Source organism: Maridesulfovibrio spiralis (SeqCode) (assembly GCF_048571135.1).
In the GTDB taxonomy this organism is placed as follows: domain Bacteria; phylum Desulfobacterota; class Desulfovibrionia; order Desulfovibrionales; family Desulfovibrionaceae; genus Maridesulfovibrio; species Maridesulfovibrio spiralis.
This window is the reverse complement of record NZ_CP182344.1, coordinates 2,702,672-2,933,357: the sequence shown is the minus strand read 5'-3', so window position 1 is coordinate 2,933,357 and position 230,686 is coordinate 2,702,672. Positions and strand designations below refer to the sequence as shown.

Annotated in this window: 194 protein-coding genes, 1 tRNA gene and 3 pseudogenes (2 of these 198 cut by a window edge); 105 read left to right on the top strand and 93 right to left on the bottom strand. The window is 47.5% G+C overall.

The features are described from left to right. Window positions 1–763 carry the 3' portion of a hypothetical protein gene (locus ACNI29_RS13150; protein WP_419778826.1) on the top strand. The gene continues 464 nt to the left of window position 1, outside the view, so only the last 763 of its 1,227 coding nucleotides appear in the window; its start codon lies off the left edge, out of view; it ends in the stop codon at window positions 761–763. A 56-nt stretch (window positions 764–819) separates the two neighbouring features. On the opposite strand, the gene ACNI29_RS13145 is transcribed toward ACNI29_RS13150, so the two are convergent. Together ACNI29_RS13145 and ACNI29_RS13140 are read right to left on the bottom strand one after the other, a co-directional pair. Beyond that, on the bottom strand, window positions 820–1,608 hold the full coding sequence (locus tag ACNI29_RS13145; RefSeq protein WP_321402611.1) for a hypothetical protein: 789 nt from the start codon (window positions 1,606–1,608) through the stop codon (window positions 820–822). 84 nt (window positions 1,609–1,692) lie between these two features. After that, window positions 1,693–2,658 (bottom strand): AAA family ATPase, encoded by a 966-nt coding sequence (locus ACNI29_RS13140; RefSeq protein ID WP_419778825.1) that lies wholly within the window; start codon window positions 2,656–2,658, stop codon window positions 1,693–1,695. A gap of 1,081 nt (window positions 2,659–3,739) precedes the next feature. On the opposite strand from ACNI29_RS13140, the gene ACNI29_RS13135 reads away from it, so the two are divergent. Next, window positions 3,740–4,732: a radical SAM family protein gene (locus ACNI29_RS13135; RefSeq protein WP_419778824.1), complete on the top strand. Its 993-nt coding sequence runs from the start codon at window positions 3,740–3,742 to the stop codon at window positions 4,730–4,732. Between the two features lie 241 nt (window positions 4,733–4,973). On the opposite strand, the gene ACNI29_RS13130 is transcribed toward ACNI29_RS13135, so the two are convergent. From ACNI29_RS13130 to ACNI29_RS20135, 3 genes and pseudogenes are all read right to left on the bottom strand, one after another. Continuing rightward, window positions 4,974–5,144, bottom strand: coding sequence for a hypothetical protein (locus tag ACNI29_RS13130; RefSeq protein WP_319779934.1), 171 nt, complete (start codon window positions 5,142–5,144; stop codon window positions 4,974–4,976). Window positions 5,145–5,857: 713 nt separating this feature from the next. Then, window positions 5,858–6,169: a flagellin gene (locus ACNI29_RS20140; protein WP_490722741.1), complete on the bottom strand. Its 312-nt coding sequence runs from the start codon at window positions 6,167–6,169 to the stop codon at window positions 5,858–5,860. 627 nt (window positions 6,170–6,796) lie between these two features. Continuing rightward, window positions 6,797–7,360 (bottom strand): annotated as a pseudogene (locus tag ACNI29_RS20135) (flagellin N-terminal helical domain-containing protein); the annotation flags it as partial. A gap of 249 nt (window positions 7,361–7,609) precedes the next feature. On the opposite strand from ACNI29_RS20135, the gene ACNI29_RS13120 reads away from it, so the two are divergent. Next, on the top strand, window positions 7,610–7,900 hold the full coding sequence (locus ACNI29_RS13120) for a helix-turn-helix domain-containing protein (RefSeq protein WP_419778822.1): 291 nt from the start codon (window positions 7,610–7,612) through the stop codon (window positions 7,898–7,900). A gap of 68 nt (window positions 7,901–7,968) precedes the next feature. On the opposite strand, the gene ACNI29_RS13115 is transcribed toward ACNI29_RS13120, so the two are convergent. After that, window positions 7,969–8,367: a DUF6573 family protein gene (locus tag ACNI29_RS13115; protein WP_419778821.1), complete on the bottom strand. Its 399-nt coding sequence runs from the start codon at window positions 8,365–8,367 to the stop codon at window positions 7,969–7,971. Between the two features lie 272 nt (window positions 8,368–8,639). Here ACNI29_RS13115 and ACNI29_RS13110 point away from each other — a divergent pair, with 272 nt between their 5' ends. Both ACNI29_RS13110 and ACNI29_RS13105 read left to right on the top strand, forming a co-directional pair. Next, window positions 8,640–9,371, top strand: coding sequence for a PAS domain-containing protein (locus tag ACNI29_RS13110; RefSeq protein ID WP_419778820.1), 732 nt, complete (start codon window positions 8,640–8,642; stop codon window positions 9,369–9,371). After that, on the top strand, window positions 9,364–13,989 hold the full coding sequence (locus tag ACNI29_RS13105; RefSeq protein WP_419782108.1) for a PAS domain S-box protein: 4,626 nt from the start codon (window positions 9,364–9,366) through the stop codon (window positions 13,987–13,989). Before ACNI29_RS13110 ends, ACNI29_RS13105 begins: the two co-directional genes overlap by 8 nt. On the opposite strand, the gene ACNI29_RS13100 is transcribed toward ACNI29_RS13105, so the two are convergent. Together ACNI29_RS13100 and ACNI29_RS13095 are read right to left on the bottom strand one after the other, a co-directional pair. Continuing rightward, window positions 13,893–14,980 (bottom strand): IS3 family transposase gene (locus ACNI29_RS13100; protein WP_419778819.1). Its coding sequence is split into 2 segments (ribosomal slippage): window positions 13,893–14,728 and window positions 14,728–14,980, totalling 1,089 coding nucleotides; the frame shifts between segments, so codons are not numbered across the junction. The two genes, ACNI29_RS13105 and ACNI29_RS13100, sit on opposite strands and share 97 nt — an antisense overlap. A 192-nt stretch (window positions 14,981–15,172) precedes the next feature. After that, on the bottom strand, window positions 15,173–17,044 hold the full coding sequence (locus ACNI29_RS13095; RefSeq protein WP_419778818.1) for a response regulator: 1,872 nt from the start codon (window positions 17,042–17,044) through the stop codon (window positions 15,173–15,175). 266 nt (window positions 17,045–17,310) lie between these two features. Here ACNI29_RS13095 and ACNI29_RS13090 point away from each other — a divergent pair, with 266 nt between their 5' ends. The 7 genes from ACNI29_RS13090 (at window position 17,311) to ACNI29_RS13060 (ending at window position 27,557) form a co-directional block, all read left to right on the top strand. Then, window positions 17,311–19,335 (top strand): methyl-accepting chemotaxis protein, encoded by a 2,025-nt coding sequence (locus ACNI29_RS13090; RefSeq protein ID WP_419778817.1) that lies wholly within the window; start codon window positions 17,311–17,313, stop codon window positions 19,333–19,335. An 8-nt stretch (window positions 19,336–19,343) separates the two neighbouring features. Continuing rightward, complete coding sequence (locus ACNI29_RS13085) at window positions 19,344–19,856, top strand: chemotaxis protein CheW (protein ID WP_419778816.1); 513 nt, start codon at window positions 19,344–19,346, stop codon at window positions 19,854–19,856. 89 nt (window positions 19,857–19,945) lie between these two features. Next, the gene (locus ACNI29_RS13080) at window positions 19,946–20,770 is read left to right on the top strand and encodes a substrate-binding periplasmic protein (RefSeq protein ID WP_419778815.1); all 825 of its coding nucleotides are present in this window, start codon (window positions 19,946–19,948) and stop codon (window positions 20,768–20,770) included. A gap of 27 nt (window positions 20,771–20,797) precedes the next feature. Next, window positions 20,798–23,497 (top strand): PAS domain S-box protein, encoded by a 2,700-nt coding sequence (locus tag ACNI29_RS13075; protein ID WP_419778814.1) that lies wholly within the window; start codon window positions 20,798–20,800, stop codon window positions 23,495–23,497. A gap of 69 nt (window positions 23,498–23,566) precedes the next feature. After that, entirely contained in the window at window positions 23,567–24,703 is a 1,137-nt protein-coding gene (locus ACNI29_RS13070; RefSeq protein WP_419778813.1) for a PAS domain-containing sensor histidine kinase, read from the top strand. A gap of 65 nt (window positions 24,704–24,768) precedes the next feature. Further along, a complete protein-coding gene (locus ACNI29_RS13065; protein WP_419778812.1) occupies window positions 24,769–25,170 on the top strand; it encodes a response regulator in 402 nt (133 codons plus the stop codon). Window positions 25,171–25,301: 131 nt separating this feature from the next. Beyond that, window positions 25,302–27,557, top strand: coding sequence for a methyl-accepting chemotaxis protein (locus ACNI29_RS13060; protein ID WP_419778811.1), 2,256 nt, complete (start codon window positions 25,302–25,304; stop codon window positions 27,555–27,557). 66 nt (window positions 27,558–27,623) lie between these two features. Here the strand turns inward: ACNI29_RS13060 and ACNI29_RS13055 are convergent, their stop codons facing one another. The 16 genes and pseudogenes from ACNI29_RS13055 to ACNI29_RS12980 form a co-directional block, all read right to left on the bottom strand. After that, window positions 27,624–28,589 (bottom strand): IS481 family transposase, encoded by a 966-nt coding sequence (locus tag ACNI29_RS13055; RefSeq protein ID WP_419778810.1) that lies wholly within the window; start codon window positions 28,587–28,589, stop codon window positions 27,624–27,626. Between the two features lie 476 nt (window positions 28,590–29,065). Continuing rightward, on the bottom strand, window positions 29,066–29,224 hold the full coding sequence (locus tag ACNI29_RS13050) for a transposase (protein ID WP_419782107.1): 159 nt from the start codon (window positions 29,222–29,224) through the stop codon (window positions 29,066–29,068). A gap of 196 nt (window positions 29,225–29,420) precedes the next feature. Then, window positions 29,421–30,524: an ImmA/IrrE family metallo-endopeptidase gene (locus tag ACNI29_RS13045; protein WP_419778809.1), complete on the bottom strand. Its 1,104-nt coding sequence runs from the start codon at window positions 30,522–30,524 to the stop codon at window positions 29,421–29,423. A gap of 10 nt (window positions 30,525–30,534) precedes the next feature. Then, window positions 30,535–31,188, bottom strand: a complete 654-nt coding sequence (locus tag ACNI29_RS13040; RefSeq protein WP_419778808.1) for a hypothetical protein — start codon at window positions 31,186–31,188, stop codon at window positions 30,535–30,537. A 725-nt stretch (window positions 31,189–31,913) separates the two neighbouring features. Further along, entirely contained in the window at window positions 31,914–32,576 is a 663-nt protein-coding gene (locus ACNI29_RS13035; protein WP_419778807.1) for a GntR family transcriptional regulator, read from the bottom strand. Between the two features lie 158 nt (window positions 32,577–32,734). Beyond that, on the bottom strand, window positions 32,735–33,964 hold the full coding sequence (locus ACNI29_RS13030; protein ID WP_419778806.1) for a hypothetical protein: 1,230 nt from the start codon (window positions 33,962–33,964) through the stop codon (window positions 32,735–32,737). Between the two features lie 57 nt (window positions 33,965–34,021). Beyond that, the gene (locus ACNI29_RS13025) at window positions 34,022–35,302 is read right to left on the bottom strand and encodes a TRAP transporter large permease (RefSeq protein ID WP_419778805.1); all 1,281 of its coding nucleotides are present in this window, start codon (window positions 35,300–35,302) and stop codon (window positions 34,022–34,024) included. A 13-nt stretch (window positions 35,303–35,315) separates the two neighbouring features. Beyond that, the gene (locus ACNI29_RS13020; RefSeq protein WP_419778804.1) at window positions 35,316–35,804 is read right to left on the bottom strand and encodes a TRAP transporter small permease; all 489 of its coding nucleotides are present in this window, start codon (window positions 35,802–35,804) and stop codon (window positions 35,316–35,318) included. A gap of 62 nt (window positions 35,805–35,866) precedes the next feature. Next, entirely contained in the window at window positions 35,867–36,865 is a 999-nt protein-coding gene (locus tag ACNI29_RS13015) for a TRAP transporter substrate-binding protein (RefSeq protein ID WP_419778803.1), read from the bottom strand. Between the two features lie 130 nt (window positions 36,866–36,995). Further along, window positions 36,996–37,997, bottom strand: coding sequence for a D-cysteate sulfo-lyase (gene cuyA / locus ACNI29_RS13010; protein ID WP_419778802.1), 1,002 nt, complete (start codon window positions 37,995–37,997; stop codon window positions 36,996–36,998). Window positions 37,998–38,012: 15 nt separating this feature from the next. Beyond that, window positions 38,013–38,396 carry a RidA family protein gene (locus ACNI29_RS13005; protein ID WP_419778801.1) on the bottom strand — a complete coding sequence of 128 codons (384 nt, stop codon included), beginning with the start codon at window positions 38,394–38,396 and terminating at the stop codon, window positions 38,013–38,015. A 297-nt stretch (window positions 38,397–38,693) separates the two neighbouring features. Continuing rightward, a complete protein-coding gene (locus ACNI29_RS13000) occupies window positions 38,694–40,118 on the bottom strand; it encodes an amidohydrolase family protein (RefSeq protein ID WP_419778800.1) in 1,425 nt (474 codons plus the stop codon). 343 nt (window positions 40,119–40,461) lie between these two features. Continuing rightward, window positions 40,462–41,145, bottom strand: coding sequence for a histidine kinase dimerization/phospho-acceptor domain-containing protein (locus ACNI29_RS12995; protein ID WP_419778799.1), 684 nt, complete (start codon window positions 41,143–41,145; stop codon window positions 40,462–40,464). Between the two features lie 118 nt (window positions 41,146–41,263). Further along, window positions 41,264–42,472, bottom strand: coding sequence for a PAS domain-containing protein (locus tag ACNI29_RS12990; protein WP_419778798.1), 1,209 nt, complete (start codon window positions 42,470–42,472; stop codon window positions 41,264–41,266). A gap of 205 nt (window positions 42,473–42,677) precedes the next feature. Further along, window positions 42,678–43,268, bottom strand: a pseudogene (locus ACNI29_RS12985) (methyl-accepting chemotaxis protein); the annotation flags it as partial. A 309-nt stretch (window positions 43,269–43,577) separates the two neighbouring features. Further along, window positions 43,578–45,041 (bottom strand): annotated as a pseudogene (locus ACNI29_RS12980) (Cache 3/Cache 2 fusion domain-containing protein); the annotation flags it as partial. A gap of 398 nt (window positions 45,042–45,439) precedes the next feature. On the opposite strand from ACNI29_RS12980, the gene ACNI29_RS12975 reads away from it, so the two are divergent. Beyond that, window positions 45,440–46,720, top strand: coding sequence for an L-cysteine desulfidase family protein (locus ACNI29_RS12975; protein WP_419778797.1), 1,281 nt, complete (start codon window positions 45,440–45,442; stop codon window positions 46,718–46,720). A 67-nt stretch (window positions 46,721–46,787) separates the two neighbouring features. Next, window positions 46,788–47,405 (top strand): nitroreductase family protein, encoded by a 618-nt coding sequence (locus ACNI29_RS12970; protein WP_419778796.1) that lies wholly within the window; start codon window positions 46,788–46,790, stop codon window positions 47,403–47,405. 80 nt (window positions 47,406–47,485) lie between these two features. Here the strand turns inward: ACNI29_RS12970 and ACNI29_RS12965 are convergent, their stop codons facing one another. After that, a complete protein-coding gene (locus ACNI29_RS12965; protein WP_419778795.1) occupies window positions 47,486–48,544 on the bottom strand; it encodes an aspartate/glutamate racemase family protein in 1,059 nt (352 codons plus the stop codon). Between the two features lie 133 nt (window positions 48,545–48,677). On the opposite strand from ACNI29_RS12965, the gene ACNI29_RS12960 reads away from it, so the two are divergent. The 7 genes from ACNI29_RS12960 (at window position 48,678) to ACNI29_RS12930 (ending at window position 56,712) form a co-directional block, all read left to right on the top strand. Further along, the gene (locus ACNI29_RS12960) at window positions 48,678–49,706 is read left to right on the top strand and encodes a hypothetical protein (RefSeq protein ID WP_419778794.1); all 1,029 of its coding nucleotides are present in this window, start codon (window positions 48,678–48,680) and stop codon (window positions 49,704–49,706) included. Window positions 49,707–49,864: 158 nt separating this feature from the next. After that, complete coding sequence (locus ACNI29_RS12955) at window positions 49,865–50,863, top strand: ABC transporter ATP-binding protein (protein ID WP_419778793.1); 999 nt, start codon at window positions 49,865–49,867, stop codon at window positions 50,861–50,863. Window positions 50,864–50,866: 3 nt separating this feature from the next. Further along, window positions 50,867–51,832: an ABC transporter ATP-binding protein gene (locus ACNI29_RS12950; protein WP_419778792.1), complete on the top strand. Its 966-nt coding sequence runs from the start codon at window positions 50,867–50,869 to the stop codon at window positions 51,830–51,832. A 47-nt stretch (window positions 51,833–51,879) separates the two neighbouring features. Further along, window positions 51,880–53,391 (top strand): ABC transporter substrate-binding protein, encoded by a 1,512-nt coding sequence (locus ACNI29_RS12945; protein ID WP_419778791.1) that lies wholly within the window; start codon window positions 51,880–51,882, stop codon window positions 53,389–53,391. 45 nt (window positions 53,392–53,436) lie between these two features. Next, complete coding sequence (locus ACNI29_RS12940; protein WP_419778790.1) at window positions 53,437–54,402, top strand: ABC transporter permease; 966 nt, start codon at window positions 53,437–53,439, stop codon at window positions 54,400–54,402. A gap of 8 nt (window positions 54,403–54,410) precedes the next feature. Beyond that, on the top strand, window positions 54,411–55,289 hold the full coding sequence (locus ACNI29_RS12935; RefSeq protein WP_419778789.1) for an ABC transporter permease: 879 nt from the start codon (window positions 54,411–54,413) through the stop codon (window positions 55,287–55,289). Between the two features lie 283 nt (window positions 55,290–55,572). Further along, entirely contained in the window at window positions 55,573–56,712 is a 1,140-nt protein-coding gene (locus ACNI29_RS12930) for a M20 family metallopeptidase (RefSeq protein WP_419778788.1), read from the top strand. Window positions 56,713–56,801: 89 nt separating this feature from the next. Here the strand turns inward: ACNI29_RS12930 and ACNI29_RS12925 are convergent, their stop codons facing one another. Continuing rightward, entirely contained in the window at window positions 56,802–57,122 is a 321-nt protein-coding gene (locus ACNI29_RS12925) for a DUF805 domain-containing protein (RefSeq protein ID WP_419778787.1), read from the bottom strand. A gap of 414 nt (window positions 57,123–57,536) precedes the next feature. Between ACNI29_RS12925 and hmcA the strand changes: the two genes are divergently transcribed. The 12 genes from hmcA to ACNI29_RS12865 all read left to right on the top strand — a co-directional run bounded on the left by hmcA (window position 57,537) and on the right by ACNI29_RS12865 (window position 70,614). Then, entirely contained in the window at window positions 57,537–59,174 is a 1,638-nt protein-coding gene (gene hmcA / locus ACNI29_RS12920; RefSeq protein ID WP_419778786.1) for a sulfate respiration complex hexadecaheme cytochrome HmcA, read from the top strand. Window positions 59,175–59,203: 29 nt separating this feature from the next. After that, a complete protein-coding gene (gene hmcB, locus ACNI29_RS12915; protein WP_419778785.1) occupies window positions 59,204–60,265 on the top strand; it encodes a sulfate respiration complex iron-sulfur protein HmcB in 1,062 nt (353 codons plus the stop codon). Continuing rightward, window positions 60,265–61,437, top strand: a complete 1,173-nt coding sequence (hmcC, locus tag ACNI29_RS12910) for a sulfate respiration complex protein HmcC (protein WP_419778784.1) — start codon at window positions 60,265–60,267, stop codon at window positions 61,435–61,437. The genes hmcB and hmcC overlap by 1 nt, the downstream gene beginning before the upstream one ends. Before the next feature lie 99 nt (window positions 61,438–61,536). Beyond that, a complete protein-coding gene (gene hmcD, locus ACNI29_RS12905) occupies window positions 61,537–61,698 on the top strand; it encodes a sulfate respiration complex protein HmcD (RefSeq protein WP_419778783.1) in 162 nt (53 codons plus the stop codon). Between the two features lie 23 nt (window positions 61,699–61,721). Beyond that, window positions 61,722–62,399: a sulfate respiration complex protein HmcE gene (hmcE, locus tag ACNI29_RS12900; protein ID WP_419778782.1), complete on the top strand. Its 678-nt coding sequence runs from the start codon at window positions 61,722–61,724 to the stop codon at window positions 62,397–62,399. 32 nt (window positions 62,400–62,431) lie between these two features. Beyond that, entirely contained in the window at window positions 62,432–63,820 is a 1,389-nt protein-coding gene (hmcF, locus tag ACNI29_RS12895; protein ID WP_419778781.1) for a sulfate respiration complex iron-sulfur protein HmcF, read from the top strand. A 57-nt stretch (window positions 63,821–63,877) separates the two neighbouring features. Then, on the top strand, window positions 63,878–64,771 hold the full coding sequence (locus ACNI29_RS12890; RefSeq protein ID WP_419778780.1) for a universal stress protein: 894 nt from the start codon (window positions 63,878–63,880) through the stop codon (window positions 64,769–64,771). Between the two features lie 98 nt (window positions 64,772–64,869). Next, window positions 64,870–65,223, top strand: a complete 354-nt coding sequence (gene divK, locus ACNI29_RS12885) for a DVU0259 family response regulator domain-containing protein (RefSeq protein WP_419778779.1) — start codon at window positions 64,870–64,872, stop codon at window positions 65,221–65,223. A gap of 138 nt (window positions 65,224–65,361) precedes the next feature. Further along, window positions 65,362–65,733, top strand: a complete 372-nt coding sequence (gene divK, locus ACNI29_RS12880) for a DVU0259 family response regulator domain-containing protein (RefSeq protein ID WP_419778778.1) — start codon at window positions 65,362–65,364, stop codon at window positions 65,731–65,733. A 59-nt stretch (window positions 65,734–65,792) separates the two neighbouring features. Continuing rightward, on the top strand, window positions 65,793–67,757 hold the full coding sequence (locus ACNI29_RS12875; RefSeq protein WP_419778777.1) for a response regulator: 1,965 nt from the start codon (window positions 65,793–65,795) through the stop codon (window positions 67,755–67,757). Between the two features lie 97 nt (window positions 67,758–67,854). Then, window positions 67,855–68,289, top strand: a complete 435-nt coding sequence (locus tag ACNI29_RS12870; RefSeq protein ID WP_419778776.1) for an RrF2 family transcriptional regulator — start codon at window positions 67,855–67,857, stop codon at window positions 68,287–68,289. 57 nt (window positions 68,290–68,346) lie between these two features. Beyond that, window positions 68,347–70,614 (top strand): PAS domain S-box protein, encoded by a 2,268-nt coding sequence (locus ACNI29_RS12865; RefSeq protein ID WP_419778775.1) that lies wholly within the window; start codon window positions 68,347–68,349, stop codon window positions 70,612–70,614. 14 nt (window positions 70,615–70,628) lie between these two features. Here ACNI29_RS12865 and ACNI29_RS12860 read toward each other — a convergent pair whose 3' ends face one another. After that, on the bottom strand, window positions 70,629–71,246 hold the full coding sequence (locus tag ACNI29_RS12860) for a CDGSH iron-sulfur domain-containing protein (protein WP_419778774.1): 618 nt from the start codon (window positions 71,244–71,246) through the stop codon (window positions 70,629–70,631). 194 nt (window positions 71,247–71,440) lie between these two features. Between ACNI29_RS12860 and ACNI29_RS12855 the strand changes: the two genes are divergently transcribed. The 4 genes from ACNI29_RS12855 to ACNI29_RS12840 all read left to right on the top strand — a co-directional run bounded on the left by ACNI29_RS12855 (window position 71,441) and on the right by ACNI29_RS12840 (window position 78,096). Continuing rightward, window positions 71,441–72,046: a TetR/AcrR family transcriptional regulator gene (locus tag ACNI29_RS12855; protein WP_419778773.1), complete on the top strand. Its 606-nt coding sequence runs from the start codon at window positions 71,441–71,443 to the stop codon at window positions 72,044–72,046. 31 nt (window positions 72,047–72,077) lie between these two features. Further along, complete coding sequence (locus ACNI29_RS12850; RefSeq protein ID WP_419778772.1) at window positions 72,078–73,457, top strand: efflux RND transporter periplasmic adaptor subunit; 1,380 nt, start codon at window positions 72,078–72,080, stop codon at window positions 73,455–73,457. After that, on the top strand, window positions 73,454–76,573 hold the full coding sequence (locus ACNI29_RS12845) for an efflux RND transporter permease subunit (RefSeq protein WP_419778771.1): 3,120 nt from the start codon (window positions 73,454–73,456) through the stop codon (window positions 76,571–76,573). Before ACNI29_RS12850 ends, ACNI29_RS12845 begins: the two co-directional genes overlap by 4 nt. A gap of 233 nt (window positions 76,574–76,806) precedes the next feature. Further along, on the top strand, window positions 76,807–78,096 hold the full coding sequence (locus tag ACNI29_RS12840; RefSeq protein WP_419778770.1) for a dicarboxylate/amino acid:cation symporter: 1,290 nt from the start codon (window positions 76,807–76,809) through the stop codon (window positions 78,094–78,096). Window positions 78,097–78,169: 73 nt separating this feature from the next. Here ACNI29_RS12840 and ACNI29_RS12835 read toward each other — a convergent pair whose 3' ends face one another. The 5 genes from ACNI29_RS12835 to ACNI29_RS12815 form a co-directional block, all read right to left on the bottom strand. After that, window positions 78,170–78,997 carry a glycerophosphodiester phosphodiesterase gene (locus ACNI29_RS12835; protein ID WP_419778769.1) on the bottom strand — a complete coding sequence of 276 codons (828 nt, stop codon included), beginning with the start codon at window positions 78,995–78,997 and terminating at the stop codon, window positions 78,170–78,172. A 9-nt stretch (window positions 78,998–79,006) separates the two neighbouring features. Then, complete coding sequence (locus ACNI29_RS12830) at window positions 79,007–79,786, bottom strand: amino acid ABC transporter ATP-binding protein (RefSeq protein WP_419778768.1); 780 nt, start codon at window positions 79,784–79,786, stop codon at window positions 79,007–79,009. Window positions 79,787–79,798: 12 nt separating this feature from the next. Next, window positions 79,799–80,902, bottom strand: coding sequence for an amino acid ABC transporter permease (locus tag ACNI29_RS12825; protein WP_419778767.1), 1,104 nt, complete (start codon window positions 80,900–80,902; stop codon window positions 79,799–79,801). Window positions 80,903–80,905: 3 nt separating this feature from the next. After that, a complete protein-coding gene (locus ACNI29_RS12820; protein WP_419778766.1) occupies window positions 80,906–82,285 on the bottom strand; it encodes an amino acid ABC transporter permease in 1,380 nt (459 codons plus the stop codon). Between the two features lie 248 nt (window positions 82,286–82,533). Further along, window positions 82,534–83,544, bottom strand: coding sequence for an amino acid ABC transporter substrate-binding protein (locus tag ACNI29_RS12815; RefSeq protein WP_419778765.1), 1,011 nt, complete (start codon window positions 83,542–83,544; stop codon window positions 82,534–82,536). 77 nt (window positions 83,545–83,621) lie between these two features. Here ACNI29_RS12815 and ACNI29_RS12810 point away from each other — a divergent pair, with 77 nt between their 5' ends. Together ACNI29_RS12810 and ACNI29_RS12805 are read left to right on the top strand one after the other, a co-directional pair. Then, window positions 83,622–83,759 (top strand): hypothetical protein, encoded by a 138-nt coding sequence (locus tag ACNI29_RS12810; protein ID WP_419778764.1) that lies wholly within the window; start codon window positions 83,622–83,624, stop codon window positions 83,757–83,759. Between the two features lie 84 nt (window positions 83,760–83,843). After that, window positions 83,844–84,557 (top strand): GntR family transcriptional regulator, encoded by a 714-nt coding sequence (locus ACNI29_RS12805; protein ID WP_419778763.1) that lies wholly within the window; start codon window positions 83,844–83,846, stop codon window positions 84,555–84,557. A 197-nt stretch (window positions 84,558–84,754) separates the two neighbouring features. Here the strand turns inward: ACNI29_RS12805 and ACNI29_RS12800 are convergent, their stop codons facing one another. Next, the gene (locus tag ACNI29_RS12800; RefSeq protein ID WP_419778762.1) at window positions 84,755–85,126 is read right to left on the bottom strand and encodes a hypothetical protein; all 372 of its coding nucleotides are present in this window, start codon (window positions 85,124–85,126) and stop codon (window positions 84,755–84,757) included. Window positions 85,127–85,346: 220 nt separating this feature from the next. Between ACNI29_RS12800 and ACNI29_RS12795 the strand changes: the two genes are divergently transcribed. Next, window positions 85,347–86,003: a class I SAM-dependent DNA methyltransferase gene (locus ACNI29_RS12795; RefSeq protein WP_419778761.1), complete on the top strand. Its 657-nt coding sequence runs from the start codon at window positions 85,347–85,349 to the stop codon at window positions 86,001–86,003. A gap of 38 nt (window positions 86,004–86,041) precedes the next feature. On the opposite strand, the gene ACNI29_RS12790 is transcribed toward ACNI29_RS12795, so the two are convergent. After that, a complete protein-coding gene (locus tag ACNI29_RS12790; protein ID WP_419778760.1) occupies window positions 86,042–87,970 on the bottom strand; it encodes a c-type heme family protein in 1,929 nt (642 codons plus the stop codon). A gap of 295 nt (window positions 87,971–88,265) precedes the next feature. Between ACNI29_RS12790 and ACNI29_RS12785 the strand changes: the two genes are divergently transcribed. The 11 genes from ACNI29_RS12785 to ACNI29_RS12735 all read left to right on the top strand — a co-directional run bounded on the left by ACNI29_RS12785 (window position 88,266) and on the right by ACNI29_RS12735 (window position 100,190). After that, on the top strand, window positions 88,266–89,711 hold the full coding sequence (locus tag ACNI29_RS12785) for a DegQ family serine endoprotease (RefSeq protein WP_419778759.1): 1,446 nt from the start codon (window positions 88,266–88,268) through the stop codon (window positions 89,709–89,711). Window positions 89,712–89,935: 224 nt separating this feature from the next. Continuing rightward, window positions 89,936–90,805, top strand: a complete 870-nt coding sequence (gene ispE, locus ACNI29_RS12780; RefSeq protein ID WP_419778758.1) for a 4-(cytidine 5'-diphospho)-2-C-methyl-D-erythritol kinase — start codon at window positions 89,936–89,938, stop codon at window positions 90,803–90,805. Window positions 90,806–90,841: 36 nt separating this feature from the next. Then, window positions 90,842–90,917, top strand: a tRNA-Gln gene (locus ACNI29_RS12775). A gap of 40 nt (window positions 90,918–90,957) precedes the next feature. Next, window positions 90,958–91,902 (top strand): ribose-phosphate diphosphokinase, encoded by a 945-nt coding sequence (locus ACNI29_RS12770; RefSeq protein ID WP_419778757.1) that lies wholly within the window; start codon window positions 90,958–90,960, stop codon window positions 91,900–91,902. A 66-nt stretch (window positions 91,903–91,968) separates the two neighbouring features. Next, on the top strand, window positions 91,969–92,568 hold the full coding sequence (locus ACNI29_RS12765; protein ID WP_419778756.1) for a 50S ribosomal protein L25: 600 nt from the start codon (window positions 91,969–91,971) through the stop codon (window positions 92,566–92,568). Between the two features lie 75 nt (window positions 92,569–92,643). Beyond that, entirely contained in the window at window positions 92,644–93,261 is a 618-nt protein-coding gene (pth, locus tag ACNI29_RS12760; protein WP_419778755.1) for an aminoacyl-tRNA hydrolase, read from the top strand. Window positions 93,262–93,482: 221 nt separating this feature from the next. Next, on the top strand, window positions 93,483–93,998 hold the full coding sequence (locus tag ACNI29_RS12755) for a CarD family transcriptional regulator (protein ID WP_419778754.1): 516 nt from the start codon (window positions 93,483–93,485) through the stop codon (window positions 93,996–93,998). A 337-nt stretch (window positions 93,999–94,335) separates the two neighbouring features. Then, the gene (rho, locus tag ACNI29_RS12750; RefSeq protein WP_419778753.1) at window positions 94,336–95,610 is read left to right on the top strand and encodes a transcription termination factor Rho; all 1,275 of its coding nucleotides are present in this window, start codon (window positions 94,336–94,338) and stop codon (window positions 95,608–95,610) included. A 150-nt stretch (window positions 95,611–95,760) separates the two neighbouring features. Then, window positions 95,761–97,227, top strand: a complete 1,467-nt coding sequence (locus ACNI29_RS12745; RefSeq protein WP_419778752.1) for a M48 family metalloprotease — start codon at window positions 95,761–95,763, stop codon at window positions 97,225–97,227. 162 nt (window positions 97,228–97,389) lie between these two features. Next, window positions 97,390–98,373 carry a bifunctional riboflavin kinase/FAD synthetase gene (locus tag ACNI29_RS12740; RefSeq protein WP_419778751.1) on the top strand — a complete coding sequence of 328 codons (984 nt, stop codon included), beginning with the start codon at window positions 97,390–97,392 and terminating at the stop codon, window positions 98,371–98,373. Beyond that, window positions 98,373–100,190, top strand: coding sequence for a chloride channel protein (locus tag ACNI29_RS12735; protein WP_419778750.1), 1,818 nt, complete (start codon window positions 98,373–98,375; stop codon window positions 100,188–100,190). The genes ACNI29_RS12740 and ACNI29_RS12735 overlap by 1 nt, the downstream gene beginning before the upstream one ends. Before the next feature lie 79 nt (window positions 100,191–100,269). On the opposite strand, the gene ACNI29_RS12730 is transcribed toward ACNI29_RS12735, so the two are convergent. Genes ACNI29_RS12730 through ACNI29_RS12720 form a run of 3 tightly spaced genes read right to left on the bottom strand, consistent with a single transcriptional unit; the run spans window position 100,270 to window position 101,192 of the window. Further along, window positions 100,270–100,662 (bottom strand): hypothetical protein, encoded by a 393-nt coding sequence (locus ACNI29_RS12730; RefSeq protein ID WP_419778749.1) that lies wholly within the window; start codon window positions 100,660–100,662, stop codon window positions 100,270–100,272. A gap of 12 nt (window positions 100,663–100,674) precedes the next feature. Further along, the gene (locus ACNI29_RS12725) at window positions 100,675–100,989 is read right to left on the bottom strand and encodes a hypothetical protein (RefSeq protein WP_419778748.1); all 315 of its coding nucleotides are present in this window, start codon (window positions 100,987–100,989) and stop codon (window positions 100,675–100,677) included. Further along, window positions 100,986–101,192, bottom strand: a complete 207-nt coding sequence (locus tag ACNI29_RS12720) for a hypothetical protein (RefSeq protein ID WP_419778747.1) — start codon at window positions 101,190–101,192, stop codon at window positions 100,986–100,988. Before ACNI29_RS12720 ends, ACNI29_RS12725 begins: the two co-directional genes overlap by 4 nt. Before the next feature lie 268 nt (window positions 101,193–101,460). Here ACNI29_RS12720 and hslV point away from each other — a divergent pair, with 268 nt between their 5' ends. The 4 genes from hslV (at window position 101,461) to ACNI29_RS12700 (ending at window position 106,141) form a co-directional block, all read left to right on the top strand. Beyond that, complete coding sequence (gene hslV, locus ACNI29_RS12715; protein ID WP_419778746.1) at window positions 101,461–102,000, top strand: ATP-dependent protease subunit HslV; 540 nt, start codon at window positions 101,461–101,463, stop codon at window positions 101,998–102,000. Between the two features lie 18 nt (window positions 102,001–102,018). Beyond that, window positions 102,019–103,392 (top strand): ATP-dependent protease ATPase subunit HslU, encoded by a 1,374-nt coding sequence (gene hslU, locus ACNI29_RS12710; RefSeq protein WP_419778745.1) that lies wholly within the window; start codon window positions 102,019–102,021, stop codon window positions 103,390–103,392. A 175-nt stretch (window positions 103,393–103,567) separates the two neighbouring features. After that, on the top strand, window positions 103,568–104,314 hold the full coding sequence (locus tag ACNI29_RS12705; protein WP_419778744.1) for a hypothetical protein: 747 nt from the start codon (window positions 103,568–103,570) through the stop codon (window positions 104,312–104,314). Window positions 104,315–104,554: 240 nt separating this feature from the next. Continuing rightward, a complete protein-coding gene (locus ACNI29_RS12700) occupies window positions 104,555–106,141 on the top strand; it encodes a flagellar hook protein FlgE (RefSeq protein WP_419778743.1) in 1,587 nt (528 codons plus the stop codon). Between the two features lie 69 nt (window positions 106,142–106,210). Here the strand turns inward: ACNI29_RS12700 and ACNI29_RS12695 are convergent, their stop codons facing one another. Next, window positions 106,211–106,684: a ferritin-like domain-containing protein gene (locus tag ACNI29_RS12695; protein WP_419778742.1), complete on the bottom strand. Its 474-nt coding sequence runs from the start codon at window positions 106,682–106,684 to the stop codon at window positions 106,211–106,213. 307 nt (window positions 106,685–106,991) lie between these two features. Here ACNI29_RS12695 and ACNI29_RS12690 point away from each other — a divergent pair, with 307 nt between their 5' ends. The 8 genes from ACNI29_RS12690 to ACNI29_RS12655 all read left to right on the top strand — a co-directional run bounded on the left by ACNI29_RS12690 (window position 106,992) and on the right by ACNI29_RS12655 (window position 116,532). Next, window positions 106,992–108,587, top strand: a complete 1,596-nt coding sequence (locus ACNI29_RS12690) for an aminotransferase class I/II-fold pyridoxal phosphate-dependent enzyme (RefSeq protein ID WP_419778741.1) — start codon at window positions 106,992–106,994, stop codon at window positions 108,585–108,587. Window positions 108,588–108,599: 12 nt separating this feature from the next. After that, complete coding sequence (locus ACNI29_RS12685; protein WP_419778740.1) at window positions 108,600–108,920, top strand: hypothetical protein; 321 nt, start codon at window positions 108,600–108,602, stop codon at window positions 108,918–108,920. Window positions 108,921–109,141: 221 nt separating this feature from the next. Beyond that, window positions 109,142–111,118: a methyl-accepting chemotaxis protein gene (locus ACNI29_RS12680; RefSeq protein ID WP_419778739.1), complete on the top strand. Its 1,977-nt coding sequence runs from the start codon at window positions 109,142–109,144 to the stop codon at window positions 111,116–111,118. A gap of 617 nt (window positions 111,119–111,735) precedes the next feature. After that, window positions 111,736–112,917, top strand: a complete 1,182-nt coding sequence (locus ACNI29_RS12675; RefSeq protein ID WP_419778738.1) for an ABC transporter substrate-binding protein — start codon at window positions 111,736–111,738, stop codon at window positions 112,915–112,917. Between the two features lie 88 nt (window positions 112,918–113,005). Then, on the top strand, window positions 113,006–113,914 hold the full coding sequence (locus ACNI29_RS12670) for a branched-chain amino acid ABC transporter permease (protein ID WP_419778737.1): 909 nt from the start codon (window positions 113,006–113,008) through the stop codon (window positions 113,912–113,914). Between the two features lie 12 nt (window positions 113,915–113,926). Then, a complete protein-coding gene (locus tag ACNI29_RS12665; protein WP_419778736.1) occupies window positions 113,927–115,003 on the top strand; it encodes a branched-chain amino acid ABC transporter permease in 1,077 nt (358 codons plus the stop codon). Window positions 115,004–115,030: 27 nt separating this feature from the next. Then, the gene (locus ACNI29_RS12660; protein WP_419778735.1) at window positions 115,031–115,798 is read left to right on the top strand and encodes an ABC transporter ATP-binding protein; all 768 of its coding nucleotides are present in this window, start codon (window positions 115,031–115,033) and stop codon (window positions 115,796–115,798) included. Then, window positions 115,798–116,532: an ABC transporter ATP-binding protein gene (locus ACNI29_RS12655; RefSeq protein ID WP_419778734.1), complete on the top strand. Its 735-nt coding sequence runs from the start codon at window positions 115,798–115,800 to the stop codon at window positions 116,530–116,532. Before ACNI29_RS12660 ends, ACNI29_RS12655 begins: the two co-directional genes overlap by 1 nt. 303 nt (window positions 116,533–116,835) lie before the next feature. Here ACNI29_RS12655 and ACNI29_RS12650 read toward each other — a convergent pair whose 3' ends face one another. Both ACNI29_RS12650 and ACNI29_RS12645 read right to left on the bottom strand, forming a co-directional pair. Further along, window positions 116,836–117,303 carry a pyridoxamine 5'-phosphate oxidase family protein gene (locus ACNI29_RS12650; protein ID WP_419778733.1) on the bottom strand — a complete coding sequence of 156 codons (468 nt, stop codon included), beginning with the start codon at window positions 117,301–117,303 and terminating at the stop codon, window positions 116,836–116,838. A gap of 265 nt (window positions 117,304–117,568) precedes the next feature. Continuing rightward, window positions 117,569–118,228, bottom strand: a complete 660-nt coding sequence (locus ACNI29_RS12645) for a trimeric intracellular cation channel family protein (protein WP_419778732.1) — start codon at window positions 118,226–118,228, stop codon at window positions 117,569–117,571. Between the two features lie 259 nt (window positions 118,229–118,487). Between ACNI29_RS12645 and purU the strand changes: the two genes are divergently transcribed. Beyond that, window positions 118,488–119,357 (top strand): formyltetrahydrofolate deformylase, encoded by an 870-nt coding sequence (purU, locus tag ACNI29_RS12640; RefSeq protein WP_419778731.1) that lies wholly within the window; start codon window positions 118,488–118,490, stop codon window positions 119,355–119,357. Window positions 119,358–119,429: 72 nt separating this feature from the next. Here purU and ACNI29_RS12635 read toward each other — a convergent pair whose 3' ends face one another. After that, on the bottom strand, window positions 119,430–121,010 hold the full coding sequence (locus ACNI29_RS12635) for a hypothetical protein (RefSeq protein ID WP_419778730.1): 1,581 nt from the start codon (window positions 121,008–121,010) through the stop codon (window positions 119,430–119,432). Between the two features lie 275 nt (window positions 121,011–121,285). On the opposite strand from ACNI29_RS12635, the gene ACNI29_RS12630 reads away from it, so the two are divergent. Beyond that, complete coding sequence (locus ACNI29_RS12630; protein ID WP_419778729.1) at window positions 121,286–121,588, top strand: zinc-ribbon domain-containing protein; 303 nt, start codon at window positions 121,286–121,288, stop codon at window positions 121,586–121,588. Here the strand turns inward: ACNI29_RS12630 and ACNI29_RS12625 are convergent. Next, a complete protein-coding gene (locus ACNI29_RS12625; RefSeq protein WP_419778728.1) occupies window positions 121,554–122,078 on the bottom strand; it encodes a hypothetical protein in 525 nt (174 codons plus the stop codon). The two genes, ACNI29_RS12630 and ACNI29_RS12625, sit on opposite strands and share 35 nt — an antisense overlap. Before the next feature lie 519 nt (window positions 122,079–122,597). Here ACNI29_RS12625 and ACNI29_RS12620 point away from each other — a divergent pair. The 3 genes from ACNI29_RS12620 to ACNI29_RS12610 all read left to right on the top strand — a co-directional run bounded on the left by ACNI29_RS12620 (window position 122,598) and on the right by ACNI29_RS12610 (window position 125,852). Continuing rightward, window positions 122,598–123,278, top strand: a complete 681-nt coding sequence (locus ACNI29_RS12620; protein ID WP_419778727.1) for an anaerobic ribonucleoside-triphosphate reductase activating protein — start codon at window positions 122,598–122,600, stop codon at window positions 123,276–123,278. After that, window positions 123,226–125,277 (top strand): ribonucleoside triphosphate reductase, encoded by a 2,052-nt coding sequence (locus tag ACNI29_RS12615; RefSeq protein WP_419778726.1) that lies wholly within the window; start codon window positions 123,226–123,228, stop codon window positions 125,275–125,277. Before ACNI29_RS12620 ends, ACNI29_RS12615 begins: the two co-directional genes overlap by 53 nt. Before the next feature lie 197 nt (window positions 125,278–125,474). After that, entirely contained in the window at window positions 125,475–125,852 is a 378-nt protein-coding gene (locus ACNI29_RS12610) for a response regulator (protein WP_419778725.1), read from the top strand. A 54-nt stretch (window positions 125,853–125,906) separates the two neighbouring features. Here the strand turns inward: ACNI29_RS12610 and ACNI29_RS12605 are convergent, their stop codons facing one another. From ACNI29_RS12605 to ACNI29_RS12565, 9 genes are all read right to left on the bottom strand, one after another. Next, on the bottom strand, window positions 125,907–126,758 hold the full coding sequence (locus tag ACNI29_RS12605) for a CheR family methyltransferase (protein WP_419778724.1): 852 nt from the start codon (window positions 126,756–126,758) through the stop codon (window positions 125,907–125,909). An 8-nt stretch (window positions 126,759–126,766) separates the two neighbouring features. Then, window positions 126,767–128,041 carry an EAL and HDOD domain-containing protein gene (locus tag ACNI29_RS12600; protein ID WP_419778723.1) on the bottom strand — a complete coding sequence of 425 codons (1,275 nt, stop codon included), beginning with the start codon at window positions 128,039–128,041 and terminating at the stop codon, window positions 126,767–126,769. 105 nt (window positions 128,042–128,146) lie between these two features. Further along, window positions 128,147–129,199, bottom strand: coding sequence for an N-acetyl-gamma-glutamyl-phosphate reductase (argC, locus tag ACNI29_RS12595; RefSeq protein WP_419778722.1), 1,053 nt, complete (start codon window positions 129,197–129,199; stop codon window positions 128,147–128,149). Window positions 129,200–129,319: 120 nt separating this feature from the next. Next, on the bottom strand, window positions 129,320–129,619 hold the full coding sequence (locus ACNI29_RS12590; protein WP_419778721.1) for a DUF1844 domain-containing protein: 300 nt from the start codon (window positions 129,617–129,619) through the stop codon (window positions 129,320–129,322). Window positions 129,620–130,016: 397 nt separating this feature from the next. Then, window positions 130,017–132,665: a DNA polymerase I gene (polA, locus tag ACNI29_RS12585; protein ID WP_419778720.1), complete on the bottom strand. Its 2,649-nt coding sequence runs from the start codon at window positions 132,663–132,665 to the stop codon at window positions 130,017–130,019. A gap of 48 nt (window positions 132,666–132,713) precedes the next feature. Further along, entirely contained in the window at window positions 132,714–133,706 is a 993-nt protein-coding gene (locus ACNI29_RS12580) for a DHH family phosphoesterase (RefSeq protein WP_419778719.1), read from the bottom strand. Window positions 133,707–133,708: 2 nt separating this feature from the next. Next, window positions 133,709–134,215 (bottom strand): bifunctional adenosylcobinamide kinase/adenosylcobinamide-phosphate guanylyltransferase, encoded by a 507-nt coding sequence (locus ACNI29_RS12575; protein WP_419778718.1) that lies wholly within the window; start codon window positions 134,213–134,215, stop codon window positions 133,709–133,711. A 99-nt stretch (window positions 134,216–134,314) separates the two neighbouring features. Continuing rightward, window positions 134,315–135,076: a cobamide remodeling phosphodiesterase CbiR gene (cbiR, locus tag ACNI29_RS12570; RefSeq protein WP_419778717.1), complete on the bottom strand. Its 762-nt coding sequence runs from the start codon at window positions 135,074–135,076 to the stop codon at window positions 134,315–134,317. A gap of 338 nt (window positions 135,077–135,414) precedes the next feature. After that, a complete protein-coding gene (locus ACNI29_RS12565; RefSeq protein ID WP_419778716.1) occupies window positions 135,415–138,525 on the bottom strand; it encodes a UvrD-helicase domain-containing protein in 3,111 nt (1,036 codons plus the stop codon). Between the two features lie 209 nt (window positions 138,526–138,734). Between ACNI29_RS12565 and ACNI29_RS12560 the strand changes: the two genes are divergently transcribed. Then, window positions 138,735–140,546, top strand: a complete 1,812-nt coding sequence (locus ACNI29_RS12560) for a hypothetical protein (RefSeq protein WP_419778715.1) — start codon at window positions 138,735–138,737, stop codon at window positions 140,544–140,546. Between the two features lie 157 nt (window positions 140,547–140,703). Here ACNI29_RS12560 and ACNI29_RS12555 read toward each other — a convergent pair whose 3' ends face one another. The 6 genes from ACNI29_RS12555 to ACNI29_RS12530 all read right to left on the bottom strand — a co-directional run bounded on the left by ACNI29_RS12555 (window position 140,704) and on the right by ACNI29_RS12530 (window position 147,785). Then, on the bottom strand, window positions 140,704–141,264 hold the full coding sequence (locus ACNI29_RS12555; RefSeq protein ID WP_419778714.1) for a flavin reductase family protein: 561 nt from the start codon (window positions 141,262–141,264) through the stop codon (window positions 140,704–140,706). Window positions 141,265–141,334: 70 nt separating this feature from the next. After that, window positions 141,335–142,189 carry a zinc transporter ZupT gene (gene zupT, locus ACNI29_RS12550; protein ID WP_419778713.1) on the bottom strand — a complete coding sequence of 285 codons (855 nt, stop codon included), beginning with the start codon at window positions 142,187–142,189 and terminating at the stop codon, window positions 141,335–141,337. A 14-nt stretch (window positions 142,190–142,203) separates the two neighbouring features. After that, window positions 142,204–142,989: a hypothetical protein gene (locus ACNI29_RS12545; RefSeq protein ID WP_419778712.1), complete on the bottom strand. Its 786-nt coding sequence runs from the start codon at window positions 142,987–142,989 to the stop codon at window positions 142,204–142,206. Between the two features lies 1 nt (window position 142,990). After that, a complete protein-coding gene (locus ACNI29_RS12540; protein WP_419778711.1) occupies window positions 142,991–144,976 on the bottom strand; it encodes a monovalent cation:proton antiporter family protein in 1,986 nt (661 codons plus the stop codon). A gap of 14 nt (window positions 144,977–144,990) precedes the next feature. Further along, entirely contained in the window at window positions 144,991–145,338 is a 348-nt protein-coding gene (locus ACNI29_RS12535) for a TraR/DksA family transcriptional regulator (protein ID WP_419778710.1), read from the bottom strand. A gap of 125 nt (window positions 145,339–145,463) precedes the next feature. Next, on the bottom strand, window positions 145,464–147,785 hold the full coding sequence (locus tag ACNI29_RS12530; protein ID WP_419778709.1) for a methyl-accepting chemotaxis protein: 2,322 nt from the start codon (window positions 147,783–147,785) through the stop codon (window positions 145,464–145,466). A 238-nt stretch (window positions 147,786–148,023) separates the two neighbouring features. Here ACNI29_RS12530 and ettA point away from each other — a divergent pair, with 238 nt between their 5' ends. After that, entirely contained in the window at window positions 148,024–149,706 is a 1,683-nt protein-coding gene (gene ettA, locus ACNI29_RS12525; RefSeq protein ID WP_419778708.1) for an energy-dependent translational throttle protein EttA, read from the top strand. 41 nt (window positions 149,707–149,747) lie between these two features. On the opposite strand, the gene ACNI29_RS12520 is transcribed toward ettA, so the two are convergent. The 3 genes from ACNI29_RS12520 to ACNI29_RS12510 all read right to left on the bottom strand — a co-directional run bounded on the left by ACNI29_RS12520 (window position 149,748) and on the right by ACNI29_RS12510 (window position 152,381). Then, a complete protein-coding gene (locus ACNI29_RS12520; RefSeq protein WP_419778707.1) occupies window positions 149,748–150,902 on the bottom strand; it encodes a GGDEF domain-containing protein in 1,155 nt (384 codons plus the stop codon). Between the two features lie 115 nt (window positions 150,903–151,017). Further along, entirely contained in the window at window positions 151,018–151,641 is a 624-nt protein-coding gene (locus ACNI29_RS12515) for a hypothetical protein (protein WP_419778706.1), read from the bottom strand. An 11-nt stretch (window positions 151,642–151,652) separates the two neighbouring features. Continuing rightward, complete coding sequence (locus ACNI29_RS12510; protein ID WP_419778705.1) at window positions 151,653–152,381, bottom strand: substrate-binding periplasmic protein; 729 nt, start codon at window positions 152,379–152,381, stop codon at window positions 151,653–151,655. A gap of 267 nt (window positions 152,382–152,648) precedes the next feature. On the opposite strand from ACNI29_RS12510, the gene ACNI29_RS12505 reads away from it, so the two are divergent. Then, window positions 152,649–152,795, top strand: a complete 147-nt coding sequence (locus ACNI29_RS12505; RefSeq protein WP_419778704.1) for a hypothetical protein — start codon at window positions 152,649–152,651, stop codon at window positions 152,793–152,795. Window positions 152,796–152,837: 42 nt separating this feature from the next. On the opposite strand, the gene pdxA is transcribed toward ACNI29_RS12505, so the two are convergent. The 4 genes from pdxA to ACNI29_RS12485 form a co-directional block, all read right to left on the bottom strand. After that, a complete protein-coding gene (gene pdxA, locus ACNI29_RS12500) occupies window positions 152,838–153,830 on the bottom strand; it encodes a 4-hydroxythreonine-4-phosphate dehydrogenase PdxA (protein WP_419778703.1) in 993 nt (330 codons plus the stop codon). A 308-nt stretch (window positions 153,831–154,138) separates the two neighbouring features. Next, window positions 154,139–156,043, bottom strand: coding sequence for a 1,4-alpha-glucan branching protein GlgB (gene glgB / locus ACNI29_RS12495; protein ID WP_419778702.1), 1,905 nt, complete (start codon window positions 156,041–156,043; stop codon window positions 154,139–154,141). Window positions 156,044–156,124: 81 nt separating this feature from the next. Next, window positions 156,125–157,573, bottom strand: a complete 1,449-nt coding sequence (gene glgA / locus ACNI29_RS12490; RefSeq protein ID WP_419778701.1) for a glycogen synthase GlgA — start codon at window positions 157,571–157,573, stop codon at window positions 156,125–156,127. Window positions 157,574–157,603: 30 nt separating this feature from the next. Beyond that, complete coding sequence (locus ACNI29_RS12485; RefSeq protein WP_419778700.1) at window positions 157,604–158,083, bottom strand: NUDIX domain-containing protein; 480 nt, start codon at window positions 158,081–158,083, stop codon at window positions 157,604–157,606. 865 nt (window positions 158,084–158,948) lie between these two features. Between ACNI29_RS12485 and ACNI29_RS12480 the strand changes: the two genes are divergently transcribed. Continuing rightward, window positions 158,949–159,149 carry a hypothetical protein gene (locus ACNI29_RS12480; protein ID WP_419778699.1) on the top strand — a complete coding sequence of 67 codons (201 nt, stop codon included), beginning with the start codon at window positions 158,949–158,951 and terminating at the stop codon, window positions 159,147–159,149. 245 nt (window positions 159,150–159,394) lie between these two features. Here the strand turns inward: ACNI29_RS12480 and ACNI29_RS12475 are convergent, their stop codons facing one another. Beyond that, the gene (locus tag ACNI29_RS12475) at window positions 159,395–160,003 is read right to left on the bottom strand and encodes an L-threonylcarbamoyladenylate synthase (RefSeq protein WP_419778698.1); all 609 of its coding nucleotides are present in this window, start codon (window positions 160,001–160,003) and stop codon (window positions 159,395–159,397) included. 195 nt (window positions 160,004–160,198) lie between these two features. Here ACNI29_RS12475 and ACNI29_RS12470 point away from each other — a divergent pair, with 195 nt between their 5' ends. After that, on the top strand, window positions 160,199–161,863 hold the full coding sequence (locus ACNI29_RS12470; protein ID WP_419778697.1) for a glycosyltransferase: 1,665 nt from the start codon (window positions 160,199–160,201) through the stop codon (window positions 161,861–161,863). A gap of 35 nt (window positions 161,864–161,898) precedes the next feature. On the opposite strand, the gene ACNI29_RS12465 is transcribed toward ACNI29_RS12470, so the two are convergent. After that, the gene (locus ACNI29_RS12465) at window positions 161,899–162,489 is read right to left on the bottom strand and encodes a TrmH family RNA methyltransferase (protein WP_419778696.1); all 591 of its coding nucleotides are present in this window, start codon (window positions 162,487–162,489) and stop codon (window positions 161,899–161,901) included. 155 nt (window positions 162,490–162,644) lie between these two features. Here ACNI29_RS12465 and ACNI29_RS12460 point away from each other — a divergent pair, with 155 nt between their 5' ends. The 8 genes from ACNI29_RS12460 to lipA all read left to right on the top strand — a co-directional run bounded on the left by ACNI29_RS12460 (window position 162,645) and on the right by lipA (window position 171,055). Next, window positions 162,645–163,040: a response regulator gene (locus ACNI29_RS12460; RefSeq protein WP_419778695.1), complete on the top strand. Its 396-nt coding sequence runs from the start codon at window positions 162,645–162,647 to the stop codon at window positions 163,038–163,040. Between the two features lie 27 nt (window positions 163,041–163,067). Beyond that, on the top strand, window positions 163,068–163,805 hold the full coding sequence (locus ACNI29_RS12455) for a histidine kinase (RefSeq protein WP_419778694.1): 738 nt from the start codon (window positions 163,068–163,070) through the stop codon (window positions 163,803–163,805). Between the two features lie 5 nt (window positions 163,806–163,810). Continuing rightward, complete coding sequence (locus ACNI29_RS12450) at window positions 163,811–165,580, top strand: chemotaxis protein CheA (RefSeq protein ID WP_419778693.1); 1,770 nt, start codon at window positions 163,811–163,813, stop codon at window positions 165,578–165,580. Window positions 165,581–165,701: 121 nt separating this feature from the next. After that, complete coding sequence (locus ACNI29_RS12445) at window positions 165,702–166,499, top strand: sirohydrochlorin cobaltochelatase (RefSeq protein WP_419778692.1); 798 nt, start codon at window positions 165,702–165,704, stop codon at window positions 166,497–166,499. 89 nt (window positions 166,500–166,588) lie between these two features. Then, entirely contained in the window at window positions 166,589–168,148 is a 1,560-nt protein-coding gene (locus ACNI29_RS12440; RefSeq protein WP_419778691.1) for an ASKHA domain-containing protein, read from the top strand. Then, window positions 168,138–169,304 carry a small ribosomal subunit Rsm22 family protein gene (locus ACNI29_RS12435; RefSeq protein ID WP_419778690.1) on the top strand — a complete coding sequence of 389 codons (1,167 nt, stop codon included), beginning with the start codon at window positions 168,138–168,140 and terminating at the stop codon, window positions 169,302–169,304. The genes ACNI29_RS12440 and ACNI29_RS12435 overlap by 11 nt, the downstream gene beginning before the upstream one ends. A 289-nt stretch (window positions 169,305–169,593) precedes the next feature. Beyond that, window positions 169,594–170,238, top strand: coding sequence for a lipoyl(octanoyl) transferase LipB (gene lipB, locus ACNI29_RS12430; RefSeq protein ID WP_419778689.1), 645 nt, complete (start codon window positions 169,594–169,596; stop codon window positions 170,236–170,238). Next, the gene (lipA, locus tag ACNI29_RS12425; protein WP_419778688.1) at window positions 170,180–171,055 is read left to right on the top strand and encodes a lipoyl synthase; all 876 of its coding nucleotides are present in this window, start codon (window positions 170,180–170,182) and stop codon (window positions 171,053–171,055) included. The genes lipB and lipA overlap by 59 nt, the downstream gene beginning before the upstream one ends. Window positions 171,056–171,199: 144 nt before the next feature. Here lipA and ACNI29_RS12420 read toward each other — a convergent pair whose 3' ends face one another. Further along, window positions 171,200–171,919, bottom strand: a complete 720-nt coding sequence (locus ACNI29_RS12420; RefSeq protein WP_419778687.1) for a DUF4198 domain-containing protein — start codon at window positions 171,917–171,919, stop codon at window positions 171,200–171,202. Window positions 171,920–172,262: 343 nt separating this feature from the next. On the opposite strand from ACNI29_RS12420, the gene ACNI29_RS12415 reads away from it, so the two are divergent. The 4 genes from ACNI29_RS12415 (at window position 172,263) to ACNI29_RS12400 (ending at window position 176,141) form a co-directional block, all read left to right on the top strand. Continuing rightward, window positions 172,263–172,796 carry an ATP-dependent zinc protease family protein gene (locus ACNI29_RS12415; protein ID WP_419778686.1) on the top strand — a complete coding sequence of 178 codons (534 nt, stop codon included), beginning with the start codon at window positions 172,263–172,265 and terminating at the stop codon, window positions 172,794–172,796. A gap of 32 nt (window positions 172,797–172,828) precedes the next feature. Continuing rightward, a complete protein-coding gene (locus ACNI29_RS12410; RefSeq protein WP_419778685.1) occupies window positions 172,829–174,394 on the top strand; it encodes an inactive transglutaminase family protein in 1,566 nt (521 codons plus the stop codon). Between the two features lies 1 nt (window position 174,395). Further along, window positions 174,396–175,334, top strand: a complete 939-nt coding sequence (locus ACNI29_RS12405) for an alpha-L-glutamate ligase-like protein (RefSeq protein WP_419778684.1) — start codon at window positions 174,396–174,398, stop codon at window positions 175,332–175,334. 216 nt (window positions 175,335–175,550) lie between these two features. Next, window positions 175,551–176,141, top strand: coding sequence for a hypothetical protein (locus ACNI29_RS12400; protein WP_419778683.1), 591 nt, complete (start codon window positions 175,551–175,553; stop codon window positions 176,139–176,141). Between the two features lie 18 nt (window positions 176,142–176,159). Here the strand turns inward: ACNI29_RS12400 and recJ are convergent, their stop codons facing one another. From recJ to ACNI29_RS12345, 11 genes are all read right to left on the bottom strand, one after another. Beyond that, window positions 176,160–177,893, bottom strand: coding sequence for a single-stranded-DNA-specific exonuclease RecJ (gene recJ / locus ACNI29_RS12395; RefSeq protein WP_419778682.1), 1,734 nt, complete (start codon window positions 177,891–177,893; stop codon window positions 176,160–176,162). 23 nt (window positions 177,894–177,916) lie between these two features. Next, a complete protein-coding gene (locus tag ACNI29_RS12390; protein ID WP_419778681.1) occupies window positions 177,917–178,744 on the bottom strand; it encodes a tetratricopeptide repeat protein in 828 nt (275 codons plus the stop codon). Window positions 178,745–178,846: 102 nt separating this feature from the next. Then, a complete protein-coding gene (locus tag ACNI29_RS12385; protein WP_419778680.1) occupies window positions 178,847–179,770 on the bottom strand; it encodes a tetratricopeptide repeat protein in 924 nt (307 codons plus the stop codon). An 11-nt stretch (window positions 179,771–179,781) separates the two neighbouring features. After that, a complete protein-coding gene (gene pyrF, locus ACNI29_RS12380) occupies window positions 179,782–180,474 on the bottom strand; it encodes an orotidine-5'-phosphate decarboxylase (protein WP_419778679.1) in 693 nt (230 codons plus the stop codon). Between the two features lies 1 nt (window position 180,475). Further along, on the bottom strand, window positions 180,476–181,108 hold the full coding sequence (gene gmk, locus ACNI29_RS12375) for a guanylate kinase (RefSeq protein WP_419778678.1): 633 nt from the start codon (window positions 181,106–181,108) through the stop codon (window positions 180,476–180,478). After that, a complete protein-coding gene (locus tag ACNI29_RS12370) occupies window positions 181,101–181,361 on the bottom strand; it encodes a DUF370 domain-containing protein (RefSeq protein WP_320006016.1) in 261 nt (86 codons plus the stop codon). The genes gmk and ACNI29_RS12370 overlap by 8 nt, the downstream gene beginning before the upstream one ends. A gap of 9 nt (window positions 181,362–181,370) precedes the next feature. Then, window positions 181,371–182,252, bottom strand: coding sequence for a YicC/YloC family endoribonuclease (locus ACNI29_RS12365; protein WP_419778677.1), 882 nt, complete (start codon window positions 182,250–182,252; stop codon window positions 181,371–181,373). A 125-nt stretch (window positions 182,253–182,377) separates the two neighbouring features. Next, window positions 182,378–183,667, bottom strand: a complete 1,290-nt coding sequence (gene mtaB / locus ACNI29_RS12360; RefSeq protein ID WP_419778676.1) for a tRNA (N(6)-L-threonylcarbamoyladenosine(37)-C(2))-methylthiotransferase MtaB — start codon at window positions 183,665–183,667, stop codon at window positions 182,378–182,380. 41 nt (window positions 183,668–183,708) lie between these two features. Further along, complete coding sequence (locus ACNI29_RS12355) at window positions 183,709–184,923, bottom strand: DEAD/DEAH box helicase (RefSeq protein WP_419778675.1); 1,215 nt, start codon at window positions 184,921–184,923, stop codon at window positions 183,709–183,711. A gap of 134 nt (window positions 184,924–185,057) precedes the next feature. Continuing rightward, a complete protein-coding gene (locus ACNI29_RS12350) occupies window positions 185,058–186,047 on the bottom strand; it encodes a class I SAM-dependent methyltransferase (protein WP_419778674.1) in 990 nt (329 codons plus the stop codon). A 275-nt stretch (window positions 186,048–186,322) separates the two neighbouring features. Then, window positions 186,323–187,180, bottom strand: coding sequence for a ribonuclease H-like domain-containing protein (locus ACNI29_RS12345; protein WP_419778673.1), 858 nt, complete (start codon window positions 187,178–187,180; stop codon window positions 186,323–186,325). A gap of 210 nt (window positions 187,181–187,390) precedes the next feature. Here ACNI29_RS12345 and ACNI29_RS12340 point away from each other — a divergent pair, with 210 nt between their 5' ends. Then, on the top strand, window positions 187,391–188,347 hold the full coding sequence (locus ACNI29_RS12340) for a PilZ domain-containing protein (RefSeq protein ID WP_419778672.1): 957 nt from the start codon (window positions 187,391–187,393) through the stop codon (window positions 188,345–188,347). 97 nt (window positions 188,348–188,444) lie between these two features. Here ACNI29_RS12340 and ACNI29_RS12335 read toward each other — a convergent pair whose 3' ends face one another. The 3 genes from ACNI29_RS12335 to ACNI29_RS12325 all read right to left on the bottom strand — a co-directional run bounded on the left by ACNI29_RS12335 (window position 188,445) and on the right by ACNI29_RS12325 (window position 191,040). Further along, the gene (locus ACNI29_RS12335) at window positions 188,445–188,798 is read right to left on the bottom strand and encodes a hypothetical protein (RefSeq protein ID WP_419778671.1); all 354 of its coding nucleotides are present in this window, start codon (window positions 188,796–188,798) and stop codon (window positions 188,445–188,447) included. 6 nt (window positions 188,799–188,804) lie between these two features. Beyond that, the gene (locus tag ACNI29_RS12330) at window positions 188,805–189,410 is read right to left on the bottom strand and encodes a DUF8043 domain-containing protein (RefSeq protein WP_419778670.1); all 606 of its coding nucleotides are present in this window, start codon (window positions 189,408–189,410) and stop codon (window positions 188,805–188,807) included. Between the two features lie 82 nt (window positions 189,411–189,492). Beyond that, entirely contained in the window at window positions 189,493–191,040 is a 1,548-nt protein-coding gene (locus ACNI29_RS12325; RefSeq protein ID WP_419778669.1) for a glycosyltransferase family 9 protein, read from the bottom strand. 347 nt (window positions 191,041–191,387) lie between these two features. Here ACNI29_RS12325 and acs point away from each other — a divergent pair, with 347 nt between their 5' ends. From acs to ACNI29_RS12290, 7 genes are all read left to right on the top strand, one after another. Next, entirely contained in the window at window positions 191,388–193,373 is a 1,986-nt protein-coding gene (acs, locus tag ACNI29_RS12320) for an acetate--CoA ligase (RefSeq protein ID WP_419778668.1), read from the top strand. 553 nt (window positions 193,374–193,926) lie between these two features. Then, a complete protein-coding gene (locus ACNI29_RS12315; protein WP_419778667.1) occupies window positions 193,927–196,206 on the top strand; it encodes a CehA/McbA family metallohydrolase in 2,280 nt (759 codons plus the stop codon). Window positions 196,207–196,356: 150 nt separating this feature from the next. Continuing rightward, complete coding sequence (locus ACNI29_RS12310) at window positions 196,357–197,223, top strand: pirin family protein (RefSeq protein WP_419778666.1); 867 nt, start codon at window positions 196,357–196,359, stop codon at window positions 197,221–197,223. A 216-nt stretch (window positions 197,224–197,439) separates the two neighbouring features. Then, a complete protein-coding gene (locus ACNI29_RS12305) occupies window positions 197,440–198,690 on the top strand; it encodes an L-lactate MFS transporter (protein ID WP_419778665.1) in 1,251 nt (416 codons plus the stop codon). A gap of 186 nt (window positions 198,691–198,876) precedes the next feature. Next, a complete protein-coding gene (locus tag ACNI29_RS12300) occupies window positions 198,877–199,455 on the top strand; it encodes a DNA-3-methyladenine glycosylase I (RefSeq protein WP_419778664.1) in 579 nt (192 codons plus the stop codon). 182 nt (window positions 199,456–199,637) lie between these two features. Continuing rightward, the gene (locus tag ACNI29_RS12295; RefSeq protein ID WP_419778663.1) at window positions 199,638–199,976 is read left to right on the top strand and encodes a hypothetical protein; all 339 of its coding nucleotides are present in this window, start codon (window positions 199,638–199,640) and stop codon (window positions 199,974–199,976) included. Between the two features lie 318 nt (window positions 199,977–200,294). After that, window positions 200,295–202,808 carry a TIGR03960 family B12-binding radical SAM protein gene (locus tag ACNI29_RS12290; protein WP_419778662.1) on the top strand — a complete coding sequence of 838 codons (2,514 nt, stop codon included), beginning with the start codon at window positions 200,295–200,297 and terminating at the stop codon, window positions 202,806–202,808. Window positions 202,809–202,868: 60 nt separating this feature from the next. Here the strand turns inward: ACNI29_RS12290 and ACNI29_RS12285 are convergent, their stop codons facing one another. Next, entirely contained in the window at window positions 202,869–203,231 is a 363-nt protein-coding gene (locus ACNI29_RS12285; protein WP_419778661.1) for a hypothetical protein, read from the bottom strand. 342 nt (window positions 203,232–203,573) lie between these two features. Between ACNI29_RS12285 and ACNI29_RS12280 the strand changes: the two genes are divergently transcribed. The 8 genes from ACNI29_RS12280 to ACNI29_RS12245 all read left to right on the top strand — a co-directional run bounded on the left by ACNI29_RS12280 (window position 203,574) and on the right by ACNI29_RS12245 (window position 211,907). Further along, complete coding sequence (locus ACNI29_RS12280) at window positions 203,574–205,187, top strand: ABC transporter substrate-binding protein (RefSeq protein WP_419778660.1); 1,614 nt, start codon at window positions 203,574–203,576, stop codon at window positions 205,185–205,187. 372 nt (window positions 205,188–205,559) lie between these two features. Next, a complete protein-coding gene (locus ACNI29_RS12275) occupies window positions 205,560–206,534 on the top strand; it encodes an ABC transporter permease (RefSeq protein ID WP_419778659.1) in 975 nt (324 codons plus the stop codon). Continuing rightward, window positions 206,535–207,461 carry an ABC transporter permease gene (locus ACNI29_RS12270; RefSeq protein WP_419778658.1) on the top strand — a complete coding sequence of 309 codons (927 nt, stop codon included), beginning with the start codon at window positions 206,535–206,537 and terminating at the stop codon, window positions 207,459–207,461. Between the two features lie 4 nt (window positions 207,462–207,465). Next, window positions 207,466–208,434 carry an ABC transporter ATP-binding protein gene (locus tag ACNI29_RS12265; RefSeq protein ID WP_419778657.1) on the top strand — a complete coding sequence of 323 codons (969 nt, stop codon included), beginning with the start codon at window positions 207,466–207,468 and terminating at the stop codon, window positions 208,432–208,434. A gap of 9 nt (window positions 208,435–208,443) precedes the next feature. Next, entirely contained in the window at window positions 208,444–209,457 is a 1,014-nt protein-coding gene (locus tag ACNI29_RS12260) for an ABC transporter ATP-binding protein (RefSeq protein ID WP_419778656.1), read from the top strand. A 124-nt stretch (window positions 209,458–209,581) separates the two neighbouring features. Next, entirely contained in the window at window positions 209,582–210,343 is a 762-nt protein-coding gene (locus ACNI29_RS12255) for a tetratricopeptide repeat protein (protein ID WP_419778655.1), read from the top strand. A gap of 179 nt (window positions 210,344–210,522) precedes the next feature. Then, the gene (locus ACNI29_RS12250; RefSeq protein WP_419778654.1) at window positions 210,523–211,257 is read left to right on the top strand and encodes a tetratricopeptide repeat protein; all 735 of its coding nucleotides are present in this window, start codon (window positions 210,523–210,525) and stop codon (window positions 211,255–211,257) included. Next, a complete protein-coding gene (locus ACNI29_RS12245; RefSeq protein ID WP_419778653.1) occupies window positions 211,254–211,907 on the top strand; it encodes a PilZ domain-containing protein in 654 nt (217 codons plus the stop codon). Before ACNI29_RS12250 ends, ACNI29_RS12245 begins: the two co-directional genes overlap by 4 nt. 65 nt (window positions 211,908–211,972) lie before the next feature. On the opposite strand, the gene bioB is transcribed toward ACNI29_RS12245, so the two are convergent. The 10 genes from bioB to ACNI29_RS12195 all read right to left on the bottom strand — a co-directional run bounded on the left by bioB (window position 211,973) and on the right by ACNI29_RS12195 (window position 226,051). Next, complete coding sequence (gene bioB, locus ACNI29_RS12240) at window positions 211,973–212,956, bottom strand: biotin synthase BioB (RefSeq protein ID WP_419778652.1); 984 nt, start codon at window positions 212,954–212,956, stop codon at window positions 211,973–211,975. A 6-nt stretch (window positions 212,957–212,962) separates the two neighbouring features. Further along, window positions 212,963–214,234, bottom strand: coding sequence for an adenosylmethionine--8-amino-7-oxononanoate transaminase (gene bioA, locus ACNI29_RS12235; protein WP_419778651.1), 1,272 nt, complete (start codon window positions 214,232–214,234; stop codon window positions 212,963–212,965). Between the two features lie 14 nt (window positions 214,235–214,248). Then, window positions 214,249–214,941 carry a dethiobiotin synthase gene (gene bioD, locus ACNI29_RS12230; RefSeq protein ID WP_419778650.1) on the bottom strand — a complete coding sequence of 231 codons (693 nt, stop codon included), beginning with the start codon at window positions 214,939–214,941 and terminating at the stop codon, window positions 214,249–214,251. A gap of 1 nt (window position 214,942) precedes the next feature. Next, window positions 214,943–215,299, bottom strand: coding sequence for a hypothetical protein (locus ACNI29_RS12225; protein ID WP_419778649.1), 357 nt, complete (start codon window positions 215,297–215,299; stop codon window positions 214,943–214,945). Beyond that, entirely contained in the window at window positions 215,292–216,953 is a 1,662-nt protein-coding gene (locus ACNI29_RS12220) for a hydantoinase/oxoprolinase N-terminal domain-containing protein (protein WP_419778648.1), read from the bottom strand. Before ACNI29_RS12220 ends, ACNI29_RS12225 begins: the two co-directional genes overlap by 8 nt. A 331-nt stretch (window positions 216,954–217,284) precedes the next feature. Further along, on the bottom strand, window positions 217,285–218,097 hold the full coding sequence (amrB, locus tag ACNI29_RS12215; RefSeq protein WP_419778647.1) for an AmmeMemoRadiSam system protein B: 813 nt from the start codon (window positions 218,095–218,097) through the stop codon (window positions 217,285–217,287). An 18-nt stretch (window positions 218,098–218,115) separates the two neighbouring features. After that, the gene (locus tag ACNI29_RS12210) at window positions 218,116–221,589 is read right to left on the bottom strand and encodes a tetratricopeptide repeat protein (RefSeq protein ID WP_419778646.1); all 3,474 of its coding nucleotides are present in this window, start codon (window positions 221,587–221,589) and stop codon (window positions 218,116–218,118) included. Between the two features lie 144 nt (window positions 221,590–221,733). Next, window positions 221,734–222,750 carry a sigma-54 interaction domain-containing protein gene (locus ACNI29_RS12205; RefSeq protein ID WP_419778645.1) on the bottom strand — a complete coding sequence of 339 codons (1,017 nt, stop codon included), beginning with the start codon at window positions 222,748–222,750 and terminating at the stop codon, window positions 221,734–221,736. 201 nt (window positions 222,751–222,951) lie between these two features. Beyond that, entirely contained in the window at window positions 222,952–224,364 is a 1,413-nt protein-coding gene (locus tag ACNI29_RS12200; RefSeq protein ID WP_419778644.1) for a sugar porter family MFS transporter, read from the bottom strand. 280 nt (window positions 224,365–224,644) lie between these two features. Then, the gene (locus ACNI29_RS12195; RefSeq protein ID WP_419778643.1) at window positions 224,645–226,051 is read right to left on the bottom strand and encodes an NAD(P)/FAD-dependent oxidoreductase; all 1,407 of its coding nucleotides are present in this window, start codon (window positions 226,049–226,051) and stop codon (window positions 224,645–224,647) included. Between the two features lie 246 nt (window positions 226,052–226,297). Here ACNI29_RS12195 and ACNI29_RS12190 point away from each other — a divergent pair, with 246 nt between their 5' ends. The 4 genes from ACNI29_RS12190 (at window position 226,298) to ACNI29_RS12175 (ending at window position 229,200) form a co-directional block, all read left to right on the top strand. Then, a complete protein-coding gene (locus tag ACNI29_RS12190) occupies window positions 226,298–226,735 on the top strand; it encodes an RrF2 family transcriptional regulator (RefSeq protein WP_419778642.1) in 438 nt (145 codons plus the stop codon). Window positions 226,736–226,884: 149 nt separating this feature from the next. After that, window positions 226,885–227,331 carry a DUF1499 domain-containing protein gene (locus ACNI29_RS12185; RefSeq protein WP_419778641.1) on the top strand — a complete coding sequence of 149 codons (447 nt, stop codon included), beginning with the start codon at window positions 226,885–226,887 and terminating at the stop codon, window positions 227,329–227,331. A 67-nt stretch (window positions 227,332–227,398) separates the two neighbouring features. Further along, entirely contained in the window at window positions 227,399–228,640 is a 1,242-nt protein-coding gene (locus ACNI29_RS12180; RefSeq protein ID WP_419778640.1) for an agmatine deiminase family protein, read from the top strand. Window positions 228,641–228,765: 125 nt separating this feature from the next. Further along, window positions 228,766–229,200: a rhodanese-like domain-containing protein gene (locus ACNI29_RS12175; protein ID WP_419778639.1), complete on the top strand. Its 435-nt coding sequence runs from the start codon at window positions 228,766–228,768 to the stop codon at window positions 229,198–229,200. 257 nt (window positions 229,201–229,457) lie between these two features. On the opposite strand, the gene ACNI29_RS12170 is transcribed toward ACNI29_RS12175, so the two are convergent. Next, window positions 229,458–230,686, bottom strand: partial view of a methyl-accepting chemotaxis protein gene (locus ACNI29_RS12170; protein ID WP_419778638.1) — the 3' portion only. It continues 1,087 nt past the right edge of the window; 1,229 of the gene's 2,316 nt are visible here — the last part of the coding sequence; its start codon lies beyond the right edge, outside the window — the gene reads right to left on this strand; its stop codon occupies window positions 229,458–229,460.

Genomic DNA, 230,686 nt, shown 5'->3' with positions numbered 1-230,686 from the left:
GATTGGTGGTCAGGTTGGCTTGCGTAAAATGGCAGAAGAAGCGAACGGCAAAAGATTGGACTTCACCCCATTCACCGCAATGGCCTTCCTGTGTCTTGCAGAACATCTTTCAGGCCCGCTGGCTAACAAGCAGTTCAAGCTCCACGTCCTTGGCATCTACAACATTATTGATAGATTCCAGTTAATTTTAATCGATAAACTTTTCTCTTCTTTTCTTTCCGAGCATAATCTACCTACCCCGGAAATTACACATGACACCATCAACTACACCCGCTCTGGGTTATACGATGCTCGTAAGTTGAAACCATATTCTTTCAACGGGCAGTCACTGGACCGGTACGAGAATATTTTTAAAATCCCTGATTCACTGCTCAGAAAAATTTATTTCAATGAGACTTTATATAATGGATTTATCAGCGAAAGGGATCGTCAAAAAGAATTCAAGGAATTTGATGATGTGTCCTTCATTGTACCGCTGAGTGTGTACAGTAACTTGGAACAGGATCTTTTTCTTGAGCACATCGAAAAACAATACAACCTGTGTGACGATTTAAGCGAGTTGAACATCAACCGTGTTGCCAGTGTGATACTTCAAGACCACCCCGACTACTTTTCTATTAGCCAGAAGGACGAGATCATAAACAACCTGTCAGCGTTGCAGCACTGCATGAAGCTGTTGCGAAATGGTGACATTGAAGGTCTCAAGGTTGTGGTCAAACACTATATTAAGATACTCGGCCTAGCAGACCCTTTTCAGGACTAAAAAAGGCCACCCCTGTTAGAAGGAGTGGCCTGAGTAAATGGTATGGTTAAAATTTGTTAATAAAGCTGAGGCAGGAGCTTCTCCACCAAAGTAAAAGACACCCCACTGGCAAATTCTACTTCAGCATTAAGCCAAAACTCACACACAGCACCAGCTTCTTTAGACACCCGCCAGTAGTCGAACTGGCTAGTATCAATGTCATCGCTGCCCGGACTTACCATTTCAATTTTCAGGTCAAGACTTTCACCTTTCAGGTAGTGCAGCCAAAAGGAATGCAGCTTCAGAATAGGGTCACCTGCGACATCTGCTCTGTGCTCGGTGGGAATCATTTTCTGTGATTGCGGCCAAAACTGTCCGCCATGCTTATTCATAATAGAACTGCATACACCGGCTTTGTCAAAATCAAACCGAAGCGGACCTTTGCCTTCAAGCAAAGTTTTATATGTTTTCCTCTCAGCCGATCCAGCGTCAAAACTCATGGACAGTATATCACTTCCAAGAATATCAGGTAAACTTTCCCTATCTACCAAAGGTTCATAACACGACACCGGAATATCAAAAGAACCGCCTATAAAATGGTAATCCTCTTCTGTAGCATAGACCACCACATCTTCGCTTCCGGCATTCATCGCCTTCAAAAGCTTAACCTGCTGCCTGTCGTTCATCAGATGCAAGGTTGTGTTACCAACAAGGCTGGAGAGGTCTGCAATGATGAAAGTATCTTTATCAATCTCCTGCACGAACTTCCCATCAACAATCTGTATATCTGATATGAAATGCAGAGATTCCATCAGCTTCGCCAGAGTTTTCATTTGAGAACCCGATATTTCAGTAACCTTTTCCATCGTTACCTCCTGTACCGATGGAAATCAAAACCCATTTTACCTAACAATATTGGTAGACTAGACTCCGATTTCCATCGGAGTTTGTTAATCTGCCAGAGCCTTCAGCCCAAGAGGAGTAAGGCGGTACTGCCCATGCTTAACCTTGTCGACAAGATCAATCTTCTCCAGCTTCTTCAGGATGTTATAAACACTCTTGTTGTTGAGGCCGGTATTGCAAGCAATCTCTTTCGGTGACATGAAGCCACCACACTTATCCTGAAGGGCTTTCATAATATCACGGCGTTCTTCGGTAAGACTAGTCTCTTTGACTTCGCCAACCATCTGCCAACGCAAAGTTGTGTTATCGAATTTCGTGGCCCACTCGCTTGTACAACATTTCCGACCAGTTATGCACAGCCTGCCGTCAGAAGTGAACTCAGGGCGGTCAATCAGTACGGTTGTGTCTGCAACCCCGGTCAAAGCTTGTGTACCATATGCGGCGGTCTGCCAGTTTTTAGGGATTTTCTTGGTGGTATGATGAAGAAGCACAACCCCTACACCATACTCATTGGCGAGCTTATGAAGCTGTGACAGGTTGGCATAATCAGCCTTGTAACTGCTCCCCTGGCCGCCTTTAAAGCGTTCAAGAATATCTACTACGATGAGACTAAGTTCCGGCTCAGTGGACATCATATTTCCGATTTTTACGAGTCCGCCTCCTGCCATCGTAGGGAATTTCGTCTCAACATACAGCATGTCCTTTGCAGCATTCATGTTCATTTTGTTGGTACGACTTGCTATCAGCTCAGGCTGCTCCTCCAAGGACAGGTAAAACGCTTTACCATTGGTAGCTCTAAAACCTTCTGAGCCTGCGAACACAGGAGTACCATTGGTCACAGCTTCGGCAATTTGATACCCGAAGTTGCTCTTTCCTGCTTTCGGAGAACCGATCAACACATTGAGGCCGGGGTAGATCAACCCTTCAACAATCGGTGACAGCGATACGCCTGCATACGCCTCACGCAGGTCTTCAATGTACCCTCCAGTAGGTCTTGACTGATTAATAGACATGAAGCACCACCAGAACAAAACCAGAAGCGCAAAAGAAAACACTACAAGACCAACCGCAAGGCCGATTTGCAGAAGACAGGCACTCATCAAAGTGAGCAAAATAAAAGTGGACTGCTGGGATGCAGCTACAAATAAAAACAAAAAAAATTGTCATAGTTATACCCTCCTGCGAACTGGTCGCAAGTACAGAGTTGCTTTAAGCAACATTTTCTGCGGGTATGACTTCGTGGCCTATACAATCGCAACAATGCGATACTCTCTGCATCCCAAGAAAAGAGAGTGGCTAATAAATAATTTGATATAAATGCACAGCGTAGAACCGTACTTTAATGTATGTTGAATACTTAGCTATCAAGCCAGTGTCAACCAACTTTGCGGTATAATCGCATTGCAGCTAATGGATATTCAAAAAAATAGATTATACTCTAAGAGACCAGAGTTGAATCCAAATCAACCTCAAACACACTGAAACTGAAATGCCTGAAGACGGGGAGTAAGGTAAATTGACCAAGCTGTCCTATAAACGCTGCCGTTATCAAATAATAAGCAAAAAAATCTCCCAGAACCACACAGGCTCCGGGAGCGTATCATTAGCAGATCAGCAACAAACAGGCTGCACAAACAACCGCAAGTGCAGCACCGAACTCGACCAGATTTATAATATTAGCTAATTTGTTTTTACTATTACCATTTTTAATTGATTTGGCCATAGACTTCTCCTTTATCCAGAAATATCTATGCAAACCATCGACAAAATCACTTAAGCGGGGAAATTCATATACTCGTCCTCAGCAGCAATTATCGACATCAAAACCAATTCATTTCATATATATTTACAGTATGTTATTTTTTTTAAATTTTTTATTAAGTTCACCCCTTGCCAACATGGGCACAGTAATTATATTTTTTTCTCAGAAAAGAAACACAAACTAAACTCTTCAATATTTAAGGACAAAAATGATCAAGGCAGCCACACATATCCCCTCCCTTCCTTCTGGGATTCTGCCTTCTTTTGCCCATATTACGGCATCTGAAATTCTCCTGTTTGACCTATCCTCAAAGGTTAAAATTGGAGAATTTAATGTCCAAAGGAATTATCGAAAGATGTTTAGAAATTAAACATCAAAAGTGTTTAAAAGTTGAACGCAAACAAGCAATTTATAGAACAGTAAAGTTTAACAAAAAAGAACTTTGCACTTGTTCACTGGACATCGGTTTGATCTGCGATCATGGATGTTTGTATTGTTCCACTCCCACCATTGCAGCAGCAAGGACTAATCGTGTTTTCAAAGAACACGGAACCACCGCTCAGAAAACGCATAATGCACAGATTGCGTGTATAGACCTTGGCACACCCAAACGTGTTGCAGCTGATGCTAAGAAGCTGACCGAATCAGATGTAGTTATGATGTGCACTAAAGTTGATCCATACAGCCCAGCTGTTCAGGACACCAACTTGTTCTGCGACTGCCTGCATGAAGTCCTGACCAACAACTCCAGTTGCCAGATCAGAGTTCTCTCCAAGAATGCTGGTATCGTTGATGTACTCAAGGACTTCACCGAGTACAAAGATCGTATCCTGTTCTCTCTGAGTATCACTGCACCGGCCAGTATGCAGGACTTCATTGACATCGTTGAGCCCAACACCTCCACTATTCAGGAGCGTCATGAAGCGATGACAGAGGCACATGCTCTTGGGTTCAGGATGTACGGAATGGTATGCCCTTGCATGCCCGGTATCATGACCTCGCTTGAGCAGATCAAATCTACTTTCCAGAAAATCCTCGACCTCAATCCTGAAGAAATCTTTGTGGAACCTGTTAACAGTCGTGGACAAGGATTCAACAACATGATTGCAGCTCTGGACTCTGCTGGGATGCACAGTCACGCAAAAGACATCAAGGAGATCAAGAATAAAGACTCCCACGATGATTATGTAGCAGACCTCATCAATACTGTGGCTATCGCAGGTGACCTCTTGAACATCGCTGCACCGATCCGTTTCCTTTCTTACAATAAAAAAGAAAACATTGGCGCGAAGCTGATTGATGACTACCATGTGATCTGGCTTTAAACTGAAAGCTAGCGGCGAGAGTATTGGGTAGACTCTCATTCTGCTAGAAGTGGTTAATGTGTAGGCGGGGTTGTACGGTCCAAAGACCAAGCAATCCCGCCATTTTTATTTCATTAGAATGACCAGCCCGGCGTCGGGGAGTTGAGACTGTGTAAACGGACAATTTCATGATTCGCTAAAGTTGCCGTTATCAAAAATAATTATTCTCCCGAAACCGCCGAGGTCCCGGGAGAATACCACATTAATTGACGAAGAACTTCGCCACTACATAGATCACCAGAAGAATCCCACCCATTTTGATCAGGTGCATAATATTGGAGCCGAAGGAAAGCTTTTCTCCACAATTGTAACAATTCTTCTGTTTCAACAGGTTTTCAGCACCGCATTTGTGACAAGTCTTGGTATCAGCCATAACTACCTCCTTTTATGGATAATATCTCTCTAACAATTGTGATTCGAAAATAACCAGCTACAGCAGCCATCTCATCAATTCACAAGCTAAACACGTCTTAAATTGCCAAATAATCGTATATAGTTTATAACCACATGAGCAAATGTAGTCTACAGATTATTTTATTTTAATATTTATAAACTATAATTTATATTTTGATGAACGGAGATTTTTAAAATTGATTAAAACTGAAGACGCAGGAGCTGACTCCCGATAAACTCCAGACACGCTGAAACTGAACTTCCGAAGGCGGTGGTTGTGATGGTCTAGTGCCAAGCAGCCCCGCCACACTTTAAATTCAATTAACCAACCCGGAGCCGAGGAAATTTCCCTTAAAAACGGACATTCAAGTTTTAAAAAGAGTAAAATTGCAGGAGTGACCCAACCATCAGAAAAAAATTAAAATGCGCAGGAAGGGGCTGTTTTGTGCTAAGGATTTTGATGGATGCTGCCGGGGACGTTGGAGCTGGAAAATTGGAATTTAAAAACTGGACAGTGCCCCTGATTCATGGACGCTGCCGTTGTCATGAACAATAAAAAATCCAGAATAGGCACCATTTATTTAAACCAGTACACAGCCGAGGTCCCTACCGAAATAAAAAGATCAATTCGAATCATTTTTAATTTCAGCGTAATCTCGGGGGAAATTGTGATCATCAATTTATCGGTCTACCCTACCCGCCAATTAATTGCATAGCCATCTTCGGTAAACTATTGGCCTGAGCCAACATAGCGGTAGCCACCTGAGTTAAAATTTGTTCTTTGGTTAATTCAGTCATCTCATCAGCTACATCCACATCAGATATTCTGGATTCGGAAGCCTGTAAGTTCTCGGCCTGAATGGATAGGTTTGTAATGGTATTTTCCAATCTATTCTGCATGGCTCCAAGATTTGCTCTAATATCATCCTTATAAACCATTGCATTATCAATTTGTTCAAGAGCGTTTTGTGCTCCTGACTGTGTGCTAATATCGACAACCTGCATCCCGTCAACACTGGAATAATTCACTTCCGGCATATACGACCAAGCGGTGTTGATCGAAAATGCTCCTGACCCAATGCTGAAAAGCAACAAGTCTTCAGTCGCGACATCAATATGCACATAATCAACAGTGAATCCGCTATCACTCGTGATGTTGTTGTGGACACTATCGTGCCAGTTTCCATCTCCTCCAGATGAAACAGTCATACCTCGGAAAAAGGTCGAGTTGGTTCCTGAGTTAGCGGAGTAACTGCCTCCGGTATTTATGTCGTCACTGTTGTATGTGGCCCCGGTATAGAACCCATTGGATTCGGTAATAAACGTGCTATCAACATTCGATGAATTAATTCCATTCTCCGACCACACGAAATCGTTACTGGCAGGTGTTGAGGTTGCTGGATCATCCCCGACAGGTGAACCAGCTATATGGTGACCGTCACGGGTAAAAATAGCTATGTCATCATCTTTACCTTGAGCACCGTTGTGTATGTAGTTGGAATCCAGTTGAATTGTAATATTGGTCGAGCCCTTCGGTATGTAGGCGTAAGGGACGACACCTGAAATTTGTCCTTCGACCCAGCCACCATTTTCAACTCGATTATTAATGCTTACGATATTACTGGAGAAGGATAGTCCTAATCCTAGATTTTCCAAACTGGAACCGGCTACATTCACATAGTAGTAATCTTCAGCACAGTCATTCCCGGTGCCGAAATGAATCTTTGCTGCTCCTGATGAGGTCAACCCTGATCCGTCATGAGTTCCATCAAGACTACCATCCAGCAGCTTGATACCGTTAAAATCGGTAGCCTGTGAAATCCTCTGAATCTCCATTGCCATTGCCTGAAACTCGGAATTGATCAACATCCTCTGATCTGAATTGTAGGTTCCAGTGGATGCTTGCAGAGCCAGCTCCTTCATTCGGATCAACTTCTCGTCAATGACCTGTAATGCTCCATCAGCGGTTTGAATCATGGATACAGCGTCATTGGCATTTCTGATTCCTTGGTTCAGGGACCGTATATCGGAACGCATCAGTTCACGTATCGCCAGTCCGGCAGCATCATCTGCTGCTGTTCCTACTCGTAATCCAGAAGACAGCCTCCGAACCGATGTACCCAAAGCTCCATAATGGGTATTCAAATTCCGGGCGGCACTACCTGCCATCAAATTATGGTTAATGGTCAAGCTCATTCTTTATCCACTCCAGCTACACAGGAAATAATTTCCCTGCTCACATTCCAATTCCAGTTCCAGAAATTCCATCAAATCCAAGCAAACAAACGTTTCAGTCGACATCTACGGTCAAAACATCGTATATATTTGATATTAACTTGCAAAAAGCAGTCCATACTTTATTTTTAAACTCACAATACTCGTCTATCCTTTGGGTTACATCTGGAGGATACGATGAAAGACCTACAAGGCGTATTTGGTGACCATTTGAAATCGTTGAGAAAATCAAAAGGACTGACACAGGAGAAGCTTGCTGAACTGTGTGGAATCTCTGTGCAGTATTTAGGCGATGTGGAGCGTGGGAAGGCCAATGCGACCATCAACGTGTTGGGAAAGATTGCACAGGCACTTGGAATATCTGTAGCCGAACTGTTCGATACCGCAGAGTTCCAGTTGTCCACGGAAGACCTACGAAAACTCATGAGCGACTATATTTCCAAAGCTGACAATAACACCCTGCGCCAGCTTTACGGTATCACTCGGATCATTTCTCGATAATTACTCAGGCAGCCTGTCCCAAATCCCCAAAACCCAACTGCTCTACAACTGCGCCTGTTTATTCATTTTTAATCATCATCCGGTAGCATCAGGGTAATACAAGGCTTCATGTCGTCATCTGGACCGCACTGGCAGATAACTTCTACCTCTTCAAGGGTCCTCGGCGATGACTTGGTTAAAAATAAGACCTGAAAACTTATCCTGCTCTGGTCGAGTTTATCCTGCATCGCTAACAAGCACACGGTGAACAGATCGTGAAGTCGTCCTTCAATGCTCTGCCCTTCACCTTCGAGTCCGCTTAGTGGAGTGATGTATTTCGCATACAGGTTCAGAGACACCGCTACAGGAACTTTGAATCCGGTCTGTTTGGCCTGCCCGGTCACATCGATTAAATTTCCGTCTTCGATTGCCTGCTTTCTGGTATATGAAAAGATTACATTGAACAGTGAATCGTCAAGTCCGTGCATCAGTAAATCTCCTTCAATTTCATATTGTTAAATAATTCTGAAAATTGAAGGTTATCCTGATTGGTTTGATTTGGTCACTGGGGGCTGGTGATTTTTTTGGTGATTCTGTGGATCAGATGGTGGTGTTCTAGAAATTCAAATGAAAATGACTAACTTATTAGTAGACTATAGTAGTATATTTCAGGCAGTTGTGCTAAATTGACTCTAATTGAGAATGTTTCACGTTAAAAAAGTTGCTACATATGAAGACAAATAATATTTTGGGTTAGACCATGGCAGATCAACTCCAAGTACTTATTGATAATATTCAAGAAGGTGTTGTTGTTTTTCGTGAAGGACATCTGGAATATTGCAACGAGAGTTTCATTCGATTTATGGGGTATAGTTCCTTAAATCAATTGTTATCTTTTCATTTTACTGAATTCATACATCCTGAAGATCTTGATCTAGCCAGATCCTACCATGAGCAGAGAGAATCTGGAGTCAATAATATTGCTCGGTACGAGATTCGGTTGGTGGACAGATATGGCAAGACGTTTTGGGTTGAAGTCTCTGGCAATAAAATTTTTTGGAATGGTACCGCCGCAGTATTAAATACCTTTATTGATATTTCGAAGAGAAAAAACTTTGAAGCTGAACTAGCCAAATCTGACAAGAAATATGAAGATATTGTTTCGAAATCGCCAATAGGTATTTTCAGATCAACTCCAAAAGGAAAATATTTATATTTAAATGACCGTTTTGCTCAAATGCTCGGGTACGAGAAACATGAGTTGTTTGAAGCTGATTTTAATATCCAAAATTTATATGTTGATCCTGAAGCACGAAATGAAATTAAGTTTAAACTTACTTCTGTCGGTGAACTCTATAATCATCATATCCATTTAAGACGAAAAGATGGTTATCTCATGTGGATGGCTATTTTTGTTAAGACAGGTGTATACGAGGAAGGTCTTTACTATGATGGGTTTACTCTTGATATAACAAAAAAAAAAAATTACTAACGAACGAAACCATCTAAAAGATAGATTACAAGCCCTTTGGGACATTGCTAAATTAACCGATATTACAAAAGAGGAAATATCTTCTTTAATCCTTGAAGAAATAGAAAGGGCAACGCATAGCTCTTATTCTTTTTTTGGAATCATTGATGAGCATGATAAAGGATTAATACATAACTCGTGGTCTTTGAATACTTGGTCTGACTGTAAGATCGACTTGAAACCATCAGTTTCTATTATTAAGGATGCTGGCATCTGGGCAAAACCTACTCTGGATAACAAGGTTTTGATGATTAATGATTGTAAGAAAGAAGTTGGGATATTTGAAGGTTGTCCATGTGGTCATGTTCCTCTAGATCGAGTTCTATCTGTTCCCGTTATAAGGGACGGCAAGATGATTGCTATTGCTGCTGTCGCAAATAAAAATACCGATTATATAGAAGATGACGTTGTTCAAATTCAGGCTTTTGTCTCCAACGCTTTGCTTCTGCTAGAAAAGAAAAAAAATGAAAATAAAATAATTGCTTCGGAATCGAAGTTTAAAGCTCTTTTTGATTATGCCGGTGAAGGTATTTTTTTAGCTAATGAGGAATCCATAATTACCGATGCGAACCAAACCGCTGCTGAAATTCTAGGATACGATAACCCAGAAAATCTTATTGGGATTAACGCCAGAGATCTTATCCACCCTGAAGATCTTAACTCAATAACCATCGAAGATAATATAGAAAAAGTTAAAATCGAAGATGTTTTGAGATTGGAAAGACGCTATAAACGCAAAGATGGATCATATGTTCAAGTTCAAGTTACTATAAAATTCATAGGCAATTCTGGCGTGCACCATGTCTTATTTAGCGACATTAGTGAACGCAAAAACTTTGAGAAAATATTAAAAACGAAAATCGTCGCTCTCACTAAGCCTAGTGGAGATCTATCAGATGTTACGTTTGAAACTCTTTTTGATATTGATGAAATTCAGCAAATTCAAAATGAGTTTGCTGTAGCAACAGGAGTGGCGTCCATCATTACTACTCCTGAAGGAATCCCTATAACAAAGCCGAGCAACTTTACTCGTTTTTGTAAGGAAATAGTACGCCAGTCAGAAAAAGGCATAGCCAATTGTCAATATTCAGATTCTATTATTGGTGTTGGAAATACTCAAGGTCCAAAAATTAAAAAATGTCTTAGTGGAGGACTGTGGGATGCTGGAGCCAGTATCACAGTTGGAGGGAAACATATTGCGAACTGGCTTATAGGACAAGTTAGAGATAAAGACATCGATGATGAGCGTATATTAAGCTACGCAAAGAAAATAGATGTGAATGAACATGATTTGCTGGCTGCTTTTCACGATGTTCCTGTAATGTCTCAAAATCAATTTAGACTTGTTGCCAAGGCTCTTTACTCATTTGCAAAACAATTTTCCTTATTGGCGTATCAAAATTTGCAGCAAGCTCGATTCATTGAAGATAAGAATAAAGCAGAAGAGAATAATAAACTTTTTACTGAGTTACTAAATGCTTCCGATAGTATCGCGGTATATAAAGATTCTTCATTAAATTACTTAATGGTTAATGCTGGTTACATGAGCCTGACCGGCTATCATAGCGTTGAAGATATTGTCGGAAAAACGGATAAAGATTTATTTGCGGGGATAGCTTCAGAGGAACAGATACAATCTTATATTGAAAATGATCGTCAGGCATTGCTGCTTCCTAAAGGAAAAGTCTTAACTGTTGAAGAATTCCTTAAATCTGCTGATGGTGCAGATCGAACTTTTTTGAGCAAAAAGTTTCCTATATTTCATGACAACTCTCAGAAACCAATTGGAGTTGCTACCCTTACCACTGAAATTACAGAACTGAAACAAGCTCAGTCAGATCGGATGCGGTACCTCAAACAACTCACAGATAATCAGGAAACTCTTAAGCTTGTTATGAGCATGGCATCAATTGCGCCTTGGGAGTTAGATCTTAGGAGTAAAACTTTCACCTTCAATGATGAATTTTATGAGTTGTACAGCACGACAGTTGAAGCTGAAGGCGGGTTCCTAATGTCTGCTGCAAGATATGCAAAATCTTTTGTGCATCCAGAAGAGGTGTCAATTGTTAAAACAGCAATTGATGAAATTTTAACATCTGGCGATAGAAGTTATTCTAGACAAATTGAGCATCGAATTGTTCGCAGAGACGGGCAGGTCCGTGACATTATAGTTCGTTTTCTTTTGATTTGTGATAATCACGGCAGACCTTTAAAAACAATAGGAGCCAATCAGGATATCACCGACTTCAAAGCAGTCCTTTACGAATTGGATAATAGTGAAAAGTTATATAGAGCACTTGTAGAAGGAATACCAGATATCGTAGCTCGTTTTGATCGCCAATGTCGCCATCTTTACATTTCGGATAAAATTAAACTGTATAGCTCAATTCCTCAGCATGAATATTTGGGAAAAACTCATAGCGATCTAGGCTTTTCGCTTGAAACTTGTAATTATTGGGAAAATGCCCTTCAGTCAGTTTTCGAGACTGACAAAGAATTTGAAGATGAATTTATGTTTTCAGGGTATGCCGATAATTGCGTATTTAATATCCGACTTGTCCCCGAAAGGTCTAGTACTGGAGAGATTCACTCAGCTCTTGCTATTATTAAAGACATTACTTCCTATCGACAGTTGGAACAAGATTACAAGCGTCTTTTTGAGGAAATGCTGGATGGTTTCGCTGTTCATGAAATTGTTTGTGATGATTACGGTAAACCTATTGATTATAGGTTTTTGGCTGTTAATCCAGCATTCGAGGTTATGGTCGGATTAAAAAAAGAACAGGTCATAGGCAAGACAGTTTTAGAGGTGATGCCAGAAACAGAACCATACTGGATAGAGTTATATGGGCAAGTTGCTTTGAGTGGGAAACCTATTTCTTTTGAAAATTTTTCAAAGGAAGTTGGTCGATATTTTCAGGTTACCGCATATAGCCCACAACACAATCAATTTGCTTGTATTTTTGCTGATATTACTGAACGAAATAAAGCACGAGAGGATGTTGAACGAATTTTTGAAATGTCTCTCGATTTAATTTGCGTGGTAAACTTGAATCGAATGACATTTACAAAGGTAAATAAAGCTTTTCATGATGAGCTGGGGTATCATGAACAAGATTTACTTGGTCATCCTATTTTTGAATTTATTCATCCAGATGACGTTGAGTCTACCCATAAAATCATTGTTGACTCGTTAACTCAGGGAAAAAATATCCTTGGGTTTGAAAATAGATATGTCCATAAATCAGGGAGTTATATTTGGTTAAGCTGGCACTCGCGTCCTTCAATTGAAGATGGTAATCTTTATGCCGTCGCACGTAATATAACAAGACAAAAAAAGTTTGAAGAAGAATTAATAATCTCTAAGGAAGCAGCTGAAGTCGCAAATAAAGCTAAGTCTGAATTTTTAGCTAATATGAGTCACGAAATTCGCACACCATTAAATGGTATGCTTGGTATGTTGCAATTGGTTAAGTTTTCGAGCTTAACTCATGAACAAAATGATTATGTTGACAAAGCTATCTTTTCAGGGGAGCGACTGACTCGTTTACTGACTGACATCCTCGATGTTTCAGCTATAGAGGCTGGGAGACTGACTTTGTCCAAAGCCAAAGTGCATATTCCAAATCTATTGGAGTCAGTGCTAAGTCTTTTAGAAATAACAGCACAACAAAATGGTCTAGAATTAAAGAGAAAGATCACGCCCGATGACCTTGAGTATTTGATTAGTGATGAAGTGAGATTGCGCCAGATTCTTTTCAATCTGATAGGCAACGGGTTGAAGTTTACCAAACAGGGAAGCGTTAGTGTGGAACTCGCACTTCTAGAAAAAGATTCTTTTTCTAAAAACTTCCTACTGATTACTGTATCGGATACAGGGCCTGGTATTGACGCGTCTCAGCTAAAACTTGCTTTTTCTACTTTTGGTCAACTGAAACAGGGATATACGAAGGATAACCAAGGAGCAGGTTTGGGTTTACCAATCGTTAAGCGACTTGTAGATTTAATGGACGGAACGATCTGCGTGGATAGTAGTTTGAGGTGTGGGACCTCATTTTACATTTCAATTCCGGTTGGTGAAGTAGAAATTGACCAACTTATCGAAGTTACTCCTCTTAATTATAGTAATACGAGTAAATCAAACAGACAAAATTCTACAACCAATGCACGCGTGTTGCTTATAGAAGATGAAGCTTGTAATTCTTTTGCATTAAACAGATTGCTACGAAAAAAAGGCTTTGATGTTGACGTTGCTGAGAATGGGAAAAAAGCTTTAAATATTCTTAGTAACGAGACGTATAATTTGGTTCTCATCGATATCCAACAGCCAGAAATGGAAGGGCTCTCTGTCATAAAGAAGATAAGAAGTGGTGCAACTGGTGATTTCAGTCGTGATATTCCTATTATAGCAATGACATCCTGTGCCATGAAAGATGACGAATCGGTAGTCCCCCCATTCTTAGGGGGCCTGAAAAGTAGAGGCTATGCAGCCATTCTCAGTTTTTGCATCGGGGTGATGCCGCCAATGCCCATATTGGGGCGTTCGTTGTTATATGTCCAGAGCCATTTGGTCGCGTAATCCTGCACTTCTTGGATGCTCTCAAACATGTAATGACTCAGCCAGTCATACCGCACGGTCCGATTGAAGCGTTCAACGTACGCATTCTGTTGCGGTTTGCCCGGTTGGATATATTCGAGTCGTATATCTTCTTTCTCAGCCCATAACAGTAGCCTGTTGCTGATATATTCAGGCCCGTTGTCGCATCTTATTGCTTCGGGTTTGCCACGCCATTCGATAATCTGGTCCAGCGTTCGAACAACACGATCCGCAGGCAATGACAGATCGACTTCGATGCTCAAGCCTTCACGATTAAAATCATCGATTACGTTCAACAAACGAAAACTGCGCCCATCTTCAAGTTGGTCATGCATAAAATCCATGGACCAAATTTGATTGGCAGCTTCAGGCTGGGATAAAGGTTCTGGTTTTTCACGCACAAGCCGTTTCTTAGGCTTAATGCGCATGTTCAGCTCAAGTTCTCGGTAAATCCGGTAAACGCGCTTATGATTCCAAGAAAAGCCTTGCACGTTGCGCAGATACAGGAAGCACAATCCAAAACCCCAGTTGCGCTGGTTGTGCGTCAACCGGACCAGCCAGTCGGCAATAAGTTCATTTTCAGAGGAGAGCTTCGGTTCGTATCTGTAACAAGTTTGGCTGATGCTAAAAGCTTCGCACGCCTGACGGATATTGACCTTCTCTTCCTTCACGGCTGCCTTTGCCATCTTGCGCCGACAAGACGGCTTTACCACTTTTTTTCGAGAGCTTCCTTGACGATTTCCGCTTTCAATCGTTCTTCGGCATACATTTTTTTAAGCTGGCGGTTCTCACGTTCCAGTTCTTTCATCCGGGCCATTAAAGATGCGTCCATACCGCCATACTTGGAACGCCACTTGTAAAACGTGGCACTGCTCATTCCGTGTTCACGGCAAAGCTCGGCAACGGGAACACCGTTTTCGGCCTGCTTTAAAATACTCAAAATTTGACTGTCGCTGTAGCGTGACTTTTTCATCTGAATCTCCTCGGTCTTCTTTACGAGAAAATTCTACTTTTCAGAACAATTAATTTTCGGGGGGATTACCAATCCGTTTTCCAAGCAGAGGGAACTGATGCACATATATCAAAGCCTATAAAGATTAATGATCTGCTGGCGTTGATGAAAAGAACTTTAAATAAAAAACGGTAGATATTGCAGCTTAATGCTCTACTTGGTTTTAATAATTTGAGCTAAAGTTTCTAATTTAAATGGTTTTGCAATAAAATTATCTATGCCTGCTTTTTCGTAGTTGTTTCGGTCTTCAGGTGTTGCATGGGCGGTGACGGCGATAATGCGTGAACTGTGATTCGGACATTCTAATTCTCTAGTTGCCTCTGCAATAGTAATCCCATTTATATCAGGAAGCTGAATATCCAGTATGATAGTACTGTATTTATTCTTATGAATTTTGTTAAGTGCTTCTTTGCCAGTTGCCACGCTTTCCACTTCATAACCGAGCTTTTGAATAATTCGTTCCGAGTAAAGTCTGCTGTATTTGTCGTCTTCAACAATAAGAAACGGCAAGCTTCTAGTTGTGCAAGACTGCTCAATCTCGGATATTTCAATAGGCAAAATAACAGTTATATTTAAGCCGTTGTTTGTGGTCTGATCAACAAATAATTGCCCTCCCAGTCCCTCTACAATTGGGCCAACTGTAATAAGGTTCCATGTTCGTGGGGATTGCCGAGCATTGCGAATTGTTGGATAAAAAGATTCCTTTGTGACTGATTCTTTTATTTTAGGTGAAGAGAAATGCATAAATATACTGTTGTCATCACTAGAATAGTCAATAGCGATCGAAGCACATCCCCAAAGTGTATTCTGCATAATAAATGTTGAAATAGAATGTAGTATTTGTTGCATTCGTAGTGAATCTACACGGATGGATGTTGGAAGATCTGGAGACAAATCAAATCTGAGGCGTTCAGTAGATGATTGATGTCTGCCTTGAATGTCAGAAATGGTATTTTCCAAGAATGTTACTGACTCTAAGGAATCAAGTTGCGGGGAAACCCCAGCTTCTATTTCAAAAAAATCATTCATGTTGTTAATAATCATTGAGATATCGTTGAGCACCCCTGATGGAGACTCATTAAGATTTGTGCTTTCTGTGGCTAATCTATTTATTAACGAACGTAGCTCGTAAGCATTTTCTTTTAAGTATTCTCTTTGAATTTCTTTTTGCTGCGCTATTTCTACGTTTATTTCACGTAGCTCTGCTTCTAGTATTTTTCTGGTAGAAATTTCTTTTTTGAGTTTTTTAATTCCTTTATCCAGTTGCTCTGTTTGTTCCTCGACAGTGCCACTAAGAGCTTGGTGCGCTTGTTTTATTTCTTCTCTTGAAAGAACTTGTTGAGTAATGTCTTGAATAAGTCCAAGGCGGACAGTTGATCCATCGGGAAGAATCTCTGAGTCACCCCATATTGCAATATATCGAGGTTTTTTGTCTTCGCTTTTTATTCTTAATTCACATTCATAAGGCTGTCGGGATTGAAATGCTTTCTTTTCAAGTTTTGAAAACATCTCTTCACTTTCAGGTGAAAGTGCAGCTTTAAGGTTGGCCATACTTGGCGAAATATCATGCGACAGACAAAGTAGACTTGGGGTTAGTTTTGACCATGATGAATGTGTCTGAGTATCCGCAAAATGAAAAAATCCCAGCAAAGCTAAGTCATACAAGTGGCTTATTCTGACCTGCGTTTGTTTAAATTCGTGATCAGCTTCAATAAGGTCTTTAGGCATATCCTTCATTTGGCGTACTAATCGTGCAAAAATTCGGGGGCGTTCTTGAATAATATTAAGAACATCTTCTGATACTTTACCGCCCAATGCCAGCATATAGTCAGGGTCCTCGTTTAAAATCTGTGCCAGCGATATTATTTTTTCTTCTGATAATTTAGTCGCTACTCCACGTTCAATCTTGCTCAAATAGGATTGTTCGATGCCTATTCTTTTTGCAATCTGAAGTTGTGAAAATGACCGATCATTTTTCAAAAGAAATTCCCTTTTCTCTTTTATAAATGTCCCTAATGTTTCCATGTCTAATATGCCGTTCTTGCTTATCGCGTTTTTTGTGTGTTCGTATAACCAGATAGTACTTATTAGTACTCTTTGGGACGAGTGACAACCTTTTTGCCCGGCTGAATCGATTTATGTCGATATAAAGTGCGGTTTATTAGGGGGATATGAGTTTTTGTTAATTTTTTATATTTTGTTTTAGACATAAGGCTCAGTTATTGATATTCTCTAGTCCTAATTGGTACTAATTATATGGCGGCGTTTAACAATTAGTTGGGAGGTCTCTTATGTTCAAGAATTTAAAGCTGGGTCTGAAATTGGGTCTGGGGTTTGGATGTCTCATCTTGATAGCCATGGTTTTGGGTGGGGTTGCAATACTTAATATGCAACAAGTAAGTAACGAATCTGAACGACTGGCACATGAATATGTACCTGAAGTAGCTATCGCTAACGAACTTGAACGTTCTTCGCTGTTAGCAATGTACGCAATGCGGGGATACTCTCTAAGTGAGAAAGAGTCATTTTGGCAGGAGGGCGAAAAAGCCATTGCATCGGTTAATAACAGTCTAAAAAAAGCTCAGGGACATGTTGAAAAGTATCCTGACTTAATCCAACTAAAAAAAGATGTAATTAGAGCTCGTGATGGTGTCACCAAATATTCTGGACTTGCTACAAAAACGAACCAATTAATTGTTGCTATGGCAGCAAATCGCCAGCAAATGGACAAAGCTGCCGGTAAATACATTAAAAACTGTGCTGATTTCTTACTCTCACAGAATGAGGCTATGGAACGCGAACTTAAGTCCGGTGCCTATCCCGAAAAATTAATTGAGCGACTAGAAAAAATAACCCTAATCAACGACATAATTGATTTGGGAAATGATACCCGAGTAAAGAACTTTAGGTCTCAAGCGACAAGAGACCCTGAAGAAATGCGTTCGGCGATGGAAAATTTTCCGAAGATGGAAGAAAAATTTAAAGCGTTATCAAAAATTACAAGACAGCAATTCAATATTGACCAGATTAGTAATACTCGTGCTGCCGCCAAAGCATACGGAGCCGCAATGCAGTCTTTCTTAGACAACTTCTTGGCATTACAAGATATTAACAAGGGAAGAGGCGTGGTTGCGAATGAAGTGTTGGAAGCCGCCAAAGGAACAGCAATGGCTGGTGTGGATGCTACGCAGTTAAGAGCTAATGATGCAGTCAGTGCTTTAGGGGAAGCATCGACTGTGATGGTTGTTGGACTCATTGTAGCACTCATCCTTGGACTTCTTATGGCAGTATTTTTGACTAAAATGATTACTGGTCCAGTAATGAAAGGTGTCAGGTTTGCGAAATATCTATCCGATGGGGATTTAACTAAAACAATCGATGTACACCAGAAAGATGAGATCGGTATCTTAGCTGAAGCACTCCGGAATATGAAAGACAAGCTCACAGAGGTTGTCTCTGACGTTCAGTCCGCGACAGACAATGTTGCCTCTGGTAGCGAAGAACTTTCAGCTTCGTCCGAATCTTTGTCTCAGGGGGCAACTGAGCAGGCAGCTTCCATTGAAGAAGTTTCTTCTTCAATGGAGCAAATGGCTTCTAACATTAGCCAGAATGCGCAAAATGCAAAAGAAACAGATGAGTTAGCAACGAAGTCTGCTCGAGATGCCAAAGAAAGCGGTATCGCTGTAACTCAAACAGTGGATGCAATGAAAAGCATTGCAGAGAAGATTTCAATAATTGAAGAGATTGCAAGACAGACTAACTTGTTAGCATTGAATGCTGCAATTGAAGCTGCACGGGCTGGTGAACACGGTAAAGGGTTTGCAGTTGTTGCCGCAGAAGTTCGCAAGCTTGCAGAAAGGTCCGGTAGAGCTGCTTCTGAAATTAGCGAGCTCTCTTCAACCAGTGTCGATGTAGCAGAGAAAGCCGGTCAAATGCTTGAAGCACTCGTACCTGATATTGAAAAGACTGCTTCCTTGGTTCAAGAAATCTCAGCTGCAAGCGATGAGCAAAATGCAGGTGCTGGACAAATTAATCAGGCTATAACCCAACTGGACACTGTAATTCAACAAAATGCCTCTGCCTCTGAAGAAATGGCCTCTACAAGTGAAGAATTGTCAGGACAGGCACAGCAGCTTCAAATGACAATGTCGTTCTTCAATGTAGGCAACAGTGGGTATGGAACCATTCGTGCTCTTCCAGCAAAAAAAACTCGCTCTGTAGCTTTACCTACCAATAGTACAACTAAGACCACGGTAAGCAATGATCTAGGTGTAGATTTACAAATGGATGATGACGAACAATTTGAGAGATTTTAGGAGTAATTATGACGTCTGCAAATATATCATCTCAAGGTCAATATCTGACGTTTACGTTGAATAAGGAGATATTTGCCCTCGATATAGTTAAAGTACGTGAAGTATTGGAATTGAGCACAATTTCGACAATTCCCCGAACTCCTGAATACATGAAGGGTGTTATAAATTTAAGAGGACATGCTGTTCCTGTCATGGATATGCGATTAAAACTCGGAATGAGTCCAACGGAGTACACCGTTGATACCTGCATAATAATCCTCGAAGTTGATTACAGCGACGAGGAGATGATCGTAATGGGCGCATTGGTGGATTCGGTTCGCGAAGTCTTTGGAATGTCAGAAGATGATATTGAACCAGCCCCTAAAATGGGTTCCTCAATTGAAGCCAATTATATAAAAGGCATGGGTCGTCAAGAAGACCAGTTTATAATCATTGTTGATGTAAACAAAGTCTTTTCCGAAGAAGAGTTATTGCTCGCTTTAGATATTGATAACGAATCTTCTGAAGGTCAAGCTGCATAATTCCCCTTGTATAATTTATAAGAGGGAGTGGAGATATCGCCACTCCCTCCAAATCAAAATTTTAAGTTCAGCAAAGAGGAAGGAAAGACATGCTTAGTTATATAGATATTCCATACCGAGCAAAGCTAGTAATCCTTCTTCTTCCGTTATTTTCGCTTATGGGATTTGTTCAACACGTTTGGGCAAGTGGAGTTATGCGAATTGTATATTATGATGATTTCGCACCATATTCATATTCCGAAAAAGGAAAAACTAAAGGTATTTTTGTAGATATCTTGGATGGTGTATTGAGAGATCGACTTGGTATTCGATTGTCGCATAAAAGCTATCCTTGGGAGAGAGCACAAAAGCTTGTAAAATGCGGAAAGGCGGATGCTTTTGTAACTATAGAGACTCCGGAGCGACTTAGCTATGCAGAGTCAAGTTACGTTTCAATTCTCCCAGTTGAACTATCAGTGTTTATTTCCCGTAAAAGTCCTCGTTATGAACATTTACGTAATGTGAGAACAGTTGAAGAACTTTCTGCATATTCTTTGTGTCAATACATTGGAAATGGGTGGGCTAGGCAAAACTTAACTTCACATGAAATACACTGGCTCCCAAATACCAAACTGGTTTTGAAAGGATTGGCGGCAGGTCGGTGTGACGCATCTGTGGGTCTATCTGTTTCAACCAGTTATATTCTCAACCAAATAAAACTAATTAATAAGGTTGAAGAGTTACCCCCTAAACTTGAGTCGATGAAAATTAAATTGTTCATAAGTAAAAAATCATCTTTCAAAAATATTCTTGAAAAATTTGATGCTGCAATGGATTTATTTCAAGAAGAAGGTCATGTTTTAAAAATAATAAACAACTATGTTCCAACATCCCCTGTCACTGGATCTGAACATAATTCTTCCAAAGGGAAATAATTAACCCGCTAGCTGATGGAGGAACAGATGACAAATGCTCAGCAAGTTAAAATGGCGGACATCTATAAGCTTGTTGTTGAACAATGCCAAGAAGGCATTCTAATTGTTCAACAAGGTCTGGTCCAGTTTGCAAATCCCTACTTGTCAGACTTGTCTGGGTATTCAAATCGAGAGTTTAAGGAACACGGTATTGAAAATTTTGTTCATCCCGAGGACAAAGAATGTGTACTACGACGTCATTTTGATCGATTGAGCGGAAAGGAAGTCCCTCAAAGATATGAATTTCGAGCTATTAAGAAAAATGGGCAAGTGATTTATATCAGCATATCAGGAATATTGATTGAGTGGGAAGGAGCACCAGCTTCATTGAATTTTATTCATGATATTACTTCAGAAGTTAAAGCTAGAAAAGCAGCTCAAATTGCGCATGATAGAATACGAGCTATGTTTGATAATGTCCCAATTGGAATGTTTGAATCTAGCCCAGATGGAAAGTTTTATTATGTGAACAATGCCATCGTTAAGATGCTTGGTTATAATTCTCCTCATGAATTGATTGAATATGTTAACAAAACCTCCATTGCCGAAGCTTTGTATGAAAACGCACAAATGAGACCTGAATTTATCCGTAAGGTAAAAGACGGTAGTTACAATTGGAAGTCATTCAATAATCGTTATAAATGTAAAAGCGGCAAAGCTATTGATGCTATACTTACTTTTTCGACATATTCGGACCCTTTTTCCGGCAAAGATCGGCTTTGCGGTTTTGTGCAGGATGTGACTGATCAGATTGCTACTCTGAATAAATTACGTGAGGCTGAACGTCGTTTTTATTCATTATTTCAATCTGCTCCTACGATGATTTCTTTTGGAGATTTCAAGACGGGGAAATTTATCGATATCAATAAAAAATTTGAAGAAATATCAGGGTATAGTCGTCAAGAAATTATAGGTAAAACTTCAATTGAGTTGGGTTGGCTAACCCCAGAACGACGGAGTATATTAGTAAACGAGCTTAATAAGAAGAAAACAATCAGCAAATTTGTGACTATCAAAAATAAGCAAGGCAAAGAGATTGAGGTCATATACAATGCCGCTCGAGTCGTAATTGGAAATAATGAGTACATGCTTTCAAACCTAGAAGATATTTCTGAACTCAAAGAAATTGAGTCAAAGCTAATTGCAAGTACTGAACAATATAAACTTCTATTCGATTCAGCAAATGATCCTATTTTCGTACATCCATATAATGACAAAAAAATGTCTAAATTCACAGAAGTTAATGCCGTCGCTTGCTCGAAGCTTGGTTATACCCGTGAAGAATTGCTTAAAATGACTCCCCCAGAACTTAACCCTAAAGATGATTACGAAGCAAACAGCAAAGCGTGGAGCATCCTAAAACATGAAGGCAACGTAATTTTTGAAACACATCATATTCCCAAATCGGGGGAAATTATTCCTGTAGAAGTTTCCTGCCGATTGTTCAAAAGAGGTGGTGAAACCAATGTATTGTCAATCGCTCGCGATTGCACAGAACGGAAACAAGCAGAAAAAGCTCTATTGAAAGCTAAAGATTTGGCAGAACAAGCCAATAAAACTAAATCTGAATTTTTAGCCAATATGAGTCATGAATTGCGGACACCTCTTAACGGCATAGTTGGAATGATGCAACTTCTAGAAACAACAGAACTCAACGAGGAGCAGCAAGAATACGCAAATGCGGCAGTAAAATCGTCTGATAGATTAACTCAACTTCTTTCAGATATTCTCGACATTTCGCGAATTGAAGCCGGTAGAATGTTACTGGTTAATAAACCGTTTGATCTGTCAGAAACAGTTGAAGAGGTTTGTCAGCTTTTTACATTAGCAGCTGAACAAAAAGAATTGGACTTTTCATACCATATAGATCCAGCAACTCCTCATTTTTTCGTGGGTGATCGTTTAAGAATTCAACAGGTTCTTAATAACCTTGTTGGTAATGCAATAAAATACACTAATAGTGGCAGTGTTACATTAACTATTCATTTTCAATGTATAAACAACGCTCGTAGCAGGATGTTGTTTTTTGTCTCTGACACTGGTCCCGGCATTCCTGATGAAAAGATTGATGAATTATTTTTACCTTTTACTCAAGCTTCAGCTGGATTTACCAGACAATATGAAGGTGCTGGACTTGGGCTTGCTATCTGTAAACGTCTGGTGGATTTGATGAAAGGAAACCTTACCGTTGATTCTAATCTTAATGAAGGTACGACTATGATTTTAAGTTTGCCCTTAGAAGAGGATATCCAAACAACAAGTGTTGAAGGGACACATAAAGTTAAGAATTCAGGCTCCGTAAAGCTTAAGGTATTGGTCGTAGAAGACGACTACATCAATAACTATGCAGTACGTATTCTCCTTGAAAAGGAGGGGTTCGAAGTTATGTGCGCAGCTACTGGTAAAGAGGCACTGGAAGTTCTTGAAAAGCATAGAATTGATGTCGTCCTTATGGATATCCAGATGCCAGATATGAACGGTATTGAGGCAACGGAAGCTATACGTAAAGGCGAGGCTGGAGATGAGCATATTCGCATACCAATAGTTGCTATGACCGCTTATTCAATGAACGGAGATCGTGAAATATTTTTGAATGCCGGTATGAACAGTTATGTTTCAAAGCCTGTCAGTAAACCCCAATTATTAGATGCAATTGCCGAAGCAATAACGAATCCAGTAATAATTTAATAAAGTATGTTTGGTTAGCCTCTTGATATAAAGTTTGTTTTTAAAGAAATAAAATTGTTGAGGATTAGTATGGATACAAAATTTGCTCCGGCAGAACGTTTTTCAGCAGTACATGTAGAGGAGGACTTTGAAAGCATTTCTCGAAGTTCTTGTGCTCATTATTTTAATTATTTTCCACTTCCCATTCTGGTATTGAATGAAAAAAGACAGGTTGTTTTCAGCAATCATGTATTTTTAGAAATGTTAGGTCAAAAAACAGTCCATGAGTTTATAGGTCAACGACCAGGAGAAATTTTAAATTGCGTTTATTCCAATATGGAACCAGGCGGATGCGGAACATCTGGCTATTGCAGTGAGTGCGGTGCTGTTATTGCTGTTCTTGAAAGCATAAAGACAAACAAGCCATCGACATATGACTGTCAAATACTCCAATTAGTAAATGGAGAAGTTCAGGCACTTGATCTGCGGGTTCACTCTGCTCCATTTAAAGTCAATGGAGCAAACTATTATATAGTGACAGTGATGGATATAGCGGATGAAAAAAATAAAGAGGTTATGGAAAGAGTTTTTTTTCACGATATTCTAAACTCTGCCGGGGGTGCTAAAAGCTTGGTCAATATTTTAATTTCAGAAGGAAATTCGCAAATTAGAGAATCTATGGAGTTATTAAACACCGCCCTGTATGGGCTTGTTGAAGAAATCAAAACACAACAAGAATTTATACAAGCTGAAAAAGGTGATTTTCATATTGAACCAAGACCCCTTCAGTCGCTAGAAATTCTAAACTCTGTGGCTAAAGAATTTCGTTCTCATCAACTAGCAATAAATAAAGATATTCTAATAATACAATCTTCTGAAAATGTTGGAATCAAGACCGAGTATTCTATGCTTAGACGGATACTAATAAACATGATGAAAAATGCATTAGAGGCAACAGATCCGGGTGGAATTATTAAGATCGGTTGTTACAACAAAAATGATTATTGTATTTTTGAAGTCCATAATAGTTATGTGATGGATTTATCCGTACAAAAGCAAGTTTTCAAAAGATCTTTTTCTACAAAAGGTAAGGGACGAGGACTCGGGACATATTCGATAAAGTTACTCACCGAGAATTACCTCGGAGGTCGCGCTAGTTTCGTGTCAAATGAGGAAGTCGGAACAATTTTCAAAGTAGCCTTTAAACTTGACGATGCCACTTCTTAGAGATCTACACACAGCTATTGAGGACAATTGATCTTTTGATTTCATAAAATTGTGCTGGAGGGCTTATGACGGATATTTCTCCAAAAAAGTTCTTGTTGAATATATTAATTGTAGAAGACGAAATAATTAATCAATTAATTCTTAAAAAAGCCCTTGAAAATTTGGGGTGCAATGTCCGTGTAGCGCAAGATGGCAATGAAGCTATCAAATTATTACAGGAAAATTATTTTGAGCTAGTGTTTATGGATATTCAGATCCCATTCATTGATGGCTTAGAAGTTACTAAAAGGTTACGTCTAGGTAAAACTGGAAAGTTAAACAAGAACACACCTGTTTTTGCATATACAGCATTGGCAGGTACTGTTGATAAAAAAGTATATATGGAAGCAGGCATGGGTGGTTGTCTTACTAAACCATTTCATCTTGAAGATGTAGTTTCTTTATTGAATATGGAAGTATTGGTGTAATTGTTACGTTGTTATTCAGGGAGGGTCTAAATTATATAACTGCGTTCTTATTTGTTTAAAAAACAATGATCGTTATGAATTAATATTTTTACAAATGAAGCTAAATTGTTTTTTTCGAAGGGAGTGGGATTATGAATTTTAAATCAATTAAAACAAAAATTGTGCTTAGCTCGGCTTGCTGTATCACAGTTTTAGCAATGGCACTTATATTCTTACAAATCTGGGAGCAAAATAATACAAGTCATTTTGTAGGAGATCGTGTTGATAATTTAATCGAAAAGTCAACCGCGAATGGTCTTTTAGGGATTGCAAAAGGTGAGGCAGGAGTTATTCGTGCTAAACTAGAAGTAAATATTGATACAGCACGAACTTTAGCCAGTGTTTTTAAAACAATGCGCTCTGATGAGTCTACCAGATATAGCGTAAATTTAAGAAAGGTTTTTAATGACATTCTTTTAACAACCCTAAAAGACAACCCCGAATTTTTGGGAACATACAGTGCGTGGGAACCAAACGCTATTGATCCTAATGACTTAATGTATGCAGGTAAGACAAAGGATGGTTATGATAATACAGGTCGTTTTGTCCCATATTGGAATAGGGATAAAAATGGAAATATAGCAAGACAAGCACTTGTAGGATACGAGGATTCAAGCCTGCATCCTAACGGAGTGCGCAAAGGAGGATGGTATCTGAACCCACGAGAAACAGGCAAAGAAAACATACTCGACCCATTTCCTTACATAGTGCAAGGTAAACAGGAAATGTTAACAACCATGTCCGTCCCCATCCGTATTAACAACAAATTTGTTGGGATAGGCGGAACAGACTTACGTTTGGACTTCGTGCAAGACCTTGCGAAAGATGTAGCTAAAGGACTTTATAAAGGAAAAGCAACAGTACAGGTTATAAGCTATATGGGTATAATTGTTGCCGATAGCTCTACCCCTAAAAATGTTGGGAAACCCATATCCCAGACAGATAGCACACATGCAGATAAGATAAGTCAAAAAGTTAAGGCAGCAGAATCATACATAAACTTGGGCAAAGAAGATGGTATTGTTCTGGCTATGGCACCGATACCATTAGGGAATACAGGAACTCCTTGGGCAGTTCTGATAACAGTGCCCAGAAATATAGTTTTTGCCGATGCAATTCAACTAAGTAAAGATATGTCTGAAAATAGCAGGAGTAGCTTTCAGACAGCAATTCTAACTGGAATAGGTGTAGCAGTTCTGGCATGTGTGACTCTCTGGTTTTTAGCAGGAGCCATCGTTGCGCCAGTGAAAAAATCTGTGAATTTTGCTGAAGCTGTGGCTAATGGTGATTTTAATCAAAAATTAGACATCAACCAAGCTGATGAAATTGGAGTACTCGCTGAAGCTTTGAAAAAAATGGTTGAAAATTTGAAAAAAATGATTCTTGAGGCTGAAGAAAAAAGTAAAGCCGCAGAAGAAGAAGCGGCCCGCGCCAATATTGCAGTAGAAGAAGCTAACGAAGCTAAAGAACTAGCTGCTAGAGCGGAGAAAGAAGGCAAACTCCAAGCAGCTAGAGACCTTGAAGAAGTAGTAAGTATTGTAACTTCAGCTTCTGAACAGCTTTCAGCTCAAATTGAACAGTCAACAAGAAGCACTAGTGAACAATATGCACAAATTAGTGAAGCAGCCACTGCGATGGAAGAAATGAATGCAACGGTTCTTGAGGTTGCACAAAATGCTTCTAGCTCAGCCGAAACAGCGAGTATGACAAAAGATAAAGCCCAAGCTGGGTCTAGTCTTGTCACCAAAGTTTTGACCAGTATGGAAGAAGTTCAAAGTGTAGCCCAGAAACTAAAAGACGATGTAACTATTCTTGGTAAAGATGCTGAAGGAATAGGTCAGGTCATGGAAGTGATCTCTGATATTGCCGACCAAACCAACCTACTAGCTTTAAATGCAGCGATTGAAGCTGCCCGTGCTGGGGATGCTGGACGTGGTTTTGCTGTAGTTGCGGATGAAGTTCGAAAACTTGCAGAAAAAACTATGGACGCAACCCAAGAAGTTGGTGCTGCAATCAAGAAGATTCAGCAAGGAACTAATGCAAATATAGGCCATGTTGAAACAGCTGTGGGGAAAATTAACGAAACGGCGCAGCTGTCAGAACAATCTGGAGAAGCTTTGAATTCGATCGTTTCGTTTGTCGATCAGACCTCTGAACAGGTACAGAGTATAGCAACTGCTTCAGAGGAGCAATCTGCTACCAGCGAAGAGATTAATAGATCTTTGGGGCAAGTTGCTGAAATTTCTTCTGAAACAAAGCAGGCTATGCAGGAATCTGCTAAGGCTGTTGATGAAATGGCGAAACAAGCCCAAGTTCTGCAAAATCTTATAAATCAGATGAAAAGCTAGTTATATTTAAAATTAATTAGCTGGAAAACAAACCATAAAAGCAGTCAATTTTGGGGTTAATAGACATCATTTCAACTTTTTTACCGCTTGTTCGCGCTTGTAATGCTGCTCCCTTATCGGCTCTTCTTCTGGGAAATAGTTGGCAACCACTTCATCTGAGAACGGCGTTTTCTTGTTGAGTTCGTAATAGCGATCCATTGGAGTTTTGCCACCAAGAGAGGAGTGAGGGCGATGCCAGTTATAGAAATGCTGCCACTCATCAAGCTTGTCGTGCAAGTCAGGAGCAGAAAGGTCAGCAGTAGCATAAAATTCTTGTAAATCTGTTTTGTGACCCCGTTCAACTTTTCCGTTTAAATGCGGAGAATATGGTTTTATAGGTCTGAACTTTATACAGTATTCTTTCAACCATTCTTGGACCTTGTAAGCAAAAAACTCGCGTCCCCGATCTGTTTGAACCCTCTGAATTGGAAAAGGCATTTCTTCAACAACACGGTCTAGAAATCTAATCGTATTTGCTGCGGTTCGACGCGGATATAAGCCCATAACTTTGTAGCGAGAACAATCATCAATGGCTGCATAGTGATAAAGTCCAGGAGCAATTTTGCATACGTCAATTTGTACCCTATCTCCCGGAATAGGACGATTGTAGCGTTTAGTGTGCTTTCTTCTTTTAAACTTGCTGGGCAGGTGGCCTTTCTTGTTTCTGTTCAGTACTTTCTGGATTGTTGGCGGCGACAACTTGATATCGTGGAGACGTAATAGCTCGCTGCTAATCCGTTTTGCGCCGAGATGCCTTTCTTCTCTCATGGAAAGAATGATGAACTCGGTTGCAGAGCAGACTTTCTGTCTCGGAGAAGATTTGGGGCGACGGGACATATCTGTCAACCCGTCAATGCCGGACTCTTTATAGCGGCGATACCACTTCCTCAAAGTTGGGCGAGAAATGCCACATCGACGGCAGACAAATCCGGCATCACCGACTTCCTCGTAGAGCTTTACCCAGCCCAATCTGGCGCGCTGCTTTTCAGTCATGATCGAAGGTTATCAGTTGAAACGATCTATGTTAACCCCACAAGTCAATCTAATTTAAGATTGGCTGCTTTACAAATTTCCTCAACGACATTTACACATTAATACGGCACGCATAAAAATCAGTCTCACCCCCACTCCACGAGCCCCATAATCATCCCCAAAAAACAGGGTCAACCGGGACGGTCAACCTATGGTCAACCAATGCCTATAACACCCCTATAACATCACTGAAAAATGTTGACCCCCAAGAAATAAAGATCAATAAATCCAAACCATTAAGACCGTTACCCTGTGCTTGACACGCAAGGGGTCAGCAGTTCAAATCTGCTCGTGCCTACCAGAGAATTCAAGGACTTAAGATTTTAATCTTAAGTCCTTTTTTCGTTTGGCGAACCAGTCGGGGAACCAGGGTCTACACCAAACAAAGGGGCGCAAGCCCGATTGACCAAATTTCCAACCGTTGATGTTCTTCTCGACTACCTGCACAAAACCCGTACACGCAGCCGATAATTTTCAAAGTTTCTGAACCCGTATGCTCGCCTCTGGATACGCTTCATCTTGCGATGAAATCCTTCGGTTGTTCCGTTGCTTTTGCTGTAGCGAAACATCCGGAGTATCGAATCTCTTAAATATATGCGCTACGTTGCCGAGGCCATACAAAATTCCGTTCCGCAATGACATTCTGCCAACCAAGTTGATGCTGGGAGCTGATTATTTTGAATTAGGACCAGAATGGTTCCTATAAAAAAATGGGTAAACACACCTTTAACAAAATGAAAAAGCCGGTCTCCTGCGAGACCGGCCCAAATCTACTTCTCGATAATAAAGAGATTATTCCCGAATAGAAACAATCTTAGACTGCTTTTGAACTTTAGGAGCTAAATCATTAATAATATTTGCAGGAACCTGCTGAACTTCGAGTAGGGCCATCAATTCCGAAGAATTCAACCCAAGTTCTTCAGTTATGTCGGACATAGAAATTTCATCCTTCACAAGCTCTAAGGCCTGCGTTAGAAGCACAGGCTTTGTTTTTTTGAACTCTCCCGACTCGTTCATGCGCTCCCCCCTCATACTAATCTGCTTCATTCCCCATCTATAACTGGACTCTGTCATTATATGGAGTTGTTTAGCTCTGTACATACAAGCTTGAATAGACATGTACCACCGCTGCTTCAACTCAAGATATGCCCCATAATGCCACCTTCTAGGGCATTCTTGTTTAAAAAGTTCAGCAGGAGCGAGAAACGAGCCAGCAAACCAGTTTGCTTCTCTCTCTTTATTCACCAAATTTGCTTCAGAATCCTCATGAAGCACCAAATGTCCTAGCTCATGGGCCAAATCAAATTGTTGCCTACTGGCAGGCTTGTTATAATCAACCATTACGCAAGGGCGACCATCAATATAAGTAGAATAAGCATCTAAGTCGCTACTATTTGCATCAAGCAAGATCACGAACACGCCATGCTCTTCTAAAACATTCATAAGAGTTGGAAGAGGTATTATACCAAGCTCCCAATGATCACGCACCAAACCTGAAATTCTTTCCAACTGACCCAATGGAACATTGCCATATTTGGGAACATTAGGCTTGGGAAAATTAACCCCTAGCCCTTCCAAAAAATTGAAAAGCTGCAATACAAGCCTACCATAAGCAATGCTTTGCTTTTTTAAGCCTTGGGTAGCTACTCGCTTAGACCTAAAATTACATTCAGCAAGACATGCCTCAGGGGTAACACTTACATCAGAAAAAAAAGACGGCTTCACAGCTAAAGCCATCGCAATTGACGTAAAGGTATCAATATCCGGCCTCATCTTACCGTTTTCAATTTGAGTAATTGCACTTGGCGTCTTCTGAACTTTCTCTGCTAACGCCTTTTTCGAATATCCCCGCAACTCACGCGCGAGGGTAACTTTACTCGGAGAAAAATTGTCCAAGTAAAATCTACTAGTCCGAACTTGACTCACCTTCATTCCTCTCTTCTTTGCGAACTTCCCTGCCAACTAACTGCTTAGTTGAGGGCTCGGAATCAGGTATTCTGACATTCACACCGCTGTCAACAACTTGTTCTGTCTCGCCATCGTATAATGTGTACAACGGCACACACTGAACTTTATCCGAATTATGCTCAACAGAAATCATATTACCGATAAAAGCTTTTCTAACCCCGAAATCACGATCTACAACATATCCTACATACAGGTTAACTTGGTCGGTGGCAGGAGCCTCCATAAACGGCAGTGGCAAATTTATGTCCTTTGCAGCTCTTTTTGCTGCTTTTCCACCACGAGGTAGCAGATCTTCAGGGTCAACCTTGTGAACCCTGAATTTAAAACCATCTACACTTAAAACCAAATCGTTAGGAGCGTCCTCACGGACTTCTATACCGCTATCCCTCGGAATTGCTGACAAACGATTGAATGCATTACGCCAGCCATATGAGCCAATGCTATAGCCATCATTGAATTCTTCGTCCAAAAAGTATGCTTCCAAAGCTACATCGACAGAATCAAAAATACGAGGAAGAACGTGCTGTGCAATCAAATCTGTAGTGTGTGCCGGAATCTGAATGCGATAAGAATCAAGAAAAGAATCGGGCATTATTTCACCTCGGTTAGTTGTTAGCGACAGAATCTAAATCTCACACCGATAACACAAAGTCAAGTTCAACAGCTTTTTTTACACAAAAATTAATCACAGCATATCAACAAAAAACAAACAGTAAGTTCGACAGCAAAAAAGAGCACCAAGAGCCTCAATTCAAATTCCCAATTTCAGAGCCCCTCCGGTTCCCCACCCGATTTCGCCAATGCAGATTAAACACATGATATTATTGACTATATACTCTGGTTCCGATTTCTTCAGTGGTTCCAATCTTAGCTCTTGTTGCGGTGTTTGGTGATCTGCTTTCCTTGGTAGCAAGGGGGTATGCGTGTCTTAACTCTCCTCATCTATGCGCCAACGCAGCCGAGGCCCCAATAGCAATGGGCACAGGATTCAAAAGCCAACGACCACGAGCCTTACCTATAAATGTTGGGTTAACATGAACATAACCATTACGGAGTAAAACTATGATACTCCCCCAACAATCTGAATACAACCCAGTCAGATCTCCCACCACATACCAGCATCTACCTATCGACCAACCCAACAAGAAATAGCCGTACTTCAGTACGGGAGCTTTCTCATGGTGAAGATTCTCTTCCCCCAAGACAGGGTCAACCAATGCTATACACTGAAAAATGTTGCCCCCAAAAAAAATGGCAGCCTCCTAAGAAGCTGCCACAAAAAATTATGAATACTGACACAAATATCAAAAGGGAGAGCTACTCTCTGTCCACCCCGAACTCTGCCATTCGCTTTCCGGAGTCGCTGTAATGCTCCCGGATAACCATTTCAACAGTCTGAGGATCACCACTTTTGAGCGCATCAAGAATAGCAAGATGACGCTCGTAAAACTCGGATGATGAATAGACATTAACCCAGAACTTGTAGAGCAGAAACTTTGAGATTCCCTGACATGAGCGCCGGCACAACTCAATGATCAATGCATTATCAATACGGGAAAAAAGTATAGCGTGAAATGAATTATCGAGAACAACGAATTGCTCTGGCTTTGCCCCAGATTCGGCTAGACTGCGCATATCCTCAACCAACGTTTCCATTGCTGAGAAATCTTCCTGCGTATAGGAAGACAATGCTTTTGCTACTGCCGCCGCTTCAAGAACTCCCCCAGTAAAATAGCTGTCCATGATATCCTTTGAAGTCAAGGCCGAGATATATTTACCTTTCTGAGGCTCGGACTGGATGAGGCCTTCACGCGACAACTGTTGCATAGCTTCACGAATAGGCGCACGACTGATACCGAGTCTTTTGGAAAGCTCAACTTCTTTGACCTGATCTCCAGGAGACAATTCACCTTCAAGCAGTTGCTGCCTTATATAATCGGCAACCTGCTCGCTATAGGTCATTTTTTTAATACCTTTCATTGATTCTCCGGTACTGAAAGGGAGGCTAGTATCTGAAAATATTTTAGTAAAACTTGATCTCATTAAGTTATCGTCAATTTTATGGATTGTCGAGTCCTGCTGATAGTAAGGACAGACCTCTACTTGTGAAATGTCTGACATCAGGGGATATCGATATATTAAAAAAGGAAATTATGCTCCGCCTCGTCGAAAGAAAACCTTTCGTCAAGTTGAGCCTGAGCTTTCACTGCATTGGCAGCCAATTCTGGCAGAGCTTTGGCTATGACATCAATATACATAGCCGCATCTTCAGCGTTGAAAGACGGAATTTTCCATTCCTTGATGTAGTTCTCAGATACAGCCATAGAGAGTACCGCACTTGTGCCCGGCATAATTCCACCACCGCCTACCTGATCATGCATATGCTCACTCATAAAAGTCACCCCACCGGCATCCTGACTTACCAAAAGAGCCAGTTCACTGATAAGCTTCACCTTTTCAGCAGAAGTCGCTGCGTTCGAGAAAGACTTTCCAAGATCAGCAATGCGTCCGCCAAGTGACCGCACAGCATCTTTCAGTTCCCCGGTATACCTCGGGTAGGCTGTGTCCGAACTCAGGTAAGACAAATCAGCTTGCTGCACACCGGAAAGAAGAGCGTCATATACATATTGATTATCAGTTTCTGCGTTGATACGGATCCACATGCGGTCATAATCCACACCTTCGCAAAGAGCAGGAACGTAGGCTTTACTCTCAAGGATGATGGTTGGCAAGCGGTCAAGACCGAGATCTTTCATCGCCCGGCCCTTGTCACCAAGGGCGATGTTTCCTTCAAGGTCTTCATCAGGACCGAGGCCGCCATCGTTGGCGTTGACCAAAGCCATGACTGAAACCGGTATTTCATCTATGATCAACCGGGTAGCAATGCATCCACCAATCTTACCGGGCATATCTTCATTGCCGCGAATGAAGCAGCCGGGAAATTTCTTTTCAAAAGTATCCATCACCGCCAGACAGCAGGCTGCCTGAAACGCCACCGGACCTTCCAGCACTCCCTGACCATAAATACGGCCAAAAACCTGAAAAGCCACGGACTGGCTGTAATTGGCATCAAGACCTTTTGCCGCCTCAACAAGTTCAGCTTCATGGGGAGTGAATCCGCGGCGGGCAATTGCTTTACCTGTGCCACCGTCATTGGTGGTCACGGAAACTTCACCGCTGTATAGATTTACCGAAACAGATGCGATGGTGGTATCTGCTGAGTAGGCATTTTTAATAATTTCAATGGCTGCAGCGAACCCTGCTGAATCATCCTGCACAAAACCGCAATGGCTGTGTACATGCCCTACTCCGGCATGACCGGAAATGCCTATAATACTCTTCCCTTCAGGACAGGGGGTGATGTGCATGTTGAACTCCGAAAAAGATTGCCCGCCGCCTGGAGGTGGACGGCGGGCAGGGTATTATTACAGCCCGGGCAGCCAGAGTGCCAAGGGCGGGAAGAAGACAATGACAAGTAAAGCCAGAATCATGGTGAACAGGAACGGCATAACTGCGGCACTGAGTTTCTCAATGCTGATGTTACCAATACTGCAGCCTACGAAGAGGTTAACACCGACCGGGGGAGTAAGGAAGCCCATGGATGCGCAAACAATCATGACAATACCGAAATGGATCGGGTTCATGCCCAGAACCTTAACCACCGGCAAAAGCAACGGGGTCAGGATCAGAATATTTGCCAGTGCGTCCATAAAAGTTCCCATGATCAGCAGAAAGACCAGGATAATGGGGATAAGAACATATTTATTGTCGGAAACCCCTACGAGGAAGTTAACGAGCATATCAGGAACATTGTAGAAAAGCAGAATCTGACCCAGCGCAGTAGCTGTGGCAACAACCAGAAAGATGGATGCAGTAGTCAGAGCTGTTCCCTTGAAGATCTCAGTAACCTTATTCCAGCTTAAAGTGCGCAGCACGAGTCCTTCGGCAACAAAGGCGTAGAGAACCGCAATAACACCAGCTTCGGTGGGAGTGGTCAGACCGCCGTAGATACCACCGAGAACGATAAGCGGAACCATGAGGGCCACTATGGAATCTTTAAGTGCGGTCATGATTTCTTTGAAAGAAGCACGCTCTCCGGTTCCGGTATATCCGTACTTCTTAGACAGGACGTAGCTGCATGCCATCAGGCAAAGACCTACAAAAATACCGGGAAGAACACCTGCGATAAACAGATCTCCGACAGATACACCTGCAGTGGTTCCATAGATAATCAACGGAACACTGGGTGGGATCATAACGCCCAGACAACCCGCTGCGGTGTTGACGGCAGTAGAGAAGGAGGTGCTATAGCCTTCTTTTTTCATGGAGGGCACCATGATTCCGCCAACAGCCGCAACGGTTGCAGGAGCTGAACCGGACAATGCTCCGTAGAACATGCTGGTAAGGATGGAAATGTGTGCCATACCGCCGGTAATATGACCGACAAGGCTCTTGGAAACGGTCAACAGACGCTGAGCCATACTCCCCTTCTGCATTATCTCACCCGCCATAATGAAGAACGGGACCGCCATGAGCGGGAATACATCAAGAGATGTGACCATTTTCTGGATCAGGAATTCATAAGGCAGCATGTCGCCTGCCCAGATACCCACGATTACGCTCATTCCGATGGCGATGCCGATAGGTACGCTCAGGAACAGAAATGATGCGAGGGCAAGAAATGTAAGGATGATTGCGGTATCCATATATATAAACCTTCTATTTTTCCACCGGGGAGGCGAATTTAATATCTCCCCGAATAATGGAGAGCACGCGCTGTGCGGTGCGGATGGCCATGAAGCTCATACCGACGGGAACACTAAGAAAGACCCAGTACATCTGGATTTCAAGAGCCGGGGTTTTCTGGCCTGTGCCAGCAAGAAAATTGACCATCTGGAATCCCCAAACTGCGGTGCAGACACAGAACCCAATGGTGCAGATATAGGCCGCCAAAGTTACGTATTTGGCGATGTTGGGACCAAAACTACGCAGAATGGTCACTTCCAAATGACGGTCTTTCTGGGTTGCGTAGCTGCAACCGACATATACAGACCAGATGAAGAGGTAACGGGCCAGTTCTTCGGACCAGTCCAGCGAACTTTGCAGGACGTAGCGCATGAAGACCTGAACAGCGATGATCAGGGCCATGCCTGCGAGACAGGTGGACGAGACAACCCCTTCGACTTTATCGAATATTTTTTTACTCATGGCGCTCACGCTTTTTAAACAGCGGCCACCGGGAAAGGTTGATCCGGTGACCGCTGTATGTGTTACTTATTGCCGGCAGCGATAGTTGCTTTAGCTCTTTCAATCAGGTCTTTGCCAATACGTTTTTCAAACTGGGTGTATACGCCTTTGGTAGCTTCAGCCCAGCGAGCACGTTCTTCAGGGGTGAGAGTGTAAACAGTCACGCCTTTGTCGGCCAATTTAGCCATGATTTCTTTTTCACCGTCACGAATGAGTTTGCGTTCGTAAAGCTTAGCTTCTTCGAAAGCTTCGAGGATGATTACTTTGTCTGCATCGTCGAGGGAATCGAGGAAACGTTTGGACATCATTACGAGGTGGGGGGAGTACAGGGAGTTAACGATAGTCAGGTTGTTGTTAACTTCGGGGAAATTGTTGTGCCATGCGAGGTTGAGGTCGATATCGATGCCATCAACGGTTTTCTGCTGCAGGGCGGTGTATACTTCACCCCAGGAAATAGGAGTAGAGTTGATACCGAGAGCCTTCAGAGTAGCGATGTGTGCTTTGGAAGGAGTAGAACGAATTTTAAGGCCTTTGGCGTCTGCAAGGGTCTTAACGGTGCGCTGGTTGTTCCACAGGTTACGGAAACCGATTTCAATATAACCGAGACCGATGATACCGGTTTTTTCAAGTGCTTTTGCAGCGGTCATACCGATGGAACCGTCAGTAATCAGATCAGCAGCTTCATAGTTGGGGAACAGGAAAGGCAGGTCAAAGATCAGGAAATCATCGGAGAAAGGAGCAAGGTTCGGTGTGGATGCGGAACCCATCTGAAGCATATTGAACTGGAGACCCTGAACAACTGCGTCAAAGTTACCGAATTTGGAGCTGTCGTAGATATCAACGCGAAATCTGTTGTCAGTGCGGGTTTCAACTAGTTCTTTAAATTTCTCAAAAGCCTGTCCCATGGGGTGCTGGGGAACGTTGGGGTGAGCCAGTTTAATAACTGTGGGACCTGCAAAAGCGGCGGTAGACATTACCAGAACAGCCGCGAGAGCGATCAGAAGTGCGTAAATACGTGACATTGATTTCTCCTCATTTTGGGAAGCGTTTCAACTACTGTCGTACCGCTTCGCTTTACAAAATCTAAACCTTAATAAGCTTAAGCCATTATTGAAAGGCCCGCACCCCAAAAGTACGGGCCTTTTTAATTGATTAGCCGCGGAAGGTATCCAGATATGCATAGAGAGCGGGGGAGCCGCCGGTATGCAGGAAGAGTACGTTGGAACCTTCGGGGAAATGACCTTTGCGGACGAGGTCTACAAGACCGGCCATTGCTTTACCGGAGTAAACCGGGTCAAGCAGGATACCTTCGGTGGAAGCGAGAAGTTTCACAGCTTCAACCATGGAATCGGTGGGCAGGGAGTAGCCGGGGCCTACGTAAGAATCAAAGCATTCAACAGCTTCAGCGGGGATGCCGCCTTCAACGCCTACACGCTCAGCAGTTTCTACTGCCAGCTTGTGTACAATGCCTTCCTGAACGTCTTTGGGACGGCTTACGTTAACACCGGAAACAGGGATGTTTGCGTTGCAGCCGTGCATACCGACAACAATACCTGCGTGAGTTCCTGCGGAACCGGAAGGAACAACCATGTGGTCGATGTTCAGGCCCATTTCGAAAAGCTGCTGCAGGGTTTCTTCTGCACAAGCTACGTAACCGGTAGCACCGATGGTGTTGGATGCGCCGCCGGGGATGATGTAGGGCTTTTTGCCTTCAGCTTCGAGCTTAGCAGCCAGTTTTTTCATTTCACCCATCATGTCGGAACCACCGGGAACTACGTCGATGGATTTAACACCCATGATCTGAAACAGGAAGTTGTTACCGGACGCTTCGGGGCTGTAGCTGCCTTTTACACGTTCTTCGAGAACGAGATGGCAGTCCATGCCTTCTTTAACAGCCCAGGAAAGGGTAAGGCGGCAGTGGTTGGACTGAACTGCGCCGCAGGTGATGATGGTGTCAGCACCGTTATCAATAGCGTCTGCAATGCAGAAGTCCAGTTTACGGGTTTTGTTACCGCCGGAGCAACCGGGAAGCAGGTCGTCGCGCTTGATGAAGATGTTTACTTTACCACCCAGAGCTTCAGAGAAAGCCGGAACAGCTTCGATGGGAGTAGCAGACTGAACATAACCACGACGGGAAAATTTAGCGAGGTTCATAATTTTTTCCTCTAATTATTTAAGGTTGATGATTGCTTCAACTTCGATGTCCGCACCGAGGGGCAACTTTGCCACCTGAAAAGCGCTGCGGGCAGGGAAAGGCTCTTTGAAATATTCGCCATACACGCCGTTTACTGCCTGAAAGTCGGCAATATCAGCGAGATAAACAGTAACTTTGACTGCATTGTCCAGAGAGGTTCCTGCCTCAGATGCAACAGCACTCAGGTTTTTAAAAACCTGATGTGCGCGATCTTCGATGGAGCCTTCCACCAGTTTTCCGGTTTCCGGATCCATGGGCAGGGCGCCGGAAGTAAAGAGAAAGTCACCTGCTGCTACAGCCTGAGAATAAGGTCCGATAGCTGCGGGAGCATTGGGAGTGTCGATGATCTTTTTACCCATTTTGAATTTTCTCCGTTTTGAAATTCAATTTTTTTGTTTGAATGCCGACTGTCTAATGTCGACATTTAATGTGAGGCCACACTATCTTCGCAAAAACAAACTGTCAACAGGATTGTTACCTTTTTCACAGTTTTTTCATATTTGCGGTATCAACAGCTTGAAAATGCGGTCTTTCTTAAAGCAATATCAATGCTGACGCTTGAATATAGTTTGTACAAATGAAAAAAAAGACAAGGTTGACATTGCTTAAAGCCATGTCAACCTTGTCTTTTATCACAGGCACTTAAAAAAAATTAACTATGCTGTTGGACGCAAAAAAGGACGTTCTGCGAGATCAAAATTCTGTAAATTAGCATGATTCTGTTTCCTGATGTGATCCGGCCCCTTCGTCGTTGTCAGAATGTTCGTTCCAGCTCCAGTAACCAGACCATTATTCATAATCACCTGCCCCATCCCAAGAGTCAGCACGGGGCGTAAAGAATCCAGACAAAGCACACTGACATCCGCATCAGCACCTTCAGCCAAATGCCCTTTCCCGGTCAGGCCCAACATGCGGGCAGGTGCAGCAGTTACTTTGTGTATGAACTCATCAAGAGTGAAAACACCTGCCCGGACCAGAGCCAACCCTTTCTCAACCTGATCATTGCGCGGTATACCTCCGCCGTCCGTGCTTATGGCATTGATAACAAATGATCCGTCCTTGCGTCTGGCAGAAGCAAGGCGCAATCTGGTTGTCGGAGGATTGACCGCAAAACTGACAGCGGAAGGAAGCCCCTGCCGCTGCTGCCCTTCCCAGAAATCAAGTCCTTCGACCGAAGGAAGCTGGACAATTTCTCCGCCGACAGGTGCGTTGACCTGACACCAGCCAGCCTTGATCGCCTCGCGCATACCCTCTTCTGTGGTATCAAATCCCTTCAGCTTCAATGCCGCTTGAGTACCTGTACTTTCCGGGCAACCGTCCACACAAACACCGCTGAGACCATTAATTCTAGCCAGATATGATTCCGATTGAACATTCGGGTTCTGTTCAAGAATGCTGAGAGCTTCTTCAGCTTCCTGCTCCGCAGGCATAATTGCCCCCCGGCAATAGCTGTTAATATGGGCAAGATGAAGCCTCTTTCCCGCAGCAAGCTCAACAGCCTCCTTAAAACCGTCCAGATTACTTCCGCTGGCAAGTGAACCGGCATGGAAAGCCATGTAGGCTCCGCGATCATTAGCTATGGAAAAAACCATTTCAGTTGCTTCAGGTGTCAGCGGAAAATGTCCGCCCAAAACTTTGAATCCGACTCCCCCAGACGCAAGCGTTTTATCCAGCAGAGATTCAATTTCATTTCTGTCAGGACTAGGACCACTTATGGTCTCACCAGGTTTAACCGTCTGCATAAAAGCTACATTCAGGCCGCAACCATGTTTCAAGGCCAGCGGAATGGTGTCCTCTACCGGCCCCCCCAGCTCAATAGCAGTTACAACACCGGCCTTGGCCAGCATTCTGTGCGCCAACGGACCTCCATAAGTTGAAGACGCATGCATGTGGCAATCAATTACCCCCGGCGCTACCACTAGTCCTTCTGCATCAAAAATTTCAAGTGCAGGGCCGTTTATTTCTGACTCTACCCGGGCAATTTTTCCGTTATGATCAATTGCTATATCAAAAATTCCGTGAACGTTATTTGCCGGGTCTACCACTATCCCGTTTTTAATTATCAGCTTGTATGATGACACATCTGCTCCTTATGGATATTTCGTATTCTAATGGAAAGTGTTTCTCAAAAAGACTGAAGCCAGCATGATGACTATGCAGCACAACACATGTCTAATGTCGACATCTTAATAAAATTTACGAACACTCTCTTCTCTTGTCAATCGTCAATTCATTTATGATGTGTTTAAAGGAGATTGTCGAAGCACATGTGTAAACCAATGCAAAATTGAGCTGCTTGCTCCTTTACATCTAGAACTAATATCGCAAAAAAATAGGACCACTGTCCTAAACAGCGATCCTATTTTTAGGGTGCAACTGCCTGTTTTAGGGATGTGACAAACAGTTGTATCAGGGTTAAAGTTATTAAGAAACAGCATTTAATGGCGAAACGCCAGACTTGAGCAACAACTCTAAAGGGTGTAAATTTTCATTAATCTTAAATCCATAGGAGTCTACCATAACGTCAGGGTCAACACACTGAACATCTCCTAACATCTCGATGAAATTCAACAATCTATAAGCGGACCGACTCCCTAAATCCACAATAACACGCTGCTCATCGTTTAAACTGGTTTCACCTAACAATTGCAGCATTCCTATCACGCCATTAAGTGGCGTCCGTATCTCATGATTTAGGACACTTAAGAAAGAGGGAGAATCCAGCGCATCGTCCCTAACGGATTGGGAAGAATTATCTTTTTCAATAACACTGACGATGCATCCAACGTGTGCCAACGATGAAGGGAAAAATTTAAATCTCAGCTTTTTCTGTACAACGGGAGAGTACGCTTCAGTCACCACAGCCTTAGACTCAGTATATGACTCAAGCAACCTATCATAAAAACTCCTCTCATCAACTCCCAGAACATGACACAAATTATTGCCGATAATCTTTTCCGCTTCAAGACCTGTTATCTTTTCGAAGGGAGAGTTTACTTTTTTTGTAATATAACTGTAGTCAGATTTAAATTTTGAGCAGGTAATATTTAACAGCATATAGGCTTCGTTCATATTACTCAAAACTTGATTAAATGCATCAGTCCACATTGTATCCCCCTTTATTAATGCAATCTGGAGGACATATAGCACGCTCAAATTCAGGAGCAATCATTGTAGTAAATCAATCACTCTTTGTAGACTTATAACTACCCCAAACTAAATAAGATCAAACCAACCCAATACTCATTGCATATTGAATCATTTCCGCCACAGAAGAAATATTCAATTTTTTCATAACCCTGCTCCGGTATGTACTTGCAGTATTGGGCGTAATTCCCAAATTATCAGCAATATCTTTTATGCGTTTCCCTTGAATTAAAAGCAAAAAGACCTGATACTCCCGCGAAGATAAATGTGCGTTGGGAATGCTGTTTTCGCCTCTATCAGTCAGACGCAACTCAGATTGCTTTATGAACTTTGAAAAATTAGTATTACATTGTTCAAACAAAACATTTATTGCTCCTGACTTAGAAACACTATCTACAATATCGCCTTGAATCCTGTTTAAATCGTTAGCAAGGACAGAAAGGCTGGACCCCAATTTAAGATAAGATTCCGCTATGGCACTCTGCAGCTCGCGCTCTTTGGTAATATCCCTCCCAACACCGATTAACGAATCATTACCATCTATCCCCTTAACTGGGACCCGTTTGGTTGAAAGCAACCTAGGCTTTCCGTCCGCACCGTTTATAATTTCTTCACTGACAACTTCCTTGCCAGACTGCAAAGCTTCGTCATCCAAAGCCCACGCCGACGAAACCAAATCTTCACTTAAAAAATCAATATCGTTCTTTCCAATCAATTCATCTCGCTTTTTGCCTAAAAGTTGGCAAAAAGCCCGATTCACAACCAACCATTGATGATCTTTGTTTTTTATTATTAAAGGATCAGGAAGAGCGTCGATTATTTCATTTAAATATTGATTTTGTTGTCTTAATTTTTCTTTCAATATTTTCAACGAGGTAATATCAGTATATATTCCATAAAAACAGACAAGCCCACCGTCATCATCATAAACTGCATCCCAATCAGATAGAACCTGCTTCTTCTCCCCCTTGGGGGTTACGATCCCAAACTCACCACGCCACTTTCCACCTTGCAGCACAGTAGGAATTGCATCGTTGTACAAACGATCAGCCTGCCCCGGCTGATATCTTTTTTCCCAGTCATCTTTCATCCACTCGTCGCGAGTCTCGCCAAAAAGTTTTAAACAAGCATCATTAACATATATAGGCTCAAATTCTTTACCACGCACGCTTAAAGCAAAACCTTGACTTGCAAGAATACTGGCACACATACTGCCCAGACTTTCGTCCGGCATATTTTGAGTTTGCCTTTTGACACAAAAAGCTTCTTTTTGATTGTTTGACTTCATTCACCCTCCCGAAGCAAACCGACATCAAAACCGATTAAGAATAAGTTAGTTTTTTAAAAATCATTAATTGTACATACTAAGCTCATTACAATTGAGCAATCCAAAAGACATCAGCGCATCATGAGCATGGATTATATATAACAAAAGAAGTAGCCTTAGATCTATAACATCGTAAGATATCCGAACTTATACAAAACAAAAGACGTTACTTCATTGATGCCACCAACACGCGAAGCTGCTCAGCTAATTTTGCTAATTCTGAAACTGCAACAGCGGATTGCTCCATAGCGCTGGCGGTCTCTTCAGCAATGGTATTGACTTGAGATGCAGATTGAGCAATCTGCTCACTAGCGGCAGACTGTTCCTCAGAAGCAGTGGCAATAGAACGAATCTGGTCAGTAGAATTTCCTACAATTTCAACTATTTCTTTAAGAGCTTTTCCAGACTCTTCTGAAAGGCCGGTAGCCTTATCCACAGCAGCAGCCGCCTCTTCCATATTGGTAATATTGGCATGGGCGGACTCCTGAATTGAGGCAATATAACCACTGACTTCGCTAGTCGCATCTACGGTTTTTTCAGCTAATTTACGCACTTCATCCGCAACTACAGCAAACCCTCTACCCGCCTCCCCTGCACGGGCAGCCTCAATAGCTGCATTCAAAGCCAACAAATTAGTCTGGTCCGCAATATCATTAATAACAGTAATAATTTTACCAATTCCATCAGCCTGCATGCCAAGATTTCCCATGTCAGCATGAAGATTATTGGCAGTATTTCTAAGATGGCTCATCACATCTGCAACATGCGCAACAACATCTTCACCGGCGATAGCCTTCTCGCGTGACTCTCCAGCAAGTGAAGCAGCATTCTCTGCATTAGACGCAACCTCCAAAACAGAAACATTCATCTGTTCCATCGCAGTCGCCGCTTCGGCTGTTAATTCCCTTTGCGTATATGCACCACGGCTAGATTCATCGATCTGAGATGAAAGCTCTGCCGCTGCCGATGAAACCTGTTCGGCAATATCAATAGCTTGAACTGCTACATTACTTATATTCTCAGCCTGATTCTGAATACGCTTTTGTGTATTAATTTCTTCTGTAACGTCGCTTACAAGACAAAATGCACCTATCATCTTTTCATCAAGATCGTGCAAAGGAGAGGCATTGAACACACCATGCTTCTCTTGCCCTGCTAAATTAATCAGGCTGCCAGAAACATTTTTTATTGGTTTTTTTTCAGTCAAAGCCTTACTAGTTATTGTTTTTTTTGATGGGTCATCATAAAAAACTTCACCAATTGGCTTTCCAAAATAACTTTCCGGATTCCCGTTTCTCCCCGCAAACTGTAGCAGCTCTTCATTGCAGAAAACAATATGTCCACTAGTGTCAGTGACGCTGATTGGAACGTTGATGCTCTTAAGTATCCCATCAGAGAAGCCCAACCTATCTTTTAATTTAGTCACCATCTGATTAACTGAAGAAACCGTTTCTCCAATAGCATCTTTGCCGTGGTATTCTGTTCGGGCATTCAAATCACCATCTGCAATTTTCTGCGTTGTCCGGGCAAGCTCTCGTAATGGTCTGAGAAGCTTATGCAAAACAAAGAAAACAACTATAAAAGCTACAATCAAACCGACAACAGCAATCAAACTACTGGTGTATAAAATACGGGTATCAGCCCCAAGGTATATTTCTTTATCAGTAAGGCTCACACCAATATTCCAATCCCACGGTTCATAATGCTTAACGTAACAATTTCGCGTATCTCCTTTATAGTCGTAAGAGACCATACCGTCCTTTACATCTTTTAAAGTTTCCCAAACTTCAGAGGACTGCTTTTCAAAATTCTCACCTGAAGAAGTTGGATGTATAAGAATATCCCCTTTCGAACTATAAACAAAAGCATACCCTCTTCCAGCAAGACTGATTTCTCCTAAAAGATTTTTGAATTCGGGACTGAGTATTTTTACACCGGTAAAAAGCACTGCGACAATATCACCAGACTCTCCCTTAACCGGTATGTAAGCGGTAAGGAGTTCCTCCCCCACAACATTAGCGCAACCATAAAATGGCTGTCCTGAAATTACGGCTTTATAGACAGGACTGGTGGACGGAATGTATGTGCCCACAGCCCTTTCTCCATTAAGCTTAACAATATTTGTAGAAACCCTAAGAAGTTTACCGGGAAGAACCTGGAAGATTGTTGCGAATGAGCCTGACATGTTTTTTACTTTATCCACAAGGTCAGAATGTTCCTTAACCTGCGAACTTCCGACCATTAAACGGGGAAGATCAATTCTTTCAGGCAACATACTGTCCTGATTGTAAATTACAGTATTTGTTTTCGAACTATTATCTACCCAAAGCCCTCCACGTTTATTAATGAGGAACAGAAAAATCTGGCTTTCCGCCTTAAGTATTTTCTGTAGACTTTTACCTTGAAGCTCAACCGACGAATATAATTCATCAACCGTATTTTTCAAAAAAGCTTTACCAAAAGAATGAAGAGAATCAGCAGCAACAAAATAACCGCTTACACTTAAAGCCGAACCCAGAAGAGTTAACACCAACAGAAAAGTTAATATAAGCTTGTTATTGAAATTTAGATTAATAATTCTCAAACCCCATCTCCATATTTTATTCAATAAATACTATTGTATAGCAACAAACACCCACCTAGATCAGCAAGAAATTAAACAACAGGAAATTTTCTTTGAATAAAAACAGACAAAAGACAAGAACTGTCAAAAAGATAAGACACGATGTGGTCATTACACTACATAAGCCACCATCCTGCATAAAGACTATTGATTTAACGAATATAATCACATTAAGATTTCTATTTATCTTTCAACCAGCTTTGATTTCTTGGGAAAACTCTTGTAAAATTACTTTTCAGCCCTGCAAATGAGCCCCAATGAATAAAGGCAAGGCAAAACACGCATTAAAATATCAAGGACAATAAATGGAAAAGACTGACGATAAATATCAATACTATGTGGATATCCTTCATGAGGAACTTGTCCCTGCCATGGGATGCACCGAGCCGATTTCAATTGCTTATGCCGCAGCAAAGGCACGGGAAGTGCTTGGTAAGACGCCAGAGCGGGTAGTTATTGAAGCAAGCGACAACATCATTAAAAACGTGAAAAGTGTTGTAGTTCCCAACACAGGACACTTGAAGGGTATCGAAGCCGCCGCTGTTGCTGGTATTGTTGCAGGCGATCCTGACAAAGTATTGGAAGTCATTTCCACTGTGGACGACAAGGGACGCGAGGCTATCAAAAAATTTCTTGAAACTGGAAATGTGCAGGTCAAGAACTCACATAGCGATTTTATATTTGATCTGGCAGTCACAGTTTATGCCGGAGAAGCCAATGCTTCGGTTCGTATTTCCCACTACCATACCAATATCACCAGCATCTCGCGCAACGGTGAAGTCATTTTTCAGAACGAACAGTGCAATGAAGTTCAGAACTCCAGCCTGACCGACCGCTCAATGATGAGAGTGGCCGATATTCTGGAATTCGCAGAATCGGTGGACCTTGCCGACGTGGACAAAGTGATCCGCCGACAGATGGAGTACAATTACCGCATAGCCGAAGAAGGCATTAAAGAAGATTGGGGAGCGAACATCGGCTCTGTTCTTCTGAAAACATGGGGTGATGACATCAAGGTCAGGGCCAAAGCAATGGCTGCAGCCGGTTCGGATGCAAGAATGAGCGGATGCGAACTGCCTGTAGTCATCGTGTCAGGCTCAGGTAATCAGGGCATAGCTGCTTCGGTTCCGGTAATTGAATATGCAAAGGAACTTGGAACCGATGAAGACACCCTGTTCAGAGCTTTAGTTGTTTCGGATCTAATCACCATTCACCAGAAAACCGGTATCGGCCGCCTGTCAGCATACTGCGGCGCAATAATCGCCGGTGTAGGAGCCGGGGCGGGAATTACATGGCTGCATGGCGGACGCTACAAAGACGTGGCCCACACCATCGTCAATGCACTCGCCATTGTTTCCGGCATTGTCTGTGACGGGGCCAAACCTTCCTGCGCTGCCAAGATCGCCTCTGCGGTCGACGCGGGCATACTCGGCTTCCACATGTACCAGAACGGCCAGCAATTTTATGGCGGAGATGGTATAGTGACCAAAGGCGTTGAAAACACCATCGCCAATATCGGACGTCTGGGACGCGAGGGCATGCGCGAAACCGACAAGGAAATCATCAGGATCATGCTCGGAAAATAGAGGCGAAAAACCGAACCGCCGTATCAACTGAACATTTGCGAAACAGTCCTAACCCAAGGAGTTCTCAATGGAATTCAAAGAGATACTGACAAACCGGAGAGCTATCAATTTTTTTGATCCAGAAAAGGATGTCACTGAAGCACAACTGCGAGAGATTATTGAGGATGCCGCCAAAGCCCCCTCAAGCTTCAATCTCCAGCCTTGGAAAATGATCATCCTTCGTAATTCAGAACAAAAGGGAAAACTCCAGAAGCTTGCATTTAACCAACCCAAAATAAGTGAAGCACCGTTGGTTATCATTCTTCTTGCTGACCGCGAAGGCTGGAAAGAAGGCAACGCAACCCTTGAAGGTCACTTCACAAACAACATGCAGGCCGAACAGCGGGATTGGTTCATCTCCAGCACTTCCGCCCTTTACGGTAGTTCAGAAGCAGCAAGTCTGGCCTTTGCCAATAAAAACGCCGGCCTTTTCGCCATGTCACTCATGCATGCAGCTTCCAATTTAGGCCTGCATACCCATCCCATGGACGGTTTTGACCACGAAGCAGTACGCAAGGAATTTAACATCCCTGAACAATACTGGATTCCCATGCTGATCTGCATGGGCCACAAAAAAGCGGATATTGAAATTCAGCCCAAGGCATGGCGTCAGTCATTTGATGAAATCGTGCTTGAAACCAAATAAAGCCATCACCAATAAAAAAGGACTTACGTCATCACAACGTAAGTCCTTTATATATTTGTTTATTGTAAGCAGATGTCTTTTTATCCGTAATGCTTATCAAACATATCCGGTAAGACAGCCCCAAGATCACTTTCGGCATCAAAAACTTTTACACCAATCTCTGCTGCTTTTTCTGAAAAACCGGGGACATCCCCCACAGCAAAAAGAGTCGGAAGATGCATGTAACTCCCTTCAATCTTGCGCCCTTTGCTGGCGAGGTATTCAACGCTAAGCCTGATAATATCATCCTGAACTTTTACCAGTTCATCCAAAGTATCAAGCCTAAAAGTGGCTGGAGCAAACCAGTCTACATGGGCTGCCGGAGTCATATCCAGCGAATCGAAAGAGGCTGCATGCCCCCCCGCATTAACAAGTGACTTGGCAAGAACCGCCGAAGCATCAACGACCATCAGTTCACTGGGAATGAGCCCCTGCTCCTTGAAACGGGCGCAGCTTTCAGGAGTCAAAGCCAGCGGAAGTTCAGTACAACCCAGAACCACCGCTCCGCAGCCCTGCCTTTGACACTCTTCCCTGATTACCCCACAAAGCAGATTCTCTGATTCCGGTGTTATTTTCGCGGTCTTTATACCGAATTCGGTATCATAAATTGCGGACATGACTTTAACCATGTTTGAGGATGAAGGGCTGACTGCTTCAATGCCATACTGCTCCAGTGCACGGTGGTAAAGACCGGAATTAAGCAGACTATCAACTCCCAGCACCAGAACCTTCATTCCGACCCCCTCTAATGACCGGGCGGTCTCATGAATCATATCCACAAATGTCAGCGGCAAAGAAGCCATCACTTCACGAAAAAGTTCATGGGCACTATTGCAGGACAACCCAACCGGACCGCATCCGAAAAATTGCATCATCCGGGCTGTGTGCTCCGCAGTTGCCCTTTTACGCAACTCCGGTTCATCATCCGGTTTCCACTGCCGACCTACTTCATGCGCTTTATAAGCAAGCCGCGAGTTGCCGTAAAATAGATAGGAATTACCTGCAAAACCCTGAACAAGTATAATTTTTCTTGCCAGATCCACCATTGCTTCATTGCCAAGACCGCCAACAATACCGATTACATTAACATTACTGCCCATTAGAAATATCAACCTGCTTTCATGGTTATGCCCTAGTCAAACCAGAGTGTAAAAAAAATTTAACCTTTATTACTTTTTTTGTTAACACCAATACATTCAACTTGAACAGCAATCAACCCGAACCACTACGATCATGAGAAAATATCCTGAAACATTGAATGAGATCATCGGCGAAAGCGGACTCAACCTGAATCGCATCAGCAAACTGTCCGGAGTTTCAAATACCTACCTGACCAAACTCAGCAAAAACATGATCAACCATCCGGGCAAGGACAAGATAGCCTCCATCCTGCTGGCGCTCAACAAACGCATATTCAGGATCAACGAAATTCTTGCTGAATACGATTACCAGCCCCTAAGTAAATATGACATTCCGGCTATTCTTAACAATAACCGCAAACGCAAAATAGGCGGTCCGCTCATGCCTCATTATGACCGGCTCTATTTTGAACTTATGCTGGTGGTTTTTGAACAGATCGGCGGCACTAAAATTGTAGTCAAGAACCGGCCTAGTGGAATCTATCAGCCATACCGCTTGTACATGAAAAAGGAATTTCAATTGGAACTTGCAGGTGAAGAGGAACGTTTCCTTTATGAATTTACCGGACATGTAGTACGCGACAGGTTGCGTCTTTTTGAAGAAAACTGCGCAAAAGGTGACCACATTACTACTTTCATGTGCAAGGAATGCCTCAATGAGACACTGGATAAGATTTTGACCCGCTGTATTGCAGATGAAGATCAAAAAGGCTTGAACATGTTTGCCCAATACTTGGCCAACGCAGCTTCCTGTGCCTTAAAATTCCCGGACCAGCATAAACTGCTGATTACGAACCGCTGCTCTATTTTCGAATTTTTCATTCAGGATGCCGATGGAGAAAAGCCCGTGGTAAATTTTACGGGAACATCCCGGCACACATACAACAATCCTTATGACCAGCATAATCTCGAAGGATTTTCCACCAGTGCCCCGGCCATGCTTAAACTTTTCAAGACTGAAGTTGACATGTGCAAAAAAGCTATGGGCCCTAACGGTTCTAATGATGATCCTGAAATTTTCAAAAAAGTTGTTTTGAACAAATTCCAAAGATGGAATGTTGGCCAAATATTCGAAGAAGCACTGGAAGAGCTGATGTCCACACCGGGCTTTAAGCTTTTCTAACGAACCTCAAAATGACACGAAACCCTTTATTTACAGGTGTCCTGCACATGGTTTAATTTTTTTTTAAACCTAAGGAAGTCTTTTTATTTGACTAAAGCGTAACTTTTTTACTAATTTAACATTTCAGTTATACACAAAGAACAACGAGACCCTCCGAAATGGAACAAATTAACAAAAAAGAAATTCTGAGAATCAACAATCTCCAGACCTATTTTTTTTCTTCCGACGGCACAGCAAAAGCTGTGGACGGTGCCTCTTTCTCCCTGACCGAAGGTAAGGTTCTGGGAGTTGTCGGCGAATCCGGCTGCGGGAAAAGCGTTACTGCCCAATCGGTAATGAGATTGGTTCCCAGCCCTCCCGGTAAAATCGTCGGCGGCGAGATCCTTTTTGACGGACAGGACCTGACCAAGCTCAGCATGGCTGAAATGCGCCACATCAGGGGCAACAGAATATCCATGATCTTTCAGGAGCCGATGACCTCACTGAACCCTGTTTTCACTGTCGGTGACCAGCTTTCAGAAATGTTCATCCTGCACCGGGACATGAATAAAAAAGACGCTATGGACGCTTCCATTGAGATGCTGGCGAAAGTTCAGATTCCTGCCCCCGAAGCAAGGGTGAAAGAGTTCCCGCATCAGCTTTCCGGCGGTATGCGCCAGAGGGTCATGATCGCCATGGCGCTTTCCTGTGACCCGGAAGTACTCATTGCCGACGAACCGACAACCGCTCTTGACGTTACCGTTCAGGCCCAGATCCTGGACCTGATCATTAAATTGAAAGACGATTTCGGCACTGCTGTTGAGATGATCACCCATGACCTCGGAGTTATCGCCGAAACTGCTGATTCCATTGTTGTCATGTACGCGGGTAAAGTGGTTGAGCAGGCGGATACAATAGAATTATTTGAAAACACCCTGCACCCCTATACCAAGGGATTACTTAATTCCACACCGATTCTGGGCCGTCGTACCGCTGGTAAATTTGAGCGGCTCAATGAAATCAAGGGAATGGTTCCCAGCCTCTACAACCTTCCCGAAGGTTGTAAGTTCTGTGAACGCTGCCCGGACGCCATGCCTATATGTAAGCATAAGGAACCGGAGCTCACTGAAATCAACGGCAGTCACGCAGTTCGATGCTGGCTGCATATCCCCCACTAGCCTATGTCTGAATTTTTATTGCAAGCAGAAGACCTTAAGGTCCATTTCCCCATCAAAAAAGGAATCCTCTCCCGCGTTCACGGATATGTTTATGCGGTTGACGGCATTGATATTGAACTGCGCAAAGGGGAAACTCTGGGCATCGTCGGCGAATCGGGGTGCGGAAAATCCACCGCAGGTCTGGCACTGATGCGGCTTATCGAACCCACTTACGGAACCGTCCGCTGGAAGGGCCGTGATATGGGCGAGATGTCCCCGGCTGAAATGCGAGCACTGCGCCGGAAAATGCAGCTCATCTTTCAGGACCCGTATTCTTCGCTTAACCCGCGCATGAACGTTAACCAGATCCTTTCCAACCCCATGGACGTTCATGGTCTTTACAAAGGCAGTGAACGTGCAGACAGGCTGGCTTTCCTGCTCGAAACAGTCGGCATGAGCCCGGATCTGGGCATGAGGTATCCCCATGAATTTTCCGGCGGTCAAAGGCAGCGCCTGGGTATTGCCCGCGCACTGGCTCTGGACCCGTCCGTAATCATCGGTGACGAACCGGTCTCCGCTCTTGACGTTTCCATTCAGGCGCAGATCATCAACCTGCTCATGGATCTCAAGAAGCAGTTCGACCTGTCATTGCTCATCATTTCCCATGACCTCGCGGTTGTTGAATACATCTGTGATCGCATCGTGGTTATGTATCTGGGCAAAGTTGTAGAAACAGGGTCTTACACCGACATCTACAGCAACCCCAAGCACCCATACACTCAGGCCCTTCTTTCGGCAGTTCCCGTGCCGGACCCGCGCCGGGTGAGAGAAAGGCAGATCCTCACCGGGGATGTGCCCAGTCCTATAAATCCTCCGTCCGGTTGCAGGTTTCACACCCGCTGCCCCAAGGCGATGGATATATGCTCGCAGGAAATTCCCGTTGCCACTGACTTCGGTGAGGGGCATCAGGCCACATGTCACTTATTTTAAGCGGCATGCATATCCAAGTGTAAACTTATTTTCTGGAGGTTGAACCTATGAAACGTTTGGCATTTATTGCAGCTCTCGTCGCAATGCTGGCGTTGCCCTCTTTTGCCATGGCCAAAGCTGATCTGGTTATCGCAACTGATGCTCCGCCCCTGTCCATGAACCCGCAGGCGCACTCTTCCGACGCCAACTTCTCTTACATGTCCAACTTCTATGATGGACTTCTCCAGCGCAAGGACGGCAAACTCGTCCCCGCACTGGCAACAGAGTGGAAGCGTCACGACGCCAACACTTGGGAATTCAAACTTCGCAAGGGTGTAAAATTCCACAACGGTAACGATTTCAACGCAGATGACGTTGTCTTCACCTTTGAACGCATGAAGAATTCCAAGTATTCCAAACTGCTCAACTTCGGTAACTCCATTGCATCTATGGAAACTCCGGACAAATACACCGTTATTTTCAAAACCGTGAAGCCTGTGCCCTGGTTCGCTGAAACCATGCACCAGAACTTCATCGTGGACAAAGAATCCTCCGTCAAACGTGACGATGGCGATTACAACACCAAGCCCATCGGTACCGGCGCTTACATTTTCGACGAATGGATCAAAGGTTCCTACCTCCGCATGCACGCCAACCCCAACTACTGGGAAGGCGCACCCACCAAATACAAAACTGTTGAAATGCGTCCCATCGTTGAGGAAGCAACCCGCTTCGCTGCTCTCGCAGGTAAGCAGGTAGATATGGTTAACGGTGTGCCCCTGACTCTGGCTGACCGCATCTCCAAGATGCCCACTGTTGAAATGATCCAGCGTCCCGCACGTCGCTGTATTTTCCTCTCCATTGGTAACCAGCCCGGCACTCCCTACGCTGACAAGCGTGTCCGTCAGGCTATTGCATACGCTATCAACGAAGACGAAATCATTGAAAAAGTAATGCACGGTCAGGCAACCAAAGCCCATCAGGTTCCCGATGCAGCAACCGTTGGTTACGATGCATCCATCAAACGTCTTGAATACAACCCCGAAAAAGCAAAGCAACTCCTTGCTGAAGCCGGTTACAAAGACGGTTTTGAAATCACCATCGCAGGTCCTAACGACCGTTACATCAACGACGAAAAGATTTGTGAAGCTGTTGCTAAATACCTCGCCAAGATTGGCCTGAAAGTCAGCCTTGATGTTAAGCCCAAATCCATCTTCTTCAGTGAACTCACCAGCCACAAGTATCCTTTCTACCTGATCGGTTGGTTCGACGGTTCCTATGACTTCGGTCGTTCCGGCGAAAAGCTGTTCCACTCCGTAGACAAGGACAAAGGCATGGGCGGATACAACGGTGCTTCCTACTCCAACCCCGAAGTGGATAAAAAACTTGAAGCTTCCGCAAGCATTGTTGACCGCGATGAGCGCGCCAAGGCTCTTCAGGAAGTCAACCGTCTCACTCTTGAAGACGTTTCCACCATTCCCCTGCACTACCAGCAGGATATGTACGCCGTGATCAAGGGCAAGAACATCAAGTTCACCCCTCGTCCCGACCGCTGGATCACTGTTAAGGAAATTCAGTAACACCTAAAAATCAGGGGCCGCTCCGGCGGCCCCGTTATATATACCATGGCATCATATATTTTTCGAAGATTATTGCAGGGGGGACTAGTTCTGCTGGCTGTCTCCTTCGTTTGCTTCTGCCTATTCCGATACACCGGTGACCCGGTGCTTATGCTGGCCGGCAAATACGCCACTCAGGCTGAACAGGAACAGGTCCGTAAAGACTACGGACTGGATCAGCCTACACACATTCAATATGTAAAATTTCTCGGCGGAGCGATCAAAGGCGATTTCGGCAAATCCTACATAAGTCAGGTTGACGCGCTGGACACTATCCTTGAACGTTTTCCCGCCACCTTTGAACTGGCTCTTGCCGCCATCTTCATATCGTTCACTGTCGGGGTAGGCCTGGGGATTGTAGTCTCCATCTGGCCGAATGGATTTATCGCCCGAACGATAATGGCCGGTTCATTAATGGGGATTTCCATACCCACATTTCTAATCGGTATCCTGCTGGTCATGGTATTTTCCGTTTATCTGGAAATTCTACCCTCCTTCGGGCGCGGCGAAACCGTCATGATCGGTGACTGGCGAACCGGACTGCTCACTATGGACGGGTTGAAACATATCATCCTGCCCGCACTGACCCTCTCCGGCTACCAGCTGGCGGTCATGCTGCGACTCACCCGCGCCGGAATGCGTGAAGTGATGGGCGAAGAATACATCAAGACTGCATGGGCCAAGGGACTTTCTCCCTTCAAGGTCATCATGAAACACGCCCTGCGTAACGTCATGATCCCGGTTGTAACCATTGCCGGCCTGTCTTTCGGTGAACTTATTGCTTTCTCAATCGTAACCGAGACCATCTTCCAGTGGCCGGGCATGGGTAACCTTCTGCTGACCTCTATTTTCGAAACAGATCAGCCGATCATCGTTACCTATATCATGCTGACATCATTCATCATCCTGTTCATCAACATTATGGTCGACATGCTCTACGCAGTGCTCAACCCCAAAATTCGCTACGATTAGGAAATATAATGAACAGACCACTTTTAAAAAAACGCTTTAACAGCTTCAAAAAAGACAAGCCTGCGGTTATCGGCGCGACCATTCTGCTGATCTTCATCATTGCCGGAATATTCGCTCCCATACTGGCTCCCATGGACCCCTACGACCTGAGCTCCGTAGACCTCGGAAACATGCTCCAGCAGCCCTTCTGGATGGATGGCGGGTCCAAAGTCTTTCCTCTGGGAACAGACGATCAGGGACGTGGAATCCTGTCCACCATCCTCTACGGCTTGCGCACCTCGCTCATCGTAGGCGGATCAGTCGTGGCTATCGCAGGGACATTCGGCATTGTTATGGGAATGGTCGGCGCATATTACGGCGGAGTCATTGATGCTTTCGTCATGCGCTGTGCAGACACCGTTTTCTCTTTCTCCACTACACTGCTGGCTGTCCTGCTGCTCGGTGTGTTCGAGACACGAGGAATAGGAACGGTTATCTTCGCTATCTGTATCGCGGACTGGGTAAAATACGCCCGAACCATCCGAGGCAGTGTGCTTGAAATCAAGAACAACCCTTACGTCATGGCCGCGAAGGCTTCCGGGGCCAAGGATTTCCGTATTCTCTTCCAGCACATCCTGCCCAACGCCCTGCCGCCGATCTTCGTTGTCATGGCTGTTGACCTCGCGGTTGTCATCATGCTCGAAGCCACACTCAGCTTCCTCGGCGTAGGTGTGCCGCTGACCGAGCCTTCACTCGGAATGATGATCGCCATTGGTAAAAACTATATCTATGCCGGAATGTGGTGGATGACACTCTTCCCGGGTGCAGCACTCGTTCTGCTTGTTGTGGGTATCAACCTCTTCGCCGACTGGCTGCGCGATGAGATGAACCCCAAGCTGGCAAGATAATATATATGATGCGCTAACGCGCTTTTAGCTTAACTTATTTAGCCTCCGGCGGCCCTGCCGGGGGCCTCTCCGAGGGCCAAAGAAACTTTTGCAAAAGTTTCTCTGGACTCTTCAAAACCTTTTATTATGGCTTCGCCGTTTTGTGTGACAAAACAGTTTTATAAACTAGGCAGCGAAGCTTTACTAAAAGGTTTTGGGATTCTTAAACCCTTTTGCAAAAGGGTTTAAGCCCCCGGAGGGACCGCCGGTAGGCTCACCGAAGGCATACTTTTTGGACAAGATCATGACTGAACAAGAAACATACGAAAGTTTTCTGAAAGATTTTGAAAAGATCATTAACACTGACAGTGCCAGCGAAAATCTGGACGGAGTTGTCGAAGTTGCGGCATTCCTGAAAGAGAAATTCGAAGCACTCGGCCTTGAAGCCGAGGTCACCCGCGAAGGTGAACGCGGTGTTCCCTGCCTGAAAGCATGCACTCCGAGCAAAAACGGGCGCTACGATTTCATGTTCATCGGCCACATGGACACTGTCTTCCCGAAAGGTGAAGTAGCAAAACGTCCTTTCAAGATTGAAGACGGACGTTCACTGGGACCGGGAACCAACGACATGAAAGGCGGCCTGCTGGTGGCACTCTATGCCATTGAAAAGCTCAAGGCGGAAGGAAATCTTGACAAGGTTGCTATTTGCGTCGCTTTCAACGGTGATGAGGAAGTCGGTTCTGAAAATTCCCGTGCATGGATCGAAAAAACTGCCGCAAACTGTGACCGGGTTTTTGTTTTCGAACCCTGCCGTCCAGACTACCGCCATGTCATGCACCGTAAAGGTGGAGGAGCCGTTTACATCACTGCCAGCGGAATTTCCGCCCACTCAGGAGCCAACCCTGAACGTGGAGCCAACGCGCTGGTGGAACTGGCCGGGCATATACCTGCGATCCATGCACTCAACGACATGGATAATGACATCACCGCCCAATGCAACGTGATCAAAAGCGGAGACAAATTCAACATTATTCCTGATCATGCAGAGCTGACAGTTGACGTTCGTGTCGGCACAAAGGAAGAGGCTGACTTTGTTACCGAATTCTTCAATAAGCTGCCGGATACAAACTACGTTGAAGGAGCTTCCATCAAAATTACCGGCGGTGTTGACCGTCCGCCAATGGAATACACTGAGAAGACCATGGCCGTATGGGAAGTTCTGCACGCGGAAGCAGCAAAGCTGGACATTGATTCAGTATGGATTTCCACCGGTGGTTGCTCCGACGGTAACTGGACAGCAGCCATGGGCATCCCGACCATCGACGGTATGGGAACAGTGGGCGAAAACTCCCACCGTGAAGATGAATACATGGAACTGGACAGCATCCTGCCCATGATCAAGATCGTTGCCAACACCTGCCTGAAGATAGTAGATGGTCAATAAATTATTTTAAGAACTACCAAGAAAAAAGGACTTGCAGAGAAATCTGCAAGTCCTTTTTTCTTGGATTATAAACTGGTTAGTTAAACTAATCAGTCTTTTTTCAAACAAATAAAAAGCAGATATGCTAATCCAACAACCGGAATAAGCCCCACCGCAACAAGCTTAGGATTACGTCCTAAGGTATTAAGTCTGCGCACAAAAAGAGCCACGCACGGCAGAGAAGTACCGACCAGAAACAGACCGGTCAAAGTATCAACAACTTTTTTCACTAAAGCATGGTCAAGATATCCCAGTACAAGCAACACGCAGATGATCGCACTGTGGACCAGAATAAACCTGCTGAACTCACTGTAACTGGCCTTGTCGTGAAAGTTATTAAACTTCTTAAGTATTTCTAAATAGTATCGCATTATATTTCTCCTGTTCTCAGGCAAACGAGCCGTTTTTGACCTGCATTTCTTCGTTTCTAATCCCTTTTGTGTCAAGAATTTTCCACCGAAAACAGCACTTACCCACAACTCAAATTCAACCCGCGAAAGTAGGGTATTTGAGAACCGGTTTTTTTTAAAATCACCCCTTGACGGAACACAAAAGAATAACATACCTATCGGGCAGGTATAAAAACCTATCGACTAGGGAGGTATTAATACCCACTGGGTCGATGGGGAATGAGGCGCACCGGAACGGGCTTGATCGTTTTTCCAATAAACGGCTTTCCATGGGGGAAGCAACAGCCGGGAATAACAGATAAAAAACCGACCGGAGCAACAAAGGCACGGAGTATGAGGCTCCGAGGCCAATTGCATTGAGAGGGGATCCATATCATGGCAAACGGAAAGAAACTATTGCGATTGTCCGGTATCCTGATTGTCCTGGCTGGGGTGCTCGGCTTCCACATGGAGGCACTGAGCATGGTCGGAACCCCGCAGGAGAACAGCAATAAGCGTCCTGATCTTATTATGATCGACACTATTGCCGCTCAGGAAAAACTGGAACTGCCTGCTGTTGTGTTTCTTCATGATACACACACCAAGGCTGTGGCTGAGCAGGGCAAAGACTGTACTGCCTGCCACCAGAAAACCGAAGGAAGCATGTCCTACAAGTTCATGAGAACTGAAGACAGCTCTTCCGAAAAGCTTAAAGAAATTTACCACAACGGTTGTATCAGCTGTCATGCTGCCGACGCCAAGGCCGGAACGAAAACCGGACCTCAGGTCGGTGAATGTCGCAGCTGTCACATGGCTGACCCTGAAATCAAAGCAGAGCGCGCTCCCGCAGGCATGGAGAATATTCTCCACTACCGCCACTGGGATTCCAAGCTCATCGCTAACGATGAAGGTCAGGAAACCAATTGTGGAAGCTGTCACCACGTATACAACAATCTCGACAAGAAGCTTGAGTACGTGAAAGGACAGGAAGAAAACTGTAGTGTATGTCACACCACTGAGCCTCAGGGTGCAGTGAAACTGACCACCTCTGAAGCCTACCACGGTCAGTGCGTGAGCTGTCACCTTGATATGAAAGCTGCCAAAGCGGAAAAGACCGGTCCTGTCGACTGTGCCGGTTGCCACGGCGAAATGCAGGCTGCAGACATCAAGGAAGACAACGCTGCTGTTATGAAAAAGCTGGGTGGAACACTGCCCCGCCTTCCCAGACAACAGCCCGACGCTGTTCTGCTCACCGCCCCGGTACAGGAAAACGTTGCTGTTAAAGCGACTATGGCTGCCGTAGCTTTCAACCATAAGGCCCATGAAGGTTACACTGACTCCTGCAGCTCCTGCCACCACGACACCATGAACAAGTCCTGCTCCTCCTGCCATACTGTTCGCGGTTCAAAGGAAGGCGGTTTTGTTACTCTCGACAAGGCTATGCACAAAGCTGACAGCACCAGATCCTGTGTGGGTTGTCACGCTGTAAAGCAGAAAGATCCTAAATGTGCAGGCTGCCACGAACTGATGCCCAAGAACGTAATCCAGTCCAAAGAGACCTGTGCAGTATGTCACAACGGCCCCGCTTCCACCTCCAGCGAACCTGTTAGCATGGATGCCTCCGCCAAGGCTGAAATCGCTGCAAAGCTGATCATGAAGCGTCCCGAGTCTCCGGCACTGATCGCGGAAAAGGACATTCCTGAATTCGTGACCATCAACGTCCTCGAAAATGAATACAAAGCAAGCAAACTGCCCCATCGCAAGATCATTATGAGCTTGGTCGACGGTATGAAAGGCGATGCTATGGCTAACGCTTTCCACAGCACACCCCTTACCGTGTGCGGAAGCTGCCACCACAACAGTCCTGCTAGCGCCACTCCGCCAAGTTGCGCAAGCTGCCACGGTGGCAAAGTTCAGGACGGACGTCCGGCCCTCAAGGCTGCTTACCACGTTCAGTGCATGACCTGTCATGACGCTATGAACATCAAGAAGCCTGCTTCTACTGACTGCACCGCATGTCACGCGAAGAAATAGTAACGGATAGCCTGAAGGAGAACAGATAAATGTTACGCAGAACATTCCTCGGAATGCTGGGCGCAGCCTGCGTGGGAGCATCCCTCCCCGCAGGAGCTGAGGCCGCAGGCAAGGAGTTCAAAGGATATCCCGGAAGCAAGGGTGTACTCTTTGACGCTACCCGCTGCATCGGCTGCCGCAAATGTGAAGCAGCCTGCAACAAGGTCAGCAAACTTCCCGCACCGGAGAAGAAATTTGATGACCTTTCCGTGCTGGACACCAAGCGCAGAACAGATGCCAAGACCTTCACCGTGGTTAACAAGTACGGCACTCCGGAACATCCCGTATTCCGCAAGTCCCAGTGCAACCACTGTCTTGAGCCTGCATGTGCGTCCGCATGTTTCGTAAAAGCATTCAAAAAACTGCCCAACGGCGCAGTTGTTTATGATGAGTCGGTTTGTGTTGGTTGCCGCTACTGCATGGTAGCCTGCCCCTTCGAAATCCCGACTTATGAATATGACGAACCCCTGACCCCCCGGGTTATGAAATGCGACATGTGCGCGACCCGTCAGGAAAAGGGACAGCTCCCCGGCTGTGTATCCGAGTGCCCGAAAGAAGCACTCGTATTCGGCGAAAGGGATGAGCTTATCAAAATAGCCCGCGAACGTATCCGCCGCAATCCTGACCGTTACGTTGACCACCTCTACGGTGAAGACGAAATGGGTGGAACCAGCTGGATGTACCTCTCCGGTGTGCCTTTCAAAGAAATCGGCATGCGCGAAGACCTCGGCACCAAGTCTGCTCCCGAGCTCACAGCCGGTGCACTTGCTGCGGTACCCATGGTTGCAGGCCTCTGGCCCGTACTCCTCGGCGGCATCTACGCTGTAAGCAAACGCAACAGCAAAATAGCTGACGAAGAACGCAAGGAAGCTGTGGAAAACGCAATTGCCAAGGCAAGCGCGGAAGCTGAAAAGACTCTCTCCGAAGCTCTTGAAAAGGCTGATGTTGCCAACAAGCGCAAGATCGAAGTCGAAGTCAAGAAAGCTGTAGAAGACGCACTTGCTCCCAAAGAAGAAGAGCAGGAAGAAAACAGCGAGAAGGAGGAATCCTAATGTCCACTCCCGCGAACAACGGCCCTAAATCGGCCTTCAATACCTTCAATCTGGTAGCAGGCGCTATCCTTGTTGTGGGTCTGATCCTTACTGTGCTCAGATTCACCCAGGGTATCGGTCCCGTAACCAACCTTGATGACAACAACCCCTGGGGCATCTGGATCGGTTTCGACCTGCTCTGCGGTGTTGCTCTCGCAGCCGGCGGATACACAACTTCCGCAGCCTGCTATATCTTCGGACTCAAGCGCTTTCACTCCGCTGTACGTCCGGCAATCCTGACCGCCTTCCTCGGCTACGCCCTTGTTGTATTCGCACTGCAGTACGACCTCGGCCGTCCCTGGAGACTGCCTTACCCCATCTTCGTATCTCAGGGTACTACCTCCCTGCTCTTCGAAGTTGGTCTGTGCGTTATGCTTTACCTGACTGTGCTCTTCGTTGAGTTCACTCCCGCCATGTTCGAATGGCTGGGCTGGAAGAAAATCCGCAAAGTGGTCGTTAAACTGACCCTCGTGCTGACCATCTTCGGCGTAGTGCTCTCCACCCTGCACCAGTCTTCACTCGGCGCGCTGTACACCATCGCACCGTCCAAGCTGCACCCGCTCTGGTACTCCCCATACATGCCGCTTTACTTCTTTGTTTCAAGTATTGCTGCAGGTATGTCCATGGTCATCTTCGAAGGCTCCATGTCCCACAAGAAACTGCACCGCATGATGGACGAGGAATACCTCAAGCACCACGACGGCGTTGTATTCGGATTCGGTAAGGCTGCTGCACTTGTTCTCTTCGGCTACTTCTTCATCAAGACTATGGGCGTAGCTTACGACAACAACTGGCACTACCTTGCTTCCGGTTACGGCCTGCTCTTCCTGACTGAAATGCTCGGCTTCGTAGCCCTGCCCTGCTTCCTCTATGCAGTGGGTGTTCGCGACAGAAACCTCAGCCTGATCAAAAAAGCATCGATCATTACCGTTCTCGGTATCGTGTTTAACAGGTTCAACGTTTCCATGATCGCATTCAACTACCACCTGCCTGCTGCTGACAGGTACTTCCCCAGCATGACTGAAATCGGAATTTCCGTATTCATCGTAACTCTCGGTGTTGTGATCTTCCGTTTCATCACTACCCGGATGCCCATTTTCTTCGAGCATCCTGACTACAAGGGCGACCACTAGAAGCATGTCCATCGAATCCACGCCTGTGGATTCGATGAAAAAAATACATTCAATTTATTTAGACATGACCTCAGGTCGTTTCATTAAGGAGATAGTAAAATGGAAGCATATAACCTTCAGGAATACTACACATTCACCAAAGGTATCATGTACCTTCTGATGGGTGGAGCTCTGGTCGGCGTGACCCTGTTCTGGCAGTTCCTCATGGGCGGGAAAGCCTACCGTGACGAAAATAAAAAGAACTACGGCGACCACCACTAAGCCGAATGTGAGGAGATAATATTATGTATGAACTTCTGACAGGGCCCGTAATGTGGCTGGTTTTTGCAATCAGCTTCGGCGGCCTGCTGGTACGCGTAGTGCTCTACTTCAAGGGCCTCAGCCAGCAGCTCGACCGCGTGGCATATAAAGCCCATCTGTCCTACGGACTGAAAGGCGCATTTAATTCAATATTCAGCTGGCTGAACCCCGTGGGCGCACGCGCATGGAGAAAAAAGCCCGGCTTTACCCTTATATTCTTTGCATTCCACGTCGGATTGCTTGCTACCCCCATTTTCCTTGCAGCGCATAACATCATGCTGCAGGAAAACCTGGGCTTCGGTCTGCCGCAGCTGCCCGCATTTTTCGCGGACCTGCTCTCCTGGACCGTAATCGTAGCCTGTGTCGCAATCATCCTGCGCCGCATCGCACTCCCGGAAGTAAGAATCCTGACAACAGCATACGACTATCTGATGCTGCTCATAACCGTAGCTCCCTTTGTAACCGGCCTCATCGCCCGTTACCAGATGGGTGACTACCAGTTCTGGCTGCTGGCACACATCATCACCGGACAAATCTGGCTGCTGTGCCTGCCTTTCACCAAACTCAGCCACTGCGTGCTCTTCTTCTGTTCCCGCGCTCAGCTCGGAATGGACTATGGCATCAAACGCGGCGGCCTGAAAGGCTCCACTTTCTCCTGGTAACAGGAAAATAACAGCCATACAGGAGTAAGAAAATGCCTCAAGGTAAGCTTTGTAACAGACAGCCGATCACAACCGATGAGCAGCTCAAGCTGACTCTTTCGGATAAGAGCGGCAAGCAGTACTACGCTGAAATGAAAGAACTGGATGTGGACACCAACGCTCTGTGGGCCACTATCCAGAAAACAATGAAATCCAGACTGAAAACCTGGCTCGAAATCTGTGCCCACTGCGGCATGTGCGCAGACAGCTGTTTCCTCTATCAGGTGAACGACTGCGTACCCGAGCAGGTACCTTCTTATAAAATCCAGTCCACTCTCGGACACATCGTGAAGAAGAAAGGGCAGGTGGACAACGAGTTCATGCGTCACTGCATGAAAGTCGCATGGTCCCAGTGCACCTGTTGTAACCGTTGCGGCATGTACTGCCCCCACGGCATCGACATGGGTGTTATGTTCTCCTACCTTCGCGGACTCCTTTACTCTCAGGGCTTCGTTCCCTGGGAACTGAAAATCGGTTCCGGTATGCACCGCGTATACCGTGCACAGATGGACGTCACCACCGAGGACTGGGTAGAAACATGTGAATGGATGGCTGAAGAGACCGAGGAAGAATGGCCCGGTCTGACCATCCCGGTAGACAAACAAGACGCCGACATCATGTACACCTGTAACGCCCGTGAACCAAAACACTATCCGGAAGACCTTGCAGAAGCTGCAATTCTCTTTCACGTAGCCGGAGAAAACTGGACTGTACCTTCCGAAGGTTGGGAACAGACCTCCCTCTCCATGTTCGCCGGTGACTGGGAATGTTGTAAAGACAACGTCAACCACGTATATGATGCAATTGAGCGCCTGAACCCGGCCTGTGTTACCGGTACCGAGTGTGGTCACGCCCACCGTGCAACCGTTATCGAAGGTCCTTACTGGGCCGGTCGTGAAGATGGTCTGCCGCCCAAGCCTTACATCCACTACGTGGAATGGCTGGCTAAAGCACTGCGTGAAGGCAAGCTCAAAATCGATCCCGCAAAACGCATCAAGGAACCCGTCACACTTCAGGATTCCTGTAACTATGTGCGTAACCAGGGTCTTAAAGACGTTACCCGCGAAATTCTGAGCTACATTGTTGAGCCCGGATACTTCGTGGAAATGGCACCTAACAAAGAGCACAACTACTGCTGCGGTGGTGGTGGCGGATTCAACGGAATCGGCATGTACCGCGAACAGCGTAACGTTGCCCTGCGCAAAAAGATGGACCAGATTCTCGATACCGGGTGTAAACTGGTCATCGCTCCCTGCCATAACTGCTGGGATGCCATCCGTGACCTTGAAGAGGAATATGAAATCGGCATCCGCTGGTCGTTCCTCAAGCCTCTGATTATCGGTATGCTCGATATTCCCGAAGGCATGCGTGTCGAATGGTAGTAACACCCGTCAATGTGACAGGTGATCTGATATTGTCCGCAACGAACGAGGTGTCACATGTTTAAAAAAATCCTTTTGGCGACCACCGGCTCCCCTGCGAGCTTCGGTGCCGCACGCGTAGCTTTCGACATGGCGAAGCGCTACGATTCAGAAGTAACCATCTTCCATGTAGTGGGTGTGCCCACCAAGGCATTCTCTCACGTTGTCAACGATGTGCGTACCGGTGAAGAAGTCGAGGTAGATGCAGAATACCTCGCTTGGGTTGAAGAAGAACTCAAAACCACCTTCGCCAAGCAGTTCGAAGGAGCTGCAAACGCCAAGATCGTACTGACAACCGGTGTACCTGCCCGTGAAATCCTGCGTGAAGCCCGTAGCGCCGACAGCGATCTCGTTGTTATGGCTGCAAGCTCCGGCGAAAACGCATCCTTTCACAAAGGCTACCCCGGAAGTACCCTGCAGAAAGTTGCTAAGGCTGCTCGCTGCCCGGTTCTTTCCGTGCACCGCGAATCCGCATCCTACTGGGGCGGGTTCTCCAATATCCTTTTTGGAACCGACTTCTCCAAGCAGGCTGAGAGCGCATTCAAATTCGCTCTGTCCACAGCCCGCGAACTCGACTGCGACCTGACTATCTTCCATGCCCTGGATATCAGCGGCAAGGTTCTGGACCAGAATGAAATCGAGGAAAACCTCATCACTGCCCGCAAGCGCATCAGGGAAACCTACGTGCCGCTCATGGGTGATTTCAAGAACTATGATATCGAAGTATGGGAAGGTACTCCCTACGTCGAAATCGTCAAACTCGCCCGTGAGAAGAGCGTGGACCTTATCTGCCTCGCTCATCACACCAACGAGCTTGATCCGGAAAGAGCACGTATCGGCTCCACTGTCGAACAGGTCATCTTAAGGGCAAACTGCCCGGTGGTCAGCGTCAGCAAGCCCGATAAAGTTTAGGCTGTAAGCATAACTGAATCTAATTGATTATCGACTGCGGCCGGAAATTCCGGCTGCAGGACAAGATAAAGGGGATTGATTCAAAAGGAGGAGTTATTATGTCTAAGAAGATCTTAATTATAGATGACGATCAGGATATCCGTTCATACTTGGGCGATCTCTTCAGCGATAATGGTTATGAAACCTTGATGGCTGAAGACGGTGCAGTAGCAATGGAGGTTGTTACTGCTGAAAAACCAGATCTGATCACTCTGGACCTTGAAATGCCGGGCGAGTGGGGTCCGCGCTTTTACCGTAAGCTCTCTCAGAGCGACGAGTTCAAAAGAACTCCGGTAATAGTTATCAGCGGACTCCAGGCTAACAAGTACGCAATTCCCAAGGCTGTAGCCACCCTGACCAAGCCCTTCGATGCTGAAGAGCTTCTCAGGATTGTGAAGGACACAATCGGCTAACGGGAATCCATATCGAGGCCGGTCAGCACGGAAGTGCTGACCGGCCGTTTTTTTAACTTGAAAGATTGCGGAACTAAGGTGTAGGCTTCTCCTCACCAGAAGGTTGTAACCTTCTGAAATACCTAAAAGGTGACAAGAATGCCCAAAAAAATAATGGTCGTCGACGATGATCCGTATATCGTAGACTACCTTGTAAATGTTTTCGAGGACCACGGATACCTCACCTGCCGCGCTTTCGACGGGACTACGGCCTATGACATTGCCATGGCTGAAAATCCCGACCTGATCACGCTTGATCTGGAAATGCCAAATGAATGGGGACCCAAATTTTACCGCCGACTGACACAGGAAGAGCAATTTTCCAAGATACCTGTGATAGTTATCAGCGGCCTGCCCGGAATTCACATGGCGATCAAACGTGCAGTTGCGACAATTAAAAAGCCATTTGACCCGACCGAGGTCATTGAAATCGTGCGGAAAGCACTGGGAGAGGATAACGGACAGGATTAAAAACTCTGTCTGTTTCTTTGTTTCTAAATCCTGACTTCCAGATTTCATGAGGTGCGCCGATGTATAATAAAAAGCTGCTGCTGGTTGATGACGAGGATGGTATTCGACGCTTTCTAGGCCTGACCTTGATGGATCTGGGCTATGAAGTGGAAACTGCCAAGAACGGTGAAGAGGCGCTCAAAGCTATCCCGGAAGCGGATCCTTCTATAATTCTTACCGATATTAAAATGCCGCGCATGGACGGCATCGAGCTGCTCAAAGCTGTTAAAACAGACTACCCGCACATTGAAGTAATCATGCTTACCGGGCATGGAGACCTTGATCTTGCTATTGAATCTCTGAAATCAGAAGCGGCAGATTTCATCACCAAACCCATTGATGATGAAGTACTCGAAATTTCCCTTAACCGGATCATGGAAAAGATCGAGCTCAAGGATAAACTCCGGGAGCACACTGAGAATCTCGAACGTCTGGTTGAAGAAAAGACCCAGCGCATCGTAGAACTGGAACGCCAGAACGCAGCTTGTCAGGTTATCGAAGGCCTTAGTGAAGCTTTGTCCAGTGCAGCGCATGAAGTTGAAACCGGAAGCGGACTCTTCAACGAGCTTCCCTGCCTTGTATCCATCCATAACCGCTACCTTGAAATTGTTGCCGCCAACGAACTGCTTAAAGAAAGGCTTGGTGATGTTGTCGGCAAAAATAGCTTCGATATTTATTCCGACCGTGAATCAGCAGGTAACGCCTGCCCGGTCCAGCTGACATTCCAAACCCGCAAAGGGCAGCGCAGCAAGGAAACATTCATCGGCAAAGACGGCTCTGAAATACCGGTTACTGTCTACACTGCACCGATTCCCAACAAAAATGGGGAGATTGAGCTGGTACTGGATATTTCTGTCGACATGACCGAGCTTAAGCGACTCAATGACGAACTGCTTGAGACCCAATACAAATTCCAGCGTCTGTTTGACGAAGCCCCCTGCTACATTTCTGTACAGAACCCTGACTACTCCATCGCAGAAGTAAACCGCCGTTTTAAAGAAGATTTTTCCGAACCTCTCGGTAAAACCTGCTTTTCATCATACAAACACCGAGACCGTCCTTGTGAGGAATGTCCGGTGCAGCGCACTTTCAAAGACGGAGAAACACACCAGAGCGAGACCGTAGTCACCACCAAAGATGGCAAGCAGAAAAACATGCTGGTCTGGTCCGCGCCCATACGTAACGCCTATGGTGAAATAAAACAGGTAATGGAGATGTCCACAGACATCACAGAAATTCGCCGCTTGCAGGACCACCTGACCTCACTTGGCTTTATGCTCGGCTCCATGTCCCACGGTGTTAAGGGAATGCTCACCGCACTTGATGGCGGTATTTATCGTCTCGAATCAGGACTGCGCAAAGATGACCCACAACGAGTGAGCGAAGCAGCAACTGCTCTTAAAAACGTTGTCGGCCGGGTCAAAAAGATGGTCCTCGACATTCTTTACTACGCCAAGTCCCGGGAAATTGAGATGGAATCCGTGAACGCAGGACAGTTTCTGCAGGACACTGCCGCGCTGATTGTACCCAAAGCCGTTACTGCCGGGGTAAAATACGATATCGATATTCCCGAAGAACTGGGTGAGATTGAAATCGACTCCAGCTCCATGTCAGCCGCAATTGTCAACTTCCTGGAAAACGGCGTTGATGCATGTGAGCCGAAACATCCCGGCAAAGAATATCTGATCAGGGTTGCCGCGCGTGATCTCGAAGACAAGGTAGAACTCACAGTAAGCGACAACGGCTCCGGTATGGACCGTGAAACACGGGAAAAAATATTCACCCTTTTCTTTTCTTCCAAGGGCAAACGTGGAACCGGAATCGGACTATTCATTTCCAATCAGACAATCGAGCAGCACGGCGGTAGCATCACAGTTGAATCAGAGCTGGAAAAAGGAACTACCTTCACTATCATTTTGCCGCGCAAAGCTGGGCCTCAGCAAAAACAAAGGAAGCAACAAACTGCTTCCTGCCCCTGCGCTTAAGCGCTCACTTCTTTGCTGCTTTCAATCCGGGCCGTATCCTGCTATACAGGTATGATAAACTACGGTTAAATCAATAATATTAAACAAATAGACTCATATGAAATTAACTACCCGCTCAAGATATGGTGCCAGACTGCTGCTTGACATTGCCCTGCACTCTGAAAACGGACCTGTTCCCAGCAAAGACTCTGCACGCCGTGAAGACATTTCGCTCAAATATCTGGAAAAAATTCTCAAGATTCTAAAAGAAGCCGGATACATTATCGGTAAACGAGGCCCCAATGGCGGCAATGTGCTGACCATGGAGCCTGAAAAAATAACTCTCGGTAAGTTGACGGAAGCCCTTGAAGGCGAGGATAAAATCCTCGACTGTGAGGAAGGTGATGTAACCACATGTTCACGAGCAGCTGTTTGTCTGCGCCGTTCCATTTGGGATGATGCCAATCAGGCCATGTATAAAATGCTTGATTCTTATACCCTTGCCGACCTTATCAAAGACGCCCGCCTCTGCCCCATGGACAGGCCTGAATAGCTCCAAAAGCTGTTCTAATGACCAGCTGTAACTATCGCCGTAATCAGGGAGTGCAAAATGTTTAAAAAATACCGACAGACCCTGATTATGAAGATGCTCCTCTCCGGGGGCATAACCCTTCTTTTAAGCGTACTCCTCTGGACTAGCTTCAATGTCATATTCTTCAAGAAGAATGTAACCGACAATATCCAGTCGGACATTGCCATGCTTTCCGATACTGTCCTGCTCAGCCTGCATCACGCCATGATGCTGGACTCAAAAGAGTTCATCCAGAATGATATCAATAACATCAGCAGGCAGGGCGAAATCAAATCCATCCGGGTAATCAACAAAAAGGGCCAGATCATTTATTCAAATGATCCCGACGAGATAAATCACGTAATTGAGACTTCAAGCCCACCCTGCTGGAACTGCCACAAACACGACAATCCCCCGGCCATCATGAGCCTCAACCAGCGCACCCGGCTGAAAACTGTCAACGGCAAAAAATACATGGGGATTATTACCCCTATTCCCAATTCAAAAGGCTGCGCCCCCGGTCCATGCCATGTCCATGCAGTAGATGAAAAACTACTCGGCCTGTTGGATCTTGAGATCTCCACTGAGAAAAAAAGTTCCATGCTGGATACCTTTGAAACAGCAAACTTCGGTATCGCCATTGTGGTCTTCATCGCCACTTTTGGGGCGTTGTTTGTTTTTGCGTACAACTTCATATTCAAACCCCTGAGAAAAATCATCAAGTCTACAAGGGAATTCGGAGCTGCGCAGGACTTCATCGAAATCCAACTGGACCAGACCGATGAAATCGGAACACTTGCTGACGCGTTTAATATGATGGGCAGACAGGTACAGGAAAAGCATCGAGCTCTTCTGGAACAGAAGGAAGAATACCGCGATCTCTTTGATAATGTTCCCTGTCTGGTCAGTGTTGTCGACCTCAATTTCCGGGTCATCCGCCACAACAAGGCTTATGAGAAACATTTCGGCAAACCGCGTGGCAGGCAATGTTACCAGATAAACAAAGACCGCGACCGCAAATGTGAGGAATGTCCGGTCGAAAAAACTTTCTTTGACCTGACCCCGCACATGAGCGAAGAATCCGGTCTCTCCAAAGATGGCGAAAACATCCACTGGATTGTTTACACCTCACCCATCAAAGACCGTAACGGTAAAATTGTTGCCGCTATGGAAATGATGCTCGACATTACCCGGCGTAAAGAACTTGAAGAAAGCCTGGCTGCATCCGAACAGCGTTACCACGCCATTTTTGATTCAATTCCCGGTGCTGTATTCGTACTTGATGCTCAAGACCTGAACATTTTGAACTGCAATGATCCGGTGGAAGAAATATACGGCTATCCCCGTGAAGAAATTCAAGGCATATCTTTCCTGAATCTCTTTCGCGAAGAAGAGCGTGCAGACTACGACCACCTACTTAAAGTCAGGAAGGAAATCGGGCCATGTTCACAGGTTACGAAATCCGGAACCTCGATTTATGCCATGCTGCGCATTTCCCCGGCAGAGTTTGACGGTAACAAGACCCTGATAATTACCTGCAGTGACGTGACCAAGAAGCTTGAAGCCGAGCAGCAGCTGATTCAGGCCAGCAAAATGAGCACACTGGGCGAAATGGCATCCGGGGTGGCCCACGAACTGAACCAGCCCCTAGCCATTCTTAAAACCATCAGCAACCTGCTGATGCGTAAGGTATCCCGTAATCAGCAGATTGAACCCAAGATCCTGCGCGAAATGGCAGAAGGTGTGGATACCCACGTCAACCGGGCCAGCAAGATCATCGACCATATGCGCGAATTCGGCCGCAAGTCGGACATGAAAACCACACCCGTGCAGGTCAATGACGTCCTGCGCCGTGGTTTCGATTTCTTCAGCAGGCAGCTGACACTGCGCAATATCCATGTGGAATGGAACCTGAACAGCCATCTTCCGCAAATAATGGCCGATGCCAACCGCCTTGAGCAGGTCGTCATCAACCTGCTCATAAATGCGCGTGACGCCATCGAAGAACGCTGGAAAGACAGTGTTCCGCTAGCGGACGACAAAAAGATTTTCATCAGTACGGACTTCTCCGACCAACACGTTATCATTAAGATTTGTGACACCGGTCCGGGCATCCCCGATGCTATTCAGGGGCGCCTTTTTGAGCCTTTCTTCACCACCAAGGATGTCGGCAAAGGAACAGGTCTCGGCCTTTCCATCTCTTACGGAATAATTAATGACTACAACGGCGTAATATCCGTATCCAACGAACCGGATCAGGGAGCCTGCTTCACGATCACTTTTCCCTACGAAAGCGGGGAAAAGTGATCATTGACCAGCACCTATCCCTTGAAACCATTCTCTTCATGCGATCCGTCGCATAAAGGTTTTTTCGCGGAACCGCCACATCGGCACAGAGTATAATGATCCGCCATGGGCAACAGCTTGTCTGAATCCTGATCGTCAAACAAATTAACCTCGCCCTGTACATGGAGCGGACCGTTCTTTTCGACAACTACCTGCGGATTATCAAAATAGTCCTTTATATGCTTTTCCTCTAGAATGTAGCTCAAAGCACCGGAAGGACATTTTTTAATGGTGGCGATGATGTCTTCAACGGGTGCTGCATCCGGCTCATATTTAGGTTTATCATGAGTTCCAAAAACAGCCTCTAGTTCACCGCACGCACCATTTCCCATGCATAAATAGCGATCAAAGACGATGGTGATATTCTCACCGTCATAAACTTCAACCTCTTTCTTTTCCGAATCTTCACGAGTTCCTACAAATCCGGCGGCAGAGTGACTGCCATCACACATAGGTTTGTATTTTGATTCCCCGCAGCGGCACAACGAACAGACGCGCGCGGTTTTAATCTTTGCCCCGTCATTGCCGACAAGCTGTGTATCTACAGATAAAAACGGACTATACTGAGTAAGGACAATCTGGCTTTTCTTCACAGGAAACTCCTCTGCTGGTTTATAGAAAATAATCAGACAAGCCTGAGACAATACCAGAACCTATACCACAAGCACGGCATACTTGTTAACCGTCCCGCACTTGGAATTACATCTTTCGACAATGACTTATTGACAAGATCATCAGCCGCCCATATTGTGAATGTGAATTCACTTTCACAAAAAAGAGGTTAGATATGGCTCGTGAAAAACTCTCAACTAAAAAACGACGCGAACAAATCGCCGAAGCAGCTCTGGAAATCGCGGCAACCGAGGGTGTTAAGGAAATCACTGTCAGCAATGTTGCTGCAAAACTGGGCCTCGCCCCTTCCGCCCTATACAGGCACTACAAGGGCAAAGAACAAATTCTTGAAGCAGTTGTGGAATTAATGGGAACCCGGCTTGCATCTCTTTTGGAACAATCCGCAACCGAAGCTGACACGCCGCTGCAAACACTGGAGATACTTCTGGTCAGGATTATCGGCCTGGCGCACAAGCTGCCAGCAATTCCCATGATATTATTCAGCGAAGAAATATTTCAAAGACCACAAGAAGGTAATTCAAAATTTGCAGCCATTCTGGAGAACTACATTAAAAAACTTGTTCAAGTGATGGCCGAAGGTCAGAAGGCAGGTATTTTTACCCGGGAAATCCCCCCTGCCAACCTCGCAATCATGTTTGTCGGGCTCTATGTGCCGCCTATGCTGCTCTACTACAGCAGTGGTAAAAAGTTTGATTTGGAAGGACAGGTTACGTCGGCATGGAAACTTTTCCGAAAGGTTCTCAGTCCGGCTCAAGATTAACGTACTAAAACTTTCCAATGCAGGACCAGCAATGCAAAATAAATCCTTATTCAAAAAGCTACTTTTCATCCCGGCTATCGCTGTCGGCATCATCATTTTGATTTTCATGGTTAAAAGCAAAACACCGCCACAGGAATCCGGACTGGGGGAACAGGCAAAAGCAGTACGCGTAATCAAGGCCCCGGAACTTTCAGTCAGGCCCAAGGCCAAAGGATACGGTTTTGTAAAGCCCGGTCAGGAATGGGAAGCTGTGGCGGAAGTTCCGGGCAGGATTGTCTATTTCAATAAAAAACTACGCAAGGGGGCGATCATCGGCAGGGATGAGATACTGCTCAAAATTGATCCGGCCCAGCGTCTGACCGCCGAAAAACAGGCTGAAGCAGATGTGCAGAACCTGCTGGCCCAGTTGCAGGAACTGGAACAACGCGAAGTCAACGTTAAACGTCAGTTGGCCGTTGAAAACAAATCACTGAACATCAGCAAGATTGAACTGGAACGGCGTCAGCAACTTGTAAAGAACGGAGTTATCTCCCGTTCCGAACTGGATCAGGAAGAAAAAATCTATCTGGCCCAGAAAAATGCGGTCCATAATTACCGAAATACCCTGAATATCATCCCGGCAGAACGACAGGCCCTGCTGGCCAAGGTAACCTCGGCCCGCTCCCGGCTGGACGATGCCCGCTATGATATTGAAAAAACCATCATCCGTGCACCATACGATTGCAGGATATCAGCTCTTGAAGTGGAACTTAATGAAGCGGTAAAAAGCGGACAGGTGCTAGTTACCGCCGACAGCATGGGCGTATCTGAAACACTGGCCCAGATTCCCCTTTACGCCATGATCAACGTTGTCCCCATGCCGGAGGAAGATATTTCATTCCTTGGAGAGGAACGGACTTACGATATTGACCGGGTTATCCAGCGTATGGGCCTTACCGCAGTAGTCCGTTTGCAAACCGCCTACGGACCGGTGGAATGGAATGCCCGCGTAGCACGCATCAGCGAACGGATTGATCCCAAAACCCGCTCCATAGGAGTATATGTCGCCGTAGACAATCCCTACATCAAATCACGTGGCTCCAAACGGCCTCCGCTTATACGGGATATGTACGCTCAGGTGGAACTTCGCGGCAGACCGAGGCCTCCGGCTGTTGTCATTCCCAGAGCGGCCCTGCATGAAGACCGGGTTTACGTGGTCAATGCCGAGAACAGACTTGAAATAAGAAAAGTCAGCAGCGGCTACACAACCGGACGCCTTGCCACGATAACCGAAGGACTGAAAGCCGGAGAAACTGTTATTGTCTCCGATCTCGTTCCGGCAATCGGCGGCATGCTGATCGACCCCGTAGCCGATCCTGAAGCACTTGCAACCCTCAAGGGTGAAGCCGAAGGCGAACGGAGTGCACAATGAAACGCTTGATCCGTATATTTGCCGAGCACCCCACCGCCGCGAACCTGCTCATGCTCATCTTCCTGTTCGCCGGGCTGCTCGCTGCCCCCAAGCTGGTCAGGGAAACCTTTCCCGATTTTGCATCCACCGAGGTGGAAATCACCCTGAAATATCCCGGTGCAACTGCTGAAGAAGTCGAGGAAGCAGTCTGTCAGCGTATTGAAGATGCACTGGACAGCGTGACCGATGTATACGAAATCCGCAGTGATGCCAGAGAGAATGTCGGCAAGGTCATAGTTGAAATGGACGAGGACGGCGATATCGGCCTCTTCCTGACTGATGTTAAAACCGAGGTGGAAGCCATTGACAACTTCCCGGACCAGACCGAACAACTGACCATCCGCCAGTTAAGCCGGACCGACCCGGTAGTCTCTGTTGCTGTTTCCGGACCCATGTCAGTCTCTGACCTTAAGATTTATGCCGAACAGCTCAAGCGGGAACTCAAGCGTCTGCCCGGAGTTTCACAGGTCGTCATTAAGGGATTTTCAGACCATCAGATCCGCATTGCAATTCCGGCTGAGGTTCTAATGGAACTGGGCCTCTCGGTATCGGAAATTGCGGACCGCATCAGCAGACAGTCAATCAACCTCCCGGCGGGAACCATCGAGACCTACGATACCGACATAGTGGTCCGCTTTGACGACGAAAGGCGCAACCCGCGTGAATTCGAAGACCTGATCGTTACTTCCTCCCAAAACGGGGGTGAAGTCCGCCTCGGCGATATCGCGGTCATCAGGGACAGGTTCGAGCTGGATGAAGCCAAGATTATATTCAACGGCAAACGCGCCGCCATACTGAATATAGAAAAAACAAAAAAAGAAGATGCCCTGCGCATCATGGAAGAAGTTTCCGCATTCCTTGAAAAGAAGCGCATCACCAGCCCGCCGGACATGGAATTCATCCTGACCCAGAATGTTTCCAAAATCGTACGAGACCGTCTGGATATGCTGCTCCTGAACGGCCTTGAAGGCTTGCTGCTCGTATTCGCGGCCATGTGGCTGTTCTTTTCCTTCCGCTATTCCTTCTGGGTTTCATTAGGACTTCCAGTAAGCTTCATCGGCTCACTCTGCGTCATGAATATCATCGGTTACTCCCTGAACATGCTGACCATGGTCGGCCTGCTGCTGGCGACCGGTCTGATCATGGATGATGCCATCGTCATTGCCGAGAATGTGGCCGCCCACCTCGCCAAGGGCAAAAAAGCCATTGATGCGGTGGTGGACGGAACCAGTGAAGTTGCCATCGGTGTATTTTCCTCATTCACTACTACGGTATTCATCTTCGGCTCAATTGCGGTTCTCATCGAGGGTGATATCGGTAAGGTCCTGCGGGTTATGCCTGTTGTGCTGATCATGACCCTCGGGGTCAGCCTTATCGAAGCATTTTTCATCCTGCCCAACCACTTGGTACATGCCATTGAAAAGCGGACCAGTGAGCCGGGACGTTTCCGGCTGGCTTTTGAAGCCCGCATTGACTGGTTTCGCGAACAGGTTGTCGGACGGGCTGTGGATGCTGTAATCAAATGGCGCTACCTGTTTGTAGGTCTTGTACTGGCTCTCTTCATCGCTTCCATCTCCATGATCGCAGGCGGAGTGCTCAAGTCCAGCGCCTTCCCGGAAATCGACGGAGATGTGCTACAGGCCCGAGTGCTTCTTCCGCAGGGAACTCCACTGCACCAGACTGAAGAAGTGGCCGGGACAATCGTTTCCAAGCTTGAAAAAATCAATAAAGAATTAACCCCGCTTCAACCGGAAGGAGCATCCCTTATCAAGCATGTAGCTGTGTTGCACAACACCAACGCCGATGCTTATGAGGCAGGTCCACATCTGGTCACAGTATCCGCAGATTTACTTGATGCTGAAAAACGGTCCACTACCATAGACGAACTGTCCGCCAAATGGCGGGAAGCAATCGGAAACATGCCGGACGTGATCAATATAACCTTCAAGGAACCTTCCATAGCCCCCGGAGGCTTGGCTATCGATATCCGTCTGCAGAGCAACAACCTGCACGACCTCAAGCAAGCCTCCCTTGAACTCAAGAACTGGCTGGAGCAATACGCCGGGGTCCTTGACCTAGACGACGACCTGCGCCCCGGTAAACGGGAAATGGTCCTGACCCTCAAGCCTGGCGCAATGGCCTTCGGACTTGATGCCGGAACCATTGCCAACCAATTACGTGCTGCATTCTACGGCAAGGAGGCATCAGAGATTCAGGTTGGAACTGAATCATATGAAATCGACATCCAGCTTGATACCGAGGACCAGAACAGCCTTGCGGATCTGGAGCTGTTTCACGTTACCGCTGCTGACGGATCACAAATTCCGCTCGGTGCTGTTGCCGATATGCAGGAAAGACGCGGCTGGGCACGTATTGCGCGCATTGACGGACTGCGAACAGTAACCATGCGCGGAGATGTGGATACTGACGTAGCCAACGCCGAAGAACTGATCAAGGAGGTCAAACTGCATTTCATGCCCGATCTCATGGAACGTTACCCTGATATTGAGTTCACACTTGAAGGACAGGCCAAGGAATCCGAAAAAACCGGATCATCCATGCGTACCGCGCTGCTGGTCGGAATATTCGGGGTCTTCATACTCCTCTCCCTGCAATTCAGGAGCTACATAGAGCCTTTCGTAATTCTCACCGCCGCCCCGCTAGCCCTGATCGGCGTAATCTGGGGTCACATACTCATGGGCCTCGACCTGACCATGCCATCCATCATGGGCTTTGTGTCCCTTGTTGGTATCGTGGTCAACGATTCAATCCTGCTGGTCCAGTTCATCAAATTAAGGCTTGCCGAAGGTGTGGATTTAGAAACTGCCGCCAGCACTGCCAGTCGCCAGCGTTTCCGCGCCGTGCTGCTCACATCGCTGACCACTATCGTCGGGCTGCTGCCCTTGCTGGTAGAACGAAGCCTGCAGGCTCAGGTGCTTATCCCGCTGGCAGCGAGCATTGTATTCGGACTTGCAGCTTCAACCCTGCTTGTGCTGCTGGTGGTCCCGTCCATATACACGATCCTCGGTGATTTCGGTCTTACAACCCACCACAGGGAGCAGAAAGAACGTTCCTGAATCATTCCCACGATTATCCTCTAACCAATCCCAAAAAAGACCGTCCGCCCAAGATGCAGACGGTCTTTTTCAGTTTGAATGCCTAAAACTTGCGAAATAAACCAGGAACTGCTATTTCAGCCTACTCTTTTTATGAATCACACATAAATACCCCTGCATTTTTGCGATAAACGAAATTTTGTTTATCTAAAAATCCACTTTAAGCACATCTTTAATTTAACACAGGAGGGCGGATGTTTTCTTGGTACTTCAAAAGTAACCTGTTGGTTCGTATCATTATTGGTCTGGTCTTAGGAGCCATCGCAGGACTTGTTTTAGGTCCTGATGCAAAAGTACTATCACCGCTTGGTGATATACTGGTCCGCTCACTTAAAATGATAGTTATGCCCGTAATTGTCTCGACCATCATCGTCGGAGCGGGAAGTGTTAAGCCCAGCCAGCTTGGTAAGGTAGGCGCGAAGTGCATGAGCTTTTATATGCTCACCACAGGATTCGCGGTTGCCATCGGACTCTTTTTCGGAAACATCCTCCAGCCGGGCAACGGACTTGAGCTGGCCGCAGAAGGTGCGACCTTCAAACCAGCCGCAGCAGCCAAGGCTACTTCTTTTCTCGATATCCTGATCAACATCATCCCCAAGAACCCCTTTGCGGCAATCACCACCGGGGATGTTCTTTCCACCATATTCTTCTGCATCATCACCGGTATCGCAATCTCTGTGCTGCGCCACAGCGAAGACGCCCGCATCAAAAATGCTGGTGATTCCCTGTTCTACCTTTTCGAAGGCCTTGCCGAAGTCATGTATCTGATCATCAACTGGGTGCTGCAGTACGTACCTATCGGTGTTTTTGCGCTGATCGCCGTTGTTTTCGGTGCGCAGGGTTCCAAGGCTTTCGGCCCGCTGGGTGTCGTTGTAATCGCCACCTATCTCGCTTTTGCCTGCCACATCTTTTTTGTCTACGGCGGCGGACTGATGCTCTTCGGCATTAACCCTCTCTCCTTTTTCAAAAGGGTCAAGACCGCTTCCATTGCAGCGTTCGTAACCAGAACAAGCAGCGGCGTCCTGCCTATCAGCATGGAAGTTGCTGACAAGGAACTGGGCGTTGATAAAAGTATCTACTCCTTCTCCCTGCCGCTGGGAGCAACCATCAACATGGACGGAACCGCAATTTATCAGGGGGTCTGTGCCCTGTTCATCGGCTACGCCATAGGTGAACCCCTGACCGCCAGCCAGCAGATTACTGTTATCGGGACCACTGTTCTGGCATCACTGGGTACTGCCGGTATTCCTGGAGCAGGAGCTATCATGCTCATGATTGTCCTCAACTCCGTAGGATTGGAAATCACCGCAGGCTCCCCTACTGCTCTGGCCTATGCCATGATCTTCGGCATTGATGCCCTGCTCGATATGGGCCGCACCTGCACCAACGTTACCGGGGACCTCGCGGTTACCTGCGCAGTTGCCAACAGCGAAAATGAAATCAACAAAGAATGCTGGAAAGCAAAAGAAGCTACCCAGCAATAGCATCCGCATTTACACAAAAAAAACGGTCGGCTCCATCTGGAACCGACCGTTTTTTTATTCTATTAAAATATAATTATGCATTCTGCGGATAATCTGTAACCAACCCGGTCACTCCCCATGCAGTCAAACGCTTCATATCTTCCACTTCATTGACTGTATACGGATTAATCGCAAATCCGGCATCACGCACGGCTTCAACTTTATCCTCAGTCAGACAGCGATAGCCGGGATGCCATGCATCTGCCTTGGCCTTACGCACAACCTCAACAGGATCATCTTCGAAGTTATGCTCCGTCAAAGCCCCGGTCAGAATGTGCGGGGCAATCTGCTTACACTCGCGCACATAATCATGGTTAAAAGATGAGACAATCACCTGATCGTCCATTTTCTGGGTGCGGATAACCTCAAACACCTTCTCCACGATATTTCCGGCAAGAGACTGGGGAACCGCCTTGCTGAGATCCTTGATTTCAACATTTACCCACATTCCAAGATCGCGGCTGAGTTCAAAGGCCGCAGCAAGCGTAGGAATGCGCAGGTCTTCAGCCAGATTTTCCGGCATCTCCCGCCACGGCTTCCGCTCATATTTTGGCGGGCAGAAACGGCGAGGGAAGATATCGGCACTGAGCTGTTTTATTTCAGCAAGGGTAAACCGCCACGGGAATGCAGGCGGATTGTCTGCAAAAACAGGATGTACAGAGGCATTGGTGGACCGCAGCAGGTTCAAGTCGTGAAGAAGAATTATCTCTCCGTCCCTGGTAATCTGGACGTCCAGTTCCCAACCGTCCGCCCCGGCCTCTTTACCCTTGCGTACGGCAGCAAGTGTATTTTCAGGTGCGAGAGAGCGGCCCCCGCGATGAGCCCAGATTAATGGGCGACTATTTATTAAAGATAGTGACATTTAAAAACCTTAATGATTCAAAATCTGCTCAAGGAACATGCGGCTGCGCTCTTCTTTAGGCGCAGTGAAAAACTCCTTAACCGGGGCGTATTCCACGATCTGGCCTTTATCCATGAAAACCATGGTATCGGCCACTTCACGGGCAAAGCCCATCTCATGGGTCACACAGATCATGGTCATACCCTGTTCTGCCAGTTCACGCATTACGTCCAGAACTTCCTTGATCATCTCCGGGTCGAGGGCTGAAGTCGGTTCATCAAAGAGCATAATCTTGGGCTGCATGGCCAATGCACGGGCAATGGCAACTCGCTGCTGCTGCCCACCGGAAAGCTGTCCGGGGAATTTATTGGCCTGCTCGGCAATACCGACTCGCTCAAGGTAGGAGTGGGCGAGATCAACAGCCTGCTTGCGGGGCATGTTGCGTACGTGAAGGGGACCGGAAATTACGTTATCAAGAATACTCATGTGCGGGAAAAGATTGAACTGCTGGAAGACCATGCCCACCTCACGGCGAACCCTTTCAATCTGCTTCACATCGTTGGTCAGCGGTGCGCCGTCCACAACGATTGCCCCTTCCTGATGTTCCTCCAGCCTGTTGATGGTCCGGATCAGGGTTGATTTACCGGACCCGGAGGGACCGCAGACAACCACCTTCTCCTTCTGGCGGATCTGGAGGTTGATATCCTTGAGCACGTGAAACTGCCCATACCATTTATTAAGTCCCTGTATATCGATCACAACCGGGCTGTCCCCCAGATGTGTTGCTGTATTTGTATGTACGGATGTCATTAAATATCTCCTCTATTTACTTGCGGAAGGCATCTTGCGTTCAAGGTATTGGCTGTAGCTGGAAAGTGCGTAGCAGAGAATCCAGTACCAGAAGGCAATGAAGACATAAGCCTCCTCCAGCCTTCCGAACCATTTGGGGTTGGAAGTGGTGGCGAAAGCAATCTGCAAAAGGTCCACCAGACCGACGATGCCCACGAGGGAAGTATCTTTCAGGATTCCGATGAAATTGTTGACCATAGGCGGAATAACAATACGCAAAGCCTGCGGCAGGATAACCACTATGGTCTTTTTCCAATAGCTCATGCCCAGCGCATCGGCCGCTTCGTACTGGCCTTTGCTGATGCCCTGCAAACCGCCACGGATATTCTCTGCAAGATAAGCCGAGAAAAACATGGTGATACCCACCAGAGCACGCAGAACCTTATCCAGCTCCATCCCCGAAGGCAGGAACAAGGGCAGGACCACCGAGGCCATGAACAGGATGGTGATCAGCGGCACACCACGAATAAGCTCAATGTAGGCCACGCAGAAAGGCTTGGCGATGGGCATGTCCGAAGTACGTCCGAGAGCAAGCAAAACACTGATGGGGAATGCGGCCAGCATGGCGACAATGGAAAGCATGATGGTCAGCATCAAACCGCCCCAGTAATGAGTTCCCACTACGGGCAGTCCGGTGAATCCACCACCGTAAACCAGTGCGAAAACCACAATAGGAGAGCCGAACCACAAAAACCTGATCCATTTACTGCGCCGGAAGGCCGGAACCAGACTCAGACTGACCAGAACCACCACAATGCACAAGGCAATCAACGGACGCCAGCGTTCTTCCGCCGGGTAAACCCCGGTCATGAACACGGGCCACATATCACGGATAAATCCCCATGCCGCCCCGCTATGCTGCTTGGCAAGCTCAGGATCAAGGGTGATTGAGGCATTGGTTACCGCCCACTCCCAGAAAGGAGCAACAGCCGACCAGATGGCCCAGCAGGAAACAATTGTCAGCAACGCATTATACCAGGGGTAAAGCAGGTTCTTGCGCACCCAGCCGATCACGCCCACCTGAGTCACCGGGGGCTGTCTGTCAGGAATATTTTTGACTGGAATATTCTGGGCCATTGTTTACCTCTCCACCAACGCAACTTTGCTATTGTAAATATTCATTCCAAAAGAAATGAGCAGGGAAATGCACAGATAGACACCCATCCAGATACCCACAATCTCCACGGCCTGACCGGACTGGTTCAGGATTGTTCCACCGACACTGACGAATTCGGGATAGCCGATGGCAACGGCCAGCGAACTGTTCTTGGCAATAGCCAGATATTCACTGGTCATGGGCGGAACGATAACCCGCATGGCCTGCGGCAGAATGACAATGCGCATTACCTGACGTTCATTCATGGCCAAGGCGCGTGCGGCCTCACGCTGTCCTTTGGAAACCGCTTCTATACCGGAACGGATGATCTCGGCGTTGAATGCGGAAACGTAGACAGTCAACCCGAGCACCAATGCTGTGAATTCCGGGGTCAGCCCGGTCCCGCCCTTGAAGTTGAATCCTTTGAGAACCGGAAAATCGAGAGTGAAAGGCTGCCCGCCTGCAAACCACGCCAGCGCGGGCAGAGCGATCAACACTCCGAATGCAGGAAAAAGGATTTTAACGGGGACACCTGTCTCATCAAGAATGCGCTTGGCACGCCTGTGCAGAACCCAAATTGTAGCCAGAGCTATGACAATGGCAGCGCAAAAAATCCATGCGCCTTGTTGGGGAACCAGAGAGGGAAGGTAAAGCCCGCGCTTATTGATAATCAGCCAGCCGCCGATATCAATGGACTTGCGCACATTGGGCAACTGCTGCAGAACGATAAAGTACCAGAAAAACAATTGCAGCAGCACAGGCAGGTTGCGGTTAAGTTCCACAAACCAGCGACAAATATTGGAAAGCAGCCAGTTCGGTGAAAGACGGCCCAACGCCACCAGCAGACCGAGCACGGTTGAAGCCACACAACCGATGACCGTCACCTTCAAAGTATTACCAAGCCCGGTCAAAAGGGCCATGAGGTAGCTTGAAGATTCGGTGTAGTGCGCAATTTCAACACTGTCCCGAAAAACATATAAAGTCAGCATTGGCAGACCGATGCTGAACAGCAGACAGACCGAGAGCCACTTGCTGTTCATGGGACGCCCGGACTTACTCTTCAAATGCCGGGAAATGAGCTGGGATATAGCTAGACCGGCTACAAGACTGAGCAAGAACCAGAGCAATCCGCCCTGCGGGAGAGGGATTCCAGTAACTTCACCGATGCGGAATCCGGCCTCGTTAGCCAGAAAACCGAAACCGGAACTGATACCCCGAGTTTCCAGATTGACCAGCGTATTATGATAAACAGACACAGCCAGCCAGAGAAAACCTCCAAGCATACAAAGCTGAAATGTCCAGGCCCTTCCCTGCGGACTACGCCAGAAAGGAACCTTTTCCTGCGGTGCTAAACGTTCGGACATAAATAAACCCTATTAGATTTATACTAGGCGAAGCCCTAACAAAAGGTTTTGAGAATTCTTGCATTAGCTCTTAGGCGAGCGGTTTTCCGCAAGTCTTAGAGAGAACGACAGCGTAACAAACCCTTTTTCAAAAGGGTTTAAGCCGCCGGAGGCAAAATATATTCATCAAAAAGCGCAAAGCGCATCATAACACAAAACAAAAAAAGCGCCGGGAAAATTCCCGGCGCAAATACTTTAATAATCTCGGCCTAGCGGAAAGGCGGAGCGTAGATAAGGCCGCCTTCGGTCCACTGCTTGTTGAGTCCACGATTCATGCGCAGGGGAGTTTTGGGACCAAGGTTGCGGTCGAAGATTTCGCCGTAGTTACCAACGGTTTTGATGATACGTACGGGAGCACCTTTATCGAGACCGAGGTCAGTCCAGAGAGTGCCGGTTTTACCGAGCATGCGCTGAACTTCGGGATCTTTGCTCTTGGCGTACATCTCTTCAACGTTAGCCTGAGTGATGCCTTTTTCTTCAGCAGCCATGGTCAGCCAGATGGTCCAGCGGACAATATCAGTCCACTGGTCGTCGCCGTGGCGTACAACAGGACCGAGGGGTTCCTTGGAGATAACCTCTTCAAGAATCAGGTGATCTGCAGGGTTCTTCATCAGAGAACGCTGAGCTGCAAGACCGGAAACGTCGGTGGTGTGCACATCGCAACGACCGGTATCGTATGCTTTACGCACATCAGGCTGCTTATCGAAAACAACCGGGGTAAAGCTCATACCGTTTTTGCGGAAAAAGTCGGAAATATTAAGCTCGGTGGTAGAGCCGGTCTGCAGACATACGGTTGCGCCGTCCAGATCCTTGGCATCTTTGATACCCAGTTCTTTGCGGACCATCATGCCCTGACCATCATAAAGAGTTGTTACAGTGAAATCGAGACCGAGTTTGACGTCACGGCTCATGGTGTGAGTAGTTGTTCTGGAAAGCAGATCAATTTCACCTGACTGCAACGCGGGCAGACGCTCTTTGGAAGTGAGCGGGGTGTATTTGATTTCAGGAACATTGACCGCAGCAGCAACTGCACGAATGAAGTCAACATCAAAACCAACACGCTGACCGTTGCTGTCCAATGCGGAAAAGCCCGGGTTTTCAATGTGGGTTCCTGCTTTAAGAAAACCGTCTTTCTTGACGTTTTCCAAAGTTCCGGCCTGTGCGATAGACGCCACAGCCACAATCAGCAGACAAATGAAAGAAGTACGAAATTTAGCCATTAAACTACCTCCACCCTCATAACTTTCACAGCGCACTTGCGAGGGAATTTCATTCCGTATGGCAAAACACATACGATATGCGCTGCATAGATACTCCTGCCACGGAAATCATCATTTCCGCAACCGAAGTCAGCCACTACTGTATCATTCACTGTACTTGGCCCTTCTACACTGAAGCCGAACACTTCTCAACTGGTTTAAACCAGATTAATTAAAAAAAGTTACTTTTTGGTGATGACTCTGTTTAAATCCTGTGTCAGAAAGAAAGACTTAACAATCAAATCACTTATTTATCACTCATGGAAAAATCACATTATTACATAATAGTACAAGATTTAATACTGAAACGCATGGTTAATGGAGAGCTGAAACCAGGCGATAAACTCCCTTCAGAACGCGCACTTTGTGCTGAACTTTCTCTGAACAGGAATACTATCCGCCATGCTCTGCTCAAACTGCAGCGTGATGGAAAAATTTTCAGGCTGGAAAGAAAAGGCTGGTACGTGAACCCGATCCGCATGGTCTATAACCCTGCAAACCACGTAAACTTTGCCCAGCTGGCAGCTTCACAGGGCCGTAAAGCCGAATGGACCACGGAGGACAACGGCATCATTACCATTGAAGACGACATGGAGACTTATACGGATGAAGGATTTAAGGCCGGAACCGAAGTTTATTCCATGGGCAATACGTTTTTCATCGATGGACAAAAAGTAGCCCGGACCTTGAATTATATTAATGTGGAGAAGCTGGAAGGAATTGTGCCCAAGACAACTGAACGGGCCATGACTCAGGTTGTTGAGCAGGATTACGGGCTGCGCCTTGTACAGCGGAACCTGCTGATCAGGCCCCTGCTCCTGCCCCGTGATGTAACCTCAAAGCTTGGCATCTCCCACGGATCACCCGGGATATACGTCCGCCGTATCAAAACCGACGGCCACGAGACAGTTCTGACCGTGGAACATGAATACTGGCGTTTCGACGCCATTGAACTGCGCGTGGACCAGACATAATTTCACTTATATAGAGACGAAAATGCCCGCAATTTAGTACTAAATTGCGGGCATTTTTTAATTGATAGCAATCACAAGAAAAATTTAGTTTAGAAATAAAAACAGGATTCATGACGATTATCCCATATTAAGATACGCAGCCCCACTCTATCTATCAAATATGAAATTCTGCATCCATGTCACAACATTACTTATCATTAACCTGCAACATGTTCTTCCATAACTGCAACCAACTGTCCGGTCTTCTCCGCTTCAACGCTCATGCCCATTTCAGTAAATCCTCGCAGGGCTTCACGAACAACAGCGAGTCCGTCCTCACGGTTACCGGAAACAAAAAGGAGCTGCCCCAAAAGTTCTCCTGCAAAACAATGCCCTTTGGACTCACCAATTTGCTGAAATCTGGAATACGCTTCCATGAGCATGAGTAATGCCTGCTCCTGATTCCCTTCGGCAATCTCAAGTTTGGCAATTTCATAAAGTACTTCGGCCTTCCCTTTGGAATCACCGCTTTTTTCATATTCTGCGAGCGTTTTCTCCAGCTCGGCTCTAATGGATTCTGACTGGTCCATATATTCTCCTGAAAAAGTGAGTTTAAAAGCAATTTTAAATGAATCGGTAAATTATTAATGTCCACAGCAAAGGTCAAGGCTTTCGCATAATAGAATCAAAGCATCCTGCCCCACATATATCTTTAGCAACAATCGTAATTGGCTAAAATTTAATAAAAACGGGGCAGATTTATTTTCACCAGCCACTTAAGATACTCGCCATTTAACGACTATAAATCCCATGGAAAGAACAATGCAGAGCAGAATTAAAGTAAGAAAGGCATTTACAGGGGAACATGCACTTCAGTATGACCGCAAATCATCGGAAGCCAACTGGCTTGACCCCGATATCATCTTCGGGCTGGCTTTCCGATATGTAAGCAAAGGCGATAGCATTCTGGATCTTGGCATCGGCTCCGGACTGGCTTCAGTTTTATTTTACCAGTCCGGCCTGCAAGTGCATGGCTTGGATTTTTCCAGCGAGATGCTGGCCGTATGTGAAAAGAAAAATTTTGCCTGCAGCCTTCGAGAGCATGATCTCGGCCTAGCCCCGTATCCATTCAAGGATTCATCTATAAATCATGCAGTATGCACAGGTGTGACCCATATCTTCGAAGATTTGGACACGATCTTCTCTGAGACAGGCAGAATACTAAAGCAAGACGGGACATTCGGTTTTGTAGTGGCAGATGGGGATGTTCTTGAACCGGACACGCAGGCTTTATCCTGCCAGAAAAATAAAAACTCCAGAGTTAGATTTCACCGTCATTCGCAAGCCACACTCAATGAATTATACCACAAAAACGGTTTCGAACAGCTCAACAGCCTGAGCTTCACATCATCAGCAATAGGCCGGATGAAAAGAACATTCAAAGCCTGCATTGTACGCAAAAAATAAAAAAAGGGCGGCAAATTGCCGCCCCAGATCTACTTATTTTATTCTCTGACCAATGGAATTTTAATCACAAATCTGGCGCCTGCCCCCGGTTCTGATTCAACTGTCATGCTGCCGGAATGCTGGTCGGTAATAATGAAATATGAAACAGATAGCCCCAGCCCGGTCCCTTTCCCAACACCTTTAGTTGTGTAAAAAGGTTCGAATATTCTCATTTTGGTATCTTCGTCCATACCCGGACCGTTATCTTCAATCTCAATCACCGCCATCCCATCTTGCGCATAGATCCGGCAATAAAAACAAGGCTTGCCTTCTACATATTCCTTTTCAGTCATTGCTTCTGCACCGTTCGTCAAAAGATTCAGCAAAACCTGCTGAATTTCATTTCCGGCACAGCGCACCCGCGGCATATCGGGATCGAATTCCCTGACAATTTTAATCTGCCGGAAATCATAAAATTTCTTCAGATTATAGTCATTGGCAGCAAGATCGAGCGTTTTGTTCATTAGCGAAGTCAGATCATAAAACTCTTTATGTTTATCACTCTTTCGACTGAAACTGAGCATATTGTTTACAATGGAAGCCGCCCGCTTGCCGCTCTCCTGAATAGAATCAAGCATTCGGCCGACCTTCCTCTTGTGCAAATATTCCTGCACCCCTTCCAGTGAAACACCGCATTCCAGCGCAACCTTACGGTTGGACTCCATATTACTGAAAACACGATTTTTGATATTAAAGGCACTGCCGAGAATTCCGGCCAGCGGGTTATTAACCTCATGGGCCATGCCCGCGGCTAGTCCACCGACTGACATCATTTTTTCAGACTGCACCAGCACCTGCTCAAGGTTCACGCGCCCGGTTACATCATCGATGCGGATAACCGCACCCTCAACGCCGTTAGCAATCAATGGATAAACTGTAATATCTTCATAATGAACTTCACCATTCTCTTTGCGCATATACTTCGCTTCGCTTTGCACAGTGCGTGATTTCACAGCTTCACGCACCCGCTCCATTTCACGTGCCAGCCTTGGGGCTACCAACTCGATCCTCTTGCCGATTGCTTCTTCTTTGGCAACCCCGAAATCACTTCCAGCCTTGATGTTCCATTGAGTAATTACACCCTCAGGAGTCACCCCGATAATATCCGAGGGCATGGAATCAATCATATTTGATAGGTAGTTCTGCAGCTTCTTAACTTCATTTTCAGCCTGGGTGCGCACCATCACTTCCTGCTCCAGACTCTCCGTCCTTATGTGGACCGCGCTCCTCAACTTCGCACTCAACATAAGCAGGCCCGCAATGACCGCAAAACCGGAAAAAATCGACCCTGCAATAATCTTAATGTCTGAAAATTCTTTAGAAATAGGAGCACGGATAGAAATAATAGCCCGAATTATTCCAATCTCTTCATCATAGCCCCCGGCATCTTTATACTTTTCACGCAACATAACCGGAGCTTCTTCACGCTTGCCATGACAAACGAGACAACCCTTGTCATTCTCCAGAAAAGGCACGGCAACATACAGATATTGCTTGCCGTCGATGGTGACAATATCGCGGTACTCATTCTTGTTACGATCTTTATTGAACATATTTATCAAATCACACTCAAGAGGATCGGCTTTGTTCACGATATTCCGGGGATTATTGGCTGCCATTTTGTAGTAAACCTCATCTTCGCCGGCAGCACCCTTTTCCTGATTATAAAACCCATGCAGATTACGAATTATGAACGAAGATGAAAAAAGTTCCGGGGCATAGAATTCCTTCTTTATAAAACTGCTGTTCTGGTAACCGTATAGCGCCGGATGCATAATTTTTTGCACGTAATGGTGCATACCTTTATGGACAAGCAAGATTTCTTTGATCTTGTCCTCGGCTTTGCTGACAACGTAATGGCGCACAGAAGAAAAGAGCAGCCCACCCACGAATAGGCTGACAACCACAAAAACAATTGCAATTTTCACACAACGTTTCTTAGCACCTATGCGTATGTAATCATGAAAAAAACTCATCGCACCCTAAATTTAAATATAAAATTAAGACAAAAGCATAAAACTAATAATACAACCTTGTTAATAACTACCCACTTTTTGACCTTAATGTCCAGAGCAAGCCGTTACTTATGGTTTAACACTTCCCGGATAAAACCGCATATCCCTGTTTATAATCTAACGGACACTATTTACTTTTGAAAAAAGGATACTATACTCAAGAAATGCCGCCTATCCCGTTTTCCGGGCGGCTTCACGAGGAGGTTACATGAAACTTAAACGCTACATTGGATTACTTGCTCTCATCACTGTACTCGTACTACCCGTTTACGCCCAGGCAGCAGGCTTACCCTCATTCGCCGAACTGGCTAAGAAATGCGGCCCTGCCGTAGTTAACATCAACACCGTGAAGATGGTCGAAGTGGGAAATCCCATGGAAGACTTTTTCAAATTCCACGGTAAAGGTGGTAACAACCCTTTTGAACAGTTCTTCAAAGAATTCAACAAAAGGGGCGGAAACGGACAGCAACCCAAGCAGAAACGCAAAACCGGCTCTCTGGGATCCGGATTCATCATCTCCAAAGACGGTTACGTGGTCACCAATAACCATGTTGTCGCCTCTGCGGATGAAATCACGGTCAAACTCCAGAATGACGGCCATGAATATCCGGCTAAAATCATCGGCAGGGACAAGGAAACCGACCTTGCATTGCTGAAGATTGAAGTAAAAAAGGACCTGCCCTACCTTGATTTCGCCAATTCCGAAAAGGCGGAAGTAGGCGAATGGGTGCTGGCTATCGGCAACCCCTTCGGTCTGGGACACACCGTAACTAAAGGAATTATCAGCGCTAAAGGCCGCATCATCGGTGCAGGCCCCTTTGATAACTTTATCCAGACCGATGCCAGCATCAACCCCGGTAACTCCGGCGGTCCGCTCATCGATCTCAAAGGACGTGTTATCGGTATCAACACCGCTATCATCGCCAGTGGTCAGGGAATCGGCTTTGCTATTCCCAGCAACATGGCTAAAAACGTCATCTCCCAGCTCAAGACTGACCACAAAGTCAGCCGCGGCTGGCTGGGTGTAACCATTCAGGACACTGATGCCAAAACAGCCAAGGCCCTCGGACTGCAGGATAAAACCGGCGCACTGGTCAATTCCGTCAATCCCGGTGACCCCGCAGACAAAGGCGGCATGAAAGTCGGTGATGTCATCCTCAAAATTGATGGTGATAAAGTGGATGACACCAACGACCTGCTGCGCACCATCGCGTCCATGCCTCCGGGCAAGTCCGTAAACGTAAAAGTATGGCGCAAAGGCCGCGAAAAGAACCTGCGCATCGTACTCGGCGAACGTAACAGCAAAAATGTTGTTGCTGAAGCTGAAAAGATGTCCCCGAAAGCTGCTGAGGAAAACCTCGACGATCTCGGACTGGTTGTCCGCCGGGTCAACCGTAAGCCTGAAGCGGAATCTCTGGGACTGGACAGACCCGAAGGACTGCTGGTTATCGAAGTTATGCAGGGAACCCCGGCTGAAGATGCCGCGATTGCAGTTGGTGACGTTATTTTGGAAGCGAACCAGCACAAGGTTAACTCCATTGACGATCTCCAGAAAATAATCAACACCGAAGGCAAAAAACGCGGACTGGTCATGTTGCTCATGAAGCGTCAGGGACACAACATATTCCGCACCATCGAACTGGAAGACAAATAGTATTACTACCGGTTGTTGACTCTTGAATGATTCCCCCCGCCCGGACTTGCGTCCCGGCGGGGGGTTGCCTTCTGCGGCCCTGCCGGGGCCTTAAACCCTTTTAAAAAAGGGTTCAGAATCCCGAAATTTTTTGTTAAGACTTCACCACTCTGTTTATAAATTACCGTGAAATTGAAGGCCTTGCGGGCTTCCTTAGTCGGACTCTTTAGGGTAAAAGCATCGTCATGACGAAAACAACTCTCATCGCCCCGGCAAAGGTTAACCTTTACTTGAAAATTGTTGGTAAAAGGGAAGACGGCTATCATGAGCTGGATACCCTCTTCCACACCTACCCGGCTCTCGCCGATACTCTCGAAGTTACCGAGACCGGAGAAGGCTGCACAATCCATTGTGAGCAATTCGACCTCCCTGCGGAAGATAATCTTATATATAAAGCGTGGGATAAATATGCTGAAGCAACCGGATTCCGTCCCGGACTGCATATTGAATTAACAAAACGCACTCCTACCGGAGCCGGGCTGGGCGGCGGCAGTTCCGATGCCGCATCTATGCTCCGTTTCCTCAATGAACACCCCGACAGTCCGGGCCTTGAACACGATAGGCTGAATGCTCTTGCTGCGGGTCTTGGTGCGGATGTTCCCTTCTTTTTGCTGGACGGTCCGGCATGGGCAAAAGGAATTGGTGAAATTTTATCGCCCTGTGAGGTTGACCTTTTGGGCCTGACTGCGTTATTAGCCTGCCCGGACGTGCACGTGAACACCGTCTGGGCTTACAAGGCATGGTCAAACCGAGACCAATCAGCAAATTTGAAAAAATCTTGCAACTTTCCCTTGACAACATCAGCCTGCGGTAATAACACAACGGCCTCCAAAACAAGGGTAATTTTATTCAACGACTTTGAAGAAGTTGTCCTTCCCGAATTTCCCAAAATCAGGGAGACGAAGGAATATTTGTTGAAAAACGGAGCCTGCGGAGCTGTCATGAGTGGAAGCGGGGCAAGCGTGATTTCTTTCTTCAAAGAAAGAGATGTTGCTGAAAAAACGGCAACTGGCTTAAAATCGATGAATGTCGACTCTGTTATTCACACGTTTTGAAAAATTTAATATAGTAAATATTTGCATAATCTGTGCAGGGATGTCGCCAAGTTGGTAAGGCACGTGGTTTTGGTCCACGCATTCGAGGGTTCAAGTCCTTCCATCCCTGCCAAATTTATTTCTCTTCCCGAGAGGTCAAGTTGGAGACCGACATGAACGGTGAACTCAAGATTATCAGCGGCTCGTCAAATCTGGCGCTTTCAGAAGCAATCTGTGACCATCTCGGCAGCACACTTACTCCCTGCCTGCGTGAAAAATTCAGTGATGGTGAAATTCGAATCGAGATTCAGGACAACGTACGCGGCTGCGATGTTTTCGTAGTCCAGTCTACATGTGATCCCGTGAACTTTCACTTCATGGAACTATGCCTCATGCTGGACGCCCTGAAAAGAGCAAGTGCCCGCCGGGTAACCGCTGTTGTTCCCTACTATGGATACGCAAGGCAGGACCGCAAGGTTTCCCCCCGCGCACCCATCAGCGCAAAACTCTGCGCCGACTGCCTGACAGTTGCAGGCATGCAGCGTCTGGTTACCATCGACCTGCACGCAGGCCAGATTCAAGGTTTCTTCAACCTCCCGGTAGACAATATTTATGCAGCTCCCGTCCTGCTGGACGAACTGCGCACCCGTGACGATGATATGGTTATGGTTTCCCCTGATGCAGGTGGAACCGAGCGCGCCAGAGCATACGCCAAGCGCCTGAACGCCGGTCTGGCAATCGTGGACAAACGCCGCGACGCCCCCAACCAGGCAAAAGCCATGCACGTTATCGGTGAAGTAAAAGATAAAGTCTGCGTGGTCATGGATGACATGATCGACACCGCAGGCACTATGTGCCAGGCAGCCAAAGTCCTCATGGACCACGGCGCAAAAGACGTAATCGCCTGCGCAACCCACCCGGTCCTTTCCGGTCCGGCAATCGACAGGCTGTCAGCAGCACCTTTCTCAGAGGTAATTGTAACCGACACCCTGCCTGTCCCCGAACATAAGCTCGCTAACTGTAACGGTAAAATTAAAGTTAAATCCGTTGCCGGAATTCTCGCCAAATGCATTCACAACGTGCACTCCGAGTCCTCCGTAAGCGTACTGTTCGTATAAATACGCCTATTCCCACCCTCTGTCGGTCTTTTTGAGCGGCAGCAGGTTAACCATAAGGAGAAAATAATGTCTGAAAAAGTAACCTTCAAAGCTGAAGTGCGTACCAAAACCGGTAAATCCGCAAACCGTCAGCTTCGCAATCAGGGTATGGTTCCCGTTGTCTTCTATTCTCAGGAAGGCGAGAACCTGATCCTTTCCGTTAACGAAAATGATTTCCTCAAAATGTACCGCAAGGTTGGAACTACTCGTGTCTTCAGCCTTGACGTTGATGGAAAAACTTACGACACCCTGATTTGGAAGGTGCAGATGGACCCTGTTCGTCCCCGCCCCAATCACATTGACTTTCTCGGTATATCCGAAGGCCGTCCCCTCAAAGTAGACGTACCCGTCGTTACCGAAGGAACTGCTCCCGGTGTTAAACTCGGTGGTCGTATGGCTATCTACCGCGAGAAACTGACTGTTGCTTGCACCGCAGCTACCCTTCCTGCTGAAATCGTTGTTAACATCGACAGCATGGAAGTTGGCGACACTGTATTCGTTAACGAAATCGACCTCGGTGAAGGCGCTGCTGTACAGTTCGACAGCAACTTTGCTCTCGTTCGCTGTGCCGCTGGCCGCGGTTCTGCTAAGGGCGAAGATGGCGAAGATGAAGCGGCAGACGAATAGGTCGCTAATAGTATATTCATTTTCGGGCCCCGGTTTATCCGGGGCCTTTGCCGTTTGTTACGCAGGAACATTACCATGGAATACAAAGCACTTATAGTAGGACTGGGTAACCCCGGACCGCAATACGCCAAGACCAGACACAACATAGGTTTCATGGCTGTTGACGCTTTGGCTGAAATGGCGGCATCCCGCAAAAGCATGCGTTTCAAAAAAATGGGGATATCCGGAGACTTCGAGCTTTTCAGCTTAAATCTGGCTGGAAACAGTGTGCTGGTAATCAAACCGCTGACCTACATGAACCTCAGCGGCAAGGCTGTTGCAGCCATCTGCGGAAAATTCTCCATTGCGGTATCAGATGTGTACGTTATCCATGATGAGCTTGACCTTCCCTGTGGAAGAATGAAGTTCAAAAAAGGTGGCGGAAACAATGGTCACCGCGGCCTTGAATCAATTCAGGAAAAAATGGGTTCCCCGAATTTCTTCAGGATCAGAGTCGGCATCGGCCGCCCTGAATTTTCTTCGCAGGTCAAAGATTATGTGCTTGAAGAATTCAACACACAGGAACTCGAGATAGCGGTAAAGATGTCACAAGCCGCCATCAAAGGCCTTAACCTCCATTTCAGAAGAGGCCAGAGCACGGCCACCCAATTCATGAACAGCTTTGTTCCTGATCTTCCTGAAACCGAACCGTAGACTATTTTTCACATTTCGGTTATATTAATTTTTCGCAGCAATTCCCTCTGCTGTAAATTTCAACAGAATCAGAGGGGACAAAGAAATGGGAAGGGGTCCGCAAACCTGTTTTTCAGCTAGTCCTGAATTCCACAAAATCGCGCCGCCACAAGCCGGGATTACCCCGCAAAACATCACTGAACTTCCCAAAGCATTTCTTTTGTAAGTCCAAGGAGCCATGAGTGTTTGAGCTAGAACAGCTGGTTGTCTACCCTTCACAGGGAGTAGGCAAAGTAGAACGTATTGAAAGTCAGGAAATCGGCGGATCCACCGCTGAATTTTATATTGTCCGCATCTTAAGCAACAATGTAACGCTCATGGTTCCGGTCATGAACGCACACAATGTAGGCCTTCGAGCCGTTTGCGACAAGAACGCGGGTTTAAGCATTTTCGAATGCCTGAAGGACAGGTCAGACTTTACCGGCTACACAGGCCAAAACTGGAACAGGCGCTACCGCGAATACTCCGAAAAACTCAAAAGCGGCGACCTGCAGGACGTTGCTTACGTTTTAAAAGAACTTTTCCTCATCGGACGTGATAAAGAACTCTCCTTTGGTGAACGCCGTCTTCTGGAACAGGCAATGGGACTGGTTTCCATGGAACTCTCCTTTGCTCTCGACCTTGACCAGGAAGAAATCAAAGATGAGATCAATGCATTATTCAGCGACGTTCTTGAAAAACAGGAAGAGGAATCCTAAAAATTCTGATCAAACGACTTGTCATAAACGATTCTTTCAGTTAATGCCGTACTCAGTTGTATGTTGTGGAAACGCACCTTATTCCTTATGGGATTTATCAACCAGCATTTCCACTTAAAACACCTGCAACACGGGCTAAACAAGAATCAACGTTTATTAAACAAACGTTTTGTTCGAAAAGAATTACAGCCTTTCATTCAGGACAATCCAACACAATTTTCATCATAAAGTTAAAGCTAAAGCATTTTGCTATCTGCATGCCCTCTAAAACCATGCATTGCTACTGCTTTACATTAACTACAAAATATTTTTAAACTTTTAACTCCGGTTATACAGTATGGGCCAAGATAAAAAAATACAAAACCTGAACCTGACTGAACTGAAACAAAAGAATATGTCAGACCTAATGGATCTGGCAGCGAAGTTCAAAGTTGAAAACCCCAGCGGAATGCGCAAGCAGGAACTGATTTTTTCCTTGCTTCAGGGTTGCGCTGCGCAGAACGGACAGATTTACGGTGAAGGGGTTCTGGAAGTACTCCCCGACGGATTCGGCTTTCTGCGTTCCCCCACATACAGCTACATGCCAGGACCGGATGACATTTACGTTTCCCCCTCCCAGATCAGACGATTCGGACTGCGTAAGGGTGACATTATTTCCGGTCAGATCCGCCCTCCCAAAGAAGGCGAACGTTACTTCGCCCTGCTCAGGGTAAATGAGATCGGTCTCGAATCCCCAGAACACTCCAGAAATCTGGTTCTTTTCGACAACCTGACTCCCGTATACCCTGATAACCGTTTCAAAATGGAAAACGGTCCCAAGAATTTCAGCTCCCGGGTTATCGATATTCTTTCCCCCATCGGTCGCGGACAGCGTGCTCTGCTCGTTGCCCCGCCCCGAACCGGTAAGACCATGATGCTGCAGAACATCGCCAACTCCATCAACGCCAACCATCCTGACGTTGACCTGATTGTCCTGCTCATCGACGAACGCCCTGAAGAAGTTACAGACATGGCCCGCACTGTTAAGGCAGAAGTTGTAAGCTCTACTTTTGACGAACCGCCGCAACGCCATGTACAGGTTACCGAGATGGTTCTCGAAAAGGCTAAACGCCTGGTAGAACGCAAGCGTGATGTAGTTATCCTGCTTGACTCTATCACCCGCCTCGGTCGCGCATATAACGCGGTTACCCCCTCCTCCGGAAGAGTTCTTTCCGGTGGTCTCGATGCCAACGCCATGCAGCGCCCCAAAAGATTTTTCGGTGCAGCCAGAAACATCGAAGAAGGCGGCAGCCTGACCATCATCGCAACTGCGCTCATCGATACCGGTTCCCGCATGGACGAAGTTATCTTTGAAGAATTCAAAGGTACCGGTAACATGGACCTTTACCTTGACCGCAAGCTTGCTGAAAAACGTGTATTCCCGGCTATTGACATCAACCGTTCCGGCACACGCAAAGAAGAGCTTCTCCTTGATGACGGAGTTCTCAACAAGGTTTGGATCCTGCGCAAACTTCTTGCTCCCATGAACTCCATCGACTCCATGGAATTCCTGCTTGATAAGATGAAAGGAACCAAAAACAACGAAGAGTTCTTCGATATGATGGGTAAATAAACATCCCATTTACACTAAGAATTACTAACCCCGCGAATCAATTTCGCGGGGTTTTCTTTTTGCTTCCTTTCTTTACAACAGTCCATTCAAAACTTACTCTCTTGCTTATCAACTCAAATAACAAATAACATCATAGATTAAGTACCGACTATGCCCTTCAGAAATAAAGCCATTCGTCAATTCACAGCACTGATTCTAATCTTTTTTTTCAGTTTCTGTATAACTCCGCAAGCTTCTGCCAATTCTCTTTTTGGTGATTTCACGGTCAAAGACGAGATCAAGCTGGGTAAGGAATTTGACAAGATGGTTCGCAGCAGACTGCCAATTATTCTGGACCCGCAAATTGAAGGATACATAAAAAAACTGGTTGCCAAGGTGGCCAAGCATATTCCGCCCCAACCGTTCCCCATTAGAGCCACTGTAATCCGAAACAACGCAATGAACGCATTCGCTGTTCCGGGCGGCTATGTTTATGTCTACACCGGATTAATCCTGAACATGAAACATGAGTCCGAGCTGGCCGCTGTAATCGGTCACGAACTCGCGCACGTTTCTCTGCGCCACGTGGCCCGGCGCATGGAGCAGATGCAGCTGGTCAGCATCGCCAGTATGATCGGAACCCTCGCCGGGATGATGCTTGGTGCTGTCGGAGGAGGCAGCAATATGAGCAACCTCGGCTCAGCTATTGCCATGGGGTCCATGGGCGGCGCGCAAAGTGCCTACCTGAACTACACGCAGGAGAATGAGCGGGAGGCTGACCATCTGGGCATGAACTATCTTGTTGCAGCCGGCTACAACCCCAAAAGCATGGTTGACGGTTTCAAGGTAATGAAACAGCGCCAGTGGCACATGAGCAATACCAACATCCCGACCTATCTTTCCACCCACCCCGGTCTGGATGCCAGGATCGAATATTTGCAGGACCGCCTCAAGCGCATGCCGCCGGAATATTTCAAGCGCCGAAATGATGACGCTGATTTTCTCAAAGTACAGACCCTGATCAGGGCCAGACTGACAGCCACAGATGTTGGGCTGGCATACTACCTTGCCATACCTGAAGAAAAGCGGACTTGTCTGGACCATTTAGGGCTGGGTATTCTCTACTCCCGGACCAAGCAGAATAAAAACGCCGCCAAAGAATTTACCAAGGCCCGTGAACTTTGCCCAGCAGATACGCTCATTCTTAGAGAGGAAGGCCGTTTTTACTTTACCATCGGCCAGATGGATAATGCATCGCCATTGCTGCGCGAAGCCTATTTACGCGATCCCACTGATGTCATGGCCCTATTTTTCATCGCCCGTATCGAGGGGGCGCGTAAAAATTATAAACAGGCCATCCTGACGATGCGCCGTGTAGCTGAAATGGTTCCCCACGATCAGGAAATACATTACCACCTCGGGCGCATGCTTGGTGAATCAGGACACTATTTTGAAGCCCATGCCCAGCTTGCATATGCAGCTCTCTACGGCCATAACATCAAACAGGCCCAATTCCATCTGCGCAAAGCAGAAGGACTGGCCAAAACCCGGAAACAACGTGAAAAGCTTGAAAAATTGCAACAGGCTATCGATCCCAGACCGCCTGAAGAAAGAAATGGTGAAAAAAAGGATAAGTGATCACAGACCCAGATATTGATATTAAACACAACCAGCTGATTTATTGACACTTATAGATAAATATTTATATTTATCCCTCCACGGGGCATCTTGAATGATATGGGGTTTTGATGTAGTGGTTCTCGTTTCTACAATCTTACGCCAATAAAAAGTGAAGCGAAAATGATAATCGCAAAATCAATAGACGAAATAGTTAAGCCTGGACAAGGCGCCTGTGTAACAATCGGTAACTTCGATGGTGTCCACAAAGGGCATCAGAAATTGATCAGCAGTACCTGCCGTAAAGGAAAGGCCAACGGTCTCGCCAGTGTAGTCGTAACTTTTGATCCCCACCCGCTGCGGGTGCTGGTTAACAGCAAAACCCCGCCCTTCATCACCCTCACCTCCCAGAAGCTTGAACTCATAGCCCTGCATAAGCCGGACATCATTCTGGCCCTGAATTTTACCAGAGAAATGGCTGCCCTTTCCCCGAAAGAATTCATTCAGCAATACCTCATTGCTCCCCTCGGAATGAAAGAAATGGTCGTAGGCTATGATTACGCTTTGGGAAAAGGACGTAGTGGCAACTACGAAACGATAGTGGAGCTGGGCCGCAAATATAATTACGGTGTGGAACGCCTTGATCCGGTCATCATCAATGATGCTGTAGTCAGCTCTTCCCGTATCCGCGATCTGGTCAGCGAAGGTAACGTCTGGGATGTTCGCCCATTGCTGGGACGGTTCTATCAGGTGCGCGGTGAAGTTGTGCACGGCATGGACCGGGGCGGCAAGCTGCTCGGATTCCCCACTGCCAACATCAAACTGGAAGATGAACTTTTCCCTAAGAAAGGTGTCTACGCTATCCGCGTTGAAGTTGAGGGGAAAGTTCTGCCCGGCGTTGCCAACATCGGCAAGAATCCCACTTTCGGTAACGAAGCTCTTTCCGTGGAAGCACATATCCTCGATTTTTCAAAAGATATTTACGGTAAAGACATCCGCGTTCATTTCATCCAACGTATCCGTTCCGAAAAGAAATTCAATGGACTGGATGAACTGAAAGAACGTATCGGAATTGATATCGGTCTTGCCCGGGAAATCCTTTCCTTCCCTGAATCACAGGTCCGTCCCGGCCTGCATCTGAGTGAATCAGAACCGGGAGCTGAGTAATGAGTCCTTTGCTCGATGTGCACATGTGGAAAAATATTGCCCGTTCCTACCGTAATATCAGCCACTTTCGCTGGCTGGTGCTCGGAATCGTGGTCGGAATTCTTTCCGGTATCGTTGCCGTGCTCTTTTTCGGTGCGGTAGAACTGGGTAAATACATCTTCATGAGCCAACTGGCCGGGCTTTCCCTGCCCGCACCTGAAGGGGAAGAGCTTTTTCACGGCCATGCCGGGGAACAGCTGCGCACATGGACCATTCCCATCTGCCTGACCATCGTCGGTCTGGTTACCGGGTGGCTGGTCAACAAATACATTCCCGAAACCATTTCCGGCGGTACTGACGGTACTGACGCAACCATTAAGTGCTTCCATCAGGGCGGCGGGTTGATGCGCCCCATCGTTCCGATCATCAAGGGTATCAGCTCTATCTTCACCATCTCCGCCGGGGGTAGTGCTGGCCGAGAAGGACCCATCACGCAGATGGGAGCCGGGGTCGGCTCATGGCTGGCCCAGAAACTGAAGCTTTCCACCAAAGAACGCAGAATCCTGCTCCTTTCCGGTGCGGCTGGCGGACTTGGCGCAATCTTCCGTGCCCCGCTTGGCGGCGCGCTTACCGCCATTGAGGTAATCTACCGCGAGGACTTCGAGTCCGAGGCTATCCTGCCTTCGGTTATATCCTCAGTTGTTTCATATTCACTGTTCACACTTTTCTACGGCACAGAGCCTATCTTCGGTATCCCGCGCTTTGTTTTCCACGATCCGCGCGAACTGATTTTCTACGTTGCCCTGGCCTTTGCCTGTACTTTGGCGGGCTGGATGTACATCCGCACTTTCCGCTTCATCAAGTACTCCGTATTCTTCAAGATCAAAGACCGTCTCGGCCTCATGTGGGCTACCGGACTCGGCGGATTAATGATGGGCATCATGGGTATGCTCTTCCCGCAGGTTCTCACCGGAGGTTACGGTTGGCTGGAAATGGCCATCATGGGTGAAATTCCGCTCATGATGATGATTGCCATCGTAATCGGTAAGACCGTTGCGACTTCCATGACCATCGGTTCCGGTATGTCCGGCGGTATGTTCGCCCCGGCCCTGTTCGTAGGTGGTATGTCCGGCGGTATCGTAGGCCAGATTGCCGGGAAATATTACCCGGATATCGTCACCCAGCCCGGCGGATATGTGCTGGTCGGTATGGCTGCATTCTTTGCCGGGGTAGCAAAAGCCCCCATCGGCCCGCTGATCATGGTCTGTGAATTGACACAGGGTTACGGCCTGCTGGCTCCGCTCATGCTCGCCTCCGCGCTCTGCATTGTGCTCGGCCGCAGCTTTTCACTCTACGAACATCAGGTAGAAAGCAAATTCGATTCCCCGGCCCATATCGAAGACAAGACCATCAATATCCTTGAAGGGCTGCACGTGGATACCCACTACAAACCGGGCCGCGTAACCACCCTTGAGGAAGGAACCACGCTTAAGGCGCTGACCGATATTATCGCCAACACCAACGAGTTGTACTTCCCGGTCAAAAACGACGAAGGGATCATCACCGGAATCCTGACTATCCAGAATGTCAGGAACCATCTTTTTAACCCCGACCTCTTCGACCTCATCCTCGCCAAGGACCTCGCGACCAAACCCGCGACCCTCAAAGAGGACGACGATCTCTACACCGCCCTGCTCAAGTTCGTGGACAGCGACTACGGACAGATTCCAGTCGTCGCCGAAGACGACCCGAACAGGATCATCGGCATCCTGAACAGGGAAAACGTTTTCCGTGCTTATGCCAAGTCAGTTAAGGAATTGCGGGAGGCCGCAGAGTAATTTCCTCTATTAGTTAAGCATAAAAGCTCCCTCTTGCTTTGCAAGAAGGAGCTTTTTGTATTTTCTATATGAAGGTATATTAAATTGGTTTGGCTAAATCACCAAGCTCTGCAAAGTCAAAAGCAAGTTGCTTTCGCTCACCAGATTCTATTATTTCCTCTCCTCCAAAACCTGTCAAAAGAGCTCCTACCCCTGCATTGACTCGTTTAACAGTATCACCTCTTTGATACTTATCTGATGCTATTGTAGCCATTTTGGGCTGGACATGAGAAACGACTCCTGTTCCGCGGACAATCTCGAGAAACCCAAGGGATTCTCCTGTATCAGGATCAGTTATTTCATCACGACTTAAACCATATATTATAAAACGTTGCCCAAGTTTAATATTATGTTCAGCACCTCTATTTATTACTATAGAATAATCATCTGGCACACACACAACTTTGGCGGGAAAACCAAGCAAATCCGTCATATCAACACCTACTTAATTCATATATTGTTCTGGCAATGTTGGTTTAATAAGAAGTTTCTCTAAAACATCCTTATTTGCTCCACCAATAGAACTATAAATATCTTCATATCCTTTAACACTATCTGAAAGAGAAATTTGTATTCTCCCGTCAGATTGAATAGTTTCAACAATACCGACACACACAAGGACTTCTAACTTTTCTTTTTTATAATAAATAGAGACAATTGACCTTGCTGAGAAAAACTGGGAAGACTCTGTTAAAATTATCGTTTTTTCTTTATCTCTTATAGTGCTAGTCTGAGCATATACCACTTTAGGGCTTATCATGGATAAGCACTACTTAAATATGCATTAAAAACTGTAAATAAAACAATAAAAACTAAAAGAAACAAAGGAACAATAAATTTAACAGAAACCTCTGTATTTGCAGAATACCCCCAAGCACCCCATGAAATGGCAATACCACCAAAAGTCAAAACAGGGCCATATATATTTTTGAAAGAAACCCACAATTCTTTTGCTATATTCATCTTAACTCCACAAATATAATATCAAGAGGCACAACACTATTCACTAAATAACTTTTATTGTAATGGCAAAAAGCTCATTTAATGGATCAAAATTAATATTTTATGCAACCTCTCCCTCCCCCCTTGCCAACTACCCCACAGGTATTATGTTCTGGTAACTCAAAATTTCGCTCCCCGAAGGGAACACGGAGGCGAAATCAAATTGACCATAAGCGCGCAGCGCAACAGCTACCAGCGCATCATATTGAATAGAATCTAGGAGATGAAAATGGAAATGAGAGGAACAACCATTCTGGCCGTAAAGGACGACAAAGGCACTGCCATGATCGGCGACGGTCAGGTCACAATGGGTCAGGCTGTGGTGATGAAACACTCCGCAGTCAAAGTCCGTACCCTTTACAATGATCAGGTCATCGCCGGGTTCGCTGGTGCGACCGCTGATGCCTTCACCCTTTTTGAACGCTTTGAAAAAAAACTTAAAACCTACTCCGGCAACCTTGTGCGCTCCGCCGTTGAGATGGCTACTGACTGGCGCACAGATAAATTCCTACGCAAGCTGGAAGCGATGATCATGGTCGCCGATGCCGAGCACATCCTTATCATCAGCGGTAACGGTGATGTCATCGAGCCTGACGACGGCGTTGCTGCCATCGGTTCCGGCGGCTCCTATGCCCTTTCCGCTGCGCGTGCGCTCATGCGCAACACAGAAATGCCGGCCGCTGATATTGCCAAGAAATCAATGGAAATCGCCAGCGAAATTTGCGTTTACACCAACGACCATTTCGTTCTCAAAACCCTTGAAAAATAAAAGTCGCGAGTCATAAAAATGAGCAATCTTACCCCCAGAGAAATTGTTTCCGAACTTGATAAATTCATTATCGGCCAGTCAGATGCCAAAAGAATGGTCGCAATTGCCATGCGTAACCGCTGGCGCAGACAGCAGCTTCCGCCGGAACTGCGCGACGAAATAGCACCCAAGAATATCATCATGATGGGCCCCACCGGGGTGGGTAAAACTGAGATAGCCCGCCGTCTGGCAAAGCTCGCCGGATGTCCATTCTTCAAGGTCGAAGCCACCAAATTTACCGAAGTTGGTTATGTTGGCCGTGATGTTGAATCCATGGTCCGCGACCTGATGGAAATCGGCATCAACCTTGTGCGCAAGGAAGAGATGGAGAAGGTTAAAGTCAAAGCCGAAAAGCACGCTGAAGATGCCCTGCTGGACATCCTGCTGCCCTCCTCCAAACCCAAGCAGCCCGGCATGGGATTCTTCAATGCTGATGAACCAGCAGAGCAGGAAGCAAAACCCGCAGCAGACCAGTCCTCCACCCGCGAAAAATTCCGTAAAATGTGGCGCGAAGGCAAGCTCGATGAACGTGAAGTTGAGATTGAAGTGACCGTTCAGGGCGGAGGCGTGGAAATCATGTCCATGCCCGGCATGGAAGATATGGGCATGCAGGTCAACGACATGGTCAGCAAAATGTTTCCCGGCAAAAAGAAGACCCGCAAAGTCAAAATCCGCGAAGCTTACGATATCCTCATCCAGCAGGAATCAGATAAGCTGATCGACATGGACAACGTTGCCGAACTGGCACGCGAACGAGTTGAACAGGGCGGTATACTTTTCCTCGACGAAATCGACAAGATCGCCGGGAATCAGGAAGGCGGAGGTTCTGCCAACGTGTCCCGTGAAGGCGTACAACGTGACCTCCTGCCCGTGGTGGAAGGCTGTGTCGTCAACACTAAGTACGGCATGGTTAAGACCGACCATATCCTGTTCATTTCCGCCGGCGCATTCAGCTACGCCAAGCCCTCGGACCTGATTCCCGAACTTCAGGGCCGTTTCCCTCTGCGTGTTGAACTGACCTCCCTCGATAAGGACGACTTCTACCGCATCCTGACCGAACCTCAAAACGCACTGACCGTTCAGTACAAAGCGCTGCTTGAAACTGAAAAACTGACTATTGATTTCAGCCGCGAAGCACTTGAAGAAGTGGCCTTCAACGCTCAAAAATTCAACGATGAAACTGAAAATATCGGAGCTAGAAGACTCTACACCATCATGGAAAAGATCCTCTCCGACCTCTCTTTCGAAGCTCCCGACCGCTCAGGTGACTCCATTGTTATTGATAAGGTATATGTTCAGGAACAACTGCAGGACGTAATAGAAGACAGGGACCTGTCACGTTATATTCTCTAGAGCCAAACAAATAATATAGATATTAAATAATGAAGCCGGGTAATTACAATATTACCCGGCTTCATTTACCATTATTTGAAATTGAGCATCATACACATCTGTGCTATATGCACAGGCGACATATGTAAGTCACAGCTTAAAGAATCTATCATTCATATAAAAAACGGCACAGATCATGAGCGTAAACAAAAACCCCATGCCTAAGATCAAGGGCACTTTTTCCACCAAGCTGGTGCAGGAAATCGGGACTGGAACAACCAAACGAAAAGTTATCCAGTCATTCCTGTATTTCGCGGAAGAAAGAGACAATGGGGAAATCGGTTTGCGGGTGCTCAATGAAAATGATGTCCCCTCCGGCGAAGAGCAGGTTATAAGTAAAGACGAACTGCTTGAATCTTTCACTCCGGAAGTAGAGCTTTATACTTCCACTGTTTTTCCCGCTATCCAGCAACTCAACAAAACACTTGCCAAAGCGGACCGCCAACGGCAGCAGGGTAATACTTTCACAGCTGAGATGGAATACGGCAAGGCTTTAAAAATAGACGAAGAGAATATCCGTGCCAATTTCGGCATCGGTCTTTGCTACCTTGACCGCAATGAAGCGGAGAAAGCCACCGACGTTTTTGAACGGCTGATCATGCTTGATGCAACCTTTGAAAAACAACACAAACACCTTTTCAATGATTTCGGTATTTCCCTACGCAAAAACCGGATGTTTGATGCTGCTGTAAAATTTTATTCCAGAGCGCTCGGTTTAACCGACAACGATGAGAATCTGTACTTTAATATTGCCCGCTGCCTCTATGAAGACGGCAAGAAAAAAGAATCTCTGGGATATGCGGATAAGTGCCTTACTATCAATCCCGAATCAAAACCGGCTTTAAAACTAAAGAAACACCTGAACAAAAAAACCGTCCTCTGATTCAAAAAAGCCCCCTCCGCCCGCATAACTGCACACACAGTCCTTCTTAATCTTCATAAAGAAGGACTTTTTTTCCTCCTACCAGCCAAACAGATCTTTTAAACCCTTGATATAACTTAATACAAACTTTAGGCACGCACTTTGCTTTAATACCGGTAACCGGATTTTTATTCCGGTCGAAGGTTTAAACAGGTGCAGGCGGAGTCAACATAAGAGCCGCACCTTTCAAGGAGTTTTCTCATGGGTTTCAGCTCAATGTATACAGCCGCAACAGGCGTAAAGTCGCACGGAGTGCTGATGCAGCAGATCGGTGCAAACCTCGCCAACGTTAACACTCTTGCCTACAAGAGCGGCGACACCTTTTTGGAAACACTCGCCAGCCACAACTCGGCAAAAGCAAAGGGCGGAACAGTTAACGGCGGCGCGCATACTGCCGGACAAATAGGCCTTGGTTCTAGGGTTGCTGCCACACGAGTGAATTTCAAGGAAGGCTCTTTTGAATCTTCAAGCTCCAGTACCGACATCGCAATCGGCGGCCAGGGGTTTTTCCGTGTTGCTGACCCGGCAAGCCAGAGCAGCTACTACACCCGTGCTGGTAATTTCCATTTCGACAAAGACGGACACCTTATAGACAGTCACAACAACAGACTGCAGGGCTACAAAATAGACAGTGACGGCGTGATCGGGACAACATCCAGTGATATTTCCCTGCCCATGAAGGAAGAAACCAATCCCAGCGGGGAAACTATCCAGGTTGTAAAGTCAGACCCGAAAGGCACGGATTCCGTATCTATCCGTACCAACCTTGACTCCGGAGCAATTGACAACAGTCAGGACGAAAACAACCCGTTTTTTTCTCTGCTTAATGAATGGAACGGTTCAAGCGACACCCCGCTAAATGCCGACAAATATGAGTACAACAGCTCCATCCAGATTTATGATGACAAGGGCAATAAGCACGATCTGGTCGTATATTTCGATAAAGTAGTCAATGATGGAGACTCATCAGACAAGCGCCACTGGGAATACATTGTAACCGTAGATCCTGAGAGTGACGCAGGCTCTCTGGCCGGAAGTTCCGGCGCAGGACTGGTTATGGCCGGAACCCTCACCTTTTCCGGTGATGGAACCCTGCTTAACCAGAGTGCCTTCACACTCGCAGCAGGCGCAACCGATGCGAAAGATCTCAATAACTGGCAACAGGCAGCCCTGAACAGTAACGGGCAGCCGACATTTGATGTGACTCTTTCCGGCGCGACAGGGACAGCTGCCGCGCAAACAATTTCCCTTGATATGGGCATATCTTCCGCTACAGATTCCTGGACAACCACAGGAATGACCGCAGCAGACGTCGGCAGCAACGCATCCTCCCTGCCCGAAATGAATCAGGGCAGAATCAATGCGCTGGCAACCACTGACTACTTCGGATCTTCTTCAACCATAAGCCAGTCACAGGACGGATTCGGGGAGGGCTACCTTCAGAATGTCGCCTTCAACTCAGATGGGGTGCTGACTGCTCTGTTCTCCAACGGACAGACCAGTGATCTCTATCAGGTGAATCTGTACAATTTTAAAAATGAATACGGATTACGACGGGAAGGTTCAAACTACTTCACCGCGACGCAGGAATCCGGAAACGGTGTACAGGGTGTCGCAAAGAAGCAGGGTCTCGGCTCGGTAGTAAGTAACAGTCTTGAGACCTCAAACGTCGATCTGGCTGAAGAATTTGCCACCATGATCCTGACGCAGCGAGGTTTTCAGGCCAACTCAAAAGGCATAACCACCACGGATTCCCTGATCAACACCGCTCTTGGAATAAAGAAATAATTACCAGACCAGAAAAAAGCCCCCGGCAAAATTTGCACGGGGGCTTATTTTTTTAGATCTATCCAGCTACTAGCTCAGCTTTTCAGCAAGCATGCGCAGGTGTTTGCGTTCTTCGTCAATACATTCTTCAACGAATTTGCGTTCAGCATCAGGAACCATTCTTTTCAGCTCGGTAAAAAGCAGGATGGTATCCTTTTCAAAACGCATAGCTGCACGAACAGCCTGCTCAAAATTGAAAGTTTCATCCTTGAATGCCTCAGTGTAATCGAAGTTGAATACATCATGAGAATCCACAAGAGCCATAACGTACTGAGTATATTCTTCATAGTCGCTTCCCGGGGGAATTTCGATAGCACCGATACGGTCGCGCATATCGCGGAAGAAAAGCTCATGCCTGGATTCTTCTTCAGCAAAGAATTCAAAAAATTCTTTTGCAGCGGGGTCTTTTGCTTCGTCAGCAGCGAGAAGATAGAAAGCCTGTCCTTTCTGCTCAATACGCATGGCAAGCTCAGCCACTTCGTTGGCACTGAAAAAAGTAACCATTAGTACACCTCATTAAATTAAAAACGTCTTATTGAAATCGATTTTTCTTATGATTTATCTAGGACAAATCAGCCGAATCTCTGCAAACAGGTGGTCATTAATTTTTAATATTAACCAGAGTTGCCAAAAGAGCAACCGCATTAGGTCATATTTTTCTACAAGACCCTTTGCCATTTTCATGATTCAATAATATAAAAAACTACTGGATTCAGTATATCACTTTATCAAATACATCAAACAGACCTAGCACGAACCAAGGTAATAATTTTCTTAAAACCCATATACATAACCACTGAAGGGGACAAAAATGACTACAGATTCAAACGAAGACATCGCCCTGCAACATTTTGTGGAACAGGCACTCGATAAGCTGGACCAGATCGAAAATATACTCATCAAAATGGAAAATAGTACATCCCCCTGCACAGCCTCAGTTGCGCAGGTATACGGAATACTCGTTTCCTTAAAAGAAAGTGCCTCGCTGCTGGAACTGACCAGCATCAGCATGGTTGCCGATAAGCTGGGCAAAGTCCTTGATCAGATTTACAAAAACGAAGTCGAACTTACCAACGACCTGCTCAACATCATTATCGACTCCTTTGACAAACTCAATGAAATCGTCAGCAACGCTACACTTAGCAATGACTATGACATCCGTATCATCACTCTGCCCCTTGAGATGTACGCAAAGCCCAGCGCAGCACAGGTGACCAAAGAAGTAGAAACTGCTCCCCAAATACAGCCGAACCCCGCCCCCAAACCGGAACCTGTAGCTGAAACACAGGTTGAACCGACAGCAACTGAGCCTGAGCCTGAGCCTGAGCCTGAACTTAAACCGGCAGTAAAAGCAAAGCCCGGTAAACGCCTCACCCCGACCGCATTCCGCAAAAATTACGGCATCAAGAAAGACATTGATCTGGCCAGCAATTCAAACCCGCTGGGTATTTCCAAGGCAGTATCAAATGCCATCATCAACATGGCTAACAACTGTTGTGCATCGGAAATAAACTCTGACGACAGCCTCAAATTCGGTCTTGCAAAACGTCATGATGTTCCTGAAGAATGCGTACTCACAGCCGGCGGGGCAGTTGAAATTCTGGACTTGACCCTGCGCCTATCCGCAACTCCCGGCATTGACCATGTGCTAAGCTACGAACATGGACTGCCGGAGTACAGCAGTGTTGCAGCACTTTGCGGTGCGGAACTTCTGCGTCTGCCCCGGGGACGCAACTTTTCACCACCGCTGGATCAGCTGGTAAATACCGCAAACGACAATACCGCTGCTGTAATAATCGGCAACCCTGATGTTCCCTCCGGGTACGGTCTTCCAGCAGAAGAACTGGCTACCATGGCCAACCTGCTCCCCAAACGGACCCTTCTGATCGTTGATGAACGCTATATTGAATTTGCATGGCCGGAAGATGACTATTCCATGATCTGTTTTCTGGATAAAATCCCCAACCTTGTAATCCTGCGCAGCTTTACATGGTCATTCGGCCTGAAAGGAGTTCGTCTCGGATATGCTCTTATGAATAAAGAACGCGCACAGCGATTTGAGGAATCAAGACTTCCGTATCCTATCAGCCCGCTGAATGTGGAAGCAGGACTTGCGGCACTGAACCATAACGAATTCTACTATTCCACCATCGCCCTGATCATCAGGGGCCGTGAACGAGTACAGAAAGGATTGGAAGATCTGGGCTGTACCGTATACCCCAGCCAAAGTAATTTCATAATGTTCAGCGCCCCCATCGCAGCAAAAGAACTGCACACCCGAATGCAGGAACACGGCTTTAAGCTCCTGAAGCTGGATGAATTCGGCCTTCCGGATCTGTTCACAGTTTCCATCGGCAACAATTCACGAAACCGCATGTTTCTGGCGGCCATGAAAAACATTTTATAAATGGAGGATTCAATGCTAAAAAAAGTTATCTTTACCGGGCTTATTGTGCTTGCACTGGGAGGATGTTCTAGCCATCCCACCAGCATGCAGGACGTCAACGTATACTGCCGCTCGCTCTCCAGTACGGAATTCTGCAACGATCAGGACAGTGTTTGCGCCAAGTATTCTGAAACAATGCTTGCTCCTTACAAATCAGCAAAAGAATGCCGGCAGGCCTGCGAAGGTGTGCGCCTCAACATTGACCGAAACATGCTGCAGCAGGAATGTATGGAGATAATGGAAAAAGTTGAAGGCAGGTGCACTGAATTCTGCAATGCCAATTACTCTGACTGATAAGCCTCCCGTCAGAACCTTGCAAGTTACTATTCTCTGGCGTAATAGCTGATAAAAATAATACAGGCAGTGCTTCTTATCTGAAGCACTGCCTCTAATTAATATTAAACAAAACCAAGGACTTTTGTGCAATGCTGAAACGGTTCACTGTCGGACAAAAAATATTCTGTAGCTTTAGTATAATATTTATCCTTTTTGGAATTGTCAGCATTGAGTCCTTGATGGCGCTGCAAAAATCATCTTCAGGCTTCACTGACTACCGCTACTTTGCAAATGACTCGAACCTGATCGGTAAGATTCAGGCTGGAATTCTTCAAGGCCGTACATATGTAAAAGATTACATCATCACCGGCGACAATAAATACAGCCGCCAGTACAAGGAAACTACGCAAAATATTTTTCCGCTTATAACAACAGCTGAGACTGAAATAAATTCCACCGACCGCAACAGGATTATCCGTGAAATCGACAATCTATTGAAGGAATATGACGCAACCTTCGCAGATGTAGCTAAAGCGCAACAGGAACGGGACCGGATACTCAACACAGTCATCCTCCCTACCGGCGATCTTATGGAGCAGGATTTCGAGCGCATAATCGATAGCTTGGGCAAATCCAAAAACAACTCGGAAGCCCTGTTTCACTGCGCTAAGGGTGTACGCCATCTGATTTTAGCCAGACTTTATTACACAAAATATCTGGACAACAGCCTCGTATCCCACAAAGACAAGGCTACCAAGGAAATGGAAATGGTCAATGACCATCTGGTCAACCTCACCCCCCTGTTGAAATTCAGGAATCTGGAATTACTCAAGGAAATCGAAGAAGCAGAAAAAGACTACACGGATTCATTCAAGCAAATCATTACCCTTACTGAAACCCGCGACAAGCTTATCAACAACGAACTTGACGTTATCGGCCCGCAGATGAGCAAACTTATCGAGCAGGCAAAACTTTCTATCATTGCCGACCAGAACGAACTTGGCCCCACCCTTCAGGCCCGTAATGACCGGGCAATACTGAATACATATATCTTCGGGATTATTGCATTCCTGCTCGGAACAGCGGCAGTATTGGTTGTCGGCCGAGATATAACCCTGCCGCTGCGCAAAGTAGTGGAAGCGGCTTATCGCATTGCCGAAGGTGACATGACGCAGGAAATCAAGGGGACAGAACGCAAAGATGAACTCGGCTCACTTGCCCGGGCATTCAATAAAATGAATAGCTCGCTCAACAAAATGGCCGGAGCCATGGAGCGGGTTGCCGACTCCGATCTAACTGTTAATGTTGAAGCCCGCTCGGAAAACGACACTATCGGCAAAGCCCTGGCTGTCATGATCGAAAACCTGAAAGGGGACAATCAGAAAATCCACGAAACCGTGCGCACTCTGTCTTCCTCCTTGAGCCAGATCTCAGCAGCTTCAGCTGAACTCACCGCCAGTGCGGCAGAAACCGCCAGCGCAGTAGCTGAAACCAACGCTACCGTAGAAGAAGTCAAACAGACCGCCCACCTCTCTAATGAGAAATCGAGACAGGTTGCAGACGTGGCCCGCAAGGCCGTCTCGACATCTCAACAGGGCAGAAGAGCTGCTGATGACGCCTCTTCCGGTATGAAAGATATCCGCACCCAGATGGACACCATCGCGCAGTCCATCGTCAAACTGTCCGAGCAATCCCAGCACATCGGGGATATCATTTATGTAGTTAACGATCTTGCCGATCAGTCCAACATTCTGGCAGTGAACGCTTCCATCGAAGCTTCCAAAGCCGGAGCCGAAGGACGTGGTTTCACAGTCGTTGCCCGTGAGATCAGAAATCTATCTGATCAGTCCAAGGAATCTGTTGCCCAGATCCAGTCAATTCTCGCGGATATCCAAAAGGCAACCAGCTCTGCGGTGATGATAACCGAACAGGGTGGTAAAGCTGTTGAAACAGGTGCGAATCTCTCAGGACAGACAGGCGAAGCAATCCTCAACCTCAGCACTGTCATCAACCAGTCTGCGCAATCTTCAGCCCAGATCGCAGCTTCCAGTCAGGAACAGCTGGCTGGACTGGATCAGGTTGCTGTGGCACTCGGCTCTATCAAGCAAGCTGGAGAGCAGAACCTTGACAGCTCCCGCCAGTTGGAAGAAGCGGTTAAGGACCTCGACCAGCAGGCCCGTTCTCTCAAAGTCATGATGGACAGATTCAAGCTCTAATCAATAGATAAATATGACTTAATCAAGCCCCGGAAGATCTTCTTCCGGGGCTTTTTTCGCATTTCGAAGTCAATTGATTAGATAATCATTCAAAAAACGTCAAATCAAAGAATACACACAAACCACTGTTTATTAAGATTAAAAACACAAAAACAAGAAACAAACCGGCTAGAATGGATCAAATACATTTCTTTTTACTGCTAAACAAAGCACTCTTAATTTTCAAAAATTCTTTTTAGCGAAATTTTAGGGGGTATTTTTTTTGATAATCAAACACGATGTCATAATTTTACTCATTTTACATTTTTATACCGAACAGTCACCCAACCACTCTTCTAACATAGACCACCACCTTCTGCTCGCCTCTTCAAATTTCTATCAACATATTGTTTTATATTACTTTACTGACGAACAACACATATTCCATATTATTCGATACATAAATCGCCAATCATTCACGGCTCATGAAATCACAATCAAATACCTTAAATAAATAACTATTTTTTTAAAGAGACCCTTTTTTGCAAAAATGTCTTTTGTAAACCATCCTTTTGAGATATTTTTTAACACCTAATGCCAAAATTCGAATTCTTAATAAACATCTCAGGAGGTAAAGAATGAAAAATTTGATTCTAAGGTCACTGCTGGGCCTCGCGGTTCTCGCGCTGGCTATGATTGTTGTCAGCGGCTGCTCTGAAAAAGAAGAAAAGATCAAGATCGGTTTCAACATCCCCCTCACCGGAGACATCCCCAAAGTAGGTGAAGCCTCCAAAAATGCTGCAGAAATGCTCCTTGCTGACATTAACGGACAGGGTGGACTTGAAGTCGGCGGCAAGAAAATTCCTCTTGAGTTCTTTTATGAAGACAACGAATCGAAAGCCGAGTCCGCTGTTAACGTAGCCCTCAAACTTATTGAACAGGACGGCGTTGCAGCAATCATCGGCCCCAACTCATCTAAGCAGGCAGTTCCTGCTGGTGGAACCTGTAACGACAACCGAACCCCCATGGTTTCCCCCTGGTCTACAAACCCGGACACTACTAAAAACCGTCCTTGGGTTTTCCGCGCAGCCTTCCTCGATCCTTTTCAGGGTCCGGTTGCTGTAAACTTCGCAACCAAACAGTTTAAAGCCAAGACCGCCGCAGTTCTTTTCGACATTTCCAATGACTACTCCAAAGGTCTTGCAGAAATTTTCAAGGAAGTATTTGAAAAGAAGAACGGTGCTAAATCCATCGTGGCTTTCGAATCCCACGGAACCAAAGACCAGGACTTCTCTGCACAGCTGACCAAAATCATCAACTCCAAACCTGATTTCATTTTTGTTCCCGACAACTACAATCAGGTTGCACTTATCGTTAAACAGGCCCGCGACCTCGGCTACAAAGGCCCCTTCATGGGTTCTGACGCATGGGGTTCAGCCGAACTGATGAAGCTTTGCGGCGATGACTGCAAAGGCCAGTTCTTCTCCACCCACTACGCAGCAGCAGGCGCGAAAGGCGCAACCAAAGAATTCATCGACCGTTACGAAGCCAAATACGGCGAAACGCCTGACGATGTTGCAGCCCTCACCTGGGACGCAGCACGTCTCGTACTGCAAGCCATTCAGGATGCAGGCTCCTACAATTCCGATATCAAAGCTGAACGCAAAGCTATCCGTGACGCTCTGAGCAACATCAAGGAATTCGCAGGCATCACAGGTTCCATGAAATTTGACAGTCAGGGTGACCCCATCAAGTGCGCAGTAGTCGTACGCATCGACGAAAACGGCAATTTCGTATTTGCCGAATCCGTCTGCCCCTAATTCATTAAAATAAAATCAGGCGGCGGAAGCTACTCTTCTGCCGTCTGATTATTTTTTACAAACCGTTTTACACAAAGGATGACCGCAAGTGGATATCCTCATCCAGAATTTACTCAATGCCCTGCAGTGGGGCAGTTTTTACGCGCTTATTGCGCTGGGCTACACCCTTGTTTACGGGGTCCTTCTGCTGATCAACTTTGCCCACGGCGACATTTTCATGGTCGGGGCATACATAGCATTTTTCACAGCCACCGCCCTGCTGGGCTTTCTCGACTTTGCCCCGTGGATGGTGCTGGCCCTGACCGTACCGCTGACCATGATCCTTACTGCCGGGGTCGGGGTTACAATTGAACGCATCGCCTACCGGCCCCTGCGCAGAAAGGGAGCGCACAGGCTGTACGTAGTTATCACAGCACTTATGACCGGCCTGATTCTTGAGAACGGCAACCTCGCTCTGCTCGGTGCGAGCCGCAAGAAATTCCCGGAACTGCTCGACAAAGTGGTCTACACTTTCGGCAATGTCTCGGTCACCAACCTGAAGATTATTGTAATCTTTGCTGCCATTGCGGTTTTCCTGTTGCTGCAATTCATCGTCACAAAGACCAAGATCGGCATGGCTATGCGCGGTATTTCTTATGATAAATTTGCCATTCCGCTCATGGGTATTCCCATCGATAACGTAATCGTATTCACCTTTGTACTCGGTTCCGGCATGGCCGGACTGGCCGGACTGCTCTTTGCCATGTCCTACCCCATCCTTGAGCCATACATGGGTGCGCTCATCGGATGGAAAGCATTCATCGCAGCGGTCGTGGGAGGTATCGGGGATATTCGCGGTGCTTTCATCGGCGGCTTCCTGCTCGGCTTCATTGAAGTTGGGGTTGTAGCCCTTTTCCCCTCCACTTTCCGGGACCTGTTCGCCTTTTCAATCCTGCTGGTAATCTTATGGGTAAAACCAACAGGTATATTCGGCGTTGCCAAGACAACCAAGATTTAAGGCGGATACACTATGCAGAAATACAGTTTCAATATCGGACTCTGGGCCATGGCCGCCATTGTTGTTGCCCTTTCCCAGTTCGGCGCGCTGGACCTCTACATCCAGTCGGTTATCATGTTCATCGGCATCAACATCATCCTTTCATCAAGTCTGAATGTTGTTAATGGTTACATGGGAGAATTCTCCTGTGGACACGCCGGATTCATGTGTATCGGGGCTTACGTATCATCTATTCTGAGCGTTATGTTTTTTGCTCAGGATAAGATTTTCGGTGCACCGATTCTGCCCCCGGAGCTTGCTCCGCTGGGCTTCCCCATCATTGTAATCATATCTGGGCTGGTTTCCGCCGTAGCAGGACTCATCGTGGCTATACCCTCCTTCAAAACAAGGGGTGACTATCTGGCGATCATCACCATTGCCGCCAACTACATGGTCATTTCAGCCATTGAAAACATGGATGTCATCGGCGGCCCGCGCGGCTTCATGGGCATGAAACGGGTGGTCAACGCCATGGAAGACCTGATCGATATTCCCTGGATGATGATCTGGGTAATTCTTGGAACATTCATGAGTATATGGATGATCCGCCGTTTTGTATCTTCCACCTACGGCAAGGGGATCATGTCCATCTGTCAGGACGAGGTCGCAGCCGAGATCATGAGCGTGGACACCAACAAAATGAAAATGGCCGCCTTCATGCTTTCCTCCGGACTCGCCGGGGTAGCCGGAGCACTCTTTGCCCATGTTCTGGGCTACGTTAACCCGCAGTCATTCAACATCATGAAATCAACCGAATGTCTGGTCATGGTTTATCTCGGCGGCATGGGCTCACTTGGTGGCTCAATACTATCAGCAATATTCTTCACCGTAATGCTCGAACTGCTGCGCTTCATCATCCCGGCTATAGACACCGGAATGCATTTCCTGAACCTGCTCCCGGACACATACCATCTCAGTCAAGTCTGGAAATGGGTTCTCATCCCGCTGACCCTGATCCTGCTTATGCAATTCAGACCCGAAGGAATCATGGGCAACAAGGAACTGCCCGACCTATTCCCGCGGCTTAAAAAATTCTACAAATTCAAGTAGCCCTGAACCGCGCGAAAAGGAGATAAAATGACACTATTAAATATAGACGGACTCACCCAAAGGTTCGGAGGGCTGCAGGCCGTTTCCGATTTCAATATACAGCTTGAGGAAGGTTCCCTAACCGGATTAATCGGCCCCAACGGTGCAGGTAAGACCACCATATTCAACCTCATCTCCGGATTTTACCAGCCAACGGAAGGAAGCATCACCCTTGACGGCAACCCCACACGCGGTCTGAAACCGCATCAGGTCACCGCCATGGGTGTGGCCCGCACATTCCAGAACATTCGTCTCTGGCATGATATGACCGTGCTGGACAATATCCGCATCGCCCAGCATTACCGCATGGGCTACGGATTCTTCGATGCCATCATGCGCACCAAAAACTACTATCTCAGGGAAAAGGAAATCGAACGCATCTCAACCGAGCTGCTCGAATTCATGGACCTGAAACAGTACGCGGAGGAACTGCCTACCAACCTGCCGTACGGCTTGCAGCGTCGCGTTGAAATCGCCCGGGCCATGTCCATTCAGCCCAAACTTTTACTGCTTGATGAACCTGCTGCCGGACTCAACTCCTCTGATGTTGAAGGGCTGATCAAACTCATAAAGTGGATTCATGATGAATTTGACATCACCATCCTCATGATCGAACACCAGATGAAGGTGGTCATGACCCTTTGCAAATGGATTAAATGTATCGATTTCGGTGCCACAATCGCCGAAGGAACACCCGAAGATATCCAGTCCAGCGAGACTGTTATCAAAGCTTATCTGGGAGATGATTCAATCTGATGACTACTCTACTTGAAATCAAAGATCTCCGCGTAAAATACGGTAATATCGAGGCCCTGCACGGCATCTCGTTCAACGTCAATGAAGGCGAAATCGTCACTCTTATCGGCGCAAACGGTGCAGGCAAGACCACCACCCTGCTATCAATCAGCCGGCTTCCCCCGCCGGAAGCCCCCAAGGTTGTTTCCGGGGATATCTGCTGGGAAGGTAATTCTATCCTCGACATGCCGCCGCACAAGGTCATTTCCGATCTGCATTTGGCACTTGTTCCCGAGGGTCGCCACATTTTCGGTAACCTGACCGTGGAAGAAAACCTCAAACTGGCAACCTATGCCCGCAAGGATTCCATCAAGGATATCCATGGTGATTATGACCGCGTGTTCGGCCTGTTCCCGCGTCTTGCCGAACGACGCAAGCAGCGCAGTGAATCCCTTTCCGGCGGAGAGCAGCAGATGCTGGCCGTCGGGCGCGCGCTCATGTCCAAGTGTAATTTCATCATGCTAGATGAACCTTCCATGGGACTGGCGCCGCTGCTCATGTACGATATGTTCCGCACACTCAAAGAACTGAACGAACAGGGGTTGACCATTCTGCTCATCGAACAGAACGCCAATCTGGCGCTCAAGTTCGCGCATCGCGGATATGTGCTCGATACAGGTGAAATCGTTGCGCAAGGGTCGTCCGCTGAACTTATGGATGATCCTGAAGTTAAAAAGGCCTATCTAGGCGGATAGTTTGTTAGCCTCCGGCGGCGCTACCACGGGTCCCTTCGGGGAGAGCCTACCGGCGGCCCCTCCGGGGGCTTAAACCCTTTTTATTGCGCCCCTTCCTGGGGCTTACCCCTTCGGGGCGGTGCTTTGGGGCACCGGTCAAATCCGCTTTCCTGCGGATTTATGTAAAAAGGGTTTAAGAATCCCAAAACTTTTTATTACGGCTTCGCCAGGAAGTTTAATTAAAGAGTCTTAATAATAAGAAAACGGGTGGTTTGACTAAGCGTCAGACCACCCGTTTTTGATGTTGCGAAAGCTTGGAAAAATTTATTTCACGCGCCCTTTTGCTGTGGCGTGAACGATATTAATTTTGATGACCCGTGTCTTATCCATATCATTATTAATATACTTCTCGCCTGCGGGGATATGGTCAGGAGAAAGACGCTGCACCAGTGCCAGCAGTGCTTCTTTTTTCTCAGCACCGGAAACTTCTTCGGCTTTACCGAAAGCAACTACGGAACGGAACTTGATGCTGAATTTAGAAGGCAGCAATTCAGTGTCCACGTAAACGCAAAAAGAAACCTTTGGATTAAATGCGATATTGTCGAGCTTATGTCCGGTCAGGCCGCAATGAAAATAGATGGCTCCGTCATGAAAAACGTAATTGAGCGGTGTGGCATAAGGGTAACCGTCCTCGCCGCAAGAGGCTAAAACACCCTCTTCCCCGGCCTGCAAAATTTCTTCGACTGATCCTTCGGGCAGGATCTTCTTGGTATTCTGGATTTCTCTGAACATGATTTTATCTCCGTTTAGAACTTATGCCCATTCAAATACTTCAGAACCCGCCAGACATAAAGTGACAATTCCCGAATATTCCATGGACACAGTCCCCAAGATTAATGGCGAAGCCCTATAAAAAGTTTTGAAGTGTCCAGAGAAACTTTTCCCAAAAGTTTCTTACCTATTGCCGTTAGGCGAGAGCTTCTTGCTCGAGTCTTACGGATATAGAGCAGCGCTGGCCCCCGGAGGGACTCTCGGTAGAGCCGCCGGAGGCATCAAATTACCGACTACGCCCGCCGACCCTGACAAATTCACCAGGAGGTCCGAGCCGGACATCATAAATGACAGCAAAACCGCGCAGAACCAGCGTACTCATAAATCCCGCAGCCATGGCTATTTCCGGTTGAACAGCCAGTGTCATCATCCCCACGTTCACAAAAGCTCCTACCAGAGCAGCAACTGCATAAAGCTCACCGCAAAGAATCATCGGCCTGTTTCCAGTCAAAAGATCGCGAATAACACCGCCCCCTGTAGCAGTCATCACTCCCATGAACACAGCCACAGGCCAAGGAGACAACGATTGCAAAAAGGCCACAGAACTCCCGGTAACAGCAAACGCACTCAGACCCAACGCATCAAACCATGAAGTGGCCTTATAACGATCCTTGATTTCCAGACGGCAAAAATATGTAAACAAGGTCGCTATGATACATAGATACAGCTCTACAGGATCTTTGGTCCACCAGACCGGACGGTCCAACAACACATCACGCAACGACCCGCCACCGAGTCCGGTAATAGTCCCGATCAGAACATAGCCCACGATATCCATCCTGCGTCTGCCTGCAGCCAAAGCACCACTGACCGCAAAAACAATATCGCCGAAATACATGAATCCATGGATGGCGGACTGGACCACCTCACCATTCAAAACACTCATTTTCAACCTCAACAGCAGACAAGCTGCATTATTTTTAATTTTTAACCAATTTCAGGTACGCAAAATTTGAGGGACACATAATTTCAGATTAATAAATTGTAAAGACTATATTTCGCTTTTTCGAAATTTACTGATCATATTTCAAAAAAACCACCCTTACATATATTCCCTATACCTTCAACAGAGCTTGCCTGCCATGCATTCAGTTGGTAAAAGTATTCCCTTTTTTGGAACTAAATTTATTTTACCGAGACAAATAATGACATCATCAAGAGAATCAACAGCATATCTGACAGTATCCTGTAAAGACAGGCCCGGAATTGTTTCCGCAGTTTCCGGCTTCCTGTATTCAAAGAACGCCAACATCATTCATTCTGACCAGCATTCCAGTGATCCCGTAGGCGGTCGCTTTTTTCTGAGAATGAAATTTCACATGAACGGAATCGAAGAAGGCCTCGAAGAATTCAGGCAGGAATTCGCAGAAACAGTTGCTGCTAAATTTGATATGGATTGGCACATCAATCCTGCATGGATCAGGAAAAAGACTGCCATCCTTGTTTCCAAATTCGACCATGCCCTTATGGATCTACTCTGGAGAGCCAAACGAGATGAGCTGCACACCGAGATTACTATGGTTATCAGTAACCATGACGACCTGCGTGAAGCAGTTGAATCATTCGGTGTACCCTTCCATCATGTTCAGGTAGAAAAAGGCAAAAAAGACGAATCTGAAGATAAAATTCTTAAACTTATGGAAGGCAAAGCCGATCTGGTTATCCTTGCCCGCTACATGCAGATTCTGTCTCCGAAGCTGATTGATGCCTACCCTAACCGCATCATCAACATCCACCACTCCTTCCTACCCGCATTCGTAGGTGCAGACCCCTACCGCAGGGCTGGAGAGCGTGGCGTAAAGCTCATCGGAGCCACCGCCCACTACGTAACCGAAGAACTGGATCAGGGTCCCATCATCGAACAGGACGTTATCCGTGTTTCCCACCGTCACGATTACGAAGAGCTCAAAATCCTCGGGCGCGACATTGAACGTCAGGTGCTCAGCAGAGCCGTAAAATGGCATCTCACTGAAAGGGTACTCGTTGACGGCAATAAAACTGTCGTATTTATTTAATTGAATAAAACACAAGAAAAGCTCCCCATACTTAACAGCATGGGGAGCTTTTCTGTTTCTAAATATTGATGCTTACTTAGAAGCCGACAATTTCTTGGCTATCTGCTCATCGCTCTGCTCACCGATACCGAAACGCATGAACAGATCATTAAGTTTACCGCGAATATCTTTTGTGGCTTTGGCAACTGCCTGCAAGCTGATAAAAATCAGAAATTCGACCTTGTAATCGCCTTTTTCAAACAAACGCAAAATAGCGGTAGCCAGCTCTTTCTCAAGGGCCAGCAATCGCATTTCCTTGACCAGTTCCTGAGCAGTGCTGTGTTTGAAGATGAGCCAGTTCTCGTTTACGGAATCCTTAAGCCACAGACGAGACATACGGATACGGGTCATTCCGATTTCCTGCAGTCCCTGAACATCTTTGCTTAAAGCTCTTCTTCGCTTGAGCACCCGCAACTGCATCTTGCTTTCCTCTCCCTGCATTCTAACTTTCAGCAAGGAAGAAAATTTCACTTCAGTAAGATAGATAAACAGCTTATCGAGGGACTCGACATCAAACCTGCGCAGGTAAACGGTCAATACCTTTTCATCACGCTGGGTGAAATTTTTAAGACCCAGCAAAAATTCACGAACAACAATATCAAGCGTTATACTGACCCCGATAGCGCATGCACCGATCTGATCCTGCGCAAACTGCATCTGGCGGGCCATCTCAGCTTCTTCTTCAGCACTGTCAGCTGAATATGCATTCTGCCGCAGAGCTTCCATAGCATTATCGTAATCCTGCTTGAACTTTGCTGTTGCCGGATCAATACAGACAATGCGTGCAATACGTTCAACCACATCATTACCTACGGGTTCATCGTCATGCACAAGCACCCTGCTTTCCTGCAGGGAACTGTAAGTCATTTTTAAAATTCCAGCGGACTCTTCATCCATACCGACCTGCTCAAAGGCACTCTGAATGCGGGTCTTATCAATAGCCGGGATTTCTGCTGCAAATCGCTTGCTTACATCATCAAAAGGAAAACGCAGAATCAAATAACTTTTATCTCTGGTCAGAGTATAAGATTCATTGGAAATAATATCTTTGAGTGAAGTTTCCACTTCATGAGTTATGAACTTGTCTATGAGCGCCTGCCAGAAATTTTTATCCAGCTCGAATTCTTCAAGCAAACCGTTATATTTCTTGAGAGCAGGTTCGCCAAGGTGGCGCAGGGTTACTTCCTCAAAGTTATCTGAAATAAGACAGGAAGCATAAACGACACCCTGAACAGTCTTAATGAGCAGGGTCTCGGCATTGATAATGCGGGACCTGATATTATCGAGAGAAGACTTATCCTTTCCATCCTTGAGCTTGCTGAACCTACCGATCATGAGGATAAATTCACCGAGAATCTTCTTGATGAATTCATGTGCAGGCAAATCAATGGAGCGGTGACACAACAAGGCAATAATCCCACTCTGCTGCTTTTCCAACAGAGGAAATTCATTAATGCGGTTATTGTTATACTTGATAAACTCTAAAAAGACCTCCCGCTCAAGGACTTCACGCAGGGTACTGCGTTCCTTAAGCCGGCCCAGAACTTTCAAGTAAAAGTCAATCCGCTTATCTTTATCGGGAACCTGTGCGCCATCCCGGGACACTTCACTCATGAACTCTCCATCCAAATTTCATAATTATTTGCATAAAATGTCTCAATTCCGCCACAATAGTCAAGAAGTTATACAATTATATGCAACAATAATTCCCAAAGATAACGGTCAGAGCTACTGTCCGCTGCAACCAGACTGCATAAGGCAGAAAATTAGGGACTTATTACGTGGTATCGTTCTTGCTTAAATCCAACAAAATACTAAAATATTGACACAACAATACACCCAGTATTCTACTGGCAAAAGCCCATGAGACCACAAGGAACCATATAAAAATGATTACATGCAACAAATGCGGTAAAAAAAACAACGACGTGGCTAAACTATGCTCCAAGTGCGGCTACAAGCTTCAGTCCGGCCGTAAAAGACAGGAGAACGCCGCTGCCGAATGTGACCGCCGGGACATGTTCCATCTCAAACTGGAGAAGAACCAGCGTTTCACCAAACATGCCGAGGCATGGGTTTACGCCCTCTTCCTGCTGGGAGCCGTTGTTTTCTTCACGTACAATAAATTCTACTGGCCGCTTTATGCCCTGACCCCGGCTATTGCCCTTCTGGCTTGGTTTCGGAAGATTTAGCTGTCCTGTTCTGCAATTCCTTCAATGCATTCTCCTGATCCTCTTTAAGCAGATCAGGTATGGAACGCTCCCAGAACTGCGCTTCCTTATCAGCCTTCAATTCCTTATCCGACTTAGGAAAACAACATTTTATAACAGAGCGCTTGGTGCAGGAAGCCGGGAAATATTCAATAACCCCGCATTCATTCTCATCGATAAAATATTTTACACTACGCCTGAATTTTTTTTTGCGGGAAAGAATTGTAATCTCACTGTTATCAATCTTGCAAAAAAAGTCGGTATACTTGGCTCCATAAAAACCGGTATAGATATAAATATTCCCCCGCTTGGTGCCTACATAGCTGAACTCATGTGGATCTTTACACTGCGCACGGGCAAGGGCGTTTCGGGTAAGACACAAAGCCCGCTCCTCCTCCATGCTCCGCGCCTGTGCGGTAGAGGGGACATGGCTCAGGACAAACAATATAATGATAAGTAAAAAACTTCTCATGAAAAACCTCACATTGAAGGTAACATTATCTCATATAAACTTTTCGGCCGGAATCGAATTCCGCTTTAGTCACTCGGCATGATCCGCATCCTCGGGAAGATTTAAATTTTCAACTCAAAACAGCTTTCCAAAACAGACGCTGCCATGCTAAAAGAACTGATCATTTTGTGCAACCGCACAACCTTCCTTACTTTTTCCCACACCTTGTCAAAAAACGTTTTCAAGCTCACTGAACATTTTTTTTTCTAAACTTTATTTAGAAAAAATCCTGTTTTTCCGACCTCTTTTAAGGTTATGAACCTGTGGAAAACTTTTTATATTTTTCAACATTTCATGATAATCATAGATAAACGTCAAATATGACTATGTTACAACAAATTTTCATTCACCCCCCTGTACAAAACTCATCCCCTGAGTTAGTATTCTCTCCGAACTTAAGACAGCTCCCGAAGCACGGGGCTTGAGACTCAATCTAAGAAAAAAGCTCTCTAAAAATACTTAATCGAATAGATAAAAATCATGAACGAACTCTCTCAGGGATGGAACCATCTTCGCGGAATCGAACCGCTCAGCCTGTGTGACTGGCCCGGAATGACCAGTTGCGTATTCTTCCTTGGCGGATGCAACTTGCACTGCCCTACCTGCCACAATTTCGACATGGCCTGGAATATGGAACGGCTGCCACTCCTGAGTAGAGAAGATATGAGATCTTTCCTAAGGAACCGAGCAAAATGGCTTGACGGGGTCACTATCACTGGTGGCGAGCCTACAACGGTACCTAACCTCGGGGAAATTCTTTACGAAATCAGACAAGTATCCAATCTGCCCATAAAAATGGACAGCAACGGAATGCTTCCTGAAATTGTTGAAGATATTCTCCAGCAAGGATTAGCGGACAAATTCGCTATTGACGTAAAAGGACCGTATGAGAAGTACCCTGCCTTGACCGGGCAGGCCGTTACCGCCGAGGCAGCGCAGAAAAATCTTGAAAAGATTTTCAAGCTTGCCGAAGCCAACCCCAAAGCCTTCTATTTTCGTCTGACACAGGTTCCCATCGTGACAGACGAAGATGTCGAAACCGCCAAAGGATACCTTCCGGATGGCTTTGACCTGACCATCCAGAACTACATTCCTCCAAGGAGAGATCATGCCCACGCAGATAATGAAGCGAGACGGCCGGTTGGAGACCTGGTCGACTGAGCGCATTGCACAGGCCATTTTCAAAGCACTCAGCGCCAGCAGAATCAAAGACCCGCTCATGGCCAAACGTATGGCCAGAAAGGTGGAAGCCAAGCTCGAAGGAGTCGACATTCCTGAACAGGAACATGTTCAGAATATGGTCGAAGAAGTGCTGATGGATTCCCGGTTGCACTCAGTGGCCAAAAAATTCATCCTCTACCGCGACAGCCGCCGCAGACTCAGAAATCAGAAAGACGCCTATCTCGATATCAAAGAAACCATTGACGAGTACCTTGAAAAAAGTGACTGGCGTGTGGCTGAAAATGCCAACATGACCCATTCTTTTCAGGGTCTGATGCTCCATCTCTCCGGAACCATTCAGGCCCGCTACGCTCTTGAAAAATACCCTGAAGAAATCAGGCAGGCCCATGAGCACGGCTATTTCCATATCCATGATCTTTCATACGGCCTCGCCGGTTATTGTGCCGGGTGGTCATTGCGCGACCTGCTGCTGGAAGGCTTCAACCTTGAAGGCCGTTCCTGCGCCGGACCCGCAAGACATTTTGATGCCGTTCTCGGCCAGATGGTCAACTTTCTCGGCACACTGCAGAACGAATGGGCCGGAGCACAGGCTTTCAACAATGTTGATACCTATCTCGCACCGTTTATCCGCCATGACGGCCTCAGCTATGAAGAAGTGCGTCAGGCCATGCAGAAATTCGTGTTCAACCTGAACACAACCTCCAGATGGGGAGGCCAAAGCCCGTTCACCAACCTTTCCTTCGACCTTGTTCCTCCCAAACATATCGCAAAAGAAGCGGTAATCATCGGCGGAGAACTTCAGGATTCCACCTACGGTGAATATGCCGAGGAAATGGAAATGATCAACCGTTCCTTCCTTGAAGTCATGGTTAACGGGGATCAGCACAACCGTATATTCTCCTTCCCCATCCCTACATATAATGTAACCGAAGATTTTCCATGGGATTCCCAGATCGGTAAAACCCTACTCGACCTGACCGCCAAATACGGCGTTCCCTATTTCCAGAATTTCATTAATTCCGACCTGAACCCCGAAGACGTGCGCTCTATGTGCTGTCGTCTGCAGATGGACCTGCGCGAACTGCGCAACAAAGTCGGCGGCCTGTTCGGTGCCGGAGACCTCACCGGATCAATCGGCGTTGTAACCCTGAACCTGCCTAAGCTGGCTTATCTGGCACAGGGAGAAGAAGACTTCCTCGATCTCATTGAAGAGTATGCCATACAAGCCAAAAACTCGCTTGAATTCAAACGCAAACTGATCCAGACAAATCTTGATAACGGAATGTTCCCATGGTCCAGCCGTTACCTTAAAAACGGCTACAAAGGCCATTTCTCCACCATAGGCCTACTCGGCGGACACGAAGCCTGCCTGAACCTTTTGGGCAAAGGCATTGAAACGCCCTCCGGAATCCGTCTGATGACCCGGGTGCTCAACCATCTGCGAGATCTCACCTCACAATTTCAGGAAGAAACAGGCAGCCTCTACAATCTTGAGGCCACCCCTGCTGAAGGAACCAGCTACCGCCTGGCCAAGATCGACAAAACACTTTATGCCGACATCCAGACTTCCGGTAACGGAACCCCGTACTACACCAACTCCACCACCCTGCCGGTGGGAGTTTCCGAAGACGTGGTTCTGGCTTTATCCCATCAGGATAAGCTCCAGCCCCTGTACACCGGCGGTTCTGTATTCCACACATTTCTCGGGGAATCCACGACCGATCTTGATGCACTGAAAAGCTTCATTGTTAAAGCTTTCCGCAACACCAAAATCCCGTACCTCTCCATTACTCCGACGTTCTCCATCTGCAAAGAACATGGATATATTCGCGGCGAGCATCACAGCTGCCCGGAATGCGGAGCGGACTCAGAAGTATACACCCGTATTGTTGGCTACTACCGTCCGGTGAAACAATGGAACGAAGGTAAGAAAGCAGAATACAAAGACCGACAGGTATACAACACTTTCTGCTGCTAACCAGAAAGATCTATGAATGCAAAAAAGGGAAGTTTCCAGAAACTTCCCTTTTTTATTTCAACGCTAACTAAACTTTACGTTCATTTTCGTTGCCAATAAAAATACATTGCATTATGCTTAATTATGAAAATTAGATATATCTGAGGTTGATTTCATTCAATTTCATGTTCCAACAAGCATCATGAGATGGAGAATATATGCGAATTCTGGTTGTTGATGATGAACAGATGGTCAGGGAGAACCTCGTCGACTATCTTGAAGACGAAGGTTTGGATGTAATCTCGGTTGGAAGTGCTGAGGAAGCCCTCACGCTGATGAAGACTGAGAATGCAGACATAGCCATTGTAGATATGCGTCTTCCAGTCATGCACGGCAATGATCTCATCATCCACCTCAAGGAATTGCACCCGGACATGGACTTTATCATCCACACAGGCTCAGTTGACTATGCTGTCCCGCCGGATGTCCGTGCTTACGGAATATCATCCGACAATGTACTACTCAAACCCGTGGCAGATATGGACATGTTCATCCAGAAAATCAAAACTCTATTCGGAACCAAATACGATATCTAAATAATATAGAACAAAGCTGACCAAACCGCCAACATCCATAAAGGATTAGGCGGTTTATTTTTTTTCGAGCATCTTGCGGTAGAGGATTACCGCTCCGGCATGTTCTGTCTCATAACGATCCGTATGTCCGGCCAGCGTTTCAGTTGATCCAAGCATCAGATAACCTTTGTTCGGCAGCAGGTCATGAATACGGTGCACTATGTCAATCTTGGTGTCATCATCAAAATAAATCAGCACATTGCGGCACATGACAAAATCAAATTGCCCCAAAGGACGAAAGGTATTGAGCAGGTTAAATTTCTTAAAAGTGACCATGGACTTCACAGAAGGATGAAGCTGCCACCCGTTACCGCTCTTTTCAAAATACCTCTCATATCCCGGGGGTAATCCCCTTGATTTTTCATGATTAGTAAAAAAACCTTTTTTAGCCTTCTCGATGACGGCCCCGGATATATCCGTAGCCAGAATAGAAAAATCATCTGGCCGTACTTTGCCACTGGCAACCGTACGTGACCATTCATGGATCAACATAGCAAGAGAATACGGTTCCTGCCCAGTTGAGGAGGCCGCGCACCATATCTTTATCTTGCTGCCAAATTTCCTATCCTTAAGAACCTCGGGCAGAATCTTGTTCCGAATAGAAGTAAAGGGATGATTGTCTCGAAAAAAACTGGTTTCATGAGTGCTGATCGCTGAGACAGCCTCTTCCTTAAACTGCTCGTCCCCGGAAATAAGCAGTTGGTAAAAATCCCTCCACGAACGACAGTTCCGGGAATGATAAAGAGCCTTAAAACGATGCTGAATCAGATATTCCTTGCCATCGGAAATGGTTAAACCACACAAGCGATAAATCTGCTTACGCAAAAGCTCAAAATCATTTTTGTCCAGCTGAATATCCTTGCTCACAACATGACCTATTCTGCTTCAGGGTTTCCGGTCGATCTGTTCATCAAAACAATTTCATTAGCCCACTGCATGGCGGCAAGGTGATTACGGGCCACACAAAGAGAGCTGATACCATTGTGCTCAACCAGCCAACTCAACTTATCCCAATCCGCCTTTTCCAATGCCTGCACGACATCAAGAAAAACGGCGGACTTGCTTTCTTTATCAGTAAGAGCAGCTATAAGCTCTTTGTCCACCGGAAGCTCAGACATAAGCTCTCCCATAGGCCTGCCCAGAAAAACATCAAGCAAAGAAAAAAGCCCCAGCATGAACATGGATTCAGAAGAAAGCGGGCACGCATCCATTTCCCGTGAAAGCAACTCCAGAAACTTGGCCCGTTTAATGGAGATAAAGGCCAGTTCATCGCCGGTAGGTCCTGTGCTCATGTCTGAAAGAAGAATCATACGCAACCAACCGGCAAGCTTCCTATAGCCGATCAAAGCAATGGCCTGCTGAATAGAATTAATCTTGTTGGGTAAACCGAAGGTGGGTGAATTCATGAATTTAAGCAAACGGTAACTGACCGACACATCAGAGTTGATGGCACTGGTCAGATCTTCAACATCAAAATCATCACCACAGATTGAGCCAAGCAGACGCATTCGGTTAATATTGCTGCTGGAAATCTTTTTGCCGAGAATAATTTCCGGGCGGCTGAAGAAAAACCCCTGAAACAATTCAAAACCAAGCTCTCGGCAAAGATTGAACATTTCATCATCTTCGACCTTCTCAGCCAGCATTTGCACATCCAGCTTACTAAGGTACTGCGCAATCTCCACCAGCTTGTCAGAATCAATATCCAGACAGTCAACTTTCACAATATCGGCCAGTTCAACAAAAGGCTCAAACCCTTCCTGACCTATATAATCATCAAGAGCCAGAATATATCCATCACCCTTCAGGTCAGCGAGGACTTGCAAAATACCCTGTTCCGGCTGCACATGTTCCAGAATCTCGATGACGCACACGTCAGGAGGCAGAAAATCAGCTGCACCTGCCAGCAACATATTCCGGGGGAAGTTGACCAGCAGACGCTGGCCTTCTTCAATGTCTTCCTGAATCAAACCGAAGCCGTCAGCAATAACCTGTGAAGTTGCTTCATCTTCGTTTCCGACATCAGCAAAATTATTCCCGCCAGAATTGCGGAAAAGCAACTCATATCCCCAGATATTTTTATCTGCATCGAAAACAGGCTGCCTAGCCACAAAAAAAGAATCCAGAAATAAATCACTACCTTCGGTCATAGCAGAAATCACCCCAAAATAACATTTTAATTCCAATTACAACTATGAAAAAGCATAACTTAACACAAAGCGAATCTCAATGAGCAACTGTAGTTAAGTCCCCGATTAAGGCATCATAGGAGCAAGTGAAAGCCCTTCGGTCTCATCAAAACCGAGCATAAGGTTGGCGTTTGCCACAGCCTGACCTGAAGCACCACGACAGAGATTGTCTATGGCGGAGAGAACGATCAGACGCCCGGTGCGCTCGTCAGGAACAACCGCCACATCGCAGAAAATGGTTCCACGAACCCAACGGGTTTCCGGTAGTTGACCTTCGGGCAGAAAACGGACCATCTTCTCATTTCCGTAAGCCTTTTCATAGGCAGCACGTACATCCGCGGCAGTCACACCCGGCTTAAGCTTGGTGTAGATTGTAGAAAGAATACCGCGATCAATGGGCAGCAGATGGGTATTAAAAGAGACAGTCATGGCTTCGCCGGAAGCAACAGCCAGTTCCTGCTCAATCTCCGGGGTGTGACGGTGAGTGGTCAGACCGTAAGCACGGAAGGAATCCGCAACTTCGCAGAAAAGAGTTCCCACATTTGCGCCACGCCCCGCACCGCTGGTTCCCGATTTGGAATCAATTACGATATCCTCGGTCTCGACCAGACCTTCACGCAGGGCGGGAGTCAGACCGACAATAACCGAAGTGGGATAACATCCGGGGTTGGCAACGATTTTGGCCCCTTTAACCTGTTCGCGATAAAACTCAGGCAGACCGTAAACAGCTTCGGACAGCAGGTCTTCACGGGTATGGTCAACTTTGTACCACTCTTCATAGGTTTCGCGATCACGAATCCTGAAGTCGGCACTTAAATCAACAACTTTAATACCTTTATCGTAAAGCTGTCCGCCGATATTCATAGCGGTTTTGTGCGGAACAGCCAAAAAGACCAGATCACAGGCTTCGGCCAGATCTTCAACATCAGGAGCGGTGATTTCAAGTTCACCCAGTTCCATGCAATTCAAAAAAGGATAAATGTCTTTCAGCTTTTTCCCGGCCTCGGCACGGGAGGTGACACGGACAAGCTTCATCCCGCTATGATTACTCAGGATACGGGTAAGTTCTATCCCGGTATATCCGGTTACTCCGACAAGTCCGACAGCTACAGCATTCATAATTATCCGTCCTTAAATAAATTGATATTGAATTGAAGGCGCAGGTATGCGCTCTCTGAAAAAGATCAGTAAAAAAGTCCCTGGAATCAGGTAAAAAGAAATGAAAAAGGAAGTTTGCTATTACTTGGTTTTCTGCACGTACTTCATACGCAGATTATAAAGCAATTCACAGAGAAGTCGTTCCTCGTCCTCAGTCATGCCATTCTTGATTTTATCTTCAATCACAGCCAGCACATCAATAGACTGCTTTGCAAGCACCGGGGAAAAATCAATTTTTCCAGTGGAAGGGTCAGCAACTTCGCCAAGATGGACCATGGCGGAAGAACTCATGGACATGACAAATGAAGAAAAATTAACCTCAGGGATAGGCATATCCTTGGCATATTCGCTGCCACAACCGCATTTTTTATCGTCAGACATAATTAAACTCCTTTAATAATCTGAGGGAGTTTAAAAATATTACCGCTAAGATTCAAGTTTTTTATTGCCTCCGGCGGACTCTCGTCGAATCAACCGACCGGCCCTCCGGGGGCGCTTTCAGCGGGACCAGATAAACTTTTGGAAAAGTTTATCTGGACTCTTCAATACTTTTTATCGAGGCTTCGCCGTTCGCATCAAAATTTGTGCAAAAAATCAGCCCACAATATCTCACAAGGTATTGTGGGCTTTATTTATGTTTCAATTTTAAAAATTTGTCTGCGAAGCATAACTAAAACGTCTTTTGGGAAGAGGGGATGGGGTCTGGAGAAGGGGAGAAACCCTTTTGGGCGTTAGCAAAAGGGTTTTTCCCCTTCCCCAGCCGCCGGAGGCATCAAATCTAATGAGCCTGTGCCCAGTTTCGGCCTAAGCCAAGATCTACTTTCAGGGGAACTGCGAGGGTTGCGACAGTCTGCATATCCTGCTGAAGAAGTTTACCGATTTCCTCGATATTTTCTTCAGGACCTTCGACGAGAAGTTCATCGTGAATCTGCAGGATCAACCTGCCGCCGAGATGTTTGATTTCGGCATTCTCAGCAACCTTGATCATGGCCATCTTGATAATATCGGCAGCACTCCCTTGAATTACGGTATTGATTGCCTGCCTGCGGGCCTGTGAAATAACCTGCGGGCTGGTGGAATGCAGTTCAGGCAGTAGACGGCGGCGACCTGAAAGAGTGGTCACGAAACCATGCTCCTTACCCTGCTCCACTACGGAATCATAAAACTCTTTGAGCACATCCAGTTTTTCAAAATACTTGACGATGAATTCCTTGGCCTCGTTGATCTTGATACCCAGCTCACGGGAAAGCTTCTGCGGTCCCATGCCGTAGATCAAACCGAAGTTAATGGTCTTGGCATTACGCCTTTCATCGGAAGTTACTTCTGCCGGATCGCAATCAAAAAGCAGCGCCGCGGTGCGGGAGTGAATATCCTCATCCTGTTCGAAAGCGGAGACAAGAGCCGGATCACCGGAAAAATGAGCCAGCACGCGCAGCTCAACCTGTGAATAGTCAGCTGCGGCAAGGCGTAAACCTTCCCCGGCAGTAAAACAGGCGCGCATACGCTTGCCCTGATCCCCGCGAATGGGAATATTCTGCAGGTTCGGTCCGGAACTGGAAAGACGCCCGGTTGCGGTTGCCAGCTGGTTGAAATTTGTATGAATGCGTCCATCTGCCCCGACGAGCTTAGGCAGCGGCTCAAGGTACGTGGAACGCAGCTTTTCCATCTTCCGGTATTCCAGAATATCGGTGATTATTTCATGCTGCCCGGTAAGCTTCTCAAGCACGGAGTTGGCGGTGGAAAGAGCCCCTTTGGGAGTCTTGCCGCCGGGCTTAAGACCTAGAGAGTCAAAAAGAACTGTTGCCATCTGCTGGCTGGAACGAATGTTAAAAGACTCCCCGGCCCGTTCATGGATCACGCGGGTAAGTTCGTCGATACGCTCGCTCACCTCGGTGAGAAAATCAGCAAACGCGGCAAGATCAATGCTGATTCCGGCTTCTTCCATCTCAGCCAAGACTGGAATGAGAGGTGTTTCCAGCTTACCGATCAGATCATCAAGACCTGCAGACTTAACACGCGGCCCCAGCACATGCATAAGCGCAAGCGCAGCAAGCCCCTGAGCATCAGGATGCACTTCATCAATGGCATCGGGCAGTTCATCAGCAGTAAAAAGCATTGCCCGCAAACGGTCCCAGGCGTAATTGCGCTCTTCGGGATTGAGCAGGTAAGCAGCAAGACTCAAATCAAACCAGCGGGAAAGCGGCACATCAGCCCATGCCTGATCGGCACGCAAAAAAGATTTAACATCTGCAACGGCGATGGTTTTAGCTCCCTGCAAAGCTTCGACCAATTCAGCCGCAGAAACTTTACACATCCATTCCTGACCTTCGAGACCGACAAAAAAAACTTTGCCCTCACGAACCAGCCCGACTTCCCTGCCTGCAAAATCAGGAAGCTCAGAAACTTCTGATGCTTTGTTCAGCTCAAGACGATTTTCCGGGCCGGACGGAGCCGGAGCTTCCTCACCGAACAAGGAAAGCTGACCACCGGAAGCAGCCTTCTTGGGCTTGACTGCCGGGATCGGAACTACTCCTTCTGCTGCGGGGAAAAGAGCTTTCACATCACGCACGAGGGAACGGAATTCATAATCAGTCATGAACTGCGCCGCACGTTCAGAATCAACCGGACGAAGTTTGCATTTAGCCAGATCACATTCAGGGCAGCTGTCCAAACGCATTCGGGTCAGTTCGCGGTAAACAAAAATATTTTCCAGCTCATCCTTCATTTTTTTCTGGATGGCCGGCTTAAGATTATCGTAATTGTCGCGGATGTCTTCAAGGGTCGGATATTCCGCCATAATCTTAGTGGCAGTAACCTTACCCACACCAGGAACACCGGGAATGTTATCGGCAGAGTCACCAACTAGAGCCTGGAAATCAGCCCACTGTTCCGGTTCCAATTTGGTATCTTCACGGAAATCAGCCAGAGAAGTGATCTTCTCCTTACGACCTGCCGGGTCCCACATGAAAACATTTTCATCAAGGCACTGCTTGAGATCTTTGTCCGCGCCAAGAATTACCACTGGGCGTTCGGACTTGTAGCGGGCTGCCAAAGAAGCGATACAATCGTCCGCCTCTTCGCCACTGGAAACGATGAGGGGAACACCGATTACATTGAGAGCTTCCTTAAGCGGTTCAATCTGCGAACGCAGGTCCTCAGGCATGGGCGGGCGTTGGGCCTTGTACTGGTCATAAAGCTCGTGCCGGAAGTTCTTTCCTTTACCGTCGAGCATGAAAACCAGATACTTTGGCTTTTCCTCTTTGATGACCTTGAGCAGAACCCTAAGAACAAAAAACAGTGCGTTGGTTGGAGTCCCGTCGGAACGTTTCAGGTCCGGGTAGGCGTGGAAACCACGGTAAAAAAATGCTGAACCGTCAATCAGGTACAGGGGATCGCCATCAAAACTAATTGTATCTTTGAGTGCCATTATATGCCTTCGGGTTCAAACCCTGCAATGAAGTGATTTGGAAAGGGATCAGATGCGTTTGACCGTCTTTTTCCCTCTGGTCAATTTTTTGAGTACAAAGGATTCCGGGTCAGCACCTTCAAGGGCGTCCAGCTTGATCTCAGCCCGCGCAGCAGCCTTGTGCCCGCCTGCGGAACCGATTTCATTAAAAAGCTTGGCTGCCATTTTACCCATATCCTTGCGCATGCCGTCGCCACGGAAGATGACCACGAGGGTATCTTCATAGATGCCGGAAACAACATCCCACGAAACGCCGTGAACGCGCATAAGAAAATCAGCGAGAATAACCAGTGTGTCAGGGTTCTCCACTTTACCGATATGGGAAAACAGGCCGAGACCGATACGGCGTAGATTGTAAAAAGCGCGGGAAAAATAGCGCAGCCAATCAGGATGTATTTCACTGCGGGTGATGCGCTTGATGAGGTCCATATCCGCATACTTAGTCAAGTATCTGAAAGCCTTGACGTCGTCGTCAATAAAAGGACGCTCAAAACTCTGGGTATCGGTTTTGATACCGTAGAGCAACGCGGTGGCCAACAGTTTGGCAGGGCGGATTTTCAGGTTGTAGAGATATTCGGTCATCATGGTGCAGTTGGCAGCGTATTTAGGACGGATATCCACATACTCCGCATCTGCATACGGTTCCGCCGGAAGCGGATGATGGTCGATTATCACGGAAAATTTCAAATCCTCAAAATCAGGATGATGATGAGGCTGAGAATCAAGGATAGCGAACTTGTCATACTGCGCCACTAGGGTCGGAATCATCCGCTGGGCCGGAATACGCAGGTAGTGAATCATAGCTAGGTTGTCGAGGCGTTTGACCTCGTTGATGTGGGCGATACCCACTTCAGCAACCCTGCGTCCGATTATGCGTTTAAAGGCCATTGCCGAAGCAAGGGAATCCGGATCGGCATTTACCACTACCAGCCAGCGCTCATCCTTATTGCAAAGGGCGAGCAAATCCTGAAGCTGATCTTCAAGCTGTTTAAAATAAGCCATAGTTACTTCTTCAGGGTAAGGGGCAACCCTGCGGCCACAAGATAAACTTCATCTGCGATTGCAGCCATTGTACGGTTGAGTGATCCGAGGCTTCGAACGAAGCTGCGGATTTCACGGGTCATTGCAAGAGGACCAAGGCCCACCTCACATGACACCAAAACAACATCCGGCCCTTTCCATTCAGATAAAAGCCGGACAACCTCCCCGATATGCTGTTCTCCGTCCGCTACTTCGGAGCAGGAAAACAACCAAAAATCCAGACTGTCCACCAGCAGGTGGTCATACCCTTCTCTAGCCTTAAGCAGCACTGCTTGCAAGTCCGCCCCTGCCTCAAGAACAGGGATAGACGGATCACGTTCTATCCGGTGGGTCATGATCTGCTGCCGGAAAGCCATGTCGCGGGCTTTACCGGTGGCGATAAAACATTTTCGTCCGGAATATTCTGCAAAAAGGTCGAGGGCGTAGTCTGATTTTCCCGACTTATTACCCCCCAGCACAAATGTAATCAAGATTTCTCCTAGTACATGAATACAAAAGAACGGGAAAACTATCTTTACGTACTCTATTTATCCTATGAACTGCAACCACAAGAAAAATTTCACAAGCTATTACTTAAACTTTTCCAAAATACAATAATCACTCAACAATTGCAGTGACTTAAAAAAATATTCTTCATCGAAGACCTCAACATTAACCACACCGTCTTTATTCAGCATCCCAAGTAAAGCACCCATGATTTCAAGACCTTCAACATCCAGATGATCAAGGCCCAAATGTTTTCCCTTCGGCCCGGGGGCATTGAGGTGCAGCATGCTGACCCTGCCTTCAAGAAACGGATCACGCAGAAGGTCATGCTGTGCGTAAGCCAGTATGTGGCCGAGATCAAGGCATATCTTCATCCCGCACTCAGCGATGGTTTCGGTCAATCCAAGCAAAGAATTATCTTTAATGTTCTCAAATAGAAATTCTTCTGCGGTAGCTCCACTCCGGGCTATGACATCCGCAAAATCACGGATCAACCCTGCTGCCTGCGGTCCTGCTGCGGGTGGATGAATGATATGCGATTTCGGCTCTAAGTGCGCCGCTTTGTCTATAAGGGCCAACACAATCTCAGCCACCCGCTCCCCGCCTTCATTCCACGGCAGATCAAGTGGGTGGTGGATATGAAAGGATAATCCACATTCTGACAGATCCTGCGGCAGATCATCATAAGTATAGGCGAGACATGACTTTGTTTCAAAAAAAAGCAACGCCACCTCATCAACCTTACCGGACAAAAAACGACAATTCTCGGCAACAGTTCCGGGAATAACCCATGAAGGGCTCGCTAATTGAAAAGAAGACTCAATACCATTCAAAAAATTGGACATTTTTGCCGACCTGTATTCATAAAAACTATAATCAACACACTACTCACATTTCTAACAAGCCGTACTGCAAACCATTTCTATTAACGGTATAAGTATTGCTTAAATAAAAGCATATTTAATTTTGTCGGGAGAATAAAAAAATGAAACGAGTCAGGAATTTTTTCCAGCATCACTTCAACCCGTTGCATATCTTCTGTCGGCTCCGCGGCGCAGGTTTAAGCGCCATGGCAGCCAGAAGAATGTCAATGGTATATGAGAAGGTAGTTTACAAGGTTTTTTTACTCTAATTAAAACCGCATACCACTATTACTCAACACGCACGGAACGGGAAGGAACGCCTACATATCCAGCAGGCTGATCTTCTTCTCCTTCTGAACCTTTCGTGCAACCATCGCCGACTTCTTCACGCCGTCCGGCAGATTCTTCAGAAAACGAGAAACAGGCAACATCAGGGTACGCCCATAGAGCGGCCTTTTTACAGCATGGGACAGGTAAAGATTTTTACGGGCGCGGGTCATCCCAACATAAAGCAGCCTGCACTCCTCTTCAGTGTCCCCCTGCACAAGAGGACCGTCCCCGGAAATTTTTCCGGTCAGGATATCCGGTCCCGCAAAAGGAACAATGCCGTCATCAAGTCCGGCAAGAAATACGGCTTCAAATTCCAAACCTTTTGCCGCATGCATGGACATGATACGAACCTTCTCGGCCCTGCTGCGCACCTGATCCAAATCATTCTGCATGTGAATCCAGTTCAACAGACCGGACCAGCCTCCGTTTTCCTTGTACCCTTTAATCATATCCCGGAAGGGTTTGCTCTCCCAGAAAAGCGGATCAAAGGGAGGCATATCGGTCAAGTATGCGGAAAGCCCCAGCGGTCCCTGAGCAATTATTTTTTCAGGCACTTCCGGAGCTTCATCGTCAGCATCCTCAGCAAAACCGAGCATCCTGCGCGCAGCCGCCAGCAGCACCTCCACCCGAGGGTCATGCCAGAAAGACTCACTTTCCGGCACACTGCATGGAATTCCCTGCCGCTTGAGCATGGATTCTATGGGACCGATCAGACCTTTGAAACGGACCAGCACCGCAATATCACCGGGACTCAAAGTCCCGACTTCGCCCGCATCCACGAGACTGTGGCTTGTAGCACCGATAAGCTGCTTGATGCGCTCCCCGATCCATGAGGCTTCGCGGTTGCTGTCTGGAGCGGAAAAAAGATGTATTTCGGAATCAAATTTCCTATGTGCTTTCAACTTGGGCGGATTCGCCAAGACAGAGGCCGAAGCATCAAGAATTTCCTGCGCTGAACGGTAGTTGTCTTCCAGTGTAACCTGAATCAAATTTTCCCAGAACGCGCGGAATCGGTTAGCCACATCCCCGGCAGCACCACGAAATCCGTAAATTGACTGATCCGGGTCACCGATGGCGAAAAGACCTTCTCCTTCCTCACCTGCCAGACGGTGTATGATTGCCAGCTGCAGCGGGGACAGATCCTGCACCTCATCCAACAGCACATGGGTAAAAGTACGCACGTATTTGTCCGACTTAAGTTCTGAAAGCCAGAATTCCAGCAGGTCAGTATAGTCCACCAGGTTAAACTGGTCCTTCTGGCGGGTGTAGTTAGCCAGAATTTCAGCAGGACCTTCGCTGAACGGTTCCAAAGTCTCACGGCACAGGCTGATGGATTCCCAGGCAGACTTAAGCTTACCACCATTCAGTTCAGGGTTGGCGCGGGCAAAAACACGACGCGCTGTTTCCTCATTTAAAATAATCGGATCATGATCAAAGGCCGAAACCCAGTATTCAAGGGCCAATGCATGCAAAGTGTCGGCACGGGGCAGGACTTCGTCCTCACCGAGCATGTCCTTCATGCGCTCATTCATTTCCTCGGCTGCCTTGCGGGTAAAGGTCAGCGAGAGGATACGGCGAGCGCGGGTCCCGCGTTCCAGCAAAAATTTAATACGCCCCATAAGGGTCTGAGTTTTGCCCGTGCCCGGTCCGGCAATAACCAGTACCGGCTCCGGCCCGGCTTCAATTGCATTTTTCTGCGCATCATTGAAACGAACCACACAGGACTCTTCATCCTCCTTGACCTCAGAAACCTTAAGCACTTCTGCCTCAGGCACGGCATCATCAAGATCGCCTTTTGGTTTGCGGACCACCATCAACTTTACGCCATTGACGATCTCATCGCGTTCCTGTGCGGAAAAAACAGAAATTGTTCCGTACTGCCCGTCAAACCCGGGATTGCGGATAACCTGTCCCTCACGCATACGGCGGATACCTTCGGCAAGATGGACATTGTGCCGTTTCAGATCCTCAACCGGAGCCTGCTGCAGAATAGTGAATTCTGAACCGAATTCCTTAATCAGCGGGGCGTAGACACTAAGCACCTTCTTGGTCTTCGGTCCGGTTCCCACAACTTCGGAAATAAGTTCCTTAAGCGGAACCAGCGAATCAAAACCGGGCTGTCCCTTGGGCTGTTGCGGTTCTTCGCGGTCGGCAAGTTCCATGATCCGCGAGTACACGCCCATGGTCAAAGGTTTGCCGCAGACCGGGCAGATTCCGCCACGCATCTTGGATTCATGCGGATCAAGCATGATTCCGCATTTGCGGTGGCCGTCCATATGATATTTTCCCTCTTCGGGGAAGAATTCGATGGTTCCCATGAATTTATGGCCCAGCCCTTCACCACGCAGAGCGCGGTAAATTCCTTCATAAGACATGGCCCCGCTGAAAATATTGGCTTCGCGTCCGAGGTTTTCGCCGGAGTGGGCATCAGAGTTGGATACCATGCGATATTTATCTAGAGCAGAAATATATGAGTTCATTTCCGGATCGGAAGAAAGTCCGGTTTCCATTGCGAAAATTTCAGAGGCGAGGTCGCCGTAACATTCCTCTACAGAATCAAAGCCTGATTTTGCACCGAAGAGAGAAAACCACGGGGTCCAGATGTGTGCGGGGATGAGAAAAGCTTTGTCGTGGGTTTCAAGGACGATTTCGAGAAGATCTTTACTGTCTAGGCCGAGGATTGGCCGTCCGTCCGAATTGAGATTGCCGATGGTATCAAGCTTGGCGTTGAATTTTTTCACCGACTCAAGATCGGGCATGTAGACTAGATTGTGGACTTTACGTGTTTTGCCGTATTTTTTGTAGATGGAGCTGATTTCGGTCTGGAGCAAAAATCGGGTCTGCCCGGCAAAAGGCCCTTCCACCCAGTCGATGGCATCCTCCAGCCCCTGCGGCTCACGCAGGTACAGCAGACCGGAGCCGTCCTCTACCAATTGATCCTCTATCTCGGCCACCCATTCCGGATGGGTAAAATCCCCCGTGCCGATGACGTCAATACCTTTAACCCTCGCCCATGCAGCCAGAAGACGCGGGTCCAAAGCTTTACTGGTGGCACGTGAAAATCTGGAGTGGATATGCAGGTCGGCTATAAATCTTTCCATGGTCTACCGTTCTTCCCCGTCTTGATCATTTATTGATCAACTTATCTATCAACACAACACAACATCCTGTCATAGCTGTATTTTATCATATCATCATCTAATCATCACAACCCTTTCAAGGCTTACAAAGGACACTACATGCAGCCTCAATAGATTGCAAGACACGGCCTGCTTTGGTAGGGAGTTTTAACAAAAAAAATGGAGATCATGTGAGAAACGCTACTATCTATGACATTTGTGATGGGCCGATTTTAAATGCTGCTAATCCCACAGTGCCCGGTAAGAATTTACAGAAACTCTACAAAAAACTTTTCGGCAACCCGCTCTTTAAACATTTTATTCTGCGCTGGTGCAGCCATCCGGCAATTTTCCCGAGCAAGATAGGCCAATACCAACAGATGATGGAAGCGGCCATGCAGGCCACCTATGAAAACTGGCAGGATAAGGAATGGATTGAAACCACCTTTGCGCCGCTTGCCGGCCTGCTGGACAGAATTCAGGACCCCCAGTGGCGTATCCGTGAGAAAGCCGACACCCAGCCCCCGCGCATGCGCGAAGCCGAAGTAAATAAAGTATTGGATGCTGTCCTTTCCGACATCATCCGGGTCTGGGATAAGAATCCCAAAGACCCCTTTTTCCCGGTTTCCGCACAGGTGATCATGCCCGGTGATTCCATCTGCGACGGTGAGAATTTCATGAACATCATGACCGGGCTGGGATCATACGAATTTCAGAACATCAACCTGCTCTTCGGTCTTATGCGCTGCTTCCTGCATTCCAATCCTTTAGCCCTGAAAATCTTCCGCCGCCCGTGGAAAGGCATTGCCGAACCACTTTCCATGCGTGTTTCATGGATCACCCACCGTACCGGATTTTACGACGATATTTTCTGGGAGCAGATCTACAATCTCTACATTCTGGAAGAGCTGCCCAAAGCAGAGCAGGAAAAGCTTAAGGAAATGCTGGAATCCATCCTCCATTTCCTGATCGTGACCAGCATGGAATGGCTGAATACACCCAGCTCCGGCATCAAGCATCCGGCGATCACCTGCCTGCCCAAAGACGGCAACGGCCAGCCGCTGTGCAACCTCAAACCCCGCGACTGGAAAGCCAAAAAAGAACTGGGCTTTGACGATTACGTACCAGATGTGGACACGACTTTTCTCGCGCTGGCCATGTCCCGCAAATGGCTGGACCTCGTAAAAGAGAAAAATCTGCCCGCTAATCAGGAACTGCTGCGTGCTGCCGAAGCATTTCTGGATTTCCCGTGGGTGGAGATCATCAATGAATATCAGATCGGCGGCGGAAACAAGACCAATCCGCCGACCATAACCATGACCCGTCCGCTGGACTATTTCGGTTCCGTGCCGCTCTGGTTCGACAAGCCGTTCAAAAAGCACAACGAAGACGGTCGCATTGTGCGCGAAACGCTGGGTAATGAAATCTGCCCCGGACACAACATGGATATATTTGAGTCCATCCTCGCCAACCGCTACCAGTGGAACGCACTGGAAGGTGAAAATCTGGCAACCCTGCAAAGATTTCTGACTTTCCATCACAATGCTTTCATAAGCGGCAATTTCAAGCAGGACAGCGCGGTACGTTTCTATCTGCCTGAAATCTACGTCAGCTATGCCGGACGCCTTTACGACACTTGGCTGACCATCCCTGAGGATGAAAGAAAGCTCATCGACCCGAACGGCAAAGTTGAGCAGATTAGGGCCGCAGCAATGCACTACTGCGCATACGACATGCTCGGCGCGACCCTTAACCCCTTTGACGCATCGCTCGCCGTAGCGACACTCTGCCTGCTGCGTTACCCCAACCGCGGGGACGGGCTAATCGAAAGGGGCATAAAAGTTTTACACGACCACCTCGGCGAAGGCTGCTTCAAGCATCCCTTCAAAGCCTACGAATGGACCATGGTCCGCCATCCTACAAGGATCATTGTCGGAAGTGAGGTTACGACTTCGCTCTTCGCCATGAATGCCCTGGCCTGCTACAAACATTATATGAAGTAAGAATGCCTCCGGCGGCCCTTTCGGGGAAGTCTACCGACGGTCCCTCCGGGGGCTTAAAACCTTTTATTAGGCTTCGCCGGAATTACTGGACCACAAAAAAAGATCGCAATCTTTCTGACAAGATTGCGATCTTTTTTTTTACTTTAAATACTCTGTATTATTTCAATTTCTTCCCGTCGTGCCAGGCTCGCCCGACACAATCCCCGACTCCCCAATAGCGGTTATCGGGCATGGTCAGGGTGATAGGATTCACCTTCTTGATATCCGGTGCGTCATCGGTGAGCACATCTTCGTCGCACCATGTGGCAACAACTTCACCGACAAAAAGTGTATCGTTCGGCAGTTCCATTGAATCAAATACCTTGCATTCGATTGCCACCGGGCATTTGCTGATCACCGGGGCATTCTGCAACAACCCTGCCTGCACTTCAAAAAGAGCCGACTTATCCAGCTTGTTACCGGACACAAGGCCCACGAAATCCGTAACCTCGACCATATCAACCGAAGGCACGTTCACACTGAATTCTCCGCTGGCTTTGATTGCCAGATTGGAGAAATGACGCTTGCCCACGGAAATCATCATCAATGACGGATTGTAATTGACCCGTGAGACCCAAGCCAGTGCCATAAAATTATTACGCCCTTCATGACGTGTACCCAGAATCGTCTGGGGCATCGGCAGGGTAAAACCCTGAATACCTATATTTTTCTTAGCCATTATGAACTCCTGTATGAAAAGTCAGCAGGGCTTAACAATCCCACAAAATCAAATTGATTACCACCGGATTCTACAAAAATAACAACAAAGACAGAGCCATCACAGCCATACCGCTGACCAACCCGTAGATAGACAGATGATGTTCCCCGTACTCTTCAGCTGCGGGCAAAAGCTCATCAAGTGAGATAAAAACCATAATCCCGGCAACTCCGGCAAAAATGATACCGAATACTGTCTCAGACATGAACGGCATCAGCAACAGATAACCTACGGTTGCGCCAACAGGTTCTGCCAGACCGGACAGGAAAGAGTAGATAAAGGCTTTTTTCTTATCCCCGGTGGCATAGTAGATGGGCACGGAAACAGCGATACCTTCGGGAATGTTGTGAATGGCGATAGCAACGGCAATTGCAATACCAAGGCTGGGATCACTAAGCGCGGCAGTGAAGGTAGCCAGTCCTTCAGGAAAGTTGTGAATACCGATTGCCAGCGCGGCCATTGTACCCATGCGGAAAAGCTTGCGCTTGCCCAGATCGCTCTCAAGAGCGCCTGACTCTGCGACCCCGGAACCCTGCTCAAAATTATCAGGATTCATCTCTTCGATACGATGCATTTCGTGCGGGTTTTCGTAGGAAGGAACCAGCTTATCGATAAGGGCAATGAGAGCAATGCCCCCGAAGAACGCAATCACCGCTGTCCATGTCCCCGCGACTTCCCCCATATCAGCCTGCAGGGCCTCTTTGGCTTTGACCATAATCTCCATGAAAGAGACATAAATCATCACCCCGGCAGAGAATCCCAGAGACAGAGACAAGAACTGGGGATTGGTGCGCTTGGCAAAAAAAGCCAGCGCAGAGCCGATTCCGGTTGATAGCCCGGCAAAAACTGTCAGACCGAAGGCGAATAACACATTATCAGCAAACATATTTCCCCTGCCTTTTAGAGTTTCAACGGTGCTTCAATGATCAGAATCTTGCGCGGTCCCAGATCTGTATCAGGATTGGCCTTGATAACAGCTTCAAGATTTGCGGGATTCAAAATATCAACCTTGTTGACCCCGCTTTTTCTTGTGGCATGGCAAAGCCAGACATGACCTTTCCCATCAGGGACAATTACACCCACATGATAATGAAGTAATTTGTAATTTTTGAATTTTATGGGTTTGTTCATGGAGAAAAGATAAACATGGCCCGGGGTCATCTGTGTGATTACGTCCGCCCATGCCGTGCGGTCGCTGAGTCCAAAACCACGCAGGCTCATACCGTCGTTTTCTTCAATTACCGCAGTTTCGCCGAAGGGTAACACTGCCCTGCGCTGAAATCCCTCGGTGATGTTGAGGATGAGATCATAACCGAAATCCCAGTCCTGACCGTAAGGGGAATCCGGACCACTGTCCGCAAGGCGGTCAATGATGGTATCGGAAAGATAATAGTTGCGGCTGAAAAAATAACGCGAAGCTGCCACGGTAAAGCCGCTGCAGTTCAGCCCCGGCTTTTCCAACATGGTTTCCGGCTGGGCAAAAAGGGTAAATTTTCCGTTATGATTGATGGCTGCATCCCCACGGTAAGGGATACCTTCGAAATAGCTGAGTACATCCACAGGACCGGGACAGTAACGGGGAGCAGTGCCAATCCCCTCAGGATCGGGAATACTGTTTTTGGCACAGCCGGACACCATGGCTGCCAGCAGGATCAAAAAAACGATATAAACTCTTCTACCAATCATATTAAACCTCTTTAAGCTCACATTTCGGAGGTGTGGCAAGACACCTGAATCTTTCAATATTATCACGTCCGCCAAGGACACCTACAATGTCTCCGGCCATAAATTTAAAAGCTCCGTCTGGATTCTGAATAAAATGATCCTCTCGTAGAACACCGGCTACAGAGACTCCGGTTACTGTACGTATCTTACTTCCGGCAAGGGAACGGTCCACAATCTCAGCATCAGGATCAACTTCAACCCAGTTCAGGTTGATGGATTCCGCTGCCCTGCTAAGCCGTGAAAGTTGTGCTGCTTTAGGATAGTTGAGTTCCACGTCAGTGGTATACCTTTCCCGGCGCATGGAATCCATTACATTCTGAATTTCCACCGGAGGCATACAAAAATTAAACAGGGTCTGGCGGACCATCTCCAATCCGGTCTCGAACTCAGGCATAATGATATGATGCACGCCCAGTTTGTTGAGAACCTCCAGATGTTCCGGGTTACGGGAAAGAGCAACAACAGGACATTGCGGAGCCATATGATAGACCTTCTCCAACACGGAATTGGAACCGCGCACTGAAGGGATGGTCAATAGAACCATGCGCGCACGGGATATGCGGGCGGCTTCAAGAACTATCTCCTGTCCGGCATCACCGTAAATTACAGCCCTTCCGGCATCTGCAGCCTCTTCAACCTTATTGGCATTAAGTTCTACCACAACATTAGGAATATCTATCTCCCGCAGTGACTCGGAAACATATGAACCAAACCGCCCGTATCCGAGAATAACCACATGGCCGTCCAGTTCACTTTCCGGCAGGTTGACAGTCTGCAGGGGGTCGGTCTTGCTCCGGCTGCGTAACATGGAATAAATAGGCCCCGTACATGACGCCATAACCGGAGTGAGCAGCATGGTCACGATTCCTACTCCCATGAAAAGCGGAAAATATTCTCTGGGAAAGGAACCTGATTCCGTCCCCTGCTGCAAGAGCAGAAAAGAAAGCTCACCGACCTGAAACATCCCGAACCCCAATGCTAACGGAATGATGTTGCGGTAACGGAAAAGAAAGGCCATGGAACCGAAAACAAGCCCTTTACCGATAAGAATGGCCACAGCCAAAATTAAAATGGTCCCGATGTGGTCCCAAAGGTAAAAAGGATCAATAAGCATACCCACGGACGCAAAGAAGATAAGACTGAAAATATCGCGCAAGGGCAGGATATCGCTCAAAGCCTGATACGCGTAACGTGATTCACTGAGCACCATCCCGGCCACAAAAGCACCGAAAGCAAATGAAAGTCCGAGAGAGTGGGTTGCATAGCCGACTCCCAGACCGATAGCACTGCAGGAAAGCATAAACATTTCCCGGGAATTCCAGCCGGCTACGATCCGCATGAATCCGGGGATAACCCGTGAGCCGAGCATGAACATAGAAACAAGAAAAAGTACCGTCTTGACCCCTGCATAGGCTAGTTCCTGCATGCCGAAGGACTCTGAGCCCAACTGGGGCATGATGATCAGCATAGGCACGATGGCAATATCCTGCACGACCAACATTCCCAGCATAACCCGGCTGGAAAGGGTTCCGACCAACCCTTTGCTCTCAAGTGTTTTAAGCACAACCATGGTACTGGAAAGCGCGATAAAAGCCCCGAACCATGTTGAAAGATGAGAATCCCAGCCCATGAACTGTCCAACAGTCCAACCGAAAGCCATGGTCAGGACAATCTGCAGTGGCGTGCCTATCAGAGCCACATGACGCACAGGTTTGAGTTCCTTGATAGAAAACTCGATGCCAAGGGTAAACAACAGCAGAGCCACCCCGATTTCCGCCAGCAACTCAATTTCATGAACACCGGAGATAGTGATTCCACCGGTATAGGGACCGACCAGCACCCCGGCAACAATATAACCAAGCAACAAGGGCTGACGCATCATACGGGCAACAAGGCCGCCCAGCATACCCGCTACAATAATAATGACCAGATCAGAAGCAATTCCCACAACCAGTCCCCCGCTTATTCACCTAAGTGCTCGGCGCAATGCACACAGTATCTACTTTCAGGCAAAGCAAGCAGCCGCACAAGGGGGATGTCCTCCCCACACTCTTCACATTCACCGAAAAATGATTCTTTTTCCAGACGGTTCAGGGCATCTTCAAGATTAAGAATCCTCTGCCTAGACTGGGCGATGGAACTTTTGTTGATCCCCTGGTTAAGCATTGTATCAAGCCGAGAGAGTCTGCCTATAGCCGCGTCAGGCTTGACAGGATCAACTGTCTCTTCCAGTGCTCTTACCTGCTTGGTAAGGTTTGCAATTTCAGTTTTAATTTTATTTTTAAGTTCTTCTTTTTGCTTATCATTCATAATTTTCTCCATTAATCGCCCGATCTTAACTCTGCCCAGTTCTGCTGGCAAGATGAATTAAAAAAAGAAATCCTCCTTCGCTCAGGATTAGCGAAGGAGGATTTGCAAATTGTTAGTAGACGGTCCTACTTATCGGGCTGAATATCCTCAATAACGCGATTAAGGTTTGAGGCCATTCCGGACACTTCCTGCACAGCATTGGCGGATTCACTCATTACCTGTGAAGTCTCAAGTGAAATCCTGCTGATATCCTCTGTAGCCCGGTTAATTTCCTCACTGGTTGCGGACTGCTGCTCAGCCGCTGTAGCAATGGCCCGGACCTGATCCGAAGCATTAACCACCAGCTTTACGATCTCAGCCAGAGTCTGACCGGATTCATTAGCTAACTCACTACTGCGTTGAGCGGAATCAGCAGCATCCTCAGTAGCGGAGATATTCTTTTTGGTCATATTTTGAATCTTGGTAATGGCATTTCCGACTTCTCCGGTAGCAGACATGGTATTTTCGGCCAGCTTGCGAACTTCATCGGCAACCACTGCGAACCCGCGCCCGGCCTCCCCGGCCCTTGCGGCTTCAATAGCGGCATTAAGGGCCAGCAGGTTGGTCTGATCGGCAATATCGTTGATAACACCGAGTACGTTACCTATTTCAGTAGCTTCCACACCAAGCTGCTCCATAGATTCCTTGAGAGCATCAGCCTGCGAACGAACCCCGTCAGCAGACTCAATCATCTGCTGAACCAGCTTTTCACCGTTCTGGGCCTTATCGCGGGCAGAATCGGCATCTTCAGCAGCCAAACCGGCATTCTGGGCGACTTCCAACACGGTAGCGTTCATTTCTTCCATGGCAGTAGAAGTTTCAGCTACGCGGTCTCGCTGCTCCTGAGCACCACGGTTGGACTGCTCAATCTGGGCGGAAAGCTCTTCCGCAGCACTGGAGAGAGATTGTGAAATCTGCTCCGCATCAGCGGCGGCAACGGTTATACGCTCATTCTGTTTTTCAATGGCAAGCCCCTGCTGCCTGATTTCTGTCATATCGATGATTACAGTAACAGCGCCAAGCATGTTCATATCCATGTCAGTGAACGGAGTTGAAGAAACAAGCACATGCTTCAAATTACCTTTCAAGGATGTATATTCCATCTCCTTCTCAATCATTGAATTCTGTTTGATCGATTCATGGGACATAGTCTTATGGGAAGGATCACCAAAGAAGAATTCACTGGCAGATCGACCGACTAATTCATCCGGAGTTTGACTGCTGTCTACGACGTCACATGCTTGTTGGTTAACCCAGAGGACATTATTGTCAGGATCAACAATTGCGCACGGAACAGTAAGACCGTTGAGCACTCCTTCTGAAAAACCAAGCTTATTCTTAAGCTCTGCGACCATGGTATTGATCTTGTCTGCAAGAGTCTCAAACTCGTACCTGTAATTACCATGCAATTCAGCTTTAAGATTACCTTTAGCAACTTCAGTTGAAAATTCGAGGATATTTTCCACCGGAAGCAGGACCAGCTTCCTGAGGATAAAAACCATCACTGCGCTTAACAGCAATACAACCACCGCACCGCCGGCTAAAAGCACATTCCGCTGGTAAGTTGCCGCTGCGGTCAAATCATCCTCATAAGCACTGACTACAATAGCCCATCCTGTTTGGGGCATTGTTTTAAAAACCATATACTTATTACGTCCTTCCCACTTATACGCAGTTCCGCCTTCTTTTTTGGAAAGAACAGTTTGGGTGAAATCATATTTGGAAATATCTTTCAGGTAGAGTTTTTTATTAACAGCATGGGCAATAACCCGGCCTTTGTTATCCAACATGAAACTGTAGCCGTCTTTACCAATGCGAAAAGGATCAATAAAATTCTTTGTAAATTTTTCCCATTTTGGAAAAATACCGATACCGCCAACAATCTTGCCGGAAGAGTCCCGCACAGCATGGGCAATTGCATAAATCATAATCCCGCCGCCGCTCTTGGAGATAAGGATATTGTCCTGAATATAAAAATCGGTACCGGAAAGAATTTTTTTAACATATCCACGGGAAGAACGGTCCGCCCCGGCCATATCCTTACCCTTGGCATTAAATCCGGCCACAACCTTGCCTTTGGCATCAAAGACAAAAGCCGCCCAGTATGCATCGGAAGACTCCATGACCCCCTTCATCTGGCGGGAGGCTGGGGCGCTATTACCTTCTATGAGAGCTTCGTGGGCAGGCTGACCATTGGCAATCAATTTTACCACATCTGATGTCTGGTCAATATAAAGTTCAAGGGCTTTTTCAGACTGGTCAACCATGGAACTCATAGCATTCTTCTGTTCCTTAAAAACAGCATGGTAAGTACTGTCTGCAACCCACCAGACACCAATGGAAACGGTGATCGTAATCAGAACAAAAATAAGTACAGCAACAACAGAATTAATACTTTTAACCCGCATAAACACACTTCCCAACATTAAAGGTTAGTGAAAAGCACCACCTGCTTTAATCACACCTAGTCAGTATTTATCACAAACTCCCCACAACAGACAATCAGTAATCCATTGTTAATTGCCATACTTGATATCGGATAATATCCCAAAAAATTTACAGCTCCACTCAACCATTGCCTGAGAACGTTTTTTCTGCCACAAGTGGGAAACGCAAAAGCGAATAGCAACCAAAGAGGTAATACATATGAGTAACGAACCTGATAAGATCATATATTCAATGGTCCGGGTAAGTAAGTACTACGACAAGAAACCCATTCTTAAAGATATTTCCCTTTCATATTTTTACGGGGCAAAAATCGGCGTGCTGGGCCTGAACGGTTCCGGTAAAAGTTCGCTCCTGAAAATTCTGGCCGGAGTCGATGACAGTTTCGAGGGCGAAACCCACATTTCCCCCGGCTACACCATCGGTTACCTTGAGCAGGAACCGCTGGTTGATGAGACCCGCACTGTTCGTGAAGTAGTTGAAGAAGGTGCAGCAGACGTGGTTGCACTCGTTAATGAATTCAACGAAATCAACGCACAGTTTGCAGAGCCGATGGAACCTGAAGAAATGGACGCCCTGCTTGAGCGTCAGGCCTCGGTGCAGGAAAAAATGGACGCCTGCGGAGCGTGGGATCTCGATTCACGCCTCGAAATGGCTATGGACGCCCTGCGCTGCCCCCCCGGCGACACTCCTGTTTCTGTAATCTCCGGTGGTGAAAAACGCCGCGTGGCACTCTGCCGCCTGCTGCTTCAAGAGCCGGACATCCTGCTTCTCGACGAACCCACCAACCACCTTGACGCTGAATCCGTTGCATGGCTGGAAAGACACCTCCAGAACTACGCCGGAACAATCATCGCAGTAACCCACGACCGTTACTTCCTTGATAATGTAGCCGGGTGGATTTTGGAACTGGATCGTGGCCGGGGCATTCCCTGGAAAGGGAACTACTCTTCCTGGCTGGAGCAGAAAGAAAAACGTCTGGCCAACGAAGCCAAGTCCGACGATAAACGCCGCAAAACCCTCGCCCGCGAGCTGGAATGGATCCGCATGTCCCCCAAGGGCAGACGTTCCAAAAGCAAGGCCCGTATCAGTGCGTACGAATCCCTCGCCAACCAGCAGTCCGATGAGTACTCACGCGAGCTGGAACTTTACATCCCGCCGGGACCGCGACTCGGCAAGCAGGTAATCGAACTCAAAGGCGTGCATAAGCAAGCCGGAGACAAGCTGCTGCTCGAAAACACCAACTTCATTATTCCCGCCGGGGCAATTGTCGGTATCATCGGTCCCAACGGTGCCGGTAAAACCACCATGTTCAAAATGATCAGCGGGCAGGAACAGCCGGATAAGGGTGAAGTTGTCATCGGCGAAACCGTACAGGTAACCCATGTTGACCAGCACCGCGACGCTCTTGATCCTGAAAAATCCGTTTACGACGTAATTTCCGGGGGCAATGAATTCGTTAAGCTCGGCGACCGTGAAATCAACGCCCGAGCCTATGTCGGTAAATTCAACCTGACCGGCTCCGAGCAGCAGAAAAAATGCAAGGTTCTCTCCGGTGGTGAGCGCAACAGGGTCCATCTCGCGCTCATGCTTCAGGAAGGCGGCAACGTACTCCTGCTTGACGAACCGACAAACGACCTTGACGTCAACACCATGCGTGCCCTTGAAGAAGGCCTGAACAACTTCGGCGGCTGCGTACTGGTTATCTCTCACGACCGCTGGTTCCTTGACCGCATCGCTACCCACATTCTCGCATTTGAAGGCGACTCCTCAGTATACTGGTATGAAGGTTCATACTCCGAATACGAAGAAGACCGCAAAAAGAGACTCGGTAAAGACGCTGACCAGCCTCACCGCATCAAATACAGAAAGCTCACCAGATAAAAACAAAAAGGGGAAGAAAGCATGCTTTCTTCCCCTTTCTTTTAATCAACACAAATTTCTATTGACTGTGCCGGCGGCTTCACAACCCTGAGCATGGCAGGACAGACCTGATTTCTCCCGCTGGTCTTGGCCTGGTAAAGCTGCTCATCGGCATCCTGCAGCAAAGCAGCAAAATCTTCATGTCCACGCAATTCTGCAACGCCAATGCTGACCGATGAAGGCAGATAAGTCCCATCCACTTTGAACATCCGCTCCCGGATGCAACTGCGCAACCTTTCCCCCACCTTGATCCCATCATAAAGACTTGAATGAGGCAGGATTACCACAAACTCTTCACCGCCCACCCTTCCGAAGTAATCGACTTCCCTCAACACATCGGAGCAACGCTTTGTGGTCTCTTGGAGAACCGCATCACCCACATGATGTCCGAACTCATCGTTTATCTTCTTGAAATGGTCGATATCCATGACCAAGACTGCCAGTTTGCTGTCGAAACGCCGAGCTGACTTAAACAGCCCGACACCGGCCTCAAGAACTTTGCGTCTGCTGCATACGCCGGTCAGTTCATCATATTCCACCAACCGCTTCAAATCCTGAATAGCTGCATACTCCCTGCGCAAAGACCTGCCGAAAGTATACAAGAAGAAACTGCCGAAGATATTCGCAAGCAAAATATATATTGCAGAATTTACAAATGAAGCGGACGAAAAAGGAACTACGTAAGATAAAGAGCAGAGATAAACAAAAGAACCGCTTACTGCGGCTACGAACGGCGGAATTGTCCGTGGAGATAGAAGTATATAGTAAGCCAGAACGATAAATACTGTAGTCGGAACACTGAGTGTTCCGATATCAGAGGCCTTCACAAGCAGTTCAACTGATTCCGAGATCAGACCAGAGAACATTGATGCCGCCATGACCGCATACTGCACTGTCAAGCTAACCTTGTCTGTCAGCAACAGAATGAATGCGAAAACACTCAACAGGCACGGGACAGTCTTGCCCATAAAAACAGTATGGAACCCGACTCCAGAACCGAGGACCACATAGTCAATGTAAAGACTGGCCAGAAGAAGCAATACCGTCACGAAATACAAAAAAAGGAGCCTGAAACGCACAGAAGGCCACTTATCCCTCTGAAACGACTCCTCAAGGACATTGTCTTTAAACTCACCCCAAAAATTCAGTTTAGTCACGTTCCCCCCGAGATAAAAACGAGGTGCAGATGTACCTACGGGAACGTTTTGAGTCAAGCTTTGCAGTATTTCATACTAAGCAAGTATATTTTTTTAAAAATAATTTTGATGCAATTTAAAATTCGATTTTGGAAACAAGTCCGTCAACAAGAAATATTGAAATTTTTAAATTATCACCATCATTGCAGGACACTGAGGCTGACCACTTTTCTAGAATGTCTTCCCCCTGCCTTGCGTAACTTTCACAGGTCCACTGATATCGCGAAACTGACTTCATTTTAGAAAAATATTTACTTAAAGATTCATCACATGCGTTAGGCAACCCAAGGCAGGACCTCCAGAGGAAAAGACTGCCGCCCACAATCTTCCAATCAAGTCCAGAAGGCAACTCCGTGACAGAATCACAGGCTTTCAAGGGCAGACAGACTTCGCTACCCTCGGAAAAAACATGTTGCTGTGCTGTTTCGCCTTCACGATCAAGTTCTACAGAATGCAGTTTGAATGGTGAGACATGTCCGAAATAGGCGACTCGGAATTTACCGTCCTCCAGTTCAAAATCAATGATCAGCTGCGGTATGCGCCCGCGCTCCTGCATGAGATCCATGTGGGTAAAACGCAGCACACCAAACTCGGAAGGAACAAAAATGTCCCCGGATAAGCCTTCAGGATCGAGTAACTGGGACAACAGATAAAGTGAGGGGGTTTCGAAACTCAGCAGGGGGACTTCACTGGTAGACATCCAACAACCTCTCAGAACAGATCATCCTGTTTTTTGCAGGATCTTTCGTTATCAATTTTACGCAAACCTTCATTGAGTATTCGAGAATAATAAAGTCCCTGCGTGTCTTTTCTAAAAGCGACGTAAAGATCATTTACCCCGAAAGCTCGCGGCGCAATCTGAACAGTATTACTAAGTTTGCCAACCTCATGATCAGTTGCGGCCAGATATCCGTAAACGAGGGGATCGACCACAGCGCAATCAATTCTCCCCTTCATGACTTTCATGATGTTACTTTTGTCGGTCGGAGCAAAATCAGCTTTTATTGTTCCGTTGGCTACGGCCTGATCAAGGTCAGGCGTATTCACGTATCCGGCAACAAAACCAACCTGCAAACTGGAAAGATCATCCACTCTTTTCCATGATATCGGTTTTTCCTTAAGCTCAAGTAAACTGACCGGACTGCAACCGTAGCTGTCCGAAAATAAATACCGCCTGGCCCGAGCTTCGGAATAATATTCCGGGAAATAACCAACCACCTTATGATTTCTGTCAACCATGCGCATGGATCTTTTCCATGGCAGAAACAGTATTTCCAATTCATAGCCCATGGCAGCAAAAGCTTTACGAATAATCTGCGCGCTGGTTCCTTTCTCAGGAAGATTTTCGCCAACGTACGGAGGCCAGTCAAGGGATGCCAAATAAACAGTAGACCCGGCAAAGGCTTTACCTGAAACACTGCTCACCAAAAGCAGAAACATTATGATTAATATTTTCAAATGCCGGGCTATCATGTACGCACCCCATATTTGGTTTACATAAATATGTACCTTTTCAACTAGTTGAGCAAGGGCAAATACAAAAAAAGAAATGCGATACGCTTTGCGCACCGCATTTCAATCTAACCACAACCTTAATTTATGTGAACAGGAGGAGATTTCTTACCGCAACGTAGCTCCACGAAAGAAGTTCTATAGCCGATCCCTGTCTCTGCCGGACAAATTCCGGCCATAAACAGAAAGCACTGCATGCCAATTAACCTCAAACAGAGTGGACAACCTGAAAAAGCGCAACTGCCTTCCTGCCCGGAACAGGCAACCGCTTCCTCTGAAATCAGAAAACAGGACTGCGGTCATACGGGAATGGCAAACCATACCCTGAACATCTCCTCCTGATAACTCATCAAAATGATGTCTTAAATATAAGATAAGTCTTTTTTACGATTTGTCAGCATCAACCATCATTTCTGCACAATCCATGGCAGCTTCAAAACTGTCCAGAGAAGCCTTTCCGGTTCCGGTAATATCATATCCGGTTCCGTGGTCCGGCGAGGTGCGCGGAAACGGAAGCCCAAGGGTAATGTTCACCGCCTCACTGAAATGGAGCAGCTTAAGCGGAGCCAGCCCCTGATCATGATACATGGCCAGCACCGCGCTGTATTCACCCTGCGCAGCAAAATAAAACACAGTATCACCAGGAATCGGACCCTGCACATTAAATCCTCGGGCACGGGCTTCCTCAATAGCTGGCTCAATCACATTGATTTCCTCATCACCGATACGCCCTGATTCCCCGGCATGGGGATTCAAACCGCAAACTGCAATGGGTTTATCAAGCCCCAAAGATTTCACCAGACCATCAGTAAGCTCGATGCAGCGCAAAATGCGCTCTTTGGTGACCAGACCTTGAATATCCACAAAACGGGGATGGGTAGTCACCAGACTGACCTTCAGCTTCGGACCGCCAAGGTGCATGCACACGTTCTCCCGGCCCACACCCGAACGGGTAGCCAGAAATTCCGTATGTCCCGGAAAATCGAACCCGGCCAGTTGCAGCATGGCCTTGTGCAAAGGACAGGTAACCAGCCCGGCCAAGACCTTTCTGTTCAACAGGTCCATCGCAACTTCCATGGATTCCCCGGCACAGCGGCCGCCCTCAGGGTCAGCCTCGCCGACCTTGAGTTCAAAGTCATGCAGAGCTTCAGGACAATAAAGATAATATCCCGGCTCGGCCTCAACAATCTTTTCCGGATCATCCAGCACAGTATAAAATTTTTCCAAACCCAGCCTGTCCAGATGATATTCCAAGCCGTTCTCTGGACCGATCATCAAAAAAGCACGCTCAGCCTTACGCTCAGCAAGCAGCCGGCAAGCCAGTTCAGGGCCTAATCCGTTGGGATCACCCAAAGTGATACATATATTTTTTTTCATAATGAAAACCTTCTTTGATGCGCTACACACTTTTATGGAAAGATTTGCCTCCGGCGGCCCTCTGGGGGCCAAAGAACCTTTTTTGAAAAAAAGGTTCTCTGGACTCTCCCAAAAACTTTTATTAGGGCTTCGCCGCTTCGCATGAAAATTATTTAAAAAGCGCACCAAAAAAACTACATGCGAAGCATAACTAAAACGTCTTTTGGGAAAGGAGAGAGGAGTCCAGAGGAGAGGGGAAAACACTTTTGGGCGTTAGCAAAAGGGTTTTCCCCTCTCCTCTGGTCCCCGAAGGGCCGCCGGAGGCAACCCTACGCCTGCTTAGGGCGAAGGGCAATAGCGGCGAGAGGGGGCAGAGTCAGTTCCAGATAATAGGGAAACGCGCCGAGATCCCCGGCCTTGCGGGCCTCGACCCTGCCAATGTTTCCGGCATTTGACCCGCCATAAATTTCAGCATCGGAATTAAAAATTTCTTCCCAATCTCCATCCTGCGGACACCCAAGGCAATATCCGGTCCGTACCACCGGGGTAAAATTGAATACCCAGAGTACGGGACTTTGCCCTTCGCTCTTACGCAGAAAACTTATGGTCGAAGATTTATAGTCGTTGAAATCAACCCACTCAAAACCGGACCAATCAGTATCCTGTTCATACATGGCCGGATTTTCGTGCATTACCCGGTTCAGGTCGATAACCGTGTTGCGCAATCCCTGATGCGAGGGAAAGCCAAGGAGGGACCAGTCCAGTTCCTGACGGCAATTCCACTCATTCCACTGCCCGAACTCACAACCCATGAAAAGCAGATTCTTGCCGGGATGCGCCCACTGGTAGCAAAAAAGAAGCCGCAGGTTTGCCATCTGCTGCCACATATCTCCGGGCATCTTGGACAGCAGAGCACCTTTTCCATGCACTACTTCATCGTGGGACAGCGGCAGGAAAAAGTTCTCGCTGAAGGCATAGATCATGGAAAAGGTCAGGTTGTTATGATGATAAGAGCGATGAATCGGGCTCTTTTCCATATAATCGAGGGTGTCGTTCATCCAACCCATATTCCACTTAAAGGTAAAACCAAGGCCCCCGGCGTAGACCGGGCGGGACACGCCGGGCCATGAGGTGGATTCCTCGGCAATCATCATGGCGCCGGGGAACTGTTCATGAACAACGGTATTTAATTTTTTGAGCAGCTCGATAGCTTCGATATTCTCGTTACCGCCGTGCTCGTTGGGAATCCACTCCCCTTCACGGCGCGAATAATCGAGGTAAAGCATGGAGGCCACCGCGTCGATGCGTAACCCGTCAATATGAAATTCTTTCAACCAGTAAAGGGCATTGGCCAGCAGGAAGTTGCAGACCTCGTGACGCCCGAAATTAAAAATATAGGTTCCCCAATCGGGATGCTCGCCTTTGCGGGCATCGGCATGCTCAAAAAGAGCAGTTCCGTCAAAACGCCCCAGCCCCCAATCATCCTTGGGAAAATGCCCCGGAACCCAGTCAAGGATAACTCCCAGCCCGGCCTGATGGCACTGATCGATAAAATAGCGCAGATCATCGGGCGAACCGTGGCGGGATGTCGGCGAATAGTAATGGGTGGTCTGATAGCCCCAGGACTCATCAAGCGGATGTTCGGCTATTGGCATCAATTCAATGTGGGTAAAACCCATATCCTTGGCATAGGGAATAAGCTCTTCGGTCAGCTGACGGTAGGTGCGGTAATCCCAGTCCTCACGTCTCCAAGAACCGAGATGCACCTCATAGACGGAAATAGGCTTATCAAGAGGCAGACCGGCTTCGCGCCTCTCAGTCATCCAATCCTGATCCTGCCATTCATAGTTTTCAAGCCCCCAAGTGACCGCAGCATGTCCGGGCCGCATTTCAGTGCGAAAGGCGAAGGGGTCGGTCTTGGTAACCTCATGACCGTCACTCTGGACCACATGATATTTATACATCTGTCCGGGCTTCACCTCGGGAATAAACCCGGCCCATATACCGGATACACCCACGGGCATCAGCTTGTTGGCCCGGCTATCCCAGCCGTTGAAATCCCCGGTCACAAAAACTTCACGGGCATTGGGCGCCCAGACCGCAAAACGATAGCCTTCATGACCTTCATGCAGGTCAAAATGCGCTCCGAGTATGCGGTATAAATCCCAGTGTTCCCCCTTTCCGAACAGGAACAGATCAAAAGGGGCAATATAAACAGGTAAAGTTTCTGGCATCAGGGTCTAATCCTCTGGCTTGCTGTGATTTCGGTACCTCAAACAGCCGGTATAATTTTTTAAACTTGCTTGAAATTGTTTTTAAATTCTTGCACCCAAATCGCGATACAACTTAATGTACTCAGCTGCAGAACGGTCCCAGGTAAAATCTTTGCGCATGGCCCGCTTTACCATTTTTTCCCATTCCGTACGGTCATGCCAAGCATCCACAGCCTGCATTACCGCATCGAAAAACAAATCGGGATCTGTTTTCTCAAAAGTGAAACCAGTGGAATCAACAGCAGGATAAGAAGTGATCGTGTCACGTAAACCGCCCACTGCCGTAGCGACCGGGGGAGTACCGAAACGCAAGGCATAAATCTGAGTCAAACCGCATGGTTCATAACGGGAAGGCATCAAAAATATATCGGACCCGGCCTGAATACCGTGGGCCAGATCTTCAGTATACCCCACCTGAACACAGAACTGTCCGGGATACTCTTCCATAAATTCCAACAGCTGCGCTTCGTAACCGAGATCCCCTTCACCGAGAACGATAACACCTACATCCTTCTTCATCAGCCTCGGCAGGATGTCAATGAGCAAGTCTATGCCCTTCTGGTCCCGCAGACGACCAATGAACCCGAGAACAGGCTTATCTTCCAATTGGTCGGACATATAAAAATCACGGAGCATATTGCGCTTGCACTCCTGCTTACCCCGGATATCGTCCGCGCTGTAGCAGCAAGGCAGGAACTTATCATAACCGGGGTCCCATACAGAATAATCAGCACCATTGAGTATGCCATACAGCTTATGGGTCTGCGTACCCAGAAAACCTTCCAGTCCGCAACCGAACTCAGGACCGAGAATCTCTTCCGCATAAGACGGACTGACCGTGGTTACGGCATCACTGTAGGCAATGCTCGCTTTGAGCATGTTCAAGTCACCGTAATACTCGGCCCCGTGCATGGACCAAGCTTCCACAGGCAGACCGGACTCATGAAACAGCCTTTCCGAAAACCGGCCCTGAAAGGCCAGGTTATGGATGGTGGTCACCGTTCTGGTCTTTCGCCAGAAAGAATCCTCTTGCCGGTCGAAATACAGGTACGGCGGGACCAAAGCAGACTGCCAGTCATGGGAATGAATCACCGAAGGAGCACTGGGAAGCAGACGTGCCCACTTGAGAACGGCCTTGCAGAAAAAAATAAACCGCTCACAATTATCAAAATAATCACCGTTATGGGTATTGTAGTAATGGCGACGGTCAAAATATTCACCACGGGACACAAAATAGACTGAGATTCCATCATAATCAGTCTGGTAAATTTCTGCGGTTGTATCGGGCCACGGATAACCTACATGCAGATCGGAATAAACCAGCCGCAACTTATGTCCGGTAAGGTTCATGCGTCCATAAAAGGGAGTGATGACGGCTGTGCGCACTCCCTTGGCATGTATAGCCGGAGGCAAAGCACCCATGACATCACCGAGGCCACCCGTTTTGGAAAAAGGATACATCTCCGAAGTTACATAAAGAACATCATGCACTGGCTGGGCTCCATTCTAGTTAGCAGCTTGTTAACTGTCAGCACCGACTGCCGCATGTTCATGCAGCCGGATAATCTTTGAAGAAAAATCACCAAGAATCTCTCGGTGATCAAATACCAGATCAGGGAGGTCGTCTAAGTTGAAAAAACGCGCCCCCCCGGCATCGTCACCGGCCTGCAGGGCGTCCACATTATGGGCCACCGCGCTATAAGTAATGCTGATGGTATGCTGACGGTCGTCACGCGTCGGCATGGAATAAACCCCGACAAGTCCGGTCAAGACAACTTCAAGACCGGTCTCTTCCTTTGCCTCGCGCACAGCAGCGTGCTCAAGGGTTTCCCCATAATCCACAAAACCTCCGGGTAAGGCCCAGCCGAGTGGAGGATTATTGCGCTCAATAAGAACTACACCATGAACAGGGTCATAGATGATAATATCAACAGTAGGGACGGGATTGCGGTAATGGACAACATCCCCTCCGCAATGAGGACAAGGTTTTGAACCGAGCATTTGCAGCAGCCTTTCTTTGCAATTAGAAAATACAATAATCTTTATACATCCGTAACAACTGATAATCAGTTCCTATAAATAACGCGAATGAAATTTCATTACAAGGAAATACGGACCTTTTTCTAAAAGTCCACACAGATGCCATAATCCGGTTCAAAATATTTAACCGCACAATCAGGGCAGTCTACATTAGATATTTTTCCTGTAAATCAAAGACCTTAGACGAGCAGAAGTATGCCTGCCAGGAGCGTAGGCCACTAGTAATTCGGACCCAGAAATGAAAAAGGCCCCGTCGGTTATCCCGACGAGGCCCGTTTCAGCATTTTTATCAGCAAAAGTTTGAAGGTAGTATTTATATAGCAACCGTCGTGCCAAAATTCAAAACACAGACCAAATTATCCGTAACACATTGGTACACAAGGTTTTTCAATAAAACAGAGTCGAATCAAAAAACCTGCATAACAGTACAATAAATTTTACCGCATCGAGAAATAACGCTTAAACCATGCATTTTGAGTAAAATATTTTTTACCAACCCAAACCGCACTGAACATACTCCACTCATCCCAGAAGTACCTGCAATCGAAACTACCAGCCAAACCATACGCGCCATTATTTTAAAGCCACAAAATGAAAAAGGCCCCGTCGGTTATCCCGACGAGGCCCGTTTCAGCATTTTTATCAGCAAAAGTTTGAAGGTAATATCTATACAGCAACCACCGTGCCAAAGTTCAAAAAACAGACCAAATTATCCGTAACACATTGGTACACAAGGCTTTTCAATAAAACAGAGTCGAATCAACAAACCTGCAAAACAGTACAATAAATTTTACCGCATCGAGAAATAAGGCTTAAACTATGCATTTTGAGTAAAATATTTTTTACCAACCCAAACCGCACTGAACATACTCCACTCATCCCAGAAGTACCTGCAATCGAAACTACCAGCCAAACCATACGCGCCATTATTTTAAAGCCACAAAATGAAAAAGGCCCCGTCGGTTATCCCGACGAGGCCCGTTTCAGCATTTTTATCAGCAAAAGTTTGAAGGTAGTATTTATATAGCAACCGTCGTGCCAAAGCTCAAAACACAGACCAAAACACCAGCAAACCATTGGTATAAGAGGATTTTCAACAAAAAAAAGTCGAACCACTAAACCTGCAAAACAGTACAATAAATTTTACCGCATCTAGAGATAAGGCTTAAACTAAAGATTTTGGGTAAAATATTTTTTACCAACCCAAGCCCCAAAAAAAAGACCTGCTCCCATTACAAGAGCAGGTCTTAGAAATATTTATATTTAAAGGATCTAATCGACCACTTCAAATCCGGCACTGACAAGAGCTGCCCTTGAAACAACTCCATCACGGTAAATCTTGATTTTATTTCCCGGCAAAGGCTCCACGACAGTTGAAGGATCACCACCTTTGGGTCCGGGTTGTGCGTCGAAAACACCCTCTACTGCCATGATCAATTCCTCATCCAGCTCTTCGGCTACTCCGGTAGCCGGTTTGCCGCTCAAATTCGCACTGGTCGCAATCAGCGGGGCATGAGCTTTCAGACAAAGTGATGCAGCCAATGGATGCTCCGTCCAACGGACGGAAGTGTATCCCCGGGAATCCTTGACTGCATAAGGAAGCTCTTCACGCGCTTTAACAAGTATAGAAAGCGGTCCGGGCCAAAAATGGCCGGTGAGTGAAAGAAGTTCGGGTGAAACAGTCTCCGTAACCAGATCAAGCTGTTCAATGCTGCCGATGATCAGCGGTAAAGGTTTGGACACCGGACGGCCTTTAATACGCGCAACCCGGTTAGCTGCCCTTTCATCCATTGCATCAGCACCGACGGCAAAAAGGGTTTCCGTGGGATAAACCAAGACCCCTCCGGTCCTGATGATATTTACAGCTTCCTGCTCACTCATTCTTTACACTCCAAATACAATACGGCATACAGAGCGACTATTAATACCAGCTTTCCGCATCATGTCCAGCATCTTTTGCGATGTCGCGAATACCATTATTTAGAAACTACAAACATCCCCCCAGAAGCAGCATGACTTTGTCTGCGCTTTGACATAATAAAATGCAATCAGCATCTGAACATATGGAGATAATAGATGGTTGCAACTACAAACAAATTCAGTAAACAAAAAATAGATTCATTTCTCTGCGCTACAAAAGATTCCATCCCTCTATGGGTTCTGGGAACCGAAGAACTTTCCCACCAGAGCGGCCTGATAAATACTTTTGAACATCTTTCGGGTTCATCCGGTTTATTTACTGAAGCAGGCACAGCACTCTCCATGCTCACATGGCAGCAAAATCCGCTTAACCTTTCAGCTGCAAAACGATGCCAAAAATTTAACCATTCCTTATTAACAGAGCAGACATGTAGATTTCTAAATCATTTAATCGAAGCACTGCGACCTGAAATTCCTACAGAAGACCTTGCGAACCTGCTCAATGCCGGAGATCAGGCTCTGGTTATCCGCCATCTATTCCCCCTGCTGCGAGGAAAGGACGGTCTGGTCTGGCTCGCCCATTCGTGGGACACACTCCTGCGCCTCGGAAATGCCGAACTCGCGGAAAACGCACTTGACCTGGTGCAGTGGGATGAAGATTTAATTCAACTTAAACAAAGACTTAAATCTCAGTTTAATTTTTTATACTGCCCTGTTGATGAAGCACTTGTCGCACTAAAAGATCTGGATCACGACATCTGGTCTTTATGGATGGATTACATTCATTCCGAACTATTACTGCGGGCCGGAAAAACCGCAGAAGGCCGGGAAATTCTGGCAGAACTCTGGAAAAATAACATCTGGAACCTGAACTGGGGTCAAAAGCTGCACGGTCTGCTAAAACCCATCAATACCGCACATGCTCTAGACCGCTCAGGCGAAGTAGCCGTTCTGCTTTACTCATGGAACAATGGGCAATTAATAGAGAACACTCTCAAAAATGTATCCGAATCTAATATTGGAAATGCACGGATTTTTGCCCTGAACAATGGATCAGACGACAGCACGGGACAGGTTGTCCGCGACTCTCATGCTCTATTTAAAGAAGGACACTACAAAGGCATACAACTTCCCGTTAATGTGGGTGCACCGGTAGCAAGGAACTGGCTGTTGGCGGAACCGGAAGTACGTAAATCCCGCTGGGCCGTATTTCTGGATGATGATGTGGAACTGGAAGAGAACTGGCTGGAAGAACTGCTGGCAACTGCGAAACACTACGGCAATCCGGGAGCGGTAGGATGCCGCATAACCTCAACCGGAACCCCGCGTTCGCTGCAGTCTGCGGACTATCATCTGTTTCCTCCCGGAAACGGAGCCTCACAGATAGAAGGCCTGACTGAACAGGTCAGAGTTTTTGACAGTTGCCGCAACGCATTTGATTACGGACAGTTCTCATATACCCGCCCTGCCATTCATGTTTCCGGCTGCTGCCACATGCTGAACATGGAAGCCATTCACCAGTGCGGTGATTTTGACGTGCGCTTCAACCCAACCCAGTTCGATGATCTGGAAAGGGACCTGCGGGCAGCTCTGGGCGGATTTGAACATATTTACGCCGGGCAGATGCGCATCGGCCATATCCAGCACTCCAGCCTCGCCAAAGCCACGAATGTCCGTTCCATGGCGCAAGTCTTCGGCAACAAGATAAAGCTGGAAAGCAAATACAGCGAGAAGGACCTGAACAAGCTGTTCGCTCAGGACCTTACCCTGCTATGGAAAGACACCTATTCCAAATGGAATGAAATGTCTGAAAAGCTATAAGATGCTCAGCGACGAAGCAGATGGTGCTTTATAAGTTATCTGGCGAGCCACTCGGCTGTAAGCTTCTCCATCTCTTCCGGAGAAAAAGAAGGATTATCGTACATCCCCTTAGCAAAACGCTGAGAAAATCCGTGATAAAGAATCAAGGCCGCTGCGACAGAAACGTTGAAGCTCTGAATCATGCCCTGCATTGGAATATACACTTCATCAGGGACCAGTTCAGCCAGCTCAGGTGCGGTTCCGCTATGTTCATTGCTGAGGATTACCGCTGAAGGTGTACTGAAATCGAAATCCATAAGTGGTTTTGCTGTTTCGGAAAAACCGGTCCGCACAACCTGATACCCCTTCTCGCGCAATCCGCTGACCATTTTTACAGGGTCAGTGTGTTTCGTGCGTTCCACCCATTTTTTACCGGAAGCGGAAGATTTCTTTGCCAGCTCCGGCCACTGTGAAACGGTATAATAAAGATGAATGCCGTAGATTCCGAAAGCGTCACAGCTTCTAAGAATAGCTGACACATTATGCGGATCCCAGACATTATCGATGATAAGGGTGAAATCTTTCTGGCGCTTTGCCAGCACTTCCCTGACCCTAGCCTCTCTTTGTGGTGTTCTCTGTCTTTCCATGGCGTACTGCGTACCCAACCTTTGCCAAGTTTGCAAGAGTAGTTGGGAACACACTTTTTCATTCAATTAATTACTAATATAAATAAGGGCGTTTTATTGATTTCAAAAAGATGATATGTAATTAATTCAGGTGATATTTTTCCATGGAGGACTGAATGCGCGCGCTGATTGCAGAGGATGAATTTGTTGGCCGAAAACTACTGTCAACTTTCCTTGCCCCACTTTTCGTAATTGATGTAGCTGTTAACGGAAAAGAAGCTGTTGAAGCTTTCAAACTGGCCCATGAAGAAGGCAATCCTTATAAACTGATACTCATGGACATCATGATGCCAGAGCAGGACGGGCTTTCCGCGCTCGAAGAAATAAGGGCCTTTGAAAAAGAGAAAAGCGGGGATGAGCACTGCAAGGTAATTATGACCACCGCTCTTGACGACCCGAAAACAGTAATCCGGTCTTTTCACGACGTAGAAGCTTCCGGTTTTATCGTTAAGCCGGTGGCAAGAGAAAAACTTTACGCAGAGCTCGAAAAAATCGGGCTGATGAACAAATAATTTTTTTCGGATTATGGAGCATCGGTAATGAGTGAAGACGATTCCCTTGTTGAAGAATTTTTTTCCGAAGTAAATGACAAGTACTATCCGCAAGTACTTGAAGGGATCGACCTTCTTGATGAACAGCGCATCGGAGAAGGAATCGAAGTGCTTTCACGTCCCCTGCACACCATCAAGGGCGTAACCGGATTCATGTCCGGTTTTGAACCCGCCTCCTCTTTTACTCATAAGGTAGAAGATTACCTGAAAAAAATGCAGGCAGGAGAAGTAGAGCACGATCTTATGCAGATCGCACTTGCCATTGAATCCGTTAACTCCATCTTCATGCTCATCGAGCAATTACGGGAATCCGGCAGCTACGACAAAAGCCTTACAGACGACATCGAAGCAAGACTTTCCGGCGACGGACAGCAAAGCGGAGCCGCAGACGAGTCCGGGATCAATCCCATTGAAATCGAAAATTTTCCTGATGCCCAGATATTCACGATCAAAGTCAGCCGGATATACAGCTCTGAACAATTGAAAATGGTTGAAGAAAGTCTGCAAGCAATAAGCGCAAGCAACAAAGTTCTTTTTGATTTTGAAGCAGCAGTTTCAGTCGGTTCGGCATTTTTTGAACTGGTCGCATCTTATACCGATTCCTGCGAAATATGCATGACCGGTATGAACAGCCATTGCTCGGGAACGTTCTATTCCTGGGGTTTCCAGCGCTACTTTCCTGTCGTTAAGAACAGGCAAGACTTCTTGAACAACACCGGAGTTTGAGGATAATGAAGGATAGTATTTCCAGCTGCATAGGCCAGCTCCAAGAATCAATCATATCACTTGAACAGGGTTCCGGTGACATCAACGAAATCCTGAAAGCCATGGGACTTGATAATGCGCAGATGAGATCTGCCCAGATTATCGCCCTCATGGATATGCTAAGTGATGGGATTACGCCTGTTACCCCGGAGCTGACCACTTCCCTGCTGGATATTGCTGAAGCCCAGAAAAAATTTTTCTATTGCATCGGCGGCCTGCTGGATAAAGGTGGAGCTGCAACTGAATCCCGGAAAAAAACAACTCCTGTTCATGATCAAGACTCAGGCGCCACCATAGAACCTGATCAGTACGAACAGGAAATGATGGCTGAAATGCTGGCCATGACCGGGGAAAGCCCTGATCCAAGCGACGGCTGGGAAAAATTAGATGAGTCTGCAACAAGCCGAAACGCCAAAAAAGATCCGGCAATATCTGAAAATAAACCTCAGAATCTGGAAGAAGCACCGGAGCATGAAATAAGCCCTGCCGCTAAACAGGTTTCGGCTGAAGAAAAAGTCAGCAAGCAGCCTGCTCCGGCAAAAAAGAAAGACGCGCAGGCAATATCTTCCATCCGCGTATCAACTCAGCAACTGGACTCCCTCATTGAGCTGGTCGGTAAACTCATGGTCACCTATGCGGTTATCGCCCAGACCAAAACTGACAATATTTCCAAAATTTCTTCCAGTCTGTCAGAACTGGATAAAGTAATCCGCAACCTGCAATCAGAAGTGGATGAAATCAGGCTTGTACCGCTGAAACAGATATTCATGCCTATGCACAGGCTGGTTAAATCGACATCGCAAAAGCTTGATAAACGCATCAAATTCACCATTCACGGCGAAGAACTGGCCCTCGATAAAACCATTGTTGAATGCCTGAATGAGCCATTGGTACACCTGCTGCGTAATGCTCTTGACCATGGCATTGAATCTGCTGAAGACCGCCAGATGTGCGGCAAGGATGAGGTAGGTAATGTTCAGCTGAGCGCCTTCCGCAAAGGAGAATTCGCCTACATAGAAATCACCGATGACGGCAAGGGACTTGATGCTGACATTCTGCTCAACAAGGCACTTGAACGTGGCATAGCCAGCCCGGATACAGAGTACAGCAAAGAAGAAATTTACGAATTCATCCTTCAATCCGGCTTCTCCACTGCCAGTGCGGTAACAGATATTTCAGGACGCGGCGTAGGAATGGACGCGGTAGTCAGCGCCATCCAGAACACATTGGACGGCAAAGTTTCCATTCGCAGTGAACTTGGTGAAGGCTCCACCTTCACCATTGCCATTCCGCTGAGCCGTTCAGTGAATGAAGGGATCGTCGATGCTCTGGTTACCACTGTCGGTCCGGAAACTTTCATCTTCCCCAGCCGGGAGGTTCTCGAAGTATACGAACCTGTTGAAAAAGAATTCACCGATCTGCCCGATGGCCGGGAGACTGTTTCCGTCAGGGGCAAAGTCCGTCCTCTGATCCGTATGTATAAGATATTTGATCTTCCGGAACCGGCAGAAGACGTCATCCCTAAAGTCATTCTTGTAAAACTGGGGGACACTATAGCTGCAATTCTCGTTGATGAGGTTTTGCGTCAGCAAAAAGCCGTGGTAACCGGCTTCACACTGCCGGTGAATACCATCTACAAACTGCCGATCCTCGGCTTCGGTATGATGGGCGAACACGATGCTCTTGTTATTGACACGGAAACCCTGATAGCTTCGCACATGGACGATCCGGCTTAGTAGTCGTCCAGGCCCGGTATAGTCATAATTTTCCGGCTGGCAGGAAAAACTTTTCTCTACCGAATTTGTCTGCTATGCATGCGTGTTCAAGGAAATAACTATCAGCGCAGGAAAACAGTAGATGAAAAAAGCAATCCTATTTGCAGCACACGGATCAAAGAACAGAGCCGCAAGTTCGGCACTGGGCAATATTTTAAAACTGACGAAAGAAACCTATCCCGACATTCCGATATTCAGCGCTTTTACTTCCGGCCATGTTCTCAAAAAACTTCGTGAACAGGGGCAGACACTGCCCACAGTGAAACAGAATCTTGAAAATCTTTCTGAAGACGGCTTTACCCATGTAGTTGTTCAGTCCCTGCATGTAATTCCCGGCACGGAATACACCAACACCAGTAGACTCCTAGAACGGGTGGAAAAAGGCGAAATAAAATTTGAAAAAGCAATTATTGGTGAGCCGCTTCTGACCAATGATAAAGAAATAGACGAAATTTCCAGCCTCATACTGAATCTGCTTGAAGAACGTGATCCGCAAACAGAAGCCCTGATTCTGGTTGCCCACGGCTCCAAATATTCCAACAGCGGCAATTCTCTTTACGACAAGTTCAAAGAAGTACTTGAAGCCAAAGACAACAATGCCTACCTCGGTAAACTTAACTCCGAAGACGGCATTGAAAAAATCAGCGACAAGATCAAAGAATCCGGGCTGAAAAAGGCATACCTGCTGCCCCTGCTTTTCGGAGCCGGGAACCATGTTAAAAAAGATATGGCCGGCGACCATGAAGACTCATGGAAAAATATTGTTGCATCCCGGGGCATTGAAGCAGTTCCGGTAGCAAAGGGAATCGGAGAATTCGATATATTCGCCCAGCGCTGGATGGATAAATTAAAAAAAGCCATCGACCAGCTCGACACCTGATGTAAACTTAAAAATTTGCTGCTTGATTGAACTCCGCACCGCATATACATTATGTTGGTGCGGTTAATTTTTTTAGCGATTTAACAACTATGACCAAAAAACTTACAGTGCATAGACATGACGGAGAAGTCATGGAACTAGTGCCGACAGCCGGGCTTAACATCGCCCAAACCCTCTTCCTGAACGGAGCTTTCCAAGGAGTACCGCTCTGTTCCGGCATGGGACGCTGCGGCCTGTGCAAAGTTCGCTTTGAATCCAGCCCGCCTGAACCGCGCAGGGAGGAGCTGCAAAAATTTACCGCCACTGAAATCGAATCCGGCTGGCGGCTTTCCTGTCTGCACCAGACAGTAGAAGCTTCCATCCACCTGCCGAAACCGGAACGGGTTGTCCCGAGGGTTGCGGAGAAGTTCTCCAAAGAACTGCCGGAAAATCTGGCACTTGCCGTGGACCTCGGAACCACAGGTCTGCACTGGGCTTTCACTCTGGATGGCGAGACTGTAAAATCAGGACAGGAATTAAATCCCCAAATCGGACTGGGCAGTGAGGTTATGTCCCGGCTTGCCTTCGCGGCAAAACCAGAGCAGTGCAAAATTTTATCCGAACTGGTTACCGATCGGCTGAAAGCAATTATCTCCGATACCGCTCAGGTTAGAGAGATGGTCATTTCAGGTAACCCGTCCATGACCAGCATCCTCGCTCAGGACGACGTGCAGGGACTCAGCCGCGCCCCTTATTCACTGCCGGACAAGGGAGGAAAAAAAGTAAGTCTTGACGCAACCCTGCCTGAAGCGTACATCCCGCCACATCTGGCTCCGTTTGTTGGTGCAGATATAACCTCCGGGATTGTGGCCCTGAATTTTGCCGAAACTAAAATTCAACCGCCTTATCTCTTCGCCGATCTCGGAACAAACGGAGAATTTGTACTCTGTCTTTCAGAGAACGAATATATTGTCTCGTCCGTGCCCATGGGCCCGGCCCTTGAAGGTGTCGGCATGAGCAACGGACGCACAGCAGGACCGGGCGCGGTATCCGCTTTCACACTGACTCCACTAGGTCTTTCACCGTCAGTGATCAAAGCGGAAGAAGTGGAACAGAACCCAAAACCGGGCATAACCGGAACAGGCTACCTGTCACTTTGCGCCATACTGCTCAAGTCCGGCGTGCTGACCAGTGAAGGTCTTTTTTCCTCCGGCAGCACTCCCTTTGCCGCCAAGCTGGCAAACAGACTTACTGAAATAAACGGGACTCCGGTCCTTGATCTGGGGCACGAAGGATTGACCCTTCCGGCACCGGATGTGGAAGAAATCTTAAAAGTAAAAGCAGCCTTCAACCTCGCCATGTCCGCCCTATTGAATAAAGCAGGGCTGGCACCATCAGATCTCAAAGAATTGATCCTCGGCGGGGCCATGGGTCAACACGTAAATATAAATGATCTGGTCACAACCGGATTCATCCCAGCCGGAAGCGCAGCAATAACCCGCGCAGCAGGCAACACCTCCCTTGAGGGAGCAAAAATTTTAACACACAATCAAGAAGCAAGGGAATTCGCTGCCAAGCTGCCCGGACTATCCAGAGTTCTGGAACTGGCCGGAAGCGATGATTTCGGCACGAAGTACCTTGAGAGGATGATTTTCAAATATGTCTATTAAAGTAAGTTCACTTTTCCCTCTACCGACCAATGATGTATCCAAGATTTTGGATAACTACATAAAAATTTTACAGAAAACCGTGCCGTTGAAGAGCAAGCACAGCAATGAACTGCCCTACGCTATCCGGGACCTTTCCCGCGATCTTACCGGGGAGCGTTCCAGCCTGTCCAACGACTACATGGGCGATCCGCGCAGCCTGAACGCATATCTGCGTTACTTCCTGCCTTGGAATCTCTACCGTCTGGCCCGCCTCTTTCAGGGACTGGATATCAAGCTGCCCGATAACGGCATTGTGGTAGACCTCGGCGCCGGACCGCTCACCGTGGCTCAGGCCCTCTGGATTGCAAGACCGGATCTGCGCGAAAAGAAGCTGACCTTCATCAACGTTGACCGCACCCCCAAACCCATGCGCGAAGGAGCTAAACTCTTCACCGCACTGGCAGGGGAGAATTCCCCGTGGCGTATGGTCAATGTCAAAGGCGGGTCCACCTCCAAACTACGCGAAAAAGCACATCTGCTGGTCACCGCAAACATGGTCAACGAGGCTTCCGCCGGAACACGAATCCCGCTTCCTGTCTGGGCAGAAAAGTTCTGTCTGTCCATGGTTCACAAACTGGCTCCCGAAGGACGCATGCTGATCATCGAGCCGGGTATCCGCCGCTCCGGTCGCGTACTATCCGTTATCCGCCAGGAATTCGTGGATGCCGGATTCCCCGTTCTCGGACCCTGCACCCACACTGAAGAATGCCCCATGAATGGAGAGAAGGGCAAAGCATGGTGTCACTTCAATTTTGATTCCGACCACGCCCCCGCATGGTTGCAAAAACTCTCAGCCCAATGTCGTCTTGAAAAAAATAACGTCAGCCTGAGCTTCCTCTACGTAGGACTGCGCAAGGAAGAAGTTGAAACTGCCCGCGAAGGCGAAATGCTCATCCGCGCAGTATCGGAATCTTTCAGGCTCGACGAAGGCGGTTTCGGCCAGTACGGTTGTGCCGCACAGGGACAGATCCTGCTTTCCGCACAGGGCGGAGCAAAAACCTTGTACCCCGGCGGTCTCATCGGCATGCCCATCCCCGAAGAAGAAAAAAGGGATGAAAAATCCGGCTCGCTGATTATACCCCTGCCCATCAGGGAAAGCGATAAACGTAAAAAGTAATTTATTTGCCTCCGGCGGCTGGGGAAGGGGAGAGAGAACTTTGCTAACGCCCAAAGTTTTCTCTCCCCTTCCCCAGACCCCATCCCCTCTCTTTCAAAGACGTTTTAGTTATGCCTCGCAAACAGCTTCCTAAGACGTCTTTCGAAACCGAAGCGGCGAAGCCTTGATAAAAAGTTTTTTTGGAGAGTCCAGAGAACCTTTTTTTCCCAAAAAAAGGTTCTCTGGTCCCGCAGAAAGCGCCGCCGGAGGCAATCCTCTTCCTAAAAAGCTAAGTGTACCAAAGAATCTTATGGAATTTATAGATCTGGGATTAATATCCCATCAGGAAGCTGAAAAGATTCAGCTGTATAGACTGGCACAGGTCATGGAAGGCACTGCGGGTGATGCATTGTATCTTCTGGAGCATCCTCCTGTGGTCACTTTGGGCCGTCAGGGCGGGTTGGAAAATCTTCTGATCAGCGAAGATGCACTGAAGGCCATGGGTGCTGAAGTGGTGCAGACTGCACGGGGCGGAAATATTACCTGCCATTATCCCGGCCAATTGGTAGTTTATCCGGTCATGCGCATCGAAAAACGACGCGGCGGCATCAAAAAATTTTTCCATGACATGGAAGAAACCGCGATCCGCACCGCTGCCCGGTTCGGCGTGGAAGCAGCAAGAAGCGAAGGCCGCCCCGGTGTCTGGGTCGGCCCCGGCAAGCTCTGCTCCATCGGCATCGGTGTCAAAAAATGGATCACCTACCACGGCTTGTCATTCAACGTTTCCAGTGGCATGAAACTTTTCGACGCCATCACCCTTTGCGGTCTGCATGGCGCGCACCCCACTTCCCTTTCCCGGGAAGCTGGCAAAGAAATTTCTACCGAGGAAGTAAAAAATGCCTTCAGAGAAGAATTCGGAAAAGTATTTGCGGATACCGCCGTGGCTGCGGGTTAAGCTGCCCACCGGACGCACTTTCAACGACACCGGTAAAATGCTGGAAGACCTTGACCTGAACACGGTCTGCCAGTCCGCCAAGTGCCCCAACTGCTGGGACTGTTTCTCACGCAAAGTAGCCACCTTCCTTATCATGGGACGCAACTGCACCCGCAACTGCGCTTTCTGCAACATTGCCCCCGGTCGCATCGATCCGCTTGATACGGACGAACCGCGCCGTGTGGCTGAAGCAGTAAAACGTCTGGAACTCAAGTACGCCGTGGTAACTTCTGTTACCCGCGACGACCTGGCTGACGGTGGTGCTGCCCATTTCGCCGAGACGATCGAACGCATCCGCGCCGAACTTCCGGAATGTAAAATTGAAGTACTCATCCCTGATTTCCGGGGCAATCTGGAAGCGCTGAAAACTGTCATCGCCGCCAAGCCGGATGTAATCAACCATAACGTGGAAACTCCGCCCGCGCTTTATTCTGAAATTCGCCCGCAGGCAGATTACAAGCAGAGTCTTGAGTTGATCGAACGGGTCAAACAGCTCAGCAGCATCCACGCCAAATCCGGCCTCATGGTCGGCCTCGGTGAAACAGACGAACAGGTCCGGCAGGTGATCGACGACCTCGCAGCCATCAATTGCGACATCATCACCATCGGCCAGTACATGCGCCCTTCAAAAGCGCATCCGGCTGTAAAGCGCTACGTTGAACCGTCTGTTTTCGATGAATATGCTGATTACGGCAAAGACCTGGGCGTCCCGCACATGTTCTGCGCGCCGCTGGTCCGCTCCAGCTTCAACGCTGCTGAGGCTTTTGATAAGCTGTAAAATTATTTTGTAAAAGACACTTACCAAAAAAGGAACTTTCGTAACGAAAGTTCCTTTTTTTATCTTTTAAATGCATAAGAAAGCCTCCCCCGAACCAATTGCGGGGGAGGAAATCAATCAAAATTTCGTCCGGTAAAAAAACAACTATTTACTGGTTCTGAAACTTAATGAGAAAGCGTACCAGACACGGCGTGTATCATCGAGACGCTTTTCGTATTTGCCGATGATCACCTGACGGCCTGCAGGACCGATCTTAACGTTAATAGGCTTGGAATTTTCGAGGTTAACCAGCTCAGGATGCTCAACAGTGCGGTCGGTGGTGGTGGAGGTACGTGCTCCTGCTGCGGGCATGGGGGTTCCTTCAAAATACATCATAACCGGAAGGATATCCCCTTCTTTCAGCTTGGTAGGATCTTTCAGGGGTACAATTTCAGCACGCTGGCCTATTGGCTTATCCATACCGGGAGTCCACTCAATGATGGTTTTGGAAAGCTTGTAAGAACGGCCTTCATCAATAATTTTCCCGCAAACCTGTCTGGGAAGCTCAAAGTTTTCCCAACCAGCTTCTTCCGTATGATACCAATACTTGTTGTCAAATTCGACAGTCAGCATGGTGTAGTTATCATCAAGCCATACGAAAGCTTCACCCTTTTTGTAGACAGGCTCCAGACGAGTCTTCCAGTTATTTTCGTTAATCCCGGTCAAGGCCGTGATACGGCTGATAGGGTATGGATCGGTTGCACCGGGATGCCCGTACATCAGATGTGCCTTACGCCCTTTCTTTTCCAGCCACATATCGTGCGCTGAGCAGACAGAAGTAAAGGCCAGAACAAATGCCATTGCTAAAACAATTTTCTTCATCATCATTTCCTCTTTTGTTGATTATGAAAACGAATTTCATTCCCATTGTGAATTTGAATTACAAATCGCCCGCACAATTGTCAACACTCATGGGAACGAAGTTATGATTTTTAGACAAAATTATATGCTGCGCAAAACTGACCCAAGACCCTGCCAGACTAAAGGGATCACATCTGCACCAACGTTTTAAGAGGATAAAAAGCTTTCTTGACCTTTGCCATTTATTATTGCAGAGCTTTGCAAGGGTCGGATTTGGTAATTTTAGGTCTTAATATTTATAACTCAATATGAATCCATCCGAATCCCGCCTTAGCAACGTGATTCTACAAGAAAATGGAGGATTACAATGCACCGGAATTATTATTTGATCCCAATACTATTATTTCTGCTGGCAAGTCCGACCTGCACTGCCGCAGCCAAAGATCAACCTGAAGTTAAGCCTGCGGATAAACAATATATCATTGCCGGTTACATCGAAAATGTATCCATCAAAATCTGGGACCGCGAAACTCCGATTATAATTGAAGCGAAAATGGATACCGGAGCGGACAGTTCTTCCCTGCATGCCACAGACATTACGATTGATAAAAAAAACAAAACAACATCGTTCACCATAACCGACCAGCACGGTAAAACCCAACGCATAACCTGCCCGTATGCCCGGATAGTACGCATAAAAAAAAGACCTTCAGGTTACCAGCGCAGACCGGTCATCCCGGTACAGCTTCATATCGGAACAAAAAAATTTGATGCCCTCGTAAACCTGACCGACCGCAGCAACTTCTCATACAAAATGCTGATCGGAAGAAAAGAACTGCGCCACGGCATACTTGTTGATTCATCCCGCCATCACCGCCTGAGCCATCCAGAGGCAGAATAAATTAACAGATTCTCATTTCCGGAGTTTCCGCCATGAATTCTATACAGCTTAAAATAATTGTCGCTATCCTGTTCACCGTCGGTCTGGGACTGTTCAGCTACAAAGCTTTCATACTGGGCTTTCCCCTCACTCCAGAGGAACATACTGAAATCTGGAACGTTGAAGCCCACGTTTCCTATGAGGCAAAAGGTGCACCGGTAAAAGTTACCCTGCAGACCCTGAACAGATTACCGCGATACACGGTCACTGACGAATATTATATTGCGGATGATTACGGGCTGCTGCATGTATTGCAGTCCGCCGACGGAACCCCGCAAAAAAGCAGGACCCCGGACAATATCGCCGCAACATGGTCCAGACGTTCCGCCAAAGGAAAGCAGGACCTTTTCTACTCCGCCCGCTTACGCCCCAAGAAAAGCAGCAAAGAGGAAAGCTGGGTCCACCCCGCAGAAATCCCAAAACTCATAGACCCCCGATTTACAGAAGCTGAACAGCTGGCTGCAAACTCGCTGATTACGGATGTCGGAAGCGAATCCGCAGACATCGAAACATTCGTACCGCAACTCATGAACCGGCTCATGAAGCCTTCAACATATCCTGATGCGGCCTACCTGCTCCGAGACAACAAAAACGTGTTGGGCGCAGTAAATATGGCCGTCCGTCTGCTCCACTTTTCCGGAATTCCGGCCCAGTCCGTACATGGGATAACCCTGTCCACTTCCAACAATGCGCCGATCAAACACTGGCTGGAGCTGTATCATAATGAAAAATGGCACATGTTTGATGTAACCACGGGGACTTTCGGGACCCCGGTTGACTTTGTAGCCTGGTGGCGCGGCAACGCCCCTCTGGCAACAGTCAGCGGCGGCAGCAATCTCAACGTGACGCTTTCGGTCGTTCCGGCAACAGTCAGTGCCATGGGTAATGTTGTTGACCGCCTTAAAGCCACCTCTCCAGCCATACTTGAATTTTCATTGTTCAACCTCCCGGTACAGGCACAGGCCACCTACCGGATCATCCTGCTTATTCCCATAGGGGTCTTACTGCTGGTTTTCTTGCGTAACGTCATCGGAATCACCACTTTCGGGACGTTTATGCCCGTGCTGATAGCACTCTCTTTCCGTGAAACACAATTGCTCTGGGGGCTTTGCCTGTTTTCCATAGTGATAATGCTAGGTCTGGCAGTACGCCTTTACCTTGAGCACCTCAAATTACTGCTGGTCCCGAGACTGGCCTGCGTGCTCATTGTGGTGGTTCTGCTCATGGCGGGAATCAGTATCGTCAGCTTCAAACTGGGGTTCCCGCGCGGGGTTTCAGTAAGCCTGTTTCCAATGGTCATATTGAGTATGACCATTGAAAGAATATCGGTCATGTGGGATGAGCTTGGCGCCGGGAAAGCCATTCAGCAGAGTATCGGCTCCATGGCTGTAGCAGTGCTCGCCTACCTTGCCATGAGCAACCTGCTTATCGAACACCTCATTTTTGTCTTCCCGGAACTATTCCTTGTATTACTGGGTCTGACCTTGATGATCGGACGCTATACAGGATTCCGGCTGCTGGACCTGATCCGATTCCGAGCATTCCTTAAGGAGAGTTAGAATGAGGTGGTTCGGTAAACTCAAAAAAATCGGGGTGATGGGACTCAATGCCCGCAATGGAGCCTATGTACTGCCCAATAATCCGCGCAGGCTCTATCCTCTTGTGGACGATAAAATCACAACCAAGAAACTGACTCAGGACGCCGGACTGAATGTACCGGAACTCTACGGTGTTTTTCAGGCCCAGCATGAACTGAGAAAACTTCCCGCCATGTTGCAGAAGCACGATTCATTCGTGGTTAAGCCTGCTCGCGGAGCTGGCGGCAACGGTATTTTAGTTATTACCGGCAAGCTTGGTCCGCGCTTCCGGAAGCCGGATGATTCACTGGTTGCTGAAGACGCTATATCCTTTCATATTTCAAACATCCTTAGCGGTATGTACAGCCTTGGCGGTATGCCTGATAAGGCCATGGTCGAATATTGCGTGCAGTTTGCCCCGATATTTAAGGACATCGCCTATCAGGGAGTACCGGATATCAGGATTATCGTTTACAAGGGCATCCCGGTCATGGCTATGCTCCGGCTGCCCACACGGGAGTCAGACGGCAAAGCCAATCTTCATCAGGGTGCTATGGGATGTGGAATAGACATGCGTAGTGGTACTACCACCAGTGCAGTTTGGAAAAATGACAACTGCACACATCACCCGGACACCCTACATCCAATTTCAGGCGTTTCAATCCCTGATTGGCCGGAACTGCTCAAACAGGCGGCACTGGGCTACAGCGTAACCGGTCTGGGTTACCTCGGTGTAGATATTGTACTGGACAAAAATATGGGGCCGCTGATCCTTGAACTCAATGCCCGACCGGGACTGGCAATTCAGGTTGCCAACAAGTGCGGCCTGAAGCACAGACTGGATAAAGTAGACGGGATCTATCAATCACTGCACACAGAAAACCAACGGATTCAATATGCAATGGACAATTTCGGGTCATAAACTACGCCAATTGCTGCCCATACTGATACTTACCCTCTGCATTTCAATGCTGACAGGATGTAAGAAGCAGCCCAAACTGGTAATCACCCCTCCCCCCCGCTTCCGGCTGAAGTTGTCCGGGAAAAGGCTCCTTTGGGCAAGAGGGAGATCCACCTGAACATAAAATTGACCCGACTGCCGGACCAGCGCAAATTACGTAAAGTTCGATCTCAAAGCATGCCTACAGGAACCCGGATTTCCTACCCGGCAGGTGCAGACATCCTGCGCTTTCTACAATATGACGAAGAGATAATAACTCTGCCTAAAATGCAGAGCACAATGGATTTCAATATTCTGCTGCTTACAAGGGACCAGAATCCGCCTCTGACCGTAAGCGGCTATTCCAATGTAACTTACGAGCTGATGGAATCATCCCTGCCCGGTGGGGCTATCCTGCTGGACTCTTTCTACGGCACGCTGAACAAAGACCGAACACTCTCCAGAACCATGCTGCTGCCCACAAAGCGAAAGGATGTTTATAAAAAAGTGCAGGCTGAAATCAGCCCTAAGAATCTGAAATTCAGAAAAGTAATCAGAACAAATGTTATACCGGATACGGAACATAATTATGTGATCAAATTTATAGGCAAAAAAGGGATGACTATTCTTTTTGAAATACGACACTTAAAAGGGGGAAGCCGCCCAAAGATCATTCACCGGCAGACTATGGAAATACCGCTGGGCACTCCGCTGATTGAGATTAACGGGCACAAATTCAAAATTCACACCGCCACAACAGAATTTATTGACATAGAAAGACTAAGCTGATCGGACAATGCATCAAAATCACTTTCTTTTTCGCGTATAATCCCGAATGGTAAGCTCAATGGTCGGAATGCCGTTGAACTTATCAATCTTAGGCGAAAATGCGAAACGCATGGTGGCCCCGATTAGTTCGGAACCTAGTTCTTCGGCCATGCGCCATGCCTTGGCGGGCATCTTGCGGGTCTTGTCTTTGTCGGTGACGGTCAGTTTCACATGGGCCTTACCCATGGGTCTACGCTCCAGAACTTCCACCGGAGGAGTAGTAAAAACAGGCTCCGGGTTACCCATGCCGAAAGGCTGCATAAGCTCCAGTTCCTTGAGTAACACGTAATCTATATCTTCGAGCGGAAGCTCGCGGTCAACTTTGAGCGAAGCTTTAAGAGGCTTCTTGCCGATCTTATCGATCACGGCCTTATCAAAACGCTCGCGGAATTCGGAAAGCAGTTCAGCCTTGAACGACATCCCTGCTGCGAGTTTATGTCCCCCGAAATTCAAAAACAGCTCGGACATTGTGGTTAGCCCTTCATGAATATGAAACTCCTTGATAGAACGGGCTGATCCTTTAACTATACCGTCCTCTTCGCAAAGCATAACCGTAGGCCTATAAAATCTTTCGACCACTCTCGAGGCTACAATACCGATAATGCCCGGATGCCAGTCCTTGGAATAAAGCACCAGTCCGGCACGGCTGTCGCGCTTGATATGTTCTTCAGCCTGAGCGAGGGCTTCCTGTAAAATACGATCTTCTTCTGCCCTGCGTTCGGAGTTCAGCTCATCCAGAACCTTTGCAATAGGCCGTGCGGTTTCCATGTCCTCGGCCATCAAAAGCTGTAACGCCCGGCCCGGATCTCCCATACGCCCGGAAGCGTTAATACGCGGAGCCAACCCAAAACCAACCTGTCCGGCTCCGATGGCCGCAAACATATCGTATCCGCTCACAACTTTGAGCGCAGCCAGTCCAGGACGTTTGGCTTCCTTAAGCAGCAGAAGGCCGTTCTTAACCAGAATACGGTTGGGGCCTTGAAGCTCCACCACATCGGCAATGGTCCCAAGAGCCACGTAATCAAGATAAGCCCGCAAATCTGACGGATCACCGGGCAGCAACCTGTTGACCTGCGCCATGAGCATGAAAGCAACGCCCACCCCGGCTAAAGTTGCACAAGGGCAGTCTTCAAAAGTTTGCCCGTTGTATTCAGTAAGACGCGGATTGCAGATAGCCGCTGCCGGGGGAAGTTCAACTCCTGGCAAATGGTGATCGGAAACAACCACTGTCATACCCAGCTCATTGGCTGCGGCGATTTCCGCATTATTGGTAATCCCGCAGTCCACTGTCAGGAGCATTTCAATGCCCTGCTCATGCAGTTTCCTGATACCTTCAACATTCAGGCCGTAACCCTCTTCAAGGCGGTTGGGCAAATAATGTTCACATTCATAGCCGCGGTCGGCGAGGAAAGATTTAACAACGGCTGTAGAAGTTACTCCATCAACGTCATAGTCGCCCCAAACGGCCATTTTTTTACCTTGAGAAAGACCATCAGCCAAAACTTGCGCCGAAAGCTCAATACCGGGAATCTCCGTCGGCTTGCAAAGATTGCGCAATCCGGGAGAAAGAAAAAGATCCATATCGGCACGGCTTTGAAATCCGCGATGCCACAGGATTTCCGCAAGAAGTTCAGTAATACCTAATTCAGCCGCAATAGTGGGTATGGAAGAAGGCAAATCTTCTTCACTTCTCAGCTTCCAGATTTTGGGCAAAAGAGTCTCCGTGTTTTTCCTGACTAAAAATCAATATCAAGGTCGGCGATGGGACCTTGTTTTTGCTGCTGATTCTTCTCAAAGGCTTCCAAATCTATTGTAAGGACATCATCTTCTTCTGAGATATAACCGTTATTCTTGAGGTAGGACCAGAACAGAAGCCCTTCTTCCAGTTCAGGATTCAGTTCAAGGGATTTTTTTATGTATTTTATACAATTCTCAAAATCACCCTTTTCATAATATGCACGAGCGATATTCAGGCAGAGATTCTCATCATGTTTACTAAGTTCTTCCGCCTTGAGATAATATTCAATGGCTTGGTCAACCATTCCGTTTCGACGCAGGTTGATGCCGAAATCATTGAAAAGATGCTTATGTTCAGGCTCAAATGTGGAGCCGATACCTACCAGTCGGCGAAAAACATCTTCCGCACGTCCTGTTTCCCCGCGCTCAAGATAAGTCAGCCCGAGACCGAAATTGGCCCGTACATTCTCTTCATCCACATCAATGGCATGTCCGAATTCATACTCGGCACTGTACCCTTCACCACTTGCACGATGCTTTTCGCCACGGGAAATTGAACCTTCCAACGCGTCCATACTTGGACGTACTACTTCAGCATAGTATTCCGGTTCAGGATGATAATTATCGAGAAATTTCTCCCGCTCAACAGTAAGCTTGGGACCGGAGGGAACATTATTATTATTTAAAGGCTGCACTTGCAAAGCACCATTATCCATTTCCTGTGCAAACCAGTATGTTTTTTGCACAGTCTGGCGGGTAGTGGTCCCGGTCCCCACGGTGGATTCGGTTCTGGAGGAAAAAACCCCGAAAATTCGGTTTGCAGCCATAAACAGCCCCTTTTTATCAATTCATTCCGGCAGCGAGACTTTGTACAACTTTCACCGGACGGTTTACTTGGGTGATTACAATCTCCGTAAGAAACTTCCGGGTTAAAAATCCAGCTGAATAAGTTTTGATGTCATATCGGAACGCTGTTCCGGTTCGAAACTCTGCTCCGGTTCTGATTCTAACTCGTCGAACTCAGGAATTTCATCTTTACTCACTTTGCCGGTATCAACCGTACCATTACGCTCTTCAAGCTCTTTATCCTGATACTTTTCTAATTCTTCAACGGGAATAGCGATCTCACCCTTATCGTTCATAAAACCGTTAATCAGAAGAAAATCTCTGAATAAACCGGCTTCATCAAAATCAGGATTCAACACCAGGGACTGTTCAAGATATGTAATACACCCTCTTAGATCCCCCTTTTCAAAATAAGCCCGTGAAATATTCAAATACAGGTTTTCGTCATCTTCACAAATCTCTTCGGCCCTGTGATAATACTTAAGAGCATGCTCGAACATGCCGTGTTTACGCATGCTGATGCCGAATTCGTTAAAAAGATGTTTATGTTCGGGCGCATAAACAGCATTGAGCTTAACCAATCTCTTGAATACATCTTCGGCGCGGTCGGTTTCTCCACGCTCAAGAAAAGTCAACCCAAGTCCGAAATTGGCCCGAACATTATCTTCATCTACAGCAACAGCAGTACTGAATTCATACTCTGCACTGTAATTTTCATCTTTATTACGATGCCCTTCACCACGCGATATGCGTTCATTCTGACGCATGAGACTGGGCAGGACAGTGTTGGCATAAAACTCTGGTTCCGGATGATAATTGGATAAAAACCTTTCTTTATCAATGAGAAGCTTAGGTCCGGTAGGGATGTTGTTATTGTTCAATGCCTGAACTTCAACATCCCCACTCTCCAACTCCTGGACAGCCCAGTAGGATTTCTGCACGTCTTCCCGTTGATTAAAATCACCGGTACGTGAGGAAAAAATACCTTGAGCAAGAGTACCAATCATCGGACCAAACGCTATCCTTCCATTTCTGCAACAATTCTACGGGCAGCTTCAGCCGGGTCATCAGCTCCTGTAATAGGTCTACCGACTACCAGAAAGTTGGAACCGCGTTCCACTGCCTGCGCCGGAGTAACAACTCTACGCTGATCATCGGAAACTGAAGCAGGACGGATTCCCGGAGTCAGAGCCAAAAAGTCGCTGCCGCATTTTTCTTTGATGGCTTCGACTTCAAGACCGGAACAAACCACGCCGTCCAGACCGGCCTGCGAAGAAGCAAGGGCAAGGTCAAGAACAGCGGAACCGAGTCCGTCAGGAACCGGGAAAGGAATATCATCTTCATCCATACTGGTCAGAATGGTGATTGCCATGAGCAGCGGACCGTCAGCACCGTTTGCGCCTTCGGCACGACCTTCACGGGCCGCGATTGCCATACGTTCCCCACCGAGAGCATGCAGGCTGAGCATATCAGCCCCGGCACGGGTCGCAGAACGAACCGCACCTTTCACAGTGTTAGGGATGTCAAAAAATTTCAGATCCACAAAAACCTTAAAACCCATTTCTTTAAAACAGGTAATAATTTTCGGTCCTTCAGCACAAAAAAGTTCAAGACCCACTTTTACCCAGGGTGCTACTCCGCGAACTTTTTCAGCCATTTCAACGGCACTCTGCGCATCCTTAAAATCGAGGGCAACTACTAATTCAGACATATTACTCCCAAGTGCTTAAAATACTTTCAAGAAGTCCCGGATTACTGCAGGGACGATTTTTACCCGCGAGGTAGATGGCTTTAAGCTCCGCATAAGCCTTTTCCAGATCATCATTAACAATCCAGTATTCGAACTTAGGCGCGGAAGCCATTTCCTTCATGGCATTGAGCATACGGCGATTGACGACAGGCTCGGTGTCTGTATTTCTGCCTTCAAGCCTTTTGCGCAGCTCTCCGTAAGAAGGAGGCATCAGGAACACAAAAATACCGTCCGGCATAGATTCCATGAGCTGCATACAACCCTGAAAATCAATGTCAAAAAGGATATCCATCCCCTTGAAAAGCATCTTTTCCACTGGTTTTTTGGGGGTTCCGTAGAAATTGCCATGAACCTCGGCCCACTCTGCAAACTCCCCGGCCTCCAGCTTTTCGTTGAATTCATCAACCCCAAGAAAAAAATAATCCTTGCCGTCCACCTCGCCCTCACGGGGATCACGGGTAGTGCAGGAGATGGAAAACCCGACCTGCGGAAATTCTTCACGCAGCTTTTTTACCAATGTGCTTTTCCCGGTACCGGAAGGTGCGCAGAGGACCAACACCTGCCCTTTCTTTTCCGGGGTCAAAACATCACTCATTTTCGCTCTCCTCGGAGGTATAACGATGGCCGATTGTTTCCGCCTGAATTGCCGAAAGAATGACGTGATTGGAGTCGGTAACTATGATGGAGCGGGTTTTACGTCCTTGAGTGGCGTCCACCAGCCGGCCTTCCTGTCTCGCATCTTCACGCAATCTGCGCATGGGCGAAGAGGAAGGGTTGACAATAGTGATTACCCGGCTGGAAACCACGAAGTTACCAAAACCGATATTTAATAATGTCTGCTTCTGCATTTTACCGAATTACTCAATATTTTGAACCTGTTCACGGCACTTTTCAAGTTCAGCCTTGAATTCAACCACAACTCTGCTCACATCAACATCCTGACACTTGTTGCCGCAGGTGTTGATTTCCCTGAAAGTTTCCTGCAGCAGGAAATCAAGACGCTTACCGGCATCTTTATTGCCACGCAGGACTTCAAAAATACGTTCCAGATGGGCATCAAGCCTGGTAATTTCTTCAGAAACGTCCAGCTTGTCGGTCAGGATGGAAACTTCCTGCACCATGCGGTCTTCGATGTATTCCGCACCCAGATTTTCCATATTACCCTTAACCCTTTCGATCAGGGCTTCGCGCTTGGCTTCAAGAATTTCAGGAATTCTGACCTTAATTTTTTCAGTATATTCCTTGAGCAGGGTAAAACGCTCTTCAAGGTCCCGCACGAGATCTGCGCCTTCGGCTTTTCTGGACTCACGCCAGTTTGCCAGAGCATTTTCCAGACCTGCACTGATGGATTTAGCCATTTCCGGATCGGGTTCACTGGAAGCATCGCGCCACAGACCGGAAATAGTAAACAGACGGTTATAGTCCGGGGTGAACTCCACGCCGTCCGCAGCAGCCATATCTTTGAGCTGGTCAATCATGGCCTTGGCCTGCAGCTGGTTCAGGCTGATGCCAAGCAGTTCGGTGCTGAAAACTTCCAGATTGAGGGAAAGGTCCACTCTGCCACGGGAACCGTATTTACGGACAATCTTTTCCCAGCGGGATTCATAACCGCGCAGGGAATTGGGCAGACGCCATTTCAAATCCAGAAAACGGGAATTCACACTGCGGATTTCCCAAACATGGCTCCATTTATCTTCGGTGGTCTCAGCGCGACCAAATCCGGTCATACTTACGGGCATTATTTGTCTCCTTGCCTCCGGCGGCTTTTGCCTTCGGCGACCCTGCCGGGGGCCTCAAAACCTTTTGCAAAAGGGTTTAAGAATCCCGAAACCTTTTATTAAGGCTTCGCCGGGGGGAATTGAATTTATTTTATTTTTACCAGCAGAGTGCCGTCTTTTGCAGCTACTGGTTTTACTTCTACTAAATCACGAGGCACTTTATCTTCGAATCCTTCTTCCAGAATGCATGTGGAATAGAATTCACAAATACCTTTTGTTTTATTTTGGAACAGGACTTTGAGCGAACCCATTCCTGAAATTTTCTGCAGGAACTCCTGCTTCTTTTCTTCAACCACTCCACGCAGAATACGGCCTCTTTCTTTCTTGGTCTGGCCGTCCAGCTGGCCTTTCATTGCTGCGGCTGCGGTTCCCGGACGAATAGAGTACGGAAAAACGTGCGCATAAGAAAGGGGAAGTTTTCGGCAAAATTCCAAAGTATTTTGGAATTCTTCATCGGTTTCTCCCGGAAATCCGGTCAGGATATCCGCTCCAAGGCCGAAAACGGGCCAAATTTCCTGCAATTTATCCAGAAAGACCAGAACATCCTCCGGCTTGTAATGGCCCCGTCCCATACGCTTCAGTACCTGACGGTCACCGCTTTGCAGCGAAAGATGCAGTTGAGGACAAATCAGTTTCGACTTGGAAAAAACTTCCAAAGCCCGTTCCTTGAGCTGGCCCGGTTCAAGGGAACTGATCCGCAGTCTTGCCCTTCCGCCCCACTCGGCAGCGAATTCATCTTCAATACGCTCCATGAGATCCCAGAAATCAAAATTATCGGCAAAACCGCGTCCGTAATGACTAAGGTTGATGCCGCTGATGATCATTTCGCGGAATCCGGCATCGAGCAGACGTTTGATCTCGCGGACAACATCATCAGCTTCACGACTTACGCTGGGGCCTCGGGTAATGGGGACAATGCAGTATGTGCAACGGTGGGAACAGCCGTCCTGAACTTTGACCACCGCTCTGGAACGTTCGTAGTCATCAATTTCAAAAGGCTGGAAAATTGTTTCACCGTCGGAAGGTTCAGGCTTTTCTTCAAGCTTAAGCAGTTCGTATTTACGCTCCTGAGGCAGGACTTCCGCCACTCCGGGAAGCTCTGATAATTCTTTGGCGAAAACCTGGGCCGCGCACCCGGCAATAATAATTTTTCCTTCAGGATTGCGACGGTTTATAGCGCGGACGGTCTTGCGCAGATCACGCAGGGCAGCATCAGTAACCGCGCAGGAGTTGATCACAATCTCATGAGCTTCGGCGTCATTTTCAGCCTGCTCATAGCCCATGCTCAACCAGCGTTCACGAACAGATTCGCTTTCGTATTGGTTGATCTTACAACCTAAAGTGGTAATCCAGAATTTTTTCATTTCCATATCCATATTATCCGCTCCTTTTAACATGGAGCCGGAAGATATAAAATCTATTTCTTTTTCGACCGGGAGTTACGTTTCTTACGGTCATTATTTTCAGAAGGAAGAATAAAATCAGGCTTGGGTGCACTATAATTGAATTTATCAAGATAAAAAAGTTCCAGCCCGTGACCAAGCCCTTCTTCTATTTCAGCTAGACGGGGCTTATCTTCGTCAGCGACAAAGGTATAGGCTATGCCTTTGGCATCCGCCCGCCCGGTTCTTCCGGTACGGTGGACAAAAAGTTCCACACTATCCGGCATATCATAATTAATAACGTGGGAAATATTCGAGCAGTCAATGCCCCGAGCAGCAAGGTCAGTTGCAACCAGAACGGTGAAATCACCGAACTTGAAACCGTTAAGGGTTCGGTTGCGCTTGCTCTGAGAAAGGTCACCATGCAGGTCCGCAGCGGGCAATCCTCCCTTAACCAGACGCTGTGCTAGTCTTCTGGCCCAGCGTTTGGTGCGTACAAAAACAAGCACCCGCGTAAATTCAATTTCATTGAGCAAAACTTTTAAAAAACTCTGCTTCAAATGAAGTGGAACGGGACAAGAGAAATGCTCCACCCCATCCGCACTCACAGTCACCGCCACCCGTACTACTTCGGGATCACGCAGGATATTCTTAGCCAGATCGCTTATTTCATCAGGCATAGTCGCAGAAAACATCAGGTTCTGGCGTTCGGTGGGAAGCGCAGATAAAATTTTCTGAACTTCATCCATGAAGCCCATGTCTAGCATGCGGTCAGCTTCATCCAGGACCAAGGTCTCCACTCGAGAAAAATCAACCTCCCCACGCTCCAACAGATCAAGCAACCTGCCGGGAGTAGCGTTGACCACGGTAACTTTCTTGGCTTCTTTGGCCTGCTTGGCAATACCCGCCCCGCCGTAAACGGCAGCACTGCGAATTCCGGTCTGCCTGCCCAGCTCAATAAAGCTTTCATGAGTCTGTAGGGCCAGCTCACGGGTCGGCGAAAGCACCAACACCCGAACCGGACCGCGTTTATCAGCTTCATCATCAAGCAACCGCTGCAATACTGGCAGTACAAAAGCGGCGGTCTTGCCCGTTCCGGTCTGGGCAAGGCCCATGACATCGCGCCCCTGAAGCACAGCAGGGATAGCCTTCAACTGCACCGGGGTCGGTTCCTCATACCCGGCACTCCGAATGCCGGAAACAAGGCGCATGTCAAATTTAAACTGGTCGAAACTCAAAAAAGACTCCATATTTGTTGCCTCCGGCGGCGGAGGCAAATCAATTCATTCTTAAAAGCGCGATAGCGCATCAAATAAAAAAAACGCGCCCCTTTCGAGGCGCGCGGATCATTATATATTTATGATGCTGTGTAAAGTGCCGGGTTCTACCACCTGCGCGGCAGCCTGCGCTGTGCCCATTCAGAAAGATAGGGCAAGAGTTCTTCTCCGAGCTGATGCAGTGGGACAATATTTCCTTCAATTATGATCCCTTGCGGAAACAGGTTCATATCGTGATATTCTTTAGGACCCTGAAAAGCGGTATTTTTTGCCAGCAGCACGGAAACATTAAGATCCTTGCAAAAGGCGATCAGTCCTTCAGGGAAAAAGGCGGCATCTTTGATATTTTTCCCGAGTGTACGAAAAAGGGTCTTGCAGATTGAAACAAAATGTTCCCGGCGCAGAGGCTGGTGCATGGCAGCCACGGTCTCGTTGGAGACAAAAGTCACGACCTTGTTCGCAAGCGGTTCGTAATTTTTGGAATCACGCGCATCGCCGAGAATAATTTCAGCAATGCCCAGTTCCTTGAAAATCTTGTAACTCTGCAGTCCAACCATCTTGTCGTACTCAATACCGTAAAGAATAATATCCTTGAATCCGTTGCGGCGGGCGTGAATATACTGCGCCAAAAGCAGGATTCCGGTTCCGGTTCCTATATCCAGCCCCACATATTCATCCTGCTCAAGGAGTTTAGGGGAAATATTCTGGGTCACGATGGAACGGATGATGTGGCTGGTCTTGGTGACGTCCGCCAGCATGCGCAAAGAAAAAGACCACTGGCGCAGGTAATTCATCAACTCTATGTCATCATCAGGCTCATTGAGGCTGCGATGACGGCTGAACATTTCACAAAGCTTGCTCACTTCCTCAAGAGGTACAGGTTTGTCAAACCCTCCCTTGTGTACGTAGCAATAAAAAAATTTAAGGACCATTCCCATTATCATGGAATCGGAAATCCTGACCGAAGGATCACTCATACGGTCAACATCCGCCATGAGGGAGGTGTCAGAATATAGAGACGGATCAATGACCATCTCTTCCGGCCCCATGAATGCATGGTGAATTTTACCCATCTCAACAGTGCTCTGTTCCTGCATTTAAACACTCCTTACAAACATCATATATTAAAAACCACGGAGGCACGCTTTACCTACTTCCGGGTGAAATGCACAGACTGTTCCCATTTGTTAAGAAGGATGGTCATTCTTTATAAATTTTCTCTAGACTTTTACATAACAATTCAATTTTTATTGTTTTTTTATTTACATAAAAACATATAAAAGGCCGCTCACCATAACGTGAGCGGCCTATACAGGAAAAAAATACCATCGGTCCAACCCAAAAAGAATCACACCGGTATCAGCTGAAAAAATCAGAACCTGCGATATGAACCCTCACCGGAATATTTTGCCCGGACAGCAGCAACCACGTCTCTATGAGCGCGGAATGGATTGAGTGGTTCATTTTTCTCAGCAAGAGGCTCAACCCCATGCTGGGGAAAACGTTCAATGTGCAGGTTGTACCCTTTGATCATGAGATTTTCCAGATTCACACTATCCAGAACATTGTAGGCCAAAAGGGTTTCTAGGGCGCGCTCGTCACCGTTCATTTCATATTCGTTCCAGAGCAGGACAGCGAAATATCCGTCCAATCCTTCAGCATCACCACGATCCATGCCGAAATAGTGCTCAATACCTTTCAGGCCTCCGGTAATTCCGAGGGAACGAAACACGAAACGCAGGTCAATATGAGCGGCTTCCACTTTGATTCCAAAATATTTTTCAATAAACGGAACATCAAAACATTTGCCGTTAAAGCTTACTATCAAAGGATAGCGGGCTATTTCTTCTTCAAAATCATATAAATTTTTACCCTGAACATAGGTCTTGATCTCTTTTCCGTTCCAGAGGGCAATTGTGGTAATATCGCAACTATGGGCATCAGTTCCGGTGGTTTCAATATCAATGTAGGCTACGTTATCCCGGAAATGCGAATACAGACGCCACTGATCCGAAGCCGGCAGACGATCCGCAAACCAGCAGGCATCACTTTCGGCCAATCTGCGTTTGGATTCATCACACCCTTCTTCCAGAGCACTCATTTTTGCATCAGAGAGAGGGGTGGCAACGCCGCCTAAAATATCGTTCCAATCGTTAACTCCGGCCTGCCAAATCTTGACCTCGGTGGAGCTTCCTATTCCCTTCAGATGACAAAATGTTCTTTCGAGCATTAAAAAACAGCCCTATTTTCAATTAGTTAAAATTTAATTCCATATCCCGGACCAATCATTTCTCTATAGGATACGAAATAACCGCACACAAGGGAGAGGATTATCCATAATATCCATCTTAGTCCAGCAATTACGTAACATTGACATTAATCTGCCACTGACCATACATATATAGATGCTAAAAAGACGTTCCCATAAATAATAGTCGCTATGGATAAATTGACAATGGATAAATTAAATTTTCAATACATAATGGAACTAATCCAGTCGGAAGTACTTGTTCCTGTGGACAAATTTCTGGCTACACTGCCTAAAGAATCATTATACCTCATTCTGGCGGCAGCCGGGTTGATAGCTCTGCTGTCGGCTGCATTTGCATTCCTGCTGATGCGGCCCAAGAGCAAAAAGCCCAAAGCCCCGCAAGGCCCCACCGACTTTGTGCAATTTTTCCAGAAAAGCGGTACTATTATGGATGTTGCCCTTGCCGAGCACCACAATGCAGTGCTGGGCCGGGCTGTACTGACAGCGGTAAAACAGGACCGCATACGCCTTGAAATAATTGAAGAACACGGTATTGCACAGCTCAGTTCACCCACCGAAATAATCCTCATGTTTCCCCCGGAAGAAAGCCTGGCCGGAAAAGTAAACTCCTTCCGCTCCAGAATCAGTTCATTGGAATGCGACAAGGAAGGCTGCGGCAGGATGACTCTGACCCCGCCGTCAAAATTTGCACTGGTCAAACGTCGCCGCCATAAACGAAAACGGGTCATCGACCAGCAGTTCATCCGAGTCAAACTTTGGCGCGGAACTGCGGATTCCAGCGACACTTCATTTGTTGACCGCATCCCGGATCTGGCAGTCAATTCATACGATCCCCGCTCCACCGGACACGAAGATAATCAAGTAATCAACATCTCCAACGGCGGAATCGGGGTCGGGGCAGCAGCGGAGCTGGTGGAATCAAAATTCCGTACTGATGATGATGTTTTGATCAGCATCTTCATGTTTAATTTCCGGCAAAAAGTTTTCAAACCGTATTGGTATGCCGGAAAAATCCGCTCTATTGAACGCATGGACAGCAACACCTGCCGGGTCGGTGTCCAATTCACCGGCAGCGGCAAAATGCGCGATGAAAACGAACAGCACATCAATTGGACTATAATGTAGTTCAGCGGACAACATAAATCCCCCGCCGACTTTAAAGTCAGCGGGGGATAATTGTACCGTAGCTACGCAGAAGGAAGTTTATGATTCGTTCTGCGGTCTATCCAACCTTGTTGATGTAACGATTGGCTATCAAGGGGGTGCCGCGTGCGACACTGCCGTACCCCTTAAAGCGAGTACTTTCCTGCTTAACGCGCCCGATGTCCTGCCTGAGCGATGCGTGAAGCTTTTTAGCTTCCGCGGTAAGCTGCCCCTGCAGACTTTTGAGTTTGTTAAGTTTTTCTAAAATCTGGTCCAGACTCACTCTCTCTTTGGTTTCAAGAGCCTGAGCGGTGAGTACACCTCTTCGTTCTGCGGCATCAAAGGCATCGTCGACTTCTCCTGCCACCAGAAATCTCAGCTCTTCGTATCCAAGTTCAAGAGCCTGATCCAGAAGTTCCAAGGTTTCGGCCATAACAGTCTACCTCGCGGCTACCTCCCGGAGATCCTCACGAATAACGGAGATAACATTCTTCCATTTTTCAACAGAAGGCAGGAATTCATATTCAAGCAAATCAGCCAGCAAAATCCAGTCCTCGTTTTCAAGGACTTCGGTCATCTCAGTGAAGAGACCGGAAAAATCTTCCACTACCTTTTCGAAATCTGCGTTGTGCTTAATGGAGAACTGGTCACGTAGGCTGCCGACCATACCGAGGAAGTCCCTGACAACATCAAGAAGATCCTGATAGAGTTCCAGTGCTTCGGCGTCGTCTGCCTGTCTGAAAAGTTCTGCAACCTGCTTGCCGCCACCGGCCATGATGTTCACTACCTTGTAAAGCTCAAGGGTAATGCTGGAAGCCATTTCCACGGCGGATGCACTTACAATTTCAAGGCTGTCAATCTCAGAAGTTTCAATATCTTCCGATTGGTTGGGGTAAATTTCGCTGAAGGGTTCATCGTTGACTTTTACGTCGGTAACGATGCGGTCCTGCAGGTGGCCGGATTCCAGCACCTTGTCAAAAACCTGCTCGAGATTATCAAAGCTTCTGATATCAAATTCAGTTTTGGTTCCATCAATAACGATCATAGTGACTCTCCTCCTAAAATAGGTACGTAATTTTTTCCGGTTGGTCCGGTACGCCCTATTTTATTCAAGACTCATGCCAACGTTACTCGACAATCCCAATCATGGCAGTGATCAAAGCCGTATAAGCTGACATCTGCTGTTTTAATCCATCCATGCTGTCATGGGAGCGGGATTCGACCATCCACATGGAGGAAAGCACGGAAAGTTCAGGGCAGGAAGACAGAATATCTTGTATTTTTTGCAGGTTAGCCAAAAATTTAATTTTCATGGCTTCAATTGGATTAGCCTCTAAAATCATAACCTGTTTGCTGATCAGAAAAAGAACATCACGGCAATCGTTAAGAGTTCTAAGCAGTCTGGCCCGCAGTTCGGCAGAAAGCTCCATACCAGCCAAATCAACAGTGCAAAGATCTTCTCCGTCAAGAAAACGACGGTATAATTCCCGCTGCAGAACAATCCATTTATGGCGGTCGCTCAGCTCATGCCCGGACAAAGAAGTCAGGCAGATGTGCCCCAATTCATCACGCCCGGTCAGGTAAGCACGCGCTCCCATATTTTCCATTCGCGGCCACTGCCCACTATCTATAAAAGAAGACACGGCTGCAAAAACAGTCGCAGGCTCGACCTGCCTACGGCAGACATGATCATAGACGCACTTCTGACCGAAAGGACAGGGATGGCAATCAAGATCAGGCTCAAAGCAACATAAGCCCTCTGCGGCAGGTCCAGTATCCCACGGCTGGGCCGTTGCCAGAAAAATTGCGGCCAGCGGAGTACCCGATCCGGCGGCAAGGTGCATGGTTCCGGTATCATTGGTCACCAGCAGATCAAGACGACGCAGGACCGCAGCAAGCTCCAGCAAAGAAGTTCCGCCCATGAGATTCACAGCCGGAAATTTTGCTCCATCAAGTATACGCTCCCCGAGTTCTTTTTCACCTTCAGTTCCCAGCAGAACCGGGACCCTGCGCTTCTCTTTCCAGAGTTTAAATCCAAGTTCCCTGAAAAATTCAACAGGCCAACGCCTGCGCTCTTCACTGGCTCCGGGCTGGAAGCCGACAAAACCTTCTGCGCCGGGGACGGGATTTTCCAGCAGCTTCAATGCCGCTATTTTCATTTCCGGGGACGGGGCCGCCAGTTCAAAAGGGGCAGGTCTGTCTATTCCGGCCACTTTACTGAACAGGTCAACCACGTTGAATGGACTGGACCCACGATTTGAAGAAGCCATCTGCAGAAATCCGGCCCAACGGGATGTATCAGCGTTGAAGCCGAACTCGTCCATGGCAAAGCCGCGCACCTCTCGGCCCTTGCTGAGTCTTAATGTTATCAGCCGGGAAGAGACGGAAGGGGTCAGGTTGATGACCAGTGTTGGACCGAAGTCATCCGCGATTTCAGTACAATATGATTCGAAAATATTTATCGCATCGCGCCAGTCTCGGTCCAGGGAGGCCAGCAGTGCTGCCCCGGGCAGGGGAAAGGTCCAAGACACATTGCGCAAAAGCTGCGTTGTCCCGGCAAAATTTTTCAGACACATGATCCCGACTTCATATCCCTGATCAGACAAAGCGGTGATTACCGGCTGGGTCTGCAGCAGATCTCCGAAACGGGTAAGATTTATGACTAGCGCTTTCATTGAGATGCCTCCGGCGGCCCTGCCGGGGGCCTTAAACCCTCTTCAAAAAGGGTTTAAGAATCCCAAAACCTTTAATTAGGCTTCGCCGCTTTGTTTATTAAATTTGTATTTATTTAGGGGTATACCGTAACTGTACAGGCTAGCGCAACAACTGCAAACGGTATCTGCGGCGGGTAAACGGTTTGAAGTTTCCGCCAAACGGTTTCAAGCCCCGGCCAGCGGATTTCTTTCACCGTTTATCGAAAAGCATGTGCAACCAACACGGAAAATGTATATAACTCTAGACATCCGGTAAGAACCTTTTCTGCCGATACATGCCAAAAAAACCATCCCCAGGAGGCCACCTTATGACTGAAGAACAAAAAATTGAAAGTCTCTCAAAAGAAAACAGACTTTTTAACCCTCCTGCCGACTTCCCCGGCGCATGCGTAAAAAGCCTTGAAGAATACAAGGCCATCTATGACCGTTCCATTAATGATATGGAAGGATTCTGGGCTGAACGCGCAGACGAACTGCTCACCTGGGACAAAAAGTGGGACAATGTCCTTGATTATGACTTCGACAAACCTGAAATCAAATGGTTTGAAGGCGGCAAGCTCAACGCATCCGCAAACTGCCTTGACCGTCACATTGAGAACGGACGCCGCAACAAAGCCGCACTTATCTGGCAGGGCGAAGAAGACCACGAAGTAAAAGTTTACACCTATGACATGCTCCACCGTGAAGTATGCCGCTTTGCCAACGTGCTCAAAAAATTGGGCGTGCAGAAAGGTGACCGCGTATCCATCTACCTGCCCATGATTCCGGAACTGGCCATCGCCATGCTGGCCTGTACCCGTATCGGCGCACCCCACTCCATTATTTTTGCGGGCTTCAGCTCCAACAGCCTGCGCGACCGCATCAATGATTGCGGAGCGAAAGTCCACATCACCGGAGACGGCGTTCTGCGCGGCGGAAGAAAAATCCCGCTCAAGCCCAACTCCGATGAAGCACTCAAAGAGTGCCCCTCTGTTGAACAGTGCATTGTTGTTCCCAGAGCAAACAATGAAGTTGAAATGGTCGAAGGCCGTGACCGCCTCTGGTCCGAACTGATGGAAGCCCCTGAAATTACCGACAACTGCCCTTACGAACTGATGGATTCCGAAGATCCGCTCTTCATCCTTTATACCTCCGGCAGTACAGGGAAGCCCAAAGGCGTATTCCACACCACCGGCGGCTACATGACTTACGCTGCACACACCTGCCAGTGGGTATTCGACCTTAAAGATGATGATGTGCACTGGTGCACCGCCGACATCGGTTGGGTAACCGGACACTCATACATTGTATACGGCCCTCTGGCACTCGGTGCTACCAGCATCATGTTCGAGTCCGTGCCGACCTATCCGGACCCGGCAAGATTCTGGCAGGTTTGTGAAAAATTCAGGGTAAACATTTTTTACACCGCACCCACCGCCATCCGTGCACTCATGAAGGAAGGCGACCAGTGGACTAAAAAATACGACCTCTCCAGTCTGCGCATTCTCGGCACAGTAGGTGAACCTATCAACCCCGAGGCATGGATGTGGTATCACGAAAATATCGGTGACGAAAAACTGCCTATCGTTGACACATGGTGGCAGACAGAAACAGGCGGGCATGTTCTTTCCCCGCTGCCCTATGCCACTCCGCTCAAGCCCGGCTCGGCAACCCTCCCGCTGCCCGGTATTGATGCAGCAATTGTGGACCGCCACGGCGAAGAAGTCGGTCCCAATGAAGGCGGTTTTCTCGTCATCCGTAAACCTTGGCCCGGCATGCTGCGCGGAGTCTGGGGCAATCAGGAACGGTTCAAACAGCAGTACTTTGAGGGCTTCCCCGGCACATACGAATCCGGTGACGGAGCACGCAGGGATGAAGACGGGTACTTCTGGATCATGGGCCGCGTGGATGACGTAATCAACGTATCCGGCCACAGGCTCGGTACTGCTGAGATTGAATCCGCACTGGTTTCCCATCCGGCAACATCAGAAGCAGCGGTTGTGGGTATGCCCCACGAAGTTAAAGGCCAGTCAATCTACGCATACGTGACTCTCAAGTCCGGATATGACGAAGACGATGAACTGATCAAAGAACTGCGCATGCACGTCCGCAAGGAAATCGGCCCTCTGGCCGCCCCGGAAGTGATCCAGTTCGCTCCTTCCCTGCCCAAGACCCGCAGCGGTAAAATCATGCGCCGAATCCTGCGCAAGATTGTAGAAGGAGACACTTCGAACCTCGGTGACACTTCGACACTTGCTGATCCTTCAGTAGTGACCGACCTCATCGAAGGTTATGAAGAAATAATGAATCCATAAGTATGGCAAAAGGTTGCCCGGAAGTCGCCCGGTTCTGTACTGGAACCGGGCGGTAGTTCAGCAGCCCGCACTGTACCGGATGAGACCGGGATATACGAAAAATGCTTCTATCTATTTTGGAAGGTGGCTATGGAAACATCGTATATTCCGGTCTATTTTTTCCTTCCCCTTAAGGGCAGAGTTGCAATCTTCTCTGCTCCTTTTTTTTTGATTATAAAATCAAGCACTCACTGATATTAAATATCACAATCGTTTCCATTACCAACCTTTGACTCAAAACAACGAGACAAAATTGTCATCAAAGCCGTCATAAAATGAGATAAACAACCGTCTTAAAAATCACACTTTAAAAGTAGGATATCTACACGCAACGCTCTCATCTATAATGATGCATAACTGCCATACTGCCGCCATTGACCTTCCCCTCCGGGTCAATGCTAGCCTAGTTGCAATAATGGTAAACTGTAGTGCGCAATACAGTTAAGATTAAGGTTGTTTTACTATTTACCAAGGGAATATTATGAAACAGGCTTTAAAACAAACACATGCCGCAATGAGCACCTTGCTCACAGCAATACTGACAATATTCATATGCACTGCAGCACATGCGGATGTAAAAATCATTACCGGTCCGACACCTATCCCCGCAGGCGAATGTATCGGAGCCGAAGACATAACACTCCAGAATGATTATCTGGCAGTTACTTTCGGGGTAACAACCCCCGGACCATGGGGTGTTCCCAGCGGTGGGATTATCGACGGTGCAGTTATCCGCAACGGTCAGTATGAAATGGACCATATTGCCCTGATGGACTTTATTCCCAACAACTGGTCCAGCTGGCCCAACACCTACCAGAAAATTGAAGTTATCAAAGATACCCCGGAAGAAGGTATCATCAAGGTCACCCGCGACTGGGAAAAAACCACCATTCAGACTGTCTATGTCCTGAAGAAAAGCGCGCACAGAATTCAGGCCGAGACAACAATGGTCAATGATGACTCCAAATCCTACGACGGACTTCTTTCCGGTTACGTCCTTTGGCCCGAAGGCGGCTTTGCCATGCAGCCCCCCGGAACTGAAGGAATGAAAAAAGGCTCTGTCAAAGGCAAAGCCCTTGCTGACTGGGTTGTGCACTACGACGCCAACTGGTCCATAGGACTTCACGCGCCCTATGTTGATTTCATCAACTACAACGGAAAAGACATGTACACCGCGCATGACCTGAAAGTGGGCGGACAAAAGCAATTCCCCGGATGGCTGGAAATCAATTCCAACGGCGACATTTCCCCGCTGGTTGAATTTGAAACCGAGCGTGAAGGCCTCGAATCCTCAGTGCTGAGCGGCAAGGTAAGCACCAAAGACGGGAAAGCTATGAATGATCCGGTCGTGATCATTGAAAAAAACGGCAAGCCTTTCACATGGACAATCGGGAAAAACGGTACATACAGTGTAACTCTGCCCGTTGGTGAATACACTGCCTATGCCGCAGGCAAAAGCTATGCATCCAGCAGCAAAAAGAAAGTCACCCTCAAATCCGGCAAACAGGCTAAATGTAATTTCACCGACATGAAATATCCCGGTGAAATCAACTTCACCGTTATTGAAAAAAACAGCGGCATGCCCATTGATGCACGCATCACCATTGAAAAAGGCGAAAGCCCACTGGTTAAATTCCTCGGTCAGCAAACTTTTTTCACCGAGCTTAACAATGCAGGACGGATCAATCTTCCGTTTGGTCCCGGTGAGTACGTATTCAAAGTGGCTTCCGGTGAATCATTTATCTCAAAAGCAGTAGAGGTGTCTGCAACCGTCAAATCAGGCGGCAAAAGCAACGTCCAGATAGAAATTGAGACCGTAACCCACCCTGCGTCCCAGAACTGGTATTCCGCAGACATGCATCACCATTCCGATCTCGTTGACGGTGTGACCGCCCCGGAATACCTAGTCCGCTCACAGTTGGCAGCACGCCTGAATTTCACACTCGTCAGTGACCATGACCTCGTCAACCGTCACTACGATGTGCTGAAACTCAGCAAAATCCGTGGTTTCGAGTTCATTCCTTCCATTGAGTTATCCCCGGACTGGTCACACTTCGGCGCATTTCCCATTGAAATAGGACAGGAATTGTCTGTCAAACCCGGAACAGCGACCGTTCAGGACCTCTTCGCCGATGCCCGCAGCATGGGAGCCACTGCGCTTGCAGCCAACCACCCCTATATCCCTTACGGATATTTCTATGCTCTTGATAACGGTAAGGTTCCCGGCGGGTTCGACCCCAACTTCGACCTCGTGGAACTTAACATCGCCGGGCATGTGGAAAAAACAGTAGCCCGCATGCATGACCTCTGGGCCAATGGAGCAAAATACTACCTCAGCGCAGGAACCGACACCCACAATGTCTGGGGAGAACTCAGCGGCGCAATCCGCATGTTCGCCAACATTGAAGGCGCGCAGACCCCGCAGAACTTCGTTAACTCGCTTCTTGCCGGTAATGCCTATGCTTCAACCGGGCCTCTTCTCTTCCCCGAAGTTATGTTCGGTAGCACAGTCAAAGCCGTTGAAGGTGAAAAGATCACCGTAAACTTCAACGCACAGGCAGTTAACGGCCTCAAAGAAGTTCAGCTTTTCAGTGCAGGTAAAGTGGTAGCCTCATCAAAATTCGGAGATAAGCCTGTTACACGCGAATTCTCCCTCTCATTCACAGCAGCAAAGGACAGCTACTACTCAATCGTTGTTGTAGACATCAAAGGCAAAAAAGCATGGTCCAACCCGGTTTGGATTGATGTTGTAGATTACTCCAAAACCCCTGAAGCAATCGCAAAAATGAAATAAATCCATAGCAGGCCAGGGTTGCCTCACTCCCCGGCCTGCTCCCCTCACTGCCAAAATATTTTCCTCTATTCTTCTCTCGCGCTTGCAAATACACTCCTTACTGATACGTTATGAACAACTATTACAGTATACTTGATACAGGAGTAAGCAATGCGGCGCGAAATTCAGCAGATCTTTTACGGCGAACCAGTCCACGAAGGAGCCGGAGTTAAACTACACCGTGCGTTCGGCTACTTCGAAGCTTCCCTTTTCGACCCCTTCCTTATGCTGGACGACTTCCGGTCCGACAATCCTGAAGACTACTTGAAAGGTTTTCCATGGCATCCTCACCGGGGTATTGAAACAATTACCTATCTTTTAAAAGGCGATGTTGAACACGGTGACAGCCTCGGCAATTCAGCCGTTACCACAGCCGGAAGCGTGCAGTGGATGACAGCCGGAAGCGGAATAATCCATCAGGAAATGCCGCAGGGTGATGCAAACGGCTCCATGCACGGATTCCAACTTTGGGCCAACTTAAGCTCGCAAGACAAAAAGGTCGACCCGGAATACCGGGAAATCAGAGCCGAAGAAATTCCTGTCATCCAAAGGCAGGACGGCAGCAGCATCAAAATCATTGCCGGAGAGGTAGACGGGTCCAAAGGTCCGGCCCGCGGAATCGGCATTGACCCTGAATATCTGGACATAACCATCCCCGCCAATTTTGAATTCATCCACCCTACCAAACGCGGGTATACGGCCTTCATTTACATAACAGCAGGTGAAGGGAAAATTAACGGTCAGAAAGTTGAAAACCGTTCGCTGATTCTTTTCGACGAGGGAGATGAATTGGCTGTGAATTCAGAAGACTTTTCCATGAGCTTTCTGCTGCTTACCGGGAAACCCATCAATGAAGAAATTTACTGGCGGGGTCCTATTGTTATGCATACAGCTGAAGAATTGAAAAAAGCCTTTCAGGAATATGAACAAGGCACTTTCATCAAACATGCTAAACCGTCTCCCCCCGACCAGCGGTGAACGGCACTTTAATCAGGACAAACGGTTTTCATACGCAATCTCGGCATCGAAAGGTTGATTTCAGCCCCGTTCACCGAAAATAGAATGCCATTACAAATGCAACATGCTTAAAAATATAACTCATGAGGACAGGAAAATTATCCCGAAGAGGTGTTAAAATTTCCAAATTGGGATACAATTAGAACAACTATACACAAGATTATACCGGGAGACGCCATGAGTGAGACAAAAGTGATGAACAGATGGTTTGCCGTAGTCGGGGCAATCCTCATGCAGCTGGCGCTGGGGGCAATATATGCATGGTCGGTATTCACCCCCTCACTTATCGAAGCCGGATGGAGCAAATTCCAGACACAGGTAGTTTTCTCGATCGGACTGGTCAGCTTTGCGCTTTCCATGGTCTGGGCCGGAAAAAGACTCGCCCAATGGGGGCCTATGAAGCTGTCATTCCTCAGCGCGCTCGTGCTTGGCGGCGGATACGCTCTGGCCGGAGTCATAGGCGGAACAAGCTTTGCCGCACTCTGTCTTTTCATCGGTCTTATCGGCGGAGCCGGAATCGGTCTGGGATATGTTGTTCCCATTGCAGTGGGTATGCGCTGGTTTCCTGATAAAAAAGGATTCATCACCGGACTGGCCGTTGCAGGATTCGGTTTCGGAGCCATGGCCTGGGTCAAACTGGCGGGAACCTGGGGCAATCTGATCAACTCAATCGGGCTTTCATCAACTTTTTCCCTCTACGGCCTGCTTTTCTGTCTGATGATTGCCGCTGGTGGAATCTGGATGCGTTTTCCCCCGGAAGGCTGGGCGCCCGAGGGCTATCATCCTGACACAAACTCTGACGCGGCAAATGACGCTGAAGAGGAAAATTTCAGCACAGCGGAAATGCTCAAAACCCCGCAATTCTATCTTATCTTCGGCACATTCACCTTCAGTGCCGCTGCCGGATTGATGTCCATCGGGCTGATGAAGCTTTATCCCATGGAAGCATTACAGCAGGCCGGACACACAGCTGCGGAAGCCAGTGCAATAGCAGGCACGGCAATGGCTGTTTTCTTCAGCCTTGCTAACGGCTTAGGACGCATCATCTGGGGAACCATGAGTGATACTCTGGGCCGCAAACGCTCCATACTGCTCATGACCGCCATTCAGGGCGCGACCCTGCTGGCCTTCACAGCCATGGCTGGAAACGCCTTCCTCCTCTACGTCGGCGCAACTATTATCGGTTTTAACTTCGGCGGAAACTTCGCCCTTTTCCCAACCATTACCGCAGACACTTTCGGAACAAAGAGTGTGGGCCAAAACTACCCATACATATTCCTCGCCTACGGCGCAGGCGGTCTCGGCGGACCATTGCTGGGCGGTATGCTCGGAGATATGGGCAATTTCCCTCTGGCTTTCACCATCTGCGGCGTGTGTTGTTTTATCGGCGCAGCGGCAATTGCCATGGTCAAAAGACCGCATAGATAATTTTCTGTCATCCAAATCCCAGCACGGAAGTTTTGCTCATTGAACTTCCGTACCCCTAAAAACTCCCCGAACCGGTAACGCACTACCCGGCAAGGGGAGTTTTTCAGTTCCGCGAGATTCATACTTTCCGCTATTGAATTTACAGGCTGAACCAAATACATTCCTACCTAACAAAGGAGGACAACCATGAATCAATGCCGCTGCAGTTGGGCACAGCATGAACTCGAAATCATCTATCATGACACAGAATGGGGTGTTCCACTGCATGATGACCAGCGTCATTTTGAATTCCTAATCCTCGAAGGGGCACAGGCCGGACTTTCATGGCTGACCGTACTAAAAAAACGTGAAAACTACCGTCAGGCTTTCGCAAATTTTGATCCTGAAATTGTAGCCCGATTTGATGAAAATAAAATCGTAAAATTGCGCCAGAATGAAGGAATCATCCGCAACAAACTAAAACTCAACTCCGCAGTGCGCAATGCGCGTGCTTTTCTGGATGTCCAAAAAGAATTCGGCAGCTTTGATGCTTACATCTGGCAGTTCACCAACAACCGAACAATCCTGAACAGCTGGAAGTCCACAGAAGAAGTGCCCGCCAAAACTCCTGAAGCGGAAGCAATGAGCAAGGACCTGAAAAAACGGGGTTTTAATTTCGTCGGCCCGACGATCTGCTACGCCTACATGCAGGCTACAGGAATGGTGAACGACCATCTGGTCAGCTGTTTCCGTCACCGGGAATTATTTGATGCAGAAAAAGGCTGAGCACAGGCCCGGCAAACCTTGACACACTCCCCCTCAGACACTAATTCTTACGAGTTGCCATAGCGAGCAGCCAAAGTGAACCGGAACCGGATTTGAAAAAACCGTCCGGTCTTTTTTTTCTACTGAAATTTTAACAGGCATGCGCGACCGCAACCGGTCCGGCCTGACAAGGAGAGTACTAGATGGCTTACGATGTAAAACTTTTCAAACTGATCAACGGTGACATGGTTATCGGTAAGTGGGACGCAGAAAACAACCAGATCAAAGATCCCGCAGTGCTCCAGACTGTTCCTGCTCAGCAGGGTGTGCAGATGATGATCCTGCCTTACGGCTACCCCTTTGATAACGAAATCGAAGGCGAAATCGACGGCCGTCACGTTATCTACGAATACAAGAACTGCCCCGAAGATGTTTCCACCAAATACCTCGAAGCATCCAGCAACCTGACCCTCTCCTCCGGCGGACTCGGCGGCATGGGTGGCGGAAATATTTCCGATATTTCTGAACTCCTGAAAAAATAGTTCAAGAAGCCTCCGGCGGGTCTACCGACGGTCCCTGCCGGGGGCCTTAAACCCTTTTTGTAAAAAGGGTTTGTCACACTGTCGCTATCTCTAAGACTCGCGGAAGACCGCTCGCCTAAGAGCTAGTGCAAGAATCCCAAAAACTTTTATAAAGGCTTCGCCGTCTTTTATTTGAAATCCGCCTTTGGGCGCTACTTGCGAAGCATATCAAAAAGTTTTGAGGGGATGGGGTCTGGGGAAGGGGAACTTTTCCCAAAAGTTCCCCTTCCCCAGCCGCCGGAGGCATCCTCAAAAATCATCTAATACAGGGTTTAAGTTTTGAAAAAGCTGCTTCCCCTTTTACCCCGTCCGACCCGCTATCTGGGTTCTGAATGGGGTTCGGTCCACAAGGACCCTGCTAAGGTCAAGGCTCATATCGCCATTGGTTTCCCCGATCTTTATGAGATCGGCATGTCCTATCTAGGCCAGAAGATCCTTTATGAAATTGTTAACCAGCATGAAGAATTTTACGCCGAGCGTGCATACACTCCGTGTCTGGAAACAGCCGAAATCATGCGCGAACACGGCGAACTGCTGTCCACTCTTGAAAGCGACACTCCGCTTAAGGACGTGGACGCGCTGGGCATCAGCCTGACCCACGAGCTTTGCTACACAAATGTGCTCTACATGCTCGATCTGTCCGGCATCCCGCTCAAATCCGCAGACCGCGACGATTCCTGTCCGCTGGTCATCGGCGGTGGCGGCGCATGTTTCAACGCCGAACCTGTTGCGGACTTCTTTGATGTTATCATGCTCGGAGACGGTGAAGAATCCATCGTCAAAGTCATGGAAATCATCGCAGAGAGCAAAGAGCAGGGACTGGGCCGCAAAGCAAGGCTGGAAAAACTGGCTGAACTGCCCGGTATTTACATTCCCGAATTTTTCGATCCTGAGAATCCCGGAGACTTTTTTGTGGAAAAGGCTGTGGTTGAAGATTTCGAACCCATCCCCTTTCCCAAAGAACAAATTCTGCCCTACGGTCAGGTCATCCATGACCGCCTGACCATGGAAATTGCCCGAGGCTGCACCAGGGGCTGCCGATTCTGTCAGGCCGGAATCATCTACCGCCCGGTCCGAGAACGTACCCCGGACACCCTGACCAAAACCCTTATGGAAGGTCTGGAAGAAACCGGGTACGAGGAAACTTCGTTCCTCTCACTTAGTACCGGTGACTACTCCGCTCTGGATACGCTTTTCGCTAAGTCTTTCGACAACTGCGCAGCAGAACAGATATCTATTTCTCTGCCCTCACTTCGAGTCGGTTCCCTTTCCGAGCCGATAATGGAACGTATCGCCACTATCCGCCGCACCGGAGCCACCCTTGCTCCCGAAGCAGGCAGCCAGCGCATGCGAGACGTAATCAACAAAGGCATTACCGAAGAGGCCCTGCTTGATCACGCGATGATGCTCTATGAAAACGGCTGGCAGAACATCAAGCTCTACTTCATGATCGGCCTGCCCACCGAAACTTTTGAAGACCTCGACGCGATTGTCGACCTTTGCGTAAAAGTTCGCGACGTAGCCGGAAGACATATCAAAAAACTGAACATCACCGCTGCAGTTTCACCTTTCGTACCCAAGCCGCACACCCCGTTCCAGTGGGAACGCCAGATTTCTCTGGAAGAAATAGGCGAACGCCTTGATTACATGCGTGAAAAATTCAATGCGCAGAAACGTATCAAGATGAAATCACACATCCCGCGTATGACCTTCCTTGAAGGCATTTTCTCGCGCGGAGACCGCAGACTCGGCCCGGTAATCGAGAAAGCCTATGAAAAGGGCGCTCTTTTCTCCAGCTGGAAAGACCATCTCAAGCTTGAACCTTACCTTGAGGCAATGGAAGAAGAGGGACTCGATCCTGCAGAATTCACCGGTGCACGGGACCATGATGCCCGCCTGCCTTGGGATCACCTTTCAGCCGGAGTCAGCAAACGCTTCCTGCTGGCAGAACTCAAGCGCGGTATTTCTGAGAAAATCACCGGGGATTGCCGTTACGAAGAATGCCGCAACTGCGGTGTCTGCAACTTTGACGGCCGTAAATCCCTGCTTGCAAAGCAGGCCGAAAAGATGGACCTGCGTCCCAAAATGGTTTTTGAAAGCCGCGACCAGACCGAAGATGTTCCTCCTTTCGTACAGGAAGAAAAACCGGACCTCGGTATCAAGGAAAGCAACTTCCGTCTTTGGTACACCAAGACCGGAACATCTGCTTACCTTTCGCAGCTGGACCTGCAGCCTGTCATTGAACGCGCCATGCGCCGGGCCGGACTGCCGCTGACCTTCTCGCAGGGTTTCCACCCCATGCCGCGCATGTCATTCGGTCGCGCACTTCCCGTGGGAGTGGAAAGCATGAAAGAATGGATGAACATCATGCTGCGCACCAAAATCAGCGCGCAGGATCTTGTGGACCGCCTTAACGAACAGATGCCCATGGGCATGAAAATCGTCGGAGCGGATGCACTAACCCTTTCCAAAAAGCAGAAACACCCGGAAGTTGAAGACTTCACCCTGATCTTCACCTGCTCTGCTGAAGAAACGAAAGAAAAAATGGACCGCCTGCGCGAATACGCACAGTCTGACGAGTACATTGTTTCCCATACCACCAAGAAAAAGGTCAAAGAAAAGAACGTCCGCCCTATGCTGATTAAATTTGATGAACTGGACGAGCGTACCCTAAAACTGACCTTTGACTGGACTTCATTGTACATGAGCCCGGTTAAAATGATCGCCGCCATCTGTCCCGGCACAACCCTGCTTAATTACAATTTAACCAAGACAGACCAGCGATTTGAATAGCTAATTCTTAATCGTTAATAATAAAATCCCGCACAACCCAAGGTTGTGCGGGATTTTTTTTTACCACTCAAAAAACGGAGGCCCGTCCTTGGTTATATTCATATTGATAACCTTGTAGGCATCGCGGGCATCTTCGTGTGCCCTTTTTATATTAATGATGACCGGAGCCGCCCCAAGGCCTTTGATGGTGAACTCAAATCGCCAGCGTCCGAAATCACCCATTAAACCGGATTCTGGTTCGAGAATTGTAAACTTATCGAGACTTACCAATTCCGGATCAAATGAAACGCCGTCAAACTGATAGCCTCCTGAGCCGGGATTGCGCATTTCGAAGGCAATCTTCTCTCCGGGCATAAGACCAAGGTTGATCTCGTGCTTACCATCCAAATCATATTCGGCAATCGAATCTGCAAAAGGGTTCATGGAAGAACAGCCGCTGAACATAAAAGTCAATAAAAGCAGCCAAACCACCCGACTTAACGAATTATATTTTTTTATTTTCATAAATTCTGCATTTTTATGTGCCTTTTGCGACACTGTTGTTAACAAATTATTTTTTACAAGTCATTTCAACGAGTTAAGCATTTGAGAAAAAACTGAATCAAGTGTAATAATATTAAGCGCATACGGCAAGGGGAAGCCGTAGCTTGTAGCAGTTTAGGCTGCTATAATACTCATTTCGATGTGCGCTGTTTCAGGGATGTCCCTGAAACGTGGCGCTTGGTGCTTTTATCACAGTATTTACCCTTTCTAAGGAGTGTGAGGATGAAACGTTCATTACTGTTTCTTGCGCTTGTTGTTATTCTGAGTCTTGGACTCGCCGGATGCAGCGCAGAAAAAAAAGAAGAGGCCCCTGCCAAAAAGGAAACCACTGAAGCAGCTCCCGCTGCAGCAGCTGGCAAAACCCTTAAACTGGCCATGGATGCCGACCCTGTCTCCCTTGACCCTCATGTACAGCTTTCCGGTGGCATGCTTCAGTATTCCCACATGGTTTTCGATCCTCTCGTACGCTGGGCGAAAGACGGTTCTTTCGAGCCTCGTCTTGCTGAAAAATGGGAACGCATCGATGATAAAACCATGCGTTTTCACCTGCGTAAAGATGTAAAATTCCATTCCGGCAACCCCTTCACCGCTGAAGACGTTGTCTGGACCATCAACCGTCTCAAGAAAAGCGCCGACTACAAAGGTCTTTTCGAGCCTTTCCTGCCTGCAAAGGTCGTTGACGCTAACACCGTTGATATCATCACCAAAGAGCCTTACGGCCTGCTCCTGAACATGGCTACCTACATTTTTCCCATGGACAGCAAGTTCTACGCTGGCAAAGATGAGTCCGGACAGCCCAAAGATGCTATCGTAAAAACCGGTCCTTCTTTCGCCAACGTTAACGAATCCGGTACCGGTAAATACATGGTTGCCGAACGCGAACAGGGTGTACGCGTTGTGTTCAAAGCTTTCCCCGAATACTGGGACAAAGGCGGTAACGTTGATACCATCATCCTGACCCCCATTAAAAACGACGCTACCCGTGTAGCAGCCCTGCTTTCCGGCGATGTTGATTTCATCATGCCCGTTCCCCCGCAGGATCTGAAACGCGTTAAGACCACTGAAGGTCTGCAGCTTGTTACCATGTCCGGTTCCCGCATCATTACCTTCCAGCTGAACCAGAAACGTCAGAAGCCTTTCCAGAACCCCAAAGTTCGTCAGGCTATCGTATATGCAACCGACAACACCGGTATCGTTAACAAAGTAATGAAAGGCTTCGCAACTGTTGCATGCCAGCAGGGCCCCGAAGGCTTCGCAGGCTACAACGCTGAACTCAAGCCTCGTTATGACCTCGAAAAAGCCAAGCAGCTCATGAAAGAAGCTGGCTACGAAAATGGTTTCGAGTGCACCATGATCGCACCCAACAACCGTTACGTTAACGACGAAAAAATCGCGGAAGCATTCGTTTCCATGCTCGGTAAAATCGGCATCAAAGTGAACCTGAAGACCATGCCTAAAGCCCAGTACTGGGATCAGTTCGACGCACAGGTTGCCGACATCCAGATGATCGGCTGGCATCCTGACACCGAAGACTCCGCCAACTACACCGAATTCCTGCTCATGTGCATCAATAAGGAAACCGGTTACGGTCAGTACAACAGCGGTAACTACTGCAATCAGGAAGTTGATTCCCTCGTAATCGGCTCCCAGACCGAAACCGACCTTGCCAAGCGTAACGCAATGCTCCAGAAAGTAGAAAAAATCCTCTACGACGAAGCAGCTTTCGTACCCCTGCACTGGCAGAACCTGTCCTGGGCTTCCAAGGACGGTATGAACACCGAAGCAATCGTAAACGTACAGAACTTCCCCTACTTCGGAGACCTCGTCATCAAGTAGTGGAGATCACAGCATAAAACACAATTCAAAGGGAACTCCGATCCGGGGTTCCCTTTGATGCGTTTTAAGAGTGCCTTCGGCGACGCTACCGCGGGTCCCTCCGGGGGCCAAAGCCCCCTTTTGCAAAAGGGTTCTCTGGACTCTCCCAAAACCTTTTATTGGGGCTTCGCCGATACGTATCTCAAGACTGCGCTTATTTTGGAACCATCAACTGTGGGATAACGTCAGGTCATTCCCGCACATTTTTTTGATCCCCTGCGGCAAAGCCCCGCTGGGGAGTCCAGAGGGCCCCCGGCCTTCTGGTCCCGCTGAAGGCGCCCGCCGGGAGTCCCGCCGGAGGCACACCATTGTCCGTCTGGAGTAATATTTAATATGTTTGCTTTTATAGTCCGTAGGATCGCGCAAGCGATCATTGTAATGCTGATCATCAGCTTCATCGGCTTTGCCATCAAGCAAAGCTTCGGTGACCCGGTGCGCGAGATTACGGGGGTATCCGTATCCGCTGCTGAAAGGGAAAAAATCAGGGATGAACTTGGCCTTAACGATCCGTTCATGGCCCAGTTCGGCCGGTTCATGCAAGGAGCGGTCAAAGGAGATATCGGCCGTTCTTTCTTTTACAAGAAATCAGCCCTTGAGGTTATTCTCAGCAAAGCACCTGCCACTCTGGAACTGGTCATGTGCTCCGCGCTGATCATAGTATTTTTTTCTATCCCGTTAGGGATCTACTCAGCGATCAGGCCTAAAACTCTGTTTTCGCGGTTTGTAATGGGCGGGTCGATTGTCGGGGTATCAATACCGGTATTCCTGACCGCAATCCTAATGATTTACGTTTTTTCGGTAGAACTTCACTGGCTGCCGTCATACGGCCGAGGGGAGACAGTAAACCTCGGTGGCTGGCGAACCGGATTTTTGACTGCTGACGGCTGGAGGCATCTGATCATGCCATCCATCGCCCTTTCCTCCATTATGCTTCCGCTCTTCATTCGTCTTATCCGTTCCGAAATGATGGAAGTTCTGGAAAACGACTATATCAAATACGCATGGGCCAAAGGCTTGATGCCCAAACGGGTCTGGATTGTCCACGCGTTCAAAAACACCCTGCTCCCGGTTATTACTGTGGGCGGTGTCCAGCTTGGAACAATGATCGCCTTTACCATTCTCACTGAAACAGTTTTCCAGTGGCAAGGTATGGGCTTCATGTTCATCGAGGCTGTGGAACGCGGCGATGCTCCGCTTATGGTGGCCTACCTCATGGTGGTCGGGCTGATATTTGTAGTTGTTAACACCGTGGTTGACGTCATTTACGGACTGGTCAACCCGCAGGTCAGAATCACGGGGCAAAAATAAATGAAAACCAGATCACGCTGGCAGAGATTCAAAGAATCATATTTTCTGCACGATTTTCTGCACGACAAAGTTGCCCTCACAAGCTTCACCATTCTAGTTGTGCTCTTGTTTATGGGCTTTGCGGCTCCCCTTGTGGCGCCTTTCAATCCTTATGATGCCAACAACATCAATATCATGGATGCGGAAATTCCGCCTTCATGGCTTCCCGGCGGCGAATCCAGTTTTCTGCTCGGGACTGATGCACAGGGTCGCGACCTGTTTTCCACAATGCTTTACGGAATGCGCGTTTCCATGATCATCGGTATCGGCGCTGTGGCTCTGCAGGCATTCCTCGGTATCATGGTCGGCCTTGTCGCCGGTTTCATGGGTAAAAGGGTGGAATCCATCCTCATGCGCGTGGCCGACGTGCAGCTTTCATTCTCCACCTACATGGTCGCGATCTTTATTTCGGCAATCTTTCAGGCCATGTTCGGGGTCGCAAAATATGAAGAAATCGCTGTTCCCCTACTGATTCTGGTCATCGGCTTTGCAGAATGGCCCCAGTATGCGCGAACCGTGCGTGCTTCCGTGCTGGCGGAAAAGAAAAAAGAATACGTTGAAGCAGCAAAAGTCATCGGCCTTTCCCAAAAAAGGATCATGTGGCGCCACGTGCTGCCGAACACCCTTTCTCCGGTGTTTGTTATCTCCACCATTCAGGTTGCCAACGCGATCATGAGTGAAGCCGCCCTTTCCTTCGTCGGACTGGGCATGCCGGTCACCCAGCCTTCTCTTGGTTCTCTGATCAACGTCGGCTTTGAATATATCTTCAGTGGATCATGGTGGATCACCATGTTCCCCGGCATTGTCCTTGTTGTGCTCATTCTGGTCATCAACCTGCTCGGTGACTGGCTGCGCGACTTCCTCAACCCGAAACTGTACAAGGGGTAATTAAGTGCAACCGCTTCTTGATGTTAAGAACTTAAGTGTCGAGTTCGCATTGCGCCAGGGTCCTCTTGAGGCAGTACGCAATGTCAGCTTTGACTTAAAGAAAGGCGAAAGGCTCGGCCTGGTAGGTGAATCCGGAGCAGGTAAATCTGTAACCGGTTTCTCAATCATCAACCTTATTTCCAAACCCGGTTATATCTCTAACGGTTCAATCATGTTTGAAGGGCAGGATCTTGCAAAAATGCCTTTTGAAAAAATGCGCGGCATCCGTGGAAACCGCATTTCCATGATCTTTCAGGACCCCATGATGACCCTGAACCCAGTCCTGACCGTGGGAACCCAGATGACCGAAACCGTAATGGCCCACATGGACGTTACCCGCAAGGAAGCTGAAGAGATTGCGCTGGAAAAACTGCGCAAGGTCTACATTCCTTCCCCGCGCAAACGTCTGGCCCAGTATCCGCATGAATTCTCCGGCGGTATGCGCCAGCGTATTGTTATCGCAATTTCGCTGCTGACCGACCCGGCCCTGATCATCGCAGATGAACCGACCACCGCACTGGACGTTACCATTCAGGCCGAAATTATGGACCTGCTGCTGGAACTCTGCGAAACCGACAACATGGGCTTGATCCTGATTACCCACGACCTTGCGGTTGTCTCCGAAGTGACCCAGCGCATCGCGGTCATGTATGCAGGAGGAATCGTTGAAACAGGTTCCACCCGTCAGGTTACCGAAACTCCGGGACATCCCTACACTCAGGGTCTCATCGCCGCACTGCCCCAATCCGGGGGCGCTGGTGACCGCCTGACCCAGATTCCCGGTGCTATGCCCTCACTAATGAACATGCCTGCAGGCTGTCCTTTCAATCCCAGATGCCAACACTGTACGGACATCTGCAAACAAGAACGGCCAGAGCTCAAAGAAAACAAATCCGGCATCTTGGTGGCCTGCCACCATGCCGACAAGGTATAGAGATTCGTCATGCAAACCGATTCCCTCGTAAAAATAAAAAATCTGGTCAAGCACTTCGACATTTCAGGAGGCCTGCTCGACCAACTTAAATTGGAAGACGGACGGATCACCCGCAAGCAGACCATCGTCAAAGCAGTCAACAATGTCAGCTTTGAGATAAAAAAAGGTGAAACCTTGAGCGTGGTCGGCGAATCCGGCTGTGGTAAATCAACCTTAGCAAGAACCGTTATGGGCCTTTACCCGCCTAACTCCGGTGAAGTGCATTACGGAGGTCATCGTATCGACAACCTGCCCCATGCACAGATGCTGCCCTACCGCACAAAAATGCAGATGGTCTTTCAGGACCCCTACGCTTCGCTGAACCCGCGCATGACAGTGCGCCAGATCATTGAAGAGCCCATTTATTTCCACAACAAGGGCATCTCCAGAGGCGACGCTAAAAACAAGCTGCACGAAGTAATGCGTAGCGTGGGCATGGACCCGGAATGGGCCGGAAACTATCCCCATGAATTTTCCGGCGGTCAGCGTCAGCGCATCAGTATTGCCCGCGCGCTGGCAGTTGAACCGGAATTTATCGTAGCCGATGAACCCATCGCCGCGCTGGATGTTTCCATTCAGGCCCAGATCCTGAACCTGCTCATGGATGCACAGGAAGAGCGCAATCTGACCTACCTGTTTATCAGTCACGACCTGTCCGTTGTTGAGCACATCTCCACCCGAGTGGCGGTTATGTATCTGGGCAGTCTCTGTGAGCTGGGCACAGCCAAGGAAATATTTGCCAACCCGCAGCACCCCTACACACGGGCATTACTCTCAGCTATCCCGACTCTCGGTGGGGAAAAGAAAAAGCACATCCACCTTTCCGGTGACGTGCCCACCCCTATCAACCTGCCTCCGGGATGTGTCTTCCACGGACGCTGCACGTTTGCCAATGACCGCTGCCGGGAAGAGATTCCCATTGCGCGCAATATGGACAACGGCAGTCTCTGCGCCTGCCACGCCGTAGAAGAAGGAAGAATCTAGCGGCAGCAAACATTTATTTACAGATCGACAAATACCACAAGGCCCGTTTATAATTGTTTAAACGGGCCTTGCTCTATAGTTGATAGCGGAGAGTGAATAGCTAAAAAATGGACGTGGGGTAATGATGAGCGATTCAACTGAAGTTCTTGGTGTTTATTCTCAAAACACCAAAACTAATATCGGTACCGGTACTACGGCGCAAAAGTCAGTACACAAAACCTACCACTACGTTACCCGCGTTGGGAACATCAGATATCATATCCAGCCCTTGAACGAGCAGGACATTCCTTCCGGCATGGTTACAATCCTTAGCGAAAAAAAATTCATCGCCGAGTACTCTCCCGAAATATACTACTATCAGCGCAAGACCCTTCCGGCCTTGAAAACACTGCATGCTAAAATCGAAAAAGGCGAAGAAGCTTTTTGCAAGGGGAATCTTGATGAAGCGGAACACGCTTTTGCCGACGCTCTTCTCCTCGACCCGAAGAACCCCAAAGCCAATCTCGGCATGGGTACAGTACAGTGCTCAAAAGAAAATTTCGAAAAACTTACTGAGATAATACAGGTTCTGCTTAACTTAGATTCAATTTTCCTTGAAGAACAACGTCAGGAATTCAACATCTTCGGCATTGCTCTGCGCAAAAACAAGCACTACAGCGAAGCCATAAGCTTCTACACAAAAGCACTGGAAATTAATCAAGATGACGAGAACCTTCATTTTAATATCGCCCGTGCTTATTTCGACATAGATGACAAAGAAAAAGCACTCTCACACATCGAAGAAGCGTTAAGGATTAACCCTGATCAGGAAGCAACCATTCTTTTCCACAAATTTCTTCTCAAAAAGAAGAAAAAAACAACGAACACGCCCAAACCTAGAAATTAAAGCTAACTCCCAGCTGTACAATCTGAATTTAAATCTGCAATAACTTCTTTTTTACCAAAAATGTTTCTAATCGACATTTCGTAAAAGCATGCTTATAAAAGCTCCGTTTAATATGGCACTGCCACCGAGATATATTATTACAAAGACACTTGGTATAAATGTTTTCTTGTGAGGAGTAGATGGGCGAAATTTCTCAAGTTCTTGGTGTTTTTACCAAAAATATCAAAGACCATACTGGAGCAGGAGCGACACTGCAGCGCTCTGAAAGCAAGACTTTTTATTATGTCACACGCTCCGGGGTAGACAGTTATCACGCGCAACCACTCAATGAACAGAACATTCCGTCCGGACTGGTTATCCCCCTCACAAAAAAAGAGTTCATAACCCAGTACACCCCGGAACTGAAATACTACGAAAAAAAGACTCTTCCGGCCCTGAAATCCCTGAAGGACAAACTGGATAAAGGCGAACAAAGTTTCATGGACGGCAACCTTGATGCAGCCGAACAATCTTTCGCCAAAGCCCTGTTCCTAGACCCGGAACATCCCAAAGCCAATCTCGGCATGGGCTCAGTTCAATGCAGCAAAAAAAATTTTGATAAGCTTTCCGGAATAATCGACAAGCTACTGAACAATGACAGCATCTTTATGGAAAGACAGCGTCAGGAATTCAATCTGTTCGCCATTACCTTGCGCAAAGAATCTCTTTTTGAGGAAGCTATAACTTTTTATAACCGGGCAATTGAAATTAATCCTAACGATGAAAATCTGCACTTCAATGCTGCCCGCGCACACTTTGATGCAGGAGATTTTGATAACGCATTGGAACATCTTGATAAAGCTCTTGAGATATCCCCTGCACTTGAAGTAGCCTCAATGTTTAAGAAATATATCATTAAACGGATGAAGAAATGATATCCCAGAAAGAAAAACTAAAAGCCCTCTGTACGCCGGGCCTAAAAATGACCATCGAACTTGGTGGACTGAGCGATAAAGCCTCAACTGTTGTTATCGGTGGGGACTTCATACGATCTCTCATTGTCAAGGACCCCATGGTTCACCATGCGGACAAATCCCTATGGGCTGAATACATGTATCCTGGCAACGAAGTCACCATCCGCTATATCTACGACGGTATTGCATCAGGCTTCAAGACCTCGATAATCAGGATGATCAGTTCACCGGACAGACTTCTTTTCCTGAAATATCCCAAACGAATTGAATCCTACAACCTCCGCAGACATAAAAGGGTCTCCTGTTTCATGGAGGCCCGAATTGAGAACGGAGAAAATAAAAATGTGGCTGTACTGGAAGACCTCAGCACCAGTGGCTGTTGCCTCAGTTACATAACAAACGCCAATATAGCCGACCCGGAAATTGGTGATGAGATTAACGTTTTCTGTTCCTACTTCACAGAAGATAACAATTCTTTTATCCCCTGCAAAATTCAACGCTGTACCAAAGATTCCCGGAAAACAATTCTGGGCATGACTTTTGAGAAGCCGTCACCGGAAATACTGATCAAAATTCAGGACTACGTTGCAACGATTCTTTACCACACCTAAAGAATAGCAAAAAGCCCGGCTGCAATTAATAATGCAGCCGGGCTTTTTGCTTACTATAAATTCTATTATTTCTTATTACGGACGGTCAGTCCCAGATCCGCGAGCATAGTCAAATCATGTTCTATGCCCTGACCGGATACGGTCAGGAAATCACCGACCATCAGCCCGTTACACCCGGCATGGAAAATAAAAGACTGCAAAGAACGCAGCGCAGCACGTCCTGCGGCCATACGCACTTCCGCATGGGGATTCACCAGCCTGAACATGGCTATGGTCAGCAGAATCTCAAGAGGTTGCAAAGGCTCAACATCCTCCAGAGGAGTTCCGGGAATAGGGATTAGAAAGTTGAGAGGGATGGAATCTACTTCCAGTTCTGCTAAAGTCAGTGCCAACTCAACACGCTGGGCGTGGCTTTCGCCAAGGCCAAGCAGACCGCCGCAACATACTTCGAGTCCGGCTTTTTTCGCATCACGTACTGTACGCACCCGCTCTTCGTAGCTATGGGTAGTGCAGACTTTCGGAAAGTAGCTCTCCGAAGCCTCAAGGTTATGATGATAGCGGACCACGCCGGATTCACGCAGTCTCTTCAAAGATTCAAAATCCATACAGCCTAGCGAGGCACAATGGTTAAAGTCGTGTTCCGGCATACCCTCTACTGCTTCGCAGAGATGTTCAAGGGATTTGCCCTTGAGCGCCCGACCACTGGTAACGTAGCTGAAAAATTCAAGAGGGGCCTGTCCGGCTTTTTCTGCACACTCCTGAATCTCATCCATTTCCATAAGCGGATAAGTCGGAGCCGGAGTTCCTTTAAAGTGGCTGGACTGGGCACAGAAGGTACAATCTTCGGAGCAGTTGCCGCTCCGAACATTGGCAATGGAGCAGAGGCTGACTTCACGTCCGAATCTACGCACGGTCATTGTGTGCGCGGCATGCAGAATTTCCGCTAATTCACCGTGGGATGCACCCAGCACTGAAACCGCAGTATGCTCATCAATTGGTTCACCGCCGTGAACAGCATTCCACAAAGACTGTTTCTCGTTTCTATCCAATTTATATTACCCCTGAAGACTGACTACTTCACAAATTGCGGAAGTAAGGGCCTCAAGTTCAAGGTTTGAAATTACATAGGGCGGCATTACATAAATCAGCTTGCCATAAGGACGAACCCAGACACCTCGTTTTACAAACTCAAACTGGGTAGAGTCCATATCAACCGGCTTCGTAAGCTCAACAACCCCGATAGCACCAAGGCAGCGAACATCCGCAACATTGCCCAACTTTGCACAGGGCGCAAGGCCGGAACGCAGCATCTCACAAATCTCAGCCACCCGCTCCTGCCAGTTGCTTTGCAGCAGCAGATCGATGGAAGCATTCGCTACTGCACAAGCCAGCGGATTACCCATAAAAGTCGGACCATGCATGAACACGCCGCCCTTGGACGAAATACCCTCGGCAACTTCTTTAGTCGCAAGAGTCGCGGCCAGAGTCATCATGCCACCGGTGATGGCCTTGCCAACGCACATAATGTCCGGGCTTATCCCGGCCCTTTCACTGGCAAACATAGTCCCAGCGCGCCCGAATCCGGTAGCGATCTCATCACAGATCAGCAGCACACCATGCTCATCACAAGCTTCGCGGACCCGTTTGACATATTCCGGGGAATAAAAACGCATGCCCCCGGCTCCCTGCACTACCGGCTCCAGAATCACCGCTGCCAATTCATGCGCATGGACTTCAATCTTGGCTTTAAAATCCGCAAAATCTTCATCCGTACATCCATCGGCAAAACCGCATTGCGGGGCCTCGGCAAAAATATGTTCCGGCAACACCGAAGTGAACATGGAATGCATACCGTTCACAGGATCGCAAACTGACATGCAGCCGATAGTGTCACCGTGGTAGCCGTTGCGGATAGTCATCAAACGGTTCTTTTCCGGTTTGCCGGCAGCGTACCAGTACTGAATAGCCATCTTGATGGCCACCTCGACCGAAACCGAACCGGAATCAGCCAGAAAGACATGTTGCAGCGGCTCAGGTGAAATTTCTACCAGCTTACGGCCCAGTTCCACTGCCGGTTCATGGGTCAGCCCACCGAACATGACATGGGGCATGGTTTCAGCCTGATCACACAATGCTTTACGCAATACCGGATGATTGTAGCCGTGGATGGCGCACCACCATGAAGCCATGCCGTCAATAAGCTCGGTGCCGTCCTCAAGGATGATCTTTACACCCTCGGTACGTTTAGCAGTATAAACAGATAGTGGATTGGTCGCAGATGTATACGGGTGCCAAAGATGGTCCCGGTCAAATTCCTGTATGGACATGATTGCCTCCGAAATTAAGACTCAAGAGCTTTGTCGACGAGTTCCCAGCATTTGGGATCATTGTAATCCCAATTCTCAATATAGGGAATGGAAGCGATTACTTTTACCTCAGATATCTTTTCAATGAAGCGGACATTCTCTTCTGCGATGCCGTATTCATCAGGAGCGGGCCTGTTGGGAGAGGTCATGACCAGCCCGGAAATTTCCAGCCCGGACTGCTGCAAAGCGGCAATGGAAAGCAGAGCTTCGTTTATGCAGCCCAGCTTATTTTCAATAACCAAAATGACCGGATAGCGAAGTTCTTTCATAAGGTTAAGCATAGATGCTTCCTCACTAAGGGGAACCATTATACCACCAGCTCCTTCAACCAAAAGAAATCCGTCTTCTTCACGCTCACGCACTTTTGCCGCGATTTCAACAGGGTCAAGTTCTACCCCGGCCAGCTTTGCCGCCAGATGCGGAGAAGTAGGCGGTTCAAAAATGTAGGGACACTGCTTCGTAATATCCCACTCTGCCCCGGCAGCCTTATAGACATCTCCGTCCGGAGAATCCAGAGTCCCGTCAGGCAGGGTAACTGCCCCGGACTGCACAGGCTTGACCGGGAGGATCTTGCGTCCACCCTTCATGAAAAAGCGGGCAAGACCTGCGGTAACCACAGTCTTACCCACATCAGTACCTGTTCCGGTAATAAAAAAACCTGCAGACAATTTATTCGCTCCCGCCGGACGCGACTACTTCAAGCGGATCACGTTCACTGGTTGGCGCAAAGAAAAGATCTTTGTCATAAGGACCGAAATGACCTTCGTCGCCCACAAGGGTAAAAAATTCAATGCGCGAATAGCGTCGACAGCGTTCTTCGCTGACCCGATAAGTGGTGTAGTAATTAAACTTGTCCATGGAGTGAGTGGACTGTCCAAGGTCGATAACACGGTCAGCAAACTCGCACCATGCATGGGCAACCCACTGGTCATCTTTGAAAATCCAGCCCTGAACAACCTCGGTTGCGGTGTTTTCGCTGGCGGGTTCAAGGCAGTATTCATATGCGGAAGGTTGATTTCTACTCATTGCAAGAATCCTTTTTCATTTTATCGAGAGCCATTTTGATCGCGCCCAGTGCGTTACCTACTTCATGATGGGAGGGGAAAACAGCTTCGGTATGCAGTCTTTCCGCAACTTCAGGCAGCAGTTTCTGTGCTGCAGCACCGATACCTACGATGGGCAGGTTCAGGGATGCGTCAAAGCTGACCAAGGGGCTTGCGGTACGCCCGGAAATAAAACCGGCCATGTTTCCGCCGATTTCCTTGCGCACGATGTGCTCAAGCATGGCGTTCTCAATTTTAACCCTTGTTTCGGAAAGAACCATGTCAGCAAATTTTGCTGCGTCCAGATCAAATTCCTTACCGAGAATAGCAGCGGCAGCTTCGGAAACAGACTTATCACCAATTGCGAGATCCCCCTGAACATGCAGGGCGTCAGTGGGGGTAAAGCCTACTTCTTCGACCAGCTGTTCGCGGACCAGTTTCTGAACCTTACCGCCAAGGCCGATTTCGCCAAGTCCTGTTCCTTCCATGATCTGTCCGAAAGTGGAGGGACCGTTTTCAAAAAGATATTTCAAGACCGCGTCATCAGAGCTTTTATCTGCGGCAGGGCCGGTCTTGAGCAGATGAGATTCATGCCCTTTGCCGATCCATTTTTCAGGTGCGGGAATATCCCCGGCCATACACAGAGGCACAACCCTGCCCGGTCCAACTTCGAAATTTCCGGATCTGTTGATGCGCGCAAAGCTGTCTCCGCCCACGCCGACAGTAAACATTTCTACCGCTTCAACATGGGTTTCCCAATCACCGATGATGGAGCCGCTTTCCTGAATAGTCGGCTTGGAGTTGCGAATCAGGGTAACGTCAGTGGTTGTGCCGCCCACGTCAACGATAAGCGCATCTTTTTCCGGAGAATAAATGGAACCGTAATAAGCAGTAGATGCCGGGCCGCTGGCAAAAGTGTCAGCCGCACGCTGCACAGCATCTTCCATGCTCATAGGCGTTGCGTTACCACGAACAACTACTACGGAAGAACCTAGTCCGCGCTCATCAAGAGCCTTGCCGACCCCGGCCAGAAAATCTTTCATAACCGGCATGAGACGGGCATTAAGCACTGCTGTTGCTGCACGTTCAGCCTGTCCGGCACGGGTACTAATGGTATGGGAGCAAAAAACAGGTTTGGGATCGGTAAGAGAAATAGCTTTTTCGGAGATCAGCTCATGAGCCGGGTTCTTGATACTCATGGCGGAGCAGACAGCATAAGCGTCAACATGCCCGGTCATATCCTGAATTCCGTCCACAAGGGATTCGATATCAAGCGGATCTTCTTCGACCCCGGTAATTTTATGACCGCCTTTGACGTAACGCAGAGTCACGACCGGAAGCTTGAGGGCCTTGGTTGTGCCGATCATGAACAGACCGACTCTTGCGCCTTTGTTTTCCACAATGGCGTTGGTTGCCAGAGTTGTAGAAACCGAAACCAGATTCACATCGTCAGGGCTGATCCCGCTTTCCTTCATAGCTTTATCCAGAGAGGAAGCAAGCCCCAGACTCAGGTCATGGTGGGTGGTTGGAGATTTGGCCGTAGCCACAACGCTCGCGTCAGCGCAATTTACAACAACAGTGTCAGTGTAGGTTCCGCCAGTATCAATACCGATTGCATAACCGCTCTCAAAGCTCATCGCACATATATCCTTCGCCCGCAGCAGGCATTATTGTTCTCTCGTGCTGCATAATCGAATTAACAGTGTAAATTTGATTATGCCCTGAAATAAATTTGAATTTATTTCGAGGGAAGCACACATACAACCTGCACCGTAGCAGGTCTGACCAGTACAAATAATGCCGCTTTTCGCGATTGGCAAGGGGCGAAGCCCATTTCATAATTCAGATGGTTCAGAAAGTGCCGGATGCAAGGTGCAAAAAAAGACAGGAACGAAACGTATCCAAAAATACGTGAGTTTCTGTCTTTTTTACAGCGACACCGCGATGGTGCTTTATCAGTCGTCTGGCTTAAGAAATAATAACCCCGGCGTAAGCCACTACTCTTTCATAATCCCCGGTAGCTTTACCGGAATTGGTGTACTCAATTAACTTGCCGGAAGTTGCGCCGAGCACTTTGGCTGCGAACATTCCCATGGTCATGGGCAGTACACCGCACATACTGATCTGGTTGGATGAAACAATAGAATAAAGGTCCTTGGGGTCCATACGAATGATTGCTTCAAGAGCCATGGAATCCATTTTTTTGGCCTGATCTGCAGAAATAAAATGGCTCATGTCCGAACTGACCACCATGGAGACAGGCTCAGAATGATTCTGGATAATTTCTGCGATGGCTTCACCGGCCTTACGCAGACCGGAAGGAGAAGCTTCGGAAACGCAGACTGGTACAATTTTCATGTCCGGATTCAGGCGATGCAGGAAAGGAACAATAACCTCAAGAGAATGTTCTCGAGAATGGGCCGCTTCATTGGATACAAATCCGCCCCCGCTATTAACAAGCTTGGCGGCCAGCTCTTCGTCCACATCCAATTTGCCGCCGGGAAATTCCCAGCTGCCTTTGTCCCAGACAGAAAGAGCCGATCCCAGCCCTGTATGGTTAGGGCCGAGCAGAAAAACAGTGGAAGGAAGTCTGCTTTTAGCAAGGGTCTTGCCGCACGGCTCGCCTGAAAAAACATAACCGGCATGGGGAACCATAACCAAACGGTCATACGAACCACCCTGTGCCGGGGCCGTGGAAGGCATATACATTTTCAGCTCTTCGGTGAGCTGTTCTGGATTGTCCGGATAAAAACGTCCGGCAACTACGGGCTGTCTATTCATAACCACCTGCCTTAAATATTATTGAAACACCGGGTCCGGCTGAAACTTCGAAGCATCCTGCTCAATCTTATGTGTTGCCAGTGCGGATGTTGCCAGACGTCCGTAAAGGTCTCCCGGTTTTTTTTCAGCTACTTCTTCCATCAACTTTTTCCACTCGCTAATGGCTCCGGCCTTTTCATAAAGCTGGGCCAGACGGAAACGGGAGGAAGCCCATTCAGGATCGGAAAGCGGAATATATTTATCATATTCAGCTGCCCATTTGAGTGCTTCCCGGTAACGGCCCGAACTTTCCGCTGCAAAAATTGTCATCAAGATACAATCCTTGATCTTTTCCCGGTCTCCCCCTGTTTCAAGAAGCATGGAAAGGGCTTCCTGTGCGTAGACAAAAACTTTTTTCAGTTCTTTTTTCTTCATGGAAGACTTGGCCATGTAGTACATGGCGTAAGCACGGGAAGACTCCGGCAGAAGCAGATTGGACGCCAGTCCGGCCCAAAGCGGGGTGCTGCGTTCTGTTTCGCCGAGGTTTTCGTAGGCCATGGCCTGAGCGTATTCTATATGAACCTTCTGCTTGGGATCAAGTTTCCAACCGTCTTTGGCAAGATCTACCAATTGAGTAACCTTGCTCCAGGCCTGCTCATCAACATAAATACCAAGGGCCATATCAAGGGCCATGGCTGAATATTTGGGGACTTCCTCTCCCTGTAAATAACGGTCAATCAACTCCAAAGCCTTCTGCGGATGCTCCTTTTTCCAGAAACTGAGTGCCACGCCAAGACGTGTTTCGTCATTTACGTCTTTACCTTCATTATTCTTCTTAGCGTACTTATTCCAGTAATTAACAACCCGGCCATAGTTTTCGTCCTTAACCAGTTCGGGAACGGCTTTATCGAACACACGGGTTCCCAATTCACTTGCCCGTTCACGCAATCCGCTGCGCGGGTACTTGTCCAGAAAATCCTGCACAGCACCAAGGCAATCACCATATTTCTTATTCCAGTAGTACCACATGCCAAGTTTCAGCTGGGCAAGCGGAGCTAAGGGACTTTCCGGGAACTTCTCAATAATATGAGTGTAAATTTTCTGGGGTCTCAGGTTGTATGGACGGTCAAAGACCTTGTCCATCTGGCTCATGCTGGGGTCGTCATAAATGCCTTCCTCAGCTAGGCGCATCATGGCTACAAGACCGCCTTCCTTATCAGGAAAATCTTTAGCCGCCTTCTCGTAAATTTCCTTGGCAGCTGGCTTGTCCCCGGTCTTGAGATAAATATCACCGATACGGGCCAGCACTATGTCCGCTTCCGGTGCTTCAGGCGCAAGGTTGTAATAAGCCCAGTAGTTTTCACGGGCCTCAGCAATCTTACCCAGTCTGTTCTGGGTATTCGCAGTCATGAGCAGAAAACGCAGGTCTTCAATATAAAAACGGGGCCAACGCTTATCAATGTAATCAATAATCTGAAAAGCCTGTTCATCATAACCGAGAGCATCCAATGCCTTAGCCAGACCAAGCGCGGCATCACGGACAATCTTACTGTCCGGGTACATCTGGACCAGATACTGGAACTGATCCGCAGCTTTCTCATACTCTTTCATTCCAAGGTAATATTCACCCCAGTAATAGCTGACGTACGGAATATTAGGATCGTTTGGATATTGTGATTTCAGTAGATTAAAATATGCCTTGGCCTCGGGCATGTTGCCGACTTTCAAGTTCAGCAGGCCAAGATTTAGTAATGCCATGGGAACATTCGGCGACTTGGTATCCGCATTCATGGCTTCCATCCACGCGCTGGCGATTTCACCATAATTATCAGCCATTGCATCACGGTTGAATTCAGTCAAGGCTTCAGCTTTACCATAAAGCGCACGCATGCGCATATCCTGCGGCAAACCGTTCATCAGCGAAACTTCGGTAAACCCGGCAGTTGCGGCTTCAATCTCACCCTCATCAAGAGCACCTTCAGCAGCAAGCAGAACACCCTGTGCTACCTTGATCCGGTCTTCGGGGCTTGGCTGCTTTTCGCCTTCTGCACCCTCTTCACCTTCGCTAAGCTGGTCAGCATCTTCAACCGGGTAAGCGTCAGCCCCAGATTCAGACTGTTCTCCTTCAACCGCCTCATCCCTGAGTCCGGCATCATTTGTATCTGAAAATTCTTCCCCTCCAGCGTCCTCAAGTGGCGGATAATCCGTAGCTTCAAATGAATCGCCATTCGCCGGGGGAGGAGAAACCTGACCGGAAGTACCGGAATCCGGCGAGGACACCTGTCCCCCAGCCTGATTGGAAACTCCGCCTGAAGCCTGTCCGCCCTGAACGGGAGGAGGTGAAATCTGTCCGCTGACACTACCGGATGCACTTCCACCCTGAGCAGAGGGAGGAGTAATTCGACCGGAGACACTGCCCGAAGCTTGCCCACCCTGAGCGGACGGGGGCGCAACACTGCCGGAAGCACTACCTGAAACACTGCCACCGGATTGCGGTACAGGCTGTACTACGCCGGATGCGGCCTGCCCTTCAGGAATTTCTTGGCTAAAGGCAGCCTCTTCAACTGCCGGAGATTCTTCCTCAAGTGGAACGTCAGCAACCTGACCAAGCGCTGCATCAATTTCGTCGTCGTAGCTTTCTTCAGAACCATCATCCGCAGCTGGAGGGACGATAGATCCACCAACAGAACCACCGGAGATTTCCTGATTTATACTGCCGGCAACCTGACCGCCAACACTTCCGCCGACACTTCCAGCGGCTTGTGTTAGTTCATTTTCTTCCGCAAGCGGGCGGACACTGCCTCCTGCCCGGGCCGGAGGAACGGAAGTATCCACAGGCCGGGCCTGTCCCGGACCGACCATGGCTACCGGAGCACGGTATGTGTACGGAACTGAATAGAAAGGACGTTTAGCGGGCTGAACCGGAACCTGCTGCACAGACTCTGTTGTTCCCTGAGCCTGTTTAAGTTCCTCTTTAAGAACCGGAGACTCTTCGTCATCGGGCAGATCGACCTCTTCAATCACCGGAGGCTGAGCTTTAACTTGTGCTTCTTTTTGCGCTGCTGCTTTCTTTGCAGCATTTTGCTGGGCTGCGCGCTTTGCAGCAGCCTTTTTGCGTGCTGCTTCTTTGGCTGCGGCTTTCTTGCGAGACGCATTTTTGCGCTCAGCTTCCTGACGGGCCTTTTCTTTGGGGGACCGCCACTTAGAACCTATGGGGTCACGGAAAAATTCAATCTGCATCTGCCCATTTCCGGCAGGCATTCGGATAAACCCGAAAGCACTGGTCCGGGTGCCAATGGTGATGGAGCTTGGTCCCATCTTCAAAGAATTTACAATACGAAGAGAAGATAGTGGCGCAGGAGTAGGCTGTTTTTCAGCTTTAAGCGCATTCTTGGGAAAAGAGATAGTAATCTGCTGCCGCCCTGTTCGGGCAACTTTTCCAGAAAGAGTCTTCTGGTCAAAGACAAGACGTATGGAGTCCATGTCGGCCTTGGTATCGATAAAATACTCCAAGGCATAACCCGGATGAGGGCAGGCGAGCCAAAAAAAGGCCGCCAGAGAAAGGAGCCGGAAAACTCCGGTAAGTCGGCTAAGCGTCACAATCAGTTATCGTTGCAAAATTCCTGCCTACCCCTCACAAATTCCACTAATATTGAACTATACTTCAAGATTCCTCTTTTTAATTTTTTCAATGAGCGTGGTCCGCTTGACTCCGAGCAGTTCTGCGGCCTTGTTTTTTACGCCTCCGGCCTTCTCAAGCGCCTCAATCATGAGCCGGTCCTCGACCTTTTCCAGAAAGTCTTTAAGTCCCTTGGCTCCCTGTTCTTCCATGTCCGTAAGAGTCGGCCAGCTGAAACCGACAGGCTGCATAAGCTCGACAACCTTTTTCTTCGGTTCCTTGCCTACATCCTTCCAGATTTTTTCCGGCAGATCATCAGGAACAATCTCATCCTCATCACAAAGGATGCACATACGTTCCATGAAATTTTCAAGCTCACGGACATTACCGGGCCAAGTGTAGGAAACCATCATATCCGCAGCATCGGGATGGACCTTCAACTGCTCCATCTCTTTATCTTCGCAGAAACGGCCAAGAAAATGTTTAGCAAGCAGGAGCACATCCCCGCCTCTGTCGCGCAATGGCGGAAGATGCATGGGGATTACGTTCAGGCGATAAAAAAGGTCCTCACGGAACCTTCCGGCGGCAACTTCGGTTTCAAGGTCACGGTTGGTTGCTGCAACGATGCGCACATCCACCTTCTTGATGGAAGTACCACCGACACGTTCAATTTCTTTTTCCTGCAGAACCCTGAGAATCTTAACCTGCAGACTCAGATCCATTTCCCCGATTTCATCAAGGAAGATGGTTCCGCCGTCCGCCAGCTCAAAGCGGCCGGGACGGGAACGCACCGCATGGGTGAAAGCCCCCTTTTCATGACCAAAAAGTTCTGATTCCAGCAATTCCTTGGGAATTGCGCCGCAGTTTACCGGAACAAAAGGCTTTTCTTTACGTTTACTGTTGCGGTGCAAGGCACGCACAAGCAGTTCTTTACCCGTACCGGACTCCCCGGTGACCAGTACGGTACTGTCTGTAGGCGCAACCTTTGCGAGAATCGCAAAGACCTCCTTAAGCGCAGGACTGTTTCCAATTATACCACCTAAATTAAGAGCCATTCGGCCTCCAAAATTATTCTAGTCCGGGGAACTTTGTGCTCTGTTCCGCCTTGAACGGATTTGTCCATCATATAAATATGGAAAACCCTACACATTCACTGTCAATGAAATGACACAAAGTCAATATGCAAGTCGATTTTTCTTACAAAAATCAATGAAAAAACAGTCAAATATTACCTTTTGCACTCCAAGTTGATAACTCTACTCCATATCCTCAAGTTCCCGGCCACGTGTTTCACGGACCCAAAACAGGACAAAGAAAAAAGACAGCACGGCAAATACCGCATAGATGGAATAGGTAAAACCCAATCCTGCCGACTGAACAAGAGAAGGAAATGAAGCGGAAACAATAAAATTAGCGACCCACTGCGCCCCGGCACCAAGGGCCAAGGCAGAAGCCCGGATGCGGTTGTTAAACATCTCTCCGAGCAGCACCCAGACAACCGGCCCCCATGAGAACCCAAAACAGAAAACATAAATATTTGCGGAATAAAGTGCGGTTGTGGCAGAAGCACCATGCAGAACCGGATGCCCCGCAGCATCAAGAGGGGCATTCCCGAACAGATAGGAAAGAATGCCCAGAGTGACAATCATTCCGGCAGATCCGGCCAGCAGAAGCGGCTTGCGTCCAACACGGTCAATGAGGGCGATGGCGACCAGCGTGGTCACAATATTTACGACTCCGGTAATCACCGTGATCCACAGGGAATTCTCCTCGGAAAAACCGACACTGCGCCAGAGCATGGAACCATAATAAAATATAACATTGATGCCGACAAACTGCTGCAATACTGAAAGTCCCAAACCGATCCAGACAATGGTCTTAAGCCCCGCCCTGCCCTTGATGGCGGCAAAAGAAGCCTTCCCTTCAGACTTGAGGGTGACTTTAATCTCTTCGATTTTCTCGACTACACTTTCGCCCAGTACCCTGCCGAGAATATGTTCTGCTTCTTTTTCCCTTCCGGTCCCGATCAGATAACGCGGTGATTCCGGAATCATCATCGCCGCAAAGCCGTAAAGCAGCGCAGGCGGCACCTCGGCCCAGAACATCCAGCGCCATGTCTCAAAACCAAACCAGAGTTCATTATCCGCAGATCCTCCGGCCAGCCCGACCAGCATATAGTTACTGAGCATAGCCACAAAAATACCTACAACAATCGCCAGCTGCTGCAAAGAACCGAAGCTGCCGCGGAGGTTAGCCGGGGAAATTTCCGCGATATAGGCCGGGGTAATAGCACTTGCCAACCCGATACCGACACCGCCCAGAAAACGCCAGAAGATGAAATCCCAGACACTGAAAGGAAGCCCGGCTCCAATTCCACTAACAGTGAAAAGCAACGCTGAAATCAACATCGGTTTAATGCGTCCGTAACGGTCTGAAACAGGCCCGGAAAGCAAAGCCCCGACGGCTGACCCTATAAGCGCAAGGGAAACAGACATACCTACCAGCACCGGGCCGACATCAAAATGATCCCCCAATGCAACAACCGCCCCGTTAATCACAGCAGTATCAAAACCGAAAAGAAAGCCGCCAAGCGCAGCTGCAGCCGATATAAGAAGGACAAAAAGAACAGAAGCGGATTGTTTGGAATCAGAAGCAGAACTAGCGGACATGCTCACCTTCTTGGAGTTGAAAATTTCACCATAACAACAGTAACAAGCAATACAAGCTGTTACCACAATCTGCGTAGCAATGTCACCACAACTTCAAGGCAGACAAACAAAAAAAAGGAGACACCGACCAAAGTCAGCATCTCCCTTTTCATGGTATATTTTCTCAATCCCCGGCAAGGCCAAAACTATTAACAGTTTTTGGGATTCTTAAGACCTTTTTTCAAAAAGGTCTTAAGCCGCCGGAGGCGAAATCATTTCAGTAATAGCGCTTAGCGCAACCCTATTTCTTAGCCCTTCTGGCAATTTCTTTAGCGGGAATGATTCCGGTTGCGGATGCGGAAACGATGTTTCCGGCAACACCCGGACCGTCACCGGCCACGAAGAGACCTTCAAGAGCGGTTTCAAGCTGGTTGCTGGTTTCCACCTGAGTGGAGAAGAACTTGATTTCAGGTGCGTAGAGCAGAGTTTCCTCGTTGGCGACACCGGGCACTACGTCGTTAAGTTTTTCAAGACCTTCGATGAGGTTGCGCACGATACGCTCGGGCAGGGCCATGGCGATATCACCGCAGGTAACATTCTTCATGGTCGGCTCTACGAAGCTGTTGCGCACACGGTTCCATGTGGAACGGCGTCCGCGCTTGAGGTCACCGAAACGCTGAAGGATAGGCTTACCGCCGCCGATGATGGTAGCCAGCTTGCCGATGGATTCACCGTAAGCCTGGTTATCGGTAACAGGCTCTTCGAGCACAACCTTGGAAAGGAATGCGAAGTTGGTGTTCTCGGATTTTTTATCCATGTAGGCATGTCCGTTAACGCAGACAAAATCCTGATAGTTTTCAAGAGCTACAAATCCACCCTGGTTGGTACAGAAAGTACGGACCTGATCATCATAGGTGTTGGTACGGATGAAAAAGGTCGGGTCGTAAATCACGGAACAGAGATCACGCATGATGTCGCCGTGAACTTCAACACGCACACCAACCTCGATACCGCGCTGGGTGATAGCCAGGTCGTGCTTCTTGGCAACACTGCCCATCCACTCGGAACCTACACGGCCCGGAGCAAGGATTACGTTCTTGGCTTTATACTCACTTTTCTTGGTAACAACACCGGCCAGTTCACCGTTCTCGATAAGGATATCTTCAACGTGCTCACCGGTACGGAAAGTTACACCCTTTTGCATGCAGTATTCAGCCATTCCGGCAATGTGGCCGGGCAGGTTATCACTGCCGAGATGCTTCTGCTTGATCAGCAGCAGGTCGATACCGTGTTTAAGGGCATCCTTACGAATATTTTTCGCTTCATCCATGTTGGTCGGGTAGACCTGACCGTCCATGTTGAAACGGTTAAAAATAACTTCAGTTTCGTCGATAAGGGCTTTCGCCTCAGAAACCGACATGAACTGGGTAAGATCGGTCTTACCGAGCTTATGAATATAGTTGAGCTTGCCGTCGGAAAAAAGGCCAGCCCCGCCCACGCCGGAAAGGATGTTGCAGGGTTTGCATTTAATGCATTCCTGATCCCCGGTTATGGGACAATGTCTTTTGAGAGACGCCTTTCCCTTTTCAATGACCAGAACATCAAGGTCGGTATTCTCGCCAAGGTAATAGGCTGCGAAAAGTCCTGCAGGACCACCGCCGACAATAATTACATCAAACTCTTTTTTCCCGTTGTCTTTCGGGCTCATAATATTCTCCAGTATTGGTCTTTTTTGCCTACTTTGCACAATCCACGCAGACATGCCAATATACGCTTTTAACTAAAATTTATCAAAAACACAAGATCTAATTATTTTTTTTCAAATCAATAAAAAAATCGTTTCCAAACAGAAACTTAAGTCAAAAACAATAGTAATCACTCCGGTCTCGAACCAATACCCTTGACCCGAAGCAATTACTTTTCTAAATAATCAAATAAACCAAAAGGAAATTTCATGAGACTGACAACAAGAAGCAGATACGGAACCCGAATGATACTGGACATCGCCATGCATTGCACTGCCGGCCCGGTCCGTATCAGTGACATTGCCAGCCGTCAGGGACTTTCAACTAAATATCTGGAAAAACTTATCCGCGAACTTAAGCGGGCAGGTTTTATCGCCAGTAAACGCGGTCCCGGCGGTGGGCACTCTCTAGCCATGCCTCCCGAGGACATCAGCGTAGGTGACGTTGTTAGAAGCCTCGAAGGCGAAGCCGGACTGGTAGAATGCCTTGAAAACGATGAACTGTGTCAACGAATCGAACAATGCCCGACCCGTGAAGTCTGGGTTAAAGCCAGCAAGGCCATGTATGCCGCTTTAGACGAAATATCTATTGCCGACCTGCTAAAAGAAGGCTCTTTCTGCATCCGCACCAACCCGATGGGTCAATAGCCCTGAACTTCCCAGCCCTGATCTGTCTTGTGCAGATCAGGGCTTTCCTCGTTTTGAAGATTGTTTTCCATAATATATTCAAAACCAGCACAAACACATCCCCCGATTATCCTTGCCTCATTTGATAAAAATGCCTTAACCTGCATCCCATGATTTACAAACTAAGCATATCTTTAGTTATCGTCTGTGTTGCCGGGCTTTTTATTGCAGCCCATTTTTCATCCCCACCCAAAAATCTGGGTATGACCGGGGGCAAACTCTCTCCATGCCCGGACAGTCCTAATTGCGTTTCCTCTCGGGAATCAAGCAACAAGCACGGCATCCTGCCGATTAATGCCAGTGGAACCAATTCGCAGGTCATGCAAAAACTTGAAGTATGCATCGAGAAAATGGGCGGCACAGTTATATCCCAAAACGGCCCATACCTGCATGCGGAATTCCGAAGCAACCTCTTTCGCTTCGTGGACGACCTTGAGTGCGTTTACAATGAAGTCGACGAAAGAATTGAAATCCGCTCTGCTTCCCGGTTGGGCTATTCTGATTTAGGGGCCAACCGGAAACGGGCAGAAAAACTGCGCAACCTTTTCGACAATTAAAGAAGGACCGGAATTTGACATGCTTAAATTTACGAGATTTTTTCTAATCGTAACGGCAATATTCACGATGACAGCAGCAAACGCGCTGGGTGGTGAATGGAGATTCCCCGGAGAATTTGAAAAACAGGAACAGGTCTATCTCGGCTGGCTGAGCAAAGAATATGTAAAGGGCTACCACAGTGACGATGTCCTGCTGGAAATTGCCCAGAACCTTGTTCCCTACACGCCCATAACCATCTGTGTCCCCGGAGAGCCACAACGGCAGCATGTGCAGGAACTTCTCCATAAGAACAATATTCCCGCTGACAAAATTTCATTCCAGACTATCCCTTTCACCATGCTCTATTGGCGGGATTTCGGCCCCGTTTTCACCGTGGACAAAAACGGCAACAAGAGCATTGCAGATTTCAGCTTCAACTGCTGGGGATACTTTCCTCAACATAACATCCAGTCACGCATAATGGAGCGCATTGACCGTGACATAGCCAAACAGCGTCAACTACCCTACCGCATGACCCGTCTGGTAAGTGAAGGCGGGGACCGGGAACTGAACGGAAAAGGAACTATCTTAGTAACCGAAGCCTGCGAATTTCAACGCAACCCCAATCTTTCCCGCGCAGACATTGAAACCGAACTGAAAGACATGCTGGGCGTGACCAATGTCATCTGGCTGAAAAAAGGGACTGTCGATGACGATGCATACAACGTAAGCACCCTGCCCGGACCGGACGGTAAGGGAGTAGCCTACCGCAGTGCGGCTGCCAACAACCACATAGATGAATACTGCCGCTTCATATCAGCCGACACAATCCTGCTGGCTGAGGTAAGTGAAGAAGAAGCAGCTCTCGGCCCGGTAGAAAAAGAAAACCGCCGCCGCATGGAGGAGAACTACCAGATCCTGAAAAACGCAGTTGATCAGGATGGAAAGCCCTTCAAAATCATACGCATTCCCATGCCGGAAACTCTTTACTTCGAAGTGACACCTCAAGATGAAGCATACATCGGACTGGTATCTTTTCCCCGCTTCACCGATGGTACTGCTTTTCCGGTCGGACATCCGGTACAGGTTGTCCCGGCCCAGAGTTACTGCAATTTCCTGATTTCAAACGGTGTGGTTCTTGCTCAAAAATACTGGCACGAAGGATTACCTGAAAAAGCAAAAAAACGTGATGCCGAAGCTCTTGCTGTTCTACAGAAGGCTTTCCCGAACCATAAGGTTGTTACCATCAACACCCTTGGAATCAACTTCGGGGGCGGCGGAATCCACTGTTCAACTCAGCAGGAACCGTACACAGACAATAGACGCTAATTACAGACGGCAAAGGTGTGTTATAGAAAATCAGCACGCCAAACCTGCGCAGCTATCAAATTTAAATATTCGACTAAATCTCCCCCTGAGTTTAACTGGTAAAACTAAAACTCAGGAGGAACAAAATGAATTTTACAAAAAGAATGATGGTATTGCTGACCAGTGCAGCAATTGTTGTTTGTGTTGCTACCAGCGCTTTCGCAATGAAAGAAGAATATAACTACATGAGTCCTGCTTCACTGCAGAAAGCTATTGAGACTAAGGCTGATATTGCCATCGTGGATATTCAGGTTGCTGATGAATTTAAATCCCACCACATCAAAGGGGCAATTGAAACCTGTGCCTATCCGGTCAAAACCGACGTGGACACAAATAAGTTTGCAGCAGTGCTGGCTGACATTAAAAGTTCAGCTCAACCGATCGTAGTCATCTGCCCCCGAGGTAAAGGTGGCGCAGAAAGAACAGTTAACTATTTCGCCAAACAGGGCATCGCACCATACCGTCTGTTTATCCTCACCGAAGGACAGGACGGCTGGCCCTACGCAGTAGAAAAGAATTAAAAACCTATATTGTCAAACAAAACTCCCGCCGGAATTTCCGGCGGGAGTTTTTCTTACCCTAAAAGTGTCGCCGCAATCGCTCTATCCATTCGGTGAGCAACTGCGGCTGTCGGCGGAGATCAGGTGGGGAAGATTCCCCTCTGCCTCCTTACTTATAATAGTAAGCACTCATTTAAGTTTAGCAAGAGGCAATCATAAAAAACGTTCCGCCAGCAATCCAGCGGAACGTTTTTATATGCAATGTTAAGACAAATAAATTAGTCAGCTCCCATACGCGATATCACTTTATTGAGTCTACCAGCCATATTCGAAACTTCAACAACAGCCTGCTCTGCCTCAGTCATAATCTTGAAGTTATCACCAGAAATGCGGTTGATTTCCTCAGTAGCACGATTGATTTCTTCACTGGTGGCAGACTGCTGTTCAGTAGCAGCGGCAATTGCCTGCACCTGATCAGAGGCCACCTCCACCCTTGCTACTATATTGCGCAAGGCATTACCTGAATCTTTAGCCAGTTCAGCACTTTTACTTACAGACTCAGCGGCACTTTCAGTAGCTTTGATACTTTCATCTGTCATAGATTGGATTGTAGTGATAGTACTGCCCACTTCACTAGTAGCGGCGACGGTCTTTTCCGCCAACTTACGCACCTCATCCGCAACGACAGCGAAGCCGCGCCCGGCCTCACCTGCCCGTGCAGCCTCGATAGCAGCATTCAGTGCCAGCAGATTGGTCTGATCCGCAATATCAGTAATCACCGACATGACATCCCCGATACCTTCTGCCTGCTTTCCAAGTTCCTGCATGGAATTGCGCAGATTCTGGGCCTGGATCTCCACCTCGCCAACAGCGTCAACTACTTCATTTACTATCTCTTCCCCGCTGCGCGCATCTTTCATGGCCTCACCCACCTCTTCAGCAGACTGACTGGCATTGCTGGAAACTTCAATGACAGTAGCGTTCATTTCTTCCATGGCAGTAGCAGTTTCAGCGGCTCTTTCCCGTTGAGTTTCGGAACCGTTGCTGGCCTCGCCTATCTGACCGGAAAGCTGGGCAGCAGCACTGGAAAGATACTGGGAAATCCCCGAAGCCTCTTCAACAGCCAAAGCAATACGCTTGTTCTGTTCTTCAATCACCAATTGCTGAGAGCGAATATCTGTGACATCAACCCAAAAAACCATAGCCCCGATCATATCCTTTTCCATATCATAAATCGGAGTAATACTGGACTTAATGTTCTTGCGTTCACCTGCTCTAGTGGCAATCTCAACTTCCATGGACATGAATTTATTCTCTTTTATAGCCTTGTTGACCAGAGTTTCACGTGCCGGATCATCATAAAACAGTTCACCGGAAATCAAGCCAACACATTCATCACGGTTTCTATCAATACCAATCATTTCCACCATAGGTTCATTGACCCACATGGTCTTGTAATCAGGCCCTATAATTGAGCAAGGTAAGGGTAAGCCGTTTAGGACACCTT

What these genes read in the sequence shown, in the direction of transcription:
- ACNI29_RS12690 (WP_419778741.1), top strand. Translation starts at nt 106,992, where the DNA reads ATGACTACAGATTCAAACGAAGACATCGCCCTGCAACATTTTGTGGAA.
- ACNI29_RS12840 (WP_419778770.1), top strand. Translation starts at nt 76,807, where the DNA reads ATGTTTTCTTGGTACTTCAAAAGTAACCTGTTGGTTCGTATCATTATT.
- ACNI29_RS12995 (WP_419778799.1), bottom strand. Translation starts at nt 41,145, where the DNA reads ATGTGGACTGATGCATTTAATCAAGTTTTGAGTAATATGAACGAAGCC.
- amrB (WP_419778647.1), bottom strand. Translation starts at nt 218,097, where the DNA reads ATGAATAGACAGCCCGTAGTTGCCGGACGTTTTTATCCGGACAATCCA.
- ACNI29_RS12940 (WP_419778790.1), top strand. Translation starts at nt 53,437, where the DNA reads ATGGCATCATATATTTTTCGAAGATTATTGCAGGGGGGACTAGTTCTG.
- ACNI29_RS12700 (WP_419778743.1), top strand. Translation starts at nt 104,555, where the DNA reads ATGGGTTTCAGCTCAATGTATACAGCCGCAACAGGCGTAAAGTCGCAC.
- ACNI29_RS12930 (WP_419778788.1), top strand. Translation starts at nt 55,573, where the DNA reads ATGACTGAACAAGAAACATACGAAAGTTTTCTGAAAGATTTTGAAAAG.
- ACNI29_RS13075 (WP_419778814.1), top strand. Translation starts at nt 20,798, where the DNA reads ATGACAAATGCTCAGCAAGTTAAAATGGCGGACATCTATAAGCTTGTT.
- ACNI29_RS13020 (WP_419778804.1), bottom strand. Translation starts at nt 35,804, where the DNA reads ATGAGTAAAAAAATATTCGATAAAGTCGAAGGGGTTGTCTCGTCCACC.
- hmcF (WP_419778781.1), top strand. Translation starts at nt 62,432, where the DNA reads ATGCCTCAAGGTAAGCTTTGTAACAGACAGCCGATCACAACCGATGAG.
- ACNI29_RS12990 (WP_419778798.1), bottom strand. Translation starts at nt 42,472, where the DNA reads ATGAAGTCAAACAATCAAAAAGAAGCTTTTTGTGTCAAAAGGCAAACT.
- ACNI29_RS12200 (WP_419778644.1), bottom strand. Translation starts at nt 224,364, where the DNA reads ATGTCCGCTAGTTCTGCTTCTGATTCCAAACAATCCGCTTCTGTTCTT.
- ACNI29_RS12445 (WP_419778692.1), top strand. Translation starts at nt 165,702, where the DNA reads ATGAAAAAAGCAATCCTATTTGCAGCACACGGATCAAAGAACAGAGCC.
- lipB (WP_419778689.1), top strand. Translation starts at nt 169,594, where the DNA reads ATGGAATTTATAGATCTGGGATTAATATCCCATCAGGAAGCTGAAAAG.
- ACNI29_RS12705 (WP_419778744.1), top strand. Translation starts at nt 103,568, where the DNA reads ATGAGCGTAAACAAAAACCCCATGCCTAAGATCAAGGGCACTTTTTCC.
- ACNI29_RS12505 (WP_419778704.1), top strand. Translation starts at nt 152,649, where the DNA reads ATGCCAATTAACCTCAAACAGAGTGGACAACCTGAAAAAGCGCAACTG.
- ACNI29_RS12680 (WP_419778739.1), top strand. Translation starts at nt 109,142, where the DNA reads ATGGCGCTGCAAAAATCATCTTCAGGCTTCACTGACTACCGCTACTTT.
- ACNI29_RS12925 (WP_419778787.1), bottom strand. Translation starts at nt 57,122, where the DNA reads ATGCGATACTATTTAGAAATACTTAAGAAGTTTAATAACTTTCACGAC.
- ACNI29_RS12365 (WP_419778677.1), bottom strand. Translation starts at nt 182,252, where the DNA reads ATGCCCGTAAGTATGACCGGATTTGGTCGCGCTGAGACCACCGAAGAT.
- ACNI29_RS12965 (WP_419778795.1), bottom strand. Translation starts at nt 48,544, where the DNA reads ATGGGCAGTAATGTTAATGTAATCGGTATTGTTGGCGGTCTTGGCAAT.
- ACNI29_RS12805 (WP_419778763.1), top strand. Translation starts at nt 83,844, where the DNA reads ATGGAAAAATCACATTATTACATAATAGTACAAGATTTAATACTGAAA.
- zupT (WP_419778713.1), bottom strand. Translation starts at nt 142,189, where the DNA reads ATGTTTGCTGATAATGTGTTATTCGCCTTCGGTCTGACAGTTTTTGCC.
- ACNI29_RS12250 (WP_419778654.1), top strand. Translation starts at nt 210,523, where the DNA reads ATGGGCGAAATTTCTCAAGTTCTTGGTGTTTTTACCAAAAATATCAAA.
- ACNI29_RS12220 (WP_419778648.1), bottom strand. Translation starts at nt 216,953, where the DNA reads ATGAGCTTTGAGAGCGGTTATGCAATCGGTATTGATACTGGCGGAACC.
- ACNI29_RS12545 (WP_419778712.1), bottom strand. Translation starts at nt 142,989, where the DNA reads ATGATTGGTAGAAGAGTTTATATCGTTTTTTTGATCCTGCTGGCAGCC.
- acs (WP_419778668.1), top strand. Translation starts at nt 191,388, where the DNA reads ATGACTGAAGAACAAAAAATTGAAAGTCTCTCAAAAGAAAACAGACTT.
- ACNI29_RS12305 (WP_419778665.1), top strand. Translation starts at nt 197,440, where the DNA reads ATGAGTGAGACAAAAGTGATGAACAGATGGTTTGCCGTAGTCGGGGCA.
- polA (WP_419778720.1), bottom strand. Translation starts at nt 132,665, where the DNA reads ATGGCACTCAAAGATACAATTAGTTTTGATGGCGATCCCCTGTACCTG.
- ACNI29_RS12600 (WP_419778723.1), bottom strand. Translation starts at nt 128,041, where the DNA reads ATGACCGAAGGTAGTGATTTATTTCTGGATTCTTTTTTTGTGGCTAGG.
- ACNI29_RS12435 (WP_419778690.1), top strand. Translation starts at nt 168,138, where the DNA reads ATGTCTATTAAAGTAAGTTCACTTTTCCCTCTACCGACCAATGATGTA.
- ACNI29_RS12330 (WP_419778670.1), bottom strand. Translation starts at nt 189,410, where the DNA reads ATGATCGTTATTGATGGAACCAAAACTGAATTTGATATCAGAAGCTTT.
- ACNI29_RS13055 (WP_419778810.1), bottom strand. Translation starts at nt 28,589, where the DNA reads ATGACTGAAAAGCAGCGCGCCAGATTGGGCTGGGTAAAGCTCTACGAG.
- ACNI29_RS12630 (WP_419778729.1), top strand. Translation starts at nt 121,286, where the DNA reads ATGATTACATGCAACAAATGCGGTAAAAAAAACAACGACGTGGCTAAA.
- ACNI29_RS12725 (WP_419778748.1), bottom strand. Translation starts at nt 100,989, where the DNA reads ATGATAAGCCCTAAAGTGGTATATGCTCAGACTAGCACTATAAGAGAT.
- rho (WP_419778753.1), top strand. Translation starts at nt 94,336, where the DNA reads ATGGGCCAAGATAAAAAAATACAAAACCTGAACCTGACTGAACTGAAA.
- ACNI29_RS12315 (WP_419778667.1), top strand. Translation starts at nt 193,927, where the DNA reads ATGAGCACCTTGCTCACAGCAATACTGACAATATTCATATGCACTGCA.
- ACNI29_RS12720 (WP_419778747.1), bottom strand. Translation starts at nt 101,192, where the DNA reads ATGAATATAGCAAAAGAATTGTGGGTTTCTTTCAAAAATATATATGGC.
- bioA (WP_419778651.1), bottom strand. Translation starts at nt 214,234, where the DNA reads ATGTCCATACAGGAATTTGACCGGGACCATCTTTGGCACCCGTATACA.
- ACNI29_RS13035 (WP_419778807.1), bottom strand. Translation starts at nt 32,576, where the DNA reads ATGAAAGGTATTAAAAAAATGACCTATAGCGAGCAGGTTGCCGATTAT.
- hmcC (WP_419778784.1), top strand. Translation starts at nt 60,265, where the DNA reads ATGTCCACTCCCGCGAACAACGGCCCTAAATCGGCCTTCAATACCTTC.
- ACNI29_RS12870 (WP_419778776.1), top strand. Translation starts at nt 67,855, where the DNA reads ATGAAATTAACTACCCGCTCAAGATATGGTGCCAGACTGCTGCTTGAC.
- ACNI29_RS12610 (WP_419778725.1), top strand. Translation starts at nt 125,475, where the DNA reads ATGCGAATTCTGGTTGTTGATGATGAACAGATGGTCAGGGAGAACCTC.
- ACNI29_RS12890 (WP_419778780.1), top strand. Translation starts at nt 63,878, where the DNA reads ATGTTTAAAAAAATCCTTTTGGCGACCACCGGCTCCCCTGCGAGCTTC.
- ACNI29_RS13085 (WP_419778816.1), top strand. Translation starts at nt 19,344, where the DNA reads ATGACGTCTGCAAATATATCATCTCAAGGTCAATATCTGACGTTTACG.
- hslU (WP_419778745.1), top strand. Translation starts at nt 102,019, where the DNA reads ATGAGCAATCTTACCCCCAGAGAAATTGTTTCCGAACTTGATAAATTC.
- hmcA (WP_419778786.1), top strand. Translation starts at nt 57,537, where the DNA reads ATGGCAAACGGAAAGAAACTATTGCGATTGTCCGGTATCCTGATTGTC.
- ACNI29_RS12285 (WP_419778661.1), bottom strand. Translation starts at nt 203,231, where the DNA reads ATGAACCCTTTTGCAGATTCGATTGCCGAATATGATTTGGATGGTAAG.
- pth (WP_419778755.1), top strand. Translation starts at nt 92,644, where the DNA reads ATGGAATACAAAGCACTTATAGTAGGACTGGGTAACCCCGGACCGCAA.
- ACNI29_RS13095 (WP_419778818.1), bottom strand. Translation starts at nt 17,044, where the DNA reads ATGGAAACATTAGGGACATTTATAAAAGAGAAAAGGGAATTTCTTTTG.
- ACNI29_RS12815 (WP_419778765.1), bottom strand. Translation starts at nt 83,544, where the DNA reads ATGGCTAAATTTCGTACTTCTTTCATTTGTCTGCTGATTGTGGCTGTG.
- ACNI29_RS13070 (WP_419778813.1), top strand. Translation starts at nt 23,567, where the DNA reads ATGGATACAAAATTTGCTCCGGCAGAACGTTTTTCAGCAGTACATGTA.
- ACNI29_RS12735 (WP_419778750.1), top strand. Translation starts at nt 98,373, where the DNA reads ATGAGTCCTTTGCTCGATGTGCACATGTGGAAAAATATTGCCCGTTCC.
- lipA (WP_419778688.1), top strand. Translation starts at nt 170,180, where the DNA reads ATGCCTTCAGAGAAGAATTCGGAAAAGTATTTGCGGATACCGCCGTGG.
- ACNI29_RS12565 (WP_419778716.1), bottom strand. Translation starts at nt 138,525, where the DNA reads ATGGAAAGATTTATAGCCGACCTGCATATCCACTCCAGATTTTCACGT.
- ACNI29_RS12300 (WP_419778664.1), top strand. Translation starts at nt 198,877, where the DNA reads ATGAATCAATGCCGCTGCAGTTGGGCACAGCATGAACTCGAAATCATC.
- divK (WP_419778779.1), top strand. Translation starts at nt 64,870, where the DNA reads ATGTCTAAGAAGATCTTAATTATAGATGACGATCAGGATATCCGTTCA.
- ACNI29_RS12510 (WP_419778705.1), bottom strand. Translation starts at nt 152,381, where the DNA reads ATGTTTCTGCTTTTGGTGAGCAGTGTTTCAGGTAAAGCCTTTGCCGGG.
- cuyA (WP_419778802.1), bottom strand. Translation starts at nt 37,997, where the DNA reads ATGAACCTCGCTAAATTTTCCCGTCGTGGTTATGTTCAGTCTGCTACT.
- divK (WP_419778778.1), top strand. Translation starts at nt 65,362, where the DNA reads ATGCCCAAAAAAATAATGGTCGTCGACGATGATCCGTATATCGTAGAC.
- ACNI29_RS12950 (WP_419778792.1), top strand. Translation starts at nt 50,867, where the DNA reads ATGTCTGAATTTTTATTGCAAGCAGAAGACCTTAAGGTCCATTTCCCC.
- argC (WP_419778722.1), bottom strand. Translation starts at nt 129,199, where the DNA reads ATGAATGCTGTAGCTGTCGGACTTGTCGGAGTAACCGGATATACCGGG.
- ACNI29_RS13090 (WP_419778817.1), top strand. Translation starts at nt 17,311, where the DNA reads ATGTTCAAGAATTTAAAGCTGGGTCTGAAATTGGGTCTGGGGTTTGGA.
- ACNI29_RS12795 (WP_419778761.1), top strand. Translation starts at nt 85,347, where the DNA reads ATGGAAAGAACAATGCAGAGCAGAATTAAAGTAAGAAAGGCATTTACA.
- ACNI29_RS12800 (WP_419778762.1), bottom strand. Translation starts at nt 85,126, where the DNA reads ATGGACCAGTCAGAATCCATTAGAGCCGAGCTGGAGAAAACGCTCGCA.
- glgB (WP_419778702.1), bottom strand. Translation starts at nt 156,043, where the DNA reads ATGCCAGAAACTTTACCTGTTTATATTGCCCCTTTTGATCTGTTCCTG.
- ACNI29_RS12660 (WP_419778735.1), top strand. Translation starts at nt 115,031, where the DNA reads ATGACACTATTAAATATAGACGGACTCACCCAAAGGTTCGGAGGGCTG.
- ACNI29_RS12325 (WP_419778669.1), bottom strand. Translation starts at nt 191,040, where the DNA reads ATGAAAGCGCTAGTCATAAATCTTACCCGTTTCGGAGATCTGCTGCAG.
- ACNI29_RS12255 (WP_419778655.1), top strand. Translation starts at nt 209,582, where the DNA reads ATGAGCGATTCAACTGAAGTTCTTGGTGTTTATTCTCAAAACACCAAA.
- ACNI29_RS12835 (WP_419778769.1), bottom strand. Translation starts at nt 78,997, where the DNA reads ATGTCACTATCTTTAATAAATAGTCGCCCATTAATCTGGGCTCATCGC.
- ACNI29_RS13025 (WP_419778805.1), bottom strand. Translation starts at nt 35,302, where the DNA reads ATGGATACCGCAATCATCCTTACATTTCTTGCCCTCGCATCATTTCTG.
- ACNI29_RS12650 (WP_419778733.1), bottom strand. Translation starts at nt 117,303, where the DNA reads ATGTTCAGAGAAATCCAGAATACCAAGAAGATCCTGCCCGAAGGATCA.
- ACNI29_RS12625 (WP_419778728.1), bottom strand. Translation starts at nt 122,078, where the DNA reads ATGAGAAGTTTTTTACTTATCATTATATTGTTTGTCCTGAGCCATGTC.
- ACNI29_RS13030 (WP_419778806.1), bottom strand. Translation starts at nt 33,964, where the DNA reads ATGCACATCACCCCCTGTCCTGAAGGGAAGAGTATTATAGGCATTTCC.
- ACNI29_RS13140 (WP_419778825.1), bottom strand. Translation starts at nt 2,658, where the DNA reads ATGTCTATTAATCAGTCAAGACCTACTGGAGGGTACATTGAAGACCTG.
- ACNI29_RS13110 (WP_419778820.1), top strand. Translation starts at nt 8,640, where the DNA reads ATGGCAGATCAACTCCAAGTACTTATTGATAATATTCAAGAAGGTGTT.
- ACNI29_RS12190 (WP_419778642.1), top strand. Translation starts at nt 226,298, where the DNA reads ATGAGACTGACAACAAGAAGCAGATACGGAACCCGAATGATACTGGAC.
- ACNI29_RS12440 (WP_419778691.1), top strand. Translation starts at nt 166,589, where the DNA reads ATGACCAAAAAACTTACAGTGCATAGACATGACGGAGAAGTCATGGAA.
- ACNI29_RS12745 (WP_419778752.1), top strand. Translation starts at nt 95,761, where the DNA reads ATGCCCTTCAGAAATAAAGCCATTCGTCAATTCACAGCACTGATTCTA.
- ACNI29_RS12535 (WP_419778710.1), bottom strand. Translation starts at nt 145,338, where the DNA reads ATGAATGATAAGCAAAAAGAAGAACTTAAAAATAAAATTAAAACTGAA.
- ACNI29_RS12875 (WP_419778777.1), top strand. Translation starts at nt 65,793, where the DNA reads ATGTATAATAAAAAGCTGCTGCTGGTTGATGACGAGGATGGTATTCGA.
- ACNI29_RS12655 (WP_419778734.1), top strand. Translation starts at nt 115,798, where the DNA reads ATGACTACTCTACTTGAAATCAAAGATCTCCGCGTAAAATACGGTAAT.
- ACNI29_RS13115 (WP_419778821.1), bottom strand. Translation starts at nt 8,367, where the DNA reads ATGCACGGACTTGACGATTCACTGTTCAATGTAATCTTTTCATATACC.
- ettA (WP_419778708.1), top strand. Translation starts at nt 148,024, where the DNA reads ATGAGTAACGAACCTGATAAGATCATATATTCAATGGTCCGGGTAAGT.
- ACNI29_RS12385 (WP_419778680.1), bottom strand. Translation starts at nt 179,770, where the DNA reads ATGATTGGTACTCTTGCTCAAGGTATTTTTTCCTCACGTACCGGTGAT.
- ACNI29_RS12685 (WP_419778740.1), top strand. Translation starts at nt 108,600, where the DNA reads ATGCTAAAAAAAGTTATCTTTACCGGGCTTATTGTGCTTGCACTGGGA.
- ACNI29_RS12405 (WP_419778684.1), top strand. Translation starts at nt 174,396, where the DNA reads ATGAGGTGGTTCGGTAAACTCAAAAAAATCGGGGTGATGGGACTCAAT.
- ACNI29_RS12695 (WP_419778742.1), bottom strand. Translation starts at nt 106,684, where the DNA reads ATGGTTACTTTTTTCAGTGCCAACGAAGTGGCTGAGCTTGCCATGCGT.
- ACNI29_RS12590 (WP_419778721.1), bottom strand. Translation starts at nt 129,619, where the DNA reads ATGTCTGACGATAAAAAATGCGGTTGTGGCAGCGAATATGCCAAGGAT.
- ACNI29_RS12260 (WP_419778656.1), top strand. Translation starts at nt 208,444, where the DNA reads ATGCAAACCGATTCCCTCGTAAAAATAAAAAATCTGGTCAAGCACTTC.
- ACNI29_RS12665 (WP_419778736.1), top strand. Translation starts at nt 113,927, where the DNA reads ATGCAGAAATACAGTTTCAATATCGGACTCTGGGCCATGGCCGCCATT.
- ACNI29_RS12455 (WP_419778694.1), top strand. Translation starts at nt 163,068, where the DNA reads ATGAGTGAAGACGATTCCCTTGTTGAAGAATTTTTTTCCGAAGTAAAT.
- ACNI29_RS12390 (WP_419778681.1), bottom strand. Translation starts at nt 178,744, where the DNA reads ATGGCTGCAAACCGAATTTTCGGGGTTTTTTCCTCCAGAACCGAATCC.
- ACNI29_RS12810 (WP_419778764.1), top strand. Translation starts at nt 83,622, where the DNA reads ATGCGCTGCATAGATACTCCTGCCACGGAAATCATCATTTCCGCAACC.
- ACNI29_RS13145 (WP_321402611.1), bottom strand. Translation starts at nt 1,608, where the DNA reads ATGGAAAAGGTTACTGAAATATCGGGTTCTCAAATGAAAACTCTGGCG.
- ACNI29_RS12275 (WP_419778659.1), top strand. Translation starts at nt 205,560, where the DNA reads ATGTTTGCTTTTATAGTCCGTAGGATCGCGCAAGCGATCATTGTAATG.
- ACNI29_RS12350 (WP_419778674.1), bottom strand. Translation starts at nt 186,047, where the DNA reads ATGCAGGAACAGAGCACTGTTGAGATGGGTAAAATTCACCATGCATTC.
- ACNI29_RS12180 (WP_419778640.1), top strand. Translation starts at nt 227,399, where the DNA reads ATGACAGCAGCAAACGCGCTGGGTGGTGAATGGAGATTCCCCGGAGAA.
- ACNI29_RS12345 (WP_419778673.1), bottom strand. Translation starts at nt 187,180, where the DNA reads ATGCTCGAAAGAACATTTTGTCATCTGAAGGGAATAGGAAGCTCCACC.
- ACNI29_RS12620 (WP_419778727.1), top strand. Translation starts at nt 122,598, where the DNA reads ATGAACGAACTCTCTCAGGGATGGAACCATCTTCGCGGAATCGAACCG.
- ACNI29_RS12935 (WP_419778789.1), top strand. Translation starts at nt 54,411, where the DNA reads ATGAACAGACCACTTTTAAAAAAACGCTTTAACAGCTTCAAAAAAGAC.
- ACNI29_RS12225 (WP_419778649.1), bottom strand. Translation starts at nt 215,299, where the DNA reads ATGAGTAGAAATCAACCTTCCGCATATGAATACTGCCTTGAACCCGCC.
- ACNI29_RS12205 (WP_419778645.1), bottom strand. Translation starts at nt 222,750, where the DNA reads ATGGCTCTTAATTTAGGTGGTATAATTGGAAACAGTCCTGCGCTTAAG.
- hmcD (WP_419778783.1), top strand. Translation starts at nt 61,537, where the DNA reads ATGGAAGCATATAACCTTCAGGAATACTACACATTCACCAAAGGTATC.
- ACNI29_RS12635 (WP_419778730.1), bottom strand. Translation starts at nt 121,010, where the DNA reads ATGAGTGAAGTGTCCCGGGATGGCGCACAGGTTCCCGATAAAGATAAG.
- ACNI29_RS13135 (WP_419778824.1), top strand. Translation starts at nt 3,740, where the DNA reads ATGTCCAAAGGAATTATCGAAAGATGTTTAGAAATTAAACATCAAAAG.
- ACNI29_RS12850 (WP_419778772.1), top strand. Translation starts at nt 72,078, where the DNA reads ATGCAAAATAAATCCTTATTCAAAAAGCTACTTTTCATCCCGGCTATC.
- cbiR (WP_419778717.1), bottom strand. Translation starts at nt 135,076, where the DNA reads ATGTCCAATTTTTTGAATGGTATTGAGTCTTCTTTTCAATTAGCGAGC.
- ACNI29_RS12185 (WP_419778641.1), top strand. Translation starts at nt 226,885, where the DNA reads ATGATTTACAAACTAAGCATATCTTTAGTTATCGTCTGTGTTGCCGGG.
- ACNI29_RS12470 (WP_419778697.1), top strand. Translation starts at nt 160,199, where the DNA reads ATGGTTGCAACTACAAACAAATTCAGTAAACAAAAAATAGATTCATTT.
- ACNI29_RS12955 (WP_419778793.1), top strand. Translation starts at nt 49,865, where the DNA reads ATGGAACAAATTAACAAAAAAGAAATTCTGAGAATCAACAATCTCCAG.
- ACNI29_RS12580 (WP_419778719.1), bottom strand. Translation starts at nt 133,706, where the DNA reads ATGGCTTATTTTAAACAGCTTGAAGATCAGCTTCAGGATTTGCTCGCC.
- ACNI29_RS12975 (WP_419778797.1), top strand. Translation starts at nt 45,440, where the DNA reads ATGGAAAAGACTGACGATAAATATCAATACTATGTGGATATCCTTCAT.
- ACNI29_RS12855 (WP_419778773.1), top strand. Translation starts at nt 71,441, where the DNA reads ATGGCTCGTGAAAAACTCTCAACTAAAAAACGACGCGAACAAATCGCC.
- mtaB (WP_419778676.1), bottom strand. Translation starts at nt 183,667, where the DNA reads ATGGATATGGAAATGAAAAAATTCTGGATTACCACTTTAGGTTGTAAG.
- ACNI29_RS12410 (WP_419778685.1), top strand. Translation starts at nt 172,829, where the DNA reads ATGAATTCTATACAGCTTAAAATAATTGTCGCTATCCTGTTCACCGTC.
- ACNI29_RS12960 (WP_419778794.1), top strand. Translation starts at nt 48,678, where the DNA reads ATGAGAAAATATCCTGAAACATTGAATGAGATCATCGGCGAAAGCGGA.
- ACNI29_RS12370 (WP_320006016.1), bottom strand. Translation starts at nt 181,361, where the DNA reads ATGCAGAAGCAGACATTATTAAATATCGGTTTTGGTAACTTCGTGGTT.
- ACNI29_RS12195 (WP_419778643.1), bottom strand. Translation starts at nt 226,051, where the DNA reads ATGAGCCCGAAAGACAACGGGAAAAAAGAGTTTGATGTAATTATTGTC.
- ACNI29_RS12310 (WP_419778666.1), top strand. Translation starts at nt 196,357, where the DNA reads ATGCGGCGCGAAATTCAGCAGATCTTTTACGGCGAACCAGTCCACGAA.
- ACNI29_RS12340 (WP_419778672.1), top strand. Translation starts at nt 187,391, where the DNA reads ATGGATAAATTGACAATGGATAAATTAAATTTTCAATACATAATGGAA.
- ACNI29_RS12415 (WP_419778686.1), top strand. Translation starts at nt 172,263, where the DNA reads ATGCACCGGAATTATTATTTGATCCCAATACTATTATTTCTGCTGGCA.
- ACNI29_RS12645 (WP_419778732.1), bottom strand. Translation starts at nt 118,228, where the DNA reads ATGAGTGTTTTGAATGGTGAGGTGGTCCAGTCCGCCATCCATGGATTC.
- ACNI29_RS12465 (WP_419778696.1), bottom strand. Translation starts at nt 162,489, where the DNA reads ATGGAAAGACAGAGAACACCACAAAGAGAGGCTAGGGTCAGGGAAGTG.
- ACNI29_RS12515 (WP_419778706.1), bottom strand. Translation starts at nt 151,641, where the DNA reads ATGTCTACCAGTGAAGTCCCCCTGCTGAGTTTCGAAACCCCCTCACTT.
- ACNI29_RS13080 (WP_419778815.1), top strand. Translation starts at nt 19,946, where the DNA reads ATGCTTAGTTATATAGATATTCCATACCGAGCAAAGCTAGTAATCCTT.
- hmcB (WP_419778785.1), top strand. Translation starts at nt 59,204, where the DNA reads ATGTTACGCAGAACATTCCTCGGAATGCTGGGCGCAGCCTGCGTGGGA.
- ACNI29_RS12335 (WP_419778671.1), bottom strand. Translation starts at nt 188,798, where the DNA reads ATGGCCGAAACCTTGGAACTTCTGGATCAGGCTCTTGAACTTGGATAC.
- ACNI29_RS12730 (WP_419778749.1), bottom strand. Translation starts at nt 100,662, where the DNA reads ATGACGGATTTGCTTGGTTTTCCCGCCAAAGTTGTGTGTGTGCCAGAT.
- ACNI29_RS12530 (WP_419778709.1), bottom strand. Translation starts at nt 147,785, where the DNA reads ATGCGGGTTAAAAGTATTAATTCTGTTGTTGCTGTACTTATTTTTGTT.
- ACNI29_RS12420 (WP_419778687.1), bottom strand. Translation starts at nt 171,919, where the DNA reads ATGATGAAGAAAATTGTTTTAGCAATGGCATTTGTTCTGGCCTTTACT.
- ACNI29_RS12765 (WP_419778756.1), top strand. Translation starts at nt 91,969, where the DNA reads ATGTCTGAAAAAGTAACCTTCAAAGCTGAAGTGCGTACCAAAACCGGT.
- ACNI29_RS12450 (WP_419778693.1), top strand. Translation starts at nt 163,811, where the DNA reads ATGAAGGATAGTATTTCCAGCTGCATAGGCCAGCTCCAAGAATCAATC.
- ACNI29_RS12845 (WP_419778771.1), top strand. Translation starts at nt 73,454, where the DNA reads ATGAAACGCTTGATCCGTATATTTGCCGAGCACCCCACCGCCGCGAAC.
- ACNI29_RS12675 (WP_419778738.1), top strand. Translation starts at nt 111,736, where the DNA reads ATGAAAAATTTGATTCTAAGGTCACTGCTGGGCCTCGCGGTTCTCGCG.
- pdxA (WP_419778703.1), bottom strand. Translation starts at nt 153,830, where the DNA reads ATGAAAAAAAATATATGTATCACTTTGGGTGATCCCAACGGATTAGGC.
- ACNI29_RS12400 (WP_419778683.1), top strand. Translation starts at nt 175,551, where the DNA reads ATGCCTACAGGAACCCGGATTTCCTACCCGGCAGGTGCAGACATCCTG.
- ACNI29_RS12175 (WP_419778639.1), top strand. Translation starts at nt 228,766, where the DNA reads ATGAATTTTACAAAAAGAATGATGGTATTGCTGACCAGTGCAGCAATT.
- ACNI29_RS12355 (WP_419778675.1), bottom strand. Translation starts at nt 184,923, where the DNA reads ATGGAGTCTTTTTTGAGTTTCGACCAGTTTAAATTTGACATGCGCCTT.
- hslV (WP_419778746.1), top strand. Translation starts at nt 101,461, where the DNA reads ATGGAAATGAGAGGAACAACCATTCTGGCCGTAAAGGACGACAAAGGC.
- ACNI29_RS20140 (WP_490722741.1), bottom strand. Translation starts at nt 6,169, where the DNA reads ATGCAGGTTGTCGATATTAGCACACAGTCAGGAGCACAAAACGCTCTT.
- ACNI29_RS13060 (WP_419778811.1), top strand. Translation starts at nt 25,302, where the DNA reads ATGAATTTTAAATCAATTAAAACAAAAATTGTGCTTAGCTCGGCTTGC.
- ACNI29_RS12770 (WP_419778757.1), top strand. Translation starts at nt 90,958, where the DNA reads ATGAACGGTGAACTCAAGATTATCAGCGGCTCGTCAAATCTGGCGCTT.
- ACNI29_RS12245 (WP_419778653.1), top strand. Translation starts at nt 211,254, where the DNA reads ATGATATCCCAGAAAGAAAAACTAAAAGCCCTCTGTACGCCGGGCCTA.
- ACNI29_RS12740 (WP_419778751.1), top strand. Translation starts at nt 97,390, where the DNA reads ATGATAATCGCAAAATCAATAGACGAAATAGTTAAGCCTGGACAAGGC.
- purU (WP_419778731.1), top strand. Translation starts at nt 118,488, where the DNA reads ATGACATCATCAAGAGAATCAACAGCATATCTGACAGTATCCTGTAAA.
- ACNI29_RS12970 (WP_419778796.1), top strand. Translation starts at nt 46,788, where the DNA reads ATGGAATTCAAAGAGATACTGACAAACCGGAGAGCTATCAATTTTTTT.
- ACNI29_RS12615 (WP_419778726.1), top strand. Translation starts at nt 123,226, where the DNA reads ATGCCCACGCAGATAATGAAGCGAGACGGCCGGTTGGAGACCTGGTCG.
- ACNI29_RS12785 (WP_419778759.1), top strand. Translation starts at nt 88,266, where the DNA reads ATGAAACTTAAACGCTACATTGGATTACTTGCTCTCATCACTGTACTC.
- ACNI29_RS12820 (WP_419778766.1), bottom strand. Translation starts at nt 82,285, where the DNA reads ATGTCCGAACGTTTAGCACCGCAGGAAAAGGTTCCTTTCTGGCGTAGT.
- ACNI29_RS13005 (WP_419778801.1), bottom strand. Translation starts at nt 38,396, where the DNA reads ATGGGTAAAAAGATCATCGACACTCCCAATGCTCCCGCAGCTATCGGA.
- hmcE (WP_419778782.1), top strand. Translation starts at nt 61,722, where the DNA reads ATGTATGAACTTCTGACAGGGCCCGTAATGTGGCTGGTTTTTGCAATC.
- ACNI29_RS13040 (WP_419778808.1), bottom strand. Translation starts at nt 31,188, where the DNA reads ATGCCCGATTCTTTTCTTGATTCTTATCGCATTCAGATTCCGGCACAC.
- ACNI29_RS12475 (WP_419778698.1), bottom strand. Translation starts at nt 160,003, where the DNA reads ATGAGTGAGCAGGAAGCTGTAAATATCATCAGGACCGGAGGGGTCTTG.
- pyrF (WP_419778679.1), bottom strand. Translation starts at nt 180,474, where the DNA reads ATGTCTGAATTAGTAGTTGCCCTCGATTTTAAGGATGCGCAGAGTGCC.
- ACNI29_RS12280 (WP_419778660.1), top strand. Translation starts at nt 203,574, where the DNA reads ATGAAACGTTCATTACTGTTTCTTGCGCTTGTTGTTATTCTGAGTCTT.
- ACNI29_RS12830 (WP_419778768.1), bottom strand. Translation starts at nt 79,786, where the DNA reads ATGACATCCGTACATACAAATACAGCAACACATCTGGGGGACAGCCCG.
- ispE (WP_419778758.1), top strand. Translation starts at nt 89,936, where the DNA reads ATGACGAAAACAACTCTCATCGCCCCGGCAAAGGTTAACCTTTACTTG.
- ACNI29_RS13065 (WP_419778812.1), top strand. Translation starts at nt 24,769, where the DNA reads ATGACGGATATTTCTCCAAAAAAGTTCTTGTTGAATATATTAATTGTA.
- gmk (WP_419778678.1), bottom strand. Translation starts at nt 181,108, where the DNA reads ATGAGTGATGTTTTGACCCCGGAAAAGAAAGGGCAGGTGTTGGTCCTC.
- ACNI29_RS12485 (WP_419778700.1), bottom strand. Translation starts at nt 158,083, where the DNA reads ATGCTCGGTTCAAAACCTTGTCCTCATTGCGGAGGGGATGTTGTCCAT.
- ACNI29_RS13130 (WP_319779934.1), bottom strand. Translation starts at nt 5,144, where the DNA reads ATGGCTGATACCAAGACTTGTCACAAATGCGGTGCTGAAAACCTGTTG.
- ACNI29_RS12825 (WP_419778767.1), bottom strand. Translation starts at nt 80,902, where the DNA reads ATGGCCCAGAATATTCCAGTCAAAAATATTCCTGACAGACAGCCCCCG.
- ACNI29_RS12555 (WP_419778714.1), bottom strand. Translation starts at nt 141,264, where the DNA reads ATGGCTAAGAAAAATATAGGTATTCAGGGTTTTACCCTGCCGATGCCC.
- ACNI29_RS12945 (WP_419778791.1), top strand. Translation starts at nt 51,880, where the DNA reads ATGAAACGTTTGGCATTTATTGCAGCTCTCGTCGCAATGCTGGCGTTG.
- ACNI29_RS12270 (WP_419778658.1), top strand. Translation starts at nt 206,535, where the DNA reads ATGAAAACCAGATCACGCTGGCAGAGATTCAAAGAATCATATTTTCTG.
- ACNI29_RS13015 (WP_419778803.1), bottom strand. Translation starts at nt 36,865, where the DNA reads ATGTCACGTATTTACGCACTTCTGATCGCTCTCGCGGCTGTTCTGGTA.
- ACNI29_RS12460 (WP_419778695.1), top strand. Translation starts at nt 162,645, where the DNA reads ATGCGCGCGCTGATTGCAGAGGATGAATTTGTTGGCCGAAAACTACTG.
- ACNI29_RS12295 (WP_419778663.1), top strand. Translation starts at nt 199,638, where the DNA reads ATGGCTTACGATGTAAAACTTTTCAAACTGATCAACGGTGACATGGTT.
- ACNI29_RS12865 (WP_419778775.1), top strand. Translation starts at nt 68,347, where the DNA reads ATGTTTAAAAAATACCGACAGACCCTGATTATGAAGATGCTCCTCTCC.